Origin of the sequence: Sphingomonas sp. UV9 (genome assembly GCF_004101245.1) — a bacterium.
Taxonomy (GTDB): Bacteria; Pseudomonadota; Alphaproteobacteria; order Sphingomonadales; family Sphingomonadaceae; genus Sphingomonas.
Window position 1 is genome coordinate 737,965 of sequence record NZ_SCIN01000002.1, and the last position, 222,800, is coordinate 960,764.

Genomic DNA, 222,800 nt, shown 5'->3' on the forward strand with positions numbered 1-222,800 from the left:
CCTCGATCGCCGGTAATCCAGACTTCGAGTTCGTGGCCAGCGTCAGCCCGCGCGATCCGGGCGTCGAGGGTGTCGCCAACTTCAAGTCGCTGGAGTCGTTGCTCGCCGACGGTCCGACGATCGACGCGATCGCGCTCTGCACCCCGCCGCAGGTGCGCTACGAACTCGCGTCGATGGCGCTCGCCAAGCGCGTCCATGTCTTCCTCGAAAAGCCGCCCGGCGCGACGCTCGCCGAGGTCGATGCGCTCGAAGCCCAGGCGGCGGAGACCGGTACGACGCTGTTCGCCGGCTGGCATTCGCGGTTCGCAGCGGGTGTCGCGCCGGCCAAGGCGTGGCTCGCCGACCGGCAAATCGAGCGCGTGTCGATCGTCTGGCGCGAGGACGTCCGCGTCTGGCATCCGGGGCAGGCATGGATCTGGGAGCCGGGCGGGCTCGGCGTGTTCGATCCCGGCATCAACGCGCTGTCGATCGCGACCGAGATCCTGCCGCAGCCGTTCTTCCTCACGTCCGCGACGCTGTCGACGCCCGCCAACCGCGCCGCGCCGATCGCCGCCGACCTGACCTTCCGCAGCGCTGCTGGCACGCCGATCACGATGGATCTCGATTGGCGCCAGACCGGCCCGCAGAGCTGGGACATCGTCGTCGAGACCGATGCCGGTACGCTCAGCCTCGCCAAGGGCGGCGCGGTGCTCACTTTGCCGAGCGGCACGGTGCATAACGACGACGAGGAATATCCCGGCCTCTACACCCGCTTCGCCGCGCTGATCCGCGGCGGCCGAAGCGAAGTCGACACGACCCCGTTCACACTCGTCGCCGACGCCTTCCTGCGCGGCACCCGCAATTCCGTGGAGGCTTTCGATGATTGAGGCAAAAATGACCCGCACGCTGAAGGGCCTCCCCGCCGCGCTGCTGCTCTCGACCGCCGGCATCGGCACCGCGCAAACCGACGCGCCCGCCTCCTCGCCCCCTTCGACTGCGGCAACCGTGACGGTCCATGCCGACACGCCCGGTCCCACCTATGATCGCCGCATCTTCACGCAGTTCGCCGAGCATCTCGGTACCGGCATCTACGGCGGACTCTGGGTCGGCGAAAAGTCGAAGATCCCCAACGTCCGCGGCTTCCGCACCGACGTCGTCACGGCGTTGCGGGGCATCGGCGTGCCGGTCGTGCGCTGGCCCGGCGGCTGCTTCGCCGACGAATATCACTGGCGCGAGGGGATCGGTCCCAAGGCCAAGCGCCCGGTCAAGATCAACACGCATTGGGGCGGCGTGACCGAGCCCAACACGGTCGGCACGCACGAGTTCATGGACCTCGCCGGACAGCTCGGTGCCGAGGCCTATATCGCCGGCAACGTCGGTAACGGCACGCCGCAGGAAATGGCGGAATGGGTCGAATACATGACCTCGCCCTCGGGGACGCTGGCCGAAGAGCGCGCCAAGAACGGTCACAAGGCGCCGTGGGCGGTGCCCTATTTCGGGGTCGGCAACGAGCTGTGGGGCTGTGGCGGCAACATGCGCCCCGAATATGCCGCGGACGTCACGCGGCGCTACGCCACCTTCATCAAGGCGCCCAAGGACACGCGCGTGATGAAGATCGCGAGCGGCGCCAATGTCGACGACTATAAATGGACCGAGACGATGGCGCGCGAGCTGGTCGGCAAGGTCGATGCGCTGTCGCTGCATTACTACACCGTGCCCGGCGGCTGGCCGCCCCGCGCGTCGGCGACCGTGTTCGACGAGCGCGGCTGGGCCGAGACGCTGTCCGAGACGCTCAAGATGGACGAGCTGATCACCAAGCATTCGGCGATCATGGACAAGGTCGATCCGAAGAAGACGATGTGGCTCGCGGTCGACGAATGGGGCACGTGGTATGCCGGCGATCCGGGCACCAACCCGGGCTTCCTGCGCCAGCAGAACACGCTGCGCGATGCGCTCGTCACCGCGATCAACCTCAACATCTTTGCGAAGCATGCCGACCGCGTGAAGATGACCGCGATCGCACAGATGGTGAACGTGCTGCAGGCGATGATCCTGACCGACGGCAGCAAGATGGTGCTGACGCCGACCTATCACGTCTTCGCGATGTATAAGCCGTACATGGACGGCACGGTCCTGCCGATCGACATCAAGACGCCCTGGTACAACAAGGACCAGTGGACGATGCCGTCGGTCAGCGCCTCCGCCGTGCGTGGCAAGGACGGCGTGGTGCGGATTGCGCTCTCGAACCTTGATCCGAACAAGCCGACGAGCGTCTCCGCGGCGTTGCCAGGCATGACTGCCCAGACCGTCACCGGGCAGGTGCTGACCGCGCCGACGATGACTGCGCTCAACACCTTCGACGCGCCCAATGCGGTCGCGCCGACGGCGTTCAACGGTGCCAGCCTCAGCGGCGGCACTTTGTCGGTGACGCTGCCGCCGATGTCGGTGGTGATGCTCGAACTGAAATGACCGTGACGCCCGCCGGAACACCCGGCGGGCGCACAGACCGGGAGAGAGACGATGGCCGCACCACGATGGGCGACCGGACTGTTCGCGCTTACCCTCGCCACTGGCGTGATGGCGAAGGCCGCGGAGGCGCCGCCCGCCCGCGGTGCGCTGAACGCCAGCCTGACCGGGGACATCGCGCCCGTCCATGACCCGGTGATGATCCGCGCGGGCAACATCTATTACGTCTACGGCACCGGGCTCGACGGCCAGATGCTCAGCGCCCGCACGTCGCCCGATCTGGTCCACTGGACCGCCGGCACGCCGCCACTGACGCGTCTCCCCGACTGGGCGACCAAGGCGGTACCGGGCACCAAGGGCATGTGGGCACCCGACATTTCGCGTGGCACCGATGGGCGCTACCGGCTCTATTATTCGGTCTCGACGTTCGGTTCGAACCGCTCGGCGATCGGGCTCGCGACCAGTTCGACGCTCGATCCCAAGGCGCCCGGCTATGGCTGGCGCGACGAGGGGCTGGTGGTGATGTCCACCGCGAAAGACGATTTCAACGCGATCGATCCCAACCACGTCGTCGATGCGCAGGGCCGCGAATGGCTGTCGCTCGGCAGCTTCTGGACCGGCCTCAAGCTGTTCGCGCTGAACCCGAAGACCGGCAAGCTGCTGGATCCAACCGAGAAGCCCCACGCGATCGCGCGCCGCCCCGCACCCGCGGGCGGACCCGCCCCGGTCGAAGCGCCGTTCATCGTCGGTCATGGCGGCTATTACTGGCTGCTCGCGAGCTACGACTATTGCTGCAAGGGCGTGAACAGCACCTATTACACCGTCGTCGGCCGATCGAAGGCGATCACCGGCCCGTATCTCGGCAAGGACGGCAGCGCGATGATGAACGGCGGTGGGACGATCTTCCTGCGCGCCGATCTCCAGGAACAGCAGCGCTTCCGCGGGCCCGGCCATCCCGGCGTGATGCACGACACCGACGGCAAGGATTACGTCGTCTACCACGCGTATGACCGGACCAGGAACGGCGCGCCGACACTGCGGATCGCCCCGATAAACTGGGGCGCCGATGGCTGGCCCGTAGCGGAGTATTGACGATGACGGATCTCACACGGATCGACCTGACGCGGGTCGACCTGACGCGGCGCCTGTTTCTCGCCGGCGCCACCGCGGCGTCGGCCAGCGGCGCGATCGCGCGACTGCCCGGTGGCTCCCCCGCCGCCACCTCCGCCCCGGTCCCGAGCAACCCGGTCGTCCGCCAGCGCGCGGATGCACAGGTGTTCCGCCATACCGACGGCTATTACTACCTGACCGGGTCGGTACCCGAATATGACCGGCTGGTGTTGCGACGGTCGAAAACGCTGGCCGGGCTGACCACCGCGCGCGAGCAGGTCCTGTGGCGCCATCTCGCCAGCGGCCCGCTGTCGGGCTTCATCTGGGCGCCCGAGCTGCACCTGATCGACGGCCGCTGGATCATGTATTTCGCGGCCGGCCCCAGCGGCGGCGGCGAGGACGTGTTCCGCATCCGCACCTATGCGCTGGTCGCCGACGGTCCCGATCCGATGACCGCGCGCTGGTCGCTGCTGGGCCAGCTCAAGACGCCGTGGGACAGCTTCAACCTCGATTCGACGTCGTTCGTCCACCGCGGCACGCGCTATCTGTGCTGGGCGCAGCGCGAGGCGGGGATCGACACCAACAGCAATTTGTATCTCGCACCGCTCGCCACGCCGATCACGCTCGCCACGCCGCCGGTCCGGATCGCGGTGCCCACGCTCGACTGGGAAATCCAGGGCTACAAGGTTGCCGAAGCGCCGGCGCTGCTCGTGCGCAACGGCAAGCTGTTCATCACCTATTCGGCCAGCGCGACCGACGCGCGCTATTGCCTCGGTCTTCTGACGGCGGACGCCGACGCGGACATCATGAAGGCGGACTCCTGGATGAAATCGCCCAAGCCGGTGTTCGTCTCGTCATCGGTGACGGGCGTGTATGGCCCCGGCCACAACAGCTTTACGGTCGACGAACAGGGGCGTGATGTCTTGGTCTATCACGGCCGCGACTATGCCGCGATCAAGGGCGATCCGCTGCTGGATCCGAACCGCCATACGCGCGTGCAGCGGCTCTATTACAGCGCCGACGGCACGCCCGATTTCGGCATCCCGGTCGGTAACGGACCGGTGCCCGATCGGTTCTCGCCAGCCAGCGATAAGACGGCCTTCCTCCGTCACGACGGCGACAGCGTCTCGGTCGGTCGCGGCGACATTCCCTCCAGCCAGTTCCGGCAAATGCCGGGGCTAGCGGGCAGGGGGAGCGTCTCGCTCGTGCCGATCGATGCGCCCGATCGCTATCTCGTCGCGCAAGCCGACGGACGCATCGGTCTCGCCACGAAGGACACGAGCCGCGCCTTCGCGGAACGTGCGAGCTTCCTGGTGCAGCCGGGCCTGAGCACCGCAAAGGGCGTGACCTTCGCCGCGCTCGGCAAGCCCGGCGTGCTCCTGCGGCATACCGCCGGCGGCGTGGCGTTGGGCACCGCAACGCGCCCCGCCGACCGCGCCTCCGCCACGTTCCTGGTCAGCTGAGCATGGCCGTGTCGCTCGATCGCCGCACGCTCCTCACCGGCACCTTGGCGGCCACCGCGATCGGTGCCGCCGGTCCGGCGCGCGCGAAGGACGCGCCGCGCCTGCTCGCGCCGACCCCGCCGATGGGCTGGAACAGCTGGAACAGTTTCGCGACCACGATCACCGAGGCGCAGGCGATCGAGACCGCGACGATCATGGCGGAAAAGCTGCTGCCGTCGGGCTATGATATCTTCACCGTCGATATCCAATGGTATGAGCCGGGGGCGACCAGCTACACCTATGCGACCAAGCCGAAGCCGGTGATGGACGGCTATGGCCGGTTGCTGCCCGCGCCGAACCGGTTCCCGTCGAGCGCCGACGGCAAGGGCTTCCGCCCGCTCGCCGACCGCGTCCACGCACTCGGCCTGCGGTTCGGCATCCACCTGATGCGCGGCATTCCGCGTCTGGCGGTAGAGCGCAACCTGCCGGTATTGGGCACGAAATACCGCGCCCGCGACATCGCCGACACCACCAGCATCTGCGCGTGGAACCCGGACATGTACGGCGTCGACATGCGCAAGCCCGGCGCGCAGGCCTATTACGACAGCGTGTTCGCGCTCTACGCGTCCTGGGGCGTCGACCTCGTCAAGATGGACGACATGAGCCGTCCCTATGACGCGCACGCCCCCGAGATCGAGGGCGCGCATGCCGCGATCGTCGCGACCGGACGCCCGATCATCCTCAGCCTGTCGCCCGGAGAAACGCCGGTCCCCCGCGCCGATCACGTCCGCCGCTTTGCGCAGATGTGGCGGATCAGCGACGATTTCTGGGACGAATGGCCGTTGCTCGAGGCGCAGTTCACCCGGCTGGAGAACTGGAACGCGCACCGCGTGCCGGGCGGCTGGCCCGATGCGGACATGCTGCCGCTCGGTCGCCTGGCGCTGGGCGCGCGCGATACCAAGTTCACGCCCGACGAACAGCGCACGCTGATGACCCTCTGGTCGATCGCCCGCTCGCCGCTGATCATGGGCGGCGACCTCCGCCATCTCGACCGCCCGACACTCGACCTGCTGACCAATCCCGAGGTCATCGCGGTCAATCAGGCGAGCTACGACAATCAGCCGCACTTCGTCGCCGATGGCCTGCGCGTCTGGTCGGCGCGCGTGCCGGGATCGAAGGACCGCTATCTCGCGGTTTTTAACACGGACAAAACGGAGCGTGCTGTTCAGCTTCGTCTCGACATGATCGGCCTGGACGGACCGGTCGGTGTGCGCGATCTCTGGGCGCGGCGCGATCTCGCAAAAGCCTCCGGTACGCTGACGAAAAACCTGCCATCGCACGGTGCGGCACTGTATCGGCTCTCGCCCGGCTGATCTGTTCTGCTGGTATGTCGGGCAAATTAACGCTTGCGTCGACGACCATCCGATCATAGCGAATGTCCGAGTAATACCGGCTGCCGATAAGGTCGGATGGACATGCCAGGGAGAGGCCAAATGGCGATGAAATCGTTGATTCTGTGTTCCGCATCGATCGCAGCCCTGATGCTGGGAGCGCCCGCAAACGCGCAGGCCGTGCCAACCACGCCGCAGGATCAGGCCGACCTGCCGGCGACCGGAACGCCCGCGCGCGTCGATGGCGACACGGTTCAGACGCCGCCCGCGGCCAGCCCGCCGACCACCGATCAGACCGCAACCGATCAGACCGACGAGGACATCGTCGTTACCGGCGTCCGCGCCTCGATCGTCGGCGCGCTGAACGTCCGCAAGAATTCGATCCAGATCGTCGACTCGATCGTCTCGGAAGACGTCGGCAAGCTGCCCGACAACAACGTCGTCGAGGCGCTCCAGCGCGTTACCGGCATTCAGGTCACCGACCGCGCCGGCGGCGAAGCGGCGACGATCACCATTCGAGGTCTGACCGATCCACTGACGACGCTGAACGGGCGCAACATCTTCACCGCGGCCGGCACGTCCTTCGCCCTGCAGGATATCTCGGCGAACCTCGTCAAGCAGGTGGATGTCTACAAGACCCGCTCGGCCGACCAGCTGGAAACGGGCCTGGCCGGGCAGATCGACGTACAGACCCGGCGCCCGCTCGATTTCGACGGCTTCACGATATCGGGCCTTGCACGCGGGCTCTATTCGGAACTCGCCGACAAGGTGAACCCGAACGCCGCGCTGCTGATCAGCAACCGCTGGAACACCGGCATCGGCGATATCGGCCTGCTCGTGAACGGCAGCTACACGCGCGCCGAATTCCGCAACCAGAATTTGCAGGCCGGCGCGATGGTGCCGTTCGCGACGGAAAACCCGGTGGCGGGTTCGGGTCTCGCCCCGCTGGAACGGATCTTCCCGGGCGACAGGAACCAGAACTGGACGCCGGGCCTGGATGCAGGCCTGCCTACCGCGCCGGGTTCCACGCTCAACATCAACGGCGTCGATACGCCCTATTACCTGTCGAGGGACGCGGTCATAGCGTCCGATCTCTACGGCAAGCGCGACCGTCGCGCGTTCAATGCCGCGCTGCAATGGGCGCCCAACGACCGTTCGGTCTACACGGCGGAAGTCTTCTACACCGGCTTCAAGGGCAAGACGTTCAACAGCCTGAATTTCAGCTTCGTCGACTGGTGGGGCAACCTGCCGGCCGATCCGGGGTCGAGCTTCGAGCTGTTCGACGGGACGAACATCATCAAGTCGCGTCAGGCGGGAGCGGTCGCGGGGTTCAACAGCGGCGACACGGCCACCAACAAGACCGACAGCTATGTCTACGCGTTGAACGCCAAATGGGATGTGGCCGACCGCGGCAAGATCTCGGCCGACCTTACCTATCAGGACAGCAAGAACGAGACGTCGTTCTTCGCCATCCGCACGGATCGCAAGTCGCTCGACATCGACGTGGACTTCAACGCGGGCGGCGGGCTGCCGTCGTACAGCTTCGGCAATCAGGCCGTACTGACCGACGCGACGGCCTGGACGGTCGGCAACCTGTTCGACAGCGGTACCAAGAATACCGGCAGCGCGCTGACGATGATGCTGGATGGCGAATATTCGTGGGACGACGGATTCCTGCGCCGCATCAAGTCGGGCTTCCGCTTCGACGACCGCAAGGCCGACACGTTTGTCCGCGACCAGGGCGCGGGGGGGCTGGGCACCACGCTGGCGGCCTTCGGTGAAGGCACCCCCTTCACCAACAGCGGCTTCTTCGGCGGTCGGGCAGACATTCCCACGAGCTGGGTGCAGGCCGATCCGCGCACCATGGACCGGGATGCCGTCCGCACGCTGTATCGCGCCGTGGCGCCCGGCCTGTTGCTCTCCGATCAGCTGAGCTTCGGCCAGGTGTTCGGCATCTCGGAAACGAATCTGGCCGCCTATGCGCTTGCCGATGGCGAGGTCAGCATCTTCGGGCGTCCCCTGCAGCTTCAGGCAGGCGTACGCTATGTGGCGATCGACACCGATTATGATTATTTCGATCGCGGTGCCAACTTTGCCCGGACGAGCGTGTCCAACGGTTCGGAGAAGTGGCTGCCCTCGTTCACCGCGCGCTATGCAGTCACGAATAACCTGCGCATCCGCTTCAACTATGGCGAAACGCTACGGCGTCCCGCTTTCGGTGATCTGAACCCCAATCCGGTGCTCACGGGCGACCTGTCGCGCATCGGCTTCGGTTCGGGCACGTCGGGAACCGCGAACCTCACCCCGACCCATTCGAAGAATATCGATCTGGCGGTCGAATGGTATTTCGAACGCAACAGCGCGATCTACGTGACGGCCTTCCGGCGTCAAATCGACGGGTTGGTCGTGCCGCTGACGGTGCGGGAATCGATCCCGAACAACTATCTGCCGCGCAACGAGACCTATACCGAATCGTTCAACATCACCCGTCCGGTGAACGCCTCGGACGGCGTGCTGAAGGGCGTCGAACTGGGCCTGACCTATTTCCCGACCTACCTGCCCGGTCCCCTGAACGGCCTCGGTGTCACCGGCAGCGCGACGATCCTGGATTCCGAACAGACCATTCCTCTCACCAATGCGGCCGGCGAGATTACGGGATCGACGAAGTCGGCGTTCTTCGGCGTATCGAAACTGTCGTACAATGCCACGCTGGCCTATGATACCGGGCCGATCGGCGCGCGTCTGTCGTACGTCTGGCGCAAGGGCTTCCTGCAGAGCAACGATGGCCGGTCGTTTGCCAATCCGATCGGTCTCTGGCGCGCGCCGGAAAAGAGCCTGGACTTCCAGCTGACCTTGAACATCAACAAGGATATCGGCCTGACTTTCGACGCGGTGAACCTGACCAAGGCGAAGCAGCAGAATTATTACAAGTTCGGCGATGTCGGTAACCCCGAGCAGTTCAACTCCAGTACGCTGCTGATCGACCGCACGTTCGCCATCGGTGCGCGCTATACGTTCAAATGATCCCGGCCCAATGATCCCGACACCAAGGAGAGACGGAATGATCCGACGCGGTATGAAGTCGATCCTCCGCTTGGCCTTGCTGTTCGGTGCGGCCATTCCGGTCGTCGCCGCGCCGGCGGCGACCGCACCGTCGCTTGATACGCACCGCATCGCCCGCGAGCGATTCGGCAACGACGCGCCCTGGTACGAAGAGCGCATCCCGTTCTTCGAATCCGCCGACCCCAGGCTCGATGCCGTCTATTATTACCGCTGGTCGCTGTTCCGCGCGCACCAGCGCGATCTCGGCGCCGACGGGTATATCTCGACCGAGTTCCTCGACGACGTCGGCTGGCAGCTCGAACCCTATGCCAGCCTGAACGACGCCACCGGCTTCCATCTCGGGGAGGGGCGCTGGTTGCGCGACCGGCGCTTTGCCGACGATTATATCGATTTCATGTACCGGCGCGGCAACGATCGCCACTTCACCGATTACATGGCGGATTCGGTCTATGGCCGTTTCCTCGTCGATGGCGACAGGGCTGGCGCGACCCGGCATCTCGCGGCGATGCGGCGGCTATACACCGCGTGGAACGACCATTTCGACACGAGCAAGGGGCTGTACTGGGTCGAGCCTTTGCTCGACGCTACCGAATACACGATCTCGTCGATCGACGCGTCGGGCGGCAAGGACGGCTTCCGCGGCGGAGACTCGTTCCGCCCGTCGATCAACGCCTACATGTATGCCAACGCCCGCGCGATCGCCCGGCTGTCGACCATGACCGGGGACAAGGCCGGCGCCGCCGACTACGACGCGCGCGCCGCCGCGCTAAAGAGCCGCGTCCAGGCCGGCTTGTGGAGCGAACCGCTCGGCCACTTCATCGATCGCTACAAGGTCGACAATGCGTTCGTGAAATACTGGGCGCCGATCCGCGGGCGCGAACTCGTCGGCTATCTCCCCTGGACGTTCGACCTCGCCGCCGACGATGCCAGGTTCGCCGGAGCCTGGACGCACCTGCTCGCCAGGGACGGGCTGGGCGGCGCCGCCGGTATGCGGACCGTCGAGCCGAGCTACGAACACTACATGCGGCAATATCGCTACGAGGGTACCGCACCCGAATGCCAGTGGAACGGCCCGATCTGGCCGTTCCAGACCACCCAGGTGCTGACCGGCATGGCCAATCTGCTCGATCACTATCACCAGTCGGTGGTGACGCGCGGCGATTACATGCGGCTGCTGCGGCAATATGCGGCGCTGCATTATCAGGGCGACCGGCTCGATCTGGAGGAGGATTACCACCCCGACACCGGCCGTCCGATCGTCGGACTGGCGCGCAGCCATCATTATTTCCATTCGGGGTTCGCCGATCTGATCCTGACCGGCCTGGTCGGGATCCGCCCCCGCGCGGACGACATGCTCGAGGTCAATCCGCTGTTGCCCGGCGCGTCCGATCCGCAAGGGCTGGCGTGGTTCCGGATGCAGGACGTGCCCTATCACGGCCACAGCGTCGCGGTGACGTGGGATGTCGACGGCCGGCATTATGGCGGCAAGCCGGGCCTGACGATCGAGATCGACGGCCGGCGGGTCGCGCACAGCCCCACGCTGTCGCGTCTCGTCGTGCCGGTTGTGCGGGCAGCCGTGCCCGAACTCCAGCGACCGATCGACCGCGCCGTGCAACTCGTCCGCGGCGCCTTCCCCAAGGGCAGCGCGTCGAGCGCCACCGACGTGGAAAACGTCCATGACGCGATCGACGGCCGCGTCTGGTTCTTCCCCGAACTGCCCAACGGATGGTCGTCCCCCAAAGCGCCCGCCGCATCGTCCCCCAGATCATCGGCGCCGCAGTGGTACGCGGTCGACTTCGGCAAACCGGTCACCGTGTCGCGCGCGGAACTGGCGTTCTTCGCCGACGGCAAGGACTTCGCCGCGCCGCGCTCGCTCCAGATCGAGGTCTGGGACGGCGGCCGTTGGAAGCCGCTCGGTGCGCCGGCCACCACACCCGTCGCCAACGGCATCACGACGGTCGGATGGACGCCGGTCTCGGCCAGCAAAATCCGGGTCAGCTTCCCCCAGATCCCCGCAACGCGCACCCGACTGGTCGAATTCAAGATTTTCTGAACGCCGCCGCGTGTCATCTCTTAATAGGCTGTTAATTACGTCCAACCCGATCGCTATCGATCCAATAGCGTTTGACCTTTGACTCGAGATTTGGCCTCAGATCCAACTTGGTCTGGGGAGGCCAGCATCGCGTTTCGCACCGCAGCGCGATGGGAGTGATCGGGGGTGATCGTGTTGCAGACTGCCAACCGCCCTCCGAAGATTGACGGGCGCCGACCGATTACTCGGTGAAACGCGCTATCCGGGGGGATGACGGACATGAGGCAAAGGATTTTTACGGCGGTCGCGCGCGCATGGGCTGCGCTTCGCGATGCGATGCGGGTACCGCCCCACGTACAACTCGCTCGATCGCAGTTTTCGTCCGGTGGCCGTTGCCATTCCTGTGGCGGCGAAGTGGCGATCGCCGAAACGGAATGCACCAGTTGCTGGTCCGAACGCCACGTTTGATCGCGCCCGACTGCGACGCCTTTCTAAAAAAGAGAATTTAGTCATGATTAAAGCTGGTTCGCGGGGGCGAGGTCGTTCGACCTGGCTTTATCTCCTTGCGCTGGTGGTGGCGGCATCCGCGGGTTTCTGGGTTGCTGCGATCTCGTTTCAGTACAAGCTGAAGCCGTATTTCTATGCGGTGAAGATCATCAACAGGGTGTCGGCGTTCGATCCGAACAAGGACTTCGTCTATCGGACCCTGTCGACGCTGTTCATCGAGCAGCCGTATCGAAAGGACGTCACGTTCCTCGGGGACTCGATCGTCGCGTTCGGGAAATGGGACGTGCTGCTGAAGGGGGTCGATGTCGACAACCACGGTATTCCGGGGGATACGACGCAGGGCCTGCTGCTGCGCCTTAGCCGGAACGAGGTCGTCGGGCGGACCGCGATCGTCATGCTGGGCGTCAACGATCTCAAGATGGAAATCCCGCGCGCGGCGACCGAGGCGAACCTCCGGGGCATCCTGCAGGCGCTCCGCGGCAAGCGCGTGATCCTGGTCGCGACGCTGAAAACCGGCATTCCCTCGACCAATGCAAAGCTCGCCCCGATCATCGAATTTGAGCGAAAACTCTGTACAGCCCCCACCTGCACCTTCCTAAACCCGAATCGCGATCTGGCGCCCATGGGGTATCTGAAGCCTGAATACACAGTGGATGGCGTGCACCTTAACTGGCGTGGATATCGTACGCTCGCCAACCAATTATCGGCCGCTACCAGCTAATCGGCGCAACGCGCGACGGTCGGGTGCCGGATGCGCGATGTGATTGCCAGAGGTTGGCGCGCCGAACTCGGTTAATCGGCCAGAAGCCTTGTAATACCGCAAACTCAGCAGTGCTTCTAGGCTGACTGCGTTTCGGTTCGCACTAGAATCCGGCATGTCCTGAAATGGAGGGATTGCAGTCGGGCGGCTTTGCTTACGCTTGCGGCTCGAAGTAGACTTTCGCTTGGGTGAATGATCCATGTCTGGCCAGTTTCGAACGTATCGTGCAAGCAACAGCCATTCCTATGACGCAAAGTAACCACGGCATGAGGATCTCGATATATCGCTTGTTTTCGTTGCGGCTATGTAGAGTCTATCCGTCACTTAACCATAGTAATTATTGAGAAATGGTTCGAGATGGCGGCTATAGCGGTGTCCTGATCCTATCGCACTGCGACTGATCGGTTGGCGTACCTGGGCGACGCTGGAGGTGAGCACAACACGTTCAGTCTTGTGGGGCGAAAGCGTACGGCGGTCTTGTGGCAGGCCCGCATGGGCGACAATATTGGAAATCCAGACGTCGGGATCGGTGACCAGCGCTTCATAGTCGACGCAGAGCAACCGACTCCCGAGGCGCGCCTGCCAGAAGGTGAACAGTCGGTCTTCCAGCGCGAAATGCGCGGCGATCGTCTCCTGCGACCAGCTCCACGGCACGCCGCGTGCGAAATAGGTATGAAAACACGACCATGCCGCGTCCAGCGGATCGCGTCGCAGCCAGATGATCGGTGCATCCGGCATCAGTGTCGCGACCAGTCCCAGCATTCGGCTTGCATCAAGCGTCTTGTCGACGACGCGGGCGCCGGGAGCAAAGCGCTCACCGACGAGGTGGTCGTAGAGCCCGACCAATTCGGCGTGGCCGCGGCCCGTGCGGGTGAACGCCGCCAGCGCATCGGGACCGAGCCCCCCGGCATCCTGCGCGATCGTCGACAACACGTTCAGTTCCCCGCCCCCCGCCACCGCGGGATGGCTCGCGAGACTATGTTCGACCAACGTCGTGCCGGACCGGGGCAGACCGGTCACGAACAGGCGCGTCGGCCCGGGCGCGTGATCGAAATGCGGTAGCGCGACGCCGTCCCACGCCGCGACGACCGCATCCGCCTGGGCGCGATCGGCCGCTGCGTCGTACCGGCGCTCCGCCCGCACCAGCGCGGCCCCCTGCGCAAAGGCAGCGAAGGCAGTGTCGATATCGCCGATGTCATCGAGCGCCTTGCCCAGAGCGTAAGACAGTGCCGCACGCGCCCCGTCCGGCACCGCAGTGGCCGCGGTCAGGCGCAACCGGGCCAGCAACGGATCGCCTTGCGTAAAACGGTGAATCGCGGACAGCTCGAGCCACGTCTGGCCAGACCGTGGATCGGCGTCGAGCACCATGCCGAAATAGCGGCGTGCGTCGTCAAACAATCCAGCCTCGGACGAAAGCGCTCCCATGAAATGCGCCAGCCGGATTTCACGCGGCGACGCTTCGAGCAGCGGCGCGGCACAGGCGCGGGCATCGGCGTTACGACCGGCGCGCGCGAGCATCACCGCTTCGGCGAATCGGTGCATGCGATCGTCGGGAGCCGCCGCGCGATGACGGCGGACCGCACGGAGTGCGAGCGTCCACTCGCCGTGCTGCGCGAGTATTTCCGCGAAAGCGGCCCAGCGATCGCCCACCACGAGGTCGCGATCGAGCCAATCCGCCAGCAGCGCGTTGATACCGCGGCGGTCGCGTGTCGCGATCATAGCTTGGAGGTCGGCGAGGGGGGCGGGGGTCATGGATGATCTCCACCATTCGTGGGTGGCGATGTCAAAGGAGGCAGCCCCCTGACACAAACAAAAAGAGGGGCGACACCGTGCGGTGCCGCCCCCCATGGTAGATCAGGCCGTAGCGTTACTCGCCGCGTGCCGCCTCGCCGAAGCGAAGGCCGAGCGTCAGGCGAACCGAGCGTGGTGGCTGATAACCCAATACTTGCGCATATTGCGTGTTGAGCGAACCGCCGGCATTGTTACCGAATTCATTGTAATCCAGCTTCGACTTGAAGTTGAATACGTTGAACACGTCCACGCTCATGAAGCTGCCCGGGAGCGCAGCGATATCATACTGCACGTTCATGTCGATCTGCTTGCGCCACTGGCTTTTGAACGCAGTGCTGCGATCGACGAGGTATGACGTACGCGATGGATCCGTAGGATCGACGAAGCTCGGACGACCCGAGAATTGCGGCTGCGTGCAGTAATAGCTCGCATTGTCATACGCCGCAGCGAAGTTGTTAGAGTCGAAATACTGGCCGATGCACGAGAATTTACGTGGCGATTCGAACAGCATGTTGGCGCCAATGCTGATCGACTTAGTCAGTCGATAGCTCCCGAACAGCTTGAACGAATGTGCACGCGCGTTGGCAAGTGTTCCATAAGCACCATCAAGCAGGCCAGGCTGGTCGAAATCCTGCGTCAGGCCCGCGTCGTCCTGTCCATTGTCGGATTTCACCGCGCCTTCGTAGTTTCCACGCAGTTTGGTGTAGGTGTACGAGCCACGCAGATACCAGCCGTTGGACGGCGCCTTTTCAAACTCGAACTGGACGCTGTCATATTTGCGGACCGCGTTCGGATAGCCAAGATCGGCAGCCGACAGGTTCGCGACTTCACATTGACGCGCATCCGCAGTGCAGTCGCCATCGAGCCGCACCTGAATGTCCTGACCGGGATTGGCAAGCACATATTGATGGAATCCGGTGAAGACGTCGCCGCAACCGTTGATGCCTTCGCGGTCGCAATACGACAGCACTGCCGCATCGATCGCGACGTCGTCCAGCGTCCGCCCCAGGCGACGATTGATGTACGTCAAGCCGAACGTCCAGTCGCCAAGCCGTTGCTGCGCACCGATCGTCCACTCATCGGTGTAGCTTGGTTTGAGCGAGGACGACACGAGCGTATCGGTCGCACCGAGCACGCCGTCCGAATACACCGCGCTGCAATTCACGCCGGCATCGGCTCCTGCAGCGGCTGGGCAAGGCCCGGCGACGCCGCCCGTGGTAACGCCCAACCCGACGATGTTGCCAAGCGCATCGTAGGTCAAACCAGCGGGAAGACCGTTCACGTCGAACACTGCCGGATTGACGCCCGTCGGATATGCGAAGCGCTGACGATAATAGAGCTCGGCACCGCCAAGGCGAATGTTGGTGTTGGTCGCCACCGGCAGGAAGTACCGGCTCCACGAACCACGGATCGTGGTCCGCTTGTCACCGAACACGTCGAAGGCGGCACCCAGCCGCGGGCCCCACTGATTGCCCGACTTGTTGAACGTCGTGCCCTCAAGCGTATCGTTGCTGAACCGATCGTTGCGCAACCCGAGTTGCAGCGTCAGGCGATCGTTGATCAGCGACCAATTGTCCTGAATGTAGTAAGATTCGTTCTTCGACTTCCACGTGCCTTGGTTCACGTAGTTATAGCGATAGACGTAGGTCGGAGCGAGAAGATAGCGATAGGTTCCGGCGTAGCGCGTATCCGTCGTAGAAGTTAGGTTTTCCTGCTCATATCCGAAACGGAAATGGTGCGAACCCAACAGGTTGACATAGATGTCGCCATCCGCGCGGAAAAATTTGCGAACGTCCTCGTCGGTGCTGAGACCGCTGGAGAAACCTCGGCCCGTGGTCGTCGTACCCGTGAGCGAGCTTTGGATCAGCGCCTGCACAGGCAATGGCGTAAAGGACTGTTCATCATGGTTCTCACCATAGGCCGCCGATAGGGTAAGCCACTTGCTGAACTGCCCGGTGTAGCTGCCGACGAAGTTATCACCACCCCGTGTTTCGACGATATCGCCAACCGGAGCGCCGATCACGCCAGTTGTCCCGTTGAACGCATCGTAGCGCGTCTTGATCGTTTGCGCGTTGCGGAAATACGTGCCTTCGAGACGGTGACCATCGGTAATGATCGCGTCGATTTTGCCGCCGAAGAACGGCGAGCTGTTGGTTGTCGTCAGGCGCTGCCCGGCAGTGATGCTGCTGTCCTGCGTCTTGCTGTAGTTGGGGTTATATAGACCGTAGAAGAACAGGCGATCCTTGATGATCGGTCCGCTCAGATAGAAGTTGGCCTCAACGTTATCGTTATAGTCGGTCTGGTTGTAAGCGGCATAGGTGTTGGGCGAATCATCACGCAGCGCGTCTGGTGCAAAGGCAATGATAGCGCCAGCCTTGAGCGTGTTCGAACCGGACTTGGTGACGGTGGTCGTAAATCCGCCCAGTGCACGGCCATATTCGGCGGAAAGGCCGAACGTCTTCGTGTCGAAGCTCTGGTAGAATTCAATCGGTGGGTTCTGGCTACCGACGAAATTCCGGAAATTGGTGACGTTCAGGCCGTTCACGTAATACTGATTCTCGGCGACGGTCGCGCCGCTCAACGAGGCGAGGTTGCCGAAGGTTGAATCGCCGGCGGTGGCACCTGGCGCGAGCAGCGTCAGTGCGGTCTGGTTGCGGGCGATTGGCGTACTGTTCAGCAGGTCGCTGACGTTGCTGATCGCGAGACCACCAGTGTTGGTGCTGAAATCGTTGCCGCGAACCGCGCGACCGGTAACGACGATCTCGTCGCCACCCGCGGGTGCACCCGCCGCAACCGCAGCCACGGTGAAGGTGTAGGTCGCGCTCGAACCGGCGACCACTGAGACGTTACGGTCGATCACCGACTGGAAGCCCGGGGATGCGACGGTTACGGAATAGGTACCCACCGGCAGTGCCGGGACGCGGAAACCGCCGTCGGCGGAAATCTCGGCGGTACGCGTGAAACCCTGCGCGTTCGACACCACCGTCACCGTGCCGCCCGAAACGCGCGTGCCTTCCGGCGTTACCACCACGCCGACCATGGCGCCGTTCGTGAAATCCTGCGCCGCCGCGGGGGCCGACACGATCGCCGCCCCAACAAGACCGGCGCCCATGAGCGCCAACGCGTGCAACGCGGCACCGCCACGTAGACAGTTCGATAACTTAGTCACTGGTACATCCCCCGTTTGACCCGGGCCCGCCGGCTTCGCCGCCTGAGTCCAGGTTTTGACCGTCCCCTCTCGACCACATTGCTTGCGATCCCAGAGCGACATGACGCGCAGATGAACAAACGGTTATGTTTATGTAAACCCGGATTATTAGCGTTAAGACGTTTGGCGGATGTCCTGTTACAGAAATGACACGGTAGCTGTCTTTCATTACGCGTTATTTGCTGCTTTTATAGGCAGCTTCTGCCCAGTGGGTACTAATTGAGCACCTGTAGCCACACAGGGGAATGATCGCTTGGCATCGACATGTGATCCTTGCGAGGTTCGGTGTTTGCCACCAGGGCAACGTCACGTCCCCTGCCTTGATCGACCAGATGTGCCAACCATCGGCTTCCCTGATGTCATGATCATACACTTCGTCCCTAGAACACCTACAATCAGTCCCTCAGCTTCAGCCCGTGCCGCGTAGGGCATTGCGACGATCCGATTTTCTAGAAAGCATTCGTACGGTACCGCCTCTGCTTTCACGTGATCCGAACGGCTGATCAGCATGCGCACGGCCCGCCTCCGAGCGCTTGAATAGAGAACGGTCGCTCATGTCGTTTTGGACTATGGTGGCAGCCGTCGCGGCCTGCGCCGGCTCTCGGCTAAATTGGTTCAGGTTGGCCACGACGTCGCCAACGGCAAACGCACGCGCCGCAGCTGAACTACTGTCCACAACGAGGCTAGGTGCCCGCTGGGATCGAACCTCGATAGGCCGTGTCCGAAGCCAATGTTTTGCCAGTAGCGGATGTCCGTCACCAATGTGGGCGCGAAAGCGGCTAGCTGAGAATAACTTCTAAAAGTGTTCAGACCCTGACCATAAAGATGAACGAAGACGCGTTATCGCCATCCTTCACTCCAAAGCGGACGGGCCTCTTTCCTCCCCATTCCGGACATAACTGCGTCTTGTAGAGAGCCTCTCTGCAAGACCCCGCGATAGCCTTCCGCACCGAAGCGCGCCGACATGGCCTGACCATGGCCACCACCACCTCCACCACCGTCGATCTGTCGCGCCTGCCCGCGCCGATCGTCGTCGAGCAACTGACGTTCGACCAGATCATCGCGCAGATGGTTGCGACGCTACGCAAGGAACTGCCGGCGTTCGACGCGACGGTCGACAGCGATCCCGCGGTGAAGGTGCTGCACGTCGCCGCCTATCGCGAGTTGATCGTGCGGCAGGCGTTTCAGAACGGCGCTTTGCAGCTCTTCGTCGCCTATGCGACCGGTCCACGCCTCGATCATCTCGCCGCGCTAATCGGCGTCACCCGCCAGATCGTCACGCCAGCCAACCCGGCGACGGGCGCAGTCGGGATCTACGAAGACGACGGTCGTTTGCGCCAGCGCATCGTTCTTGCGCCCGAAGGATTCTCCGTCGCTGGCCCCGAGCTGGCCTACGTCAAGCACGCGAAGGATGCGTCTGCCGACGTCCTCGATGCCAGCGCAACAAGCCCGGCACCTGGTGAGGTCCTCGTGTCCGTGCTCTACGGCGGTGGTGACGGCACAGCGCCTGCTGCGCTGATCGCGAAGGTCGCCGCCATCGTGACGGCACCGGGCATTCGCCCGCTCGGTGATAATGTGACCGTCGCCTCGGCCAAAATCGTGCCGTTAGTGGTCAACGCCCCGCTCGTCACGTTCAACGGCCCGGATCCCGCGCTGATCGTCGCCACCTCACTCGTGGCGTTGCACGCCTTTCTCGCCGAAAACCGCAAGCTCGGTCGCACCGTCACGCGGTCGGGCCTCATCGCGGCGCTGAGCCAGGCAGGCGTTCACCGTGTCGATCTCGACCTCGCGGCAGACGTCGTGTGTGACGGAACGCAGGCGGCGAACTGCGTCGCCATAGCCGTCACGCACTGCGGCTATGCGTCATGAGTCTGCTGCCCCCCAATGCGACCCTGCTCGAACGCGCGCTTGAGGAAGCCACCGCGCGGATCGGCGCGATCACCGCGCCGATCGACACGCTGCTCGATCCGTACCTGATCCCGGCCGAATGGTTGCCGTGGTTCGGCTGGGGGCTTTCGTTCGATAGCTGGGACGCGGACTGGACCGAAGCGGTCAAGCGCCAGGCGGTCGCCGAATCGATCGCGCTGCACCGGATTAAGGGTACGCGCGCCTCGGTGGAGATCGTGCTGCGCCGCTTCGACCAGCTCGCGCACGTCGTCGAATGGTTCGAGGCTGCGCCGCGCCACACCGCATACGTTCGAAGTCATCCTGCCCCTCAGCGTCGGGGGCGTTGCGCCCGGCGGTACGCGCGCCACCGCCGCCTTTTCCGAAGCCATCATCCGTGAGGTTTCCCGCGCCAAGCCACTGCGCGAGCATTTCCGCCTGGTGCAGCTGCTCGCGGTAGCCGGCGCGATCGGCGTCATGGGCAGGGCCCGCGCCGTCCAGTCACTCCGTCAGGACCTGACGCTCACCACCGCACCGGCCGCCCCATGGGACGTCTACCTTCAAACCGAAGACGGCGAGCCGCTGGAAGACGATTTCGGCACATTCTTCGAGGACGCCTGATGCCCCTGACGCTGACCTTCACGAACGCCGGGCTGGCGCGGTTCACCGCCGCGCAGCTCGGCAATGGCGCGGATCTCCGCGTCTCGGCAATCGGCCTGACCGACAGCGCCATCGTCGTCGCGCCGACCCTGACCGCGCTGCCCGGTGAGTTCCGCCGGGTCGCGACCGTCTCGGGCGCACAGGTCGGTGGCAACATCGTGCACCTCATCGTGCGCGACGACGAGGCCGTCACCTACGCCTTTCGCGCGTTCGCGCTCTACCTGTCGGACGGCACGCTGTTCGCGGTCTACGGCCAGGCCGATCGTATCATGCAGAAAGCTGCGGGCGCGTCGAATATGCTGGCGGTCGATATCGCCTTTCCCGCCGCCAACATCGCCACCGTCAGTTTCGGCGACACCAACTTCCTCAACCCGCCCGCGACGTCGACGACGAAGGGCGCCCGCTACCTCGGTGAGGTGGCGAGCTGCACGTTGCCCAAGCTCACCCGCAAGCTCGAGGACTGGCGCGGGGGCGGCATGGACTCGGCCGTGAAGATCGACATGGGCGGCAACGCCATGGAGATGGAATGGGCGCTCGGCGGGCCGATGGAAGACGTTCTTCGCAAATATGCCGACACCGATATCGCGGGCGTGCAGCTCCGCTTCACCGGTGCCTGGCAGAAGGATGATAGCGGCGACGTCGACCGGATCGAGGTCGTGATCCGCGGCCGTCACGAAGAGATCGACATGGGCGAGGCGAAGCCCGGCGAGGGCGGCGAGTTCAAGGTGAAGACCGCGCTCTCCTACTACAAGCTCACCTGGAACGGCGTGACGCTGATCGAAGCCGATCCGGTGAACGGCGTGCTGATCGTCGGCGGCGTCGATCGCCGCGCTGCGATCCGCAACGCCCTCGACTTCTAACGCGCTGGGGCGCCCCGCCGACGCCCCGCCGACGCCCCGGCCGCTGAGACCTCCCCGGCCGAACCGCGGCCCCGATCCACGAAAGACCCATGTCATGACCGACAAGACCACGCTCACCAGCTCGATCAGCCTGCGCACCATCACGTTCGATTTTCCTCTGAAGGTCGGCAATGCGACTATCGAATCCGTTCAGGTCCGCAAGCCCGCCTCGGGCGAACTCCGTGGCACCACCATCATGGCGCTGTCGCAGATCGACTACACCGCGCTCGAAACGGTGCTGCCGCGCATCACCACGCCGCAGCTCACCAAGCACGACATCGGCCAGCTCGACCCGGCCGACTTCATGCAGCTCGGTGGCGAGGTTATGGATTTTTTGCTGCCGAAGTCCGCGAAGGATGCGGGCTCCCCAACGACGTAAGCGATGCGATGGCGGATATCGCCCTCGTGTTTCACTGGTCCCCCGACGTCATGGGCACGATGCCGCTCGCAGAACTCATGGAATGGCGGACTAAAGCGGCCAAGCGCCACAATCCTGAAAGCTGACGCATGGCCGATCGCAACCTCCGTATCCGTATGCTGCTGGAAGCGGGTGACAAGATCACCCGCCCCCTTCGCGATATCGCCAACGGATCCACACGCGCCGCGCAGGCCCTGAAGCTGACGCGCGACAAGCTGAAAGAGATCGAGCGCGCGCAGGCCGACGTCGGCGGCTTCCGCGAACTGAAGGCGGGGCTGCGCACGACCGAGCAGGCGATGCAGGCCGCGCAGACGAAGGTCGGCCGTCTCGCCCAGGAGATCGAGCAGACCGCCACCCCGATCCGCGCTATGACGCGCGAATTCGAACGGGCGAAACGCGAAGAGCAGCAGCTCACCCGCCAGCACGATCTGGACGGTCGCGCCCTGCAAGAACTGTCCCTGCGCCTGCATGCGGCCGGCGTCGACGTCAACGATCTGGCGGGGCATGAACGACGGCTGACCGCGGCTATCGCAGTCAGCACGGCTGTGCCGGCTGTGGCGACCGGCATGCCAGCCGGCGGGCCGTCGAACGCGACACGAGCATCGGCACCGCTCGCCGCCCCGGCGCCGATCACGATCAAGGTCTACGGCGCACCGGGGCAGAGCGCCGAAGACATCGCGAAGGCCGTTCGGGATGCCTTGGTGGATTATCAACGCGAGCAGGCAGCGACGGTAAAGATCTGACAGGTACGTTGCAGCAGGACGTCGCCGCGGTCGACGGCAGGATCCGCAAGCGGCTTATCTCCCTGTCGCTTTCCGAAAAGCGCGGTGAAGCGGCCGACCAGCTCGACATCGTACTGTCCGACGCAGACGGGCGCCTGGCGCTGCCCAAGACCGGCGCGGTGTTGGCCGTGCAACTCGGCTGGAAACAGGGCAGCGACGTCAAGATCGGCGTGGTCGACAAGGGCAGCTTCAAGGTGGACGAGGTCGCGCATTCTGGCCCGCCCGACGTGATCACGATTCGCGCGCGGTCGGTCGACTTCACGAGCGATCTGACGACCAGCCGCGAAAAGAGCTGGCACGGCACGACCCTCGGCGCGATAGTCGACAGGTGGCGAAGCATCATGGACTGAAGCCGAGCTGCGCGCCTGCGCTGGCGTCGATCGCGGTCAAGGGCAAGGCACAGAGCCGGGAGAGCGATCTCGCCTTCCTGCGCCGCCTCGGGCGAGAACACGACGCCATCGCCACGATCAAGCGCGGCCGGTTGATCCTGTCGCCGATCGGGAAGGCCACGTCACCGGCCGGCCGCGCGCTGCCGGCGTTGACGATCAACCGGTACGACGGAGACACCCACAACTTCAGCCGCCAGAAGCGCGACGACGTTCCCGGCGTGTCCGCCACATGGCACGACCGCAAGGGCGGCAAGCGCGAGACCTTCACCGCAGGCAAGGTCGACGGCGCGAAGAAGCTGTCTCGCGTCTACGGGACCGAGGCTGATGCCAGCGCGGCGGCGAATGCGGCCCATAGTCGCGCCCAGCGCGAACCGGTCTCACTGGATCTCAGCCTCGCGCTCGGCCGGCCGGATATCTCGCCCGAACAGAAAACGACCGTCGTCGGCTATAAGAATGAGATCGATGCCGCGGCTTGGATCGTCGGCGAAGTGTCGCATAGCGTTGGCGATCGGGGGTACGTGACTAAATTGAAGCTTGAAACGGTAAAGGCAAAAGACGGTTGAGTTAGGCAAGTGCGACTTTAGTGCCGATCGAAACCCAGTACGGCACACCGTCGCGGAAGCTAACATTCTCCAAACCAGCAGCCTCCATCATTCTGGTGATCTGAGCCTTGGTGAAACGCTGCTCAAGTCGCGTCCCAAAGCGGTCTAGAGCGTCTGTCCGCATCGTATAGAAGCTATACTTGCGATACGAACTAAGCGGCATCCCATCGACGTTGCCTCCAAAGCTCTCGACAATCCGGGAAGCTTGAGCAGCCGGCCAGTAGACAGTTGCTGCTATCACTGAAGTGATCGCCTTGCGCGGCCCTATCGGGAGCTTGGATATCCCGCGGCGGAGCACGTCGGAGCTTTTCCATGCTGCCCTGAACCATGGAGGCCGCTGGTCGAAGGCATAATAGAGGTAGACCAGAAACGGAGCGCCAGGCTTAAGCTTCGCGACCGCGTCTTTCAGTGCTTTAGCGGTGTCTGGAATATGATGCAGCACGCCAAGAGAGTAGCCGAAATCTTGACTGTCGTCAGCCAGCGGTATTGCCCCGGCATCAGCCAAGTGAAACTGGACGTTCTTTTCTCGAGTCAAACGCCGCTTAGCAACGGCTAGTGCAGCCTCGGCCGGATCTATGCAATGAAGAGTACCGACCTTGGGAGCAACGCCGGCCGCCCAACGGCCAGACCCACACCCGAGGTCAAAGCCTACCGCATCGGCTCGCAAAGTTTCGAAATCCAATAGGGAAAAATAGCCGTCAAAGTGATGCTGCCACTCGGCATTCGTCATCGCAGTTTGATCGAATGCCGCCCACTCTTCGCCGAAACCCTCGACAGTCGCAGTATCAATATTACGCATCTACTACTCTCACCACCTTACATCAATAGAACTGGTAGATGTGAATGAACGCAATCACATCTACGCATGCTTGATAGCAATGGCGGTAATAAATACTAGATTTTTATGCCAATACGACTGAAATGGTTCAGAAAGTATGTCACTGCAACCAGAACGACTTCTTTTGATTACTATGCAGCCTCTACGGATGCCAGATTGCAATGAAACGGCTCTGTGCCCCGGATAATCCATCCTGCGCCTTTAAAGTCGCCATCTGTGATAGCCCCCGCGAAACAGCGCTAAGCCGGTTTTACGACGCGAGTGATACGGCCGATTATGTTGATTTCGTCGGGGTGGGCCGTGTCAGCTGGCACCTCACCGTTATCTGAAAGGATCGTGACCTTGTCGCCGCGGATGCGCAGGCGCTTGATCATCGCCATGTCGCCGATCGTGAAGGCCCAGATTAGATCCTGATCCTCGACGCGGCGTTCCGATCGGTCGATCAGTACCATGTCGCCATCGCTGATCGTCGGCGACATCGAGTCGCCCTTGCCGCGCGCCCAGGCAAGATGTGCGGGCGCGCTATGTGTGAGCTGGTCGACCCAGATTTTGGGGAAGTGGACGAGATCAACGCCGATCCGGTCATCGGCGAATGTCGCGCCCATGCCATAGGCCATGTCGACCATGGCGATCTCGACCAGGTCGAGATGCTCAGCGATGTCTTTGCCGGTGGGGGTTGGTACCGCTCCGGCGGAGGGATCGTCGGATTCACCGGTAAGGTATTCCGGTGTTGTTCCGAGCGCTCGCGCGATCTTGTGCAGATGTGATGACCCGCCAGGATTGTTGCCGACAATTTTTGCGATTGCGCCTTGGGTGATTCCGACCAAACGCGCCAGCTCACTCTGCGAAAGGCTATTCGCTTCCATCAGGGTTCGGACACGCGTGCTATCAATCACCCGAACACGCTATCACTTCTGGAATACGCAGCTATCGCACTTTTTTGCTGACTAATGTATTCCTGCGGTAATAGATGGGGAGCATGAACAACGCGGCATCCCCTGTCGAAGCGCTCAACAGCGCCGTTGAGATCGCAGGATCGCAGTCTGCTATGTCGCGCATTTGCGGCGTTGGTCAGCCTGCAGTCTGGAAGTGGCTTCAGATCGGCAAGCGATTGCCCGCGGAGTATTGTCTCTCCGTCGAGGCGGCCACTGGTGTGTCGAAGCACCTGCTGCGTCCGGATATCTATCCTGCGGATCTCTCGTCGATTTCTCTCCCTGCTGACGATGCATCCGGATCCATAGGCCTTGGTGGCCCGACCGTCGATTTCGATCGGGCCACCTTTTGAAGAGGCCAGGGGCATGACCGAGGTACGCATACCAAATGGCTTCGCAGCGGCTATGAAGCAGATCGCAGATCTGATCGACTGGCCTGCATGTGCCGAGATCGCTGGTAAGACTGTGCGCAACGTCCAATATTGGGGGCAGGATAGTTGCTCGGCCACCCCGCCGATCGCCACCGCTCTCGCGCTCGACGTTGCGTTTCAAAAAGCTGGCGGTCAGGGCGCACCGTTTCGCGACGCGTATGTGTTCCAATTTAGGGAAGTCATGACGGCGCAGGATGCCTGCCGTCGCGCGCTGGCGGAGGCCATCGCTGAGGTTGCTCGCGAAAGCGGCGATGCGCTCGCCGCGTCGATCGAAATTACCCAATCCGACGCCTCGCCGCTGTCGACGCTTCGTGCGTCCGCCGAGGTCGGCCAGTTGCTCGCTGCCGCCAACCGGCTGGCGCGACGCCTGGTGCCTTTCGATACGGCCGGCGTGTTGCCGGTCGCACGGGAAACCGGGGGCCTACAATGACGACCAAGAGAACACTTATCAGACTGCCTGCCATCGCCTGCCCGCATTGCGAAGCGAAGGCTATCGTACGCGACAGCACCGAGATCACGCCGATGGTGCGCGAGCTGCGGCTTAGCTGCACCAATGACGACTGCAAGCATACGTTCGTGGCGCAGCTCAGCGTCATCCGCACGATCCGCCCCAGCGACATGGCCCGGGAGGACGTCCGCCTCCCTTTGGGGGCTTGGTTGAGGCGCCCGGCCAAGGACGATCATCCCAACCCGGCAAACGACGATCACGGCTTAGCCGCCGCGATCGCTGCGACCATGCCCACCTGATCCTCGCGGCCTGGGCCGCATCCGTCACGACCAAGACCGACCCGAACCGAAAGCCCCAGCTTCCGGAAACGCCACCCCCTTGTCTGAAAGGATTGCCCAATGATCCATTTCGCGATGCCAGCCGAACGGAGCCGCCCGGCTCCGTTGCTCCTCCCGCCGCTGAGCCTCGCCGGCTATCTGAAGCTCCGCCGCAAGGCTGCTGGTCTTTCGGTCGACGCCGTCGCGCAGCGGATCTCGGCGAACAATCAGTCCGAGGCGCGGGCGCTGGTGTGCCTCCTCGAAACCGAAGGTACCAAGGCATGCTACCGCGAAACGATCGACGCGTTCGCCGATGCCTTCCCGATCGACGCCGACGTCTACCTGCAGCTGCGCGATACGCCCGCCGATCAGCACCCCCGGATCTGCCGCGGTTGTGGCTGCAGCGAATGGGATCCGTGCGTCGCCGGCGACGGCTCGCATAGCTGCGCCTGGCACGGCGTCGCCACTTGCACGCGCTGCGTCGGTGAACCAGCCGTTCCGGTGCACCAGTGATGGGCGCCGCCGCCATCGGCCACTCCCGCGCCGAGCGCCGCATGCGCCACCGCCGTGCCGCCAAGATCGTTCTCCTGGTGGCCTCTGCGGTGATCTGGGTTCCGATCGCAATCATCATGCTCGCCGCCCGCGTGTCGGATCGGCGCGGCTGATGATGCACGATATCCTTTTGGGCGCCGCCCTCGCCGTATTCGGTAGCGCAGGCGCAACGGCGATCGGCGTGGTCGTCGCGACGATCGCCCCACAATGGCAGCGGATTTGCCGCTTGGCGTTGGTCAACATCGAGCCATCGATCTCGACCAGCGCCGTCTGCATGCCTGGCTACCGAAGCACGTCAGCACGTTCCGCGACCGGCATGGGAAGGCCCATTACCGGTATCGCCGGACGGGCTTCGTCACCTATTACTTTAAACACGAACCGGGGACCGACGCGTTTCTGGCTGAGCTGCGCGCGTGCAACGACGGCGTCAGCGCCCCTGAGATCGAAACGGGCGCCAACCGCGCCGCCGTCGGTACCTTCGACGACCTGCTGTCCCGCTACTACCGCTCCCCCGACTTCCTCGATCCGGGCGAACGGACCCGCGTCGTTTATCGCGGGACGCTGGAGCGCTGGAGCGCTGGCGCGCGCGGTCGCGCAAGGGGCGGCGTTACGGCGAGATCATGGTCCGCGAGCTGCAGCCCCGCCACGTTGAGGCAATGCTCGCCGAACTGTTGCCGCATCGGACCTCGGCGAACATGCTGCGCAAGCGGCTCTCGGCGTTGATGAAGTTCGCTATGCGCATCGGTATGGCCGGTACGAACCCGGTCGTTGTCACGCGCCCGTTCAATGTCATTGGCGGGGGCTTCCATAGCTGGACCGAGGAAGAGATCGCGGCGTACGAACGCCGCCACGCGGTCGGCACGGTAGCGCGCCTCGCGTTCGACCTGATGATCTGGACCGGCCAGCGCGGCGGCGATGCCTGCAAGATGGGCCCCGTCAGCATCCGTGACACCAGGCTCGAACTCACCCAGGAAAAGACGCAGGTTTTCGTCTCACTCCCGATCATGCCCGGCCTGACCGAATCCATCTTGGCCACGCCGACGGTCGGCGCGATCTTCGTCGTGACCGAGTTCGGCAAGCAGTTCTCGGTGAAGGGCTTCGGCAACAAATTCCGCCAGTGGTGCGACGAGGCCGGCCTGCCCAACTGCTCGGCGCACGGCCTTCGCAAAGCCGCCGCGCGCCGCTTCGCCGAGGCGGGCTGCTCGAATCAAGAGATCAAGGCCTGGACCGGTCACACGACCGACAGCGAGGTCGCGCGCTACACCGCAGCGGCCGATCAACGCACGCTTTCAGACACCGCCGCAGACAAGCTTCTGGCTAACCTTGCGGAAAGGTTAGCCAAAGATGCCGCTAAGGCATTGAAAACAGGGGAAAATAAATGAAGTTTGGTGCACCCGACTGGATTCGAACCAGTGGCCTCTGCCTTCGGAGGGCAGCGCTCTATCCAGCTGAGCTACGGGTGCCGGATGGCTCGCCTAGCAAAGCGAAACGGGGTGCGCCAGACGTTTTCGTGTTCAGGGCGTCGCGGTCGTCGGATCGGTGAGCGCTTCCTGCGCCGCAGGCGGTGCCGATTTGCTCTTCGGCGGCGCGGTCTTGGGTTTGTACGCGCAGAGATCGCTGACGATGCAGCGCCAGCATTCGGGCGTCCGCGCCTTGCAGACGTAGCGGCCGTGCAGGATCAGCCAGTGATGCGCGTGCAGGCGGAACGGCTGCGGCGTGGCCTTGTCGAGCTTGAGTTCGACGGCGAGCGGGGTCTTGCCGCGCGCCAGGCCGGTGCGGTTGCCGACGCGAAAGATGTGCGTGTCGACCGCGAAGGTCTCCGCACCGAACGCGACGTTGAGCACGACGTTGGCGGTCTTTCGACCGACACCGGGCAGGCGCTCCAGTGCGGCACGGTCGTTGGGGACTTCGCCGCCATAGTCGTCGATCAGCATCTGTGAGAGCGCGATGACGTTCTTCGCCTTGGTGTTGAACAGCCCGATCGTCTTGATGTGGCGCTTCAGTTCGTCGAGCCCGAGCGCGACCATCTTCTCGGGCGTGTCGACCTCGCGGAACAGGGCGCGCGTCGCCTTGTTGACGCCTACGTCGGTGGTCTGCGCGGACAGCGCGACCGCCACGACGAGCGTGTACGGGTTGACGAATTCGAGCTCGGTTTCGGGGTGCGGATCGGCCTCGGCCAGACGCGCGTAGAACTCGATGACGTCGGCCTTCTTCACCGTATTAAAGTCCGAGCACGTCGCCCATCCGGTAGCGCCCGGCTGGCTGTCCCGCGAGCCAGATCGCCGCACGGACCGCCCCGCGGGCGAAGATCGAGCGATCGTCGCCGCGGTGGTTGAGTTCGATCCGCTCGCCTTCGCCCGCGAAGATCACGCTGTGGTCGCCGATGACCGATCCGCCACGGAGCGATGCGAAGCCGATCGTGCCTTCGCTGCGCGCGCCGACCAGGCCGGCGCGGCTGTCGACGCGGAGCTCGGCGAGCGACGATCCGCGGCCTTTGGCGGCAGCGTCGCCGAGCAGGAGCGCGGTGCCCGATGGCGCGTCGACCTTGTGCTTATGGTGCATCTCGACGATCTCGACGTCCCAGTCGGGGCCCAGTCGCGCGGCGGCTTCGCGGACGAGGATGCCGAGCAGCGTCACGCCGAGCGAGGTGTTGCCGGTCTGGAGGATCGCGATGTCGGCGGCGGCGGCGTCGATCATCGACTGGTGCTGCGGCGAGAGGCCGGTCGTGCCGATCACGATAGCGGTACCGGCGGCACGCGCGGCAGCGAGGTGCGCCTCGACGGCGGAGGAGGTGGAGAAATCGACCAGCACGTTGGCGGTCCGTGCGAGCGGGGCAGGGTCTTCGCCGGCATCGACACCGCCGGCGAGCGACGCGCCCGCCGCCTCGATCGCATCGACGATCGCGCGGCCCATGCGTCCGGCGCTGCCGTAGATGCCGATCGCGGGCGAATGCTTTGCGGTCGGGGCGGGGTGGGGCGCGAGCGTCTGCATGGCTCGCGCTTTGCACCAAGCGGCGGTTCGGGGACAGGGGGGAGCGGTAGCCTGAGGCAATTTCTCCGCGAAAGATGACACTGTCGGCGGCGCGGTACCCGCCTCAGGGGCGCGTGGTCAGCTCCCGGACGAGATCGAGGTCGGCTGGTTTGTCGACATCGACCGCCGCGAGGCCGAACGGGGTCGCCACCGCGGCGGCGTCGAGGCCGGCGAGACGTCCGAGATGCGCGAGCGCGGCGACCAGCGTCAGGCGGCCGGACATGTACCGGACCAGCGTGCCGATGCCGAGCCGACGGACGATCCGCCAGGGCCGCTTGCGATCCGCCTCGACCTGCGCCCACAGATCGAGTGCGGCGACCGAGCGGGGCGTGGCGAAGTGGAACAGGTTGCAGCCCGACCAGGCGCCATCGGCGAAGCGCAGATAGGTACGGCGCGTGCCCGGCGCGGCGGCCTCGATCACGTCCTGGCGTGCGAGCAACGCGGCGACGTCGGCGTGAGCGGGCACGTCGGCGAGGAAGCGTGTGATCCATTCGGGCCGGAGCAGCGCGTGATCCGCGGTGGTGACGAGCAGTGGCGTGCCGAGCGCCTCGATGCCGTCGCGGACGCTGCGACTGGGGCCGGATGCGGCGGTCAGGACGGTGAGGCCTAGCGCGGTGGCGGCGGCGCGGACGGCATCGTCGGACACCGAAACTGCGATCTGCGTCGCACCGGCCTCGCGCAACGCCTGCGCGACGCGGGCGAGCAGGGTCTGGCCGTCGAGCAGGATCAGCGCCTTGTGCGAGACGCCGGCATAGGCCGCCACGGGGTCGACGCCGCCGCGCGATCCGGCGAGGATCAGCGCGCTGAATCCTCCCTTAGCCGTGGCGATCATACCGTCTTGGTCCCTGTCTGCGCCCGCGATCGCCAGACCCGCCAGAACACGCCGGGCGCCGCGAGGATCGGGTGCTTCTCGCGCCAGGGAGTCAGCGGCACGGCGACGCCGGTGTGGCGTTCGACCTTCCAGATGCCGTAGCGGGCGGCGCCCTCGAAGGTGAAGGCGGCGCGCACCAGACGGGCGATGTTGAGTGGTTTGCCGGCGCGTCGGCGGTGCGCCCAGGCCTGGAGCAGGGCGCGACGTCGTGCCGGCGCCAATTCGGGTTTCAGCATGCCGGCCTCGTCGCGGAACGCGATGCCGTCCGCGGTCCAGGCGAGCGGGAGGAGCTCGTCATAGCGCGCTGGATCGAAGCCGAGGATCTGCCCCTCGCGGCCCTTGCGTTCGACGCGGAGCTCGGCGGCGTAGGTCTGGCGGAACAGCGCGCGCCAATAGTCGTCGGCGGTGCCCGTTTCGGGGCCGAGCGCGGCAGCAAAGCGCGCGGCGGACTTGGCCGCGTCAGCGATGGCCTCGGCAACCTGCCTCGCGGTGTCCGGATCGCGCACCCAGACCAGTGCCGAGGGTTGCACGAACCGGGTCCAGATCGTCGTGTCGAGCGTCCGCGCCGCCGCTGCTTTCGCGAAGGTGGCCAGCCGCATGGTGGCGATCTTGGCGCGCAACGTCTCGCCGTGCAGGTCGAATTCGCGGTAACTGACGGTCGGCCACATGCCCCGCTCGGGCGGGCCCGCGGTCAGGACGTAGAAATCGAGCACGCCCTCGGTCGCGCCGGTACGCAGGTTCGAGCCGTAGAACAGCACCGCCACGGTTTCGGACGCTCCTGGAGCAATCCCTCCAGCAAGTAAGGCCGCAACGTCGCGGACTGCCGGGATGGTTGGGACGTGCAACTGGCGGCGGACGACGTCGCCGAGCGTGATCACGGGACGACGAAACTGAGCGCGCGCGCTTCGCGGACGGTCAGGTCGCCGCCGGGATAGACTTCGCCGTCGAGGATGAAGCCGGAGTCGATCGACAGGTCGAAGCTCGGTGTATCGATCCGGTGATAGCCCGCGCGGTCGAGCCAGGCGGCGGGCGAACCGGCGACGATCAGCGGGGTCGCAGCGGCGAGCCAGCGCGGCGGCGCGTCGACGACCAGCGTCTTGAGCCCGGCGCGGGGTACGCCGAACGGACGGATGCCGATCGGCATGCGCTTCAGCGTCGACGCGAGCAGGATATAGCGCGCGCGATCGGTTTCGGCATGTTTGCCGGCGGCGTGTACGCCCTCGTCACCGCGAGACTGGAAGCGGATCCGCATCCGGTTGCCGGCGCGCCACGCGCTGTTTGCGCCGCCGAACAGCGTCTGCAGGATCGCCCAGCACAGCGCGAGCCCGACCGCGACGCCGTTGAAGGCGCCCGCGCGGTGTGTCCGTTGCGCGAGCGCGGTGGCGTCGACGAACGCGCCTGCGCCGAACAGGAAGCCGCACAGTTTCGCGCCGCTGTCCTTGCGGATCACTTCGACCGGGCTGCGCAGCTTGACGCGACCATGGCGCGCCGCGGTCAGCGCCTGATCGAGCGTCCAGGTGTCGGGAATGCCGAGATCGAGCGCGAGCGCGTTGGTCTTGCCCGAGGGGACGATCGCGACACGCGGCGCGGCGCCGGTCCAGACGCGCGCGGCAGCGGTCATCACGTCGCGGATCGTGCCGTCGCCGCCGTCGATCACGAGCAATTCGATGCCGTGGCGTGCGAAATCGGTCAGCACCTCGGCCAGTTCGTCCTGGGTCCGCGGCGTGACGGCCAGCACGGTGCCCGACAGGAACGGCTTGGTCGCCTCGACGCTGCTGCGGTTGCGGTGGCTCTTCGGGTTGCAAATGATGCCGGTGCGGATCTTCGCGGCGGCTTCGCGCGGGTTCACGCTGGTCCGTTCGGACGCGGGCGAATCGAACATCCCCTCTGGCAGCCAGGCAGGGGCCACCGGAGGAGAGAGCGATTGCCTGCCAAAGGCGTCGAAGGTCGAAACAGCATCAGCCACGATATATAGATACCCGTCACGGTACAGAACCGCTACAAATTTGTGTCAGCAAGATTTCCGTTCCGCGTCAGTCGCAGTCCGGACGCACATTATCGGCGGTAGCGCATCTTCATCCGGACGATGGTTCCGGATGCCGGCAGGGCCGTGCGGGCCGATTCGAACGACGGCAGCCCGATCGAGGTCGGCGCGTCGTTGGAGAAGCCGAAGCCCTCCTTCGGCATGAACAGCGTTCGGTTGAAATCATGATCGCTGTTCTCGTCGTGATATTGCGCGATCGCGTAATAGCCGGGCTTCAGCCAAAAACAGGCGCGCGGGTTCTCCGCCGACACGCGCGCGCGCGCCAGCTTCGCGCCTTTCGCCAGGAACCGCTTCTTGTCGTCGGGATACACCGTGAACGCGACTTCGCCGACATGGTTGTGCATTGTCGTCGCCTCCAGGATCAGCTTGGCGTTGCCATTGCCCGGCGTGCCTTCGCACGTCTCGGCGGCACGTGCCTGGACCGGCGCGAGCACGGCGACCGCACCCAGCGCCATAAGGAATACATGGTTCATCGGCAGACTAAGACCCGAAAAAAGTGGCGATAGAGCGGCGCGCAGATGACATTTGCGACGTGAACGAGGCGTTTATCGCGAACGCCAGGCGCTCTATACGGGCTGCGCTTCGTCCGGCGTGCGGGTCATCCGAGCCGCTGCGAACCCCAGCAGGATCGCGACCGCGACCGATCCGGTGGCGACCGCTGCGGCGATACCCGCCGAACCATAGGCGGGCATCAGAACGAATGCCGCCACGAACAGCAGGAGGACGCCGACCGCGCGGATCGCGAACACCGTGCCGGCGCGGTGCAGCGCGGTCATCACCGTGTCGAGGCTGACGGTGGCGAGGTCGAAACACCCGGCGGCGGCGAGCCACAGCAGCACCGGATAGGCGCCGCCGAACGATTTGCCGCCGACCAGCTTCAGGATCGGTTCGCCGACGAACGCGACGATCGCCAGGATGACGAGCGCGGCGGCGGTGCTCGCCAGCATCGTCCGCACCAGGATCCGGCGCAGGCGCGACGGCTCGGCGGTACGGACCGCGCGGACGATCTCGGGGAAGGCGGCGCGCGACAGCATCTGCGACAGTTTGGCCAGCGCCTGCGCCAGCTGAGTCGCCAGCCGGAACGCGCCTGCCGCCGCCGGGCCGATCGACGCGCCGACCAGCAGCAACGGGATCTGCTTGCTCGACAGGCCCAGCGTCGCGCTGGCGTTGGTGCTGAGCGAGAAGCGGACGATGCCGGGGTTCTCCTCGCGAACCTGCCGCCAGCTTCCGCGTCCGCGCGATAGCAGGCGCAGGTCGCCGCTGCGCGCGACCATGATCCAATAGGTCGCCGCGGTGACGATCTCCGCCACGGCCCAGGCGAGCATGAAGCCCCGGATCGTCGGTTCGAAGAGCATCGCCGCGCCGGCGCCGACGAAGCGCATGATCGGCGTCATGCTGTCCGCCACCGCCGACAGCGAGAATTTGTCGCGCAGCCGCAGGATGCCGAGCGGGGTCGAGCGGATCGTGATCAGCTGCACCACCGCGAACATCAGCGTGTCGCGCATCAGATCGGGTGGGATGCCGAACCCGTCGCTCCACGCGTAGAGGATCCCGACGCTCAGCACCGCGCCGACCAGCGCGCTGCACAGGTCGAGGATGGCCGACAGCCGCAGCAACCGCGCGAGGCGCGGCGTGTCGCCGTGCTGGATCGGCTCGACGCCGTATTGGACGATGATCTGCCACGTCTGGAAGCCGACGAACGTCGCCAGCGCCTGCGCTGCGCCGCTGATCAGCGCGAACCGGCCGAAATCGACCACGCCCAGCGTGCGCGTGGCGAACCCGAGATAGAAGAGCGACAGGATTGCCAAGACGCTGCGACTGGCGAGCAGCCAGCCGAGATTGCGCGCCGCCGCCCGGAGAATCCCGGTCGTGCCCGCGCGTACCGGTGCATCCGCCGGAGCCGGAGAAGGAGCGGGGTCCTGAACCATCTGCGACCGGCCCCTAAAGCGCGATCGCAGGTCGGGCAAGGCGCGCGGAGGTGACAAAGCGGCGGGCGGCTCCTAGACCTCGGGCGATCGGGTGGCGGTGCCGCCGTCATGCGAGGGATCGTTCGTCATCTGCGGAATTGCCGGACTTTATGCACGGGGAGGCGGTGTCGTTTCGCCCCGCCTCGTCACCGCGCCCCTGATCACCGCGCAGTGCGACACGATCCTCCACCGCGGCCCCGACGACCAGGGTGTGATGACCGATGGCGATTTCGGCTTCGGGATGCGCCGGCTGAGCATCATCGATATCGAGGGCGGGCACCAGCCGTTCCATTCGCCCGACGGCCGTTACGCGCTGGTCTTCAACGGCGAGATCTACAATTTCCGCGCACTGCGACAGGAGTTGCAGGCGCTCGGGCGCATCTTCGAGAGCGCAGGCGATACCGAAGTCATCCTTGCCGGCTATGAACGCTGGGGCGACGACGTCTGGGCAAAGCTCGACGGCATGTTCGCGGTCGCGATCTGGGATATTCAGGCGCGGCGACTGACGCTGGCGCGCGACCCGATCGGGATCAAGCCGCTTTATTACACCGACCAGGCCGCCGGCTTCGCGTTCGGCTCCGAACTGAAGACGCTGATATTGCTGCCCGGCATGGCGTTCGACGTCGACCGGCGCGCGCTCCACGATTATTTCAGCTTCGGGCATGTCCGCACGCCGCGCTCGATCTATGCGCAGGTCCGCACGTTGCCGCCGGGCCATGTGATGACCATCGAGGCGAGCGGCACGCCGATGATGCGCGCCTATTGGACGCCCGCCTATCACCCCGCCGAACCCGTGTCGGACGCAGAGTGGATCGAGCGGTTCCGCGACGAGTGGCTCGCAACGATCGGCCAGCAGATGGTCGCCGACGTCGATGTCGGTGCGTTCCTGTCGGGCGGGGTGGATTCCTCCGCGGTGGTCGCGGCGATGGCGCAGGTGTCGGATCGCCCGGTCCGCACCTTCACGATTGGTTTTCCCGACCCCCGCTTCGACGAATCGCCGCATGCCGAGGCGATCGCGCGGCATCTCGGCTGCAACCACGTGACGCGCACCTTGGACCTGGTCGATGCGCAGGCGATGCTCCCCGAGGTCCAGCATTGTTACGACGAGCCGTTCGCCGATCCCTCCGCGGTGCCGACCTGGTACGTCAGCCAGATCGCCGCGCAGGAGGTCAAGGTCGCGCTGTCGGGCGATGGCGGCGACGAGCTGTTCTTCGGCTACAAGCGTCACGCGACCGAACGGCGGATCGGGGCGCTGCCCGCACCGTTACGGCGGCTGGCCCGCGCACTCGACGCCGTGCCGACATTGCCCTCGCGTCAGGCCAATGCGGTGCTGCAACGCTGGCGCAAGACCACCGGCAGCGCCGCGCTCCCGAACGGCGTCGCGCGGTTCTTCGCCAAGACCCAGATCACCAACGAAGCATTCCGCCGCGAAATCTTCTCGGCCGACTTCATCGCCGAGGAAGAGGGTGGGATCGCCGCGCTGGTCGCAGAATATTTTCCCGATCCCGCCGCGATCTCGGCCGACACGCTCGAACAGTTCGGGCTCGCCGACCTCGCGCTAAACCTCCCCGGCGCGATGCTGACCAAGGTCGACCGCGCGAGCATGGCGCATTCGCTCGAAGTGCGCGTGCCGATGCTGGGGCAGGGGATGGTCGATCTCGCGCTGTCGATGCCCGCGGACATGAAGCTGCACGGCAAGGTCGGCAAATACGTGATCCGGCAGGCGATCGCACCGTGGCTGCCCGAAGGCATCCTCGATCGCCGCAAACAGGGCTTCCAGATGCCGCTTGCCGCCTGGTTCGCGGGCGATTTCGGGGCGTATGCGGAACAGCTCTGGCGCGACAGCGGCGTGCGCGAACAGGGCATCTGGCGCCCGGGTGCAGTCGACAAGGTCTTCGCCGATCACCGCGCGGGCAAGCGCGATTACAGCCGCTTCCTGTACGCGCTGGCGATCTACTGCCTGTGGTGGATCGGCCGGCCGAAGGCGGTGTTTGAAGGATAGCGCTCGCCGCATCCCCCCCTGCCGTTCGTGCTGAGTAGAGACCGAGTAGCTCCGTCAGGAGCGTATCGAGGGCTCGTATCGAAGCAGATGTCCCGCGCGCCAACCTGTCCTTCGATACGCCGTCTCGATACGCCGCCTACGGCGGCTACTCGACGGCTATTCAGGACGAACGGAAGGAGGGCTAGCTCAGGCCAGCCAACTCACCAACGTCTCACCCTTGGCCTTGCGCACCATCGCCTGCACCAGCCGCACCAGATGCACCACCAGCGAGATCGCGGTCCACGCCGCTACCCCGATGATCCCCCAATCGGGCCGCATGACCACTAGCCCCGCGAACAGGATCACCATGTTCGGGTTCCGCCGCGCGGTGGTCAGGCGGAACCAGCTGTCGAACCGCTCCCAGACATGGATGTGCATTCCGAACCGAACGATGAACGCCCCCTCGATCAGCCGCTGCGCGACATAGCCGAACAGCATCGTCCCGATCACCGCCCAGAACATCTGGTCGTCGAGCGCCCGCCCGTACGGCGCGCACCCCGCCGCCCAGGCCCACCACCAGAAGGGCGGATGGACCAGGTCGACGCCGTGATCCCACGCATTCCCGAGCTTCGACGAGGTGATCGTACACCGCGCGAGCTTCCCGTCGACGGTGTCGAGCACCATGAAGAACAGCCCCGTCGCGAGCCCGGTCCAGAACCAGCCATACCAGAACGCGACGGTCGCAACGATGCACAGCACCGATCCGAGCGCGGTCACCTGGTTCGGCGTGATCCCCGCGCGCGCGCAGACCCGCGTGATCGCCAGCGCCCATTCGGGCCACAGATACTTGGTCAGCAGGTCGGTGACGCCCTTGTATGCGCCGACATAGCTCGCGCGCTCGATCGCCGGCACCGCGGGCGGAGTCAGCAGTTCGGCGAACGGGCGTTCGCGCTTGCGCAGTGCCTCGTTGAGGATGCCCTCCTCGGCCTCGGCGGCGATCACCGTCAGCCCGGTAACCAGCGGCGCCTCGCCGAGCATCGCCGCGGTCATCCGCGCGCGCTCATCGGCATCGCGGACATGCGCGAGCACGGGAACGCCGGTGCGCGTGACGACGGTGCCGGGCCGGGACTTGAGATGCGCGATCCACACCGGATCGAACGCGTAGGCGAGGTTGGCGAGGATCACCGGGCCGCTCCCGCCGTCGGTGTCGCTATCGGTTTCGGCGGCCAACCCCTGCGCGACGCCGATCCGCCGGATCCGCTCGGCATTGGTCATGCCCCAGAGCAGCGTGTCGTTCGCGCGGACGGTCCGGAGCGCGGGCGTTGGAGCTGTCGAATCTACCATGCCGCACCCGTTAGCCGATCTGGTCGCGAAAGCGAGAGGGGGTGAAGAAGGGGGACGGGGTGACGTGTGCGCATCCCGCTCCAAATGCCCCACCCCGGCGAAGGCCGGGGCCCAATTGGCATTGCCATCGTGGCAACGCGCAGTCCTCGGTTAGCTACGTCCCCCAATTGGGCCCCGGCCTTCGCCTGGGTGGTGCTGGGGTGTGAAACGAATTTACGCGTCGAGCAGCTTGAGGATTTCCCCCGCCGCCCGCGCCGCGCCCCCTTCGACAGCCCCCAACGACCGCGCGGCAAAGTCCGCCTGCACCGCCGCATACGCCGCGTGCATCAACGCCGCCCGCTCCACCGCCGCGACCACGTCCGCAACGTCGTCGACCACCTCGCCACACGCCCACATCGCGTAGTTGGGATCACCCTGCCAGGCAGCCCCCCCCGCATTGAGAAACACGCAAGGCCGCGGCCGCATCAGGAACTCGATCACCTGGCTCGACGTATCGCCCAGATATACGTCGGCGACGCCGGTATAGCTCCCGTCGACCATCGCGAACCCGTCGATGTCGCAGTGAACATGCGGCACCCCCGCGATCTCGCGCATCACCGTCGCCACCTCGGGTGCGCGCTCGATCAATCGCTGGTGCGGCGCGAAGATCAGGTTGTAGCGCCTGTCCGCGACGATCCGCCGGACGATTTCCGCGCCCCAGCGCCACCAGGACGAGCGATGCTGCTGCCAGTGCGGCGCATACAGCACGACCGGGCGCGTATCCGCAAACGGCGGCGATGCGTGCGTCCGGTGCGTGAAATCCGCCTTCACATAGCCGGTCGCGACGAACTTATCGGGCGCGAACCCACGATCGAGATAGGTTTGCCGCTCCAGTTCACTCGGCACTAGCGTCAACGCCGCCGCCCGCCTGCGCGGATCGTCGCGCGCGCTCATCGATCCGACGCCGTGCGAGGTCTTCACGAACTTCGCGCGCATCGGAAACAGCCGCGGCAGCCACAGACTCGTCTGCTCCGCGCACACCACGACGCTGGCGCTGCGCAGATACGGGAGCAGTCGCACCAGCATCGGCATCTTCGCCGGCAGCACCGGATTGCGCCCGCTGCCGTCGTCGGCCACCTGCCGAAATCCTGGCGCACGGCGGATGCGGACATTGGGGAAGGCGGCGGTCCAGCGTCCCAGCAACGTTTCATGCACCGACGTGCTGACCCACAAGTCGGTCCGCACGTCCGGCGCGGCGGCAAGCGCCTCGACGATCGGATAAAGATGCGGGATCAGCAGCGTCTCGCCGAGAAACAGGAACGCGACTGTCCGCGTCATGCGAGCGACCCGTCTCCGGCCAGCGCATCATGATCGTGCTGCCACTGCGCGATGTCCTCGGGGCGGTCGATCTCCTGCCAGCGCGCGTCGGCCGCAATCAGCAGCGCGTGGACGCCGACCGTCTCGGCGGCGCGGCGGACGACGGCATGATGATAGGCGTGGATGCCGTCCTCCTCGCCGATCACTGCGCGCAACGCGTCGGCATAGGTCGTCCCGCCGGTCGACACGATGAGCCCGAGCGAGCGCGCGGTCGCCTCGTGCCCGACCAGATGCTTGCCGACCGCGACGATCCGGTCGCCGTCGGCCTCGACCAGCATGTCGTCGAGCCCCGCCTCGGCGAGTGGCTCGATCACCAGCTTCACGCCCTGAACCGGATCGGCGACCGCCGCGCGCAGGATCGGCGCGTCGAACACCGTGTCGCCGTTCATCAACGCGAACGGCGCGTCCAGATACGCGCGCGCCGCCCAGACGCTGCCGATGCTGTTGGCGGTCGACCAGAACGGGTTGAACACGAGCTCGGTCGGGAATTCGCTCTCGCGCCCGGAGACCCGGGCCGCCAGATGCGCGGCGATCTGGTCGATCCGGTAGCCCCCGACGATCACCGCGCCGGCAAACCCCGCCGCGGCGACCGCGTCGAGCTGGTGGTCAAGGATCGCGCGGCCACCGACCTGCACCAGGCATTTCGGCGTGGTCAGCGTCAACGGCAGCAACCGCGATCCGTGGCCGGCAGCAAGGATGATGGCCTTCATGGGCGCCGACTTACGCACGAAGTGTGGCAGGAAAAAAGCGTTCCGTATGACAGCCCCGATAGCAGACGTATTATGCTGCACTGCAGCGGAACATTGGCGGCCCTGTACCGTTGCGCTTCGATGCGCATGTTCAGATCGCTCCACATACCCACAGAATGGGTCTGGCTGGAAAGTGTCGCCGTCGTCTCGGCTGCCGTCCTCTTTGCGCTGATCGCGCACTGGCTGACGATGCGGATCGCCGGGCACGCCCAGCGCCGCACCACCGCCAAGACGGATGGCCTCGTCCTCGCACGCGTCCGTCGCCCGTTGCGCGCGGTGTTCGTCGCGGTGTCGGTCGCGTTCGTCGCGCGCGTGCTACCGATGGACAACGACGTCGAGGATCTGTGGAAGCAGTTGCTCGGCTTCCTCGTCCCCGCCTTGCTCGGCTGGCTCGCGGTGGCGGCGCTCCGCGCGTTCCAGGACGTGATCGAGATCCGCGCCGACATTTCGGTCGAGGACAATCTGCGCGCCCGGCGGAAGCGCACGCGCGCCGCGATCCTCGGGCGGATCGGCACGTTCTTCATCATCTTCATCACCGTCTGCCTGATGCTGCTGAGCGTCCCCGGCATCCGCTCGATCGGCGTCACGCTGATGGCGTCCGCGGGTATTGCCGGCCTCGTCGTCGGTGCCGCCGCGCAGCCCGCGCTCAAGAACCTGATCGCCGGCGTGCAGATGGCGTTCACCGAGCCGATCCGGATCGACGACGTGCTGATCGTCGATGGCGAGTGGGGCCGGGTCGAGCAGATCAACCTGACGTTCGTCGTCATCAAGATCTGGGACGAACGCCGCCTCGTCGTGCCGGTGTCGAAGTTCCTCGAGCAGAGCTTCCAGAACTGGACGCGCGAGACGAGCCAGCTGATGGGCTCGGTGTTCTGGTATCTCGACCCGTCGACCGACGTCCCGCGCCTGCGCGAGAAGCTGGGCGAGATCATCACGGCGAACCCGCGTTGGGACAAGAGGTTCTACAATCTCCAAGTCACCGACGTGAAAGCAGATTGCATCGAACTGCGCGGGTTGATGACCGCGAAGGACGCAGCGATCGCGTTCGACCTGCGCTGTGACGTCCGCGAGGCGGTGCTGAAGTATATCCGCGACGAAATGCCGGAGGCGATGCCGCGCGGGCGCCTGCTGATGGCTGCGGATCCGGTGGGCTGTTCTTCGATCTAATTACCCCGTCATGCCGGGCTTGTTCCGGCATCCACTCTTCCGCGCAATCAACGGTTGATAAGCTCAGACAACGGTGGATCCCGGAACAAGTCCGGGATGACGGTGTGATTGGGGAGGCGGCTCAGGCCTCGACGTTCTCCGGCACCGCCTCAAGCGCGGTGATGAACAGCTCGCACCACCACATCACGTCTTCCTTGCGGACATTGTCGATCAGCTTTTCCCAACGCTCCTTGCGCTCGGCGAGCGGCATCGTCAGCGCCCGCCCGATCGCGTCGGACAGTTCTTCGGGGCTGTACGGATTGACCAGCACGGCATCCTTCAGCTGCGCCGCCGCCCCAGCAAATTGCGACAGGATCAGCACGCCCGGATCCTCGGGATCCTGCGCCGCGACATATTCCTTCGCGACCAGGTTCATTCCGTCACGCAGCGGCGTCACCAGCCCGACGCGCGCCGCGCGGTAGATCCCCGCCAAGACATCCCGCGGAAAGCCCTGGTTGACGTAGCGGATCGGCGTCCAGTCGATATCCGAATATTCACCGTTGATCCGCCCCGACAATGAATCGAGGTTCGCGCGGATCTCCTGGTACGTATCGACCTTCTCGCGCGACGGCGGCGCGATCTGGAGCATGTAGACCAGCCCGAGCCGGTCCGGATGCGACCCGAGAAAGCGCTCATACCCGGCGAACCGCTCGGCGAGGCCCTTCGAATAATCGAGCCGGTCGACGCCGACGATCAGGCTGCGCCCGGTCGCCGACATGTACATCCGCTCCTTCGAGTGCCGCGCCGCGTCGCTGTTCGCCGACTTCTCGAAGTCCGCGGTCTCGATCCCGATCGGCGTCGTGATCGCCTTGATCGTGCGCGCGCCGACCGTGACCCAGCCATCCTTGCCGACCACGCCGTCGAGCTGGCTGGTGACGTAATGCAGGAAACTGTCGAGCCAGTCCTGCGTCTGGAACCCGATCACGTCGTACGCGAACATCGATTCGACGAGCTGGCGGTGGCTCGGCAGCGACAACAGCATCGCCATCGGCGGCCACGGGATATGGAGGAAGAACCCGATCTTGTTCTCGACGCCGAGCTTGCGCAGCTCCTGGCCGAGCGGGACGTGATGGTAATCGTGGACCCACACCAGATCCTCGGGCTCGATCAGTGGCAAGACCGTCTCGGCAAAGCGCTTGTTGACCCGCGCATAGCCGCTGGAGAAATCGCGCTCGAACTCGGTCAGGTCGATCCGGTAATGGAACAGCGGCCACAAGGTCCGGTTCGCATAGCCGTTATAATATTCGTCGAAATCCTGCTCTTCCAGGTCGATCGTCGCGGTCGTGACGCCCTTGCCCTGCTGGAAATTGATGTGCCCGGTAAAGGTCTCGGTGGTCGCGCCCGACCAGCCGAACCACACGCCGCCCTTTTCGCGCAAGGCGGCGAGCAGCGCGACCGCGAGGCCGCCCTGGTTGCCCGAGGGCGCGTCGACCGACTGGACGCGGTTCGAGATGACGACGAGGCGGCTCATCGTACGGCACTCCACGGCTTGCTAAGCAGGACCGCGCAGTTGATCAGCCCCACCAGCGAATAGGTTTGCGGATAATTCCCCCACAGCTCGCCGGTCGCCGGATCGATATCCTCCGACAACAGGCCCGCAGGGGTGCGGCGCGCGACCATCTCTTCGAACAGCGCCCGCGCGTCGGCGGTCCGGCCGGTCGCATGCAGCGCCTCGATCAGCCAGAATGTGCAGACGTTGAACGCGGTATGCGGCAGGCCGAAATCGTCCTCGGTCGCATAGCGCAGCATGTGGCTGCCGCGCCGCAGCCCTTCCTCGACCGCCTTCAGCGTCGACTGGAAGCGCGGATCGTCGGGCGCGAAGAAGCGCAGGTCGAGCAGCTGGATCAGGCTCGCGTCGAGATCGTCGCCGCCGAACGTCGCCGAGACACGCTGCGTATCCTCGCGCCACGCCGATTGCTCGATCGTGGTACGGATCGTGTCGGCGCGGTCCTGCCAGAATGTCCGGCGATCCGTCAGCCCGAGCACTTCGGCAGCGTTGGCGAGCCGGTCGCACGCCGCCCAGCACATCGCTGCGGAATAGGTGTGGACGTGCGCCTTGGTGCGCAGCTCCCACAGCCCCGCGTCGGGCTTGTCATAGGTTTCCCACGCACGGTCGCCGACCAGTTCGAGGCTCTTGAAGTCCTCCGCGCTCGACATCCGGAACAGGCGCTTGTCGAAGAACGCCTGCACGTCGGACAGGATAATCTGGCCGTACGCGTCGTGCTGAATCTGCTCATACGCCTGGTTGCCGGCGCGGACCGGGCCCATGCCACGATAGCCGGGCAGGTCGGCTTCGATCCGCTCGACCAAAACCGCCTCGCCGCCGACGCCGTACAGCGGCTGGACATGGCCGCCCTTCGACGCGTCGACGATGTTGCGCAGATATTCGAGATACCCTTCGAGCACGTCGAGCGCGCCCAGCCGGTTCAGCGCCTGCACGGTATAATAGGCGTCGCGGATCCAGCAGTAGCGGTAGTCCCAGTTGCGCTCCGACCCCTCATGCTCGGGGATCGAGGTGGTCAGCGCCGCGACGATCGCGCCGGTTTCCTCGTGCTGGCACAGCTTCAGCGTGATCGCCGCGCGGATGACGACGTCCTGCCATTCGACCGGCGTCGCCAGCCCGCGCACCCAGTGCCGCCACTCGTCCTTGGTCCGCGACAGCATCGCCTCGGCCGCCTCGCTCAGCACGCCCGCAAAACTCTCGTCGGGGCCGAGGAACTGGTACATCGGCCGCTCGAGCCGGAACCAGTTCTCATCGACGATATGCCCGACCGGGGCGTCGGTCGTCAGACGCAGCGTCTGGTCGGCCATCAGGAAGCGGATATGGTTGGAGCCGTGCGTCTGCGCGGTCGGCTTGCCCCAGTTGGTCGCGACCCGCATGCGGATGCGGATCCGCGGCGAGCCCGCGACGGGCTTGACGATCCGGACGAAGCTGGTCGGACGATAGGTGCGGCCTTCGCGGACGAACCGCGGGCAGAAATCGATCACCTCGACCGCGTTGCCCGCTCCGTCCTCGTGCCGCGTCACCAGGATCGGCGTGTTGCGGATATACGCCTGCGTGGTCTTGGCGGTGTTCTCGATCTCGATCGCCCAGAAGCCGGTCTCGGGCGCATCGCCGCCGAGCAGCGCGCAGAACGCCGGGTCGCCATCGACGCGCGGCACGCAGCCCCAGACGAAGCTGCCGGTCTTGTCGACCAACGCGGAGACCTGGCAATTGCCGATCGGCCAGAGGTTCATGTCGGCGGTTTGGGTCAGTGGGGTCATCATCATTCCAATATGCCGTCGATCCAGCGCCGGAGCGCGGCGACGTCGTCTAAACGGTAGGTGGCAGCGGTAGGGCGCGGGTCGCCGATCAAGACACCGACGCCGCCCAGATCATGCGCGACCTCGAAGCCGTCCTCGTCGGTGACGTCGTCGCCGAAGAAATAGGGCGTGCTGCCCGCCATCTCAGGGGAGGCGATCAGCTGGCGAAGCGCGGCACCCTTGTCGCCGGGGGTGCGCAATTCGACCATCATCTTGCCGCGCTGCAGCGTAAGGCCGTGCGTGGCGGAGAGGTGTTCGGCGAGCGCGACGGCGTCGGGTTCGAACGCTGGTGCCATGCGGTAATGCAGGCCCGCGCCAAGGCTCTTCGCTTCGTAGACGAGACCATTGGCGTCGGCGAACGTCCTGAAGCTCTCCGCCGCCGCTTCGAGCGAGGCCGGGCGTTCGGCGGCGACATGGCCGTCCTGCAGCGTGCGTCGCTCGGCGCCGTGGCTGCCCGCCACCGCGAACAGCTGCGCATGACGCCCGAGCATCGCGTCGAGCTGCGTGATCGACCGCCCGCTGATGATCGCGACGCGACCGGGGAATCGGTCGGCAAGGATGTCGAGTGCGTCGAGCAGCCGTTGATCGACGACGACCGCATCGGGCGTCGCGGCGAGATCGACGAGCGTCCCGTCGAAATCGAAAAACAGGCTGACATCGCTGGGCACGACAGGCGGCGGCGCGAGGACTTCAGTCGCGGGCTGGCGTTCGGCTAGCATGATCGTCCAACCCCTGGGCATGGCGCTACGTTCCGCTGCACTGCAAAATTGGAACGGGTGCGATCCGATTTCTGCTGCGCGAGTCCTCTTACCAAGTGCTGCTCTCCCGCGAAAGCGGGCGCCTAGGGATCAAGCAGCCCCGCGTGTGTAACCCTGGACCCCCGCATCCGCGAGGGAGCAGCACATGAAACCACAATCGACGCCCCCCCCCAACACCACCCCGGCGAAGGCCGGAGCCCAATTGGAAAGGTGGCAGTAATCAAAGACCGCGCTCTGCGAAGTCCGTTCGCCCAACTGGGCCCCGGCCTCCGTCGTGGTAGTGGCAGTTTCCGCACCAAACCCACACCCAAACCCAACACCCACCCCGCTTGCGACACCTCGCGACACAAAACCGCTGGACTAGCAAACCCCCGGTGGCCATGCCTGCCGTCCATGTTCCGCGTCCGCGCCCTCCTCATCGCACCAGTGCTGCTGGCGGGCTGCACCGTTGGCCCCGATTACCACCCGAAGGTCGCCGCCGAGCTCGGCGTGCCCGACGCCTATTCGGTCACGCCCGAGACCACGCCCGAAGACCTCACCCGCTGGTGGCAGAAGTTCGACGACCCCGTGCTCGGCCAGCTCGTCGAACAGGCCGCGGCCGCCAATCTCGATATCGCCCAGTCGGTCGCCCGCCTCCGCCAGGCGCGCGAAAGCCTGATCCAGAACCGCGCCTCGCTGCTGCCGACGGTCAGCGGCTCGGGTGGCTATCAGCGCAACGAGAATGTCCGCGGCGGCGGACGCTCGTTCACCTTGCCGGATGGCACCGTCGTCGACACCGGCGGCGGCGGCGCCAACAGCTTCACGCTCGGCGCCAGCGCCAGCTACCAGGTCGGCGTGTTCGGCGAGATCCGCCGCACCGTCGAGGCGAGCCGTGCGGACTATGCGGCCTCTGGCTACGACTATGCCACCGTCCTCATCTCGGTCGAGAGCGAGGTCGCGCGCAACTACGTCCTTGCGCGGCTCTATCAGCAGCAACTCGCCAATGCCCGCGCGTCGCTCGCGATCCAGGACGACAATCTCGAAATCGCCGGCTTCCGCGTCCAGGCCGGGCTCGTCTCCAGCGTCGACGCCGAACAGGCCCGCGCCCAGCGTGCGCAGACCGCCGCGACGATCCCGAGCCTTGACCAGCAATATGCCGCCGCGGTCGCGCGGATCGGCGTGCTGACCGCGCAGGCGCCCGGCGCGCTCCGCCCGCTGATGGCGCCGGTCAAGGCGATCCCGACCGGCCCGGCTGCGGTCGGCGTCGGCATCCCCGGCGACACTCTGCGCCAGCGCCCCGATATCCGCTCGGCCGAACGCGCGCTTGCCGCGGCCACCGCGCGGATCGGCGTGGCCAAGGCGCAGCTCTACCCGGCGCTCGCGATCACCGGCAACCTCAACACCAACGCGACGTCGATCGGCAGCATCGGCGACGCGATCACCGGCAGCCTGTTCGCGGGACTGACCCAGGCGATCTTCAACGGCGGGCGTCTCCGCTCGCAGGTCCGCACCAGCGAAGCCGCCGCCGACGGCGCGCTCGCGCTCTACAAGTCGACCGTCCTGACCGCGCTGGAGGATGTCGAGAACGCCGTCGTCGCGCTGCAGACCGCGCAGGAACGCGAGCGCCAGTTCGCGATCGCACTCGACGCCTCGAACAATTCCGCGATCCTGAGCCGCAGCCAGTATCGCACCGGCCTCACCGATTTCACCACGCTCAACCAGCAGGAAACCGCGCTCCTGTCGGCACGCAACGGCGCAACGCAGGCGCGCGCCGACGCCGCGACCGCGCTGATCGCGCTGTACGCGGCGCTCGGCGGCGGCTGGGATTCGACCGTTATTCCAGAAGCGCCGGTTCGCGCGCCAACCAATCCAGAGGCACGCTGATGGCCGACGCATCGATCGACGACTTCCTCGGCGTAAAGCCGCAGGCCCCCTGGAAACGCTATGTAAAGTGGGTCGCGATCGCGGTGGGCGTCGTGCTGCTCTGCCTGCTGCTCGCCCGCTGCTTCGGCGCGAAGGAACAGACGCAATATTCGACGCAGGCCGCGGCGCGCGGCAACCTGACGGTCACCGTCTCGGCCACCGGCAAGCTCGCCCCGACGACTCAGGTCACGGTCGGCTCGCAGCTGTCGGGGCTCGTCACCAAGGTGGTGGTGGACGTCAACGACCGCGTCACGGCAGGCCAGCCGCTCGCGCTGATCGATCCCGAACAGCTCGACGACCAGATCCGCCAGACCAGCGCACAGCTTGCCGCCAACCAGGCGCAGGTCGCGCAGGCGCAGGCCACCGTTTCCGAATCTCGCGCGCAGCTGAACCGCCTCGAGGAAGTCTCGCGCCTGTCGGGGGGCCGCGTGCCGTCGAAGACCGAGCTCCAGACCGGTCGCGCCGATTACGCGCGTGCGGTCGCCGCGCAAAAGGTCGCCGAGGCCAACGTCGTCGCCAGCCGCGCCGCGCTCGCACAGAACCAGACGCAGCGCGCGCGCGCGATCATCCGCTCGCCCGTGACCGGCGTGGTGCTCGCGCGCCAGATCGATCCCGGCCAGACCGTCGCCGCGTCGTTCAACACGCCGACCTTGTTCGTGATCGCCGAAGACCTCACCAAGATGAAGCTCGAGGTCGCGATCGACGAGGCGGACGTCGGCGAGGTCAAGGTCGGCCAGAAGGCGAGCTTCACCGTCGACGCGTTCCCCGGCCAGACCTTCCCGGCGACGATTACGCGGGTGGATCTCGGCTCGAACCTGACCGTCAGCTCGGCGACGACGTCGACGACGACCACGACGACGTCCACCGGGCAGGTGGTGTCCTACGCCGCCGACCTGACCGTCGCCAATCCGTCGCTGACGCTGCGGCCCGGCATGACCGCGACCGCGGACATCGTCACCTCGGACAAGCGCAACGTGATGCTCGTCCCCAACGCCGCGCTGCGCTTCAAGCCGAGTGCGGACGGCGCGAAGGACTCGGGCGGCGGTATCGCCGGCTCGCTGACCTTCCGGCCGAAGCGCGGCGGCGCGACCCGCACCGCGACGCTCGATCGCGGATCGCAGCAGACGATCTACATCAAGGGCGCCGACGGTACGCCGCAGCCGGTGCAGATCACCACCGGCGACACGAACGGCACGATGACCGAAGTCCTGTCGGGCAATCTCCAGCCCGGCGCGCAGATCATCATCGGCCAGCTCGCCAGCGGCACCGACACGACCAAGACCAGCGCCCGCCGGTCGGGCGGCGCCAGCAAGGGTGGGGGCAGTGGCCAGTAATCCGCCCCCGCTGATAAGTCTGCGCGGCGTCACCAAGACGTACGGCACCGGCGCGACGATGTTCCAGGCGCTCAAAGGCGTCGACCTCGATATCGAGGCGGGCGATTTCGTCGCGGTGATGGGGCCGTCGGGGTCGGGCAAGTCGACGACGATGAACATCCTCGGCTGCCTCGACGTGCCGAGCGCGGGGACGTTCACCTTCCGCGGCTATCATGTCGAGACGCTCGACCGCGATCAGCGCGCGCTGCTGCGCCGCAATTATCTCGGCTTCGTGTTTCAGGGCTTCAACCTGCTCTCGCGCACCTCCGCGCTGGAAAATGTCGAACTCCCCTTGCTCTACCGCGGCGACGAGAAGCGCGCGCGGCGCGATGCGGCGATGGCCAGCCTCGACACGGTCGGGCTGGCCGACTGGTGGGATCACACCCCCGCCGAACTGTCCGGCGGCCAACAACAGCGAGTCGCAATCGCGCGCGCGCTGGTGACCAGCCCCGACGTGCTGCTGGCGGACGAACCGACCGGCAATCTCGACAGCGAACGCTCGATCGAGATCATGCAGCTGCTGACGCGGCTGAACGCGGAGAAGAACATCACGGTGCTGATGGTCACGCACGAACCCGACATGGCCGCGTTCGCGCGCACCGTCGTGCACTTCAAGGACGGCCTGGTGGAACGCATCGAAAGCCAGCACCACCAGGGCGAGAGGGTGGAGTCGTGAGCGCCTCCATTACGACAACCTATCGTCTCCCCTCCCGCCTGCGGGAGGGGTCGGGGGAGGGGGGTGCCCCAATGACCGGACGCCAGTACGTACGTCAGTCCCTCCCCCGACCCCTCCCGCAAGCGGAAGGGGAGCAGCAAGTCAGCGTCCTCGATAGCGGAGCGACGCACTAATGTTCGGCACCACGCTCGTCCTCGCGCTCCGCTCGATCCGCCGGCACCTGCTGCGCTCGTTCCTGACTATCCTCGGCATCGTCATCGGCGTCGGTGCGGTGGTGACGATGGTCACGCTTGGCAAGGCGACGACCGCCGCAGTGCAACAGTCGATCTCGTCGCTCGGCACCAACATCCTCCAGATCCGTCCCGGCCAGGGGTTCGGGCGCGGTGGTGGCGGACCGCCGCCGCCGCCGCTCAAGATGGACGACATCGATCCGATTGCCCGCCAGATCGCCGGCGTGACCGCGGTCGCACCCACCGAACAGCGTAGCGCCACCGCGATCTACAACGGCGCCAACTGGACGACCTCGATCAACGGCACCACCGGCGCCTATTTCGAGGTCCAGCCCTGGCCGCTCGCCGGCGGTCGCGTGTTCACCGGGCAGGAGGAAGCCGCGGGCAAGGCGGTCTGCATCATCGGCAACACCGTCATCCAGAACCTGTTCCGCGGCGTCGATCCGATCGGCAAACGGATCCGGCTCAACGACATTTCGTGCGACGTGATCGGCACGCTCAGCACGCGCGGGCAGGCGGGGTTCGGTGGCGATCAGGACGATGTCGTGGTGATGCCGATCAAGACCGTCCAGCGCCGCTTCACCGGCAACCAAAACGTCGCGGCGATCCTCGTCGGTGTCGATCAGGGCTATGACACGCAACAGGTGCAGGCCTCGCTGACCGACTTGCTGCGCGAACGCCGCCATCTCGCGGCGGGGCAGGACAACAACTTCAACATCTTCGATACCAAGCAGATTTCGGACACGCTGACCGGCACCACGACGCTGCTGACCGGCATCGTCGCCGCGGTTGCCGGGATCAGCCTGGTCGTCGGCGGGATCGGCATCATGAACATCATGCTGGTATCGGTGACCGAGCGCACGCGCGAGATCGGCATCCGTCTCGCGATCGGCGCGGTCGCGCGCGAGGTGCTGATGCAGTTCCTGGTCGAGGCGATCGCGCTGTCGTGCCTGGGCGGCGTCATCGGCCTCGTCATCGCGCAGCTCGCGATCGCCATCATCGCGCCGCTGATCAAGGTTCAGTGGATATTCGTGCCGGAAATCAACATCTTCGCCTTCGTTATCTCGGCGGTCATCGGCGTGGTGTTCGGCTATTTCCCCGCGCGCCGCGCCGCCGCGATGAACCCTATCGACGCGTTAAGGCACGAGTGATCGCGGCCTTGGGATCGTGGACCAGCGCCTGCAGCCGGTCCAGATCCTCGGGCGTGTCGATATCGATCAGCTCGGCGGGCGCGGTAACGACGTGCCGCCCGGCCTTCACCAGATCGCGCGCACCCGCATCGCCGTCGAGGGTCAGCAGGAAATCGAACCGGTCGCGTCCGAACAGGGCAGGGGGCGAGGGCTTCTCGCCATCGCTGGACGCGACCACCGCGTCCGCGCTGTCGGCAGCATCCAGCATCCGGTAGATATGCGCCGCGGTAACGCGCGGCATGTCGGCGAGTGCGATCAGCACCGCCTCCGCGCCCTCGTCCTTCGCGCGCTGCACGCCCAGTCTCACCGACTGCGACATGCCCGACGCGACATCGTCGTTATGCACCACTTCGAAGCCGTGACTGGCGAAATCGAGCGTGCAGCCGTCGGTGACGACCAGCCGGTGCTTGAACGGTATCGCCTCGAACGCAGTGACGACGTGCATCCCGATCGGCTTGTTGAGAAACGGCACCTCCAGCTTGTTGGGGATGCCGAACCGCTCGGAGCGACCCGCGGCGAGCAGGAGGAGAAAGACGTCTTCAGCGGCGATCATGGAACGCTCCTATCATGGCGGCGGCGACCGACAGCGCGATCTCGGACGGCCCGATCGCGCCGATATCGATCCCCACCGGCGCATCGATCCGGTCGATATTCTCTGCCGTAACACCTCCGGCGGCCAGACGCTCCCGGCGCGCCGCGTGGCTCTTGCGGCTGCCGAGCGCGCCGACATAGGCGGCATCGCTGGCGAGCGCGGCGATCAGCGCGGGATCGTCTATCTTGATGTCGTGGCTCAACGTCACGACCGCGGTCGACGGCCCCGGTCGATAGGCGGCGATCGCCTCGTCAGGCCAGCGATCGTCGAGCGTGACGCCCGGAAACCGCTCCTCGGTCAGGAAGCGCGCGCGGGGATCGATCACCACCGTCTCGATCCCGAGTTCGCGCGCCAGCCCCGCCAGTGCCTGCGCGATCTGCACCGCGCCGACGATCAGCAGCCGGCGCGGCGGGTCGTAGCGGTTGACGAACACCTCTCCCGTCTCGACCGGCCGCGCGTCGCTATGCCCGGTGGCGAGGTCGGTGGTGACGGTCAGCGCATCGCCCTGGTCGCGCGCTTCGGCGATCCGGTCGAACAATTCGGGATCGAACCCCTCGGCCGACACCGGCTGCACCATCACCGCGATCTCGCCGCCGCACGGCAGCCCGACTTCCCACGCCGCCGCGTCCGCCACGCCGTAATTGCGCACCTGGAACGGCGCGCCCGCGATCACCTCCGCGGCGGTCGCGAGGATATCGCTCTCGACGCACCCGCCCGACACCGAACCCTCGAACCGGCCATCGGCATGGACGAGCATATGGCTCCCCTTGGGCCGCGGTGCGGATCCCCAGGTCGAGACGACCGTGGCGATCGCCATCCTCTCGCCCTTCCACGCCTTGGCGGCGGCAATCACGCTATCGTTCTCGGCCATCTTCTACCTCGTTCGTTTTCCCGCGAACGCGGGAACCCAGGAGCCACAAACGCTCCGCCTGAAACGCTGGACCCCCGCCTTTGCGGGGGAACAGATTTTATACCGCCGGCAACCCCGCCAACAGCTTGTCGAGCGTCACCGGGAAGTCGCGCACCCGGATCCCGGTCGCGTTGTAGATCGCGTTCGCCACCGCCGCGCCTGCGCCCGAGATGCCAAGCTCGCCGACCCCCTTGGCGCCGGCCGGATTGGCGGAATCGTCGATCTCCTCGATGAAATGCACCTCGAGCTGCGGAATGTCGGCGTTCACCGCGACGTGATATTCGCCGAAATCGGGGTTCACGAACGCGCCGGTCCGCGTGTCGACGATGCCCTCTTCGCTCAGCGCATAGGCGATCCCCCACGCCATCCCGCCGGTGATCTGGCTCGTCGCGGTCTTGCGGTTGAGCACGCGGCCGACATCGAACACGCCAAGCATCCGCCGCACGCGCGTCTCGCCCGTTACTGCGTTCACCGCGACCTCGACGAAATGCGCGCCGTGGCTCGCCTGGCTGGTCCGCTTGCTCTCCTTGCCCGGACCGGTCTTGCCCATCGCCACGATGGGCTCGCCGCGGACGAGATCGGCCAGCTTTACCTGCCGCCCGCCCGCGCTGACGCAGCCGTCGTGCAGGCTCAGCTCTTCGGGCGCCGCATTCATCCGGAGCGCGAGTTCGCCGAGGATATCCTCGCAGGCGAGCATCACCGCGGACGCGGCACTCCCCGCACCGAACGATCCACCCGAGCCTGCGCTCGGCGGGAAATCGGTATCGCCCAGCCGCACGGTCACGTCCGCCACCGGCAACCCGAGCATCTCGCCCGCGGTCTGCGCGAGGATCGTGTACGTCCCCGTACCGATATCGGTCATGTCGCATTCGACCGTTGCGCGGCCATCCGCCTCCAGCCGCACGCGCGCCTGCGCCTCGACGGTGAAGTTACCGCGCAGGCTGGCCGCCATGCCGATCCCGATCAGCCATTCGCCCTCGCGCACCGATGCCGGCGCAGGTAGCGTGGCGGGCCAGCCGAACCGCTTGGCACCCTGGTCATAGCAATCGAGCATCCGCCGCGTGGAGAAGGGCTTGCCGCTGACCGGATCGGTCTCGGGCTCGTTGCGGCGGCGCAGCTCGACCGGATCGAGCCCGAGCTGCTCGGCCAGCTCGTCCATCGCGCACTCGACGCCGAACGTGCCGACCGCCTCGCCGGGCGCGCGGACCGCCCCGCTCGCGGGCAGGTCGACGCGAACGAGGTCGGTCTTGAACCGTCGCGCCTCGCCCCGGTACAGCGGGAGCGTCCCGAACGGCACCGGCTCGAGAAATTCGCCATCGTCGTTCTGCGCGACGACGCTTTCATGCCCCATGCCGAGGATGACGCCATCCTTGTCCGCCGCGATCCGGATACGCTGCGTGGTGTGCGAGCGGTGATGGACCATGTACGCGGTCTGGCGACGGGGGAGCGCGATCTTCACCGGCCGCCCGACGACCTCGGCCGCGATCGCCGCGAGGATCGCCTCGGCGCCGACGCCGGTCTTCCCGCCGAACCCGCCGCCGACATAGGGCGCGAGCACGCGCACCGAGTCCGCGTCGATCTTGAGCGCCTTGGCGATCGTCTTGCGCGCGCCGCCGATCACCTGGTTGCTGGTGCGCACGGTCAGCTTGCCGTCCTCCCACCAAGCGGTAGTCGCATGCGGTTCGAGCGCGGCGGGGAAATGCACGGGCGTCGTGTAGGTCTGGTCGAACGTCACTGCCGCATCGGCCATCACAGCGTCGAGGTCACCTTTGTCGATCGGTGGGAGGAAGCCGATCTCGGGCTTGGTATCGACCGGCTGCGCCTCGACGTCGAACCGGTCCTTGCCCGCTTCGGTACGGACCACGACCAGCGCGGCGGCATCGCGCGCGATCGCCTGATCCTCGGCAACGACGATTGCGACCGGCTGGCCGAGGTGGAGGATGACGTCGGTATCGAACAGCGGCATCGCGCGCGAATTGGCCTCGCCCGCGGGCATGCGCGGGTCGCCATGCAGGACCGCGATAACGCCGGGCAAAGCCTCGGCCGCGCTCACGTCGATCGCGAGGATACGGCCGCTGCCGATCGGCGTGCCGACGATCGCGGCATAGGCGATGCCTTCGGGCGTGCCCTCATACGCGTAATCGGCAACGCCGGTTACCTTTGCGGGGCCCTCGATCCGGTCCAGTCCCAGCCCGAGAACGCCCTGCTTCGCGCGGCCAAGCCCCGCCGGCCGAAACGCCGCATCCATCACGTGTTCGTTCATTCTGGCATCCTCGGGTGGAGTGCTTGAGATAGGATCGGGCGGTGCGTTTGACGAGGGGCGGTGCACATTACCCAATACCACCCCGGCGAAGGCCGGGGCCCAATTGGGGGACGGCAATAACGACGGGCTGCACGCCGTTATCAAAGCCTTGCCAATTGGGCCCCGGCCTCCGCCGGGGAAGTACTTCTCGGAGTAGTCGCTACCTGACGACAGCCAGCCCTCAGGCTGCCGGCAACTGGTCCAGCAGCTTGTCGAGCGTGATCGGGAACTCGCGCACCCGGATCCCGGTGGCGTTATACACCGCGTTCGCCACCGCAGCGCCCGCACCCGAAATCCCCAGCTCGCCGATCCCCTTGGCGTGGATCGGGTTCGCATGGATGTCGCGCTCGTCGACGAAATGCACGTCCATCTGCGGCACGTCCGCATTGGCCGGCACATGATATTCGCCGAGGTCGTGGTTCACCAGCTTGCCGGTCCGCGAGTCGTGGATCAGGTCCTCGGTCAGCGCAGCGCCGATCCCGAAGGTCATCCCGCCCAGGCACTGCGACCGCGCGGTCTTCGCGTTGAGCACACGCCCCGCCGCGAACGACCCCAGCATCCGCCGCATGCGCGTCTCGCCGGTGATCACGTTGACCGCGACCTCCGCAAAGTGCGCACCGAACCCTGCCTGCGACGTCTCCTTCTCCTGCTTACCCGGCTTGATATGCCCGGTCGCCTCGAGACCCTTGCCAACCAGTTCGCCGATCGGGGTCGAGCGGTTGTCGCCAATCGCGTTGCCGTCCTTGAGCGTCAGGCCGTCTTCCGCGACGTCCATCGCCTTGGCGAGCTTCCCGCGCAGCATCTCGCAGGCGAGATACACCGCGGTGCCCGACGAGGCCGCACCCCACGACCCGCCCGAACCCGCGGCGGGAGGATCGTTGGTATCGCCCAGCGCCATCGTGATGTTGGCGACCGGAATGCCCAGAATCTCCGACGCGATCTGCGCGAGGATCGTGTAGCTGCCGGTACCGATATCGGTCATCGCCGACGACACGGTGGCCGAGCCGTCGGGATGGATCTCGACCTTGGCGGACGATTCCATCATCATGTTGCCGCGCACGGCAGACGATACGCCCATGCCGATCAGCCACTCGCCTTCGCGCCGCGTGCCGGCCTTCTGGCGCTTGCTCCAACCGAACTTCGCGGCACCCTCGTCGAGCGCGCGTGTCAGGTTGCGCGACGAATAGGGCACGTCCTTCTCGGGGTCGATCTTCGGATCGTTGCGCTTGCGCAGCTCGATCGGATCCATGCCGAGCTTTTCCGCCAGCTCGTCCATCGCACCCTCGAGCGCGAGCATCCCGACCGCTTCGCCCGGCGCGCGCATCGAGCCTGAGAGCACGAGGTTCACGTCGACCAGATCATGCGTGATCAGCCGGTTCTCGCCGCCGTACAACAGGTGCGTGCCGATGCCCGCGGGCTCGAAATAATCCTCGGTCGACTGGTTCGACGCGAGCGTCTCGTGACCGATCGCCGACAGCTTGCCATCGGCATCAGACGCAAGCCGGACGCGCTGCTCGGTATTCGAACGACGCACGGTAGCCTCGAAGACCTGCGGACGCGACATCACCGCCTTGACCGGACGGCCAAGCTGCTTGGCCGCGATCGCCGCGGCAACGCTCTCGGGCGCGATGCCCAGCTTCGACCCGAACCCACCGCCGATATAGCGCGCGACGATGCGGCATTTCTTCTCCGAAATGCCGAGCGACTTGGCCAGCTGCTGCGCATCCGACGTCGGCATCTGGTACGCGCCGTACAGCGTCAGCGCGCCATCCTCGTCCCACACCGCGGTCGAGGCATGCGGCTCCATCGCCGCCGAATTCTGGCTCGGCGTGACATAGGTCGAATCGATCGTCACCGCCGCATCGGCCATCGCCTTGTCGACATCGCCCTGCTTGAAATGCGCAGGCGCGGCATCGTCGGGTGGAGTCCGCGTCTCGTCGCGGTGCGCGGCGAAGTCATACTGGCCCTCCGCCTCGTCATACACGATGGGCAGTCGCGCCGCTGCATCGCGCGCGACCTCGAAGCTCTCGGCGAGCACGATCGCGACGATCTGGCCGAAGAACGCGACGTCCTTGACGCCCTGCGTCGGCGCATCGGTCGCGCCGCCCTGCGCGGATACGCGGATGAACTGGTCGAAGTCGGTGACGACTTCGAGCACGCCGGGCATGCTCTTCACCGCATCGACGTCGATCGACACGATCTTGCCCGCCGAGATCTTCGTGCCGACGAGCACGCCATAGGCCATGTCGTCGAACTGATATTCGGCCGCATAGGTCGCGGTGCCCGTGACCTTCAGCGGACCGTCGATCCGGTCGAGCGGCTTGCCGATGACGCCCTGGACGCCCGTATCCAGAAGACTGTCCGGATGCGGCTTGTCCATCGTCAGGCTGTTGGTGGTTCCTAAACCGAACATGCTTATGCTCCCGTTACGGTACGCAGCGTCGCGATCAGCGTGCGACGGGCGAGGGGGATCTTGAAGTCGTTCGAGCCATAGCCCTTGGCATCGGCGAGGAGCGCGGTGGCTGCAGCCTCGAACGCCTCGTCCGACGGCGCCTTGCCGATCAGCGCGGCCTCGACCGCCGGATTGCGCCACGGCATCGGCCCGAGCCCGCCGAACGCGAGCGAGGCGGACGCGATCACGCCGTCCTGCACGTCGACGACGGCCGCCACCGACACGAGCGCGAACGCATAGGACGCACGATCGCGCACCTTGCGATAGTCCTGCTTGCCCTTCGGCGGGGCGGGCAGCTCGATATGCGTAATCAGCTCACCCGCTTCGAGCGCGTTCTCGATCTGCGGCGTATCGCCCGGCAGGCGGTAGAATTCGTGGATCGAGATCCGTCGCCGATCCCCATCCGCCTTCAGCGTCACGATCGTCGCGTCGAGCGCGCGCATCGCCACCGCCATGTCGCTCGGATGCGTCGCGATGCAATGCTCGCTCGCCCCCAGGATCGCGAGGATGCGGTTATAGCCGCCAATCGCCGAACAGCCGCTGCCCGGCTCGCGCTTGTTGCACGCGGCGGCGGTGTCGTAGAAATAATAGCAGCGCGTCCGCTGGAGCAGATTGCCCCCGGTCGACGCCTTGTTGCGCAACTGGCCCGACGCGCCAGCGAGCAAAGCGCGGCTCAACACCTCGTACTTCGCGACGACGCGGCGGTCGGCGGCGAGATCGCTGTTCGGCACCATCGCACCGATCGTCAGCCCGCCATCCTCGCGCTCCTCGATCTTCGCGAGATCGAGGCGGCTGATGTCGACGAGCTTGTCGGGCGTCTCGACCTGCAGCTTCATCAGGTCGAGCAGGTTGGTGCCGCCGGCGATGAATTTGGCGCCCGCGCCGATGTCCTTGACCGCGGCCTCGGGGGTCGCGGGCTTTTCGTAGGTGAAGGTCTTCATGCTACCAGCTCCCCGCGCGCATTGGCGTCCATCGCGGCGTCCTTCTCGTCAGCGGACCGGCCCTTGGGCGCGGTGTCGCCGACTTCGCGGATCGCATCGACGATGTTCGGATAGGCGGCGCAACGGCACAGATTGCCGCTCATCCGCTCCGAAATCTCGGCGTCGTCGAACTTGGGATCGGTCAGGTCGCCCGATGCGTGGCTGGCCCAGCCCTTCTTGACCTCGTCGAGCATGCCGACCGCCGAGCAAATCTGCCCCGGCGTGCAATAGCCGCACTGATAACCGTCATGCCGCACGAACGCGTCCTGCAGCGGATGGAGGTTGCCCGGCTGGCCGAGCCCCTCGATCGTCGTGATCTCGTCGTCCTGATGCATGACCGCGAGTGTTAGGCAGGAATTGACTCGCCGCCCGTTGATCAGGACGGTGCACGCCCCGCACTGGCCGTGGTCGCAACCCTTTTTCGAGCCGGTCAGCCCGAGATGTTCGCGACACAGATCGAGCACCGAGGTGCGAATATCCGGCTCGGCGTCATATGATTGACCATTGATCGTGAAATGCATGGGGGTGCCCCTCGTTGAATGCGCTGGGAATTCTTGAATACGAGGACTGAACGCCGATGCGCCCGATGGTTTCCTATTGCGACAAGCTCTCACACATTGGTGCGCTGGCGCTCGTCCTCGCGAGCGGGCAAGCTGTCGCGATGACGCCTGCTTCCCCCCGTTTGTCGCCCGTAATCGTTATCGCGCACCGCGGTGCGAGCGGGCTCCGGCCCGAGCATACGCTGGCGGCCTATTCGCTCGCGATCGACCAGGGCGCCGATTTCATCGAGCCCGACCTGGTGCCGACCAAGGACGACGTCCTCGTCGCGCGGCACGAGAACGCCATCGCCGACACGACCAACGTCGCCGACCATCCCGAGTTCGCCGCGCGGAAAACTACCAAGACGATCGACGGCCAGACGATGACCGGCTGGTTCGTCGAGGATTTCACGCTCGCCGAACTGAAGACGCTGCGCGCCAAGGAACGCCTGCCCAAGCTCCGTGCCGCCAACACCGCCTATGACGGCCAGTTCGAAATCCCCACGTTCGCCGAGATCATCGCGCTCGCCAAGTGCCGCTCGAAGGAGACCGGCCGCACGATCGGCATCTACCCAGAAACCAAGCACCCGACCTATTTCGCGAGCATCGGCCACCCGACCGACCTGAAGCTGGTCGCCGAACTGCGCGAGGCCGGCTGGGATTCGGCGCAGGCACCGGTGTTCATCCAGTCGTTCGAGGTGAAGAACCTCCAGCGCCTCCACACCATGACGAAGGTCCGCCTGATCCAGCTGCTGGCTGGCGAGAGTGCCCCCGCCGACGGGTCGCAGCCCAGCTACGCGGCGATGATCACGCCCGCCGGTCTGAAGGCTGTCGCGACCTATGCGTACGGAATCGGCCCCGACAAGGCGATGCTGTGGACCGGCACGACGCCGTCGCCGCTGGTCGCCGACGCACACGCGGCCGGCCTCCGCGTCCACCCCTGGACGTACCGTGCCGAGAATTATTTCGAACCGACACGCTTCCGCCGCGGCACCGACCCTGCCGCGCACGGCGACATCGCCGCGGAGATCGACGCCGGACTTGCACAAGGTATCGACGGTTTCTTCACCGATTTTCCGCTATACGGGAGCGAGGCGCGCGACCGGCTGCGTGCAGGAGTGAAGTAGATGCGTAAGGTTCTTCCCGTGCTCGCGGTGCTGCCGTTCCTCGTAAGTGGCTGTATCAGCACTGCGACGTCGATCGTGAAGGCGCCGTTCCAGGTCGCCGGCAAGGCGGTCGACTGGACGACGACCAGCCAGGAAGAGTCAGACCGCAACTACGGCAGGAAGATGCGCAAGCAGGAAGCCGAAGAGGGCAAGCAGCGCAAGGAACTGGCGAAGCGCTGCCGGAAGGACCCGCAACGGTCGGAATGCGGCCAATACCAAGGCTATCGCGCGGGGAACTGAACTCCACGCCAACGCCCAAACACCGCCCCCCAAAAAGAAGTACCACCTCGGTCTCTGCCGGGGTGGTGCCCTGAACTACCGATCACCCCTCGTCCATTTTCTCCCGCGAAGGCGGGAGCCCAGTCTGGGTCCCCGCCTTCGCGGGGACACAATATTGGGACGGGCGTCAAAACCATGCCGTCACCGTAACCGGAAACGGCGTCCACCATCCGACCCGAACCCCAGCGAACCGGAGCGCATCGCCCGTCCAGCTGTTGCAGGTGTGGATCGCGCTATACCGCCCGTAGGCATCGTAAAACGCATCATACCCCGCATAGCCCCGATACCGCGAACCCCCGTCGCGAAAGCTCGCCCGGATATACGCCGCCAGCCGCCGATACTGCGCCGGCGTCACGACGATCTCGCGCGCGCCGTCGCCCGCACGCGGCATCGGCAGGTGGTCGACATGCATCAGCGTCCGCGTGCTGCCGAACGCCGCGCCGAGCACGGTCCGCAGCTTCACCTCGGCCCAGGTCGGCGTTTCGAGGTAGAAGGTCTTCTCGCCCCAGCCGAACGACACATGATCATACCCCGCGAACCGCGGATCGCTAAGGTCCTCCGGCCGTGCGACGCCGCGCCAGTCGACCCCCGCCGCCACCTTCGGCACGATAATTCCGGTATGCACGCCGTTGCTCTCGACAAAGATGTGCACGCCGGTCGATGGCGCGCGCCATCCCGCGTTGCTCGGGATCGCCCCGCCGATCAGCCCGGCGATCGCATAGCTCGCGACGAGACCGGCGATCGCCCCGACCGTCCATAAAATCCGCGTGATCCAGCGCGTTTGCGTCTTCATTTTGTCATGCTAGACGAAGCGGATGGTCAATGACACGCATGTACTGAGCACCCCGCCCGAAGGCGCGCCCGACTGGACGATCCCGCAGAACTGGGCGGCCTATACCGCGGAGGACCATGCGACCTGGGACACGCTGTTCGCGCGCCAGTCGAAACTGCTCCCCGGCCGCGCGTCGAACGCGTGGCTGCGCGGCCTCGACGTGTTGAAGCTGTCCAAGCCCGGCATCCCCGATTTCGAGGAACTGTCCGAGCGCCTGATGAAGCTCACCGGCTGGTCGGTCGTCGCGGTCCCCGGGCTCGTCCCCGACGACGTGTTCTTCGATCACATGGCCAATCGCCGCTTCGTCGCGGGCAATTTCATCCGCCGTCCCGACCAGCTCGACTACCTCCAGGAGCCCGACGTCTTCCACGACGTGTTCGGCCACGTGCCGATGCTGGCGGACCCGGTGTTCGCGGATTACCTCGCCGCCTACGGCCGCGGCGGCCAGCGCGCGCTCGGCCTCGACGCACTGAAATATCTCGGGCGGTTGTACTGGTACACGGTCGAGTTCGGCCTGATCGCGGAACCCGAGGGCCTCCGCATCTACGGCTCCGGCATCGTCTCCAGTTTCGCCGAAACGCGTTTCGCGCTGGATGATCCGAGCCCGAACCGCATCGCGCTCGACCTCGCGCGCGTGATGCGGACCGAATACCGGATCGACGATTTCCAGCAGAATTACTTCGTCATCCCCAGCTTCGACGAACTGCTGCGGCTGACGGTGGAAACGGACTTCGCCCCGCTGTACGAGGAATTGAAGGCGCTCCCCGATATCCCTGTCGCGCAGATCGAACTGGGGGACGTTGTCCTGACCAAGGGCACGCAAGACTACGCCAACGCCAAGGTCGCCGCCTAACCTACGCGAAGAGAACACCACCCCGGCGAAGGCCGGGGCCCAATTGGGATAGCGGTGCGGCTCTATTTCGGAAGTTCGCCCGATTGGGCCCCGGCCTCCGCCGGTGTGGTGTCGGGCTGCGAGGTGAGGGCCGCGCTTCCCAAAAACCCTGTTCCCCCGCGAAGGCGGGGGCCCAGTCTGGACTCCCGCCTTCGCGGGAGAACATGCTTCTCGCGTCAGTAGGGCAGGGCTACCTCAGATATCCAAAGCCCACCCATCGCGCCCCTTCGGATCGAACGGCCCCGCCGCCACGAACCGCACGTCACCAGCCCGCAACCGAAGCACAGACCAGTCCCCCCGCCGATCGACCGCCTCCAGCGCACACCCGCAAGCCTCATACGCAGCAACCACACCGGCCCGCTGAGTCTCCAGCAACCCCGCCAGCACCACCGTCGCCCCCGCATCCGCAATCGAAGCGATCTCCGGCGCCATCGACACCAGCGGCCCGGCGAGAATATTCGCGATCACCAGATCATAGGGCGCCCGCGCGACGATCGCATCGTCGAGCGTCCCGTCCGCCACGACCAGTTCGATCCCCGAAACCGCGTTCAGCTCGGCATTCTCGCGTGTCACATCGATCGAGACCGGATCGATATCCGTCCCCATAACCGCCGCCTCGGGCCACAAATGCGCCGCCGCAAACGCGAGCAACCCGGTCCCCGTGCCGATATCGATCACGTTCGCAAAACTCTCATCGGCCATACCGTCGAGCATCGCCAGGCACCCGCTGGTCGTCTCGTGATGCCCGGTCCCGAACGCCCGGCTCGCCTCGATCAGGAACGCGCGCTTGTCCGCCGGCACTGCCCCTGCATGCGCGCCGGTATGCACGAAGAACCGCCCGACCGACAAAGGCTCGAGCCCCGCCTGGCTCATCGTCACCCAGTCCGCATCGCCCAACCGCTCGACCGCGATCGCCGCGCCCGCCGCACTGGGCACCAGCGCCCGCACCGCGTCGACCGTCCCGGCGTCGGGTTCGACCTCGAAATACGCATCCAGCCGCCAGGATTCGACGTCGTCCTCGATCTCCTCGGTCGTCATCAGGACCGCATCGCCCGGAATCGCGTCACCAAGATCGCCACTCGCATCGATCGCCTCCGCCTCGGCGCGCGTGCAGGGCAGGGTCAGTTTCCAACTATCGGACATAGCTCGCCCCGTTCACATCGATCACCGACCCCGTCATCGAAGCCGGCGCCTCCAGCGCGCAATAGCGTGCGACCGAAGCCACTTCCGCGGGTTCGGCAACCTTGCCCAGCGGGATATCCGCCAACAACGCATCGCCCCCGCGGCTCGCCAGATAGTCCTCCGCCATCCCGGTCATCGTGAATCCCGGACACACCGCGAACGCCAGAATACCCTCGCGCGCATAGCCCCGAGCGATCGTCTTGGTCATCGCCACCATTCCCGCCTTCGACGCGGCATAATGCCAATGCGCCGGCGAATCCCCGCGATATGCCGCGCGGCTCGCGATATTGACGATCCGCCCGCCGACACCGCGGGCCTGCCAATGCAAAACCGCCAACCGGCACAATTCAGCCGACGCGGTCAGGTTAATCCGCATCGTCCGCTCCCACTGCGCGGTCCAGTCGTCGTCGGCGAGGGGCGATGCTTCGAACACCCCCGCATTGTTGATCAGCACGTCGATCGCACCGCCAGCCTGCTCCAGCGCCGCGTTCCACAACGCTGTCGGTGCGGCAGGATCGGCGAAGTCGGCCGGGATACCGCTTGCGGTCCCATGCCCGATGACGGAAACGCCCGCGTCGGTCAGCGCCGCATGAATCGCCGCGCCGATACCACGGCTTGAGCCGGTAAGAAGAATGGTCATCCCCACGCTCTAGCGCCGCAGGCCGTGTCCGTCATCACGCCGAAAAGAAGGAATGGGTTCACGCGGAGACGCGGAGGCGCGGAGATGGTGCGCATGTGGCGCGCGGGGCGGGTAATGCCGAGGGCTTGTTGGAGAACCTCCGGTTCCACTGGAACCTCCGCGTCTCTGCGGCTGCGCGTGAACCCATTCTTCTTACTCTGCGTGCCCCCTCAAGCCACGCTAGCCGAGAACCCATCCGCCGCACCGCGCAGCACGCCAAGCTGGTCGTCGACGTCGCCGAACGCATGCCCCAGCTGGTCGATCTCCGCCGCCACCGCCTCGGTATCCGCACGGATCGTCGCGATCGTCGTCGACATCGAATCCGCGGCCAGTGCCGTCTCGTCCACCGCAGCGGTGATCGCGGTGACGGTGCGCGCCTGTGCCTCCATCGCATGACGGATCCGGTCCGCGCTGTGCTGCACCTCGGTCACGGTCGCCTTGATCCCCGCATTCGTCGCGACCGTCGCGGCCGTCGCAGACTGGATCGCGGCGATCTTGGCGGCGATGTCGTCGGTCGCCCGCGCGGTCTGGCTGGCGAGCGATTTCACCTCCTGCGCCACCACCGCAAAGCCGCGCCCGGCATCCCCCGCCCGCGCAGCCTCGATCGTCGCGTTCAGCGCCAGCAGGTTGGTCTGCCCGGCGATGCTGCGGATCAGGCCGAGGATCGATTCGATCGATTTAGCATGCTCGCTCAGAGCCTCCGATACGCCGACCGCCTCGCCGGTCTGCGTACAGGCGCGGTCGGCGATGGCGGCGGCTGCCTCGACTTCGGTGCGCGCATCCTCGATCGCCCGGATCAGCCCGGCGGTGGTCTGCGCCGCCTCGCGCATCGCCACCGCGGACTGTTCCGCCGCCGCCGCCACCTCGCTCGCCTTGCACAGCATGCCGCGGGTCGAGGCCGATGCCCCCGCCGCCTGCACCCGGATCCGTGCGCCCAGTGCGGCCGTGTGCTCGATCGACGCCGCGATGCTGCCTCGGAACTCGGTCGCGCGCGTCTGTCGTTCGACCCGTGCGGCCTCCGCATCGCTCGCGCCAAGATGCGACGCCATGATGTCCGCCTCGATCAGCGCCAGCCGCTGCACCACGTCGCTCAGCGTCCGCATCGCCGACATGTCCGCACCCAGCCGGTCGGCAATCAGGTTCAGCGTGACGCTGTGCGCAAACGCTAGCGACGAGAGCAGCGCGGGCAGGGGGATGCCCGAGCGATGTGAATCCTCCGCATGGCTGATTGCCATAGCCTTCCAGGCATCGTCGGTTGGCGCGCTGTATTGCAGCCGGACATAGTTGCCGCTCGCCGTGATCCGCTGTTCGAGCAGGCCGGGTGTAAAATGACGCCGGATATGCTGCGCCGATTCCAGCGAAAGGTAATGCCGCCAGAAGGTTTCGGCGATCTTGCGGTGATCTTCAGGTTCGAGCAGCGCGCTGAGCGTCGCGCAGGCCGGCTCGATCAGCCCGTCCCAGTCATAGTCACGAACGCGTTCGCGCAGCGGCCGCTGGTCGCCGCCCCAGTTCCGGGCCGGCGCGCGCGCGCCGTCACGTGCCCGTTCGGAACCTGCAGGCTGCTCCCCGCCTTGGACGGGTGAGCTGGAAATCCTCTCTTGATGCTCGATCATTGCCCCCTCCTGAGGGTCCGTTATGCAGCGACCTTCGCGACGAAATCGCCCGCGCTATTCTTGAGGTTGCCGAGGCGCGTATCCAGCACGTCGAAGCCGCGGCCGACGCCGTCGATCTCGGTCGCGACCGTCTCGGTATCCTCGCGGATCGCGGCGATCGTCGTGGACATCGAGTCGGCGGCTAGCGCGGTCTCGTCCACGGCCGCGGTGATCGCGGTCACCGTCTGCGCCTGCGCTTCCATCGCATAACGAATCCGGTCGGCGCTCTCCTGTACCTCCGCCACGGTCGACTTGATCGACGCGTTGGTCTCGACGGTCGAGCGCGTCGCCGACTGGATCGCGGCGATCTTGGCGGCGATGTCGTCGGTCGCCCGCGCGGTCTGGTTGGCGAGGCTCTTCACCTCCTGCGCCACCACCGCGAACCCGCGCCCGGCATCACCCGCGCGCGCCGCCTCGATCGTGGCGTTCAGCGCGAGCAGGTTGGTCTGCCCGGCAATGTCGCGGATCAGGCCCAGGATCGACTCGATCGACTTCGCATGATCGCTCAGCGTCTCGGACATGCCGACCGCCTGGCCCGCCTGAGCCGACGCCCGATTGGCGATCTCGGCTGCCGCCTCCACTTCGGTGCGCGCATCCTCGATCGCGCGGATCAGCCCAGCGGCGGTCTGCGCAGCCTCGCGCATCGCCACCGCGGATTGCTCGGCGGCGGCGGCGACTTCGCTTGCCTTGCCCAGCACCGCGCGCGTCGATGCCGAACTCCGCATCGCCTGTTCGCGGAGCATATGGCCCTCGTCGGTCGCCGTCTCGACCATCGCCGCGATTCCGTCGCGGAACTCCGCCGCCAGCGTATCGCGCGCGACCCGCGCCGAATGCGTGCTATACGAATTATAGATCGCGACCGTGATCTCGCCTTCCAGCGCGGACAGCCGCATCAGCGTGTCGATATAGACCGGCAGCTTGGCATCCGACCGGTCGACCCGCCGCATCAGCACTTCGAGTGCCGCACGGTCGCTCGCGCTGATCATCGACAGCAGCGCCATCGGCGACACGTCGGCAACATAGGCCGCCGCGACCGAGCGCTCGACCGACTCGATCCAGGGACGCCCGCTGGTATCGAGGAAGCGATTGCGCAGGAACGTGCAGCCGACTTCGATCATCCGCTCGGTCTCGTGCGATGCCCAGATCCGTTCGTCGGAGAAGCATCGCAGCCACTGTTCCCAATACGCCTTCGAGACATGCGTGATCTCGGGAGCCAGCGCCGCCCAGACCTCGCGGCTCGCGCTGCTCAGCGACCCGTCGAAGTCGAAAACCCGCAGCCGTGCCGCGAGGTCGACAGAGGCCGCAATCGCGCCGGGAACCGGCAGGTCGGTGGTGGTCAAGACGATGGACTCCGGATCGGGTATACGCATCCGGCGCTACAGCGTATGTCTTAAGGCCGGGTTAGGGATCGGTCGCGATGCGGCGTTCGCTTGAAATCATTTCGCATCCGACCCGTCCGGTAATTCGGTCCGGCATCGTGGCTCCCCCACCAGCATGGTTCGCGGTGTCATGGGTTATCGGACCGCTCCCAATGGGTTGCATCGCAGCACGCGGTGGCTAATAGGTCGCCCGATCTATATATTGTGAACCAAGATCTTTTTGGTTCGTCATCTTCTTGTTCTGAGGACTCCGCCCTTGGCATCGCGCAACCCGGCACGCCCGCTTTCTCCCCATCTGCAGGTCTATAAATGGGGCCCGCACATGCTGGTCTCGATCCTGCACCGCGCGACCGGCAGCGGGATGGCGACCGTCGGCAGCCTGCTGCTCGTCTGGTGGCTCGCCGCCATCGCGTCGGGCGATCAGGCCTATGCGACCTTCGTCGACGTGTTCACGCGCGACACCGGTGGCCTCAACATCCTCGGCTATATCGTCGCGGTCGGCCTGACGCTCTCGCTGTTCCAGCACATGATGACGGGTATCCGCCACTTCGTGCTCGATACCGGCGCGGGCTACGAACTGAAGCGGAACAAGGCGGGCGCGATCGCGACGATGGTCGCAAGTGTCGCGCTCACGGTCGTGTTCTGGCTCTACATGGGGATCAAGTAATGGGTTCGGGTACGGCAATCGGTCGCGTCCGCGGCCTCGGCAGCGCCAAGCACGGCGCGCATCACTGGTGGCAGCAGCGTCTGACGGCAGGCGCCAACCTGTTCCTCATGCTCTGGCTGATGATCTCGGTCGCGCGCATGCCCGGCTATGATTACGCCGCGGTCCATCTCTGGCTGCAATCGGCCTGGGTCGCGATCCCGATGGCGTTGCTGATCCTGTCGGTCTTCTATCATTTTCGTCTCGGTCTGCAGGTCGTGATCGAGGATTACATGCACGACGAAAGCCGCGTCGTGACGATGATCCTGCTCAACCTGTTCACCTTCACGCTGGGCGGCATCGCCCTGTTCGCGATCCTCAAGGTCGCCTTCTCTGGAGCCCCGGCATAATGTCTGCTTCGTACAAGATCATCGATCATACCTATGATGCGGTCGTCGTCGGGGCCGGCGGCTCCGGCCTGCGCGCCACGATGGGCATCGCCGAGAGCGGCCTGAAGACCGCGTGCATCACCAAGGTCTTCCCGACCCGGTCGCACACCGTCGCCGCCCAGGGCGGCATCGCCGCCAGCCTTGGCAACAATTCGCCGGATCACTGGACCTGGCACATGTTCGATACCGTCAAGGGCTCCGACTGGCTCGGCGACCAGGACGCGATCGAGTATCTGTGCCGCGAGGCCCCGCAGGCGGTGTACGAGCTGGAACATGCCGGCATGCCGTTCAGCCGTAACGAAAACGGCACGATCTATCAGCGTCCGTTCGGCGGTCACATGCAGAACATGGGCGAGGGCCCCCCGGTCCAGCGCACCGCCGCTGCCGCCGATCGCACCGGCCACGCGATGCTCCACGCGCTGTATCAGCAGAGCCTGAAGTACAACACGGACTTCTTCGTCGAGTATTTCGCGCTCGACCTGATCATGGAAAACGGCGTCTGCCGCGGCGTGATCGCGCTGTGCATGGAAGACGGCTCGATCCACCGCTTCCGCAGCCACCAGACGGTTCTCGCGACCGGTGGCTATGGCCGCGTCTATTTCTCGGCGACTTCGGCGCACACCTGCACCGGCGACGGCAACGCGATGGTGCTCCGCGCCGGGCTTCCGTTGCAGGACATGGAGTTCGTCCAGTTCCACCCGACCGGCATCTACGGCGCGGGCGTTCTCATCACCGAGGGCGCACGCGGTGAGGGCGGCTATCTGACCAACTCCGAGGGCGAGCGCTTCATGGAGCGCTATGCCCCGTCGGCGAAGGATCTCGCCTCGCGCGACGTCGTCAGCCGCTCGATGGCGCTCGAAATGCGCGAAGGCCGCGGCGTCGGCAAGAACGGCGACCACATCTTCCTGCACCTCGATCACATCGATCCCAAGGTGCTCGCCGAGCGCCTGCCGGGCATCACCGAGACCGGCAAGGTCTTCGCAGGCGTCGATCTCACGCGCCAGCCTTTGCCCGTCACGCCGACGGTGCACTACAACATGGGCGGCATCCCGACGAACTTCCACGGCGAGGTCGTCAACCTCGTCGACGGCAACCCCGACGCGGTCGTCCCTGGCCTCTTCGCGGTCGGCGAAGCGGCGTGCGTTTCGGTCCACGGCGCCAACCGCCTCGGCTCGAACAGCCTGATCGATCTCGTGGTGTTCGGCCGCGCGACCGGCCTGCGTATCAAGGACACACTGAAGCCCGGCACTGCGCACGCGCCGCTGCCCAAGGGTTCGGAAGATCTCGCGCTCACGCGTCTCGACCACTTCCGCAACGCGAGCGGCGGGTCGCCGACCGCGCAGATCCGTCTCGACATGCAGCAGACCATGCAGAAGCATTGCGCCGTGTTCCGCGACACCGAGCTGCTGAACCAGGGCGTCGAGAAGATGGCCGGGATCTACAATCGGATGACCGACGTCGCCGTGAAGGATCGCAGCATGATCTGGAACACCGATCTGGTCGAGACGATGGAGCTCGACAATCTGATCGGCCAGGCGGTCGTCACGATGAACTCGGCGGCCAACCGCACCGAGTCGCGCGGCGCGCACATGCACGAGGATTTCCCCGAGCGTGACGATGCCAACTGGATGAAGCACACCATCACCACCTTCGACGGCTGGGGCGGCAAGGGCGGCGAGACCAAGATCGATTTCCGCCCGGTGCACGACTACACGCTCACCGACGACGTCGACTACATCAAGCCCAAGAAGCGGGTATATTGATGATCTGGGCGCTCATCGCGGTCGGGTTCCTCGTGCCCGTCGCGGTGGGGCTCCTCACGCGCTTCCCGCCGATGATCGCCGGCTTTATCTGGCCGGCGGTCGTCGCGATCCTGACCGCGATCTACGTCTTCGGCATCGAGCCCCGCGACGTCGGCGAAGCCCCGCAAAAGATCGCGATCACCTTTTACGGGCTGTTCTCGCTCGTCGGCGGCGTACCCGGCGGGCTGGTAGGCTGGATCCTCCAACACAAGCGCACGAACCGAAAAGTCTGACGTCCCTCCTTGTTCTCCCGCGAAGGCGGGAGCCCAGACTGGATCCCCGCCTTTGCGGGAAACACGTTTCGTGCGAAACTTCGGCGATTACTCCAATCGCCCAGCAGCGATTTTGTACACGAGGTTCCGATCCCGCCGCCCGACGGCAACCACGACGACCGTCACCAGCCCGTCGTCGACCCGGTACACCAGCCGGTATCCGGCCGCCCGCAGCTTGATCTTGTAGCACCCGGTCATCCCGCTGAGCCGCGCGCTCGCGATATGCGGTTCGTTCAACCGCTCCACTAATTTCGCCTTGAACTGCGCGCGGACGTTGGCGCCAAGCTTCTCCCATTCCTTGAGCGCGCTCGGCAGGAATGCGAGGCTATAGGTCGCCAAGCGACACCGCGACCGGCACCTCGTCAGCGCGCGCCCGCACCAGTTCCGCCAATTCGACGTCCTCGAGACGGTCCATCAACTCTTCCCACGCCGCAGCGGGAACGAGATATGCGGCAGGCGTATTGCGATTGAGCACCGCAACGGGAAATCCGCCAGCAGCCTCGATCACTCCCGAGGGATTTTTCTTGAGGTCGCTGATGCTCACCGTCGCGCCCGCATGGATGGTTTCGATCATGACCCTTTTATAGCACGTTAAATCGGTCACTTGAAGGTCAATGGGGGAGTATCCTGCCCGACCCGGAACTCTCGCCGGGTTCATGGGGTTTGCCGCGCATGACCGACACATCCCCCGCCTCGAACGCGCGCAACTACCCGTTGCTCGCCGCCCCGCACGTCCACCTCCACGGCCCGGTCGACGACGCGATGTACGATACGTTCAAATCGCAGCTCGCCGCCGCGCCCGCCGAAGGCCCGCTCGTGGTCTCGATCACCACGCTCGGCGGCGACCCCGAGGTCGCGCGCGCGATGGGCGACAATATCCGCCTGCTCCGCGAATATACCGGCCGCGAGACGCTCTTCCTCGGTAAGGTCGCGGTCTATTCCGCAGGGGCGACCTTCATGTCCGCCTTCCCGGTCGACAGCCGCTTTCTCACGCGCGGCAGCCGGATCATGATCCACGAGCGCCAGATGCAGAGCACGATCCAGCTCAACGGCCCGCTCAACACGCTGCGTTACGCGCTCGAGGCCAAGCTCCACGAGATCGAGGATTCGATCAACATCCAGGAGGAAGGCTTCCGCGCGCTGGTCAAAGGATCGAAGGTGGATCTCGAGGATCTGAAGGCCAAGGCGCCGTCGAACTGGTATATCGAGGCGGAAGAGGCGCGCGATCTCGGGCTGATCCTCGACATCATCTGACGGTTGCGGCGGTCCGTATCGCGCCCCACATATGACTCATGTTGCACCCGCGAAGCTAAGCATTTGCGGGCAGGGCCACTGTCATGTATCGGCTCTGACAACCTATTCATCACACCACGGACGGACCGCTCGCAATGGCCGAATTCTCGCTCCCGAAGAACAGTGTCGTCAAGAAGGGCGTCAAGCACGTCTCGACCACCGGGGGCAACCGCCTGAAATCCTTCAAGGTGTATCGCTACGATCCCGACAGCGGCGAGAATCCGCGCTACGACACCTTCTCGCTCGATCTCGACGAGACCGGCCCGATGGTGCTCGACGCGCTGATCAAGATGAAGAGCGAGCAGGACTCCTCGCTGACCTTCCGTCGCTCGTGCCGCGAGGGCATCTGCGGCTCCTGCTCGATGAACATCAACGGCAAGAACGGCCTGGCCTGCACGACCGCGATCGAGGATTGCAAGGGCGAGGTCCAGATCACGCCGTTGCCGCACATGGACGTGATCAAGGACCTCGTCCCCGACTTCACGCATTTCTACGCGCAATATTCGTCGATCAAGCCCTGGCTCCAGACCGTCACCCCGCCGCCCTCGGGCAAGGAGCGGCTCCAGTCGCCCGCCGACCGCTCGAAGCTCGACGGCCTGTACGAGTGCATCCTGTGCGCGTGCTGCTCGACCTCGTGCCCGAGCTACTGGTGGAACAGCGACAAGTTCTTAGGGCCGGCGATCCTGTTGCAGGCCTATCGCTGGCTCGCCGACAGTCGCGACGAGATGACCGGCGAGCGGCTCGACGAGCTTGAGGACCCGTTCCGCCTGTATCGCTGCCACACGATCATGAACTGCGCGAACGCGTGCCCCAAGGGCCTCAACCCCGCCAAGGCGATCGCCGAGATCAAGAAGATGGAAGCCGAACGGATCGTCTGATCTGATGGGTCGCGGGAGGGACTAACCTTCCTCCGACCCAGTTCCCCCCCCCCCCGTTCGTGCTGAGCGAAGTCGAAGCACAGGCCTGGGGCTGGGGGTGACGCTTTCTCAAGTCCTTCGACTTCGCTCAGGACGAACGGAAGAGGGGCGGGGAGGGGGCTCCAAGGTTTCGAAGGACGTGCCGTTGACCACCCCCCACTTCATCGAAGCCGAAGACCCAGCCAACCCCGGCTGGCGCAGTTGGTCGCTCTCCGACCCGACCCGCTTCAACACCCTCCTCGGCCCCATGCTCTACCGCGTCGACGGCCATATTGTCCGCGTCCGCATCACCCCCGAGCATCGCCACTCGAACCTCCAGAACAACGTCCACGGCGGCGCGCTCTTGGCCTTCATCGACGTCGCCTTGTTCGCGGCCGCAAGAGGCTTCGGCCTGATCACCGCCGGCACAGCAGTGACGCTCGATCTCAACACGCAGTTCATCGGCGGCGGCAAGGTCGGCGTGGCCGTAGAGGCGCAGGTCGAAGTGCTCAAGGAAACCGGCCGCCTCTTGTTCCTGCGGGGCCTCGTGGTGCAAGGCGACGACGAAGCGAAGATCGCGGCGTTTTCCGCGACGATCCGCAAGCCGTCCAAGGGCTGATACCGCCCCAACCCACCACCCCGGCGAAGGCCGGGGCCCAATTGGGACACGATCATTGTTGAAGCGCACCGCCCCGTTACCGACGCCTTCCCACCTGGGCCCCGGCCTCCGCCGGGGTGGTGAAGGGGTGGGGAAGTGACCGTCCTCGCCGCCTACGACGCCCTCGTAGCCTCGGGCGAACTCCGCCCCGACCCCGAGCAAGCCGCCGCCGCCGCGCGCCTCAACACGCTCGCCACCGAACTCGCCACCCCCAAGTCCACCGGCTTATTCGCCCGCCTCACCGGCAAGAAGGCCGACCCCCGCGGCGTCTATCTCTGGGGCGGCGTCGGCCGCGGCAAGTCGATGCTGATGGACCTGTTCTACGAGAACGCCGCGGTCGATAAGAAGCGCCGCGTCCATTTCGGCGAGTTCATGCTCGAGGTCCACGCGCGCATCTCCGCCGAGCGTCGCAAGGAGGTCGGCGACCCGATCGTTCCCGTCGCCACCGCGATCGCCGACGAAACGCGGCTGCTCGCGTTCGACGAGATGATGGTCACCAACAGCCCCGACGCGATGATCCTGTCGCGGCTCGTCACCTCGCTGCTCGACTCGGGCGTGACAATCGTCACCACGTCCAACCGCCCGCCCGCCGATCTCTACAAGAACGGCCTCAATCGCGAGCATTTCCTGCCCTTCATCGCGACGATCGAGCAGCGCCTCGACGTCCTCCCGCTCAACGGACCCGTAGACTATCGTCGCGACCGTCTTGGCCAGCAGGACACGTGGCTCGTCCCGAACGGCCCCGAAGCGACCGCGCAGCTCTCGGCGGCGTTCTTCCGCCTCACCGATTTCTCGACCGACGACAGCGAGCACGTCCCCGCCGAGGACCTCGTGGTGCAGGGCCGCACCCTGCGCGTCCCCAAGTCTCTCAAGGGCGTCGCGGTGTTCAGCTTCAAGAAGCTGTGCGGCGAAGCCCGCGGCGTGGCCGATTACCTCGCCATCGCGCGCAAATTCCACACGATCATCCTCGTCGGCATCCCCAAGCTCGGGCCCGATAGCCGCAACGAAGCCGCGCGCTTCGTCGCGCTGATCGACGCGCTCTACGAACACAAGGTGAAGCTCCTCGCCGCCGCCGATGCCGAGCCCGGCGACCTCTACGAAACCGGCGACGGCCGCTTCGAATTCGACCGCACGATCAGCCGCCTCGAGGAAATGCGCTCCGAGGACTATCTTGCGGAAGGCCATATCTAATCAAAAAACTACCCCGGCGAAGGCCGGGGTCCAGTTGGAAAGGTCGTCGTAACGAAGAACTGCGCGTAGTTAGCACCGTCCCCCAACTGGGCCCCGGCCTCCGCCGGGGTAGTTTGATCTGAGCGCACGCATCTTATTGCACATGCGAACGAATTGCAATAATCCCGTCACTTTTCCGCTTTAGCGGTTGCCGTAACGCCCGAATGCGCGTAACCGGCGTCACCAATCACCCCGCACATACAGACGGAGACGGATTGGAATGGCTCGCAAGAAGATCGCGCTGATCGGCGCCGGTAATATCGGCGGCACGCTCGCGCACCTCGCAGCACTCAAGAATTTGGGCGATATCGTCCTCTTCGACGTCGCCGAGGGCATCCCCCAGGGCAAGGCGCTCGATCTGTCGCAGTGCGGCCCGGTCGAAGGCTTCGACTCGACGATCACCGGCTCGAACGACTATGCCGATATCGCCGGCGCGGACGTGATCATCGTCACCGCCGGTGTCGCACGCAAGCCCGGCATGAGCCGCGACGACCTGCTCGGCATCAACCTGAAGGTCATGAAGGCCGTCGGCGAGGGCATCAAGGCCAACGCACCCGGCGCATTCGTGATCTGCATCACCAACCCGCTCGACGCGATGGTGTGGGCGCTGCGCGAATTTTCGGGCCTGCCGCATCAGATGGTCGTCGGCATGGCCGGCGTGCTTGATTCGTCGCGGTTCAGCCATTTCCTCGCCGACGAGTTCAAGGTCTCGGTGAAGGACGTCACCAGCTTCGTGCTCGGCGGCCATGGCGACACGATGGTCCCGGTCATCTCCTACTCGACCGTCTCGGGCATCCCGGTTCCCGATCTCATCGCGATGGGCATGTCGACGCAGGAAAAGATCGACGCGATCGTCAAGCGCACGCGCGGCGGCGGCGGCGAGATCGTCGCGCTGCTCAAGACCGGCTCGGCCTATTATGCGCCCGCCACCAGCGGCATCGCGATGGCCGAAGCGTATCTGTACGACCAGAAGCGCGTGCTGCCGGCTGCGGCCTATGTCTCGGGCGAATACGGCCTCAACGATCTGTACGTCGGCGTGCCGGTGATGATCGGTGCGGGCGGCGTCGAGAAGATCGTCGAGATCAAGCTCGACGACGAAGCCAAGCAGAACCTCACCGTCTCGGTCGACGCGGTCAAGGAACTGATCGTCGCCTGCAAGGGTATCGACGGTAGCCTGAACTGAGGTGACCTCCCGCCCAGCCTCCTTGTTCACCCGCGAAGGCGGGTGCCCAGACTGGGTCCCCGCCTTCGCGGGGAAACAAGGAGGTGGACGGTGAACAAAGCCGGCTACGTCTACATCATGGCGAGCCGGCGAAACGGAACGATTTATCTCGGCGTAACCAGCGACCTAGCCGCACGATCCTATCAGCATCGTAACGGCCTGATCATCGGCTTCACGAAAACGCACCACTGCAAACTTCTGGTTTGGTATGAGGTGCATGACGATCTGGACAACGCGCGGCTGCGCGAACTTCAGATGAAGAAGTGGAGCCGGCAGTGGAAACTGTCCGAGATCGAGAAGATGAACCCCGACTGGAACGACCTGTTCGAGTCATTATTTTAGCAAGCTTGTTCCCCCGCGAAGGCGGGGGCCCAGGCTGGATCCCCGCCTTCGCGGGGATACAACGGAGCGCAACGTAGATGAGCATCCTCGTCGACAAGAACACCAAGGTCATCACGCAGGGCATGACCGGCGAAACCGGCAGCTTCCACACCAAGATGGCGCTGGAATACGGCACGCAGATGGTCGGTGGCGTCACCCCCGGCAAGGGCGGTACGACGCATCTCGACCTCCCCGTCTACAACACCGTCGCCGAAGCCAAGGCGATGACCGGCGCGACCGCGTCGGTGATCTACGTGCCGCCCCCCTTTGCCGCCGACTCGATCCTCGAGGCGATCGACGCGAACATCGAGCTGATCGTCGCGATCACCGAGGGCATTCCGGTGCTCGACATGGTCAAGGTCAAGCGCGCGCTGTCGGGTTCCAAGTCGCGCCTCATCGGCCCGAACTGCCCCGGCGTGCTGACGCCTGGCGAGTGCAAGATCGGCATCATGCCCGGTTCGATCTTCAAGAAGGGCTCGGTCGGCGTTGTCAGCCGTTCAGGCACGCTCACCTATGAGGCGGTCTTCCAGACGTCGAACGCAGGCCTTGGTCAGACGACCGCGGTCGGCATCGGTGGCGATCCGGTCAACGGCACGAACTTCATCGACGTGCTCGAGCTGTTCCTGGCGGACGACGAGACTCAGTCGATCATCATGATCGGCGAAATCGGCGGCGACGCCGAGGAGCAGGCTGCACAGTTCCTGATCGACGAGGCCAAGCGTGGCCGCAAGAAGCCGATGGCCGGCTTCATCGCGGGCCGCACGGCGCCTCCGGGTCGTCGCATGGGCCATGCCGGTGCGATCGTCTCGGGCGGCAAGGGCGATGCAGAGAGCAAGATCGCGGCGATGGAAGCCGCCGGGATCCGCGTTTCGGAAAGCCCCAGCCTGCTCGGCGAGACTCTGCTGAGCGTGTTGAAGGGTTGAGTTACTACCCCTCTCCCCCCGGGGAGAGGGAAGGAGCCGCTCTTGAGCGGCGGAAGGGTGAGGGCACGCAACCGCCCGTGCCCTCACCCTCCCACCCGCAAGTGCGGGCGGGCCCCTCCCTCTCCCCCGTGGGGAGAGGGAATTTGAGGATCGAGACGATGGGCTACGAAGGCCAGGATTTCAGCGATATCGCAGCCGGCGTCAGCCCGGCGTTCGTGGAGACGCTCTACGCGAAGTTCGCGAGCGACCCGTCCTCGGTCGAGGCAGGGTGGCGTGAGTTCTTCGAGGGTCTCGAAGGCTCCGCACAGGGCCCGAGCTGGGAAAGCGCGCGCTGGCCGCTGACCACCACGGACGACCTGACCTCGGCGCTCGATCCGACCCAGATGGAGCCCGCGCCCAAGCCTGCAAAGGGTGGCAAGCCCGCCCCCGCAGCCGCCGCGCCCGCCCCCGTCTCGAAGGACGAGATCGCCAAGGCCGCGGCCGACGCGATCCGCGCGCAGATGCTGATCCGCACCTACCGCGTCCGCGGCCACCTCGCCGCCAATCTCGATCCGCTCGGCCTCTCGAAGCGCGAGATGCCCGAGGATCTGAAGACCGAATATCACGGCTTCTCCGACGCCGACATCGACCGGAAGGTCTATCTCGGCGGCACGATGGGCTTCGAATGGGCGACCATCCGCGAGCTCGTCGACACGCTGCGCAAGAATTACTGCGGCAATGTCGGCCTCGAATACATGCACATCGCCGATGTCGAGGAGCGCCGCTTCCTCCAGGAGCGCATGGAAGGCCAGGACAAGGCGATCGAATTCTCCGTCGACGGCAAGAAGGCGATCCTCACCAAGGTGATCCAAGCCGAGCAGTGGGAGAAGTTCCTCGGCAAGAAATATGTCGGCACGAAGCGCTTCGGCCTCGACGGCGGTGAATCGATGATCCCCGCGCTCGAAAGCGTGATCAAGTACGGCGGCCAGATGGGCGTGCGCGAGATCGTCATCGGCATGGCGCATCGCGGTCGTCTGAACGTGCTCGCCAACGTTATGGCCAAGCCGCTCCGCGTCATCTTCCACGAATTCGCCGGCGGTTCGGCCAACCCCGATGACATCGGTGGTTCGGGCGACGTGAAGTATCACCTCGGCACCAGCACCGACCGCGAGTTCGACGGCCACAAGGTTCACATGAGCCTCGTCGCCAACCCGTCGCATCTCGAAGCCGCCGACCCGGTCGTGCTCGGCAAGACGCGCGCGATCCAGACGCTCAACAACGACCTCAAGGACCATGTTGCTAGCTTGCCCGTGCTGATCCACGGCGACGCCGCGTTTGCGGGGCAGGGGATCGTCTGGGAATGCCTCGGCTTCTCCGGCATCCGCGGCTACAACACCGGCGGGTGCGTCCACTTCATCATCAACAACCAGGTCGGCTTCACGACGTCGCCGCAGTTCGCGCGCTCGTCGCCTTACCCGTCGGACGTCGCCAAGGGCGTCCAGGCGCCGGTCTTCCACGTCAATGGCGACGATCCCGAGGCGGTCACCTTCGCCACCAAGATGGCGATGGAATTCCGCCAGAAGTTCCACCGCGACATCGTCATCGACATGTGGTGCTATCGCCGCTTCGGCCATAACGAGGGCGACGAGCCGTCCTTCACGCAGCCGCTGATGTACGACATCATCCGCAAGCACCCCGGCGTCTCGTCGGTGTACGGCAACCGCCTCGTCAAGGAAGGCGTGATCGACCAGCCCTGGATCGACGAGAATGTGAAGCAGTTCACGCTTCGTCTCGAGGGCGAGTTCGAAGCGGGTTCGTCGTACAAGCCGAACAAGGCCGACTGGTTCGGCGGTCGCTGGACCGGCCTCAGCGCGCCGACCGACGGTGCGTCCGCGCGCCGCAACGTCGAGACGGGCCTCGCCCCCAAGTTGTTCGACTCGCTCGGCCGCACGCTGACGACGATCCCGGACAGCGTGAAGATCCACAAGACGCTCAACCGCGTGATCGATGCCAAGCGCGAGATGTTCAAGTCGGGCAAGGGCTTCGACTGGGCGACCGGCGAGGCGCTTGCCTTCGGCGGGCTTCTGTCCGAGGGATACGGCGTCCGTCTGTCCGGCCAGGATTCGGGCCGCGGCACCTTCTCGCAGCGCCATGCCGTCTGGGTCGACCAGACCGACGAGCACAAATATGTGCCGCTGCAGGAGATCGAGCACGGCAATTTCGAGGTGCTCGACAGCCCCTTGAGCGAATATGGCGTACTCGGTTTCGAGTACGGCTACGCGCTCGCCGACCCGAAGACTTTGGTCCTCTGGGAGGCGCAGTTCGGCGATTTCGTCAACGGCGCGCAGATCATGATCGATCAGTTCATCACGTCCGGCGAGTCGAAGTGGCTCCGCGCCAACGGCCTCGTGATGCTGCTCCCGCACGGGTACGAAGGGCAGGGGCCGGAGCATAGCTCGGCACGTCCCGAGCGTTTCCTCCAGTCCTGCGCGGACGACAATATCCAGGTCGCGAACTGCACCAGCCCGGCGAACTATTTCCACCTGCTCCGCCGGCAGATGCATCGCAACTTCCGCAAGCCCCTGATCGTGATGACCCCCAAGTCGTTGCTGCGCCATAAGCTCGCGGTGTCGTCGGCCGAGGATTTCCAGGGCGACAGCCATTTCCGCCGCCTGCTCTCGGATACCAATCCGGCCGCCGACGTCGATACGAAGCGTCTCGTCCTGTGCACCGGCAAGGTCGCCTACGACCTGATCGAGGCGCGCGATGCGCATGGCGATACGGACACGCAGATCGTCCGCGTCGAGCAGCTCTATCCCTTCCCCGGCAACCCGATCGCCGAGCGCGTCGCCAAGATGCCGAACCTGGAAGAGATCGTCTGGGCGCAGGAAGAGCCGAAGAACAACGGCTACTGGTTCTTCGTCGAGCCGCTGATCGAGGAGGCGCTGGCAACGGTCGATTCACCGGTGAAGCGCGCGCGCTACGCCGGGCGCAACGCCTCGGCCTCGCCCGCGACCGGCCTGATGAAGCGTCACCAGGCCGAGCAGGGCGCACTCGTCGCCGACGCGCTCGGCCACAGCGTCCGCGACGAAATCCGCCGCACCCGCGCATCGTAACACCGCCACCCTCACTGTTCCCCGGCGAAGGCCGGGGCCCAGTTGGGGGAGGCCAGTAGTTAAGAAACGACCTTTCCCACCTGGGCCCCGGCCTTCGCCGGGGAACGATAGGAAGATAGAAAATGGCAACCGAAGTCACCGTCCCCGTCCTGGGTGAATCGATCACCGAAGCCACCCTCGGCGAGTGGCTGAAGCAGCCCGGCGATCCCGTCGCCGTCGACGAGCCCATCGCCAGCCTCGAGACCGACAAGGTCTCGGTCGAGGTGCCCTCGCCGGTCGCCGGCGTCATGGGCCAGCACGCCGTCGCGGTCGGCGACACGGTGCAGGTCGGCGCGATGCTCGCGACGATCGACGCCGGTGACGGCGCGGCGGCTGCCCCCGCCAAGGCCCCCGAGCCCGCTGCGACTGCAACGCCCGCCAAGGACGAGTCCGGCGCAGGGTACGGCGACCAGCCCGGCGCCGGCACCAGCGACTCGCCCGCAGCACTCTCGCCGTCGGTCCGCCGCGCAGTGCTCGAGCACGGCGTCGACCCCGGCACCGTCAAGGGCACCGGCCGCGACGGTCGCATCACCAAGGAAGACGTGACCGCCGCCGCCTCCAGCAAGCCCGCCGCAGCCCCTGCCGCCGCGCCTGCACCGGCAGCCGCCCCCGCCGCCTCGGGCCGCGGCGAAGAGCGCGTTCGCATGACGCGCCTGCGCCAGACGATAGCCAAGCGCCTCAAGGAAGCGCAGAACACCGCCGCGATGCTGACGACGTTCAACGACGTCGACATGACCGCGGTGATCGAGGCGCGCGCCAAGTACAAGGACCTGTTCGAGAAGAAGCACGGCGTTCGCCTCGGCTTCATGGGCTTCTTCGTGAAGGCCGCGACCATGGCGCTGCGCGACATCCCGTCGGTCAACGCGTCGATCGACGGCGACGACATCGTCTATCACGACTATGCCGACATCTCGGTCGCGGTCTCCTCGCCGGGCGGCCTCGTCGTCCCCGTGATCCGCGATGCCGACCAGATGTCGGTCGCGACGATCGAGAAGACGATCGGCGACTTCGGCAAGCGCGCCAAGACCGGCGCGCTCAAGATGGACGAGATGAAGGGCGGCACGTTCACCATCTCGAACGGCGGCGTGTTCGGCTCGCTGATGTCGACCCCGATCATCAACCCGCCCCAGTCGGCGGTGCTCGGCCTCCACCGCATCGAGGAGCGCCCGGTCGTCGTCGACGGCCAGATCGTCATCCGCCCGATGATGTACTTGGCACTCAGTTACGACCACCGCCTGATCGACGGCCGCGAAGCCGTGACGTTCCTCGTCGCGCTGAAAAATGCTATCGAGGATCCGACCCGTATCCTGATCGACCTGTGAGGTAGCGATGAACTGGCGCGACCATATCCATTCGGACCCCAAGGTGCTCGGCGGCAAGCCGGTGATCAAGGGGACGCGGATATCGGTCGAGCTGGTTCTCGAATATTTCGCGGAAGGCGGGACAGTCGAGGACGTGATCGAAGCCTATCCCCACATCAGCGAGGATCAGGTCAAGGCGGCGATCACGTTCGCCCATGATCTGCTGGCGGACGACGCAACGAATGCGCGTCGCTTCGCGGCCTGACGGTGCGAATACTGGCTGATGAGAATGTCCACGCCCGCGTGGTCGCCGGCCTTCAGGATCACGGATACGACGTCGAATGGATAGCGCGGTCGTCGCCGTCTGATCAGGATGAGACCATTCTTCGCCGAGCCGATATCGCCGATTGGATATTGCTGACCTATGATAGCGATTTCGGCGACCTTATATTCAACCAAAGCATGCCCGTTCCCGCGGCCTTGATCTTCAGCCGGCTCGACCGTCTGAATCCCGAGGCCGTCGTGATGCGGGTCATCGCGGCACTGAAGCGACAACCCTTGCTCGGTCATCTCGTCGTCTTGGCGCGCGATGGCGACCGGTACAAATCTTGGATGGACAGAGACAATGGCTGACTATGACTATGACGTCCTCGTAATCGGTGCGGGCCCCGGCGGTTACGTCGCGGCGATCCGCGCCGCGCAGCTCGGCCTGCGCGTCGCCTGCGCCGAAAGCCGCGAGACGCTCGGCGGCACCTGCCTCAACGTCGGCTGCATCCCGTCCAAGGCGCTGCTCCACGCGTCCGAGCTGTACGAGGAGGCCAAGGGCGGTCACATGACCAAGTTCGGCGTCGAGTTCACCGGCGTCACGCTCAACCTCGACCAGATGCACGCCGAGAAGGCCAAGGCCGTCAAGGAACTGACCGGCGGCGTCGAATTCCTGTTCAAGAAGAACAAGGTGACCTGGCTCAAGGGCAAGGCCGCGTTCCAGGACGCGCACACGGTCGACGTCGAGGGCCAGAAGGTCACCGCGAAGAACATCGTCATCGCCACCGGCTCGTCGGTGATGCCGCTTCCCGGCGTTGCGGTCGATCAGAAGACCGTCGTCGACAGCACCGGCGCGCTCGAAATCCCCAAGGTCCCCGAGCACATGGTCGTCATCGGCGGCGGCGTGATCGGTCTCGAACTGGGCAGCGTCTGGCGTCGCCTCGGCGCGAAGGTAACGGTCGTCGAATTCGTCGACCAGATCCTCCCCGGCTTCGACGGCGAAGTCCGCCGCGAGAGCGCCAAGCTCTTCAAGAAGCAGGGCATGGAACTGAAGCTCTCGACGAAGGTCACCGGCGTCACCGTCGATAACGGCGTCGCGACCGTTACCGTCGAGCCCGCCGCTGGCGGCGCGTCCGAGACGATGACCGCCGACGCGGTGCTCGTCTCGATCGGCCGCAAGGCCAATGTCGACGGCCTCAACCTCGAAGCCATCGGCCTCGAGCTCAACAAGCGCGGCCAGATCGAGACCGATCACAGCTTCCGCACCAAGGTCGACGGCGTGTGGGCGATCGGCGACTGCGTTCCCGGCCTGATGCTCGCGCACAAGGCCGAGGACGAGGGCGTCGCGGTCGCGGAGAACATCGCTGGCCAGACGGGGATCATCAACGAGGACGTCATCCCGTCCGTCGTCTACACGATGCCCGAGATCGCCGGCGTTGGCCTCACCGAGGAAGCCGCCAAGGACAAGGGCGAGATCAAGGTCGGCAAGTTCCCGTTCGCCGCGAACAGCCGCGCCAAGACCAACCGCGACACCGACGGCTTCGTGAAGATCATCGCCGACGCCAAGACCGATCGCGTAATCGGCGTCTGGATCGTCTCGAGCCTCGCCGGCACGCTGATCGCCGAAGCCGCCATCGCGATGGAATTCGGCGCGACCAGCGAAGACATCGCCTACACCTGCCACGCGCATCCCACGCATGCCGAGGCGATGAAGGAAGCCGCGATGGCGGTACAGGGCAAGCCCATCCACATCTGAGTACGACCGCGCGAAGGCCGTAGCGCAAGCTACGGCCGAGCAACCGGCGGCCGGACCGGCCGGCGGCGCTCCAGCGCCGTCCGACGACAGGGGCTTTGCCCCTGTCCGGCCAAGCCACGGTTGCGCTGAGTATCGGAGGGCGTCGGTGGTATCCCACCGGCGCCCTTTCTGCGTTCGCGGGGGACGGGGGGCGGGGGACGGGGGACGGGTACGCGGCGTTGAGCCCGTAGCCTGGAGCCCACACCCGTAGCCTGGAACTCGTAGCCCGAAGCCCAAGGTCTAGGGCTGAGGGCGGAGGGCCCAGGGCCCAGGGCCCAGGGCCCAGGGCGGGGGGGGGAGAACGAAGGCGGATATTGGAGCGCGGATGTAACCGCGCTCGCATCCACCGCAATCATCCTCCCACACCCTGTGAGGGACCCTCAACCCCCTCCGTCATCCCGGCGAACGCCGGGACCCATGGATACGGCGGACCCGGCGATACCGTGCTGCCATCACCCGGTCCGCTACCATGGGTCCCGGCGTCCGCCGGGATGACGTGGGGGAGGGGCAGGGGCAGGGGGGGCGCTCTGAAATGGCGCGCGCGATGCGTGACTAGGCGCGCCAACCCCATCCAACCCCAAAGCATACCGCACCCCCTCGTTCTCCCGCGAAGGCGGGAGCCCAGTCTGGGTCCCCGCCTTCGCGGGGAAACATCGAGAGCGATGCGTGCAGCACGCCACACCCGCCTTGCCCCCCCAAATCCACAGCCGCCGAACCAACCCAGCCCCCAAACGGAACCAATCCTTAGCAAAGCCGCACTAAGACGCCGCATAACGAACCAACAAGCAGGTCGCCGTGGCGCTGGATCTCACTACTCTCTACGTCGTCGCGGGCCTCGGCATGCTGGTCGCCGGTTTCGTCCACCTCATCCCCCTTGCCGCCGGCCGGTTCGGCGCATGGGCCGGGCTATGGGGTGCCGGCCAACTGATCGCCGGTTGTGGCGCGCTGATGGCGGTGCTGAACGATCGGATCGGCATCGGCTGGGCGCCCAGCGTCGGCAATCCCGCGGTCATATTCGGCTATGCGCTGATCAGCGGCGCGGTGATGCGGTTCAGCCGCCCCGACGCGCGCCTGATGCCGTTGCTGGCGATCGCGCTGGTCTGCGGGTTGCCCTTGTGGGTCAGCCACGACCCTGCGCATTTCCACCTCCGCGTCGCCTATCTCAGCGTCATCCGCGCGGCGTTCGACCTCGTCGTCGTCGGCGTCGCGATCCGCATGGCGCGACGCGAGACTCTCCAGACCGGCTGGATCGTCGCCGCCTTGTTCGCCGTCACCGTCCCGATGTTCCTCGGCCGCGCATGGCTCGCCTATGCCGACCGGATCGGCACGCGGCTGACGGGGACGCATGACGATCTCGGCACGTGGCTTGCCGCCGGCCAGATCGCCTTCATCATCTTCCGCGCCTTCTCGCTGCTGATCCTCCAGGCGGAGCGCGGCCAGAACGCGCTGCTCGACCAGATGGAGCGCGACTGGCTCACCGGCGCGCTCAACCGGGCCGGCCTCGACCGCGTCGCGCGGACGCTCGCCGGCAGCGGCCGCGTGTCGGTGATGATGATCGACGTCGATCGCTTCAAGGCGCTCAACGACACGCAGGGTCATGCCGCCGGCGACGCCGCGTTGCGCAACCTCGCCGACATCGTCCGCGACGTCCTCGGCACGCAGGGCCATCTCGCCCGCTGGGGCGGCGACGAGTTCGTCTGCCTGCTCCCTGGCATTTCCGTCGAGCAGGCGAGGGCGCTCGGCACCCGCATGGCCAGCGGATTCGCCCAGACGATGAAGCAAGATGTCCCGGCCGGCATCGCCCCCAGCATCAGCGTCGGCATCATCGAGGACGCCGCCACCACGCCGCTCCCCGCGCTCATCGCCCGCGCCGATCAGGCGATGTACGCGGTGAAGGGCGACCGCCGCGCACCGAGGGCGCTGGCGAAGGTCGCCTGACCATCGACCCGGTCGGCGGCCCCCTCGACCGGCGGGGACCGCTCAGTGCGGGGCCGCCTTACACCTTGGGCGGATCGCTCTTCGGCTTGCCGAACCCCGCGAACAGCGTCTCGAGTCCCGACGTGACCGCGCCGAGCACCTTGGCCATCTCCGGCGGCAGGGTCGGCGCGTCGCCGCGCGGCGGCTCGGGCGTCTCGCCGGCATAGGGGTTGGGTTTCTCCACAGCCGGTTCCTCGCCAGCCTTGGGCGGCACCGGCGGTTCGGGCGGCTGCGGTGGTGGCGGGGGCGAAGCCGGGGGAGGGGCCGCGGCCGCAGTCTTCGCCTTCATATCCTGCCGAGAGATCGCGGCCGCCGCCGCCATCAACCCGGCTGCGACCACCTGCCGACCCGCGGGCGTCGCCAATTGCCGCGCGACCGCCGCAGCGATCCCGGCGAACGGCGCAGCGCCGCCATGCTTGTGGTCCGCGTGCTTGTGGTCCCCATGCTTGTGATCCGAATGCTTGTGATCCGAATGCTTGTGATCGTCATGCTTGCGGGCGTCATGCGTGTGGTCGCCGCCTGCGGCCTGCGCCGTCTGTTCGGCCTCGCGTTCGCGCCGCTTTCGCTCGTCCTTCTTCTTGCCCATGCCGGCCTCCAAAGCTGTATTGTATATCCAATACACCATGTAAGTATCGCGCTAACCCACGACAATGCCCCCTTTCGCCGGCCGCCGACGTTACCCATCTCAGCACCCGATCGAATGGCGCCGCGCAGGCGTCGCTGCGCGCGAACACAGCTTGCCGCACACGAACAAATATGGAACACACCGCCTCATGCTGACCAAGATCTCCGTACGCGGCGCGCGTGAACACAACCTCAAGGACGTCGACATCGACATCCCCCGCGACACGCTGACGGTGATCACCGGGCTGTCCGGCTCGGGCAAGTCGAGCCTTGCGTTCGACACCATCTACGCCGAGGGCCAGCGCCGCTACGTCGAGAGCCTCAGCGCCTATGCCCGCCAGTTCCTCGAACTGATGCAAAAGCCCGATGTCGACCACATCGAGGGCCTGTCGCCCGCCATCTCGATCGAGCAGAAGACGACGAGCCGCAACCCGCGCTCGACCGTCGCGACCGTCACCGAGATCTACGATTACATGCGCCTGCTCTGGGCGCGCGTCGGCATCCCGTACTCGCCCGCGACCGGCGAGCCGATCGCCGCGCAGACCGTCAGCCAGATGGTCGACCGAGTCATGGCGCTCCCCGAGGGCACGCGGCTCTATTTGCTCGCCCCCGTAGTCCGCGGCCGCAAGGGCGAGTATCGCAAGGAACTCGCCGAGTGGCAGAAGGCGGGCTTCACGCGCGTCCGCATCGACGGCACGATCCACGACATCGACGAGGCCCCCGCGCTCGACAAGAAGTACAAGCACGACATCGAAGTCGTCGTCGACCGCCTCGTCGTCGGTGGCGAGATCGCCACGCGCCTGGCCGAGAGCTTCGAAACCGCGCTGAAGCTCGCCGAGGGCCTCGCCTATGTCGACCCCGCCGACCCGGTCGAGCCGCACACCCCGAAATCGGAAATCCTCGGCAGCAACGCCCCCGACGGCCGCATCGTGTTCAGCGAGAAGTTCGCCTGCCCGGTCAGCGGCTTCACCATCTCCGAGATCGAGCCCCGCCTCTTCTCGTTCAACGCCCCCCAGGGTGCGTGCCCGGCCTGCGACGGCCTCGGCGAGAAATTGCTGTTCGACGAAGACCTCGTCGTCCCCAACCACATGCTCAGCATCAAGAAGGGCGCAGTCGTCCCCTGGGCGAAATCCAACCCGCCCTCGCCCTATTACATGCAGGTCCTCGGCAGCCTCGCGCGCGAGTACAAGTTCGACATCGAGACGCCCTGGTCCGACCTCCCCGAAGAGGTCCAGCGCGTCATCCTGCACGGCTCGAAGGGCAAGCCCGTCACGCTCACCTTCATCGACGGCAAGAAGAAATACGACGTCTCCAAGCCGTTCGAGGGCGTCATCGGCAACCTCAACCGCCGCCTGCTCCAGACCGAGAGCGCGTGGATGCGCGAGGAGCTTAACAAATACCAGTCCGCCGCCCCGTGCGAGGTCTGCGGCGGCGCGCGCCTGAAACCCGAAGCGCTCGCGGTCAAGATCGCGATGAAGGACATCAGCTACGCCACGCACCTCTCGGTCGTCGACGCGCTCCAGTTCTTCACCGACATGCCGCAGCACTTGGGCGACCAGCAAAACGCGATCGCCGAGCGCATCCTGAAGGAAATCGTCGAGCGCCTCGGCTTCCTCAACAATGTCGGGCTCGACTATCTCAACCTCGACCGCACCTCGGGAACCCTGAGCGGCGGCGAAAGCCAGCGCATCCGCCTCGCGTCGCAGATAGGCAGCGGCCTCTCCGGAGTGCTCTACGTCCTAGACGAGCCCTCGATCGGCCTGCACCAGCGCGACAACGACATGCTCCTCAAGACGCTGCGGCGCTTACGCGATCTCGGCAACACCGTGCTCGTCGTCGAGCATGACGAGGACGCGATCCGCACCGCCGACTATATCATCGACATGGGGCCGGGTGCGGGCGTCCGCGGCGGCCAGGTCGTCGCGCAGGGCACGCTCAAGCAGATCCTGAAGTCGAAGGGCAGCATCACCGCCGACTACCTCAACGGCACGCGCGAAGTGCCGGTCCCGACGACGCGGCGGAAAGGCAACGGCAAGAAGCTCACCGTCCACAACGCCACCGCCAACAACCTGACCGGCGTCACCGCGAGCATCCCGCTAGGCACCTTCACCTGCGTCACCGGCGTCTCGGGGTCGGGCAAGTCGAGCTTCACGATCGACACGCTCTACGCCGCCGCCGCGCGCGAGCTGAACGGCGCGCGCATCGTTCAGGGCAAGCACGACAAGATCACCGGCCTGCAATATCTCGACAAGGTCATCGACATCGACCAGTCGCCGATCGGCCGCACCCCGCGCAGCAACCCCGCCACCTATACCGGCAGCTTCACGCAGATCCGCGACTGGTTCGCCGGGCTGCCGGAGAGCCAGGCGCGCGGCTACAAGCCCGGCCGGTTCAGCTTCAACGTCAAGGGCGGCCGCTGCGAGGCGTGCCAGGGCGACGGCGTGCTCAAGATCGAGATGCACTTCCTCCCCGACGTCTATGTGCAGTGCGACGTCTGCCACGGCGCGCGCTACAATCGCGAGACGCTCGAGGTGAAGTTCAAGGGCCACAGCATCGCCGACGTGCTCGACATGACCGTCGAGGATGCCGCCGAGTTCTTCAAGGCGGTCCCCCCGATCCGCGACAAGATGGCGATGCTGGTCGAGGTGGGTCTGGGCTACGTCAAGGTCGGCCAGCAGGCGACGACGCTCTCGGGCGGCGAGGCGCAACGCGTCAAGCTCGCCAAGGAACTCTCGCGCCGTGCGACCGGCAACACGCTCTACATCCTCGACGAACCCACGACGGGCCTGCATTTCGAGGACGTCCGCAAGTTGTTGGAGGTCCTCCACGCGCTGGTCGAGCAGGGCAACACGGTCGTCGTGATCGAACACAATCTCGACGTGATCAAGACCGCGGACTGGGTGCTGGACCTCGGGCCGGAGGGCGGCGTCAAGGGCGGCGAGATCGTCGCCGAAGGCACGCCGGAGAAGGTGGCGAAGGCCAAGGGTAGCTTTACCGGAAAGTATCTGGCGCCGTTGCTGGAGCCGAAGAAGGTCGCTGCCGCGAAATGAGCATCTGGCGGCCCGAATTCGAGGCCGCCCTGGAGCTGTTCGCGTCGGTTAGCGCGTCGGTCGTGCGTCGGGGCTTTGCCGCACCGGTGCTCGTCGGCGGCGCGGCGGTGGAGCTCTATTCGGGGAGCGCCATCGCGACGGGCGACTTCGACCTCGTGACCGCGCGCCAGGATGTTGTGGAACAGGCGTTGCAGGACCACGGGTTCGTCAAGCCACGCGGACCGGGCAGCTTGACGCGCGGCTGGATCCACCCCGACTTGAAGCTCGGTTTCGAAGTGGTCGGATCGGCGCTGCTCGACGGAAGGGCGGAACAGGCGCGGGTTCGGCTGATCGACGCATCCGCCGGGGACCGGTTCGCGGTGATATCCGTCGAGGATCTGATTGCCGACCGCATGGGGCAATATGCGTCCGGCGCCGCCCCCGACATGCTGGCACAGGCGCAAACTTTGTTCAGGCTTTATCAGGGCCAGGATGATAGTTATCTGGATCGAAGAATTCGCGAAGAAACCTCGAACGACTATGGCATTGACGACATCCTCTAGCCAACGCGCCACCCCGCTCGCCGATTTCGCGCAGGATGTCGCACGTCGGCGTGCGGCCGTCGGCGATATCGTGATGCCACGCAACGCCGGCACGCAGCGGACGGAGAGCAAGTTTGCCTTGCTGACTGCGATCAAGGATGCGGGCGGATTTTGGTAGATATCGTCTGATCCAGCGATGCGATCAGAGGTGCCCAGCCCAATGCTGTTCGGAAACGATGGCAATCGGTATGCCTTGGGAACGCATTTCAGCGGCCTTGAGGATCTTATTACCGAACGAAGAGTGTTTCCACGACTCGGTCGCGTACAACCCGATAACCAACACGTTCGTCTTTTGCGTCAGACTGCCGCATCGCCCACCGCGCTCGCCCACCGCGGCTTCACACGCCTTACGCTGCCCGAAGTTGAACGTCCCCGTGAAGCAGTAGCTGCGGCCATCAAACATCAGCGTCGGGGCAGGGTCGCAGAGCGGCAGTGTCGTTGCCTTCAGGAGTTCGCCCAGTTCGAAATCCCGGCTCGAAAAGGCGTTTAGCGTTGTCAGAAGGTCGCGGCATTCGTCCTCGTCGGCAATGCCGTCGCTCAGTACGGCGTTGATACGATCGTAAAGGACGCGGATGATGGGTTGGTCGCTAAGGTCTGCGCTCGCGGCCAACCATTTCTGCAGGAACTCGACTTCTGATTGGTTGAGACCGCCATCCGCCGCAACGCCCCGTGCAATGCCGATTAACTCATCGATCTGGCGTGAGGAAAGACGGTCATTGCCGGCCGCTGAATAGAATTCGTCGGTCGCCGCCATCATAATCTCCTGAATGGATTGAATACTGGCGTAGCCGCATGTTCAATTGCAAGCGATCCTTCCACAAGCCGCGTAGAAATACTTGCCGTCCTCCACGCCCGCCAGTGCTACACCTAAGGCCCCGCCGCCATCCGCAACGCCGCATTGGTCCGCCCAAGCCAGCCCGGCCCGCGCTGCGTCACCCCGAGACCGGTCCGTTTTGGATACGGTCGCGGGGCGCCAGTCAATAGAAGTGCGCGTATGCCGGCGCGGACTGGTACCAACCCTTGCAACTGCGCCTGCCGTCGGTTCGCCGGTTCTCGAACCGCCACTGTCCAGGCCCGACGCCCGCCACGAGCAGAGTCTTCCCGCGTCGCGCGAGAGTCTGCTGCCCGATCCAGCGCTCGTACGCCGCCTTCCGTGCTTCGGTCGCGCGACGGGCCCGGCTGCAACTGCGTACGCCCGTCCACTGCCCGATCGCGCCACGCAGATCGCCGGTGAAGCGCTCTATCCGGTCGTCCGGCAGGTCGGCTGGGGCCGCGTTGTGCACGAATTCCCTCGCCGGCGCGCTTTCCTGCGCAACAGCTTGCGTCGTCCCCAGGCTCGACAGGCCGATTCCGACCCCCACAATGCCCGCTAGCGCCGCCCTGACGGTCCTTCCCTTGCTCCGCATGATCATCCTCCCGTTTCTGAGGCGTCATGTGTGGCACACGCGTCGGGCAGGCGTTGGCGAGACTGCTCCGTTACGGCGGGATCGCTAACGAAGGAACCGCCCACCGCACCCGCCCGTTGGCGTCGCGCATTCAGAAACGGAAAACCCATGCCCAAATTCGACCACCGCCACCCGCACCAGCCTGACCACAAGCCCAAGCCCAAGACGTTCGGCCGCAACGCGCTCTCGATCGGCGCCGCCGCGATCGGGCTGGGCGGGGCGTTGCTCGCGGTCTTCCTGCGATCGAAGAAGAACCCCGCCGAGCATGCCGCGCCCGATCTCGCGCTCGACAAGCCGCGCCCCGGTGCGGACGATCGCGCGCCCGAGGCCTTCCGTCCCGATCCCACCGCCGTCCCGACCAAGGCCGAGCGCGAGTCGCTGCGCCCCGCCACCGGCCCGGCGCCGTCCTTCGCCGCGGATCGCGGTTCGACGATCGGCTGACGGCGCCCAACGATCCTCCCCCGCCAGGGGGAGGAAGCTGGCTCTTGCCAGACGGAGGGGGAGGGGGCGACTGCCTGCGTTGCGTGTCCTCCCCCTCCGTCACCTTCGGCGCCACCGCCCCCTGGCGGGGGAGGATCAGAAAGTTGCGGGCCGGCTGGGTGTTTCGCGAAGCTGCGGCGCCCTCCACGCAACATTCCCGACCGCTGTCCTGCAGACCCTGATCCGGCATTGCCGATCGGCCCTCTTCGCAAAGCGCGAGAGCACGGATCATGGCAAACGCATCCTATCCAACCGACCCAAACCTTCCCGCCCGGACCCCGCGCGCTGCCCCTCCGCCCGAATGCGCCCCCCCCCGATCCCGCCCAGTCGCAGCGCGCGGACGATCCGCCGCAGCCGGCCGCCGGTCCTGCACCCAAATCCCGAACCGGGCGTTCTCCTGCCGTCACTCTACCAATCGACGGAGACCCCCATGAGTATCTTCAGCAAGATCAAGTCCGCTATCTTCGGTGAGAAGGGTCCGCTCGGCAGCGGTCATTTCGGCACGCCCAAGGCCGATGCCGCGCCGGCCCCCGCGCCCGCCCCCGCGCCCGCACCGCAGACCACCGCCGCGCAGTCTGCGCCAAAGCCTGCCGCACCGACGCCGCAGGCCGCTCCCGCCGCGCCCGCGCAGGCGGTTGACGTCGAGGCGGTCCTCTCGGGGATCGCCGCGAAGAAGGGCTCCGACCTCAACTGGCGCACGTCGATCGTCGACCTGATGAAGCTGCTCGATCTCGATTCGAGCCTCGACAACCGCAAGGAACTCGCCACCGAGCTCGGCTATCCCGGCGCCAAGGACGGCAGCGCGGAGATGAACATCTGGCTGATCAAGGCCGTGATGCGCGAGCTGGAAAAGAACGGCGGCACCGTGCCCGCCAACCTCAAGGATTGACGCCAAGTCGGCGTCGGCAACCAAATGCCGGCGCCGATCATTACGCTTTCAGGACAACTTTCTGAAAGGACACGAAATGCGCGTTGCGATGCTGGGCCTGCTGGCCGCCTCCACTCTGGTCGCCGGTTGCGTCGGCGGCGGAGGCAGCCAATACGGCGTCGACCCGCGCTATCGCTCCTACGATTACAACCGCCCGGACCCTGCCTATGGCAGCTACGATGCGGGTCGCTACTACCGCGACGACCGCCGCTATCGCGAGCGCCGCCTGTCGCGCAACGAGCGTGTCTACCGCGGTAACGACGGTCGCTATTACTGCCGCCGCAACGACGGCACCACCGGCTTGATCGTCGGCGGAGTCGCGGGCGGCGTGCTCGGCAACGTCATCGCACCGGGCGGCTCGGGCTTGCTTGGCACCGTACTCGGTGCAGCCGGCGGTGCGCTTGCCGGCCGTGCGGTCGACCGCTCGAGCAACGAGACCCGTTGCCGCTAAGCCCTTAGACCGGCGTCGAACTATCGGCGCCGGTCGTTTTGGATGATGGCCGGTTCAAGCGGTGCGCGCGAAAATACTATGCGCGTAAATCGACGCAGTTCTTCACCCATTTTACCGGCAAGATTTGCAATTCCGGCGGTCTTGGCCCATATAGGGCTCAGCTACAGTCGCATATCGACGGTTCTTGGCGCTTTGCGGCACCTTTCTCCTTCTTTCCCTGCTCCGCGGCACGGGTCGCCCGAACGTCGGGTTACTCTCTACTAAGAAGGAGCCAATTCATGGCTATCACCGGAACCGTAAAGTTTTTCAACGCCGACAAGGGCTATGGCTTCATCGCGCCGGATGGCGGCGGCAATGATGCCTTCGTGCACATCACCGCAGTCGAGCGCGCCGGCATGCCGACGCTGAACCAGAACCAGCGCGTCACCTACGAGCTCGAGCCCGACAAGCGCGGCAAGCAGTCGGCCGTGAACCTCCAGCCAGCCGATTGATCTCGTCGGCGGAGTAATTCGCCGACCTGAACTCGGTTGTGGTGCGGCGGTCTTCGGATCGCCGCACCAAATCTTTCCTAATTCTCTCGCAGGAGCGCACCAGCATGGCCGATAATCCAGAATTTTACCGGGCCCGCGCTGATGAAGAGCGTCGCAACGGCGATGCTGCGCAACTCGATAACGTCCGCGATCGCTGCCGCCGCGCCGAAAAGGCTTGGGACGACATGGCATCGCGCGCCGAACGCACCCAGATTCTCCGTGCCGCCCGCGAAGCCGCCCCCCCCGGTGGCGAACGCATGATGATCGGCACGCCGTCGATGGTGCCCGCCGAATAGGCGCGCGATCGATTGCAGACCGAAGTGTTGGAAGCCCGGGCGCAGCGATGCGCTCGGGTTTTTTGTTGTCTGCAATGGAGCGGGTCTCGGTCGGAGGTGAAGGGGTTCGCAGAGGCGCAGAGAGCGCGGGGCCTTCAGCCGAGACGGCGGTGACCGAACACCGGCGCTTCGACATTCTACAGCTTGCGCGAGTCCGGAGCTTCAGGGCCGTGATGCCACAATGAGCTTGAGCAACTTTACAATTCTCGGTCATCCCCGCGGAGGTGACGGCCCATATCTTCAGATGCGCTGGACCGTGCGCCGACGCTTGCCGACAGCGATCCTCGCCTGTGCGGGAATGACACTGAGATGCGCAGCGCTCTGCCGGTTCTGAACTGGACGTACTCTGTGCGTGGCTGACGGTCCTGCATAATGCCGAGCCACACGGCGTCGAACGATCGAATCCAAAGTCGATCTGCCCATGCAGGCCGGGCAGGGGCACCCGAGCGCACCACCTCTGCGTCCTCTGCGCCTCCGCGCGCACAAACTCTTCGCCCGGCCTGATCCGACCGGTCGTCGCGCCAGAGCAAGGTGCATTGTTGCCCATCGGAAGTGGCAGGGTGAGAAGGGTACTCGCCCGATACCAGCGCCTATTTCAACGGCTTCCCCGAATCCTTCCACCGGTCGAGTATCTGCGACTCCGGCGGCAGCATATCCGTCACCACCGGCGCGGCGGGCCTGGCATGCACTGGCTTGGCTTCTGCGAGAGCGACGGGCGCCAGCTCCACCGACGCGGCCGGCACCGGGACGGAAACCGCCGCAGCCCCCGCCGCCGCGATCATCTGCGGAGTCGGCGGCGCGGCTGGTGACAGCGTCATATGCGGCCCCGGCACCGGCTCGCCGCCCGCATAACGCTGGTTGAAGGCTGCGGACGTGCCCCAATAGCCCTTCCACCGATGGAAGAAATGCGCCCCGACGACATCGGTCATCACCAGTGCCCGGTTCCACGCCGGCGTCACCGCATAGGTGTGGTAATGCGTCGCCAGCCCGACCGGCGCATAGACATAGCCCGCCAGCGCCATCCCCGCCGCGCGCGCCGCGCGGACCCATGCCGCCCGCGCCGGCATACGGGCGAGCGCGCCGTCGCAGGCGAAGCTGAACTGGCAGCCGGCATGCTCGGAGCCTTGATACACCACGCCGCACACCGTCCCCGGAAACGCCGGATGGCGCGCGCGATTGAGGATGACCTGCGCCACCGCCTGCTGCCCGGAGTCGGATTCGGATGCGGCTTCGTAATAGATCGCGGCCGTCAGGCATTGCAGCGCGCGGTCACGGTCGAGTGCCGAGGCGCCCGCCATCGAAAACGGCCGCGCGGGCACGACGCCAGCATCCAGCACCGCGCCCGCGGGGATCGGCAGATCGGGCAGGTCGATCGTTCCCGTCACGCCGGCGGCGGGCGCAGCGGTTTCCTGATCGGTGGCGGGCATCGGGCTCGACACGCCGCGCGCATCGGCCGCGACCATCGCCTGGTCCCGCGCGGCATTGCGGGCGGAGATGACGCGGAGCGCGGCGTGCGCGGAGATGCCGGCGCCGATCACCAGCACCGTGGCCATCATCGCCAACCAGATGCGGCGCATAAGCCGAACCGTCTGCACCCGAACGCGCACGCCGTTACCTCATATCGTGGGGATGAGCGGAATGCTCACGCGCCGAACACCGCGTCGGGATAGCCGATTTCCGCGGTCCGATCGCGCCCGGATTTCGATCGTCCCACCACGGGACGATGCCGATTGCCGATTGCTCCCGTTCCTCCATCTGCCGCCGTTTGCGCACCTCGTTTTGTCGGGTCGCAGAACGGCTTAGCAGCAATGGCTTACCGTAAGGTTGCGGTATCCAGCTTGAGCGCAGACTCGGGGATCACCTCGACATTGGGATAGGCCTTGCGCAGCGGTTCGATGAACTGCTTGGCGTCGCCGACCACGACGATACTCGCCGCCTTCGGATCCAGCAGCGCGGCCGCCGCCGCCTGTACCGCGGTCGGATCGACCGCCCCGACCGCGCCGGTGTAGCGCTGCAACTCGGCCAGCGGCACGCCGTTCTGGACATATGCGCCGAGGATCCCGGCAACCCCGGACGTCGTCTCGATGTTGCGACCGAAATTACCGACCAGCACCGCCTTGCGCGTGTCGAGTTCGGCGGCGGGCACGGGCGCCGACCCCAGCCGCGCCATCTCGGCGGCGATCAGCGTCACGACCTCCGCCGCGGTGGGGTTCTTGGTCTGCGTCCGCGCGGCGACCGTCCCTTGCGTCTTGCCCGCATCCAGCCCGCTGCTCGCGCCGTAGGCAAGCCCGCGCTTGATCCGGATTTCCTGGTTCAGCCGCGACGAGAAGCCCCCGCCGAGCACGGTGTTGCCGACCGCCAGCGGATAATAGCGCGCATCGTTCCGCGCGATCGCCGGCCGCGCGACGACCACCCCCGCCTGACCCGCCTCGGGCATGTCGACGACGATCACGCGAGGCTTGGGATACACCACCCGAGGCGCGTTCGCCGCCACCGTACCGGCCGATTTCCAGCCCCCGAACTGTGCCTCCGCCAGCGCCTTCGCCCGCGCGGCGGTAACGTCGCCGACCATGATCAGCGTTGCCTGGCCCGGCTGGAAACTCCGGGCATAGGCCGCGGCGATGTCCGGCCGCGTGATCGCCTTCAACGAGAGTGGCGTTCCCCCGAACGGTGCCCCGTAAGGCGATGCGCCGAGCACCGCACGATCCGCGACCAGCCCGGCGACCTGCGCGGGGTTCTTCAGCGCCAGCGTGACGGCATCGACCTGCTGCGTCCGCGCGCGCTCGATCTCTTCGGGCGCAAAGGCGGGATTGACCGCCACGTCCGCCAGGATCGCCATTGCGGGGGCAAGCTGGTCCGACTTCACCGTCACGTCCACCGACGCCCCGTCGCTGCCCGCCGCGCTGCCGATCGAGCCGCCAAGACCCTCGATCGCCCGCGCGATCTGCGTTGCCGAGCGTGTCTTCGTGCCCTTGGTGAGCAACTCCGCCGATAGACTGCTGACACCAGCCCGGTTTGCCGGATCGGTCGCCGCACCGCCGGCGGTCACCAGATAGGCGGTGACGATCGGCAGGTCGTGCCGCTCCACCGTGACCAGCCGCATGCCGTTGGCCAGGCGAACCTCCACCGGCTGCGGGATCGTCGGCGATACCGGCGCGCTCGGCGCCGGGGGCTGGACGCGCTGGCCGTCCGGCGCAGGCGTCACGATCTCGACATCCGCAGGCGTCTTCAGATCGGCAACCTGGACGGTCGGCGCCACCGCGATCGTATCGGCAACGCCGGTCGCGGGCTTGTCGGCGATAGGCATATACCGGATCGTCGCCGACTGGTTCTCGCCGAGATATTTCCGCGCGACCCGCTGGATATCCGCCGCCGTCACGCGAGAGATCGCCGCGAGCTGCTTGTCCGCCGCCTGCGGATCGCCGTCGATCAGCACCGCGGCGGCCAGCGTGCTTGCCTTGCCCTCGGCGGTCTCGCGCGACCGGATCGACTGGGTGAGGATCTCGTTCTTCGCCTCGGCCAGTTCGGCCGCGCTCACGGTTGCATCGCTGAACCGCGCGATCTCGCGCTTCAGCGCCGCCTCGCCCGCCTCGACGGTCTTGCCGCCCGCCATGATCGCATAGACCACCAGATTGCCGGTCGACTGCTTGGTGTCGAGGAACGCCTCCGCCGACTGCGCGAGCTGATCACGGTACACCACGGTCTCGTACAGCCGCGAGCTCTCGCCCGTCGCCAGCACCGCGTTCAACACGGTCAACGCCGCGCTATCCGCATCGCGGTCCGCGGGGACATGATAGCTGACCAGCACGGCCGGCAATGGCGTGTTCGGCTCGTACACGGTGCGCGTCACCGCCTTGGTCCGCGCCGGCTCGGCCACCGTCACGCGCGGGATCGCCGCCGACGGCTTTTTGATTCCAGCGAAATACTGGTCGACCCAGCCGTTCAACTGCGCCGGATCGAAATTGCCCGACACCACCAGGATGGCATTGTCCGGCCGATAATAGGTCGCGTGGAATGCGCGGACGTCATCGATTCCGGCCGCCTCGAGATTCTCCAGGCTGCCGATCGTCCCGCGCGCATACGGGTGCGCGGTATAAGCGAGCGCCGGATAATAGAGCGAGAACAGCTTGCCGTAGGGCCGCGCGAGCGTGCTCTGGCGCAGTTCCTCCTTCACCACGTCGCGCTCCGACCCGAAGCTCTTGGGCTCGACGACGAGGCTCGCCATCCGGTCGGCCTCCGCGAACAGCAGCCGCTGGAGGTGGTTGGCGGGGATCACCTCGTAATAATTGGTGTAGTCGTCGTTGGTCGACGCGTTGTTATACCCGCCGACGTCCTCGGTCAGCCGGTCCATCTGCTCCGACACCAGGTTGCGCGTCGACTTGAACATGAGATGTTCGAACATGTGCGCGAACCCGGACTTGCCCTTGGGGTCGTCCTTCGAGCCGACATCGTACCAGACCTGCACCGACACGTTCGGCGTGCCGGTATCGCGGATCGCATAGACGCGCAGGCCGTTCGGCAACGTGCGCTCGGTATAGGCGATCGGCTTGACCGATACCTGCGTGGAAGCAGGCGCCGTCTGCGCCACCACCGCTACGGGAAGACATGCCGCGGTCAGCAGCAGGGCGGAGCGGAGGAGGCGCATACGGGTCCTTACTTGTTGCGGTTCGCGAACAGCACCGCGCCCGCGATTGCCGCCGAGCCGATACCGACGCCCAGGCCGATCTTCGCGAGCGGCCAGCTCTTGGCCTTCTCGGCGGCGTTGTGCGCGGCGACTTCGGCCTGCAGCTTGGCCTCCTTGGCGGCGGCGAGGATCTCGTTCGGCGTGTCGCTATCGATCTTGATGGTCACTTGGGCTCTCCTTCACTCTTCCGGGCATACACCGCGCGGAAATCATTCGCGAACTGCGTCAGCGTGCCCGCGGCGATCGCCGCCCTCAGGTCCGCCATCAGCGTTTCGTAGAACCAGATGTTATGCTCCGTCATCAGCATCGCGCCAAGCATTTCGCCCGACCGTACCAGATGATGCAGATACGCGCGGCTCCAGGTCGCGCAGACCGGGCAGGGGCAGGCCGGATCGAGCGGCCCGGTGTCCTCGGCGAACTTGGCGTTACGGATGTTGATCGGCCCGGTCCGCGTGAACGCCTGGCCGGTGCGACCCGAGCGGGTCGGCATGACGCAATCGAACATGTCGATCCCGCGCTCGACCGCGCCGACGATGTCGTCGGGCTTGCCGACCCCCATCAGATAGCGCGGCTTGTCGACCGGCAACTGCCCCGGCGCGAAGTCGAGGCAGCCGAACATCGCCGCCTGACCCTCGCCGACCGCCAGCCCGCCGACCGCATAGCCGTCGAAGCCGATATCGATCAGCGCATCCGCCGAAGACCTGCGAAACTCCTCGTTCAGCGCGCCCTGCTGAATCCCGAAGATCGCGTTGTTCTCGGCATGAGTCTCACCGGAATCGAACGCCGCGCGCGACCGCTTCGCCCAGCGCATCGACCGCTCCATTGCCGCCGCCTGCACCTCGCGCGTCGAGGTCGTCGGCACCAGTTCGTCGAACGCCATGACGATGTTCGAGCCGAGCAGTCGCTGGATCTCGATCGACCGCTCCGGGCTCAGCAGATGCCGCGTCCCGTCGAGATGCGACTTGAACGACACGCCCTCCTCGGAGCGCTTGGTCAGGTCGGCGAGGCTCATCACCTGATAGCCGCCCGAATCGGTCAGGATCGGCTTCGACCACCCCGAAAACGCATGCAGCCCACCGAGCCGCGCAACCCGCTCCGCACCCGGCCGCAGCATCAGGTGATAGGTGTTGCCAAGGATGATATCCGCGCCCGCACCGACGACGTCGGCGGGCTTCATCCCCTTGACGGTGGCCGCGGTGCCGACCGGCATGAACGCGGGCGTGCGGATATCGCCGCGCTGCATCGCGATGACGCCCGTGCGCGCCTTGCCGTCGGTGGCGGAAATGGTGAAGTCGAAGCGGGGCCGGTTGGCCGGTATGCCGGTCATGGTATCAACGTTTCTTGCGGATGCCGTAGCGATCGCCGACTGGCGCGCCGCGGATGGTGATGAGTTCGGCGCGGGTCAGCACGCCGTCCTTGTCGCGGTCGAACCGCGCGAAGAACTGTGCGAACCGCGTCTGGAGTTCGGGCAGCGTGATCCGGTTGTCGCCGTCGCGATCGACCTCGAACGGGCTCGGCAACGCGTTGCGGTCGCCCAGCCACGCCTGCGCCCAGTCGGCAAACGCGATATACCCGATCGACCCGCTCGCGGCGCCCTCGGCGGTCGCATAGCTCCGCGCAACGCACGCGGTCAGCTCGGCCTGCGTCACCCGGCCATCGCCGTTCGCGTCGCACGCGGCGATGAACAGCGCGGCGGGCTCGGCGAAGATCGTCGCAGGCGGCTGCGGCGTGCCGGCGGGCGGCGGCGCGGCGACGATGGCCTGGAGCAATGCGAGAGCGAGCAGCATGCCGCCCGTCATGGCAGCAGAAGCGAGGCGTCGCCATAGCTGTAGAAGCGATACTTTTCAGCGATCGCATGGGCGTACGCCGCCTGCATCCGCTCGCGCCCCATCAGCGCCGACACCAGCATGAACAGCGTCGAGCGCGGCAGATGGAAATTGGTCATCAGCCCGTCGATCCCCCGAAACCGGTATCCCGGCGTGATGAAGATCGCGGTGTCGCCGTCGAACGGTCGGATCACGTCGTCCTCGCCGGTCGCGCTCTCGATCAGCCGCAGCGACGTCGTGCCCACCGCGATCACCCGGCCACCGGCGGCGCGCACCGCGTTCAGCCGGTCGGCGGTCGCGGCATCGATCCGGCCCCATTCGGCGTGCATCTTGTGCTCGGTCGTATCGGTCGCCTTGACCGGCAGGAACGTCCCCGCGCCGACATGCAGCGTCAGCGTCGCATGGCCGATCCCCGCCGCCTCGAGCGCCGCCATCAACCCCGGCGTGAAATGCAGCGCCGCCGTGGGTGCCGCGACCGCACCCGGCTCGGACGCGAACATCGTCTGGTAATCGTCCGCATCGCGCTCGTCGGTCGGGCGCTTGCCGGCGATATACGGGGGCAGGGGCATGTGGCCCGCGCGTTCGAGCAACAGTTCGACAGGCTCCTCGCCCGCGAAGACCAGCGCGTAACTGCCGTCATCCTCGCGGTCGACCGCCGCCGCGCTGACGCCATTACCGAACTCGATCACGTCGCCGTCGCGCAGCCGCCGCGCGTTGCGGATGAACGCACGCCACCGCCGTGGTCCCTCGCGCTTGTGCAGCGTCGCGCCGATCTTCGCATCCCCGCGTCGGCCATCAAGCTGCGCCGGAATCACCCGCGTATCGTTGAAGACAAGCATGTCGCCGCGCCGCAGCAGTGACGGCAGGTCCGACACGCCCGCATCCACGGTGCGATCGCCTTCGAGCACCAGCATACGCGCAGCATCGCGCGGCGCCGCAGGGCGGAGCGCGATGTTGTCGGTCGGCAGGTCGAAGTCGAAAAGGTCGACGTTCAACGCGCGATCACTTCTTTACAGGAGCCTTCTTGACCGGCGCCTTGCGGGCCGGCGCGAGCTTGGGCGTGGCCGCGTCCGGACCAGAAGCCGTGCCCGGCAACGTCACCGGCGCACCCAGCGCCGGGGCTGGGGGACCCGCGACATAGGCCGGAGGATTGTCGGCGGCGATATAGGCATGGACGATCCGCGACGGGTTCGCCGGCGGCTCGCCGCGCTCGATCGCGTCGACATACTGCATCCCGTCGATCACGCGCCCGAACACGGTGTATTTCTTGTCGAGGCTCAGGCGCGGCTGGAAGACGATGAAGAACTGGCTGTTGGCGCTGTCCTCCTTGTCCGAGCGTGCCGCCGATACCGCGCCGCGGACGTGCGGCAGATAATTGAACTCGGCCTTCAGGTCGGGGAGCGTCGAGCCGCCGGTGCCGTCGCCCTTGGGATCGCCGCCCTGCGCCATGAAGCCGTCGATCACGCGGTGGAACGCGAGGCCGTCATAGAAATGCTGGCGGGTGAGCGTCTTGATCCGCTCGACCATCAGCGGCGCGACGTCGGGCCGCAGCCAGATCGTCACGCGCCCACCGGTCGACAGGTCGAGCAACAGCAGATTCTGCGTATCGGTCGTGAGCGGCGGCGTGAGGCGCGCGGGCGCTGCCACGACATCCTTCTTCTGCGCCGCGGCCGGCACCGTGACCAGGCACCCGAGCAACGCGAACATTCCGACGAAAAAGCGCATCAAATTCCTACTCGCAAGACGCCCGGCGCAACCAGGCTGCCGCCACTTAGAGCAAATCCCTGCTTGCGCCAATCTGAACGTGATGCGCGGCGTTGAAGCGAACGGGGGCGATCTCCAGCTTAGTCCGTCACCCCGGACTTGTTCCGGGGGCCACCGTTCCGCGTGCTCAATTCTCGATCCTGCGGAGCCGTGGATGCCGGACCACGCCCGGCATGACGGGAGCCGCTGGAGTCAGCCCTCAGCTCCCCTTGCGGCCGATCTTCTCGACCCGCGCAACCACCTCGTCACGCACCGATTCCGGCACGAACTTGGCGATGTTCCCGCCGTACAGCGCGATCTCCTTCACCAGCCGGCTCGCGATCGGCTGCAACGCGACGTCGGCCATCAGGAACACCGTTTCGACGCGCGGATTGATCTGCTGGTTCATCCCCGCCATCTGATATTCATACTCGAAATCGGCGACGGCGCGCAGACCGCGGACGATCACCTTCGCGCCCTGCCGCTCGGCAAAGTCCATCAGCAGCGAATCGAACTCGACGACCTCGATGTCGCCGCCGATCCCGGCGACCTCGCGGCGGACCGTCGCCATCCGCTCCTCGATCGTGAACATCGGCGACTTCGACGGGTTGGTCGTCACCCCGATCACCAGCCGGTCGACCAGCTTCGCGCCGCGCCGGATGATGTCCATATGGCCCAACGTGACCGGATCGAACGTGCCAGGATAGACGCCTATGCGTGGGGTCATGTCGATCTCTCCGGTTGTCGGTTCAGCGGTCGCGTTCGAGCACGTAGCGCGCGATATCCCGCAGCAGGTCGGCTTCCTTGCCATAGCTGTGGAGATGCGCGACCGCCTGGTCGACCAGCATCCGTGCCTGTTCGCGCGCGCGCTCGGGGCCCAGCAGCGACAGGAACGTCTCCTTGCCCGCGCCTTCGTCCTTGCGCAGTTTCTTGCCCGCGACCGCCTCGTCGCCCTCGGCGTCGAGCAGGTCGTCGGCGATCTGGAACGCGAGCCCCAGGTCATGCGCATAGCCGCGCAGCCCGACGCGGCCCTCCGGCGGCAACCGCCCGAGGATCGCACCAGCCTCGACCGAGGCCGAGATCAGCGCGCCGGTCTTCATCTGCTGGAGCCGGGTGACGGTGTTGAGGTCGAAGCGCGTGCTTTCGGCCTCGATATCCATCTTCTGGCCACCCGCCATGCCGTTCGGTCCGGCGGCGCGCGCGAGATCGAGCACGAGTTCGATGCGCACGAACGGATCGGGATGCGTCGCCGGATCGGCCAGGATCTCGAACGCCATGGCGTGCAGGCAATCGCCCGCAAGGATGGCCGTCGCCTCGTCGAACACCTTGTGCACGGTCGGCTTGCCGCGCCGCATGTCGTCATTGTCCATCGACGGCAGGTCGTCATGGATCAGCGAATAGACGTGGATCGCCTCCAGCGCGGTCGCCGCTCGCGCGGAGCATTCGCGCGCGACGTCGAACAGGTTGGCGGTCGCGAACACCAGCAACGGGCGCAGCCGCTTGCCGCCGCCGATCGCCGCATGCCGCATCGCGCGGTACAGGTCGCCGCGCGGATCGTCGGGGATCGTCAGCAACTGGTCGAACTGGCGGTCGATCTCGGCCGAGACCTCGGCGAGCGCATCGGCCAGCGCGGTGGAGGGCGGCGTGGCGGACATCCCGGTCACCGCGTCAGCCTGCCGCGAACGGGCGGACGCCCGCGGGTTTGCCCTCGCCGTCGAGCCGGATCGCCTCGATCCGCGCCTGCGCCGCATCGAGCCGGTCGGCGCAACGCTGGCGCAGCTTGTTGCCGCGCTCGTACAGCTCGATCGCCTGCTGGAGCGGCGTGTCGCCACTTTCCAGCTTCCCGACGATGAGCTCGAGTTCCTTCAGTGCATCCTCGAACGCGAGGTCTTCGATCGGCGTGTCCATGCCCGTCGCTATGGCGCAGGCACGCGACGGGGGTCAAGGACGGGGATCAGGGACGGGTGCCAGTGTTCAGCGCAACCGGGTGTTCAGCGCAACCGGGTGTTCAGCGCAACCGGGTGGTCAGCGCTACCGGGTGTTCAGCGCAGCCGGTTCACGGTCCAGGTGTAGAGCACTGAAACGCCGACCAGGCCGAAGTCGACCGCAGCCTGCATCCGGTGCGGCGACGGATCGCGCGAATCATGCGTGACCAGTTGCAAATCGACGGTCGGATGCCGCACGGCCACGACCGCCAGCGCAATCAACCCCGCGACCACCAGCGTTCCCTTACGATTCCGCATCCTGAGTCCTCCGGCCGTGCGCTATCTTCCGGCCAAGCGCGCGATCATGTCGCAAATCGCCGGCGCCGACAAGTCGAGCAGCGGTCAGGCGGCGATGCACAGCGGCGGCGCCGCGCGCGCGCGGTCGCGCCCCGCCGCCTTCGCCGCGAACAACGCGCGGTCGGCGCAATTGTAGAGGAGCTTCCAGTCCTTCTCGTACAGCATCGGCCCGGTGCATGCGCCGATGCTCGCGGTCACCACGATGTCGAACGGCATCCGCTGGCTGCGCAGGCGATCGAGCACCGCGTCCGGCGCGACCGCCCTCGTCGCATCGAGCAGGATCGCGAATTCCTCGCCGCCGATTCGGGCCACCAGCGCATCGGGCGGCACTGCGTTGCGCAGCGCCCGGGCGATCACGCGCAGCACCTCGTCGCCGCCGTCGTGGCCGATCGTCTCGTTGACCCGCTTGAAATGATCGACGTCCACGATCAGCAGCATCTGGTCGCCCGGACGGCCGATCGCGCGCGTCAGGAACGCACGACGGTTGAGCAGCCCGGTCAGCGGCTCGGTATCCGCCAGCAACCGCGCGGCGATCTCCTGTTCGCGGGCGGTATCGCGCTCGACGCTGAGCAGCCGGATCCGGTACGCGATCGCAAGGCTCGACAGCATCGATTCGAGCGCCATCGACAGGATCGTCGAATTGTCGAGCCAGAGGCTCCATTCGAGCAGCGCGAAGGCATTGGCGACGCGCAGGGCGGCCACCACGATCGGCACGCTCCACGCCAGCGCGAACAGCCACAGGAAATTGCTCCGCTCGCGCCATGCCCGGAAGAGGACGACGGGGACCAGCACCAGCAGCGCGAGATACGCGCTCGCCAGCAGCGTATCGAGCAGCTGGAAATGCCATGGTGCAAGCGCGGCCCAGAGCAGCCCGGTGAACAGCAACGCCGCCATCACGATCGTGCTCGCCGGGCGCAGCCACCCGGTGAACACCCCGCGCTCGAAGAACGTGCGCGCGAACAGCAGTGCGGCGGCGGCGGATCCGGCGAGGAACAATGCGTTCAGCCGCTGGCGGTCGTTGTTGTCCAAGGTCGGAAGCATCTGCCCCAGCGCCCCCGACGAGGTCAGCGCATAGGCGAGCAGGCACAGGACGAGCAGGCAATAGGCGGGCTGGAACGCCTGGCGCAGCGCCCCCCACAAAGCGAGATTGTAGACGATCAGCGCCACCGCCATCCCCGCGAACCCGCCGTATAGCGCCGCGAGCAATATCTCGTTGGCGTCGCGCTGGTCGTGACTGGCGATCGTCGGGCCGAGGATCAGCCCGCGCAGGTTCGCCGCACCCTCGACATGCCAGAGCAGCCGGACCGCCGCCGCATCATGCCGCGGCAGCGGCTGGACGATCACCGCGCCCAGCCCCAGCAACCGCCCCGCGGTGCGCGACGTGTACCCGGTCTGGCGGATCGAACCATCGGCATATTGCACGAACAACGTGACCCGGTTCACCCAGGTGCTGCCGATCCTCACGGTATCATCGGCCCCGTCGATCGCCGGCAGGCGCTGCGACAGGATCCAGAAGTCGCCGCCGCCGAAGCGCGTCTGCGAGGTGGTGCAGTCGAAACCGGTCGGCTCGGCGAACAGCGCGACCGCCGTCTGCCCGGGCAGGGCAGGGCGGACGCAGACGGCTAAAGGCGTACCGGTAACCGCGATGGCGGGCGTGGCGAGGGTAAGACCGAGCGCCAGCGCGACCGCACCGATCATCCATCGCAACCATACCAAGCGTTCCATGCCCCGATGCTAGCAACGCTTCCACAATTATAGGTAAACGCAACCACATTCAGCCGCCCCACTGATCCTCCCCCAAACCAATCGCCCAAAAAAAAGCCCGCCGCCGGATCGCTCCGACAGCAGGCCCTTCACGATACACCGTACCCCGAAATTACTTCGCGTCGACGGTCTCCACCTTACCCTTCTTCTTCGGCTTCTTCGGCGCGGCGGCTTCTATCGCGAACGACAGCGCGCCGTCCTTCATCTTCACCGTCACCTCGCCGCCGTGCACCAGCTTGCCGAACAGCAGTTCCTCGGCGAGCGGCTGCTTGATCTTCTCCTGGATCAGGCGACCCATCGGCCGCGCACCGTACAGCTTGTCGTAGCCCTTGGTGGTGAGCCACGCCTTCGACTCCTCGTCGAGCATGATGTGCACGCCGCGGTCCGCCAGCTGGAGCTCGAGCTGGAGGATGAACTTGTCCACCACCCGCGCCACGACCTCGGTCGGCAGATAGCCGAACGGCACCACCGCATCGAGACGGTTGCGGAATTCCGGCGTGAACATCTTCGTCACGGCCACCTCATCCTCGCCCTCACGCGTCAGGTTGCCGAAGCCAACCGTCTCGCGCGCCATGTCTCTGGCGCCCGCATTGGTCGTCATGATCAGGATGACGTTGCGGAAATCGACCGACTTGCCGTGCTGGTCGGTCAGCCGCCCGTTATCCATCACCTGCAACAGGATGTTGAACAGGTCCGGATGCGCCTTCTCGATCTCGTCGAGCAGAAGCACGCAGTGCGGGTTCTGGTCGATCGCGTCGGTCAGCAGACCGCCCTGGTCGAACCCGACATAGCCCGGCGGCGCACCGATCAGCCGGCTGACCGAATGCCGCTCCATATATTCGGACATGTCGAACCGCTGGAGCGGAATCCCGAGAATCGTCGACAGCTGCTTGGCGACTTCGGTCTTGCCGACACCCGTAGGCCCGGTGAACAGATAGTTGCCGATCGGCTTCTCCGGCTCGCGCAGGCCGGCGCGGGCGAGCTTGATCGCCGACGCCAGCTTCTCGATCGCCGCATTCTGGCCGAACACCACGCGCTTGAGATCGGTCTCGAGCGTGGCGAGCGCCAGCTTGTCGTCGGTCGACACCGACTTTGGCGGGATCCGCGCCATCGTCGCGATGACCATCTCGATCTCCTTGGGGGTGATCGTCTTCTTGCGCTTGTTCGGCGCCACCAGCATCTGCATCGCGCCGACCTCGTCGATCACGTCGATCGCCTTGTCGGGCAGCTTGCGGTCGTTGATGTACCGCGCCGACAGCTCGACCGCCGATTTGATCGCATCGGGCGTGTACTTGACGTTGTGATGCTCTTCGAACGCCGAGCGGAGGCCGGCGAGGATCTTGATCGTATCCTCGATCGTCGGCTCGTTGACGTCGATCTTCTGGAAGCGCCGCAGCAACGCGCGGTCCTTCTCGAAGTGGTTGCGGAACTCCTTGTAGGTCGTCGAGCCGATGCAGCGGATCGATCCCCCGCTCAGCGCCGGCTTGAGCAGGTTCGACGCGTCCATTGCCCCGCCGCTGGTCGCGCCCGCGCCGATCACCGTGTGGATCTCGTCGATGAACAGCACCGCGTCGGGCAGCTTCTCGAGTTCGTTGACGACCGCCTTCAAGCGCTCTTCGAAGTCGCCGCGATACCGCGTACCCGCCAGCAACGCGCCCATGTCGAGCGAGTAGATGATCGCCGGCAACAGCACGTCGGGCACGTCGCCCTCGACGATCTTGCGCGCCAGGCCTTCCGCGATCGCGGTCTTGCCGACGCCGGGATCACCGACATAGAGCGGGTTGTTCTTCGACCGGCGGCACAGGATCTGGATCGTGCGATCCACCTCCGGGCCGCGTCCGATCAGCGGATCGACCTTGCCGGCCTTCGCCTTCTCGTTGAGGTCGACGGTGAATTGCTTGAGTGCGCTTTCCGTCTTCTTCTCCTGTCCCTTGGTCGGCTTCTCGTCGTCGGCACCCTTGGGAGTCGAGGCTTCGGTCGCCTGCTGGCCACCCTTGCCGACGCCGTGGCTGATGAAGCTGACCGCATCGAGGCGGCTCATGTCCTGCTGCTGCAGGAAATAGACGGCATAGCTCTCGCGCTCGCTGAACAAGGCGACGAGCACGTTGGCGCCCGTCACTTCGTCACGGCCCGAGGACTGGACGTGGAGGATCGCGCGCTGGACGACGCGCTGGAACCCGCTGGTGGGGGAGGGGTCGGTCGCCGCATCGACCTTCAGCGCATCGAGTTCGCTGTCGAGGTAATGCGAGACGGTGTTCTTCAGTTCGCCGATATCGACGTTGCACGCGGTCATGACCTTCGACGCATGTTCGTCGTCGATCAGCGCGAGCAGCAGATGCTCCAGCGTCGCATATTCGTGGCGCCGGGACGACGCCGCCTCGAGCGCCTTGTGCAGCGTGGTCTCGAGGGCGGGTGCAAATGATGGCATTTACAATACTCCTGTCGGGCCGCGAGAACGCAAGCCCTTTGACGCTATGTCGGAACTGATATCGGCCGCATCAAGCACTTGAACCCCGCCCCGTCCGTTCCTGCACCGTCTAAATGCATCACGTGTGGAAATGGGGAGGGCGTTCACCGCCTGAACAGGTCGTCGGCGCTGGCGCGATGACTGACGGCGCGGTCCTTCTTGACCTGGCAGCGCGCGATCTCACCCTGCAGCACGGTGATGCGTGCATCGAGTTCGCCGACCGACAACGGATCGAGGTCCTGCCGCACCAGTGCGTCAAGCAGATCGTCGGGACGGGAGGGGGCGTCTTCCAGGTCCATTGCGGCTCTAACGTTGACCCGCACCCGAGTGATGTCAATAAGGCGCAGAATTCAACAGGGACGTGACGAGCAGATGACCGCGATACCCGAAAGCCCATCCAGTAACTTAAGTGTACCTGACGTCATGAAGGCGATCGATCCGGAACAGCCCGGCGGTCCCGACGTGCTGGTGCTCGTCGATCGCCCCGTGCCGCAGCCGGGGCCGGGCGAGGTGCTTGTCAGGGTGGCTGCGGCCGGGGTCAATCGTCCTGAGGTCATGCAGCGCCAGGGCAAGTATCCGCCCCCGCCGGGTGCACCCTCGATCCTTGGCATGGAGATCTCCGGCACGATCGTCGCGGTCGGAGACGACGTCGGCGACGAACAGATCGGCCAGTCGGTCTGCGCGCTGATCTCGGGCGGGGCCTATGCGCAATACGCCGTCGCCCCGTTCGGGCAGTGCCTGCCCGTGCCCGAGGCGCTGACGATGGTCGAGGCCGCGGCGATGCCCGAGACGCTCTTCACCGTCTGGACCAACCTGTTCGAGCGCGCCTACGCCACCGAGGGCGACACCGTCCTCGTCCACGGCGGCACCAGCGGCATCGGCACGATGGCGATCGGGCTTTGCAACCTGTTCGGCATCGACATCATCGTCACCGCCGGCTCCAAGGCCAAGTGCGAAGCCGCGCTCAGCCTCGGCGCGACCCACGCGATCGACTACAAGACCGAGGACTTCGTCGAGCGCGTGAAGCAGATCACCGACGGCAAGGGCGTTGCTGCGGTGCTCGACATGGTCGGCGGCGACTATGTGCCCCGCAACCTGCAATGCCTGGCGGAAGACGGCCGCCACGTGTCGATCGCTGTCCAGGGCGGCATGATGGCGACGGTCCCCCTGTTCGAGATCATGCGCCGCCGCCTGACGCTGACCGGCTCGACGCTTCGCCCCCGCGACACCGCGTTCAAGTCGCTGGTCGCCGACGAACTCGCCCGCACCGTCTGGCCGCACGTCGAGGCCGGCAAGCTGAAACCGGTCATCGACCGCGTCTTCGCCTTTGCAGATGCCCCGGCCGCACATACCCGCATGGAAGCCGGCGACCACGTCGGCAAGATCGTCCTCACGATGGAGTGAAGGGGCGCGATGGCGGCGAAATGCCGAAGCTCTATCCTCGTTTTCGCGGCTAACGTTGACCCAAGCGGACTAGCACCCCGGCGCAGGCCGGGGCCCAATTGGGAACGGTGAGTAACGATCCGTCGTCCTCCGTTACTGCAACCTCTCCAATCGGGCCCCGGCCTTCGCCGGGGTGGGATGGTGGGAAGGAAAGCTCAAAGCTAACCAAACCCTGTTCTCCCGCGAAGGCGGGAGCCCAGGCTGGATCCCCGCCTTCGCGGGGCAACACGCCATACTCGCCCCTGACTTCGAACAGTCACCGGACTGCGACTACCGTGTCACAATACTCGGCTAATACTCGCGACAAGGGATACCTTGCCGGGGGACAGGCTCATGAACGCCATTACGACGTTTCCGCCATCGAGCGTCTTGGGCGCCGACATCACCGACATCAGCGACTTCATTAACTCCCGACCCGCCGCACCCGAACCGATCGTCGAGCGGCGCCAATATCGCACGATCTGGATTTCCGACGTCCATCTCGGCACGCGCGGCTGCAACGCGGGCATGCTCAACGACTTTCTCGATCACGTCGACAGCGAGACGATGTACCTCGTCGGCGACATGATCGACGGCTGGCGGCTGAAGAAGAAGTTCTACTGGCCCGCCGCGCACAACGACGTGCTCTGGCGCCTTCTCAAGCGCGCCAAGCGCGGCACCCGCGTCGTCTACATCCCCGGCAATCACGACGAAGTGTTCCGCCAATATTCGGGCCTAGACTTCGGCGGCATCTCGATCCGCCGCAAAGCGATCCACGAGACCGCGGACGGTCGCCGCCTGCTCGTCCTCCACGGCGACGAGTTCGACGCGATCACGCTCGCGCACCGCTGGGTCGCGCATATCGGCGACGCCGCCTACACGATGCTGATGGGGCTCAATCGCTGGGTCAACGGCGCGCGTCGCCGCCTGGGCATGCCCTATTGGTCGCTGTCGAAGCACGCCAAGGCCAAGGTCAAGAACGCGGTCGCCTTCATCTCGCACTTCGAGGAAGTCGTCGCGCATGCCGCCGGCGTTCGCGGCGTGGAGGGCGTCGTCTGCGGCCACATCCACACCGCCGAAATGCGCGAGATCGCCGGCATCGCTTACTACAATGACGGTGACTGGGTCGAAGGCTGCACCGCGCTGGTCGAGCATTTCGACGGCCGCATGGAGCTGCTCCACTGGGCCGACGAAATCGCCGCCCGCGAACGCGACAAGGTCGTGACGCTAGCCGCCTGATCCAAACCCTCTCCCCGCCGGGGAGGGGGCAAAACGGAGAGAGACCGATGCGTATCGCGATCGTCACCGACGCCTGGAGCCCGCAAGTCAACGGCGTCGTCCGCACGCTGCAAGCCGTCCAGCGCGAACTCGAATCGATCGGCCACCAGGTCATGGTCGTCTCGCCCGAGCGCTTCGCCTCGATGCCGTGCCCGACCTACCCCGAGATCCGCCTCGCCTTCGCCCGCTCCGGCGCGGTCGGCCGCATGCTCGCCGCGTTCGGGCCGGACGCGATCCACCTCGCCACCGAGGGCCCGGTCTGCCTCGCCGCCCGATCCTGGTGCCTCGCCCGCGCGCTGCCGTTCACCAGCGCCTACCACACGCAATTCCCCGATTACGTCGCCGCCCGCACCGGCGCGAACCCAGACTGGATCTGGCGCTACATCCGCTGGTTCCACCGTCCCGCGCAGTCGATCCTCGTCTCCACCCCCTCGGTCGCCGCCACGCTCGCCGCCCAGGGTCTGCACCAGGTCCGCGAATGGGGCAGGGGTGTCGACTTCGCGCAATTCGGCCTCGACGGCGCGCGCGATCCGGACATGGCGGCGCTCCCCGGCCCGATCCAGCTCTATGTCGGCCGTGTTGCGGTCGAGAAGAATATCGAGGCGTTCCTCGCCTCCGCGCACCCCGGCACCAAGGTCGTGGTCGGCGACGGCCCCGCGCGCGCCTCGCTCGCGCGCCGGTTTCCGGACGCGGTGTTCCTCGGCCAGCGCTCCGGCCTAGACCTCGCCGCTGCCTACCGCACCGCCGACGTCCTCGTCTTCCCCAGTCGCACGGACACGTTCGGCCTGGTCATGATCGAAGCCCTCGCCTGTGGCACGCCCGTCGCGGCCTACCCCGTGACCGGCCCGATCGACGTGCTCGACACCCGCGTCGGCGCGATGCACGACGACCTCGACACCGCGATCGCCGCCGCGCTCACCCGCGACCGCGTCACCTGCGCCGCCTATGCCGCGCGCTACAGCTGGCCGGCCAGCGCCCGCCAGTTCCTCCACGCGCTCGTCCCCCTCGAAGGAAAGCTCATGGCTGCTTGAGCTTGCGTGCTTGCCTGTTAGCCCGGCGCGCACTAAGTCTCTCTCATGTCAGGCCGCTCCGAAAGGGGCGGCCCTTTCTATTTTTACGGAGTTCTCGCCGTGGCCCAGCCGCTCATGCCCCACGCGACCGCCGCCTGGATGGTCGATAATACCGCGCTCAGTTTCGAGCAGATCGCGGACTTCTGCGGCCTGCACATCCTCGAGATTCAGGCGATCGCCGACGATACCACCTCGACCAAGCTCACCGGCCGCGATCCGGTGCGCGCGCATGAGGTGACGCAGGAAGAGATCGACAAGGGCGCCGCCGATCCCGATTACCAGCTCAAGATGATCAAGGGCCCCGAGCAGGTCCGTCGCACCAAGGGGCCCCGGTATACGCCGGTCTCGAAGCGCCAGGACAAGCCCGACGGCATTTCGTGGATCATCCGCAACCATCCGGAGATCACCGACGGCGCGATCTCGCTGCTGATCGGCACGACCCGCACGACGATCGCCGCGATCCGCGACCGCAGCCACTGGAATATCGCCAACATCACGCCGAAGGATCCGGTCACGCTCGGCCTGACCTCGCAGCGTGAACTCGATGCGGCGGTGGCGAAGGCAGCCAAGGCAGCCGGGATGGAAGCCCCGACCGACACCCGCCTCGAAGGCGACCGCGAAGTGCTGCTCCAGCAGCTCCGCGCCGAGCGTACCCAGGCGGCGGCGGACGCGCAGTTCGTCGCCGAGGGCGGCGTGCTCCCGGTCAAGCCGCTGTTCGACGATCCGTTCAAGCGCTGACGTCACTGATCCCCGCCAAGTGGGGAAGGCGAAAACTGGAGGGGCGGCACCGAAAGGCGTCGCCCCTCTGTGTTTGGGAACTCAGCGCCTTTCAATCCGACCACACCGGCGAAGGCCGGGGCCCAATTGGGGAAGGCCGCAAACGACGGGCGACGCTTCGTCACGACAACCTTTCCAATTGGGCCCCGGCCTCCGCCGGGGTGGGGACCGCTTTCACGCTGCCCGCTGGCCTGCGACACATTCAGTTGCTAACCAAAACGCATGGCAACGCTCCTCGAGACGATCGCACCGACCGGCCACAAGGGCCTGACCTACCCCTTCGGCGGCACCGAGCCCGCCCAGGGCGACGTCCTCCAGGTCGCCCCCGGCATAGACTGGGTCCGCCTCAAAATCCCCGGCCCCCTGAAACACGTGAACTGCTGGCTGCTCGCCGACACCGACGGCGACGCGCTGATCGACACCGGCATGAACACGACGGAAGCACGCGACGCCTGGAAGGCGGTCTTCAACGGCCCGAAGTCCGACACCCGCATTACGAAGATGATCGGCACCCACTTCCACCCCGATCACATCGGCCTCGCCGGCTGGATGTGCGACCACCACGCCGCGCCCCTATTGATGACGCGCGGCGAATGGCTGACCGCGCGCATGCTCGCCGCCGACGCCCGCGACTCGGTCCCGACCGAAGTGCTGGCCTTCTGGCGCGGCGCAGGCTGGGACGACGACCAGATAGCCCACGCGACCGCCAAGGGCTGGGCCGGGTTCCGCCGCATCATCACCCCGCTCCCGCTCAGCTACACCCGTCTCCAGGACGGCGACACGCTCACGATCGGCGCGCGCGACTGGCGCATCGTCACCGGCTCCGGCCACAGCCCCGAACACGCCTGCCTGCTCGACGAAGCCGGTGGTATCCTCATCGCCGGCGATCAGGTTCTGCCGCGGATCAGCCCCAACGTCTCGCTCGGCGTCACCGAACCGGGCGCCGATCCCTTGGGCGAATGGTTCGCCTCGATCGCCAAGCTGAAGACGCTCCCCGCCGATCTGCTCGTCCTCCCCGGCCACGGCGACCCGTTCACCGGCCTCCACGCGCGGCTGGACGCGATGGACCGCGAACACCGCGAACGGCTCGACGAACTCGAAGTCTTCCTCGCGGAACCTCGCCGCTCAATCGACTGTTTCGGCCGGCTGTTCCGACGCGCGATCGGTCCCGACATGCTCGGCATGGCGACCGGCGAAGCGCTCGCGCATCTTCGCCGCCTCGAGGTCGAAGGCCGCGCTCTACGCGAAACCGTCGATGGCGTGTGGTGGTGGCGCGCGACCTGAGCTAGCATGCGGCCAAATACAAGAGGATAGGCCCATGTGCGACGAGCATACCGCAGACGATAACGAAGCGTATCTGACGGGCGTTTCGCGCCGCCAGTTCGGCGCGATGACCGGTGCGATGGGGCTGACGATGCTGCTGCCCGCACCCGCCAACGCCGCCGTCATCAAGGGCCGCGATGTGTCGATCACCACACCCGACGGCAAGGCCGACGCGTATTTCGTTGCGCCCGCGACCGGCAAGCACCCCGGCGTGCTGATCTGGCCCGACATCATGGGCCTGCGTCCCGCCTTTCGCCAGATGGCCGACCGGCTCGCGCAGTCGGGCTATGCCGTGCTGGTCGTCAACCAGTTCTACCGTTCGACCAAGGCGCCGTTCCTCAAGCCCGGCGAGTCCTATGACCAGCCCGAAGTGAAAAGCCGCATTGCGCCGTTCCGCGCGGCGCTGACCGCCGAGGGCACGGTCCGTGACGCCAAGGCCTTCGCCACGTTCATCGACGCGCAGCCGCAGACCGATCGCAAGCGCGGCATGGCCAGCACCGGCTATTGCATGGGCGGCCCGATGGTCCTGCGCACCGCCGCGGCCGTGCCGAGCCGCATCCGCGCCGGCGCGACCTTCCACGGCGGCGGCTTCGTCACCGACAAGCCCGACAGCCCGCACCTGCTGATCCCGCAGACCAAGGCGCAGTACCTCATCGCGATCGCCGCCAACGACGACGCGCGCGCGCCGACCGAGAAGGACACGCTGCGCACGGCCTTCGCCGCGGCCAAGCTGCCCGCCGAGGTCGAGGTCTACGCCGGCACCATGCACGGCTGGTGCCCGCCCGACAGCAAGGTCTACAATCCCGTTCAGGCGGACAAGGCCTGGGCCCGCATGCTCGCGCTATTCGACAAGGCGCTGGTGTAACGGGGGGAGGGTGAGGAGCCCGTAACCGAACCCAGCACCCCACCGCCTTGTTCTCCCGCGAAGGCGGGAGCCCAGCCTGGGCTCCCGCCTTCGCGGGAGAACAAGCCTGCTTCGCCAGCCGTCCACTTGACCGCGACCCTGCTCCATGAGACCTTCGTTCACGATCCGTTCTCAGGAGGCCCGCATGACGCTAACGCTCTACACCAACCCGATGTCCCGCGGCCGGATCGCCCGATGGATCCTCGAAGAGGTCGGCGCCGAGTACGACACCGTCGTCCTCGACTACGCCTCGACGATGAAGGCCGAGCCGTTCCTGTCGATCAACCCGATGGGCAAGGTCCCGACGATCGTCCACAACGGCCAAACCGTCACCGAATGCGCCGCGATCTGCGCGTATCTGGCCGAAGCGTTCCCCGACGCCGATCTCGCACCGCACCCCGACGAACGCGCCGCCTATTACCGCTGGCTGTTCTACGCTGCCGGCCCGCTCGAAGCCGCGATCACCAATCGCTCGCTCGGCATCGTGCCCACTGACAGCCAGCAGCGAATGGTCGGTTATGGCAGCTACGACACCGCCGTTGACGTGCTGCAGCGCGCGGTAGCTGCGCATGACCACATCGCCGGAAACCGCTTCACCGCCGCCGACGTCTATGTTGGATCGCAGGTCATCTGGGGGCTGCAATTCGGCTCGCTCCCCGACTGCCCGGCCTTTGCAGACTATGCCGATCGATTGAAAACACGCTCGGCCTATGTGCGAGCCGGCGCGCTGGACGATGCGCTGATCCCGGTAGATGTCGGTACCGAAGCGCCCTAACCGTTTTCCCGCGTCCGCGGGAGAACGGATAAGCTAAGCCTGTAGCCCTGCGTTCCCCGGCGAAGGCCTGGGCCCAGTTGGGTAGACCTGGCGGGATTCAGCTACAGTTCGCCCAACTGGACCCCGGCCTCCGCCGGGAACGGCAGTCACAGGGATAGCGATCACCGGTATCCTCAATCAGAAACGATCAGGCCGCCCACTTCGCCAGCCAGTTCGCCAGCGCCTGAGGCCCCATCGACCGCGCATCCGCCAGCTCGGTCTCATGCCCGGCATTCAACAGCTTGTTGGTCCGCGGGTCGACCACCAGCACCGCGGGCACGCCCTTCAGCCGCCCCTTGATCCCGTAGCCCGCCGCGATCTGCCCGTTCTTGTCGAACCGACCGATATCGACCGTGACGACGACGAACTTGCTCTCCACGAACCGCTTCATCTCGGGCAGGTCGATCGTGCCGGCGAGCAGGCGACAGTCGAGGCACCAGTTGCCGCCAAGATCGATCAGCAACCGCTTGCGCGTCTTCAACGCCCGCGCGCGCGCCGCGGCGACCTGCGCATTGGCGTTCGCCGCCTCGTCATACGGCAGCGGCAAAGGCTGCGGCAGCTTGTCGAAGCTGGCGGTGGCGATCCGGGGTGCGACGACTTTCGCGCGCGGTGCAGCCGGCGCCGCGACGGCGGTTGCGAGGAGGGCGAGGGCCGCCATGCGGACTATCGTCATCGGTCATGCCCTCCGATTACAGCGTTGAGGAAGCTCGGGAATGGGCCGTTCCACCCATCCGCCGGCGCCTCGTCGACCGGCTGGCGTCGAACCGGCGCTTCCGCACGAGCGGGCGCGCGATCCGGCTGAGGCTTGGCCTGTACGGGCGGCGGGGTCTGCGCGACGCGCGCCGGCTCCGAACGAACGGTCTCCGCGCGGACCGGCTCGACACGGACCGGCTCCTGGTATGCAGGCTCGACCGCAATCGGCGCGTCGACGCGTAGCTTTGCCGCAGGCACCACCGCAGGCACCGGCTCGTCGATCGGCGTACGCTCCCAGCGCGGACGCTTCGCCGCCGCAACCGGTTCGGCCGCAGCGAGCACTTCGGCGACGATCGCCGGCGCGACCGTATCCGCCCGCGGCACCCGCCGCGTGCGTGGCCGATCCGATTCCTCGGCAACCGCTTCCGCAGCCGGCACCGGCGTAAACGTCTCGGACCGAGCCCCACGACGCGGTCGCCGACCGCGCGGCGCCGCGCCCTCGTCTTCAGCCACGGCTGCCACCGGCGCCGTCTTCGGCTCGGCCGCCTTCAACCGCTCGATCGTCTGACCCGTCAGCTTCTCGATATTGACGATATTCTCGGAATCGTCCGGAGCCACGAAGGTATACGCCGTCCCCGTAGCCCCCGCGCGACCCGTCCGGCCGATCCGGTGGACGTAATCGTCGGGATGCCAGGGCGCGTCGTAGTTGAACACCGTCGACACGCCCTTGATGTCGAGCCCGCGCGCTGCGACGTCCGACGCGACCAGGATCGTCACCGCGCCCGACTTGAACAGTTCCAGCTCGGCGAGACGTTGCGGCTGTTCCATGTCGCCGTGGATCTCGCCCGACTTGTAGCCCGCCTGCTTCAGCACCTTGTTGAGGTCGCGCACCGTCGTCTTGCGGTTGCAGAAGATGATCGCGTTGGTCACCTCCTCCTGCGCGAGGATGCGGCGCAGCGTGTCGCGCTTGGCGGTCTGGCTCGGCACAGGCACAAGATACTGCTTGATGTTAAGGTTGGTCGACGCCGGGCGCGACACCTCGATCATCTTGGGATTGGTGAGGAACTTGTCCGCCAGCTTCTTGATCGGCGGCGGCATCGTCGCCGAGAACAGCAAGGTCTGGCGCTGTTTCGGCAGCTTGGTGCAGATTTCCTCGATGTCGGGGATGAAGCCCATGTCGAGCATCCGGTCTGCCTCGTCGATCACCAGCAGCGAGCAGCCGTTGAGCATGATCTTGCCGCGCCCGAACAGGTCCATCAGTCGGCCCGGCGTCGCGATCAGCACGTCGACGCCCTTTTCCAGCGCGGCGAGCTGGTCGCCCATCGACACGCCGCCGATCAGCAACGCCATCGAGAGGTGCGAATTGACGCCGTATTTCTCGAAATTCTCCGCCACCTGCGCGGCGAGTTCGCGCGTCGGCTCGAGGATCAGGCTGCGCGGCATCCGCGCACGACTGCGGCCATGCGCGAGGATGTCGATCATCGGCAGCACGAACGACGCGGTCTTGCCGGTGCCCGTCTGGGCGATACCGATGATGTCGCGCATCATCAGCACCGACGGGATCGCGCCGGCCTGGATCGGGGTCGGCTCGGTATAGCCGGAGTCGGTGACTGCCTTGAGCAGTTCGTCGGAGAGGCCGAGGTCGGCAAAACTCATGCAAATGTCCGGTAAATGGAGGGTGAAATGCACTGCCCTCAAGCGTTCCGGCGCTCGCCGATTTAGCGTCAAATGTCAAGGAAACGCGGTGAATCGAGTGCGGGAAGGGCGAACGGAACCGCGGGAGGGCAGGGCGACCACCAAAATACCCCGACCCGACCAAAAAATCCCACCCCGCTACTTCTTCGCCTTCTTCGGCCGCAAGCTCCTGAACCCGTCGATCTCGCAGCGCGCACCCGAGCGCATGCGGATGGCGTCGCGATCCTTGCAGATCAGGCCATCGGGCCCCGGCCTCAGATAGAATCCCGAATAATAATCGAGCGGCCTGCAGTCGCCGTCGAGCCGCGCGCGCAATCGCGTCGTATCGTCCATCACCAGGTCGACGGCGCCCTCCTTGTTCAGCATCGCGCCGGCGATCGCGGCGACCGCGATGCATTTGGGGCCCTTATGCTCCTTCCACTCCCGCGGCGGCGAGAAGGCTCGCGCCGGCGCCCGGCTCATCCGGGGGACGCGGATGATGACGCGCTGGTGGATCGAGAGCTGAGCAACCTGCAGGCCGTCCAGCGCGAACCGGGGCTGCGGAACATCGCGCCCGCTCGCAGAAAAGGGGGCCGCGACGAAGGGGCCCGCGAGCGCGAGGAGGGTGGCGGGAATCGCGGGATGGATCATGTTGACGTAACCGTTAGGGCCAATCGTTGAACGCGCGATGAATTTTGTCTAGCGCTGCCCGCGTGCCCGAAATTCAGTCCGACATCGAAACAGCAACCCTGACGCGGTCGCAAGCCGCGATGCTGGCCGCGCTCGCACCGCATCTGGATGCCAAGGCGATCGTCACGGACCCCGCCGACATCGATCCCTGGCTGCACGACTGGCGCGGCCGCTTCCACGGCGTCGCGCCCGCGATGCTGTCGCCCACCTCGACCGCCGAGGTGGCGCTGATCGTCAAGGCCGCCGCCGACTACCGCGTGCCGCTGGTCGCGCAGGGCGGCAACACCTCGATGGTCGGCGGCGCGACCGCGCCGTCGGACGGCAGCGCGCTGATCCTGTCGTTGCGCCGCATGAACACTATCCGCAGCCTCGATACCGACGCCGGGCTCGCGATCGCCGAGGCTGGCACCATCCTCGCCGACCTCGACTCCGCCGCGCAAGGCGAGGGGTGGCGCTTTCCGCTGACGCTCGGCGCGCGCGGCACCGCGACGATCGGCGGGCTCGTCTCGACCAACGCGGGCGGCACGCAGGTCCTGAAGTTCGGCACGATGCGCGGCCTCGTCGCGGGCGTGGAGGCGGTGCTCGCCGACGGCAGCATCCACGACGGCCTGTCCGCGCTGAAGAAGGACAATCGCGGCTACGACCTCGACCAGCTCTTCATCGGCGCGGAGGGTACGCTGGCGATCGTTACCGCCGCCACGCTGCGCCTGGTCCCCGCGATCGCGGCGCGCGGCACCGCGTGGGTCGGCATCGGCTCGCCTCAAGCCGCGCTCAAACTGCTGCGGACGATGCAGGCGAAGACCGACGCGATCGAAAGCTTCGAGATCCTCCCCGCCGAATCGCTAGACGCCGCCGTCGCGCACCTGCCGAACGCCCGCGCGCCGCTCGCCGGCCGCCACCCCTGGCACCTCCTGATCGAGGCGACGTCGGCCACCACCGACGGCGAATCCCCCAGCGCGCTGCTCGAACGCCTGCTCGCCAGGGCGTTCGAGGATGGCGCGATCGAGGACGCCACGATCGCCACCAGCGAAGCGCAGTCGGATGCGTTCTGGCTGCTCCGCGACTCGCTCTCCGCCGCCGAACGCGCGCTCGGCCCCGCGACGCAGCACGACGTCTCGATCCCGGTCGAGACGATGCCGCGCTTCATGATCGAGGCAGCGGCGGCGTGCGACGCGCGCTTCCCCGGCACGCACGCCAGCGGTTTCGGCCATCTCGGCGACGGCAACGTCCATTTCCACGTCCGCGCCGCCCACGGCACCGACCCCGCACGCTGGTATGCGGAGGATGCGCCGGTGGTCACCCGCTTCGTCGGCGATCTCGTGACGGCGGCGGGCGGCTCGATCTCCGCCGAGCACGGCATCGGCCAGATGAAGCGCGACGAACTCGAACGCCTTTCGTCGCCCGCCCGCATGACCGCACTCCGCGCGATCAAGGCCGCGCTCGATCCGCTGGGCATCCTCAACCCCGGCAAGCTGGTCTAAAGAGAACGAACAATCCTCCCCCTGGCGGGGGAGGATCGAAGCTGGACTGGTCGCGTCTCCCCCGAGCAAGCGCGTCACACTTGCACCAATCCGCCCCGCACCATACAGCCTCGCCCCAATCGGTGGCATAAGCCACCGGCTCAATTTGACCGATCCGGAGAGTAACATGGCCAGCGCCGCCCAGCTTCCGCTTTTCTATAACGGCCTCGAGCCGCTTTCGAGCGACACGCACGCCAACTACAAGGTCCGCCCGCAGGACAGCGCGCCGTTCCTGGTCGGCCAGCACGCCATCCCGATCACCGTCGACGAGTTTCCGCTGGTCCAGCGCCACATGCCGATCGTCTTCTCGGTCGGTGACGACGCCATCCCGCTCGCGCTGATGGGCCTGAACGAGGGCGTCAACGTGTTCGTCGGCGACGACGGCAAGCTGACCGAGAGCACCTTCTACGTCCCCGCCTATGTCCGTCGCTACCCGTACATGCTCGCCCGCCTGCATCCGGACGCGCAGGAGCTGTCGCTCTGCTTCGATCCGACCTCGCCGACGCTGGGCGAGTTCGAGGACGGCGACGCGCTGTTCGAGAACGGCCAGCCGACCGAGCTGACCAAGAACATCCTCGGCTTCAACGAATCGTTCGAACAGGCCGGCGCGCGCACGCAGAACTTCATGAAGGAACTGCGCGAGCTCGAGCTGCTGATGGACGGCGAAGTCACGATCCAGCCCGACGGCGCCGACCAGCCGTTCGTCTATCGCGGTTTCCAGATGATCAACGAAGAGAAGCTGATCGACCTGCGCGGCGATGCGCTGCGCAAGATGAGCAAGTCGGGCATGCTCCCGCTGCTGTACGCGCACCTCTTCTCGTTGTCGTTGATGCGTGACATCTTCGCGCGCCAGGCGCAGCTAGGCCAGACGCCGCAGCCGCAGATGGCCGCGCCGACCCCGTTCAACGTCTGATCGCGACGGCATAGCCCTCTATCGAAGGAAGACACATGGCAGCGCAGGATCGTCCCATAGGACATGTGCCGGACCGTTACTCGAGCGTAGCGATCTGGTTTCACTGGACGATCGCGCTGCTGGTGATCTTCAACCTCGCGGTCGGCTTGCTGCATGATTCAGTGCCGGCGCTGCGCAGCCTGATGGGGGCGCACAAGGCACTCGGCATCACCGTGCTGGTGTTGACCGCCGGACGGATCGCATGGCGGCTGGCGCATCGCCCGCCGCCACTGCCGGCCCATACCCCGATGTGGGAAAAGGGGCTCGCGCATGCCGCCCACGCGCTGCTCTACGTGTTCATGATCGCCCTGCCGCTGACCGGCTGGCTGATGGTGTCGGGCTCTGCAAAGCGTTCGCCGCTGAACTGGTTCGGCCTGTTCGACATCCCCTATCTGCCGGTTTCGACCGCGACCGGTCGGTTCGGGCACGACGCCCACGGCGTTATGGGCTGGATGATGCTGGCGCTCGTCGTCCTGCATATCGGTGCCGCGCTGCGCCATCACCTGCTGCTGCGCGATCCGGTTCTGGCGCGGATGGCGCCCGTTTTCCAGCGTCGCTGACAGCCAACCCAAACGCGGCTCGAAAATTATTTGCGGTGCGGTGCAACAAGGGTTGAACCAAAACGGTGCTCACCCATTTAGATCCTGTACGGCATCGTGTCCCCCCCTTTCGCGGCGCCGTACGGTACGCTTCTAGCGTACCTCCTCCCTGAACCTAGGCCACTCCGTGCTACGCACGGGGTGGTTTTTTTTGTCCGCGCAGTATCGTCCGATGTAGGGCGCAGGGCCCATCCACCGTCGCCGCCCGTTGCGCCGGCGTGCAATTGTTCCACAGCGCCGCATCGTCGAGGGCGTCTATCGCCGCCTGCAGGAGGAACTCGACTGGTCCGAGGTCGACGCACGATCGTTCGGCGACAATATCCTCACCGCGACCTGATCGCGCCGTACCGATCGCGCCATAACCGCGTGGGGGGAACATCGGCGCACGCTACATGGTTTGAGAGAACCACCCACCCCTACACAGAACTCCCGCAGAAAGGGTCGATGCATGTCCGAGGCGAATTCATGAGCAAGTCCGTGAAGCCCGCGCCGCCCACGACGCTCGTGATTTTCGGGGCGTTCGGCGATCTCACCCGTCGGCTGCTGATGCCCGCGCTGATCAACATGACCCGGCTGGGTCTGGTCGGCGACGATTTCTCCGTGCTCGGCGTCGGCATCGACGAGGGTAACGACCAGTCGCTCCGCGACGCGCTCGGCAGCTTCGACGCGAAGGGTGGCGAGGGCGCGGGCAAGAAGGGCGACGCCTGGGCACGGCTCAAGGGGCGCGTCGGCTACGTCCAGGGCGATTTCACCAAGGACGACGTCTACGAACAGCTCAAGGCCAAGGTGAGCGGCAACGTCGCGTTCTACTTCGCGGTGCCGGCCAAGTTCTTCGGGGAGATCGTCGACAAGCTCGCGGATCACGGACTTATGGCGGAGGCCCCGCAGGCGTTCCGTCGCATCGCGATCGAGAAGCCGTTCGGGCATGATCTCGCCTCCGCCCGCGATCTCAACGCACGTATCCTCGACAAGGTGTCCGAGGCACAGGTCTACCGCCTCGATCATTTCCTCGGCAAGGAAACGGTCCAGAACATCATGACGGCGCGGTTCGCGAACATGATGATCGAGCGGGTCTGGAATTCCGACTGCATCGCGCACGTCCAGATTACTGCGGCCGAAACGGTCGACGTCGGCACGCGCGGCAAATTCTACGATTCGACCGGCGCGTTGCGCGACATGGTGCCGAACCACCTCTTCCAACTGCTCGCGATGGTGGCGATGGAGCCGCCGGCGAGCTTCGATGCGGAAGCCATCCGCAACGAGAAGGGCAAGGTACTGAAGGCGGTCCGCGCCTATTCGCCGGCGCAGGCAAAGCGCAACTGCGTCCGCGGCGCGTACACGGCCGGCAAGGTGCTGGACCATGACGTCCCCGCCTACACCGCTACCGCCGACGTCGCGCCGGACAGCCATACCGAGACCTATGTCGCGCTGAAGCTGATGGTCGACACGTGGCGCTGGGGGGGCGTGCCATTCTACCTGCGCACCGGCAAGGCGATGACATGCCGCGACACCGAGATCGCGATCACCTTCAAGCCGGTGCCGTTCGCGTCGTTCCCGCATGCCGCGGCCGACATGCTCCCGCCCAACCGCCTGATCATCCAGATTCAGCCCGACGAGGGGCTGAGCATGGACATCAACATCAAGCGGCCCGGCCTGGAAGTGGCGACCGCGCCGATAGCGCTCGATTTCCGCTATGCCGACGCATTCGATATCGGCCACCTGACCGGCTACGAGTCGCTGATCTACGACCTGTTCGCTGGTGACCAGACCCTGTTCCAGCGCGCCGACGCGATCGAGGCCGGCTGGGCCGCGGTGCAGCCGTTCCTCGATCTATGGGCGACCGACAAGAGCATGCCGGAACTGTACGAGGCCGGCACGCTCGGCCCGGCGGAGGCGGACGCGCTGTTGGCGCACGACGGCCACGAATGGCACGAACTGGCGCCCGCGGGTCAGACAGTGCCGTAATGTCCTTCACTGTTCTCCCGCGAAGGCGGGAGCCCAGGATTTTACAGGACAACGCTCGCAACCCTGGACCCCCGCCGCCGCGGGGGAACAGTGGAGGCTGAGCTTAAACCCGCTCGGTCAGCTCGATCTCGCCCTCGACCTCCATCTCGTCCTCGTCGCCCATCTCGTCCATGTCGGGCATCGTGAAGTCGGCCTTCCAGTCATACACCTTCTCGACACCGCCCTGCACCCAGACGCGAACCGCGCCCGAGGTGATCTCGCCGCCCATCGCGCCGACGAAATCCGCCACCAGCGAATCCGCCGCATCTTCGTGGTCGGTCGCCCCGGGAATCGTCGCCGGCGTCATCTCCTCGTCGAGCTCGATGATCTGCGCCCAATATTGCTTCGCCATGGTCTACTCCTGAGAAATGAAAGCCGTCAGCCGGCGTATGTGAGATGCCGTCAGCCGGCGTATGTAAGATGCCGTCAGCCGGCGGTGATGATGGGGTGATCCTCGCGGAGCCGGTCCGCCAGCCGCTCGACCGCGTCGACTTCGCTCGCGCTGCCCGACGGCGTCACCGCCCAGTTGCAATGCGCATGCGTCGCGAGGCTATACACCCGGACGTCGCCGACGATCAGCCGCCACCGCCGCCGATCTCCGCTGTTATGCCGGACGAGGTTGGTGACGAACAGGCTCTGGAGATCCGATGCGGTCATCCGCGCCCCATAGCGACAAGTGCCCGCCTGCCGCCACCGCAAACGGGCCGTCATGGGCCCCATCCGAAATTCCGCGCGTTCGGGCTGTGACGGGTTCATCACGAGTTACGGGAATTGCACATGGCCGGAACGGCATTGGTAGTGGGTACGAGCGGGATCGTCGGCAGCGCGACCGCGGCGGCATTGGTGAAGGCGGGCTGGGCGGTCTACGGCCTCGCGCGGCGGCCGACCGAACAGGACGGCGTACAACCGGTCGCGGCCGACTTGCAGGATCCGGCCAGCCTGGAGGCGGCATTGTCCGGCGTCAGGGCCGATGCGGTGTTCATCGCCACCTGGTCGCGCCAGGACAGCGAGGCGGAGAACATCCGCGTCAACGGCGCGATGGTCCGCAATCTGCTCGGCGCGCTCAGCCCCGGCGGCAGCGTCCGCCACGTCGCGCTCGTCACCGGCCTCAAGCATTATCTCGGCCCGTTCGAGGCGTACGGGAAGGGCACGCTCCCGCAGACTCCGTTCCGCGAGGAGCAGGGACGCCTCGACGTCGAGAATTTCTACTATGCGCAGGAGGACGCGGTGTTCGAGGCGGCGGAGCGCGATGGCTTCGGCTGGAGCGTCCACCGCCCGCACACGATCATCGGCAAGGCGGTCGGCAACGCGATGAACATGGGCACCACGCTCGCGGTCTACGCGACGCTGTGCCGCGAGACGGGTCGCCCGTTCCGCTTTCCCGGCTCGGCCGCGCAGTGGAACGGCCTCACCGACATGACCAGCGCCAGCCTGCTCGCCGACCATCTGTTATGGGCCGCGACCACGCCGGCTGCCCGCAACGAGGCGTTCAACGTCGTCAATGGCGACGTCTTCCGCTGGAGCTGGATGTGGGGCCGGATCGCAGACTGGTTCGGGATCGAGCCCGCGCCGTTCGACGGCACCGTGCTGACGCTCGAGGAACAGATGAAGGATGACGCCGGCATCTGGCGCGAGATCGCCGCCCGCGAAGGCCTCGCCGAGGCCGACCTGTCCCGCCTCGCATCCCCCTGGCACACCGACGCCGATCTCGGCCGCCCGATCGAGGTGGTGACCGACATGAGCAAGAGCCGCCGCCTGGGCTTCAAGGAATACCAGCCGACGGACGATGCGTTCTTCGACCTGTTCGAGCAACTCCGGGCGGACCGGCTTATCCCGTAACCGACGACGGGGCGGGGCAGGGCCCAACCATCCGCAATCCTCCCCTTGGCGGGGGAGGATCGCAGGACGGCCGCTAGCTCTTCACCGCAACCGTCGCCACAATCCCCGGATCATCCCGCAACCGCAGATACAGCATACCCCCAACCGGTTTCGGCACCGCAAACGAAGCCCCGGTAAACCCCTCCGGCACCTGCGCCGCCTCCGCAAACCCAGCACTCGCCGCCACCGACTCGATCAGGAACAGGTCCGTTCCCGCCAGCGTGCAAGCCTCTGTGCAGGTCACCCCGGTAACACCCGGCACCCGCACCAGAGTCGTCAGCGGTACCCAGTCCCCCGCGACTCCGCCCTGCACCAGCCGCCACTTGATCGGTCCATGCGCCGAAACCCCAAGCGCCTTGCCGGGCTCGACCGTCACCACCGCGATCCGATCGTCCTGCACGGTCAACCCGCGCCCCGACGCAACGCTCGTGGTCATCTTCCCATCCGCCGTCGCGATCTCGACGCTGTCCCCGGCGGAAAAGCGCGTACCCTCGGCACGCAACGAAAATGTCAGCCGGGCATCCTGCGACACCGCCGTATCCCCCGCCAGCACGACGGGAAGCCCGGGCGAGGGCGGGGCGACCACGCTCTTGGCGATCAGCGTCGCCTTCGGCCGCGCCGCCGCGACAACGAACTTCACCGACCGCTTCCGCCCATCCGTCAACGTGACCAGCGCCGTCTTCGCCTGGCCCGCCACGAACGCCGGCGGCTGGTCCGCAACCAGTTCCAGCCGATCCACCTTGTCGGCCCGCACGACTTCGCCCGGCTTGAACGCCACGCCGTCGATGCTCAGCGCCGAAACCAGGTCCAGCCGCGTTCCCGCCAGCGTCCCCGCCGCATCGCCCGCATACAGCGTCAGGCCGTCGATCCGCCCCGCCTCGGCGAGCGCGGTCAGCGCGATCTTGTCCGGCGCCTCGACCCCATATTGCTTCACCAGCAGCGACAACTTCCCCGGCGCGGTCTTCGCGAGCGGCAGGGTCAGCGCGATCCGATCCGCCGTGGTGGTCCACGCCAACGGTATCGGCCCCGCCTCGCCGACCAGCGTCACCGCCTCGACGCAGCTCGGCGTCGGCCCCGCCAGCGCCACCGCATTGTCGCGCCCGACGACCAAGCTCTCGGGATCGGTATCGACCATCGTCCACCCACCGGCCCGCGGCACCTGGAGACGAAACCGCGGCCCGTCGAACGGCGTGAAGCCCCAGCGGCCATGCAGTGTCGCGTCGGTCACGGTGCCAAGCCCGGCCGTCCGCATCCCGACCTGATCGAGCACATAGCCGCCCCGCTCGGCGTCCGCCTGCACCGGCAGCTCGACCACGCCACCCTGCGGCGTCGTCACGCGTAGCATCATGTCGTGCGCGAATTTCGTCGCATAGATCAGCGGCGCGCCCTCGACCGGCAGCACCAGATCCGGCCGGGCCGCACAGACCAGCCGGTCCGCCTCCGCCCGCCGCATCGTCGGGGTCTGCGGCGCGCCCGTCTCGATCACCGGCATCGCCACCACCATCACCGATTTCGGACTCGCAAACGACGGCGCCGCGTTCAGCAGCAGTGCCAGCCGATCGTCATGCGCCCGCGCCAACGCCGGAATATACCGGAACTGCGTCGACTGGAACGCGCCGAAGATCTTCGCCAGATCGCGCACCACGCCAATATACGGGCTGTAATAGCCAAGCCCGCCCTCCGGCGTCGCGCTCAGTTGCAGTGCCAGATCGGTCGGCGCTCCCACCAGCGTATCCGCCAGCGTCGAACTCTGCCCATCCGCCAGCACCAGCGAATCACGGCTTTGCGTCAGGCAGGACGCTTGCAGATCCGCCGCGAGATCGAGGCACTCGGCCTTCAGCTTGATCGCGAGGCTCCGCGACAACAGCGGCGACACCGCCTCGATCCGCTCCGGCCGGGTCCGCTCCAGCGCATGGATCCCGTCGAGAAACGCATCGAGCCGCGCCCGATCGAGCGACGCCTGATCCAGATCCTGTACGGCGCGAACAAAGGCGCCCGGTTGCTTGCGCACCGCGGACACGACCGCATCGAACCCGCCGCTTTCGGGCACCAGGAACACGACCAATTGGCGCGCGCCCTCCGGCACCTTCAACGCGAGCGCGTTCTTCTTCTCTTTCCACGTCTCGGCTTTGAAGAACCATGATTTCGGCGGCGGCTCGGTCGCGCCGCGTAAAAACGCCGCCACCAGCAGATAGCGCGCGCCATCGTCCTTCCTGCCGGTCGGCAGATCCGCCGCGATCGACACGCGGTCGCCGGTCGCGAGCTTTGGCACCTGCGCGATCGGCAGCGTCGTCGTCCCATGCGTCACGCCGACGCGGAGGGTCGGCCCGGTCAGGTCGAACGGCGCCGGATCGGCTCCAGCTAGCGTCGGCGCGGCCAACGGCACGAGCGCCGCAGCCAGCGCGCAGAACGGAAGAAATCGAAGCATCATCACGGGCGATCTCATCGTCGGAAGCGTCCCAGATGGCCTGTACCGGTGTCGAGAATAGGGCAAGGTCGCGGCACCTTTCGATCCTCCCCCAAATCCTCCCCCAAATCCTCCCCCGTCGGGGGAAGGTGGCTAGCCCTTGCCAGACGGAGGGGGAGGCAAGCGAAAACCCCCGTTTCAGGTCCGCCACCCGTCGCCCTAGACACCCCTCGCTCCATAAAAAGACAATCATATCCGCGACCCTGGCACGGCGCCCGACCCGCCACCTCCGTCAGTAGCCACGCCACGTCTCACCGCTACCCAGGCGCGGCTCGTCGCATCGCGGGTTGCCGTCGGCCCGCGTTCAGCCTCCCCCGCCCACAACACAGCGACGACCGCGCGCAGGGGATTTTCGACGATGACGACCGACCGCGGGGCGCTGGCCGCCCTGCTCGCCACCATGACGATGCTCGCGTCAGCGGGCCCCGCAATGGCGCAGACCGAGCAGACTGCTCCCGTTCGCGGACTCGAAGGGCTCGCCAACCCCACGCCGCAGACCAATGCGACCGTCCCGATCCCCGACGCGCCGAAGATCGTCCTCCCCACCGAGACGCCGACGCCCCGGCCGACGCCGAGCCAGCGCCCCGCGAGTCGGCCTGCCGCGCAAAAGGCCAACGCGGAAAAGACGCCCGCCGAACGCCCGGCCACTCGCAACGAACCGGAAAAGTCCACCCGTAGCGCGACGGACTCGGCGCGGTCGTCGACCCCCGCCGAACCCGCGTCCGCAACAGGATCTGCACCAGAGGCGACGGTGGCCCCGCCCTCGGCACAAGTGCCGCGCATCAACGATGCCCCGGAACCCGCGCCGCAATCCGCCCCGACTGCTGCGGCCACACCGACTCCTGCGCCCGCGACGAGCCCGCAACCGACGATAACCGCGCCGGAGACGGGCAGGGCGATGCCGCTCTGGCTCTCGCTTGCCGTCATCGTCGTGGTCCTGGCCGCACTCTGGGCGCTCCGCCGGAAACCTCGAGGCCGTCGGCAGGATCAGGACGTCGAAACCTTTGTCGAGCCTCTGCCAGATCCTGTAGCCTCCGAACCCGTTTCGCGTCCCGTCGCCGACGCCTCCTCGGTCGAGTCCAAGACGACCCCGGCTGCTGCAACCGCCGCCCCCGCCGTCGCAGCGATCCCCACGACCGCTATCGCCGCGCCGAAATTCCTCGAACCGCGCGCAAAAACGCCCCCATCGCCGCCATCGCCATCGCCATCGCCATCGCCGCCGCCAGCCGCTCCCCGAGCCCGCCTAACCTGCGATCTCCGTCCCTTGCGTGCCGGCCTCAACCTGCTCAGCGCCACCGTCGAGTGCGAACTCGTCGTCACCAACACCGGCACCGCGCCCGCCGAGGCGATCCGCACCGGCGTCGCGCTCCTGACCGCGCATACCGGTCAGGACGTCGACCTTGCCGTCTTCAACGCCGCCCCCGTCGTCCGTCCGGTCGCCGCGCCGTTCGCGCTGGCCCCCGGCGAGACGCGCACGCTGCGGACCGTCGTCGCGGTCTCGCGCGAGGCGATCCGCACGATGACCGCCGCCAACCGCCCGATGTTCGTCCCCGTCGTCGCCGCCAATGTGCGCTACGTCACCGCCGGCGCCGACGCACAGACCGCGCGCGCCTGGTCGATCGGCATCGAACGCGTCGACTCGCCCAAGCTCGCCCCGTTCTGGCTCGACGCCCCCGCGCGCATGTACAGCAGCGTCGCCGCGCGCCCTCACGCGGCCGAGTTCGACAGCTAGGACACCCCTGCGCATCGCCGTTGACGTTTATCGATAAACGATACATATCGTTTATCGATAAACGGAGGGTGGCATGCAGGATCGGTTTCTCGGCATCGCAAGGGGACTGCTGCGGTTCGCCAACGGGGCGAACTGGACGTCGGCGATCGGTTTCGCCGTCGCGATCGTCCTGTCCTTCGTCTTCGGCGACGCGCTCACCGCGCAGATCGCGCTGAAATACCACGGCCGCCACGTACCGGAGACGGTTGCGATCATCCGGTTGCTCGGCGTTCTCTCGATCGTTGCCGCAATCGCCGTGCACCAGCTCCTCACCCGCCTGATCGCGATCGTCGAAAGCGTGCGTGTCGGCGACCCGTTCGTCGCGGCGAATGCGGACCGGCTCCAGCGGATCGGCTGGGCGTTGCTCGCGCTCCAGCTGCTCGACTTGGTCCTTGGCGGGATCACGGTCTTTCTCAACCGGATCAATGTCGATTTCGTGACGTGGACGCCGTCGTTCACCGGCTGGATCGGCGTAGTGATGATCTTCGTGCTCGCCCGCGTATTCCGGCTCGGTGCGGCGATGCGCGACGATCTCGCGATGACCGTCTGATGCCCGTCATCGTCACGCTCGACGCCGTGCTCGCTCGCCGCGGCATGACGCTGACCGAGCTGTCCCAGACCGTCGACATCACGATGGCCAACCTGTCGATCCTGAAGACCGGCAAGGCCAAGGCGATCCGTTTCTCGACGCTCGAGGCGCTCTGCACCGTCCTCGACTGCCAGCCGGGCGAGATACTCAGTTTCACGCAAGAGGGGGAAGAGGCATGACCGACAGTGACATCACACGCCGGACGGGCACGGGGATCGTTGGCAGGCTCCGAAGCGTCGGGCGCGCCATGGTCGAAACCTATCGGCACGGCGGACGCACGGTGGTGGCGGCGCCGCTGATCCTGGCGATCGCCGTGGTGCCGGAATTCCTGCAACATATCGCCGAGATCCATTTGGGGATGTTCGATTCGGTCGACCGGTTTCGTGCGCTTGCCGACGATCCGCTGCGCTGGAATTTCGGCTACGTGAAGGTTGCAGGGTTCCTCATCGCCATTCTCGCGACCGCCCGGTTCTGGTCCGTCGGCTCCGTCCGTCGCACGCTGCTGGTGCCGCCGCTGGTTCTGGCGAAGGTCGTGGGTGGTTTGGTACTCGGCTACGTACTGGCGTGGCCATTCCAGTGGCTGGGTCAGCAGGGCCTGTCGCCCGTGATCGGCATCCCGCTCAAGCTCGTCTCGGCGGTCATCCAGGCGGGTATTCTGATCTACCTGGTCGGCGCATTGCTCGAAGACCGGTCGGTGACGGCAAAGCGCGCGATGACCGCGCTCCTCCCCGCCGCCGTCCTGCTCTGCGTCCTTGCGGCGATCGCCTTCGTGCCGTCGCAGGGGCTGCACATGGCGAACCACAAACTGGCTCTGGGTCAGCCGCTGCCGATCGTGTGGGCGCTGATGATCTTCGATTCGCTGTGGGTCGGACTGTTTGCCGGCCTGGTCGGGTCGGCGTTGTTCGTCGGGTCGAGGACCGGGCTGACGTGGAACGGCTGGACCGTTCGGCCTCGCGAGCTGGATACGCGGGCGGGGGTGGAGCGTGAGCTCGCCGTGCTCGATCCAAGGACGGTCTGACCCATCCTTCCAACATGCCGGGAAGGGGCGTGTCGATCCAGCACACGAAAAAGGGCGACCCCATCGCTGGGGCCGCCCTTTGTCTTAGCTGCGGCCAGCAGGGGCAAAGCCCCTGCTTCGTCGGTCGGTGCGATGCACCGCCGGCCGGCCTTGCTGGAGAGACGATTTAGCCGAAGCTAAATCGTCTCTCCAGCTGCGGCTTACTTGACCTCGACGGTCGCGCCAGCGGCTTCGAGCTGCGCCTTGATCTTGGCGGCCTCGTCCTTCGACACGCCTTCCTTGACGGCCTTGGGAGCCGACTCGACCAGCGTCTTGGCTTCGGTCAGGCCGAGCGCGGTGATCGCACGGACTTCCTTGATGACGTTGATCTTCTTGCCACCGTCGCCGGTCAGGATGACGTCGAATTCGGTCTGCTCTTCAGCGGCCGGGGCTGCTGCGCCGCCGCCTGCTGCCGGTGCTGCGACCGCTGCTGCGGCCGAAACGCCCCACTTCTCTTCGAGCAGCTTCGAAAGCTCAGCTGCTTCGAGAACGGTCAGTTCGCTCAGGCTCTCAACGAGTGCGTTCAGGTCTGCCATGATAAATCTCCATCTCGGGGCACATGCCCCATCAGTTCAAAAAGGTAACGAAAGCCCTGCAAGATCAGGCGGCTTCCTTCTCCGCGTAGGCGGAAAGCACGCGCGCGAGCTGCGCTGCCGGAGCCTGCGTGATCGTTGCCAGCTTCGTGGCAGGTGCCACGATGAGGCCAACGATCTTGGCACGCAGTTCGTCCAGCGAGGGCAGCGTTGCGAGCGCCTTCACACCGTCGACGTCGAAGGTCGTCGCGCCCATCGCCCCACCCACGATTTCGAACTTGTCGTTCGTCTTCGCGAAATCCACGACCACCTTGGCGGCCGCGACGGGATCGATGGAGCTGGCCAGACCGACCGGACCCGTGAGCATGTCGCCCAGCGAGCTGTAGTCGGTGCCGTCCATGGCGATCTTGGCAAGCTTGTTCTTCGAGACCTTGTAGGTCGCGCCGGCGTCGCGCATCTTGTTCCGCAGCACAGTGGACTGTGCGACGGTCAGTCCGAGGTTGCGCGTGACAACCACGACGCCGACCTCGGAAAAGGTGCGGTTCAGCTCGGCTACGGCCGCGGTCTTTTGATCACGATCCATGCCATTCTCCACGTTTTTTCGGGCTCACCATTTGCACGGTGAACCCGGTTACTAACCGGAGGCGCAGACAAGCCCGCGTCTCCGGGTGTCTCGTCGATGGGGCATGGGAGAGGGGCGGCGCACGGTGGCAGCCGACAAAATCTCATTCCCCGTCTAGGTGGGAGATTAAGCACCGGCAAACCCCGTGCACCCACTGTCTCGGACGGAGTTCGACGCGCAAGCCCGCCGAACGAAGCTGCGCCCTAGCGGATTTGGCGGGGGAGTCAATCGGCACGTTCCGGCGCACGTCCTCCAACCGTCATCCTGACGAAAGTCAGGACCCAGGGTTACGAACGCCGGCCTTCTTGGCTTTGGATCCTGACTTTCGTCAGGATGACGGGGTGGCGATGACGCCGCTCAACGTCACACGCAAAAAGAGCCGGGATCGCTCCCGGCCCTTTTCAATTCCAGCGCGGGGACGGGCGTAAATCCCGTCCCCGTCGGTCGCGGCCAGGCCGCGCCGGCCGGGCGTTCGCCGTCTCGTGATTAGCGTCCGCTAATCACGAGCGGCTTACGCCCCAGCAACCTCGGTCGTATCGACCTTGATGCCAACGCCCATCGTCGACGAGATCGCGACCTTGCGGACATACTTGCCCTTTGCGCCGGTCGGCTTGGCCTTGACGATCGCGTCGACCAGTGCGTCGAAGTTCGCGCGCAGGTCTTCCGCCGGGAACGACGCCTTGCCGATGCCCGAATGGATGATGCCGGCCTTTTCGACGCGGTATTCGATCTGGCCGCCCTTGGCGTCCTTGACCGCCTGCGCGACGTTCATCGTGACCGTGCCCAGCTTCGGGTTCGGCATCAGGCCCTTGGGACCCAGCACCTTACCGAGGCGACCGACGATGCCCATCATGTCCGGGGTCGCGATGCAGCGATCGAAATCGATCGTGCCACCCTGGATGGCTTCCATCAGGTCTTCGGCGCCGACCACGTCTGCGCCAGCCGCGGTGGCTTCTTCAGCCTTCGCGCCGCGGGCGAACACGCCGACGCGGACGGTCTTGCCGGTGCCCTTGGGCAGAGTCACCACGCCGCGGACCATCTGGTCGGCGTGACGCGGATCGACACCCAGGTTCAGCGCGACTTCGATCGTCTCGTCGAACTTCGACGTGGCGCCCGACCGTGCGAGACCGATGGCCTCGTCGATGCCGTGCAGCTTGACGATATCGACCGTGTTGGCCTTCTGCTTCTTGCTCAGCTTAGCCATGATCTCAGCCCTCCACCACTTCGAGGCCCATTGCGCGGGCGCTGCCTTCGATGATCTTGGTCGCAGCGTCGATATCGTTGGCGTTGAGGTCCTTCATCTTCGTCGTGGCGATCTCGCTCAGCTGCGAGCGCTTGATCTTGCCAGCGACGACCTTGCCCGGCTCCTTGGAACCCGACTTGAGACCGGCGGCCTCCTTGATCAGGTACGATGCCGGCGGCGTCTTGGTCTCGAACGAGAACGAGCGATCCGCATAGACCGTGATGACGGTCGGGATCGGCATGCCCTTCTTCAGTTCGCTCGTGCCGGCGTTGAACGCCTTGCAGAACTCCATGATGTTGACGCCGCGCTGACCCAGCGCAGGCCCGATCGGCGGCGCAGGCTTCGCCTCGCCTGCAGGAACCTGCAGCTTGATGTATCCGGTAATCTTTTTAGCCATGTCACTCTCTTTATGTGAGCCTAGCGGTGATGGCGGCTACCCTTCGGCAACCTCCCGCAATTCCAACAGCAAAGGTGGAAGCCGGCGCGCATACCCCAAAACCCGCGCAGCGGCAACAGGACTCCTGCTTCTTCTCCTCCGCGTCTCCGCGCCTCCGCGCGAACCCCGAATCTTCTCTAACTTCTCTTCGCGCCCTCGCGCCTTCGCGTGAACAATTCCTTCCTAACGACTCCCATCGTCAGCCGCGTGTTCTCCCGCGAAGGCGGGAGCCCAGCCTGGATCCCCGCCTTCGCGGGGAAACAAACTTAGGTAGCGCGCACCAAGCACAGGCCCCCTTGCAATGTAGGATATCGAGGCAGACCCACTAGCAATGGCGCGCCCGTTCACCCCCGACCGGTTCACCCGCCGCCAGGCCGCGCAGAACGCCGCGTTCCTCGCCGCCCTCCGCCGTACCGGCAACGCCCGCGAAGCCGCCAGCACGCTAGGTTACAACCGCTCCACGTTCACCAAGCGCCGCGCCGCCCACCCCGCCTTCGCCGCAAAATGGAACGCCGCCTGGCCATGGCCAATGCGGCCCTAAAACTCCCCTCCCGCTCGGCGGAGGGGTCGGGGGAGGGAAGTGCCAAGAGCACCGCCGCCTCGACCGGATCCCCCACCACGACAAGAACCGCGTCCGGCCGCCCCCAGCTCCGCCGCCCGATCAAGACCCGCCTCGACCACGCCGCCGAGCAGGCCTTCCTCACAGCACTCTCCGCCACCGCCAACATCCGCCTCTCCGCCGCCGCGGCGGGCTTCAGCCACTCCGCCTTCTACGCCCGCCGCAAAGCCAGCCCCGCCTTCGCCCGCGAGATGCGGCTCGCGCTGGAGGCCGGCTACGAACAGGTCGAGTCCGCGCTGCTCGCCGGATCGCTGCCCGGCGCGCACGACCATGACGCATGGCGCCACAACGATCCCCCGCCGATCCCGCCGATGACCGCGAACCAGGCGCTGCAACTCCTCCATCTCCACAACCGCACGGTGCACCTCCAGTGCGAGCCCGACCACATCAGGCGCCGCCGCGGCGAATCGAGCGAAGCGCACAGCTACCGCCTGTCGGCGATGTACGAAGCCCGCCAAGCCCGCGCCCGCGAAGACTTCGACCTAGCCGAAGCCGCCCGCAACGAACGCGGCGAACCGACCCTGACGAACCCGTATCCGGAACCGAGCCCGATACGCCTGCCAGCGCTCGACCAGGTCACCGGCTGGAGCAAGGCCGACCCGACGAAGGTGCCGCATGATCCGAGCGTGGCGCTGTTCGGCGGGTGGCGGTTGAAGGGGTGGAAATGATAATGTCCGTTTTGGGGAGGGAAGCGGACTGGCAGCTTTCGGCAGGATTAGCGTATAGTCGGACTCGGACGCCTAAACGACAACAACGGTGTTCTGCTCAATGAAGGCGGCGCGTAGGCCGAACATCCATGGCACCCAGAATGCTGTGTAGGCTGGCCATAGATATTCATACCACTGGAGCTGATGCATCAACTCGGCAATCGAGCCGAGCATCAGGACGACGCCCGCACTACCAAATAGGATCGTCGCCAGAGCGCTTCGCAAAGGTCGGTCGTGCCTGTAGGCGGTCAGGCGAACTGGCGGATTGTATCGTCGTAGGCAAAGACCAGTGATACCGATTACGAACGGTGACGCGATGATTGCAATCAGAACGCTCCCATAAATTGGTATGCCAATACTATCGCCATCGGGCGGCAACTGGCCCGAGCGCAGTACCTGAGGCCAATACACGAAATTCAGGACGGGAAATGCAGCGATTAAGAATGCTGTCAAAATCCATAAAGGTCGAGCGGTTGCGGGCAACGAACTTCTCCCTTTGGATGTGCTACAATGCGGAGCGATTGTACGAAAGTGGGCGACAGCGGAATGGCCGAACGGCAGCTATGGACGCTGACGGCGTAGGCTCAGAACGGTTCCGAAAGTCACTAGTCCGCAAGCTAGAGCGAAATAGAGACTCCCTGCGAGTACGCCCAATCCGGACAGTCCGTCGTGAGGAGCGGCATGCAAATACCATTCAGTCAGAGCCGCCTTCATTGGGTAGAAGCCCGTGGGGAGAGCAATACCGCCCAGCAAAGTGGCGAGACCAAGTCGTTTCCACGTCATCTATTAAGAATGCCAGCATAAGCGAATGTCTGCAATTGGTGGATGCTTGAAGACCATCGAACGACCGCATGTGGGCGTTTCTGCCGCAGGCGCTTGCATCGCTTGCAGCTTCGTCAAGCCAACGGCCGGATGCACGCGGTGTGGTGATCGGTAGGATAAGGCGCGGTCTTAATGTCCGTGGATCTGCAAGGTGCTCGTCCCCAAATCCCAGGCCGCTTCGTTAGAAGGCTCGCCAGCCTCTTTACGCCATCCTAGCGAGGGTCCGGCCCCAGAGTCGGGCACACCGGCGTTCCGTAACTCTGGATCTTGACTTTCGTCAGGATGACGGAGCGGGGAGGGGATGTTTTTAGCGCTCGCAAAAGCGCAACGGGGGAGTAAATCCCGCGTCGTCGGTCGGGCCGGTGGCCCGCCAGCCGGGCTGGCACCGTCTCGCGATCAGCCTGTGGCTGATCGCGTGCGGCTTGGCCTTACTTGCTTCTTTCGACCTGCTCGAACTCAAGCTCGACCGGCGTCGCACGCCCGAAGATCGACACCGAGACCTTGACGCGGCTGCGGTCGAAGTCGAGTTCCTCGACCAGGCCGTTGAAGGTCGCGAACGGGCCGTCGAGGACCTTGACCTGGTCGCCGATCTCGTAGTCGACCTTGATCTTCTGCTTGGGCGCCGCGGCGGCCTCTTCCTTGCTGTTCAGCATCCGCGTGGCTTCCGCCTCGCTGATCGCCTGGGGCTTGCCCATGCTGCCGAGGAAGCCGGTGACCTTCGGGGTGTTCTTGACGAGGTGATACACGTCGTCGTTCATGTTCAGCTTGGCGAGCACATAGCCCGGCATGAACTTGCGCTCGACCGAAATCTTCTTGCCGCGACGGGCTTCCGTCGTGGTTTCGGTGGGGACTTCGATCTGCTCGACGAGCTGCTCGAGACCCATGCGGGTCGCCTCGGCCATGATCGAGTCGCGGACCTTGCCCTCGAAGCCCGAATAGGCGTGAATGATGTACCAGCGCGCCATGACGGAACCTTGCTTACTGAGCGAATTTAAGGAGGGCGGAGACGATCGCTTGCAGGATCGAGTCGACGCCCAGGAAGAACAGCGCGAGGATCGTCGTCATGATCACCACCATCACGCCGGTCATAACCGTTTCGCGACGCGTCGGCCACGTGACCTTCGCGGTCTCGGTGCGGACCTGCTGGATGAATTCGAGAGGGGACGTTTTCGCCACGATGTTCTTCGAACCCGCTGATTGAGAAACTTGGGATGCGAGGCATAGACCCTCTGGCCGCTCTCTGTGAAGAGCAGCGCGGTCAGGTCCGTCCTCGCTGTCGGAAGCGCGGCAGATAGCTGCCGTCACAGGTGAAAGCAAGTGCGCCGGGGTGGCGGGCCGGATGGGGGGGGGCGGGGTGAGGTCGCCGAGAGAAGTGGCGGGGGAGAGCGCTTGGGTCGCTCGATCCCCCGCACGATCGTCTTGCCGGTGCCGGTTTGACCGGCGGCTCCGCTCCCACGGTTTCTGTTTATCGTTCGACTCGACGACGGCATGCATGGCGTACGCCGAATCGCGGACGAAAAAAAGGCCGGTACGAGACCGGCCATGAAAGTTTTTAGGAGAGGATGCCTGAAAGGCCTGATCTTTGTGCATCGCAGCAGATGATTTCTCAAGTGCGCAATATGCATCAAGGAATGCATTTTCTGCAATCGCACCGGACGCGCCGATGCCGCCGGCGCGATCGCCGCGGAATTTGCCGATTTAATGGGGGTGGCAGGAGTGCTCGGATTCGAACCGAGGGCCTTCGGTTTTGGAGACCGACGCTCTAACCAACTGAGCTACACTCCTACACGGACGCGCCCCTTACCCAGCCGTTTCGAGAAGGGCAAGCGTCTCGCGTGCATTTCGTCATGATGACGATGATGCGTTGCAAGGTGCCGCGTTTGCTCGTTAACCCTAAGCCTCATTGGTGGCTGTAGGAAAGTGTATTCGTATGAAGGCGCGATGGATGCTGTCGGCGCTGCCGGCCGCCCTTATGCTTGCAGGCGCGGGGCCGGTACCACAGGCGCCGGATTTCGGGCCGCAGCTCGAACGGTTTACCTATCCCTGGCCGGTTCAGACGATGGAAGTCGATATCGTTGGCGCGCCCGCGCAGATGGCGTTCATGGATATCGCACCGCAGCGCCCCAATGGTCGCACGGTGGTCCTGCTCCACGGCAAGAACTTCTGCGGCGCGACCTGGGGCAGCGCCGCCAGGGTATTGGCCGACGCCGGCTACCGCGTGATCGTCCCCGACCAGATCGGCTTCTGCAAATCGTCCAAGCCGCGCAACGCGCAATATAGCTTCGAGATGCTGGCGACGTTCACGAAACGGCTGCTCGAATCGCGCGGTGTCACGCGGGCGACGATCGTCGGGCATTCGATGGGCGGCATGCTCGCGATGCGGTACGCGATCCTGTATCCCAACTCGGTCGAGAAGCTGGTGCTGGTCAATCCGCTCGGGCTGAAGGACCGGTCCGAAGAGGGGCTTCCCTATACCGACGTCGATACGTTGTGGGCGGGGGAGAGGAAAACGAGCTACGCGTCGCTCAAGGCGTACCAGCTCGAGAACTATTATCACGGTGTCTGGAAGCCGTCCTATGATCGCTGGGTCTGGATGCAGGCGGGCATGTATCAGGGGGCAGGGCGCGACACGGTCGGGCTGGCGCAGGCCAAGGCCAGCGAGATGATCAAGACCCAGCCCGTCGCGCACGAGCTGTACCGGATCAAGCCCTCGACGACATTGATCGTCGGCACGCTCGACAAGACCGCGTTCGGCCGGGCGCAGGTGCCGGTGAATTTGCGCAAGTCGATGGAGGCGATCCCGGTGGTTGCGCCGCGCGCGGTGAAGCAGATGCCGAATGCCACCCTCGTCATGCTCGAAGGGCTCGGCCACTCGCCGCAGGTCGAGGATCCCGCGCGGTTCGAGAAGGCGCTGCTCGCGGTGCTCGGAGCGCGGTCGCGATAAGGAAGGCCTCAATCCCCCCCCTCCCAATCCTCCCCCTGGCGGGGGGGGGGATGAGAAGGGGGGGGCGCCGCCCACCTGCCGCCGATCACCCATCCTTGCGCCAAGCCGATTCCGCCCCGTTGACCCCAGCCGACTCCTGACCTATAGCCGCGCCCTGTTCTTCGGGAGTCTTTCCCGCCGGGCATGCTTGAACATTGCTGGATGCATTCCAGGGCCTGAGGAGCGCTCCGCGCTCCTATGGTCCTTTTTGTATTCTCAGGCGCCTCATGGCTCCAGCAAAGTAACCACTTGAAAGGTGAAGGCTTCAATGCCGACGATTAACCAGCTGGTCCGCAAGGGCCGCGATCCGCAGAAGGCCAAGTCCAAGGTCCCTGCGATGGAAGCCAACCCGCAGAAGCGTGGCGTTTGCACGCGCGTCTACACGACGACCCCGAAGAAGCCGAACTCGGCTCTGCGCAAGGTGGCCAAGGTTCGCCTGACCAACCAGCGCGAAGTCATCAGCTACATCCCGGGCGAGGGCCACAATCTTCAGGAGCATTCGGTTGTCCTGATCCGTGGCGGTCGTGTCCGCGATCTTCCCGGTGTTCGCTATCACGTCCTGCGCGGCGTGCTCGATACACAGGGTGTGAAGGACCGGCGTCAGTCGCGTTCCAAGTACGGCGCCAAGCGTCCGAAGTAAGCCGGTCGCTTTTTGCGATCATCAAGGCTGAAGTTTAGAAGGAATATAAAATGGCACGTCGTCGTCGTCCCGAAAAGCGGGTCATCCTGCCTGATCCCAAGTTCGGGGATGAGGTTCTGTCGAAGTTCATGAACAGCGTCATGCTGGACGGCAAGAAGTCCGTCGCAGAGCTGATCGTGTACGGGGCATTCGAAACCGTCGAGCAGCGCGCCAAGCGCGACCCGATCGGCGTTTTCCATGATGCGCTGAACAACGTGAAGCCGGGCATCGAAGTCCGTTCGCGTCGCGTCGGTGGTGCAACCTACCAGGTTCCCGTCGAAGTGCGTCCCGAGCGTGCACAGGCGCTGGCGATCCGCTGGCTGATCGGTGCGGCACGTTCGCGCAGCGAGAACACGATGGCCGCACGGCTGTCGGGCGAGCTGATGGATGCTGCCAACAACCGCGGCAACGCGGTCAAGAAGCGCGAAGACACGCACCGGATGGCAGAAGCCAACCGTGCATTCTCGCACTACCGCTGGTAACAGCGGGCTTCGAAGCCTAGCATTGGTAACCGTGTTGCGGGCGGTCTTTCGCCTGTAACGCAAACACCTATATATTGGGGAGCCGGCACGTTCGGCTCCCCATATCCTTAAGGAAGCACGATCATGGCCCGCAGCCATCCGCTCGACCGTTACCGCAACATCGGCATCATGGCGCACATCGACGCCGGCAAGACGACGACGACCGAGCGCATCCTCTATTACACCGGCAAGTCCTACAAGATCGGCGAAGTGCACGAAGGCACCGCGACGATGGATTGGATGGAGCAGGAGCAGGAGCGCGGGATCACGATCACGTCGGCTGCAACCACCTGCAAGTGGCGCGCCGAAGAAGGTAAGGGCGAAGAGCACCTTATCAACATCATCGACACCCCGGGCCACGTCGATTTCACGATCGAAGTTGAGCGTTCGCTGCGCGTCCTCGACGGCGCGGTTGCGTGCTTCGACGGCGTTGCCGGCGTTGAGCCGCAGTCCGAGACCGTGTGGCGTCAGGCCGACAAGTACGGCGTGCCGCGCATGTGCTTCGTCAACAAGCTCGATCGCACCGGTGCCGATTTCTATTTCTGCGTGAACTCGATCATCGATCGTCTCGGCGCGCGTCCGGCGGTCCTGTACCTGCCGATCGGCATGGAGGGCGGATTCAAGGGTCTCGTCGACCTCGTCGAGAACCGCGCGATCATCTGGCTCGAAGAGAGCCTCGGCGCGAAGTTCGAATATGCCGAAATCCCCGAGGACATGGTCGAGAAGGCTGCGAAGTATCGCAGCGAGCTGATCGAGATGGCCGTCGAGCAGGACGATGCTCTGATGGAAGCCTATCTCGAGGGTAACGAGCCGAGCGTCGCCGACCTCAAGAAGCTGATCCGCAAGGGTACGCTCAGCATGGCCTTCGTGCCGGTGGTCTGCGGTTCGGCGTTCAAGAACAAGGGCGTCCAGCCCCTGCTCGACGCCGTGGTCGACTATCTGCCTTCGCCGCTCGACGTTCCCGCGATTCAGGGTCTGAAGCTCGACGGCGTGACGCCGGACGAGCGTCCTTCGTCGGACGAGGTTCCGTTCTCGGCGCTGGCGTTCAAGATCATGAACGATCCGTTCGTCGGCACGCTGACCTTCGCCCGCATCTATTCGGGCAAGCTGGAGACCGCTTCGCAGGTCACCAATTCGGTCAAGGACAAGAAGGAAAAGGTCGGCCGCATGCTGCTTATGCATGCGAACAGCCGCGAGGACATCCAGGAAGCCTTTGCTGGCGACATCGTCGCGCTCGCAGGCCTCAAGGATACCACGACGGGCGACACGCTCTGCGCGATGAACGCGCCGATCATCCTCGAGCGGATGGAATTCCCCGAGCCCGTGATCGAGCTGTCGGTGGAGCCGAAGACCAAGGCCGATCAGGAGAAGATGGGCGTCGCGCTCAATCGTCTCGCACGCGAGGATCCTTCGTTCCGCGTGTCGTCGGACCCCGAGTCGGGCCAGACCATCATCAAGGGCATGGGCGAGCTCCATCTCGAGATCCTGGTCGATCGCATGAAGCGTGAGTTCAAGGTCGAGGCCAATGTCGGCGCTCCACAGGTCGCGTATCGCGAATATCTGAAGAAGCCGGTCGACGTCGACTACACGCACAAGAAGCAGTCGGGCGGCACCGGCCAGTTCGGTCGCGTGAAGGTCAAGGTCACGCCCGGCGAGCGCGGTTCGGGCATCACGTTCAAGGACGAGATCAAGGGCGGCAACATTCCGAAGGAATATCTGCCGGCGATCGAGAAGGGCTTCCGCGAGACGGCAGCGACCGGTTCGCTGGTCGGCTTCCCGATCATCGATTTCGAGATCGTGCTGTATGACGGCGCGTATCACGACGTCGACTCGTCGGCACTGGCGTTCGAAATCTGTGCCCGTGGCGCAATGCGCGAAGTGGCACAGAAGTCGGGCATCACGCTGCTCGAGCCGGTCATGAAGGTTGAGGTCGTCACCCCGGAGGATTATCTGGGTGACGTCATCGGCGACATGAACAGCCGTCGTGGCCAGATCCAGGGCACTGACAGCCGCGGCAACGCCCAGACGGTCGAGGCGATGGTCCCGTTGGCCAACATGTTCGGCTATGTGAATTCGCTTCGCTCGTTCACGCAGGGCCGTGCACAATACTCGATGCAGTTCTCGCATTACGACGAAGTGCCGCAGAACGTCGCCGACGAGGTGAAGGCGAAGTTGGCCTAACCCTTTAAGGGGGTAGGGCTAGCGTCAGGCTTTAACAGCCGCTATGGGGCCGCGTTCGCGCGGTTCCCGGTGTGGCACCGGAATACGAATCAGAAGGTAGGAAACAATGGCCAAGGCAAAATTTGAGCGGAACAAGCCGCATCTCAACATCGGCACCATCGGTCACGTCGATCATGGTAAGACGTCGCTCACCGCTGCGATCACGAAGGTTCTGGCAGAGACGACCGGCGGTACCGCTGTCGACTTCGCCAACATCGACAAGGCTCCCGAGGAGCGCGAGCGCGGCATCACGATCTCGACCGCACACGTCGAGTACGAGACGGCCAACCGTCACTACGCGCACGTCGATTGCCCGGGCCACGCCGATTATGTGAAGAACATGATCACCGGCGCAGCCCAGATGGACGGCGCGATCCTCGTCGTTTCGGCGACCGATGGCCCGATGCCACAGACCCGTGAGCACATCCTGCTCGCACGCCAGGTCGGCGTGCCCGCAATGGTCGTGTTCATGAACAAGGTCGATCTGGTCGACGACGAGGAAATCCTCGAGCTGGTCGAGATGGAAATCCGCGAGCTGCTCAGCTCGTACGACTTCCCGGGCGACGACATCCCCGTCATCAAGGGTTCGGCAACCTGCGCGCTGTCGGGCTCGAACCAGAAGCTCGGCGCCGACGCCGTCACCGAGCTGATGCAGGCTGTCGACGACTACATCCCGCAGCCCGAGCGTCCGCTCGACAAGCCGTTCATGATGCCCATCGAGGACGTGTTCTCGATCTCGGGTCGTGGTACGGTCGTCACCGGCCGCGTCGAGACCGGCATCGTCAAGGTTGGCGAGGAAGTCGAGATCGTCGGTATCCACCCGACCGTTCGCAAGACCACGGTCACGGGCGTCGAGATGTTCCGCAAGCTGCTCGACCAGGGCCAGGCTGGCGATAACGTCGGCGCGCTGATCCGCGGCGTTGCACGCGACGAAGTCGAGCGTGGCCAGGTGCTCTGCAAGCCAGGCACGATCAAGCCGCACACCGACTTCAACTCGGAAGTGTACGTGCTGTCGAAGGAAGAGGGTGGCCGTCACACGCCGTTCTTCGCCAACTACCGCCCGCAGTTCTACTTCCGTACGACGGACGTGACCGGCACCGTGGAGCTGCCCGAGGGCACCGAGATGGTCATGCCAGGCGACAACGTGTCGCTCGGCATCAAGCTGATCGCACCGATCGCCATGGACGTGGGCCAGCGCTTCACGATCCGCGAAGGCGGCCGTACCGTCGGTGCAGGCGTCGTCAGCCAGATCGACAAGTAAGCATCTTCTCCTTCGGGAGATGATCGAAAAGAGCCCGGCTTCTCGCGAGAGAGGCCGGGCTTTTTCGTGTTTGGGGTGGGCGCGATTGCATAGGCTCGCCCGTTGAACTTCGGTACAAAGCGACTTGCCGAGAGATGCGGGTCTTGTGCATGAAGCAGCATGACCAATCCGCGGCCGAAGCGTTACACGCTGCTGATATGGATTACGGGCTATCTGTGGACGGTTCCCGCAGCCATAGCTTTGAGCCGTGTGTTGGACTGGCAGTATGACGGCGATATCGGCTGGTGGATCGTGATGGCTTATACCGCTCCGATCATGATGCTTACCGAGCCGTTCGGATCGGCTATTCCATTTGTTGCATATACTATGGCCTACATCATCGTCCTGTTGGCGATGACCCTCTGGGTCGTACAAAACTGGGATGCTGGCGGCCTCCCGTCGGGGGATGGATCATGAAGCGTCTGGTGCTACGCAGCCCGGCACGTTTGATTGATTATAGCCACGTTCTGAATGCGTCATGCGGATTCATAAGCCTCGCGCTGCGGGTGGGTGAATCAGGAATGTGGCGTTCCCGCCCCCTCCGTCAGGCTCCGCCTGCCACCTCCCCCTAGCGGGGGAGGACTTTATGCTAACGCTTGGGTAAGTCGCTCGGTCGTTGACCGCGCCCAACCAAATCCTCCCCCGCAAGGGGGAGGTGGCGCCGTAGGCGTCGGAGGGGGAGGCGGCGATTAGCCTTCGAATATGGATCGGCGCCGGACCGCTATGGCCGTGATCTGGCGGACGACGTCGTCGAGGTTTTCCAGCATTTCGCGAGCCGGGTAGTGGAGGACGCGGATGTCTTGGGCGATTAGCCACGCGTCGCGGGTTGCGTCTCGTTCGGGACGGTTGCCGTAGTTGTGCGCTTCGCCGTCGACTTCGATCGCGAGTCGGGCTGGCGCGCAGTAGAAGTCGAGGACGTAGGGGCCTGCGGCGTGTTGTCGGCGGAAGCGCAAGCCTGCCTCGTTATCTCGTAATGCCAGCCACAATGCTATCTCCGGCGGTGTCATCTGTTTCCGCAGCCGCTTGGCGTTACTGCGGCCGGGTAGGGATCCTTCGAGCCGCATCGCTTGCCTCCCCCTCAGTCACGCTTCGCGTGCCACCTCCCCCTGGCGGGGGAGGATCAAGTAGCGGCGCGATCTTAGCGGCAGAGCGTCGACATCTTCAATCCTCCCCCGCAAGGGGGAGGTGGCACCGAAGGTGACGGAGGGGGAGGACAGGGTGCCCTTCGTTATTGCGGTCGCCCGGAAAACCCTCTCCCCCCGGTTGCATTTCCCCCGACTCTCCCGTAATGGCCCGCCTTCGGTTTAAACATCAACCAGCAAGAGCCCGGAAACGGGCCCGCTCTTTCGCATCGGTAGGGACTATGGACAGCAATATCCGCATTCGTCTGAAGGCGTTCGATCACCGTGTGCTCGATCAGGCCACTGGCGACATCGCCGACACCGCACGCCGCACCGGCGCGCTCATCCGCGGTCCGATTCCCCTTCCGACGCGCATCGAAAAATTCACCGTGAACCGCGGCCCGCACATCGACAAGAAGTCGCGCGAGCAGTTCGAGGTGCGCACGTACAAGCGTATGCTGGATATCGTCCAGCCGACGCCGCAGACGGTCGATGCGCTGATGAAGCTGGACCTCGCCGCTGGCGTTGACGTCGAGATCAAGCTCGCCTAAGGGCTGGCGCGGCGCGGTCGACCGGTAACGGTCCCGCGCCGTTCGACATTGGGATACCGCCGTCGGTGCAAACCGACGGGGCAGCGTCCCCCGTCACGTTTCTGCGTTTGTAGAGACACCAGCCCGGGACGGGGGCACGTTTCGTATTTACCGGGTTGATCCGACTCCATTCAGGGCATTTGCCGGGAATGGGGTCAGGTGGATGCATCATGGAGCTTGCTCCGGACATGGTCCGCAAGCCCCCGAGGAATAGTCCGACGGGGCCTCTGTCTAGGAAGGGACAAGATCATGCGTACTGGCGTGATCGCGAAGAAGATGGGGATGACCCGCCTGTTCCAGGAAGATGGTCGGCACGTGCCGGTCACCGTTCTGGCTCTCGAAGGCAATCAGGTCGTTTCCGTTCGCGAAATGGATCGTGACGGCTATACGGCCGTCCAGCTTGGTGCAGGCGTTGCCAAGTCGAAGAATGTCGCAAAGCCGCAGCGCGGCCATTTCGGCAAGGCCGAAGTGGAGCCCAAGGCTGTCGTCCATGAGTTCCGTGTGAACGCAGACGGCCTGCTCGACGTTGGCGCCGAGATCTCGGCCGACCATTACGTCGCAGGCCAGATCGTCGATATCCAGGGCAAGACCCAGGGTAAGGGCTTCCAGGGCGGCATGAAGCGTTGGGGCTTCGGCGGTCTGCGGGCAACCCACGGCGTGTCGGTCTCGCACCGTTCGCTCGGTTCGACCGGTCAGCGCCAGGATCCGGGCAAGGTCTTCAAGAACAAGAAGATGGCCGGCCACATGGGCGACAAGTATCGCACCCAGCAGAACCTCGAGATCGTATCGACGGACGTCGAGCGCGGTCTCCTGTTCGTCAAGGGTTCGGTTCCTGGCTCCAAGGGCGGCTGGCTCTTCATCAAGGACTCGGTGAAGGTCGCGCGCCACGCCGACGCACCGTTCCCCGCCGGTCTCAAGACCACCAACAGCAACACTGCAGCAGACACGCCGGCCGAAACGACCGACGCACCTGCAGCCGACGGCCAGGAGGGCTGAGCGTGAAGATCAAGGTTTCATCTTTCGCCGGTACCGACGCTGCGGACATCGAACTCAACGACGAGGTCTTCGGCCTCGATCCGCGCGCCGACATCCTGCACCGTGTCGTCACCTGGCAGCTCGAGAAGCGTCGCGAGACGGCTCGCGGCACCCGTGAGCGCGCAGACGTCGCCCGCACCGGCAAGAAGTTCGGTCGCCAGAAGGGCGGCGGTACGGCTCGTCACGGCGATCGTCGCGCACCTGTGTTCATCGGTGGTGGTAAGGCTCACGGCGCTCGCGTCCGTGACTTCAACCCGTCGCTGAACAAGAAGGTTCGCGCGCTCGGTCTGCGCATGGCGCTCAGCAGCCACGCCAAGGCGGGTTCGCTGGTCATCATGGACAGCCTGGCTGTCGAGGGTGGCAAGACCAAGACGCTGCTCGGTGATCTCGCCAAGCTCGGCTTCGGCAAGCGTGCGCTCGTCATCGACGGCGACATGGTCGACACCAGCTTCGCATTCGCTGCGGGCAACCTGTACGAAGTGAACGTGATGCCGGCAGCCGGCGCCAACGTTTACGACATCCTGAAGCATGACACGCTGGTGCTGACGCGCGCCGCTGTCGAAAAGCTGGAGGCGCGCTTCCATGGCTAAGAAGCAGAAGGCGGGCATCGATAATCGTCATTACGACGTTATCCTGTCCCCGCACATCACCGAGAAGACGACGACTCTGTCGGAGCACAACGCGGTGGTGTTCAAGGTGTCCAACGACGCCACGAAGCCCGAGATCAAGGCGGCCGTTGAGGCGCTGTTCGACGTGAACGTCGTCGGCGTGAACACGCTCGTCCAGAAGGGCAAGACCAAGAAGTGGAAGGGCACGAACTACTCGCGCTCCGACATGAAAAAGGCAATCGTGACGTTGAAGGACGGTCAGTCCATCGACGTGACGACGGGGATCTGAGGCCATGGCACTCAAGCATTATAATCCGACATCGCCGGCACGCCGCGGTCTCATCCTGGTCGACAAGTCGTCGCTCTGGAAGGGCAAGCCCGTCAAGGCGCTGACCGAAGGCAAGCACAAGACCGGCGGTCGTAACAACAAGGGCCATGTGACCTCGCGCGGCATCGCCGGCGGTCACAAGCAGAAGTACCGCTACATCGACTTCAAGCGTCGCAAGTGGGACGTCGAAGGCACCGTCGAGCGGATCGAGTATGATCCCAACCGCACCGCGTTCATCGCCCTGGTCAAGTACCCGGACGAAGAACTCGCCTATATCCTGGCGCCGCAGCGTCTGGCGATCGGCGACAAGGTGATCGCGGCCAAGAAGACCGACGTGAAGCCAGGCAATGCCATGGAACTCGGTCAGATGCCGGTCGGCACCATCGTCCACAATGTGGAGATGAAGCCGATGAAGGGTGGCCAGATCGCCCGTTCGGCCGGCACGTATGTGCAGGTCGTCGGTCGCGACAAGGGCATGGTGATGGTCCGCCTGAACTCGGGCGAGCAGCGCTACATCCGCAGCGATTGCATGGCGACGGTTGGCGCGGTTTCGAACCCCGACAACCAGAACCAGAACCTGGGCAAGGCAGGGCGCTCGCGCTGGCTTGGTATTCGTCCGCTGACGCGCGGCGTCGCCAAGAACCCGGTCGACCATCCGCACGGCGGTGGTGAAGGCCGTACCTCGGGTGGCCGTCATCCGGTTACGCCTTGGGGCAAGCCGACGAAGGGTGCGCGCACGCGTCATAACAAGTCGACCGACAAGATGATCATCCGGTCGCGTCATTCGACGAAGAGGAAGGGCTAACATGGCTCGTTCAGTCTGGAAGGGCCCCTTCGTGGACCTTCATCTGCTCAAGAAGGCAGAAACCGCCCAGGACACCAACGCGCGTTCGCCGATCAAGACCTGGTCGCGTCGCTCGACGATCCTGCCGACGTTCGTGGGTCTCACCTTCAACGTCTATAACGGCCGCAAGTTCGTGCCCGTCTCGGTCAACGAAGACATGGTCGGCATGAAGCTCGGTGAGTTTGCGCCCACGCGCTACTTCCCCGGCCACTCCGCCGACAAGAAGGGCAAGCGCTGATGTCTAAGCAAGTCAGCCCGCGCAAGGTCGCGGACAACGAGGCGCTTTCGGTCGGTACGCAGATCCGCGGTTCCGCGCAGAAGCTCGGCCTCGTGGCTGCGCTGATCCGTGGCAAGAAGGTCGGCGATGCGATGAACATCCTCGCCTTCTCGACCAAGGGCATGGCGATCGAAGCGCGCAAGGTGCTGGCCTCGGCCATCGCCAACGCCGAGAACAACCATAACCTCGACGTCGACGCCCTCGTCGTCGCCGAGGCTTCGGTTGGCAAGTCGATCACGATGAAGCGTTTCGCTACTCGCGGCCGCGGCAAGTCGACCCGCATCCTCAAGCCATTCAGCCGTCTGCGCATCGTCGTGCGCGAGCAGGAAGAAGCATAATGGGTCAGAAGAGCAACCCCATCGGTCTGCGTCTGCAGATCAACCGTACCTGGGATAGCCGCTGGTACGCCGAAGGCGCCGACTATGGTCGGCTCCTGCTCGAGGATCTCAAGATCCGCGCATTCATCATGAAGACGCTGCCGCAGGCCGCGATCTCCAAGGTGGTCATCGAGCGTCCGGCCAAGCTGGCCCGTATCTCCATCTTCGCTGCACGCCCCGGCGTGATCATCGGCAAGAAGGGTGCGGACATCGAGAAGCTGCGTTCGACGATCGGCAAGATGACGTCGTCGACCGTGTCGCTGAACATCGTCGAGATCCGCAAGCCGGAAGTCGATGCGCGTCTCGTCGCGCAGGGCATCGCCGATCAGCTCGAGCGTCGTATCGCCTTCCGTCGCGCCATGAAGCGTGCGGTTCAGTCGGCGATGCGTCTCGGTGCCGAAGGCATCCGCGTGAACTGCGGTGGCCGTCTTGGCGGCGCCGAGATCGCACGGTCGGAGAGCTATCGTGAAGGTCGGGTTCCGTTGCACACGCTGCGCGCGAACATCGATTATGCCGAGGCTACGGCGCACACGTCTTATGGCGTTTGCGGCGTGAAGGTCTGGGTCTTCAAGGGCGAGATTCTCGGCAACGATCCGACGTCGTACGACCGCATCATGATGGAGGCTCAGACCTCCGGCGTGCGGCCGCAGCGCGACGATCGTCGCTAAGGGGCAGGAACAGACATGCTGCAACCAAAAAAGACCAAGTTCCGGAAGGCCTTCAAGGGCAAGATTTCGGGCGACGCCAAGAGTGGCTTCTCGCTCAATTTCGGCTCCTATGGCCTGAAGGCGATGGAACCCGACCGGATCACCGCACGCCAGATCGAGGCGGCCCGCCGCGCGATCACGCGTCACATGAAGCGCCAGGGGCGTTTGTGGATCCGCATTTTCCCAGACCTCCCGGTCTCGGGAAAGCCAGCCGAAGTCCGCATGGGTAAGGGCAAGGGCGCGCCGGAATATTGGGCCGCTCGCGTCAAGCCGGGTCGGATCCTGTTCGAGCTCGACGGCGTCGACGGCAAGATTGCCGCCGAGGCATTCGAGCGGGCGGCCATGAAGCTGCCGATCAAGGTCAAGGTCGTTGCCCGCCTGGGCGACACCTCACATCTGGGAGGCGAGTAAGATCATGGCTCGTATCGATGACATGAAGTCCAAGAGCGCCGACCAGCTGTCGGAGTCGCTCGGCGAACTGAAGCGCGAGCAGTTCAACCTGCGCTTCCAGGCCGCCACGAACCAGCTCGAAAAGCCGAGCCGCGTTCGTGAGGTCCGCCGCGACATCGCTCGCATCAAGACCCTGCAGGCTCAGCGCACCAGCGCTGAAGCCGCGAAGTAAGGAACACATCATGCCGAAGCGCGTGCTGACCGGTCTGGTCGTGTCCGACAAGGGCGACAAGACGGTGGTCGTGAACGTCGAGCGTAAGGTGAAGCACCCGCTCTACGGGAAGATCATCCGTCGCTCGAAGAAGTATCATGCTCATGACGAGAGCAACGAGTTCAAGCAGGGCGAGACCGTGCGGATCGAAGAGACCGCACCGATCTCGAAGCTGAAGACCTGGAAGGTGATCGAGCGGGTCAATACCCACGCGACGCCGGAACGGGCTTCGGCCGAGGGCTGAATCAAACATGAGGGCAGGGGGGAAACCTCCTGCGCTCTTGTTTTCGTAAACGGGAACGGCTAAGCGGCCGCTCCTCCCCGCTGCGGATTCGTCCGCGGCGGGGTGATTTTTTAGGCGGGGTTCGGTCGGTATCGACCCCAGAGACAGAGAAGGGATACGGATCCATGATCCAGATGCAGTCCAATCTCGACGTCGCTGACAACAGCGGCGCGAAGCGGGTGCAGTGCATCAAGGTGCTTGGGGGTTCCAAGCGTCGTGTTGCAGGCGTTGGCGACATCATCGTCGTCAGCATCAAGGAAGCGCAGCCACGTGGCCGTGTGAAGAAGGGCGACGTTCACCGCGCGGTGATCGTGCGTACCGCCAAGGATATCCGCCGTGCAGACGGTACGGTCATCCGCTTCGACGGCAACGCCGCGGTGCTGGTCAACAAGAACGAGGAGCCGATCGGCACCCGTATCTTCGGCCCAGTCGTTCGCGAGCTGCGCGGCAAGAAGCACATGAAGATCATCAGCCTCGCGCCGGAGGTGCTGTAATGGCGTCGCAGCGTATCAAGAAGGGTGACAAGGTCATCGTCCTGTCCGGCAAGGACAAGGGCAAGACCGGTGAAGTCACCGTCTCCATGCCGAAGGCCGACAAGGTCGTCGTATCGGGCGTCAACATCGCCGTGCGCCACACCAAGCCGACTCAGGGTGACCCGCAGGGTGGCCTGATCCGCAAGGAAGCACCGATGCACGTTTCGAAGGTCGCGCACGTGACCGCCGACGGCAAGCCGACCCGCGTCCGCTTCGAGGAGCAGGACGGCAAGAAGGTCCGCGTGGCGGTCAAGACCGGGGAGAAGATCAATGGTTGATCAGAACACTGGCCCAGAGACTCAGGGCGAGCAGGCCGGCACCGAGGTCGCCTACACGCCGCGCATGCGGAAGATGTACGACGAGACGATCATCAAGGCGATGGTCGACAAGTTCGGCTACAAGAACGTCATGGAGATCCCCCGGATCGACAAGATCGTGCTGAACATGGGTGTCGGCGAAGCGACGCAGGACAAGAAGAAGGTCGACCAGGCGGCTTCGGAAATGGAGCTGATCGCCGGCCAGAAGCCCGTCGTGACGAAGGCCAAGAAGTCGATCGCGCAGTTCAAGCTGCGTGAAGGCATGCCGATCGGCGTGAAGGTCACCCTTCGCCGCGAGCGCATGTACGAGTTTCTCGACCGTTTCATCACGATCGCTCTTCCCCGCGTCCGCGATTTTCGTGGCCTCAACCCGAAGAGCTTCGATGGCCGTGGCAACTATGCCTGCGGTATCAAGGAGCAGATCGTGTTCCCAGAAATCAGCTATGACCGGGTCGATAAGGTCCGCGGCATGGATGTGATCGTGACGACGACGGCCAAGACCGACGACGAGGCTCGCGAGCTTCTCCGTCTGTTCGGCTTCCCGTTCCCGATCGAAGACGACGCTGCCGACGAGAAGAAGGCAGCTTAACTACCAACCGCCGCCCCTGACCTCGTGTCACGGGCGGCGCTTCAGGAAAGAAAGAACTTAAGTCGATGGCGAAACTGAGTTCAGTCAACAAGAACGAGCGCCGCAAGGCGATGGTCAAGCAGTATGCCCCGAAGTACGCGGCACTGAAGGCAATCGCAGCGGACAAGACGCTCGACGACGGTGAGCGTCTGATCGCTCGCCTCAAGATGGCGCAATTGCCGCGCAACGCGAACCCGACCCGCATCCGTAACCGGTGCGAGCTGACAGGTCGCCCGCGCGCCTATTACCGCAAGTTCCGGCTCTGCCGTATTCAGCTGCGCGATCTGGCCAACAAGGGCCTGATCCCCGGCGTCACGAAGTCGAGCTGGTAAGGACTAATCATGGCAGTGACCGATCCCCTGGGTGATTTGCTCACCCGTATCCGTAATGGCCAGCGCGCGAAGAAGGACTCTGTCCTGACGCCGGCGTCCAAGCTGCGCGTCCGCGTGCTCGACGTTCTGCAGCGCGAAGGTTATATCCGTGGCTATAGCGAAGAGCAGATGGGCCCCGCGGCCGGCCTGCGCATCGAGCTGAAGTATTTCGAGGGCCAGCCTGCGATCAAGCATGTCGCACGCGTCTCGAAGCCCGGCCGTCGCGTCTATTCCGGCTCGCAGGAACTCCCGCGCGTCCGTAACGGCCTCGGCATCACCATCGTCTCGACGCCCCGCGGCGTGCTTTCGGATTCCGAAGCGCGTGAGCAGAACGTCGGCGGCGAAGTCCTCGCGGAGGTGTTCTGATGAGCCGCATTGGTAAGAAGCCAGTCACGGTACCCGCCGGCATCACGCCGACGATCGCCAACAAGCAGCTGACCGTGAAGGGCCCCAAGGGCACCCTCATGATGCCGCTGCGCGACGAGATCAGCTACACGCTCGAAGACGGCGGCATTTCGGTGCAGCCCGCCAACGACACCAAGCGCGCGCGCGCGTTCTGGGGCATGCAGCGGACCATGGTGCAGAACCTGGTCACCGGCGTGTCGGAAGGCTTCACCAAGAAGCTGCTGATCAACGGCGTCGGCTATCGTGCCACGGCGCAGGGTCGCAACCTCAAGTTGCAGCTCGGCTACAGCCACGACGTCAACGTCGCCGTACCGGAGGGGATCGAAGTCAAGACCCCCGACAACACGACGATCGAGATCTCGGGTTCGGACAAGCAGATGGTTGGCCAGCTGGCCGCGGAAATTCGTCAGTGGCGCAAGCCCGAGCCTTACAAGGGCAAGGGTATCAAGTACGACGGCGAGTTCATCTTCCGCAAGGAAGGGAAGAAGAAGTAATGACCAAGGGACTTTCTCTTTTCGCCAAGCGGCGTCGCCGCAACCGTACCGCGCTCCGCGCACGTGCAGGCACCCGTCCGCGGTTGTCGGTGCATCGCTCGGGCAAGCACATCTATGCCCAGGTGATCGACGATGCCGCAGGCACGACGGTCGCTTCGGCCTCGACGCTGGAGAAGGACGTGCGCGGCACGTCCGGCGCCAACATCGACGCGGCGACTTCGGTCGGCAAGCGCGTCGCCGAGGCTGCCAAGGCAGCGGGCGTGACCCAGGTCGTGTTCGATCGCGGCGGCTTCCTCTACCACGGTCGCGTGAAGGCTCTTGCCGATGCCGCGCGCGAAGCCGGATTGGAGTTCTAAGACATGGCTGACGAAAACAACACGCCAGCAAACGCTGGGGCGGTAATCGCACCCGAGACGACCGCACAGGACGTCACGGCTCAGAATGTCCCGCAGAGCACTGGGTACCAGGGCAACGCCGGCGGCGGTCGTGGTCGTCCCGGTGGCGGCGGCGGTGGCGGTCGTGGTGGCCCCGGTGGCGGTCGCAGCGGTGGCCCCGGTGGCAACCGCGGTGGTCGTGACGGCGGTCGCGGTGGTCGTGACAATCGTGGCGGTCGTCCGGGTTCGGACGATGGCGGCGAAGAGCTGATCGAGAAGCTGGTGCACATCAACCGCGTCTCGAAGACGGTCAAGGGCGGTAAGCGCTTCGGCTTTGCAGCACTGGTGGTCGTCGGCGACGGCAAGGGCCGTGCAGGCTTCGGTCATGGCAAGGCACGCGAAGTGCCGGAAGCCATCTCGAAGGCGACGGCTGCTGCCAAGAAGAAGATGGTCCGCGTGCCGTTGAAGGACGGTCGCACGCTGCATCATGACGGCAACGGTCACTTCGGTGCCGGCAAGGTCACGCTGCGGTCGGCCCCCCAGGGTACGGGCATCATCGCCGGTGGCCCGATGCGCGCCGTCTTCGAATCGCTGGGCGTTGCAGACGTCGTGACCAAGTCGGTCGGCACGTCGAACCCCTACAACATGATCCGCGCAACGTTCGAAGCCCTTGGCGAGCAGACCTCGCCCAAGGCCGTCGCACAGCGTCGCGGCAAGAAGATCGCCGACCTGCTCGGCCATGGTGGTTCGAAGACCGCCGAGGCCGATGCAGCTGCGATCACGGAGTAAGCGATCATGGCTACCATCAAGATCACGCAGACCGGTTCGCCGATCCGCCGCGAGAAGGATCAGCGCGCAACGCTGATCGGTCTCGGCCTGAACAAGATGCACAAGACCCGCGAGCTGGAAGACAGCCCAGAGGTCCGCGGCATGATCCGCAAGGTGCAGCACATGGTATCCGTCGAGGGCTGAGCCTTCACGCTACCTAGTGACAAATACCGGGAAGGGGGCTAACGGCCCCCTTCCTTATTTCCGGATTCGAACCCGGCGATTTCAAACCAGCGCGTAACAAGCGAAAGCGAGTGCATTACCATGAAGCTTAACGAACTCCGCGATAACGAAGGTGCCCGTAAGTCCAAGATGCGCGTCGGACGCGGCATCGGCTCGGGCAAGGGCAAGACCGCAGGCCGCGGCCAGAAGGGCCAGAAGAGCCGCGAGGGCGTGTCCATCGCCGGCTTCGAAGGCGGCCAGATGCCGCTCCACATGCGTCTGCCTAAGCGCGGCTTCAACAACATCTTCCGCAAGGACTTCGCAGAGGTCAACCTCGGCGCGATCCAGCTCGCGGTCGATGCCGGCAAGATCGAGGCGAACGCCACGCTCGACCACAACGCGCTGAAGGCCGCTGGCCTGGCACGCGGCGGCAAGGACGGCGTCCGCCTCCTCGCCAAGGGCGAGCTGACCACGGTCCTCTCGTTCACCGTCGACGGCGCGTCGAAGGGCGCGATCGAAGCGGTCGAGAAGATCGGCGGCAAGGTCGAGGTGATCCACTTCGTCCCCGCAGCCGAGAAGGCTGCCGCCAAGAAGGGCGTGAAGTACAAGGAGCGTGCGGCGCACAAGGCGTCGTTCAAGGCCTGACTTTAGAAGGGGAGGGGGCGCCGAGTGCGCTTCCTCCCTTTTTTTCTGTCGCGCGCTAAATCCTCCCCCGCCAGGGGGAGGTGGCAGCGGAGCTGACGGAGGGGGCGGGAGGCGATGAACTCACGTTCCGTAACCTCCCCCTCCGAGCCGCTGAAGCGGCCCACCTCCCCCTGGCGGGCGAGGATTTCGCAGAAGCGATCCGCCTTAGCCATTAGACAAGCGCGCTCCTGCGCCTATATGAGCGGCGGGGGCGGTCACAACGCATCCCGCCTTCTTTGTTTCCAGGACGATCACACGCATGGCATCCGCAGCCGACCAGATGGCGCAAAGCATCAGCCTTTCGAAATTCGCGAAGGCGACCGACCTCAAGAAGCGGTTGTGGTTCACGATCGGCGCGCTGATCATTTTCCGCCTGCTCAGCTATGTCCCGCTGCCGGGTGTCGACCCGACCGCGCTCGGCCTGCTCTCGCAGCAGACGCAGGGCGGCGTGCTCGACTTCTTCAACACCTTCTCGGGTGGCTCGCTCAGCCGCATGTCGCTGATCGCGCTCGGCGTGATGCCCTACATCACCGCCTCGATCGTGGTGCAGCTCGCGACCTCGCTGTCGCCGACGCTCGCCGCCATCAAGAAGGACGGCGAATCGGGCCGCAAGCGCCTCAACCAGTACACCCGCTACGGCACCGTCGGCCTGACCGCGGTGCAGGGCTATTTCATCGCCGTCGGCCTTGAGACGCTCGGCGCCGCGCAGGGCATCCAGGCGGTGATCGAGCCCGGCATGATGTTCCGCGTCGCGGCTGTCATCTCGCTGATCGGCGGTACGATGTTCCTGATGTGGCTCGGCGAGCAGATCACCAGCCGCGGTATCGGCAACGGCGTCTCGCTGATCATTATGGCCGGCATCGTCGCACATCTGCCCGTCACGCTCGTCAACCTGCTGGAGGGCGGCCGTTCGGGTTCGCTCGATCCGATCAAGCTGATCGGCATCGTCGTCGCGGTGGTCGTGCTGATCCTCTTCATCTGCTTCATGGAGCGCGCACAGCGCCGCATCCTGATCCAGTATCCCAAGCGCCAGACTCAGCGCGGCATGCAGGCCGATCGCAGCCATCTGCCCCTGAAGATCAACACCGCGGGCGTCATCCCGCCGATCTTCGCGTCGTCGCTGCTGCTGATGCCGCTGACGATCTCGCAGTTCGCGGGCCAGCGCGTCGCGGGTGAGTCGAAGTGGGGCGATTTCATCATCACCCTCAACCAGTATCTGCAGCACGGCAGCCCTGTGTACATGCTGCTGTACGGTGCCGGCATCATCTTCTTCTCGTTCTTCTACACCGCGGTCGTCTTCAACCCCGAGGAAACCGCCGACAATCTGAAGCGCAACGGCGGGTTCATCCCCGGCATCCGCCCGGGCAAGAACACCGAGAATTACTTCGATTACGTGCTGACCCGCATCACCGTCATCGGTGCGGCGTATCTGACGATCATCTGCCTGTTGCCCGAATATCTGGTGACCGCGCTGCAGATCCCGTTCTACCTCGGGGGCACCAGCCTGCTGATCGTCGTCAACGTGACGATGGACACGGTGACGCAGATCCAGTCGCACTTGCTGGCGCACCAGTATGGCGACCTGATCAAGAAGGCGAAGCTCAAGGGCAATCGACTTCGTTAAGCTGCGGGGCTAACCCGATTCAAATCCTGCACGAACGAGGGGAGTGCGTTTCGTGAATATCATCCTTCTTGGACCGCCTGGCGCGGGCAAGGGCACCCAGGCCGCCACGCTCGTCAGCGAGCGCGGCATGGTGCAGCTTTCGACCGGCGACATGCTGCGTGCAGCCGTCGCCGCCGGAACGCCGGTCGGCCTTCAGGCGAAGTCCGTGATGGCATCGGGCGGTCTCGTCTCGGACGAGATCGTGTCGGGGATCATCGGCGAGCGTCTCGACCAGCCGGATACGGAAAAGGGCGTCATCTTTGACGGCTACCCGCGCACCGCTGCACAGGCCGAGGCGCTTGACGGCCTGCTCGCCGATCGTGGTCGCACGCTCGATTATGTGATCGAGCTTGGCGTCGACGAAGCCGCGCTGATCGACCGCGTCGTCGGCCGCTATACCTGCGCCAAGTGCGGCACGGGCTATCACGATCGCTACAAGAAGCCGGCGGTAGCGGGTGTCTGCGACGTCTGCGGCTCGACCGAGTTCAAGCGCCGTCCCGACGACAATGCCGAGACGGTCCACAACCGCATGGCCGAATACCGCGCAAAGACCGCCCCGATCCTACCGATTTACGACGCCCGGGGGTTGGTTCACCGGGTCGACGGCATGGCGGACATCGCCCATGTCGGCGCGGCGATCGCGGCGATCCTCGACAAGAAGTAACGCGCGCGAGGCGTTGGCCGCGACCCAAACCTGGTTCCCCCGCGAAGGCGGGGGCCCAGCTTGGGCTTCCGCCTTCGCGGGAGAACAAGCGTCGCAGGGGTTCCGGCAGTGTTCTAGTGCCGTCGCATTCTAGCGCTGCAGCCCCGGCACGACCCCATATTATCCGTCCCCTCTCCTTCGTCCCGGCGAACGCCGGGATCCACGGACACGGCGGACCAAGCGATGGCGTACAATCACCACCCACCACGAAACCGTGGGTCCCGGCGTTCGCCGGGATGACGGAGGGTGAGTGTGACCGCGTTTTGAAAAAGAATGATGCCGGGCCGATTGCTGGCATGCCAGTCGTCACGCCTTGTGCCCCCGGCCGAAATACCACACCCCAAACATGACGAAATTGTCATCCGTCGGTCATCGCCCTGACCCCCCGCCCGATCCTAAAAGAAACCCGCAGCCGACGACGGTCGCACGAGTTTCCAGAGATCGGTGCCCGTCACTCCCGGGGGTACCGTGGGGGCCGGCGGAAAGGGTTCTTTCTGCCGGCCTTTCCGTTTATGAGGACCGGAGATGGTGACCGATTTCGGTGGCAGGGAAGGTGAGACCGCGTTGAGCCGCAAGATTCTGATCGTCGAGGACGACGCCTCGACATCCGCCTATCTTGCCAAAGGCTTGGCCGAAGCGGGTCATGCGATCGAAGCCTGTGCCGACGGCCGCGACGGCCTGTTCCTCGCCAGCGAAGGCATCTTCGACCTCATCATCGCCGATCGCATGCTGCCCGGGCTCGACGGGCTGTCGATGGTCAGCGCGATTCGCGCGGCCGGCATTGCCACGCCTGTCCTGATCCTTTCCGCACTCGCCGCCGTCGACGACCGCGTCGATGGCCTCAAGGCCGGAGCCGACGACTATCTCTGCAAGCCTTTCTCGTTCGCCGAATTGTCCGCGCGAATTGAAGCGCTCGTCCGTCGCTCCGACCGCGCCGCGACCGAGCCGCAGAAGACCAAGCTCTCGGTCGGTGATCTCGAGATCGACCTGCTCGCGCGCGCGGTGTCGCGTGCCGGGCGTTCGATCCCGCTCGGCGCCCGCGAATTCAACCTGCTCGAATTCCTTGCGCGGCATGCCGGGCAGGTCGTCACGCGGACGATGATGCTCGAGAAGATCTGGAATTACCATTTCGACCCGGGCTCGAACGTGGTCGACGTTCACATCGGTCGCCTGCGTCGCAAGCTCGAGGACGGCTTCCCCACGCCGATCCTGCACACGGTGCGCGGGGCAGGATACCGGCTCGCCGTCGAAGGCTGATCCGCAGTGGCGATTCGCCTTTCGGTAACCGCCCGGATCGCACTCCTATCGATCGCACTGGCGCTCGTTTCCAACCTCGCGCTGGTCGGCTTCGTCTGGAAGACGACCAGCGCCGACGCGATCGACGCGATCCGCCGCGAGACTACCGAACAATCCGAGGCGTTGCGCGCGGTATGGCGCAGCGGCGGACTGATCGCGGTGCGGCAGGCGATCGACAGCGCCGTCGTTCCGGGTGACGTGTCGCTGGTGCTCGCCGTAATCGATCCCAAGGGCCGCGCAGTCGTCGGTATCTCGCCTTCGCGCCTCGCCGTGCCGCTCCGCGTCACGCAATTCCGAATCGCACGGCTGGGCGCGGACGAACTCTGGTCTGCGCGAGAGACCGGATACGCGCTCCACCCGCTCGGCGATTACTGGCTTCTCACCGGGCGTAATCTCGACCTGATCGCCGCCGAGGAACGCGCGATCGAGCGGGCGCTCGCGGTCGCCGTTTTCCTGTCGCTCGCATTGGGCGTGCTCGGCGGACTCGTCCTTACACGCTACGTCGGGCGCCGCCTCGACGGTATCGCCAAGGCGATCGAGGCGGCGGGCGAGGGCGATCTCTCGCGTCGCGTCGACGTCATCGCGGGGGGAGGCGACGCGTTCGATCGCCTGGCGGCGCGGCTCAACGTCATGCTCGGCAAGCTCGAGGGGGTGATGGCCGAACTGCGGATCGTCACCGACAGCCTCGCGCACGACCTCCGCTCGCCGCTTGCCCGCCTGCGCACCAAGACCGAGCAGGCGGTGCTGATCGCCGATCCCGATGCGCGAGAAGCTGCGCTTGGCGGTCTGCTGGTCGAAACCGACCTCGTCATGCGGATGCTGACGATGGTGATCGAGATCAGCCGCTCGGGCTCGGTTTCGCGCGATCGTTTCATCGAGGTGTCTCCGGCCGACCTGCTCGAAGAGATCGGCGAACTCTACGCCCCCGTCGCGGAGGATGCCGGGCTGGTCTTCACGATCGCGATCGACGATCGCCCGCCGCCGATGAAGCTGCACCGTGAACTCATCAGCCAGGCGATCACCAACCTGATCGACAACGCGCTCCGTCACGGCGCGGGGGGCGGCGAAGTTACCTTGCGGATCGTCCACCGCACCGACGGCGTCGCGATCCAGGTCGAAGACCGTGGCCCGGGCATCGCCGCCGCCGACCGCGCGCAGGCGTTGAAACGCTTCGGCCGCCTCGACAGCGCACGCTCCACCCCCGGTGCCGGTCTCGGCATGGCCCTGATCGAAGCGGTCGCGCGTCTCCACGACGGCCATTTCGAACTCGCCGACAACGCCCCCGGCCTCGTCGCGCGCATAGTCCTCCCTCTCTGATCCTCCCCCCTCTCATCCTCCCCCGCCAGGGGGAGGTGGCTGGCGCTTGCCAGACGGAGGGGGAGGAAAGGGTAACTTCGGTTTCGTGTCCTCCCCCTCCGTCGCTTCGCGCCACGCCCCCTGGCGGGGGAGGATCGTGGACGGCAATCGGTTGACCAGATCGGCGGGCGGGGCGATGCCCATGTTATGACGACGCTCGCCTCAAACCGCCGCATCCTCGCCGCCAGCCTGGTCGGCACCGCGGTCGAGTTCTACGATTTCTACATCTACGCGACCGCCGCGGCGCTCGTGTTCGGCCCACTGTTCTTCTCCGGGCAATCCGATTCGGCGCAGTTGCTGCTCAGCTATGCGACGTTCGGGCTGGCGTTCGTCGCCCGCCCCGTCGGCGCGGTCGTGTTCGGGCATTTCGGTGATCGCGTAGGGCGCAAGTCCACCCTCGTCGCGTCGCTGCTGCTGATGGGGGGATCGACCGTCGGTATCGCATTCCTGCCCACCTACGCGCAGGTCGGCTGGATCGCCCCGGCGTTGCTGTGCCTGATGCGGCTCGGGCAGGGGCTTGGGCTTGGCGGCGAATGGGGCGGGGCGGCGTTGCTCGCGGTCGAGAACGCGCCGCCGCACCGCAAGAACACCTGGGGCATGTTCCCGCCACTCGGGGCGCCAGTAGGCTTCCTCGCGGCCAATGGGCTCTTCCTGATCATCGGTCTGGTGCTCGACGATGCGCAGTTCCTGGCCTGGGGCTGGCGCATCCCGTTCCTGCTGAGCGCGATCCTCGTCGGGCTCGGGTTATGGGTGCGCCTCAAGCTGACCGAGACGCCCGTCTTCCTCGAAGCCGAGGCGACCGAGGCTTTGCCCAAGGTGCCGATCGCGACGCTGCTCACCAAGCACCTCCGCGCGACGCTGGCCGGCACGTTCGGCGTGATCGCGTGCTTCGCCTTGTTCTACCTCGCGACGGCGTTTGCGCTTGGATACGGCACGAAGACGCTCGGCTATTCGCGCGAGGCGTTCCTGTCGGTCGAACTGATCGCGATCTGGTTCCTCGCGGGCGGCGTGATCGTCGCGAGCGTGCTCGCGGACCGGCATTCCGCGGCACGGATGCTGGCGATCGGGTTCGCCGGGTGCATCGGCGTCGGTGCGTTGATGGGGCCGATGCTGGGCTCGGGATCGCTGTTCACGGTGTGGCTGTGGCTGTCGGGCGCGCTGTTCGTGATGGGGTTCGCGTACGGGCCGCTCGGCGGGTGGTTGCCGAGCCTGTTTCCAGCGGGGGTGCGCTACACCGGCGTGTCGATGACGTTCAACCTGGGCGGCGTGCTCGGCGGGGCGCTGGCGCCGATCGTGGCGGAGGCGCTGGCACCGCGCGGGTTGTGGCTGGTCGGGGGGTATCTGATGGCCGCGGGCGTGCTGAGCCTCGGTGGGCTGCTGATCCTGGGGCGCAGCACCGACCAGTAGAGTGTTCTCCCGCCTTCGCGGGAGAACAGGCTAGATGGGGCGGAGCAACGTGAGACGGGCCTTGCCGTGCACGCGTGTCGCGTCGACCTCGAAGCCTGCGAGTTCGACGATCTCGGCTTTTGCCGTTTCCAGGCTGATCCACGTGGCGGGACCGGTCCAGCCCAGCCGCGCCAGCTTGTCGAGCGCAACCAGCCCCGCGCCGGTATTGTACGGCGGGTCCATCAGGATCACGTCGAGCGGCGCGGGTGCCGGCCCCAGCGCCATCACCGACGTAGCGCGGACATCGCCGCGAATCTCCAGCTTGGCCAGGTTGGCCTTGAGCGCATCCACGGCCAGCTTGTCCGATTCGACGAACATGCACGTCGCCGCCCCGCGCGAGAGCGCCTCGATGCCAAGCGCGCCTGAGCCTGCGAACAGATCGGCGACCGCAAGGCCCTCGAAACTACCCACCCGGCTCGTCAGCATCGAGAACAAGGTCTCGCGCATCCGATCGGCGGTGGGGCGGGTCGAATCACCCTTGGGCGCGACGATCTGGCGCCCGCGAAACTTCCCCGAGATGATCCGCATCAGCGCTTCCCTCCACGCGGCGCCTTGGGCGGATGACCGCGCCCGCCCGATGGGCCCTTGCCGGGTGCAGCCGGCCGATTGCCACGCTCTGGCCGGGCAGGACTCTCCGAGCGCATTGGCCGCGGCTCGGCACCGGGCCGACCCTGCGCGCTACGGGCGGCCCGCTTGTCGAGCGAACCGCGCGCCCGCGAATCGTCGGCCTGCGGACGGAAACCACGCTGCGGCTCCTGCCGCGGCGGTGTAGCTGCACGCGGCGACGGAGTACCGCCAGCACCGACGCGCGACGGCGCGGCACGATCGCGCGGCGGCTTGGCGGCGCGGAAATGCTTGATCTTCGGGCTGGTGCTCAGCTCCTCGCCGCGATCCGCCCGCTCCTGCCGCACATACGGCTTCGACGTATCGCCCGCGGTCGGCCGCGCATGATGCGCGCCCGTCGGCCGGGTAGCGTTGCGTGCGTCGGGCCGTGCCCAGGGATCGTTGACGTCGCCGCGCTGCATCGCCGCGGTCGGCCGGATCCGCTCGGGACGGGCAGGGCGCACCGGACGCGCAGCCGGTGCCGCACCGCTGGAGAAACCGGAGCTTGCCGGCGCCGTGTACGGGGTCCGCGCAGGCGCCGATCGCGGCGTGCGCTCGGGCCGCGCACTCGGCGCCGACCGTGGTGCGTTGCTGCCACGTTGCGTCGAGCGGGCACCGATGCCGGCCCCCGCGCCGGCACTCGCGCTGATCCCGATGTTCGCGCGCGCACCCGGACCCTCGGGCTTGCCGCGCGCCAACTCCTTCTGGAATGCGACGACGTCGTGCTGGAGCACTTCGCCGATCTGGCCGGGCGGCAGCTCGCCGAGGATGAACGGGCCGTAGCGCGTCCGGATCAGCCGCGAGACCTGAAGCCCGAGATGCTCGAGCACACGGCGGACTTCGCGGTTCTTGCCCTCGGTCAGGATCATCTCGATCCAGACGTTCGCGCCGGTGCGCCGCTCGATATTGGCATTGATCGAGCCGTAGCGGACGCCCTCGATCTCGATCCCCTCGATCAAATCGTCGAGCTGCTGCTGCGTGATGTTGCCATAGGCGCGCGCACGATAGGCGCGCTCGACGCCGGTCGCGGGCAATTCGAGCTGGCGCTTCAATCCACCATCGGTGGTCATCAGCAACAGCCCCTCGGTGTTGAGATCGAGGCGGCCGACCGGCACCAGCCGCGGCAGGTCCTGCGGCAGGCGGTCGTAGATCGTCGTGCGCCCGGCCGGATCGCGCTCGGTGACGAGCAGCCCGGTCGGCTTGTGGTACAGGAAGAGTCGTGCCGAACTCGGCGCCTCGACCGGGTCGCCGTCGACCGTCACGCCGTTGAGATTGCGCAGGATCGTCGCCGGGGTATCGAGCGTCGAGCCGTTGAGCGCGACGCGGCCCTCGGCGATCATCCGTTCGATATCGCGGCGCGAGGCGATCCCGGCGCGGGCGAGCAGCTTGGCGATCCGGTCGCCCTTGATCGGTGCGGCGGTAGTGCCCGGGGCAGCTTCGGGGGAGGTTGCAGGCGCGTCGTTCGACGGGCTGGCAGTCGGGTTATCGTCTTTTGAAGTCGTCATGGCGCGGCTGATACTATGGATCGGCCTCCAGCGCGAAATATTTGCGACCGTTCGTGCTGCGGCGCGTTAAGACACGCGAACGTAACGACCTTTCGTTAGCGTCCGGGGGCCTTGCGGCAATGTTGTTCGGGAAGAAGAAGCGGCAGATTATCCGGCTCCTCGTGGTCGAGGACGAGCCGTTGGTGGCGTTCGATACCGAATATTTCCTGACCGAGGCGGATTTCACGATCGTCGCGACGATCGACCGGGTCGCCGAGGCACTGCTGATCCTGGAAAGCGACACCGTGGTCGATCTGGTCCTGGTCGACGTGAACCTCGCCGACGGGTCGGGCGTCGACGTCGCCCGCGCGGCGCAGGCTTGCGGCGTGCCGGTCATGTTCGTGACCGGAAGCTGCCCGGTCGAAGCGACCACGCTCGCGGCCGGCTGCATGGCCAAGCCCTACGTACCGCGCGATCTGATTGCTGCGATCGAGGCGATCGAGGCGATGATCGGCGGCAAAAAGCCGAAGCGCGTGCCTTCGGGGTTCACGCTGTTCGAAGCAAAAGCCTGACGTTTGCCGCCTTCCATCGCCTGACGGGTAGCGCATCGGCGATTTCCCGTTAGGGTCCGCGCAAGCGAGTGGGAGCGTAAGTGCGATGGACGGAACCGAAGGCAAAAGCTGGAGCGACGGGTTTCGGCCGTATGTCGAAAGGGCACCGCTCGCCGCGCTCGCGCTCGGCATATCGTCGGGGTTTCCCTATGCGATGATCGGAGCGACGCTGACCACGCGTCTGGCGGCAAGCGGTATCGACAAGAAGACGGTGACCGCGTTCAGTCTCGCGTTCCTCGTCTATAATCTGAAATTCCTGTGGGCGTGGGTGGTCGACGGCGTCCGGCTTCCGATCCTTGGAAGACTGGGCCAGCGCGTTTCCTGGCTGATCGTCACGGCCGCGCTGGTGGTCGCTGCGGTCGTCAACCTCGCCCTGATCGACCCGGCGGCAAGCATCGCCTCCACCGCGACCGCGGCGATCCTCGTCGGTGCGGCGGGGGCGACCTTCGATGTCGTGATCGACGCATTCCGGATCGAGACGCTCGAACCCCGCCAATTGGGCGTCGGATCGGGGATGAGCCAATATGGCTGGCGGATCGGTTCGGCGGGGTCGGGTGCGCTGGCACTGGTCGTTGCCGAACGTGCCGGCTGGAACGCAGCTTATCTCGCGTGCGTGGTGTTCGCGTTGCCCGCGGTGCTGGCCGGCTTCGCGCTGGGTGAGCCCGAGCGCCGCCGCCCGCCGATCGAACGACGCGGTCTCGCAGAAGGACTCCGCGCGATCTGGGGCCCGTTCGTCCAGTTCTTCTCGCGCGAAGGGGCGTTCGTCGTCCTGGCGTTCATCCTGATCTTCAAGGTCGGCGATACGCTCGCCAACCTGACGCTGCGGTTGCTGTTCGACGACCTTGGCTTCACCGGCGATGAGATCGCCTTCTACGACGTGGGGATCGGCTTCATCGCGTATCTGGTCGGCATCTTCATCGGCGGCAGCCTGTATGCGCGGATGGGGATGAAGCGGTCGGTGCTGTTGTCGCTCGTCCTGATGGGGGTTTCGAACCTGTCGTTCGCGGCGCTGGCGGCGGCGGGGCATTCGAACTTCGGCATGGCGGCGGCGATCGGTTTCGAGAATACCGCGAGCGGGTTCGGCGGCGTCGTCGTGATCGCGTATTTTTCCGCGTTGTGCGATCTCCGCTTCACCGCCGCACAGTTCGCGCTGATCTCGGCAGCGGCGAGCATCGTCGGGCGGATCGTTACGGGCACCACCGCCGGCGCCTTGATCGAGGCGCTCGGCTATGTCGACTTCTACCTGCTCACGACCGTTCTCGCCTTGCCCGGTGTCTTGCTCTTCTGGTGGATGAGCCGGTCGGGCATGATCGATCGCTCGATCGGCAGCGCGGGTGTCGAGGGCGAGGGTGACGTGCGGGCGGGCGATCCCGTCTAAGCGGAAGCCTACATGGTGACCGGCCGCCCTTCGTCGGCAAAAGCGGCAGCGACCGCGGCGGCGCTGGCGAGGACTCCGTCGACACGGCGGACCCCGAGCAGGTCGGCCATCAGGTAGCGCGCGCTTTCCGGCGCAATCTCGACGCGCGCGAGGATCGACAGCATCGCCGACTCCGCGGGCGTCATCCGCGCGCAACAGCACGGCGCGATCGCGATCGTCCCGGCCGACGTGCCGGCAAGGTCGGCCATCAGAGCCCGCAACAGCACCAGCGGGCGGCGGAAACTCTGCCCGAACGCGGTGAACATCGTATGCGCCGCACGCGCATCGGCCAGGCCATGCGCGCCCATCCGCCGCATCGCGAACAACGCGATTCGCGCGTTTTCACAAGGGGGTAGCGGATGCGGTAGCAGCGTCGTCGCGCTGGCGAGCAGGTTAGCCGAGGCGGGGGGCGAGGCTGGTGTCGAACTGGGGCGGGTATCGGTCATTCACGCGACTCCGTAGTGATGTCCACAAAGTCGCGTGTTGGTTATTGATAGTCAATAGCAATAAGAACTCAGTCCGGCGGCTGGTCGTTCGCTGCGAGCACTTCACCGGCGAGGTAGAGCGAACCGGCGATCAGGACGAGGTTGGGTTCATCGTTTCGCGCGGCGATCAGGTCGAGGGCATCAGTGGGCGTGGACGACGTTTCCGCGGTCTTCCCGAAGCTTTGTGCGAGCGATGCGAGTGCGTCGGGGGCGTGGTGCGCATGTCCCGGGACCGGGATCGTGACGACATGGCCGACCGAGGGCGACAGGATGCGCATCACCGCCTCCGCATCCTTGTTGGCGAGCATCCCCAGTATCAGCGTGACCGGACGCCCCTTCGCCAGCGTCCGCAACGCGCGCGCGACCGGTTGCGCGGCATTGGGATTGTGCGCGCCGTCCAGCCAGAGTTCGCTCCCGCTCGCCAGGCGCGCCAGCAGGGGGCCGTCGGACAGGCGCTGCATGCGGGCCGGCCAGTGCGCCCAGTCGGCGGCGGCCCGCATCGCTGCTTCCGGAATGTGAAGCGCGCCCTGGTGACGCAGCATCGCGATCGCGAGCGCGAGGTTACGCGATTGGTGCGCGCCGACGAGGCGGGGGCGGTTGGTGACGACCGAAAACCCCGCATCTTCGTAGCGCATCGTGGTTCGCGCGGTTTCGCTGGTCCACGCCGCACCGCGCGCGACGACCGGCGCTCCGGCCGCATCGGCGATCGCGGCGATCTTCGCGCGCAACGCCTTTGGGTAATCCATCGTCACCAGCGGCACGCCTGGCTTGGCGATGCCCGCCTTCTCGCCGGCGATCTCCAGCAGGGTATCGCCGAGAAACGACTGGTGATCGATGCCGAGTGCGGCGATGCCGGTGACGACCGGGTTCGGAATGACGTTGGTCGCATCGAGCCGGCCGCCGAGGCCGACCTCGACGATCGTCGCCGCGGCGGGGGTGCGCGCGAAGGCGAGGAACGCGACGGCGGTGGTGACTTCGAAAAAGCTCGCTTGGAGGTCTGCGGCTTGGTCGAGCACTTCTTCCAGCAGCGCGGCGAGCAGATCGTCTTCGATCAGCTTGCCGGCGAGGCGGATGCGTTCGTTGAAGCGGACGAGGTGCGGGCTGGAATAGACATGGACGCTGTGGCCGGCGGCCTCGATCGCCGCGCGCAGGAAGGCGCAGGTCGAGCCTTTGCCGTTGGTGCCGGCGACGTGGAACACCGGGGGGAGGCTCAGATGCGGGTCGCCGAGGCGGCTCAAGAGCGCGGTGATGCGCTCCAGCCCGAGAATGTCGGCGCCGGGGGACAGTGCGGTAAGTCGGTCGAGCTGCGCCTGAACGGCGGGCGAGGAGGAGGTGGCGTGGTCGGGCATTCTTGGCTCCTCACGATCCTCCCCCACCAGGGGGAGGTGGCAGGCACAGCCTGACGGAGGGGGCGGATAGCGACGACGTCGGTGTCGCGTCCTCCCCCTCCGGCACCTTCGGCGCCACCTCCCCCTGGCGGGGGAGGATCAAATTTACGCCGCTTCGCGCGCGCTCAGATAGCCGATGACCGTGCCGAGCTGCTCGCGCAGGTCCTTGCGGTGGACGACCATGTCGATCATCCCGTGCTCGAGATAATATTCCGACGTCTGGAAATCCTCGGGCAGCTTCTCGCGGATCGTGCTCTCGATCACGCGGCGGCCGGTGAAGGCGAGCGTCGCCTTGGGCTCGGCGATCTGCACGTCGCCGAGCATCGCATAGGCCGCCATCACGCCGCCCGAAGTCGGATCGGTCAGCACGACGATGTACGGCAGGCCGGCATCGTGCAGCATCTGGATCGCGACCGTGCTGCGCGGCATCTGCATCAGGCTGAGGATGCCCTCCTGCATGCGCGCGCCGCCGCTCGCGGTGAAGATCACATAGGGCACGCGGTCCTCGATCGCCGCCTCGACGCCGCGCACGAACGCCTCGCCGACGGCCAGACCCATCGATCCACCCATGAAGCCGAAATCCTGCACGCCGACGACGACGCGGTGGCCGTCGATGCTGCCGCGCGCGTTTACCAGCGCGTCGGTCTCGCTGTTCTCGGTCCGCGCCGCCTTCAGGCGATCGGTGTAACGCTTCTGATCGCGGAACTTGAGCGGATCCTCGGGCACCTTGGGCGCCGGCAGTTCGCTGCAGCTGCCCTCGTCGAAGATTTGCGCGAATCGGATGTTGGGCCCGATGCGGTCGTGCTGATCGCATTTCGGACAGACGTAGAGGTTCTCCTCCAACTCCTTGGTGAAGATCATCTGCCCGCAGCCCTTGCACTTGTGCCAGAGATTCTCGGGCGTCTCGCGCTTCGCGACGAAGGGCAGGACGTTGCGGACGCTGTTGAGCCAGCTCATGCGGGAACCTTTCGGGCCGATGCGACGGCGTCGGCGAGAGACGTGATATAGGCACGGACCGGCTCGGCGGCCGCGACGCCGTGTTGCGCGACCAGATCGACGATCGCCGATCCGACCACCACGCCGTCGGCGACGCGTGCGACGTTGGCGGCCTGTTCGGGGGTGCGGATGCCGAAGCCGACAGCGACCGGGATATCGGTTTGTGCCTTCAGGCGGGCGACGGCGTCCTCGATCGAGCCTTGCTGCGCCTGCTGGAGCCCGGTGATGCCGGCGACGGAGACGTAATAGAGGAAGCCGCTGGCTCCATCGAGAACGGTCGGCAACCGCGCGGCATCCGTCGTCGGCGTGGCGAGCCGGATCAGGTCGATCCCCGCGGCGCGCAACTGGGGGCCGAGTGCGTCGTCTTCCTCGGGCGGCACGTCGACGCAGATCACGCCGTCGACGCCGGCCTTTGCGGCGGCCTCGGCGAACCAGTCGGCGCCGCGGCGGAGCATCGGGTTGCCATAGCCCATCAGGACGAGCGGCACGTCCGGGTGGCGCGCACGGAACGCGGTGGCGGTCGCGAGGATGTCCGCGGTGCGTGTTCCTTGCGCGAGGCTGCGGATGTTGGCGGCCTGGATCGCGGGGCCGTCGGCCATCGGATCGGTGAACGGCATGCCGAGTTCGATCGCGTCCGCCCCGCCCGCGACGAGCGCGTCGAGGATCGGACCGGTCGCCTCGGTGGTCGGGTCACCCGCGGTAACGAACGCGACGAGCGCGGCGCGGCCTTGCGCGGCGGTGCGCGCGAAGGTGGCGGCGAGGCGGCTCAAATCGCCACCCCAAGCGCTTCGGCGACGGTGAAGATGTCCTTGTCGCCACGCCCGCACAGGTTTGCGAGGATGATCTGGTCCTGCCGCATCTCGCGCGCCTTCTTCGTCACGGTGGCGATGGCATGCGATGGTTCGAGCGCGGGGATGATGCCCTCGGTCCGGCACAGCAGCTGGAACGCGTCGAGCGCCTCCTGGTCGGTCGCGCTGTCATACTGCACGCGGCCGATATCGCGCAGCCAGGCATGCTCGGGGCCGATGCCCGGATAGTCGAGCCCGGCCGAGATCGAATGCGCCTCGGTGATCTGGCCGTCCTCGTCCTGCAACAGATAGGTCTTGTTGCCGTGGAGCACGCCGGGCGAGCCGCCCGCGAGGCTGGCGGCATGTTCCTTATCGAGGCCGTGGCCGGCTGCCTCGACGCCGAGCATCTGCACGTCGGCATCGTCGAGGAACGGATGGAACAGCCCGATCGCGTTCGAGCCGCCACCGATCGCGGCGACCAGCAGGTCGGGCAGGCGGCCGACGCGCGACAGCATCTGCGCGCGCGCCTCGGTGCCGATCACGCTCTGGAAATCGCGGACCATTTCCGGATACGGGTGCGGGCCGGCGGCGGTGCCGATGATGTAGAAGGTGTCGTGGACGTTGGCGACCCAGTCGCGCATGCCCTCGTTCATCGCATCCTTCAGCGTGTGCGCGCCGCTGGTGACCGGGCGGACTTCGGCGCCGAGCAGCTTCATGCGGAACACGTTGGGTGCCTGCCGCTCGATATCGCGCGCGCCCATGTAGATCACGCAGGGCAGGCCGAAGCGCGCGCAGACGGTGGCGGTCGCCACGCCGTGCTGGCCCGCGCCGGTTTCGGCGATGATCCGCGTCTTGCCCATCCGCATCGCCAGCAGGATCTGGCCGATGCAATTGTTGATCTTGTGCGCGCCGGTGTGGTTCAGCTCGTCGCGCTTGAACCAGACCTGTGCCCCCATGCCCGGCTCTGCGGACTCGCGCAGCGCCTCGGTCAAGCGTTCGGCGTAGTAGAGCGGGCTCGGGCGGCCGACATAATGTTCGAGCAGGTCGTCGAACTGCGCCTTGAACGCAGGGTCGACCTTGGCGGCGCGATAGGCCTCGTCGAGTTCGAGGACGAGCGGCATCAGCGTCTCGGCGACATAGCGTCCGCCGAAGTCGCCGAAATGGCCGCGCTCGTCGGGCTGGGCGCGGTAGGAGTTGGGGGCGAGGGGAGCGTTCATGCGGAGCGCTTTAGCACCTCGTGCCACGTCGCCAAGCCCTTGTGTCCCCGCGGAGGCGGGGACACAGTCTGGGCACCCGCCTTCGCGGGTGAACAGCTCAGGTGCCGACGGCCTTGAGGAACGCCGCGATCTTCGTTTCGTCCTTCGATCCCGGCTCCCTTTCTACTCCGGAGGATACGTCGACCAGTTCCGCACCCGTGCGCCGGATCGCTTCCGCCACGTTCGCCGGATCGAGTCCGCCCGACAGCGCCCACGGCAGCGGATGCCTGAACCCGTCGAGCAGGTCCCAGTCGAAGCGCAACCCCATCCCGCCCGGCAGCGCCGCCGAATCAGGCGTCTTCGCGTCGTACAAAATCCGGTCGGCGACCCCGGCAAAACCGTGCGCCGCGTCCAGGTCGCCGCGCGTGCGAACCGCGACCGCGACCCACGTCTCGATCCCGAACTTCGCGCGGATCGCCGCCGCCCGCGCCGGCGTCACCTTGTGGAGCTGCAGCACGTCGAGCGCGGCCGACCCGACCGCCTGTTCGAGCATCTCGTCCTCCGGGTCGACGAACACGCCGACCTTCGCGATGTGATCGGGCACGCGGGCGGCAAGCTCGGCGGCCTTGGCGAAGGTCACGTGGCGCGGCGAGGCGGGGAAGAACACGAACCCGACATGGCTCGCGCCGTGCTTGATCGCGGCGTCGAGCGTGGCGGGGGTGGACAGGCCGCAGATCTTGGCGGTGGTCATTCTGGTTCCTAAAACGGATCGCGGAAGCTTGATGATCCTCCCCCGCCAGGGGGAGGTGGCAGGCATAGCCTGACGGAGGGGGCGGTCGGCGGATACGTCCGTTCCGTGTCCTCCCCCTCCGTCGCCGTTGGCGCCACCTCCCGCTCGCGGGGGAAGATTACGAAATCACGCCTGCCGCTACAGCGTCGCGCCGATCGCGCGGGCGGCGGTGTCGGGATCTTCGGCCTTCGTGATCGGCCGGCCGACCACCAGGATCGAGGCCCCCGCGTCCATCGCCTGGCGCGGCGTCACCACGCGCTTCTGGTCGCCCACCTGCCCGTCGGGCAGGCGCACACCCGGCACCACGAAGAACCCCTTCGGCCAGATCGCCTTCGCCGCCGCAACCTCCGCGCCCGAGCAGACGATGCCATCGACCCCGGCCTCGCGCGCCAGCTCGGTCAGCCGCGCAACCTGGTCGTGCGCGCTGCCGGTGACGCCGGTCGCCGCCAGATCGGCCGCGTCGAGGCTGGTCAGCATCGTGACTGCGATCACCTTGGTCCCGATCGGCGCCGCAGCCTTCGCGTCCTCCAGCATCGCCCGTCCGCCACTCGCATGCACCGTCAGGATCGCAGGTTCGAGCGCGCCGAGTGCCTGTACCGCCTTGGCGACGGTGTTCGGAATATCGTGGAGCTTCAGGTCGAGGAAGATCGGCAGGCCGAACTCCGCCATCGCATGCACGCCGGGCTGGCCATGCGCCGAGAAGAATTCGAGCCCCAGCTTGATCCCGCCGACATGATGGCGGACGCGCGCGGCGATCGCCTTCGCGCGCGCCAGATCGGGCGTATCGAGCGCGACGTAGATCCGGTTGCTCATCGCGCGACACCCGGCGGCGTAACGGCGGGGGTGACGGCGGGCGTAACGGGCGGCGACACCGGCGCCGTCATCGGTGCTGCAACCGGTGTTTCGGCAGGCGCGAACGCCACCGGCTCGGGTCGCGGTGTCCGCAACTCCAGCAATTCGCGCTCGCAGGTCGACAGCCGTTGCCGAAGCCGCCAGCGGATCGCGTGATTGTACAGCATCGTCGGCACGAACCCGATCAGGAACGTCACCAGCAGCAACAGCGGCAGGTTCACGTCCGCGATCAACCCGCCCCACAGCTGGATCTGGACGGCGTTCCAGTTGCTTATGGTGAACACTGCGGCGACGAACGCCAGCAGGCACCAGAAGAGGATTTTCAGGAACTGCATGCGGCGACCCTTTTTATGCCCCAATCGTGTCAAAACACTGTCGGAAACGCAGAGCTACCGCCGCGTGCGCCGTTTGACCAGCTTTAGCCGATCTCGGTCCGCAACTGCGCGATCATCGGCAGGATCGCGGTCAGCCGTGGTTCCTCCTCGTCGAGGATCGCGAGGAACGCCGCACGCTTGATCGCCGCGACCCGTCCCGGCTTCATCCGCACGGTCTGCGGCAGCGTCGAGACGGTGATGTCGATCATCCGCTCCGACCCGTGCAGCCGTCCCCAGAGATAGTCGTTCTCGCGGTAGGCACGGCTGAAGAACGCGCCGAACGTGCCGAACTGGATCCCCTTCAACGTCGACTCCGCGCCGCCCGACCGGATCGCGGTCGCGTCGTCGGGCGCGATCCGGTCGACCTTGATCGGGTCGAACTCGTCGAGCCCTTCGCCCTGCAACAGCGGCAATGTCGCGGTGTCGAAATATGGGAAGCCGAGATAGGCGAGCAGCAACGTCCGCCGGGCGGGCTTGGCAAGCGCCGCGAACGCCTCCGCCAGCCGCTGGTCGGTTTCCGCATCGAGCCGGTCGAGCGCGAACGTTTCGCCTAGCGTCTCCAGCACCGCGCTCGCATCGCCCTTCATCGCGCGCACCGCATCGTGCATTCCTGTGTGCATCTCGCCGCGGAGCCGATCGAGATAGGGCGACAGCGATTCGTAGATCGCGTCGCGCATCGGTGCGAGCTCGGGCTCGTCGGCGGCGGTCTCCACCTCCGACAGGCGCCGCGCCATCAATCGCAGCCGGCGGATGCGAAAGCCGATGTCCAACGTCCGCAGGAAGGCGATCGACGCGGGACTGGCGCCGTTCGCAACCCCCGAACCGAGCTGGTCCGCACCCGTCTCTGCCACCCTCGCGACGATCGCGGCGCGGATCTGCGCCAGTCGCCGCGGGCTGTGATACCGGCCTGCATCGTACAGCAGGCTCGCGATCGTCTCGATCACCGCGCTGCGCTTCAGATGCCCGTAGGCGACGAACCCATAGCCCGCACTCGCCGCTGCCGCCTTCTGCGCCCGCCGCCGCCACGCGATCAGCCGCGGCGCGGTCGGCCGGTCGAGGAACAGCGTGTGGCCGAACAGCGATTCGACGTCGGCCTCCACCTCCGGCCGGATCGCGGTGACGATCCCGCGCATCCGGTCGATCCGCGCCGAGCGCGCGGCGATCGCCTCCAGATTGTCGCGAATCGGTTGCTGGCGCGGAATGTCGCTGATCGCGCCGATGATGGTCTGGAAGAAGCCGGGTGTCCCTTCGCCGCGATTCAGCCGCAGCTTGATGCCGGGCGAGGGGTCTATGTAGATGAACCGCCGGTCGATCTGGCGCCGCGCCGGGCGTTCCTTCAACGCGTCGAGCGCCGGCCGGAACGGGGCATTGGCCAGCACCGAACCGTCGATCAGCACCGCGCTCTCCGCTGCGTTGGCCGCGGTATGACGGGGCAGCACGCGCGCGAGAAAGCCGCTGCGGCTCGGCCACGCGATCTTGCGTCGCTCCAGTACGCCGTCCAGTTCGGCGACCGTGAATGGCGGAAACGCGCCGGGAAAGCTCGATGTCGCGCGGGCCGCGAACGCCAGTTCCGCGCGCGGCGCCAGCGTCTCGGTCGCGCCGCCATGGTCGGTGAAGTCGACGACCAGCCGGTGCTCGGTTTCGACCACCTCGGCCGGTGAGTTGAGCTGCAACCGCTCGGGATGGCCTGAGAAATCGGTCACCGTCACGAACAGGTCGAGCGGCTGGCCGGGGGGCAGCAGCCGCGGCCCGCGCTCGCTCGCGCCCATCGCATCGAACGCATCGAGCAACAAATTGGTGAAGGTCTTCCCCCCGAACGGCGGCTCGAACCAGCGCGACCGGATGAAGTGCGACAGCTTGGTGCGCACCTCCTCGCGTGTCGGTTCGTCGAGCGCCTCGACCTTGTCCGTGCTCCGTCCCGCCGCCATCCACGCGAGCGGCATCGCCCACGCCTTCGAAAAGCGTGATTTCGGCGCCGCCTCGGTATCGATCAGCGCCTCGACATCGGCCGACGTCATCCACAGGTCGGTCAGCGGATCGAGGCTCTGGCCGGTGGCGATCGCCTGCGCGAGGAAGATGCCGTTGATCCCGCCCGCGCTCGCGCCCGCGATGATGTCGGCGAGCACCCGCACGCGGATCGCGGCATGGTCTTCGATCTCCTGGAGCAGCGCGTGATACACGCCCTGGCTGCCGCCCTTTGCCGCATCGCCGTCGTGGAACGCCCGGCTCGCGCAGACCAGTCGCCAGATCTCCTTGGTGATCCCGTGCATGTAGACCGCCAGGCTGATCCCGCCATAGCAGACGAGCGCCAGCCGCAGTTCCTTCTCGCGCATTCTACATCCTCGTCCGGGTATCGATTACAGAGCCAGGGCCTTGGGTTCGAGCGCCTATAGCGCCTTGGGTTCGAGCATAGCCCAGATCGGCAGATGATCCGACGCTTTCCGCGCCGCCGGGCTGGCATGCACGCCGCATTCCACCACATTCAACTCCTGCGAAACCATGATCCGGTCGAGCCGGGCAACCGCGCGCCGCGAATGGAAACTCGCGCCTGTTTCGGCAAACGCATAGTCGCGGCCGAAGTCGCGCAGGCATCCGGCGCCCGCACTCCATTCGTTGAGATCGCCCATCATCACCGTTGGATGGCGGTGGGTGCAGGTATCGACATGGTTCATGATCGCCGCCGCCTGCTTGCGCCGCCACAGTCCCGACAGATCGAGATGCATGCCGAGCACGCGGATCGTGCCGCCGGCGACCTGCACGTCGGCCATCACCGCCCCGCGCGGCTCCAGCGCCGGCAGGTGCAACAGTTCGCTGGCGATCACCCGCGCCGATTTGCGGACGAGGATGACGTTGCCATGCCACCCCATGCTCAGCGCGCGGAGGCCGAAATCGACCGGCTTCCAGTCGCTATGCTCTTCCAGCAGGTGATGCGGCAGCACGCAGGCCTTTGCTCCGAAACGACGATCCGCCTCCTGCAAGGCGATGACGTCCGCATCGATCTCGCGCAGAACCTCGACCACGCGTTCGGGATTGCGCCGACGGTCGAGCCCGATGCCCTTGTGGATATTGTAGCTGGCGACCTTGATCATGCGTGGGCCCTATAACGCCGCCCGCGCGACCACGGTTGCACGGGGTGGTGTCGATCCAGCCGTTTCCTCTCTCGCCTCATAGTCCGATCGCCAGCCTCAGCGTGATCGCGCGCGGGCGGATCGGTACGGTCTGCGTGGTGGTGGCCAGCGTGAAGGGATTGCCGAACCCGAAGCTGTTGCCGCGGCCATCGAGCAGATTGTCGACATCGATCGACCAGTGCCGCGGACCGTCGTCCAGCGTCGCGCCCGCGCCGACGGTCGCATAGTCTCCCGCGGGCCGATCGAGCAGGGGATCGAAGCTCAGCCGCGTCTGGCCGATATAGCGGGCCGTGAGATAGCCGCTCGCCGGCATCCCGATCAGCGAGAACCGCCGCGTGACACCCAACCGCGCCGAGTAATCGGGAACGACCGGCAAGCGGCGATCGTCCTGCTCGGCGCGGTCGGTTGCCGGCGACGTCAGCCGCGCGCGCTGGATCGTGGTGCCGAAGTCGATGGTATAGGGCCGCGCCTCGAACCGCCCGCCAAACTCGACGCCGTAGTTGGTGGCGTTCCCCGCATCGACCGTCCCGAACAATCCGTCCGATCCGACCACGTCGCTGCGCAGATGCTCCCAGATCGATCCGAAGATCGCACCGCTCAGGCTCAGCCGATCGTCCAGCCCGCGGATGCGCCAGCCCAATTCGAGGCTTCGCAACTCGTCGCCAGGGATGCGCTGCTCGCGGCTGATCGACGCCCGGGTTACGCCCGCGGGACGAATCGCGCTGGCGTAGCGCAGCCAGATCATCCCGACATCGTCCCGGTGCCAGCTGAGCGTGCCGCTCGGGGTCACGCCCAGCTTGGTGGTGCTCTGCTCGTCGGGGCCCTGCTGCTCGATGTCGTTCACGGTGACGAACCCGCGCAGGCCGATCTTCAGATCGAGCGCGGACGATAGACGCTGCGTGCCCTCTGCGAACATCGCGGCCTCGAACACCGCTTCCTTGTCGTCGCGTGCGATCGCGCTGCTGGAGTCCGAATCGAAGCGTCCCTTGAGGCGTGTGGTCGCGTGCAGGATCGACGCGCCGACGATCCAAGGATGCCGGGCGGTCGGATCGCTCAGCCGGACCTCCTGCGTCAACAGCCGGATCGCCCGATCCTCGACATAGGCGACCGGTACGGTCGTTCCGAGCGCGCCGGCTAGGCTGCTCGCATCGTAGGTGCTCCCGAATTCATGCGAGACGATCGAGGTGGTCGACTGCGCGTCGAGGTTGCCGATCGGGCCGTGCACGTCGAGCGATCCTGACACGAAGTCGTTGTCCTGGGGCTCGGCGATCGCGGTCGAACGCGACAACCCCCCGGTCGCGTACTGACTGTCACGGGCTTCAATCGACTGGGCGATGCCGCTCGCGGTCGCGGTCCAGCCACCGCCGATCGCCCAGCGCAGCGCGGCACGACCGCCGCTGCGCCCGGTGCGGTTGACGTCACGCTTGCCGCGGCCGGTATCGTTGATCCAGCCGGGCATCGTCTCGGTCCAGCCCGATGCGCGCAACGCCAGTGCGCCGGTCACCATCGGCAAATTGAGCGTCCCGTCGAGCGCGCCGCCGAACGCGCCGTTGTTGATGCCGGTGATCTCGCCTGCAACGCTGCCCGAGGCTTGGTCGAGGTCGGGTGCGGTGGTGACGATCCGGATCACGCCGCCTAGCGCGCCGGTGCCATACAGCGTGCCTTGTGGGCCGCGCAGTATCTCGACGCGGTCGATGTCGACCATCCGGAGATCGGGATCGGGCGAGGAGTAACCTATGCGGGCGTCGTCCAGATACAGGCTGACGAGCGATTGGCTGGTGCCGTTGAACGCGCTGTCTGCGACGCCGCGCAGGAAGACGCGGTCGCGACCGGGGCCGAGATTGGTCGAGAACGCGCCATCGGTGGTCGCTAGCAGATCGACCAGGCCGCGCTTGCCGGCGAGGCGGCCGAGCGCGGGGCCACCGAGGATGCTGATCGACGCGGGCAGATCGGAGAGGCGCTCGTCGCGCTTGCTGGCGGTGACGATGATGTCGCCGCCTTCGACGACTGGCGTTACGAGCGGGTGAGCACGGGCCGTGTGCGGGGGCAGGGGCTCGATCCGCCACGTCTTCGCGTCGACGCGGACCGCGCGCAGATGCGTCCCCGCCAGCAGCCGCTTCAGCACCTCGGCGACGTCGCGAGAGCGTATGATCCTGCGCGTCGGCATATCGGGCAGTACGCCGACCATGCCGATCGAGATACCGGTCTGCCGGGCCAGCGAATCCAGCGCGGTGTGCAGCGATCCGGCCGGAATGACGATCACCCGTATGGGGCTGGCGCGCGCCGCCTCAGCGCGGGCTGGTGCGCTCGATATGGACGACGCCATCAGCGCGGCGCAGGCGTAGCGGCAACACCGCGCGAAGCTGATCGAGAAGCCGCGATCCGTCGCCAATCGTCAAAACCCCGGAGAAACGTAGTCCGGCGGCGGACGGATCGACCACCAGCGGGGTGCGTGCATACCGTGATATGTCGGCGACAACCAGCGTCAACGGCGCGCCGTCATAGTCGAGCCGACCATCGGTCCAATCCGCCACCGACGTCGGGGCGACCGCGCGGCGTTCGGCGATCCCGGTGGCGGGGTCGATGTCGAGCCGTTGCCCCGCGACGAGAGTCGTCGGCGTGCTGCCGTCCGCGGTGTTCGGCGCGACGCTGACACTGCCTTGCGCGACCGCGATCGATATCCGCCCCTGCGCACTGACCACGGCAAAGCGCGTCCCGATATCACGGACCTCATAGCCACCCGCCCGCACGATCAGCGTTCGCGACGGATCGTGGCGCACCGAGAAGCTCGCCGCACCGTCCGCGACGTCGATCAGCGGAGTCGTGCCCCCCGATACCGAGACCCGCGACCCGCGATCGAGGCGCATCGCGCTGCCATCGGCGAGCGTCACCGCGCGAGTCTCGCCAGCGCCGGTCGCATAGGTCTGCACGCCGTCGTCCGGCCCGGTGAGCGTCGGCGCGACGAGCACCAGCGCCAGCCCGGCGGCGAGCGCGCCGCCGGTGCCTGCCGCCATCCAGCGCCAGCGCGTGGGACGCGCCACCGGCGTGCCATCGGCGACGCCGTCGTCATTCGCAGGCAGCAGTGCGGCGATCGCTGGGGCGGCGGCGCCGATCTCCGCATCGAGCAGCGCGATCGAATCATAGGCGGCACGATGCGATGGATCGGCCTCCAGCCAGTCGCCGAAGCCCGCCCAATCCATATCGGGCGCGTCGATCCGCACGTGCCAGGCGGCGGCGACGTCGATCGGATCCTGGGTCGTTGCGTCCATCACGGCACCCTCGTTCCGAGCGGATGCCCCCCGCTCATGTCATAGACGCCACGCCGCGCCCGCCACCGCAGTCCGGCGCCAAAATCAATCATTTAGCGCCTTTCTGAGATGACGAAGCGCGACGGCGATGTGCTTTTCGACCGCGCTGCGGGTGATCCCGAACTCGGCGGCGACGTCGGCGTGCGACAGTCCGTCGACCTTGTGGCGGCGAAACACGCGCATCGCACCTTCGGGAGGGCCGGCGAGCGCCGCGGCGAGGTGCGCGATCCGCTGTCGCCCGGCGGCCGCATCGAATGCGGACGGCGCATCGTCGATCGCTTCGCCCCCCGCGACCGTTCCCGCCGTCACGGTCGTGGTCGCCTCGACATAGCCGCTGTCGCGACGGGCCCGGCGCCCGTTCGCGCGGAGTCGGTCGAGCACGATGTTCATGCCGATGCGGTGCAGATAGGCGACCGGGTTGGCGATCGGACCCGCCACCGGCTCGGCGATGTGCAGCCAGATCTCCTGCACGACGTCCTCGGCCTCCGCGACGCTGCCCGTCCGCCCGGTGAAGAACCGGACGAGCTGTGGGCGATGTGCCGCGAGCACCGCCGACAGGCCGTCAGGCGGAAGGGCGTCGACGTCGGCTACGGCTTGGCTCCGAAAGTCATGGGCCGTGTCTTGCCCTCTGCCTGCTCGGAAGTCGCGTCCGAAATGTCCCAAGACGTGAGCTGGAAGGCCGGGGGGCTGGTCGCCGGCTCAGGCGGCGATCAGCTCCGGCGCGGCCGCATCATGATGCGCCACATCAGGATGACCCCGACCGCGACGAACAACAGTGCCGCCGCGACGAACGCCAGATAGAACAGCGGCGAACGCCACGGGGATGCCACCGCACCGGGTATCACGCCGTTCGGCCTGTCCAGTTCGGCGCTAGCCAATCGCGCCGGCGATGCGGCGAACCGTGGTTGCTCCTCGGCGATACCAAAGGGGTGTGGCGCGATCGCGGTCATCGTCCCGTTCCTCGTCCATGGTGGAGCGCGTGGTCGTGCAGGTTCGCCCTGTCCGCCTCGTAAAGGGCGAGCAGCGCGTCGAAATGATCGTCCATCGTTCGGACCGGGCGCTCCCGCCGCGCCGCCGTATCCGATGCGATCGTATCGGCGACCGCGAGGATCGCTTCGGCGGCATCCTGCGCATCGCCCGAGCGATACACTGCGCCGTCGTTTGCGCAGGCGAGATCGGCCGCGCCGCCGCGGTCCGGCGCGATCAACGTCAATCCCGATGCGATCGCCTCCGCCGCGACGAAGCAGAACGTCTCCGCTTCGCAGCCATGGATCAGCGCGTCGGCACTCGCCATCAGACGCGCCAGCGCACCGCGGTCGCGGATCGGTTCGAGCAGGCGGACGTGCGGGTTGTCGCCGATCGCGTCGATCACCCTGCGCTGCCGTCCGCCGCCACCGATCATCAGCAGGCCAACCGGTGCGTGCGCGCCGGCGATGGCGGCGGCCTGCGCGACCATGTCCCAGCGCTTCTCGGGCGCATGTCGGCCGACCCCGATGAGCAGCAGCGCATCCTCGCCCAGCCCACACAGCGCCAGCATCTCGCGGCGCAGGTTCTCGTCGCGCAGCCGCGGCGAGAACTGGCCCGGTTCGACACCCATCGGATCGGTCATCACCTTGCGCAGGCCACCCTCGCGCAGTCGCCGTGTCAGGCTTTCGCTCGCGCTGACCACATGGTCGAACTGCGCATCGAGCCGGCGCAGATGCCGCCAATACCAGTCGAACGCGCGATCGATCGTCGGCGTCGACGCGACGTTGCCGAACCAGCGATAGGCATAGGCGGATAGGGGGTCCGCATGCGCGATCAGCGATAGCCGCGCGCGCGATCCCGAGCGATTGCGCCAGTCCGCGACCATCGACGCGCTGCGCCACGGCGACGAGACCTCGACGACATCGGCATCCTCTTCGTCGAGTATCGCGTGCAGCGCCGCGCGGTCGGCGAAATAGCGATAGGACCGGTCAAGCGGAAACCGCGGCGAGCGCAGCCAGCGGACCCGTGCATGCGGACCACGCTGCTCCTCACGATCCTCCTCGCCGGGCGCGATGACGACAAGCTCGTGCCCTCTTGCAGCGAGCGCGACCAGCTTGCGATCGATATAGGTCCGCACCCCGCCGCCGGTCGGCGTGTAGAACGCGCAGACGTCGACGATCTTCATGATGGCACCTGTTCGGTGACCAGATCGGCATAGCGCGACACGGTGCGCCGCTCGGCGAGCGTGCGGAGCGTCCGATCGATGCTGGTCAGCAGTGAGTCCTTGGTGACGTCGCCGGGATGGACCGCGACGCGCATCGTCGGCATCCAGTCGGGCAGCGCGCGTGCCGCAGCCGCGACCGCGAGCGAACTGGCGGTGCGCGCGGCCGAGCGGCTGGCCCAGGTCACCACCGGGCCGCGCGCGACGATCGCGCCGGTGGCCGGCTGCCAGACGCGGAAATGATCCTCGGCGAGCGCGAACTCGCAGGCTCTCAGCGCCGCGTGTGCGCCTGGACCGTAGAGCCAGGCGGGGGCGATGAACCCCGCGACCGACCGACCGATCGCCTGTTCGACCATATCGCGGCCGATGCGCATCCGGTGTTCGGCTTCGACCGCGTCGAGCCCGAGAAACTCGCCTTCGCCGGCGGTCATGTAGCGGGCCTTCAAGGCACTGGCGGCGTTCCGATGGTCGCTTGCGTCGCGGTGGAACCAGCCGTGGAGAAACATCTCGACCCCGGCATCCGCCCACGCTCGCAGCCGGCGCGCAAAGGCGGGCGACCGGTCGAGCCGCGCGACACCCCAGTGATCGGGCACCACCAGCATCGCGAACCGCGGCCCGCCAAGGATAGCCTCGATCCGCTCGGCAAGCATGGCGATCGGCACGGCGAAAGTCGGCGACACGTCGTGGATCGACACCACCAGCCTCTTGTCCGTCGGCCTTTTGCCGGCCGGGGAAGGCTCGAACCCGCGCTCTGGCGGTTGGGCAGGATCGGCAAAGTCGGTTTGCGCCATCGTCTCGCTCTCGTTGATCATCGAATCGCTGTTGACGGGACGGCACCGCCAGCCTGCCTCCGCAGTCCTGTCGCGATCGTGCCCGAAAATTATTTCAGGGCCGCGTCATCCCAAGCTGCGGCTCGCGTCCGGCGGCGGCGTCGTTCGGCCATGATCGTATCCTGCGCGCCCTGTCCGGACCCTGCCGGACCGCTTCGAGCGGCCGACCTTTGGTGTCGAGGCCGGCACCCGCGCCTTCATGACAGGAGAGCCGCATGACCGAGATGCCGCTGACGCTGGCCCGCGTGCAGTTCCCGCCGCTGACGCCGACGATTCCCCGCAAGAACTTCCTCGGTCGCTGGCTCGCACCGCTGCTGTCGGCCGCGATCCTGATCGCCGCGCTATGGCAGCTTCGGGGTCTCGACGTCGCCGGTATGCTGCATTTGGTACCGCGTTCGCCGTTGTTCTGGACGATCTTCGCGCTCGGCTATCTGGTCACGCCGTTCAGCGAATGGGTGATCTACCGGCGGCTGTGGCAATTGCCGCCAAGCGGAATCCTGGCGCTGCTGCGCAAGCGGATCAGCAACGAGATCGTGCTCGGGTATTCGGGTGAGCTGTATTTCTACGCCTGGGCGCGCAAGCATGCGAGCATGGTCGGTACGCCGTTCGGCGCGATCAAGGACGTCTCGATCCTGTCCGCGGTCGTCGCCAACGTCTGCACGCTGGTGCTGGCGGTGATCAGCTGGCAGGCGCTCGGCGCGTTGCATCTCGGCACCGATGCGAAGGTGATGACGGTGTCCGCCGCGAGTATGGCGATCCCCTCGCTCGTGACGCTCGTCCTGCGCAAGAAGCTGCTGACGCTGCCTCGTCCCGAACTGAACCGGATCGCGGTCATCCACCTCCTCCGGATCGTCGCGACCACGCTGTTCGCGGCGTTGCTGTGGGCCGCGGTGATGCCCGCCGCGCCGATCGCCTGGTGGCTGGCGCTGGCCACCTTGCGCCTGCTCGTGTCGCGCCTGCCGTTGCTGCCCAACAAGGATATCGTGTTCGCCGGACTGGTCGCGTTCACCGTCGGGCGGACGTCCGAGGTGACCGCAGTGCTGACGATGATCGCGGGTCTCTGGCTGGTCACCCACCTGTTGCTCGGCGCTGCGCTGACGGCGGTCGAACTCGTCACCATGGAGCGTGCGAAGTGATCCTGCCCGTCGTTCTGGCATCGGTCGTCCTGGCACTTGCTGCCGCGTCTCCCGCCGCGTCGCCCACGGTCATGCCGCCCTCGACCCCGGCGCTCGGCACGGCGGCGGCACGCTGCCGGCTGCACGAGCCCGGCCCCGCGCTGATCGTCGACGTCGACGGCCTGAAGGACCGCGTCGGCATTCTGCGCGCCGAACTCTACCCTGCGCGTGACGGCGATTTTCTTGCCGACGACAATGTCCTGGTCGGGCAGGGCAAGACCTTCCGCCGGGCTGTCCTTGCCGTACCCGCCACCGGACCGGTGTCGCTGTGCCTGCGTGTGCCTGAACCCGGTACCTATGCGCTGAGCGTGGTCCACGCGCGCGACGGTGGCCACGGTTTCAGCCTGCTTCACGACGGTATCGGCTTTGCGGGTAATCCGAAGCTCGGCCATTCCAAGCCGCATGCGGACCAGGCGAGCATCGTGGTGCACGCGGGGCTTACCACCACGCACGTCGTGATGAACTACCGCAACGGGCTGTTTTCGTTCGGGCCGCTCAAACGCTGACGCTGGCGCTGCACATTCGCACTGAGGACGATGGCCGGCTGCGGCGTCATCGCACCGAACGACGACGGGGATAGAGACATGGCGATGATGCGATATGCGGTGCTGGCGGCGGCGATTGCGATGCTGGCCGGCGCTACGGCGACGACGGCGCAGGCCCGCGAGGTCACGTTGATGACCTACAATGTGCACGGCCTGCCATGGCCGATCACCGACGATCGCTCGGTCGATCTCCGCGCGATCGGCACGCGGTTGCGGGCGATGCGCGATGCCGGCGATCAACCCGGTATCGTCGTCCTGCAGGAGGCCTTCGTCGATAACGCCAAGGCGATCGGCCGTACCGCAGGCTATCGGTACGCCGCATTCGGCCCGGCCGAGACTGCGGCGGCGATCGTTCCCCGCAACGACGACGATTTCGTCTCGGATGGCAGCCGGCTGGTCGGCGAACGGCTCGGCAAGCATGTCGACAGTGGTCTGGCGATCTTCTCCGACTACCCGATCCTGGCCGTGCGGCGCATGGCGTATCCGGTCTGCGCGGGGTATGATTGCCTCGCCAACAAGGGCGCCGTGGCGGCATTGATCGCGGTACCGGGCATTGCGACGCCGATCGCCGTGGTCGACACGCACCTCAATTCGAACACGGCCTCGGGCGCGCCCTCGCCCCGCGCGATCTATGCGTATCGGCGGCAGCTCGATCTGCTGGCGGATTTCATCGGTTCGCTCGGCGCGGGCGATCGGCCGATCCTGGTGGCAGGCGACTTCAATGTCGGTCGCGACCTTGCGCGGCGCACGCATTTCGACCTGCGCATGCTGGGCGGCGAGGCCTCGCTCCAGACGGCAGTGGCGTCCTGCCGCATCGCTCCGCGCTGTTCGGTCGCGGAGCCGTCGGGAATGGCGCTGTCGATCGGGCGTGGCAAGGACTGGATGATGTACCGTCCGTCGCCGACGGTACGGATCCGTCCGGTCGCGCTCGCAGCGCCGTTCGGTCAGGCGGCGAACGGAACGATGCTGTCGGATCATGTCGGTGTGTCGGTCCGATATCGCATCGATACGCGCGCCGCACCCGCCGCATTGATCACCACGATCGCGAGCCGGTAACGCGGGCAGGGGCGGCTTCGGTCTCGGCACAACGATTGCGGTCGCCGGGCGGAACGTCGGGGCCGCTGCTGCGCTGTGCCTCATGCGGGCCACTTCCCGCTGCGAGGACGATCCACATGGCCGACACGAGGACTGCGATACTCTACCGGATGATCCTGTTCGATCATGTCTGCCCGTTCGGAGTGCGCGCGAAGGCGATGCTGGAGGATCGCGGCTTCGCGATTGAGGACCGGATCCTGCGGTCGCGCGAAGAGGTGGACGCCTTCAAGGCGGAGCACGGCGTGGCGACGACCCCGCAGGTTTTCATCGACGACGAACGGATCGGCGGCAGCGACGATCTCGAACGGTATTTCGCATCATGAGCGACGCAAAGACGACAAACTCCGGTGCGGGACTGTCGCGTCCGGCGGCGTTCGCGATCGTCGCCACGGTGCTTGGCGCGAGCGCGGTGCTCGGCCGTCGCAATGCGCCCGATCCGTCGCATCCCGGCATCCGCCGTTGGTACAAGCGGCTCGACAAGCCCTCCTATACGCCACCGGACGCGGCGTTCGGCGCAGTTTGGCCCGTGCTCGAGACAGGGCTCGCGGTCGGCGGCTACAGGCTGCTCCGCCAGCCAGCCGGCGCACCGCGCAACACGGCCGTCGGCCTGTGGTTGCTCAACAGCGCGATGATCGGCGGCTGGACGGAAATCTTCTTTCGCAAGAAGGCGCTCGGGTCGAGCACGGTGGCGTCGGGCGCGATGATCGTGACCGGCGCCGCGTACGTCTTGGCTGCCGACCGGGTGGACCGGCCCGCCGCTGCGACGGCGGTACCGTTCGTCGCGTGGTTGGGTTTCGCCACGCTCCTCGCAGAGCGGATATGGCAGCGGAACCGGGACGTGAAAGACGTCGTCACATGACGCGTCTCACCGTCTGGCATGATGGTGGCTGCCCGTTATGCCGACGGGAGATCGCGGTCATGCGCAGGCTGGACCGTCGTGGTGCGATCGAGTTCGTCGACGTCAGCGATGGCGCAAGCGCTTGCCCGATCGACCGCGATGCGTTGCTTGTGCGTTTCCATGCGCGCGAAGACGGCCGGATGTTGTCAGGAGCAGCGGCATTCGCGGCAATGTGGCGCGCTATTCCGCTGCTTCGACCGCTGGGCCTCGCTGCCCGCAACCCTTTGATACTAGCGGGGCTCGAACGCACCTACCGTCTGTTCCTGCGCGTTCGTCCCCGCCTTCAATTCCTTGCACGCAAGCTGGAACGCGCGCCCTAGGGATGCCTGGGGCAAGATATGAGCGCACTCATTGCGCCGGTACGTGGCCTTTGCGTGTGGCCAGATACGATTCCACCGCAGCCTGCAGCGGAGCGCCGCCGTGCAAACCGAGTTTGGTCCGCCGCCAAAGGATGTCCTCGGCGGTCTGCGCCCATTCCTGGTCGATGAGATAATCGATCTCGCGGGTCGAAAGCCCATGGCCGATGTCGTCGAGACTGATGGCGTCGCTAAGGACCCGCTCGATCCTCGTACCATAAGCGTGCGCCATGCGCGCGGCGGTGACGGCGTCGAGGAACGGCCACCGCGAGCGGACGCTCTGCAAAAACGCAGCGAAGTCGCCATTCGGGAGGTCGCCGCCCGGCAGGGATACGCCAGCAGTCCAGGGTTTAGCCATGTCGGGCAGGAACGGCGCAAGGTCTTCGAGCGCATGTTCCGACAGACGGCGATAGGTCGTGATCTTGCCGCCGAACGCCGACAGGATCTGCGGCGCTTCGCCGGTGCCGAGCCGGAGGACGTAGTCGCGGGTGACTTCGGACGCGTTCTCGTTGCCGTCGTCGAACAGCGGGCGCACGCCCGAATAGCTGCCGACGACGTCGCCCGCACCGATCTGGCGCGAGAAGTAGCGGTTGACGCTGTCGCACAGATATTCGGTTTCGTCGGGATCGATTGTCGGGTGCGACGGATCGCCTTCATAGGGTTTGTCGGTGGTGCCGATCAGCGTGAAGTCGTCCTCATAGGGGATGGCGAAGATGATCCGCTTGTCGGGGTTCTGCAGGATATAGGCGTGCTCGCCCTCGAACAGCTTTTTCACGATGATGTGGCTGCCCTTGACAAGGCGCGGCGGCCGCTCGGCATGTGCCTGGGGCATCTCGGCGAGCACCTTGCTCACCCATGGCCCCGACGTGTTGGCGATAGCGCGGGCGGTTACCGTGCTGCCGTCGCCGAGGCTCGCGACCCAGTGGACGCTCTCCCGGCGTGCGCCCTCGAAGCTCGTATGGGTGCGGATCTGCGCACCGCGTTCGGCGGCATCGAGCGCGTTCAGGACCACCAGCCGCGCGTCGTCGACCCATCCGTCCGAATAGACGAAGCCGTGGCGGATGGGTTTCAGACCGGCACCCCAGTTGGTTTTGTCGAGGCGCACGCCCTTCGACTTCGGCAGGCGGGTGCGGCCGCCGATATGATCGTAGAGGAACAGCCCGAGACGGATCAACCAGGCCGGGCGCATGCCAGCGGCGAGCGGCATGACGAAGCGCATCGGGCTGATCAGATGCGGCGCGACGTCGATCAGCTTCTCGCGTTCGGCCAGTGCCTCCCGGACCAGTCGGAACTCGTAATATTCGAGATAGCGCAAGCCGCCATGGATCAGCTTGGTACTCGACGACGAGGTATGCGAGGCAAGGTCGTCGCGCTCGACCAGCATCACGCGCAGGCCACGCCCGGCAGCATCGCGGGCGATGCCGGTGCCGTTCACGCCGCCGCCGATCACCAGCAGGTCGACGTCGATGTCGGGTTTCGTGGTGCTCATGCTTTCGTCCTCGAGCTGGTTCGATCGACGGCTTCCTGCCAGCCGGCCATCAGCGTCGTTCGCTCGGCGCTCCTCATCCTCGGGTCGAAGATCCGATCCTCCTTCCAGGTGGCGATGATGTCGTCGGGGCCGTTCCAGATCCCTACCGCCATGCCCGCGAGGAAGGCCGCACCGGCCGCGGTCGTCTCGATGTTCGCGGGTCGGACGACGTCGGTATCGAGCATGTCCGCGAGGAACTGGCAGAACCAGTCGTTCGCTGCCATGCCGCCGTCGACACGGATCTGGCGGGCATCGCGCGCACCATCCGCGACCATCGCGTTCATCAAATCGGCCGTCTGATAGGCGACCGATTCGAGCGCGGCGCGGGCGATGTGTGACCCGGTGGCGGCAAAGGTGAGGCCGGTGATGCTCGCGCGCGCGTCGGGGTCCCAGTGCGGCGCGCCGAGACCGACGAACGCCGGCACCATGTAGACGCCGTCATTGCCGTCGAGCTTGGTCGCCATGTCGTTCGTGTCGGAAGCCTGATTGATCAGGCCGAGCCCGTCGCGCAGCCACTTCACCGCCGCGCCTGCGACGAAGATCGAACCTTCGAGCGCATAGGTGATCTCGCCGTCGAGCTGATAGGCGATCGTGGTCAGCATGCCGTTCTTGCTGGTCACGGCCTCCTTGCCGGTGTTCAGCAGCACGAAGCAGCCGGTACCGTAGGTCGACTTTGCATCACCGCGCTGAAAACAGGCCTGACCGACCACCGCCGCCTGCTGGTCGCCCGCCATCCCGCCGATGGGGATCGCCCTGCCGAGCAGGTCTTGCGTCGTCTCGCCGAAGATCGTGCTGTTGTTCTTGACGTCGGGCAACAGGCTTTCCGGGATGTCCAGCATCCGCAGCATGTCGGGGTCCCACGCGCCCTTGTGGATGTCGAACAGCAACGTGCGCGAGGCGTTGGACGCGTCGGTCGCGTGAACCTTGCCGCCGGTCAGCCGCCAGAGCAGGAAGCTGTCGATTGTGCCGAAGGCGAGTTCGCCCCTGTCGGCGCGGGCGCGGACGCCGTCGACATTGTCGAGGATCCACTTGAGCTTGGTGCCGGAGAAATAGGGGTCCAGGATCAGCCCGGTCCGCTCGCGTACCAGCGGTTCATTGCCGTCCGCCTTGAGGTGCGCGCAGAGCTTGGCGGTACGGCGATCCTGCCACACGATCGCGTTGTGGACGGGCTTGCCGGTCTTGCGGTCCCATACCACCACCGTCTCGCGCTGGTTGGTTATGCCGATCGCGGCAACCTTGCCGCCGTCCGCCTCAGCCGCCTCTTTCAAGGTTGCGACCGTGTCGCGCCAGATGTCCTCGGGGTCATGCTCGACCCAGCCTGATTGCGGATAATGCTGGGCAAATTCCCGGCGGACCGTCTGGCGGGGGACGCCGTCGGTACCGAACGTCATGCTGCGGGTCGAAGTCGTGCCCTGGTCGATCGCCAGGATGATGGTGTCGGTCACGCCTTACACTCCTCGGTCATTGCGGGCCGGCGACAGGCTTGTCGCGCGGCAGGAAGGGACGGACCAGCAGATGCTGCGCACCGCCGCCGATCACTGCGCCGATCAGCGGGCCAGCGATCGGCGCCCACCAGTAATTGCCGACACCGGGAAAGGCGGATGCGTCCCAGCCCATCAGCCAGGCGAAGGTACGGGGGCCAAGATCGCGTGCGGGATTGATCGCCCACCCTTCCAGATAACCCATCGACGCACCGATCACGGCGACGAGCAGGCCGATCACGATCGCCCCGAAATTCGCTTGCGGGGCCATGGTATTGAACTCGTCGGTGATCGCGAAGATCCCGAAGATCAGGATCGCGGTCAGAATGATCTCGTCGACGAACCCCTTCATCGTCGTCACCGCGAGGCCGGGCGCGGTGAAGAACACGCCTGCGCCACCGCCGCCCGCGCGCGTGAGGTTCTGGGTCGCGTTGAAGTGGTCGATGACGTTGTAATACAGAGCATAGACGATCGCGGCGCCGACGAACGCGCCGACCAGCTGTGCGCACCAATATGGCAGCACCTTCTTCCACGGAAACCCGCGATAGAGCGCCAGCGCCAGCGTGACGCCAGGATTTGCGTGCGTGCCCGATACCGCGCCGGTGACGTAGATCGAGATCGACACCGCCATGCCCCAGGTCATGCAGACCCCCCAATAGGCCGTCTTGTACGGGCTCGGATCGTACAGCGTGTACATCGCGGCGACCGACAGGCCGAAGGTCATCACGATACAGATCGCGATCGCCTCGGAGATCAGTTCGCCGAGAAAGGCTTTTGCGTGCGGGCTCATCTGCCCGTTCTACCACTCGGTACGGTTTGGTCGAGTACCGCAAACGCCCCCGCCGCCGTCCAACCGGGACCGCCTCGCGTTACGGTTTGATGCCGCTGGAGCGTGCCTTCGGAATCGGTCTGAGCGAATTGCGGACTCTCGGACCACCAAGACCCGCGCGCGAAGGCCAACTCGCTTACCCGAGCGGTTGCGCTTGGAAGGGCGGGGGCGGGAGCAATTTTCTTGATCGCCACTCGGCGGCGGTAGTTTCCCAGATACCGGCGGGCATGCGTCCGCTTACGAAGTTCCGAGGTCCGACCTGTACCAGCCGCATCCCTTCCCGCTCCGACAGGCGGCGGGAGGGCATGTTCGCCATCGCCTTGGGTACACGCATGACGGGGAAGCCGAGCACGTCGAACCAATAGTCCGTGGCCAGCGTGCATGCCTCTGTCATCAGGCCCTGCCCATGCCAGTCCAACCCAAGCCAGAAGCCCCGATTGTCGTCAGGCCTGTCAGCGACGCTGATCGCGCCGATCAAAGGGCGCCGCTTCCCATTGAGCCGGATAGACCACGCCCATTCTATTCCCTGGGCCACCGAGGGAAAGGTCACCTCCTGCAACAGCCTGCGAGCGCCATCGGCAGGGTAAGGCCATTCCAGGCCATGCGAGAGGTATCGGACTATCTCCCAGTGCGGGAACAGCCGCTGTATCGCGTGGCTATCGGCTAGCACCATGGGTTCGAGGACGATCCTTTCCCCCTGCAATCTCGGCACATCGTTTCGCATCAGTAACGGTAGCAGGGCTGCTCACGCGGTAATTGTACGGAAGCGCCAAGGTCCCGCCCCGCGACCTATGATTGATAGATTTATGCGAAGGACGGCCTCCGACGACGACGGACGCGGCTTACCCCAACGGCGATCGGGGAGGGCAGCTTGGGAAGAGATGGTGCCGGTTGCAGGGATCGATTTAGCATGGTCAAGTTCCCGGAATACTTATGAATTGTGAGTTTTGATTTTCGGGGATGCCCCCAGGAATGCCCCCTCGTTTGGGGGCTCAATCAGAGGTACGGGGTGACCGGTGCTCGCTTGCCCACGCCGCGAAATCGCTTTCCCACCATCCCACGCAGCGCTTCGTGAGCGCGATGGGTTTGGGCATTTCGCCTTCGCGTACCCGGCGGCGGATCGTCGATTCGCTGAGGCCGGTTGACGCGATCATATCGTCGAGCCGGAGGAAGCGGCCGCGCGCGCTGGGGACGCCGAGCTGCTTGCTCTGCGCGAGCGTGCGACGCTCCCGCTGCGCGGTAGATCCTGGCATCACAAGGCCCCCTGTTTGGCTTGTTCGTAGGCTTGGCTAAGGCGGTCCCACGTTTCGCGGTCACCGACGGCGTTCGGATGCGCGGTCTTCGCCAGCGCGCGGTACGCCCGGTCGATCTCTGCCCGGTCAGCGTCGCGCGACACGCCCAGTACGGCCGACCATGATGCCGGCGCCGGCAACATGGTGTGGCCGGCGAATGCCTGACGCAGATCGGCGACGCCCCAGCGCTCTTGGCCGCGGAGCGCCTCGATGTGCGCGGCGATCGCAGCGATGTTGTCCGGCACCGAGTCCCAGCGATCGCAGGCCAGGACGTGCGATAGCTTGTCGAGGTCGAAGTAGAACGCGACGCCGGCGTCGAGCGGATCGCGGCGGCTGACGTTCTGGTCGCGGGCGCCCGACGCCGTGAACCGGATGTTGGTCGACAACACCATGTTCTGCACACGCCAGGGCTGACCGGTCTTCGTGAGCGCACCGATCTGGCCGCGCAGTCGGCTGCGACTGCTCGTCAACGTCATGCGCGAGCCACCGTCGCGGAACAGGGCGGGTCGCGGCTGCGCCGTGCGCGGTCGGCCTGTTGGCCACGCCAGGGGATGGCCCGCCGCGATCGTCGGCATATCTCCCGCGGCCATCAGTACGCTTCCTCTGATACGGTGACCCGGTCGAGCAGGTAACAGCCGCTGATATTCTTCAGCCAGATTACGGCCGAGTGCCCTGACAGCACCTCGGCCGAGGACCGCGTCACGGTCGAGACCTGATCGCCGCAGTCCATTCGAACGATAACGGGGCTGCCGACCGAACAGACTGCGTTGAAGGTGTCGCACTGGGCTTGGAGAGCTGCCGCTGTGGGAGGGCGCATGATCATTCGTCCCAATACTGGCGATCTTCGGCGATCGCTTCGGTGGGGAGCATGGGGCCCATGTCGAGCATCTCGGCTAGGCTGGTGGCGTACTGCCAGCCCTGCATGAGCGTCATGCGTGCCTCGTGGCCTTTGGGCGCGTTCCAGTCGCGGAACATGAGCCAAGCCGTCCGCGCGCACCACAGGGAGCGGAACGGCTGGTATTTCGCCAGACCCATCACGCGCTCGCTGAAAGAGGCCCGATATGGGTTCTGGCGCTTCGCTTCCGCGATCAGCGCATCGATACGGTTCACTGGTCGATCTCCTCGGCAGGGTAGGTCGCGATCTTGGCGTCGTACTCGGCGCGGGTGGGGAAGATGGCGTCGACGCACTCGGAGTAGAGAGCGATCAGGGCAGCAAGCGTCTCGACCGTGTCGACGCCGTCATCGTCAGCGCCGATCAGCGTGAAGGTACCGCTCTCGCCGCGAGCCCAGGGCTCGCCGTCGAGGATCATGACCTCGGGTTCGGGATCCATTGCGAGCGCCTGCGCGACCAGAGCGTCGTCGCGTGCGCCTTCAACTGACCGTGAGACCTCGAATTCATCGCGCGTCGCGAAAACCTGCTCAATCAGGTTGGCATCGAAGTTTGCCAACAACGCGATCCAATTGGGGACGTAGCCGTCTGCGCCTTCGTCGGTCACCGAATAGCTCCCGTCCTCGGCGCGCTCCCATATGTCGCCGTCGATCAGTGCGATCCCCGGCGGGGCCATGTCGACCAGCTCGGCGGTACGGGTCGCGATCGCGTCGGCCGCTGTCGCCTTCTGCGCTTCCCGTGCGGCGATTTCTGCGGCACGTTCGGCTAGGATCTGATCGTAGATGGCGGTCGCGTGCGCGGTCGCTGCCTCGGCCTGCTCCTTCGACACCCAAACCTGAACGGCAATGAGCAACCCTTCATTGCGCCGCATGTGATCCGGCTCGGCTGGGCTGATCCAGCCGTGCGTCGCGATCCGCGCACGGCCTTCGAATGGCGTACCTTCGAACGTGCCGACGGCCTCGCGATAGGCGATGCGCTCGATCTCGTTGGCTCGCACCGCCGCGGCCTGCTGTTCGGGGGTCAACTTCTCCGCCGACGCCACGTTATCTTGCGGCGGCATGACGGCGTTGAGCTGACCTTTTTCGACGTAGAAACCGCGATCATACGCCTCGAGCTCGCCCTCGCCGTTGATGCCGACGAGCAAGCGAACCTTGATTCGGTTATTCCGGACCGTCTTCCACATGCGATCGGTGGCGCTCTGATTGTAGACGTTGCCGACCCAGGCGAACCCGGCCGGAGCCTTTGGCGGTGTCATGCCCCATGAGGGGAAGACGATGTCGTCGAGCTTCACGAAGCCGTCGACAGTTTCGCATTGCAGCGCCTCGGCCATCTCCTGTTGACGTTGGACCATCTGAAACGCGATGTGCTGCTCGGCGAGCACGCGCAGGCGCGGCGCATTGGTGAGGGTGCGGATATCGCCCTCGGCCTGTGTCTCGGTGAAGAGGTCGTCTTCGTAGCCGCTGCCGTCGCGCTCATAGGCAGTTTCACCGACATATTTGAACAGCGGCGACGCGGTGGTGACGGTCTTGTCGCGATACGCCCAGCCGATGTTAGACGCGCTGTGCTGGCCGTGCGACGTGCTCTTGCACTGAGCCTTGAACACCTTGCCTTGGATCTCCTGATCCTGAGACTTGGCATATGCCATCGCGCTATCGATCGTGATGCTGCGCGACCCGAGGGCGTCGAGGATGTCGGGATGCAGGCTGGCGAGGCGAAGCCTCTGTTTCACGACGCGCTCCGAGAAACCGAAACGCTTGGCCAGGCCCTCGGGCGAATTGGTGCCCCGGTCCATGAGCGCCTTGAAACCGAAGACTTCGTCGACGGCCGACATGGTCCGCTGCTGCAGGTTCTCGGCAAGCGACAGTTCGATCGCGTCGGACTGATCGCGGATCAGCACCGGGACGGTGAACGTGTCGTCGAGCAGCTCGCGCTCCTGGAGCCGGTTCAAGCCCTGCAGGCGGCGACCGCCGCCGACAATGTAGACCAGGTGCGCGTCGTCGGGCCACTGGCCGGCGTAACCGATCAGCGACTGCAGCAGGCCGTGCCCGGCGATGTCGTCCGCCATGACGTCGACGTCTTCGGCCATGCGGATCCGCCGGATGTTTTCGGGCGCGCGACGGAGCCGACCGAGCGGGATCAACTCGGGCACCGACGGCGCGATCGTCGACGTGATGGTCGCCAGCGCCTCACGCGTTTCCGCGACAGCCTCTTTGCCCGTCAAACGCTTGCGCGAGCGGGGGGCAGGGCTCTTTAAAATCGTGGTCATCTCGTTCATGGTCGGGTGTCTCCGGTTGCCAGTGTCTTGGTGCCGCGAGCGTGTTTCCGATGGGGGCGGCAGGGTTCGCTCACATCCGCGGGGGCAACCGCGGGTGCTTCGGAATGCGAATGACGGGCCGGCATCGATGCCGGCCCGTCAGGATTCTCGTTCGTGATCAAGCGCAGCTGCACGCCTTCGGCCGGGTGCCGGCGATCCAGTACGCGGCACGTCGCGCAGGTGCAGATCTCCGGCACCGCGTTCACTCCGCAGCCGCCTCGGCGTAGGACTCACCCAGCAGCTGCTTGGCGGCGAACGTCACGCTGATCGATCGCGCGGTTGCGAGATCCCGGAACCGGGACATCCACGTTTCCTGATCAGCATCGCGCAGGATCTCGTGCAGGAGGAAGGCGGACAGCGCCGCCCCCTGCTGCGCGACGAGCGGCACGATCGCGCCGAACATGGTGTTGCAGTTCCGCAGGACAGCCAGGGGAAAGCCCTTGGCGAGCGCCTCGAGCGATACCCGGGTGACGGCCTCGCCATGCTGGCGGTAGCATTGCTGGATCGCCGCGACGTTGTTGATCCAGCCCGGCTTCCACGTCCGCACATCGGCCGCGCCGGTAATGCGCAGGCCGACCAGTTCGACCAGGGCCTCGATCGCGATCGCGTCCGCATCGCCAGCGGCGATCGCCGCCCGGAACAGGTTCATCTTCGACAACGGCTTGCGCTGCTGGTTGAGCGACACGAATGCCGCCGCCTCGTCCTGAGCGCCGTCGTAACTGGTGACGACGCACGGCAACTGAGGAATGTCGGACCGCTGCCGCGCAGCCTCGAGACGATGCTGACCGTCGACCACGTAGAGACCGCCATCGGCTCGGCGTGCAACGACGAGCGGCTGATAGAGCCGCCAGTCCCAGTGCCGGGTGATCCGGTTGATCAGCGTGCGACTTGCCTGGGCGTCGGTCGGGCGCTGATAGGTCGGATCGACCCGAAGCTGGGCCGGGGTGCAGAACTGCAGGATCGGCATTTCGCCGCGCTGTGGCTCGATCGTGACGCTCGCCATCAGATCATCCCCAGCGCTTGGAGATAGACTTCCAGGATCGCTTCCTCTTCCTGGTATTCCTCTTTCTTCTTTTTGCGGATCGTCAGGATCTTGCGGATAGCCTTCGGGTCGTATCCACGCCCCTTAGCCTCAGCCATCACGTCCTTGATGTCGTCGGTGATGCCGCGCTTTTCTTCCTCGAGACGCTCTGCGCGCTCAATCAGAAGGCGGAGCTCGTCGGCCGCCACGGCGCCGCCGCCCATGCCGTGCTGGCGTTCTTCGGTGGCTTCTGGCTTGCTCATGTTCATGATTTCCTGCGTGCTTGGGTGACGATGCGGCGTGCGTCAGAACATCGGCGGGGGGCGGCGTTTGACGGGGTGCAGGTCATTTGCGAGGCAAAGGACGGCCAGTCCGTCATCGAAACGAACTGCGGCAAAAACCTTGCGCACGACGAGGACGTCGCACTGCTTGCCGGTGCGGCCGAGCCCCTCAAAAAGGGCACGATCGCCACAACAGACTGCGACGTCCGCCATGTCACTGGTTCCACCAGGTTACGATCAGCGCCCATGGGACAGCCACCACGATGACGATGGACAGCAGTCGGGCCCGCGCCCGAAAACGCCGAGATTGGCGAACATCGGTCAACGATCGGTCGACTGATCGAACGGCGTGAAAGCTGGCTCGACATTGCCCAGCGCGAGGCTGACGATGCGAGCCCATTGCGGGCAGATCGAGGCGGCGATTGTGCCAATCGAGGTGGCGCCTGCGGAAATGAACAGGCCAATCGCGACGCCGTGGAGAATGTGCGGCATCACTGCTGCACCGGAACGGTCGGCTCGCCGACGCAGCGGGTGCAGGTGTTGACGCCCTGCCAGGCGCAGCTCTGCGCCCCGTCAGCCGAGACGCACGGATCGTATTCGCTGCAGCCGCAGCCGCGGCAAATGCGGGGATGCTGATCCGCGGGCGTGTCGCGCAGCTGCATGTAGACGTCGGCATCGATCGGGAAGGCGTCGGCAAACCCGTCGATCGTCTCGCGATATTTTGCCGAGCTTCCCTGCGTTTCTAGCAGGCAGACCAGCGCCCTGACCTCGGACTGGTTGGTCGTCGAGATCCGCCGGGCAACCTCGTCGACCGACAGGCCCGCGGCCTTGCGGCGAAGCTGCAGGTAGCTGGCGGGGCTGAGCGGCGATGCGACCGGTGTCGCGAAGCGACTTTGGTCGATCGGTAACGCGAAATTGATCATGGCGAACCTTTCCAGACAAGGCGGCGGAGTTTCCGAAAGCACGTGCGATCGGATCAAGTGGGCTGGTGTTTGCGAGGGGCGGGGCTACCCGCTGCGTTCAGTTCAGGGCGGTGCTTCCGTGGGAGCGCCGATGCGTTCGAGCTGGTACCGAAGCTTTGCGGTCGCTCGCTCCAGGTCGGCGATGTGCTCAAGCGTGGCCTCGGCCTCGCGGCGCGTGACTTTGCTGCCTTCTTCACCGGTGCCGGCGAGCGCATCCGAAATTGCGCGCGAGACGTCGCCGACCTCGATGCTGAGCGCCATCACGCCGGTCCGCAGGCAAAGCTCGCCGCCCTCATGCTCCGGCAGCATGATGACTACCGCGCCGAGAATACTCGCCATCGTGCTCAGAATGTGCGGATGGCCATCTTCCCTGGCGCCGATGGCATCGATCCGGACGGCGTCACGAATGGTGATGCTGGCGCGATCGAACTTCGACGAATAGCAGGAGAAGCGGGTGTCTGAGAGGCCGGTCTCGGCCTCGCAAACCTTGCCGCCACCGGCTGCCTGGATCGCGCGCTTGGTAGCCTCTGCGAGGCGGCGCTCGTCGACTGGGATAAGGTCAGCCACAGCGGGAAACCTCAATTTCTATTCCCGATGCGCTGATCGCGTGCCCAGTGCAGAAGCAAAACGATGAGGACGCCGACGGGGATCGATCAAAGACAGTGGCAGGCGACCGGCGCAGGGCCGGCGCGAAGCGTGCTCCCGGCCAGGAGGCACGGATCCGGATGGCCTGCCGACACCCGAACAGAATTGATGACGCCGACGACAGCCAGGGAGACGATAGCTGCCGTCGACGCTCGACGCCGGGACGACGATCGAGGGGGGGAAGAAAGATCTTTGCAATCACCGCAGCGTCCCCTTGCTCTCAATGACAACGGGGTCCTCGGTAACGAGACGATACAGGTCAGGCCGAAGTTGCTCCTTAGGGATGCCAGTCTCGGCTTCAACGGTCAGGACGTACTCGGCGGGCAGGGGTTTGCCCTTCGACAACCATTTCCAAACCGATGGCTGCGCGATTCCCAGAAGCCGAGCGAGAGCCGCCTGCGAACCCACACACTCGACCGCGCGACGCAAAGCGTCGTGCGAGGAGCTGGGGATCGGCTGTGGCATCGTCGTCTAACCTCTGATTCGTACCTATAGCTTTAGGTATGACTCTAGCTAGACCTAGACGTGTATGGCCGTCAATACCTGAAGCTATACTTTCATCGTTATGATTGTCAGCGAAAGAGTGCGCGAGCGCATGGTCGAAGTGGGCCTGTCTCAGTCCGAGCTGGCACGCCGGGTCGGGGTAGCGCAGCCGACAATCTACAAGCTGCTGCACACGGCCAAAAAGGGATCTACCAAACTACACCTGATAGCTCGAGAGTTGCGAACTACGCCCGCATACCTTTCGGGCGAGACCGACGATCCGGATTTGAACGCACCGCCGCCGCAACCCGCGGCGCCGCCGATGATCCTGATGTCGGTCAATCTTCCCCCGGAGCGCGCCCTGGCGAGGATGTTCATAGGCCTCCTCGCGGGGATTGATCCGAAGGCCTCCCGGGACGAGCAAGCTCTGCTGCTCGCACAGCGACTTCCCATCGGGCTGTCGCAGCTGCGAGATCTGCTGCCCGATCCGGTGACGCCGGACCACCCGGAACGAGCAGATGTCGACGAAGCTCGCGCCATGCCGCATCCCGAACCGATACGGTGACCGAGCAAGCGATCTCGCATCGGGGGCAACTGTCGATGCAGCCGGCGTTCGCTTTGTACATGGGGGCAATCACTGCAGTGAGCCTAACCTATCGCAAGCAAAACGTGCCGTTAACTATGTTCAAAGCTGATCTTTCCGTCGTCGCCTCGACCGCCGCGCTGCGGGCATAGGCGCGGCGATGGAAAAGCTCACGCCGCGGCAACGCGCCTGCCTGAAACTCGTCTGGGAAAAACAGGCGACATCGAAGGAAATCGCGGCCGAGCTCGGCATCAGCAAGACGACGGTCGACGGCTACATCTCCGAGGCCGTCGAGCAGCTCGGCGCCCGCGATCGCCGCGATGCCGCTCGAATGGCGTTCGGCGGATCACCCCGTGCAGAATCAGGGGGCGACTTGACGGGGGTAGAAAGCACAACGCCGCCCGAGCGACCATCCGACCCAGCTGGCCGGGCTGCCCACTTCCTGGGACCGCTTGCGCCAGCCAACAGGGATGCGGACAATGACGCAAGTATCACAGCTCGTCTCGCGTGGATCCTTATCCTCGCAATCGGCCTCGCAGTCGGCTTCGGATCGATCGTTACAGCCGTTCACACCATCAGCGACATCGTCCGCAGCGACCAGCGGCCAGCCCGCTAGCGCGACGATCGCCGAGCGCCTTCACCGGTACGAGGACCTGCTGCGCGCGGCGCATGTCGCAGGCCTCGAGCTCGCCCTCGATCTTCGCCGGATCCAGACTGAGACAGGACTGACGGCGATCACCGGCCACGCGATGTTCGCCCGTTTCGATGAGGCGCAGATGCAAGTCGGGACGGCGATCGGATCGGCCGCGGCCGGTCACCGGTTGGCGCGGACGCTCGCTCCGGTTGCGGGGATCGATCCGCTTTCATACGGCGAGACGACGGATCCCGCCCAGGCCGTGGACGTGCAGCTGAAGCAAGTCGCGTAGAGCAATTTAATACAGGGCGAACCAGGTAGGCCAATGCTGCGGATCATCCTCTTCGAATTGCTGCAGCTCGCAGTGTCCTGGTTCGCCATACGGCGAGGCGGCGCTCCGGAGCGGATGGTCGGCTGGATGTTGATCGTGGCGGCGATCACTAGTCTGGCGATCGGCATACCGGCAAACGCATTTCGCGGTCTCAGTTTGCCGCATTTCACCATCGACATTCTGCTGTTCGGCGGGTTGTTGGTGGTCGCGGCGCGCGCAAACCGGTTCTGGCCGTACTGGATGGCAGCGCTCGAGCTGCTCGCGATCGGTGTGCACGGCGCGCGGATGGTCGATCCGTCACTGGTCCCAATCGTCTATTCGAGGATGATTGGGCAGGTCGCCTATCCAATGTGCGCTGTGCTCGCCTTGGGGACCTATCACTACATCCGACGCACCCGTCTCGAAGGCATAGCGCCGCGGCCCTGGTCGCCGCTCAGATGGTAGAACCGATGAAAACGACGAAGGTACTGACGCCGGCCCACACCGCTGCGTCTTCGCAGCTCTATGACGCTCGCCGCCTTCGCGACGAGGTCTTCGGTTTCGATCGAGAAGGGTTCGGCGAACCAGGTTGGGATATGATGCTTGCGCTGACAGCGCGCGGCGAGATGTCGGCCGAGGATCTCGCGGCATCTGCATCGGCCCCGGCGCCGATCGCGGCCACGTACCTCGACTGGCTGATGTCGCGCGAGCTCGTGACGCGGTGCGATCCGAAGAAGATCGCTTTGGCCGAGCGCGGGCGTTCCCTGATGTTGACGTATCTCGATCGGCAAGCGGGCAGGGTTTGAACGCAACCAGGCGGCGAGGGCGGTGCTCTCGCCAGAACGAAATTAACTCAGGGGGATTTGATGGCTAACGTATCGGAAGAACTCGCGCGCCTCGCGCAATTGCGCGACCAGGGCGTGCTGAGCGAAGATGAGTTTCAGGTTCAGAAGGCAGCCGTGCTGAAGGGCACACCGGCCGATGCACCAACGATCGCGCCGGAGAAGAAGAAATCGGGCGCCGCAAAGGGCTGCGGGATCCTCGTGCTGGCCTTGATCGTGCTGGCGCTGATCGGGATGATCGCCGGCGGCAAGGGCGCGGACAGCTCGACGTCGGCTGAAACCGCGGCGACCGTGCAGCCGGTCGCGGTGACGGCGCAGCAGTTGTTCGCGGCATATGATGCGAACGAAGCGGCCGCGCAGCAGACGTATGGCGACAAGCCGTTGCTCGTAACCGGTACCGTTGCCGGCGTGGATCTCGGCGTTACCAACGAGCCGCATGTGCTGCTGCGTACGTCCAACGAGTTCATGAATGCGCAGGCAACGCTAACAGAGGCATCGGAGCCGCAGGCTACCGGACTGAGCAAGGGGCAATCGATAACCCTGCTTTGTGCGAAGGTGAGCGAAGTGATCGGCACGCCGATGCTGAGCGAATGCGACATCAAGTAAGCCAGTCCGGGCGCGAACCGACAAGGGAAACGAACATGACGATCGAGACTGACACCAACGAACCAATCAGCGCTGAAGATGCCCCCGATTACAGCGGCGATCCGCTACTCAACGTAATGGTTCATTTGGCCCACCAAGGGGTCTCGCCAGCAATAACGTTTTACACGCAAGGTCTCGTGTTCAGCGGCAGGATCTTGTCTCTGCGCGCTTACCTGGAGCAGAATATCAAGTTTAACGGCGGGGCAGGAAACGCCCTGGCGCCGATCTTTGAAACCGTACTCGCCGGGATAGTCGAACCAGACGACGCAGCGCCGGCGCCGAACTATGGCTATGTCCACATGTTTGGTCGGACGTACATTCCCGGCCAGCCGGGCATGCCCGACAATAGCTCGCTGATGCGGATCCAGCGATCTGGAATAATCGGCTGGTCGCTAGGCGCCTACGAGGAAGGCCGCGCATAAAGCGGTACCCCTTGCCGCGGCGTGCGAACTCGACCGCTGCGGCAAGCTTGATGCCTGCTTTACGATAGGGGCGAGCCCGATACGGCGTCGCTTGTTGGTAATGCGCCGTCGTCATTGGCAGGCGGATGATCTACCGAACCCGGTGCATCGCCACATGGCGGCATGTCGTCATTCGCCGGCCGACGCCGCGGCGGTGTCGTTCGCAATAAAACCGCCGGGTTGGGCTGCGCGCCTGCCGATATGACATGCGTCAACGTCAGGTCCGCGCCGAAAGTCGCGCAGCAGTTGTCGTTCTGGCAAGCAAGCGTGACCTGGCGAACGATCGGATCGGTCTGCCTGCTGCTCCGCACCTTCAGAACGGACTGACAATGTGGGCAACCGATGGTGATACGCTTGCCGGAATACGCGGCGTTCGAAGTCTGATTCAATGTATGGCCCCCCGAAGGATGCCTCCCCGTCACCGAATATAACAGATCGTTTAATTTTTGCGATAGACCGACGGAACAAAAGAGGCTTTTGCGAAACTGACTTTGGCGAGGGTCTCGAGTTTCATTGATGTGCCCAATCCGCCCTGACCGTCGAGGTTGTGCGACAGTTCGGCGATAACCCATTTCTGACCGACGATCGTCGGCTTGAAGCCGGTCAACGTCACCGGCCGTTCCGGGTAGAGATCCGGACGACCATAGCCGAGCGTGAAGTCAAACTCGGCCGCGGCGCGTTTCGCCTTCGCGTGGGCAGCGTTCGCCGCAGTTCGCGCGTCCGCCTCCGAATGGTAGATTTTGCGGAGGCGGTGTGGCGTACCCTTGCCGGTACCGACGCCTACGGTCTTGCGCGTCGCGCTGTCCGAATCGTGCCAGCGCGCCTCGACTCCGGCGTCGGCCGTGCGATCGACTTCGCGGTAGCGCCCGCCGCTGCCATCAGTAGCCGCGATCGTCAGCGCCGGCAGCGCGCGGCCGCTCGGCGATACCCCGCGGCCGACCGGCGAAAGAATTAGGCGGCGATCCTTGATCTGCGCGACCGCGTCGTGCTCGCGGCCGAGGCGATGCAACAACGCCATATCGCTCTGGCCGTGCTGGACCAGCGCCGGCACCGCGACGTTCTCGAGCTCGGGCGCGACGCGCGCCTGGTACCCGTGCGCAGTGGCGACCTTGCGCGCGATCGCGCCGAGCGTCGTATCGCGGTGGCTCTTCTCGCGGCGGACGCGGAAGCCTGCCGTGAGGTCCGCCGAACGCGCTGTCAGGCGGATTTGGGCGGGCGCCTGGCTCCATTCGACCTCGTCAACGGTGAACGCGCCCTTGTCGACCAGGCCGACCTTCACGTCGCCGCCCTGCAGCCATCCGAGCTGCAGCTTCACGACCTGACCCTTGCGGGGCAGATCGAGCTTCCCGTCGCTGTCGTCGAGCGTGACGTCGAGCTGGTCGGCTTCACCGCCGCGCTTCTCCGTCAATGCCAGACCGATTAGCCGGGGCCGAATCCTGGCCGTGATGTCGACGAGGTCGCGCAGCTCGGCGAAGACGCCGCCCGCGAGATCCACGTCGCCAATCGACAGGCGGAAGTCGGGTATGTTGGCACGACGATCGCCGGCATAATTCGCGTCGACCATCAGTCGACCCGATCGAGATCGAGAGTGAAGTCCACCAGGCGCGGCGTCCCGTCGACCAACATGTGACGACGTCGCGCGTCCATGCCGACGACCCGAAAGTTACCCCAAACCGTGCCCGAGCCGTCGACCAGCGGCCATGCTTCGCCCTGGTCGGCCATCTTCTTCAGCGTAGCGATCGCGCCGTAACTGCCGGCGACCTCGGGAACGATCGCGCCGGCGAGGCTGACGCTCTCGTCGCCGGGGCCGAGATACTGGCTGGCGGCGCGCGCGCCGATCCGTTCCGTCTTGGCCTGGCGCCAATCGGTGCGGTGCGACATTTCGGCGAACGGAAAGCTCGCGAGGTCGAAGACGAATAGCCCGAGGGACGCCAGCATCAATCATTATCCCGTAAGCTCGAGCGATCCTTGCGTTCCTGTTCACGCTTGACCGCTGCCATGAATTCGGACGCCTGCTGCTCGGGCTTGCCACCGCCCTCGACCTTGACGTGATAGGTGTTGTGCGTGGTCCCGCGGCCACCTCCGCCAGCGCGGGCGGGGACGACTGGCCGTACAGGCGGCAATCCGCCACCGCCACGACCACCCGCCGGTACCACAGGTGCCGCGCCTCCGCCGAGGCGAAACATTCCCATGACTGACGAGGCGAAGGCGTAGAGGTTCGGGAACATCGTCTTCAAACCGAGTAGCAGGCCGTTCATCATCAGGCGGCCGATCGAGGCGAACCACGTCGGCATCTTTTTGAAGAACCCTTTGATCTTCTCCCAGTGATTGTAGAGCGCGAGCCCTGCAAGGCCGAGGCCCACGGCGATCGCTGCGACCGCAATCGCGGGCAGGCCGATCGTCGCGCCGATCACGCCAGCAAGGGCCCAGAAGATCCGGACAGCCCAGCCGATCGCACCGCCCAGGCGCATGAAGACGCCGGCGCCGCGCACCAACCAGGGTAGAACGCCACCGACGGCGATCCCGATAATCCCGAGCGCGGTCGCGCCGATCGTTAACACGATCGCGAGCTTTCCGAGACCGGCCGACAGTTCCGGATTGCGTTGCGACCAGGCAGACATGCGGTCGGCGAGATCACCGATCGCGCCGGCGCCGCGCTCGATCGTTGGCAGCAGGCGATCGCCGAAGCGGATCTTCAGCGCATCGATCCGATTGTTCATGACGAGAATGCGGTTGGCGGTCGTTGCCGCAACGCCGTTATATTCCGACTGCATCGACCCCGCATAAGTCGAACGGTTGCCAACCCGGTCGAAGTTCTTCGACAGGGTCGGCAGCTGCGTCAGCATAGGGGCGATCGCGGCAATTGATTCGGATCCGAACAGTTCGGTCATCAGCCCGGCCTGCTTGTCTTTCGACAGGCCGCCAATCCGTTTCATCACATCCATGATGGTACCGGCCGCGTCTTTCTGCATACGCTTTGCGACGGCGGTGCTCTCCAAGCCGAGTGTCTTGAACGCTTGGCGCTGCCCCTTCGTCGCCGCGGTGCCCTTGGTCAGGGCGAGCATCGTGTTCTTGATGCCGGTCGCGGCAATCTCGCTCTCGATCCCCATGCCGGCGAGCGTCGCGCCCATCGCGGCGATCTGACCGGCCGCAAGCCCGCCGACCGCGCCGAGCGGACCGATGCGCGTGACAATATCGGTGATGACCGACGACTTCGCGCCGGCAGTGTTGCCAAGGTAATTGACCTGGTCGGCGAGATTCCTGATCTGGCCGCGGTTCATGCCAAACGCATTGCGCCAAGCGGCCATCGTCGTTCCGGCTTCGTCGGCCGACAGGTCGAACGCGATGCCCATCTTGGTCGCGTCGCTGGCGAAACCGATCAGATCCTTGCGCGCGACGCCGGCCTGGGCGCCGGCCGCGACGATCGCCGCGATTCCATCGGCCGCAAGCGGCATGTTCCGGCTGAGATCGAGGATGTTGTTCTCGAGCTTCTTCACTTCCGCTGGCGTACCGGAGACGACCTTACGGACGTCGGCCATGCTCGACTGAAACGCGATCGCCGGCCGGGCGACGGATGCGACACCGACGCCGGTTGCGGCGCCCGCCGCCAGCAGTGCGGCGCCGCGGCCCTGCATCTTGCCACCGAACTCGCCCGCGCGTGCTATGCTCTGCCGGCGCTTGGCGATCGCCTCGCTGCGTTTCTCCTGCTCCTCCATCTTTCGATTGGCGGCAGCGAGAGACGTCGTCAGCCGGGTTTCCTCGCGCGCGAGGTGCGCGATGTCGACCCCGGCTTCCTTCGCCTCGTGGCGCATCTTGGAGAGGCGTTCGGTTTGCTTCACGCTCGCGGCCGACAGGCGAGTGACTTTGCTCTCAGCTTGAGTGAGCTGGCGCTTCAGCGTTCCGATCGGACCGTCACCCTGCTGGATCGCAAGGTTGAGGTTGCGAACCTTGCGGCGTGCCTCGTCGAGTTCGTTGTACGTCTTGCCGGCCTGGACGCCGAGCGCCTTCAGACCATCGACCTTAGCGGCCTGGCGCTCGAGCCCGACGATCTCTTTCTTCGTGGCGAGCATCTCATGCGCGGCGCGCTTTGCGCCTCCCGTCATAGCGCGCAGTGGACCGCTGAGCCGATCCATGCCGGTGAATTTTACGAGCAGGGATAGGGTGCGATCCACGGGCTATTCCTGTTTGGGGGCGCGAGCGAGCGCGCGCTCGTGCCATTCGCCGAGCTCGATCAGGGTCATTCGGTCCATGTCGGTAAGGCCGACGCCAGCGAGGATGGCGTTTATGTTCGCCATCCAGTCTTCTACTCGATCCGGAACTCCGCTCTCCGGCGAGCACTCAGCAAAAAATCCGACACCTTTGCTGCCAGCCCCATCAGTTTCGCCAGGGGCAGTTCGTCGATCGCCTCCTCCGACAGGCGGGGTGTCGAGATCCGCGGCACGACGGCGCGCAGTTCCTCGTAATAGAGGTGCTGCAGTCGGGCGACGGACACGTTGCGCAGATCACCGCCGAGCGGCTTGCGCAGCATGATGCCCTCGACGCCGTCGTCGTCGATCTGCGCGAGCTCACCCATGTCGGTGATGATGTCGACCAGGTCGTCGCTTGCGAGCAGGTCGATCTCATGCTCGAGCAGATCGCAGACGCGCGGGAGCAGCGCGCGGAACTCGTCGTAATTACTGACGGACATCTTCGCTAGCGAGAGGCCCGCGCAGTCGCGGCCGAAGATGTCACGGATCTCGAGCTGGGCGATCGTCATGTCGCCGCGGGTCAGTGGCGTCTCGAGGATCACGATCAGAGGTTGCGACGTGTCGGTCATGGGAGGCTCCGGTGTTCGTATCAGGATTTAGGCGGGGTCCGCGCGGGCCCGGGACGTCAGGCCTGAATCGCGGCGCGGATGGCGGCCATCCGGTCGATGCCGTTCTGGATCCACACGCAGCGGAGCATGTCGATCTCGACATCGGTGCGACCGTTGATCGACCATTTCAGGTAGTTCAGGGTCGCCTTGATCGGCATCTCGGTATTGTCGCCGACCTTCGCGCTGCCCGGATCGATCTCGGTGAACATGCCACCCATCACCATTTCCGAGGCCATCACGCCGCCCGTATCGTCTGCCTGGTAGGCGCCGACGAAGCGCAGCATCACGCCCTCGATGCCAATCGCGCCGAACATGCTGAGCGACTGGCGGACGAGACCGCCGAGCTTGATCTCGGCTTCGAGCTTCTCGAGACCCATCTCGACGTCGAGTTCGCCGAGCATGCCACCGCCGCGGTACTGCTCAACCTTCTTGGCGAGCTTGGGCAACTGGATTTCGGGCACGAGACCGACCCAGCTTTTGCCGTTGGCGAACACGTTGTGATTCTTGAGCTTGAAGGGGAGGCCCATCGGTGAGGATCCTTTGACGGGGAAGACTGGTAGCAAACGACGATCGAGCGGCCGGCCGGGCAGGTGGCCGGTTAGCTGTTCAGGGCTTCGCCGAAGTTCTCGTAATAGGCGCTGGTGACGCGAAGGTTGGTCGTCAGGCCCTCGAGCGGCGCCGGCGCCGTGTAATCGGCATCGAGCACCAGCTTGCCGGCAGCGAGCATCTCTGCCGGGTTGGCGGTGCCATCGAACGAAACCTTGGCGCCGACGAGGCGCCCCTCGCCGACCAGGCGGCGAGTGAGCGCGTTGCCGGCCTCGACCAAGTCGCGCACCAGCGCGACGGTGATCGGCTGATCGATGAAAGGCGCTTCGACATCGGCGAGCAGATCCTGCAGCGCCTGAGCAGCACGCTTTACCGGCTCGAAAGCGAACGCCGGCTCGTCGGAGCACGTGCGATTACCCCAGAAGCGATAGCCGTTCATCCGAACGATCGTCGTCACCGGCGCCTGGTTGAGCAGGCCGGCATCGGTCGATGGATCTCGGATATCGAAATGAACATCCTTCGAGAGGCCGGTGACGCCGGCGATCGCGACGTTCGACAGCGACTTGTGCCAGCCGGTCTCTTCATCGATCATAGCGCGGAGGCCGAGCGCGATCGCGACGGCTTGGCCGTCCCAAGCGGTCGCGTCCGGCCAGATCAGCATGAGCTCGCGTGCAGAGAATTCCTCACGGTAGGCGATCGCGGCGCCGACCGTCGTGATACCGCGGCACGACGCATAGATGAAACCACGCAGCGACTTGGCGACCGGGATCAGCGCCGCGACTACAGCCTGCGAGTCGAGCCCGGGCGCACCGATGATACGCGGACGGACACCGACCTGAGCCTCCGCTGCGAGCAGCGCCTGCATGCCGGTGTACTTGCCGTCGACCAAACCGCCGATAATGTTTGCCGTCGTCGTTGCAGCGTCGGCGCCGGCCGCAACGCGAACGACGATCACGACAGGCGTACCCTGGTCGGCGATCGCGTTCAGCGCTGGCGCCAGCGTGCCACCGGTGCCGGCCGCGGCGATCGCCGCGCGAATATCCGTGATCAACACCGGACGGTTGACCGGGAAGGCGGCGTCGAGTGCTGCGGTAGGCGCACCTACCGCAGCGATTGCGGTGGCGACGAGGCCGATGATGGCAGTGGACTTCTCGAGCAGCGGGCGAACGCCGGTGACTGATTCAGTGAACTGAAGGCCGTGGAAAAAGGTCATGAGGATCCTCAGGCGGTTGCGAGGCGAAGGGGAACGGTGAGTTTGACGAGACTGGTCGGGTTGGCACTGTCGGTTCGCTCACCCTCGATCGAGAGCGTCGCAGTCCCAGTGGCGCCGCCGGCGGGGGCAACGAGGCCTACGCGGGTCAGGCGAATACGCGGTTCCCACCGTGCGAGCGCGACGGCCGTGGCTGCGAACGCGCGCAGGCGGACCAGAGCGGTTAGCGGTGCGTCGATCAATTCGAACAGTGCGGATCCGTAATCCCGTCGGCCACACCTAGTGCCGATCGGAGTCGACAGAAGGTCTCCGATCGACTGTTCTAGGTGCGCGTCGCCTTCGAGCGGCTTGCCGGTGTTGGCGTCCATGCCGATCATTGACCTCTCATCCAGGCCAGCTTTTCGTCAGTGGTGCGGGCATCCTTGTCGTCGAAGCACGCATAAAAGCGGGCGCCGGGAACCATGTTGGCGATGTTGCGACGGTCCGCGTCGGATAGCTCGATCATGATCGCTCGAGTGGTGTCGACGCCATGCCAGCTATCTGCGACCTTCACCCTCACTGCGGCGCTCCCGAGATCCCGCCGCCCGGCTGCACGCCAAGATGCTTGTGCTGCTGCAGGCTGACGTTGCCGGCCTTGACGTCGCCAGTGGACTCGATCTTGCCATCAACCAGCAGATCGCCGCTGATGCGGACGTCGGCATCGAGCCGCACGCCGCCCGGGGCGATAATCGAAACGGTCGCGCCACCAGGTAGGACGGCCTCGAGCTTGTGCGAAGCGGGATCGTAAGCGATGACCGCACCATCTTCGAACTGGACGAGTTCGCGCGTGGTGTCGCCGATCGGCGGGAAGGCGTCGCAGTCAAGGCCGCGCATTGCGATGGCGCCGGCAATATCGCCAGAGGGCGCGACGAGCATCACCTGTTCGCCAACTTTCGGGCGAGACCAGAGGCGGGTACCGCTTGATCCGCCGGTGAACCACCGGATCGGCTGCGTTTCCACATCGCCGATCGTCACGGTGACGCGACCAGTCGACAGATCCACAGACGCAATTTGTCCGTAGGTTAGCTCGCCGAGGCCGGCAGGGAGGTCATCATCGCGCATGTCACGAGTACGCTGGCGCGGGTATTCAATCGCTGCCACGTACGGCTGTTGTCGCGATCATCGCGACAACAGCACTACAAACAGGCGCCGATGAGCTGCACGTTGCTCTTGTGGTTGATCGAACGACCTCGCCTATCTCATCCGAGGAGTGCACCGAGGAGAAACAGCGTCATCTGTCCCTCGCGCAGGCCGAAGCGGTCGCCGGCAGCGAGGACGAGGCGCTCTCCGGTCTTCACATACTCCATCGCCTGATCAGCCTGGGGCGGCCCGAAACGCTCGGTCATCACGTCTTCGTATTCGTCGTCCCACTGGTCATGGCAAAGGAAGGCGTATGGCGTGGTGCCAGGGCGTCCGTCCCGATCGAGCGGGTCGACGAGGCCGTGTTCCGCCATGATCGACCACACGCGCTGCGCCCGCGCGCCGAAGTGGAACCGCGCGTCATGCTCACCCTTCTCGATGATTGATTCATTCCATTGGTAGAAGCCAAGTTCGGCGACGATTGCCTTAGCTGCCAGACGCTCGGCATCGGTCATCGCGCCGCGCCACGTCTTCTCGCGCTCGTCAGACGTGTTGATCAAACTGGTGCCGGCATAGATGACAGATGCGCGCAACGCTGCGGTCCCGACGCTGTAGACGTTATCGACGAACGGATTGAGATGCCCAGCCGACGTAACAGTCCACCGATTGACCGCGCCGGTGCACAAGTGGAGGCTGCCGGCGAAGGCGTTGCCGACCTGCATGTTGCCTTCGTAGGCTCGGAAGTACGCGGTTCCGCTGCCCTGTCCGCCCATCTCGAGGTAATTGTTGCCGTTGCTGTTGGCGACCAGGAAGGAGCGTCCTGACCCCAGGACGTTGACCGGGCAAAGCGCCGTTGCGAACGTGATGCCGCTTGCGATCGATAAACCAAGGATGAAGCGGTTGTTGCCATCCCTCGTGGCGATCTCGGTCAGCGGCACATACCGTTCAACGGTCGGCTCAGAGTTCTTGCGCGCGGGGACGTAGGACGTAGCGTAATCCGCCTTTTCCACCGGAGTTGCGGACGAGCCGGACGGCTGGGGCGTCAGCACGGCGGGGCTGACGACAGTGATCGTGCCACCAAGGGTGATTGCAAGGTTCGCAGGGCCGGTCGCAGTTACCCTGCCGCCATGCAGTCGCACGACCGCGTTGCCCTGAGCGTTTACGCCATAGGCTGCACCGCCACCGGCAGGATCCGCATTGCCGATAACCTCGGCCGCATAGATATCGACGACCGAGTTCGTGGACGTATCGATACCGGCACCGTTGCCTTGCCCGTTCGACGCACTGGCTCCGCCGATGAACGTCCCGCCGCGGATCGTCGCGGTCGTGCCATTGAGGCTTGTTCCCCCACCGTTGGCGGAAACGAACCGGCAATTGATGATCTGAAGGTTCTGAACACGATACTCGACACCGTTGATCACTTGCCCGTTCACCACCAGCGCGGGGACCCCGCTGGTGACTTCGATATCGCACTCGTCATAGGTGACACGACGAAGGCTGAACGGATCGACGACCGCGGGAAGCGCGCCGGCCCCCGCCTGGCCGTATCCGCGGCATCGGATCCGGTGGACATGCGCGATCGGACCATATTCGTGGTACATGGCCTCGGTCGGCACCAGCGAACCACCGTCCCACGTAACGGTAGACGCCTCGACATCGCAGTCGATCGTCTTGATCGACGTATCGCCGGTGCTTTCGAAACCGACTTGGCTGTTGAAGGCGCGGCACTGGCGGCGCACGATTCCGCGGAGCTTGCGTGGCGTCGCGAGACTGCCGCCATAGTCGGCGCTGTCATAATGCGCGTATCCGGTGGCGTTGTAGACATCGACCCGCTCGACGATCGTCCCGAACCCGTCGGCATTCTGCGCGCGGATCGTCAGACCCGAGGACCGCTGCGCGTTCGTGCCACCGAGGCCGGACCGCTGCACGTCGAGCGAGAAGTCTGCGAACCGGCCGTTGACGTCGTCGATCGTGTAGACGCACTGCCGCGCGACGAAGGCGGGAATAGCCTTCAGCCAAGAGGCGGACCGCGACACGCCGATCAGCGCCTTACCGCTCGGCTTGATAATTTGGCCCGAAAAGAAATGGGTGAGCGGCCCGAGATTAATCGTCTGTACCATGGGCGCATTGAGTGCCGCATTCAGGATCGGGCCGGCATCGATCGCGTCGCCGCCGGTCGCGCCGAACTGCGAAGCGAAGAAAAGCTGGTCGGGGGAAAGCACCCAGGCGGAATTGTCGCCGGTTGCCGTGAACCACCATACGTCACGACCAGCGCTGGGCAGCGCCCCTCCCGCCCATCGGTCGTACATCGCGCCACCGCCGTCGCCGTCGACCAGTCGACCGGTCGTGCGCATCCGATTGATACCGGCCTTGTACGACATGGTCTTGGCGAGGGTGAAGGGTGCGACCTGTCCGGCATCACCGCCGGGATCGCCGCGGTCGCCCTTGTACCAGTTGGCGAGGAATGGGACCATCAGCCGTGCCAGCGCCGAGAACGCGACCTTCGCGGCCCGGCCACCTTTGACGACCGGAACCGTCTCGGTACCATCGGATACCGTCATTACGGGTAGGGCGGAAATCTTCGCCATCGTTCAAACCTCGATCTTGGAATTGGGATGCGGCAGCACGTCAGCGACCGCGCGCGAACCAGCGGAAACCGCCGGCCGCGTCGGCGGTCGGGCTCTTGTGGTTCTGCGCGTAGAGCTGCGCGCTGGCGGCAGAGAGCGAGACTTCCTGCACGGTCGACTGGCCATCGTTCGATTGACCGCTGTTGATAATCGTTGACCACACGCCGTCGCAGGCGGTCGGAAACGCCCACGGAAAATTGAGGGTGAAGGTGCCCTCGCTACCGGGCAACGCCGAAACGCCTGTCATCTCGACGCTGCCGTCCGAGAACCGACGATACCGGCTCGCACCATCGGACTTCGACTCTACCAAGTAGACGACGCCCGCCGCAGCGAGCGCGGCCGGGGTGGCAGCAGCGTTGCCGGCGGTGCCGGCGAGCAGCTGAGGCGCAGTCGCAGCGGGCACCGAGATCGTAATGTCGGTGGAGAGCGCATTGCCGCCGATCGCCAGCCCGGAGGTGTCCACGCGACGGGCGAGCGGCACGCGCGTGAGGATCGATGCGAGGACGTTTGCAAGGCTGGCCGGCGTCACCGCCTTGGTGCCGATCGCGCCGGCATCGACCTCCGCGACGGTCGCGGCCGGCACGTTGATCGTGACGTCGTCGTCAAGCACCCGCCCGCCGGTCGCAAGGCCGGTTGTGGAGATGCGACGCGTCGATACGACCAGTCCGCCGATCGTCGTCAGGATCGTCGCCAGCCGAGCGGCGAGGCCCTTGGGACTTACCGCGCGCAATGGGTCGGTGCCCTCGACGGTTTCCGCATCGGTCGCCATCTCGACGACGCCCTTGGTTTCGGTCGTCGCGGGCGGGTTCAGGAAATTCGTATCGCCGAAGGTGACATTGGCGACGTTGGCGACGGGAAAGGCGATGTCGATCGCTAGCAGGTTGGTAGACGCCGTCGCCTTCTGCAAAATGCGGTCGGCCTGGCCGAACACGGCGAACAGCGTGCCGTCGGACAGGTACAGACCGAATGCGCGAAACGCGTACGCGATCTCGGCATCGTCGCGCACAACGAGATGCACGACGTTGTTGCCGACCTGCGCGCCCGAGATCGTTGGGAAGCGGCGAAACTCGCCGGGGAGTGCGGTCAGGGTGGGTGCGACGACGATTACGTTGTCGGTGAGTCCGATCGAGGAGATCCGGAGATCCGCGCCGTTGCCGAGCTGCGCGGCAGTGAACCGCGCCAAGCCTGCGTTGGTGAAGGTGAGCGTCAGAGCCATCAGGCGGCGTCCTCGTAGAAATTACCGAAATCGTCTTCCAGCGGCTCGCCGTCCTCGGTCTGAAGGTACGCGTCCCAGGGCGCGGCCGGGGCGGTGGTGAGTGTCACGTCCTGGCGGAGCGACTGAACCGCGCGCACCGCACCGGTGACGCCGATCGAGCCGGCGCTGGACAATTGCTGGACCAGGCGGAAATGTTCGCGCAGCGGCTTCACGCGCGAGATCTCGCGGATGATCGCCTCGGCGAACGCCGCGGTCGTGCGCGTGCCACCGGGCAATGCACCACCGACATCGATCGGCAGGATGATCTCGAACGTGTGGGGTGTGCCGCGCGGCGCGGTCTCATGCCATTCGACGATGCGCGCGAGCTGGTCGAAGCGGCGCAGCACCGTCTCAACTGAGAGGCGTGTACCTTTGATCCGATGCAACGCGATCGATTCCGCGACAGCCTGCCGCTTGACCAACTCGGACCAGTCCGCATCCCAGCTATCGAGCGAAAGCCCCCAACCAAGCCAAGGGAGCCAGTCGATATCGATCGTCATCGGATCGAGCAGGGTGCCGATCGGTGCGGTGACGTCACCGATGCGCGCGGTTGCGGCTTCTAGCGCGCGTTCGAGACGCGTGGCGTTAGGGGGCAGCAGCGTCACGCCGCGTAACCGCCATGCGCTACGTTGATGAGGGTGCAATTCGCCACCTGAGTCATCGAGCAGACAATGTCAGCGGAGAGGTCGAGATCCACGCGATGCACTCCGGCGGGGCTGAGTGCTGTCGTGAGGCCGGTGCGCGTTATCGCTCGACCGAGCTTGCGGTTCTCTGCGAGGAATGTCGTAAGAGCGGTGCGTGCTGCCGCGACGATTAGATCTGGATCGGGACCGGCAAAGGTAATGAGCCGGGCATTGACGACGTAAGGAACGACGGTAGCCGATGCGACGGTGACGTGATCGCCGAGCGGGCGGATACCGGGCGCGGTGACAATCGCCGCGACCTTTGCCACTAACTCGGGGGAAGCCGTGCCGTCGCCACCACGATACAGGACCGATACCAGGACTTCGCCCGGCGCCGGCGAGATCGCGCTGGCATCGAGAACGTCGGCCGACGCGTCCTTCGCGTGCTTCACATAGGCCAGCTCGGGGCCGGCAACCGAGAAGCCCTCGGGCGCGAGAACGATACGCTGACGCAGGCGATCGTCGTCTTCATAGACGGCAGGGGCGCCTGTTGTCGCATTGGGGGGCGTGACGATCTGTCGAGAGACGCCGACCAAGACTGCGAGATGATCGAGGCGATCGCCGCTGGCGTAGGCCACAAACAGTTGCAATGCGCTGTCCTGGAACGCCTGGCGCAGAAGCAACTCGCGGTAAGCAGCCACCTGCAGAACTTTGACCGCAGGATCGCTGTCGATCGTTGCATCGAAGGCCGGCATTAGCTCGACCATTTTTGCGACCATTTCACCGAGGATCTGCTCGAACGTCTTCTGTTCGACTACGATCGGCGCGGGCAATCGCGAAAGATCGACGGTGGTTGAGGTGTTGGCGGCCATAACGCCCGCATGTCGGCGGGCAGTCGCGCACGTGGCTATCGCCGGCTGTTGTCAGCAATACCCTGACAACAGCCGGCGAGCATCATGGTGCGATACGTGCGCTGATCTGTTCGAGGATCCGGCCGCGATCATCTGGCGTGATACCAAGCACCACGCGCGCGGGGTATGTAACGCGCGGCGATGACGGGTCGCGCGTTACCGTATCCGTTTCGCCGTATTGGTGGACCTTCATGATGCGCGCCATCGCCCCGACGAAGCCAACCTGTGCTTCGCCCTGCGAGCTTTCCTTGCGCAGGTACCGCGGATTAGCTGCGCCTCGGAACATCTTTTCCTGGCGGATCGAGCGCTTCGCTGTTCGAGAGACGCTCGCCTCATCACGGATTCGTTTAGCGCGGAGCCGGCCGCTCTTGCGGCGTTTGCGAGGCTCCATGCTCTCGCCATCAGGCTCTACGTTCGGCCGGATGCGCCCGGCGTTAGCGGCACGCAGACCGGTGGCGATATCGCTGCCCAACTTGCGGCGTTCGGATGGCGCTAGCCGCTGGACGAGAGAGTCGAAGGCATCGAGCAGCGGGGAGAAATCGTCGCTGTCCGAGGATCCACGTGCGGACGCCTGCGATCGCCGCTTGAGGGTGCGGCGCGCTTCTCGTGCCTGTTGGCCGGTACCGCCCGCGAGATCCTCGAGCTCACTCATACGGTGGTGAGTGCAGCGCTCGACAAGATGTCATCGAGCAGGATCTCGCCGCCAGCCAGGGCGGGCTCGGCGAGGGGGACGATATCCCAACCGCCGCCTGGCTTCGTCGTAACCTGGACCGCTTCGGTAAGTTCAAACGAGAAAACGATATCCCACGTAGTTTCGTCGATGATGTCGGCAGCGAAACCGAGCGCGTTATCTTCGCGCGCAAAGTCTAGCAGACGTTCCAACTGGTGTTCGCGAAGCCACAGCAGTAACGGCACGGCGATATCATCTGGCGACCGCGTGAAATTGTGGAACTCGATGCGGACAATGTATCGCCACTCGTACCCGAGCGCCGGCGTAAGTCGCGAAACCAAGCGACCCTTGTCGACGAAGATGACGAGCCGGTCGGGATTCGCCTCGAACTCAGGTAACGCAGCGACCAGCGCGGCGCGAAGATGGCCAATCTTGTTCACGCGTCGATTGCCAAAGGTATGCCGATCGCATGCAGAGCCTGCTCGAGCAGCCGCCAGATGCCGAAACCGTCGACTACGGGGTTTACCCAGCTGGTCAGAGGGCAATAGCGTCGGTTGGACGGTGGCCGGTGATGGCCTGCATGATGCGCAGCGGACTGCACAAGGCCGATCTCCTGCAAAATCCGAATGGCGCGGTTCGAGAGGCGTGGCTGGTGCGTCAGGAAATGAACGCTCGAGCTGACCGCCCCGCCGATCGTTGCGGAGAACCAGACGAGCGACGGGCCGAATAGCGCGAGCCACATCAGCGATACGACGCCGGCCGCCAGCCACGTCGTGCCGTTACGTGCGACGACGCTGCGAGCCGCGAACGCCATCGGCTCGCGGTGGTGGAGACGGTTCGACGCGACGACGGTGGCGCCGAGGAACGGCGTTCGCTCGGTCAGCACGCGATCCTCGAGCCAATGAAGAACACCGCCCAGGAGATCAGCGATCAGCCATCCGGCGAGGAGCTTGGCGATGACCAGGAGTATCATGTCGATCATCTTGCGTTCCCGACCGGGCAGGTCCCCGGTGCGCTCCAATTTACCAAACGGTCGGCGCGATCGGCGTTGCCTGCGAAGGCGCGCGCGAGGCGGATGATGCCGGCGCGGATCTTGGTCGGGATCTGCGCGATTAGCGACGGATCCTCGGGCAAGCCGTCCGGGCGGTCTGCGCACTTCAGCAGCTCGGCCGGGGGCGTGTCCTTCACCTTGACGACGATCGGCGTCGAGACGACCGCTGGCGGTGCCTCAGCGTGCCGGGCGCAGGCCGGCAACGCCGTTAACAGCGCGAAACCAATCGCTATCGACAAGGTTCGTCCGTTCAGCTTGCGCATCTGCCATCTCCATTCGTTGGGCGGCCGAGCTCGCTGCTTCAGCAGCAGCGCGCGCGGCCAGATTGTCGTTGTTCTGTCGCGCGTCGTGATCGGCGAGCGCTTGCGCGAGCGTCGACGCGGCGAGCTGATCGCTCTCGCTCTTGAACTTCACGAGGCCGGCCACGGTCTGCGCGCACCGCACGCCACGCGGCGTCTTGCCGATCGCCGCGAAGTCCGTGCCGGATCCGGCGCAGATCAATTCTGCGCGGTGCTGCAGATCGTCGCGATCGGCACTGACCTGGCGGTAGTGGACGTACAGCCAGGAGCCGACCGCCGCGACGGTGAGCAGGACGAGGAAGAACGCTTCGGCCTTCACCTTAGCGAAGAGGTTGCGGATCATCGGGGCAGCTCCTTCAGGCAGATCTCGCGCTCGCGTGCGCGACGGGCGACCAGGCCGGGCAGGACCCGACCGCCGGCGAACCGGTAACGCGGGAAGAAATCGCAGCCTGCGCGCCATTGGCCGGCGTTCCAGAACCGTGCGATGCTCGACTTGCAGACCATCGAGACGCCGACGTTGTAGGCGAGCGACACGATCGCGATCGCCTGGTTCGTTCGTCCGTAGACGCCGGGAATGCACTTGATGACGCCCTCGGCATGCGCGATCAGCTCGCGCTCGAGCATGGTGGTGCATTGCGCCTCGGTGTAGGTCTGCCCGAGCTTGATGTCCTTCGTGGCGATCCCGTCGCACGCGGTGGCAACACCGACCGCGTCGAGATAGGCCTTCAGATACTGTTTGCCGGAGACGTGCTTGACGACGATCGCGCCGCTCGGGGCAACCGTTGCCGCTACCTTTCGGCCGCTCTCTTCGGCCGGGACCATCGTGAACAGCGCCAGCGCTGCGGCGACGCTGCCGAGGACGCCAGCGAGCGTCTTGACGGCGACCTTCGGTTTCGGGGCGGGTACTGGCATGCCATGTCCGGGCATCACTTGGGATCCTTCTTCGGAATGAGCGCGAGCAGCCGCTCGCTGAGCTTGCCGGGCAGTTCGGCGAGGACGGCGCTGCAGCCGGCGATGAAACCGGGGGCGCCCTTGAAGGCTACCATCGCGACGAGAAAGCCGATCGCCTGCGCGACGAACGGGTGCAGACCGAACATTGCGTTGGTCGCGTTCGTGACGAAATAGCTGACGACGATCCCGACCCAGACCTGCGTGATACGCTGGCCCCATGTCAGGCCGGTCTCGACCAACAGGCTGACGACGGAGCCGAGGCCGGCGGGGACCAGGCTGACGACGAACGCCAATAGCCAGGTCCCGAATTCGTGGAGGAGGTCCTTCATGAGATCAGTCCCAAAGCTGGATGAGGTCGATCTCGACCGAAGAGGCGGGGAGATCGGGAATGGTGACGGCGCGACCTTCGCCCAGCGCCACGCCACTTGCGGCGAGGCCGGGATTCGCAGCGAGGACAACGGGGAGGGCGGACATGCCTTGTCCGGTCGCGCGCCAGACGAGCTCATCCAGCGCTTCGCCCTGCAGCGCACGCACGATCACAGCAGGCGCGATCGACTGCGCGCGCGGCCGAGCATGTCTCGAATGGCGAGCGTCGCCGTGCGGAGCAGATCCGGCGCGCGGTCCGCGTTGTCCTCGTTGCGCGGACGCCCGTCGGCCGTCGCGCTGATGTCGTGGTGCGTGGCGGCGAGGTCGGCCGAGGCGTATGCATGGACCGCACGACGCCACAGCACGATCGCGCGCGGTTCACCGCCGATCGCCGGCAGCGGGCGCCCCGCGCGGTTGCGCACGATCGCCGTCGCGAGGCTCGTGACGCCGGCGTCTTCCTGCGCGCTGCGCCATTCGCTCAGTTCTACATCGGCCGACAGGATCCCGCCGAGCAGAGCCTCACGCGCGCGGCCGTCGGTTACGACCGCCGGCATGCGTTGCGAGATCTTGAACGCTGCGATCGAGAGCTCCGGGTACCAGGCATCGCCCGGGATGATGTCGGGGACGGCCGGGGGAGTCGCGACGGGTGGAACGGCGACCATGCTCATGGCCGGTGCGCCCCGCGGCTAGCGGGGGGTGGGGAGCGTCAACCGACGGGTGAAGCCGAAGCTCCTCGTCGACGACGTTCCGCCCCCCGAGCGCCGTGGGGCGAGCTCGTGGTCCTCGTGACGAAGCACGAGGGCGAATATGAGAAGCCAGATGCCAAAGGCGATCTTCAGCGCGGCCGATATAGCGAGGGCCTCAACCATCGGTAGCCGTTCGAATTGCGCGCTCGAGTTGCTCGAGGCGTTTCTTCACGCCGACGGTATCATCGAGTTCGATCGCACGGCGCAGATGACGCGCTGCGCGTTCCTGCGCGCCGCGTCGTGCGCCGGCGGGGCCGTCGGCATCCGGCGACGTGAGCTCGACTTGGCGGATCAGAGCGAGGCCCTGCGCCTTTTCCAGTTTCGCGCGCACCTGGTCGAAGATGTCGACCGGTGGTGCGACCAGATCGTCGACCTCGGATAGAGTGCGGAGCATCGCGGCGATCGCCGCGCGCTCCTCGTTTTCGTCGTTGCCCTCGGTACCCTGCCCGAGCCGCTTGATCGCGGCCTCAGCGATTTCTTCACAGATGAGGGTTGGCGCCGTCCGGTCGAAGCGGTCGGGCAGGGTGAGGTTGTGGCGGAGAACGTAACGCGCGAGCGGCATGGCCGCGTCGAACGCACCGATATCGATCCGCCAGATCATGTTCCATGTGAGGATGTCGTCTTCTGCACCGCCTTCGGATGCCAGGACGCCATCGATCCAGTCGTTGTATTCGGGCGCGAGCTCGCGCTTCAGCTCGATCTTGGCCTCGGTCGACTGGATCTCGTGCAGTCGACGCAGATCGACGCCGAGCTTTGCGCGCCAGAGTTCATACTCGGACGCCGCAGCGCCACCGCGCACGGGCGCCGGGTTGGCCGCGGTAACCGCGACCTGGCCTAGCGCTCGCGCGCGATGACGTTGCGCCGGGGTCATTACGCGCCCGGTGCCTCGACGAGGTTGATGTTCTCGATGAGCGCGGCGAGGCCGTGGTCCTCGACGACGTAGTCGTCATTCGACGACTGGTAGTCTTCGATCCGCTTGCGCTTCGCGTTCTCTTCGATCTGACGCCGGCGCGACTGCTCCTGCACGTAGATCGACAGGTTATCGTACGTGGTGATGAGCAGGGCATCTTCCGGGAAGAACGGCACGCGCACGGCTGGCAAGCCGCCCAGGCGCTTGGTCGACATGATCACGTCGGCCGCGACCTGCTCGGTGGGCTTGAGATCCTGGTTGATAACCGAGAAATACTTGTCGTGAACGAGCTTGCGGCCGCAGATCACGATCAGGTCGGTCCGCTCGCGATGCCAGGGGTCGAGCAGCTCGATGCCGTCGTACACCAGCGCGTCCAGGTTGGCATAATCACCGCCGGAGCCGACATCGATGGGCTGCTCGGTCGTAACGCCAGCGACCCGGTCCGACGCGCCCTTGACGGTGGTCGAGCCCATAACCTGGCTCGGCGACTTGAGACGCAGTTCCTGCAACCAGCCGATGTTCATGTCTTCGAGGTTCGGCGCCGTCGCGAGGTCGCTTTCCAGCGCAACATGCGTGCCACGGAAGCCGATCCGGATGCGATCGAGTGCCTGCTGGTTGACGATCACGGACTGGATCCGGACCTCGAAGTCGTCGAACTTCGCCCACTGGTCGAGCTTCGCCCAGGTGACGTGCGTGTTGTAGTCGGTCTCCTCGCAGCGATAGCGCTGCGACACCAGGCCGGTCGGGTCGCGGGTCACGCGATCCTTCGAATTCGTGTCGGTGCGGCTCGCGATCGGGCCGCTCGAAACGACGCCGACGGTTTCACCCTCCATCTCATCGACCAGGAACACGTTGATCGCCGTGAGGAACGCGCTCGAATCCTGCTGCTTGGTCTCGATCTTCTGCGCGACGCTGGGATCGACCTGGAACCGGACGGTCGCGTCCTCGATGCCGTTAATGTCGGCGATGTTGGTGAGGTAGGAGGTGTAGAGAAGGCGAGTGGTGTTCTTCATGGGAAGGTGACCTCATGGGGCGGACAGGCGGAGCGGGTGATGACGGGGAGGGCGATCAGCACTCGGCGCGCTGCTGACCCCCCGTCGTGCCGCCCGTGGACGGCTGGCGATTGAACTGGCCGGGCTTAGGCGTGCCCTCGACCTGCGTGCGCAGCGTTTCCTGGTCGGTGCGAAGCTTGCCCATGTCGCCGCGCAATTCCTTGCCGAGCTGGATCATGGCCGCAGCCATGTCGGTGAAGCCCTTGGTGACCTGAGCACTGAGCTCGTTGTCGTTTGCGGGCGGCTCGGATGCAGGCGGGGGCGGCGTCACGACCGCAGGCGCAGCCGTCTTGCCGCTGAAGAAACTGGTGATCGCGGCGAACATGCCCGCGGCGCTGTCGGCCGGCGGTGCGGCGACCTCGCCCTCCGCCAGTTCGAAGCTCGTCTCATAGCCGAGCGAGAACACGTTGCCGGCCGCGGTCAGCTTCGGGCCCGTGCTGAGCGCGCCAGGGTGCTTGATCGCGAAGCTGAGTACGTCGGTGCCGAGCGACGCCGGCGTATCCGTCACCGCCAGGCCAACGATGTTCGCCTTGCCGGTGTTCGCGAAGTTCGGTGCGACCTCGATCGACGTGTAGATCTTCTGGCCGTTGGCGGTCATCGCCACCAGTTCGTCGCTCGCCTCGATCTCGGCGCGGAGCGCCAGCTTCTTCACCGGCTTGCCGCCGAGCTGCAGGGTGACTTCTTCGGTCGATACCGAAAGGACGTCGCCGTAGATCTTGAACGGGTCGCCGCCCGACAGACCGACGATGTGTTCCTTGTTGACGCGGGCGCCATAGGTGGCGCGGTTGTAGGTCGCGGCGATATCGGTCAGCCAGCTCGCTTCGATCGTGCGGCCGTCGACGGTGTCACCTGCGACGGCGACGATGAAGGACTTGGTCTTTGGCATGAGTGCGCTCGCTCTCGCTTGGATCGGTTTGGCGCGACCGGGACGGGGGAGGGACAACCCGATCGCGCCTGAAGCCGACAAAGGCGCGATGATGTGGCATTTCGGCAACGCGGGGCTGTTGTCAGGACGCACGCGACAACAGCAGGGCCGCTCTGTCTGGTAACTTCCGCCGCTAGCGTCGCCGGCGATGGGCTCAGATCGTCACCCCGAACCGAACGCGCCGCTGCACGGCGAACGCTTCCTCGACCCGCGCCGCCTGGCGCGGAGCCTCTACTGGCGTGGGTGGGGCGTCACCGAGCTGGTCGACGAGCTCAACAAGTTGCACGGCCTCGGGCTGAAGACGAACACCGTCCAGTCCTGGAAGACGCGGGACGCGTGGGACGATGCGCCGATGATCGAGCGCGCCGAGGATTGCACGGTCGCCCGTTACTGCATGCTGGTGTGCAAGGAGACCAAGACGGGCTCCGACTATAAGGAGATTGATCTCCTCGGCCGACAGGTCGAGCGGATGGCGCGGGTCCGCCGATCGCTGCAGCCCGGCGGGCATAGCGGCGACATCAACCCGAAGATCGCCAACCGGAACGCCGGCGAGAAGAAACAGGCACGCAAGA

General features: G+C 65.8%; 246 protein-coding genes and 2 tRNA genes (2 of these 248 only partly in view). 126 read left to right on the plus strand and 122 right to left on the minus strand.

Going from position 1 to position 222,800, the window contains the following annotated elements:
* The 8 genes from EQZ23_RS09790 to EQZ23_RS09825 all read left to right on the plus strand — a co-directional run.
* Nucleotides 1–866, plus strand: the 3' portion of a protein-coding gene (locus tag EQZ23_RS09790; RefSeq protein WP_128454242.1) for a Gfo/Idh/MocA family oxidoreductase. The gene continues 61 nt to the left of window position 1, outside the view; only the last 866 of its 927 coding nucleotides appear in the window; the start codon falls outside the window, past its left edge; it ends in the stop codon at nt 864–866.
* A 7-nt stretch (nt 867–873) separates the two neighbouring features.
* The gene (locus tag EQZ23_RS09795) at nt 874–2,448 is read left to right on the plus strand and encodes an alpha-L-arabinofuranosidase C-terminal domain-containing protein (protein ID WP_128454719.1); all 1,575 of its coding nucleotides are present in this window, start codon (nt 874–876) and stop codon (nt 2,446–2,448) included.
* A 108-nt stretch (nt 2,449–2,556) separates the two neighbouring features.
* Nucleotides 2,557–3,537, plus strand: coding sequence for an arabinan endo-1,5-alpha-L-arabinosidase (locus tag EQZ23_RS09800; protein ID WP_128454720.1), 981 nt, complete (start codon nt 2,557–2,559; stop codon nt 3,535–3,537).
* Nucleotides 3,538–3,539: 2 nt separating this feature from the next.
* Complete coding sequence (locus tag EQZ23_RS09805) at nt 3,540–5,018, plus strand: family 43 glycosylhydrolase (RefSeq protein ID WP_128454243.1); 1,479 nt, start codon at nt 3,540–3,542, stop codon at nt 5,016–5,018.
* Nucleotides 5,019–5,020: 2 nt separating this feature from the next.
* Nucleotides 5,021–6,370: a glycoside hydrolase family 27 protein gene (locus EQZ23_RS09810; RefSeq protein ID WP_128454244.1), complete on the plus strand. Its 1,350-nt coding sequence runs from the start codon at nt 5,021–5,023 to the stop codon at nt 6,368–6,370.
* Nucleotides 6,371–6,490: 120 nt separating this feature from the next.
* Nucleotides 6,491–9,412, plus strand: a complete 2,922-nt coding sequence (locus EQZ23_RS09815; protein ID WP_240663455.1) for a TonB-dependent receptor — start codon at nt 6,491–6,493, stop codon at nt 9,410–9,412.
* 37 nt (nt 9,413–9,449) lie between these two features.
* Nucleotides 9,450–11,504 carry a discoidin domain-containing protein gene (locus tag EQZ23_RS09820; RefSeq protein ID WP_240663456.1) on the plus strand — a complete coding sequence of 685 codons (2,055 nt, stop codon included), beginning with the start codon at nt 9,450–9,452 and terminating at the stop codon, nt 11,502–11,504.
* 364 nt (nt 11,505–11,868) lie between these two features.
* Nucleotides 11,869–12,711, plus strand: a complete 843-nt coding sequence (locus EQZ23_RS09825) for a GDSL-type esterase/lipase family protein (protein WP_164913416.1) — start codon at nt 11,869–11,871, stop codon at nt 12,709–12,711.
* Nucleotides 12,712–13,074: 363 nt separating this feature from the next.
* Here EQZ23_RS09825 and EQZ23_RS09830 read toward each other — a convergent pair whose 3' ends face one another.
* Nucleotides 13,075–14,502, minus strand: coding sequence for a sulfotransferase (locus EQZ23_RS09830; RefSeq protein ID WP_164913417.1), 1,428 nt, complete (start codon nt 14,500–14,502; stop codon nt 13,075–13,077).
* Between the two features lie 115 nt (nt 14,503–14,617).
* Nucleotides 14,618–17,710 (minus strand): TonB-dependent receptor, encoded by a 3,093-nt coding sequence (locus EQZ23_RS09835; RefSeq protein WP_240663457.1) that lies wholly within the window; start codon nt 17,708–17,710, stop codon nt 14,618–14,620.
* A 1,014-nt stretch (nt 17,711–18,724) separates the two neighbouring features.
* Between EQZ23_RS09835 and EQZ23_RS09840 the strand changes: the two genes are divergently transcribed.
* From EQZ23_RS09840 to EQZ23_RS20245, 9 genes are all read left to right on the plus strand, one after another.
* Nucleotides 18,725–19,618, plus strand: coding sequence for a baseplate J/gp47 family protein (locus tag EQZ23_RS09840; RefSeq protein WP_128454248.1), 894 nt, complete (start codon nt 18,725–18,727; stop codon nt 19,616–19,618).
* Nucleotides 19,615–20,034, plus strand: coding sequence for a phage tail protein I (locus EQZ23_RS09845; RefSeq protein WP_240663459.1), 420 nt, complete (start codon nt 19,615–19,617; stop codon nt 20,032–20,034). Before EQZ23_RS09840 ends, EQZ23_RS09845 begins: the two co-directional genes overlap by 4 nt.
* Before the next feature lie 40 nt (nt 20,035–20,074).
* Nucleotides 20,075–20,254 (plus strand): hypothetical protein, encoded by a 180-nt coding sequence (locus EQZ23_RS20235; RefSeq protein WP_240663461.1) that lies wholly within the window; start codon nt 20,075–20,077, stop codon nt 20,252–20,254.
* Complete coding sequence (locus tag EQZ23_RS20570; protein ID WP_346427819.1) at nt 20,254–21,153, plus strand: phage major tail tube protein; 900 nt, start codon at nt 20,254–20,256, stop codon at nt 21,151–21,153. The genes EQZ23_RS20235 and EQZ23_RS20570 overlap by 1 nt, the downstream gene beginning before the upstream one ends.
* A 94-nt stretch (nt 21,154–21,247) precedes the next feature.
* Nucleotides 21,248–21,571 carry a phage tail assembly protein gene (locus EQZ23_RS09855; RefSeq protein ID WP_128454249.1) on the plus strand — a complete coding sequence of 108 codons (324 nt, stop codon included), beginning with the start codon at nt 21,248–21,250 and terminating at the stop codon, nt 21,569–21,571.
* Between the two features lie 8 nt (nt 21,572–21,579).
* Nucleotides 21,580–21,696, plus strand: coding sequence for a GpE family phage tail protein (locus EQZ23_RS09860; RefSeq protein WP_128454250.1), 117 nt, complete (start codon nt 21,580–21,582; stop codon nt 21,694–21,696).
* 3 nt (nt 21,697–21,699) lie between these two features.
* Nucleotides 21,700–22,353 carry a hypothetical protein gene (locus EQZ23_RS09865; protein ID WP_128454251.1) on the plus strand — a complete coding sequence of 218 codons (654 nt, stop codon included), beginning with the start codon at nt 21,700–21,702 and terminating at the stop codon, nt 22,351–22,353.
* An 8-nt stretch (nt 22,354–22,361) separates the two neighbouring features.
* A complete protein-coding gene (locus tag EQZ23_RS20240; RefSeq protein WP_240663463.1) occupies nt 22,362–22,742 on the plus strand; it encodes a hypothetical protein in 381 nt (126 codons plus the stop codon).
* The gene (locus tag EQZ23_RS20245; RefSeq protein WP_240663465.1) at nt 22,721–23,344 is read left to right on the plus strand and encodes a contractile injection system protein, VgrG/Pvc8 family; all 624 of its coding nucleotides are present in this window, start codon (nt 22,721–22,723) and stop codon (nt 23,342–23,344) included. Before EQZ23_RS20240 ends, EQZ23_RS20245 begins: the two co-directional genes overlap by 22 nt.
* 1 nt (nt 23,345) lies before the next feature.
* On the opposite strand, the gene EQZ23_RS09875 is transcribed toward EQZ23_RS20245, so the two are convergent.
* Together EQZ23_RS09875 and EQZ23_RS09880 are read right to left on the minus strand one after the other, a co-directional pair.
* Nucleotides 23,346–24,182 carry a class I SAM-dependent methyltransferase gene (locus EQZ23_RS09875; protein ID WP_128454252.1) on the minus strand — a complete coding sequence of 279 codons (837 nt, stop codon included), beginning with the start codon at nt 24,180–24,182 and terminating at the stop codon, nt 23,346–23,348.
* Between the two features lie 278 nt (nt 24,183–24,460).
* Complete coding sequence (locus EQZ23_RS09880) at nt 24,461–25,117, minus strand: XRE family transcriptional regulator (RefSeq protein WP_128454253.1); 657 nt, start codon at nt 25,115–25,117, stop codon at nt 24,461–24,463.
* A gap of 83 nt (nt 25,118–25,200) precedes the next feature.
* Between EQZ23_RS09880 and EQZ23_RS09885 the strand changes: the two genes are divergently transcribed.
* The 7 genes from EQZ23_RS09885 (at nt 25,201) to EQZ23_RS20255 (ending at nt 28,283) form a co-directional block, all read left to right on the plus strand.
* Nucleotides 25,201–25,506, plus strand: a complete 306-nt coding sequence (locus tag EQZ23_RS09885; RefSeq protein WP_128454254.1) for a YdaS family helix-turn-helix protein — start codon at nt 25,201–25,203, stop codon at nt 25,504–25,506.
* A 13-nt stretch (nt 25,507–25,519) separates the two neighbouring features.
* Nucleotides 25,520–26,014, plus strand: coding sequence for a hypothetical protein (locus tag EQZ23_RS09890; protein WP_128454255.1), 495 nt, complete (start codon nt 25,520–25,522; stop codon nt 26,012–26,014).
* On the plus strand, nt 26,011–26,331 hold the full coding sequence (locus tag EQZ23_RS09895) for an ogr/Delta-like zinc finger family protein (protein WP_240663467.1): 321 nt from the start codon (nt 26,011–26,013) through the stop codon (nt 26,329–26,331). The genes EQZ23_RS09890 and EQZ23_RS09895 overlap by 4 nt, the downstream gene beginning before the upstream one ends.
* Nucleotides 26,332–26,430: 99 nt before the next feature.
* A complete protein-coding gene (locus EQZ23_RS09900; protein WP_128454256.1) occupies nt 26,431–26,862 on the plus strand; it encodes a hypothetical protein in 432 nt (143 codons plus the stop codon).
* Nucleotides 26,862–27,014, plus strand: a complete 153-nt coding sequence (locus EQZ23_RS19800) for a hypothetical protein (RefSeq protein WP_164913418.1) — start codon at nt 26,862–26,864, stop codon at nt 27,012–27,014. The genes EQZ23_RS09900 and EQZ23_RS19800 overlap by 1 nt, the downstream gene beginning before the upstream one ends.
* A gap of 94 nt (nt 27,015–27,108) precedes the next feature.
* Entirely contained in the window at nt 27,109–27,624 is a 516-nt protein-coding gene (locus EQZ23_RS20250; RefSeq protein ID WP_240663469.1) for a hypothetical protein, read from the plus strand.
* Nucleotides 27,558–28,283, plus strand: coding sequence for a tyrosine-type recombinase/integrase (locus EQZ23_RS20255; protein ID WP_240663471.1), 726 nt, complete (start codon nt 27,558–27,560; stop codon nt 28,281–28,283). The genes EQZ23_RS20250 and EQZ23_RS20255 overlap by 67 nt, the downstream gene beginning before the upstream one ends.
* A gap of 4 nt (nt 28,284–28,287) precedes the next feature.
* Here EQZ23_RS20255 and EQZ23_RS09910 read toward each other — a convergent pair.
* From EQZ23_RS09910 to EQZ23_RS09945, 8 genes are all read right to left on the minus strand, one after another.
* Nucleotides 28,288–28,364: transfer RNA gene (locus EQZ23_RS09910), tRNA-Arg, on the minus strand.
* A 51-nt stretch (nt 28,365–28,415) separates the two neighbouring features.
* Nucleotides 28,416–29,117 carry an endonuclease III gene (gene nth, locus EQZ23_RS09915; protein WP_128454257.1) on the minus strand — a complete coding sequence of 234 codons (702 nt, stop codon included), beginning with the start codon at nt 29,115–29,117 and terminating at the stop codon, nt 28,416–28,418.
* Nucleotides 29,118–29,121: 4 nt separating this feature from the next.
* Entirely contained in the window at nt 29,122–29,892 is a 771-nt protein-coding gene (dapB, locus tag EQZ23_RS09920) for a 4-hydroxy-tetrahydrodipicolinate reductase (protein ID WP_128454258.1), read from the minus strand.
* 103 nt (nt 29,893–29,995) lie between these two features.
* A complete protein-coding gene (locus EQZ23_RS09925) occupies nt 29,996–30,763 on the minus strand; it encodes a nucleotidyltransferase family protein (RefSeq protein ID WP_128454259.1) in 768 nt (255 codons plus the stop codon).
* Nucleotides 30,760–31,680 carry a hypothetical protein gene (locus EQZ23_RS09930; protein ID WP_128454260.1) on the minus strand — a complete coding sequence of 307 codons (921 nt, stop codon included), beginning with the start codon at nt 31,678–31,680 and terminating at the stop codon, nt 30,760–30,762. The genes EQZ23_RS09925 and EQZ23_RS09930 overlap by 4 nt, the downstream gene beginning before the upstream one ends.
* A complete protein-coding gene (locus tag EQZ23_RS09935; protein ID WP_128454261.1) occupies nt 31,677–32,768 on the minus strand; it encodes a diacylglycerol kinase family protein in 1,092 nt (363 codons plus the stop codon). Before EQZ23_RS09935 ends, EQZ23_RS09930 begins: the two co-directional genes overlap by 4 nt.
* An 89-nt stretch (nt 32,769–32,857) precedes the next feature.
* Nucleotides 32,858–33,319 carry a DUF2141 domain-containing protein gene (locus EQZ23_RS09940; RefSeq protein ID WP_240663473.1) on the minus strand — a complete coding sequence of 154 codons (462 nt, stop codon included), beginning with the start codon at nt 33,317–33,319 and terminating at the stop codon, nt 32,858–32,860.
* 93 nt (nt 33,320–33,412) lie between these two features.
* On the minus strand, nt 33,413–34,774 hold the full coding sequence (locus EQZ23_RS09945) for an oligosaccharide flippase family protein (RefSeq protein ID WP_128454262.1): 1,362 nt from the start codon (nt 34,772–34,774) through the stop codon (nt 33,413–33,415).
* Nucleotides 34,775–34,871: 97 nt separating this feature from the next.
* On the opposite strand from EQZ23_RS09945, the gene asnB reads away from it, so the two are divergent.
* Entirely contained in the window at nt 34,872–36,815 is a 1,944-nt protein-coding gene (gene asnB / locus EQZ23_RS09950) for an asparagine synthase (glutamine-hydrolyzing) (protein WP_240663476.1), read from the plus strand.
* Between the two features lie 186 nt (nt 36,816–37,001).
* Here asnB and EQZ23_RS09955 read toward each other — a convergent pair whose 3' ends face one another.
* The 3 genes from EQZ23_RS09955 to EQZ23_RS09965 all read right to left on the minus strand — a co-directional run bounded on the left by EQZ23_RS09955 (nt 37,002) and on the right by EQZ23_RS09965 (nt 40,204).
* Nucleotides 37,002–38,138: a CDP-alcohol phosphatidyltransferase family protein gene (locus tag EQZ23_RS09955; protein ID WP_128454263.1), complete on the minus strand. Its 1,137-nt coding sequence runs from the start codon at nt 38,136–38,138 to the stop codon at nt 37,002–37,004.
* 213 nt (nt 38,139–38,351) lie between these two features.
* Nucleotides 38,352–39,455 (minus strand): hypothetical protein, encoded by a 1,104-nt coding sequence (locus tag EQZ23_RS09960; RefSeq protein ID WP_128454264.1) that lies wholly within the window; start codon nt 39,453–39,455, stop codon nt 38,352–38,354.
* Nucleotides 39,452–40,204, minus strand: a complete 753-nt coding sequence (locus EQZ23_RS09965) for an NTP transferase domain-containing protein (RefSeq protein ID WP_128454265.1) — start codon at nt 40,202–40,204, stop codon at nt 39,452–39,454. The genes EQZ23_RS09960 and EQZ23_RS09965 overlap by 4 nt, the downstream gene beginning before the upstream one ends.
* Nucleotides 40,205–40,324: 120 nt before the next feature.
* Between EQZ23_RS09965 and EQZ23_RS09970 the strand changes: the two genes are divergently transcribed.
* Nucleotides 40,325–41,410 carry a mechanosensitive ion channel domain-containing protein gene (locus EQZ23_RS09970; protein WP_128454266.1) on the plus strand — a complete coding sequence of 362 codons (1,086 nt, stop codon included), beginning with the start codon at nt 40,325–40,327 and terminating at the stop codon, nt 41,408–41,410.
* Between the two features lie 121 nt (nt 41,411–41,531).
* Here the strand turns inward: EQZ23_RS09970 and EQZ23_RS09975 are convergent, their stop codons facing one another.
* The 3 genes from EQZ23_RS09975 to otsB are packed head-to-tail and all read right to left on the minus strand — an operon-like array spanning nt 41,532 to nt 45,471.
* A complete protein-coding gene (locus EQZ23_RS09975; RefSeq protein WP_128454267.1) occupies nt 41,532–42,920 on the minus strand; it encodes a trehalose-6-phosphate synthase in 1,389 nt (462 codons plus the stop codon).
* Nucleotides 42,917–44,713 carry a glycoside hydrolase family 15 protein gene (locus tag EQZ23_RS09980; RefSeq protein WP_128454268.1) on the minus strand — a complete coding sequence of 599 codons (1,797 nt, stop codon included), beginning with the start codon at nt 44,711–44,713 and terminating at the stop codon, nt 42,917–42,919. The genes EQZ23_RS09975 and EQZ23_RS09980 overlap by 4 nt, the downstream gene beginning before the upstream one ends.
* Nucleotides 44,714–44,715: 2 nt before the next feature.
* A complete protein-coding gene (gene otsB, locus EQZ23_RS09985) occupies nt 44,716–45,471 on the minus strand; it encodes a trehalose-phosphatase (protein WP_128454269.1) in 756 nt (251 codons plus the stop codon).
* A 432-nt stretch (nt 45,472–45,903) separates the two neighbouring features.
* Between otsB and EQZ23_RS09990 the strand changes: the two genes are divergently transcribed.
* From EQZ23_RS09990 to EQZ23_RS10005, 4 genes are all read left to right on the plus strand, one after another.
* Nucleotides 45,904–47,373 carry an efflux transporter outer membrane subunit gene (locus tag EQZ23_RS09990; protein WP_128454270.1) on the plus strand — a complete coding sequence of 490 codons (1,470 nt, stop codon included), beginning with the start codon at nt 45,904–45,906 and terminating at the stop codon, nt 47,371–47,373.
* The gene (locus tag EQZ23_RS09995) at nt 47,373–48,746 is read left to right on the plus strand and encodes an efflux RND transporter periplasmic adaptor subunit (protein ID WP_128454271.1); all 1,374 of its coding nucleotides are present in this window, start codon (nt 47,373–47,375) and stop codon (nt 48,744–48,746) included. The genes EQZ23_RS09990 and EQZ23_RS09995 overlap by 1 nt, the downstream gene beginning before the upstream one ends.
* 58 nt (nt 48,747–48,804) lie before the next feature.
* Complete coding sequence (locus EQZ23_RS10000; protein WP_128454727.1) at nt 48,805–49,461, plus strand: ABC transporter ATP-binding protein; 657 nt, start codon at nt 48,805–48,807, stop codon at nt 49,459–49,461.
* Between the two features lie 172 nt (nt 49,462–49,633).
* The gene (locus EQZ23_RS10005) at nt 49,634–50,842 is read left to right on the plus strand and encodes an ABC transporter permease (RefSeq protein WP_128454272.1); all 1,209 of its coding nucleotides are present in this window, start codon (nt 49,634–49,636) and stop codon (nt 50,840–50,842) included.
* On the opposite strand, the gene EQZ23_RS10010 is transcribed toward EQZ23_RS10005, so the two are convergent.
* The 6 genes from EQZ23_RS10010 to EQZ23_RS10035 form a co-directional block, all read right to left on the minus strand.
* A complete protein-coding gene (locus EQZ23_RS10010; protein ID WP_128454273.1) occupies nt 50,817–51,434 on the minus strand; it encodes a nucleotidyltransferase family protein in 618 nt (205 codons plus the stop codon). The two genes, EQZ23_RS10005 and EQZ23_RS10010, sit on opposite strands and share 26 nt — an antisense overlap.
* Nucleotides 51,421–52,344, minus strand: a complete 924-nt coding sequence (locus EQZ23_RS10015) for an XdhC family protein (protein ID WP_128454274.1) — start codon at nt 52,342–52,344, stop codon at nt 51,421–51,423. The genes EQZ23_RS10010 and EQZ23_RS10015 overlap by 14 nt, the downstream gene beginning before the upstream one ends.
* Nucleotides 52,345–52,441: 97 nt before the next feature.
* On the minus strand, nt 52,442–54,646 hold the full coding sequence (locus EQZ23_RS10020) for a xanthine dehydrogenase family protein molybdopterin-binding subunit (RefSeq protein WP_128454275.1): 2,205 nt from the start codon (nt 54,644–54,646) through the stop codon (nt 52,442–52,444).
* Between the two features lie 220 nt (nt 54,647–54,866).
* A complete protein-coding gene (locus EQZ23_RS10025) occupies nt 54,867–57,098 on the minus strand; it encodes a xanthine dehydrogenase family protein molybdopterin-binding subunit (protein WP_128454276.1) in 2,232 nt (743 codons plus the stop codon).
* Between the two features lie 2 nt (nt 57,099–57,100).
* Nucleotides 57,101–58,078, minus strand: a complete 978-nt coding sequence (locus tag EQZ23_RS10030; RefSeq protein WP_128454277.1) for a xanthine dehydrogenase family protein subunit M — start codon at nt 58,076–58,078, stop codon at nt 57,101–57,103.
* Entirely contained in the window at nt 58,075–58,638 is a 564-nt protein-coding gene (locus EQZ23_RS10035; RefSeq protein WP_128454278.1) for a 2Fe-2S iron-sulfur cluster-binding protein, read from the minus strand. Before EQZ23_RS10035 ends, EQZ23_RS10030 begins: the two co-directional genes overlap by 4 nt.
* Before the next feature lie 140 nt (nt 58,639–58,778).
* Between EQZ23_RS10035 and EQZ23_RS10040 the strand changes: the two genes are divergently transcribed.
* Nucleotides 58,779–59,783 (plus strand): glycerophosphodiester phosphodiesterase, encoded by a 1,005-nt coding sequence (locus tag EQZ23_RS10040; RefSeq protein ID WP_128454728.1) that lies wholly within the window; start codon nt 58,779–58,781, stop codon nt 59,781–59,783.
* Entirely contained in the window at nt 59,784–60,062 is a 279-nt protein-coding gene (locus EQZ23_RS10045) for a hypothetical protein (RefSeq protein ID WP_056417775.1), read from the plus strand. It begins immediately after the preceding gene.
* Between the two features lie 166 nt (nt 60,063–60,228).
* Here the strand turns inward: EQZ23_RS10045 and EQZ23_RS10050 are convergent, their stop codons facing one another.
* The gene (locus EQZ23_RS10050; RefSeq protein ID WP_128454279.1) at nt 60,229–60,894 is read right to left on the minus strand and encodes a TIGR02117 family protein; all 666 of its coding nucleotides are present in this window, start codon (nt 60,892–60,894) and stop codon (nt 60,229–60,231) included.
* A 22-nt stretch (nt 60,895–60,916) separates the two neighbouring features.
* Between EQZ23_RS10050 and phhA the strand changes: the two genes are divergently transcribed.
* On the plus strand, nt 60,917–61,786 hold the full coding sequence (gene phhA, locus EQZ23_RS10055; protein ID WP_128454280.1) for a phenylalanine 4-monooxygenase: 870 nt from the start codon (nt 60,917–60,919) through the stop codon (nt 61,784–61,786).
* 234 nt (nt 61,787–62,020) lie between these two features.
* Here the strand turns inward: phhA and EQZ23_RS10060 are convergent, their stop codons facing one another.
* The 4 genes from EQZ23_RS10060 to EQZ23_RS10075 form a co-directional block, all read right to left on the minus strand.
* Nucleotides 62,021–62,968, minus strand: coding sequence for a 50S ribosomal protein L11 methyltransferase (locus tag EQZ23_RS10060; RefSeq protein ID WP_128454281.1), 948 nt, complete (start codon nt 62,966–62,968; stop codon nt 62,021–62,023).
* Entirely contained in the window at nt 62,958–63,647 is a 690-nt protein-coding gene (locus EQZ23_RS10065) for an SDR family oxidoreductase (RefSeq protein ID WP_128454282.1), read from the minus strand. Before EQZ23_RS10065 ends, EQZ23_RS10060 begins: the two co-directional genes overlap by 11 nt.
* Nucleotides 63,648–63,856: 209 nt before the next feature.
* Nucleotides 63,857–65,299: a methyl-accepting chemotaxis protein gene (locus tag EQZ23_RS10070; protein WP_128454283.1), complete on the minus strand. Its 1,443-nt coding sequence runs from the start codon at nt 65,297–65,299 to the stop codon at nt 63,857–63,859.
* A 20-nt stretch (nt 65,300–65,319) separates the two neighbouring features.
* On the minus strand, nt 65,320–66,663 hold the full coding sequence (locus EQZ23_RS10075; protein WP_128454729.1) for a methyl-accepting chemotaxis protein: 1,344 nt from the start codon (nt 66,661–66,663) through the stop codon (nt 65,320–65,322).
* A gap of 310 nt (nt 66,664–66,973) precedes the next feature.
* Here EQZ23_RS10075 and sdhC point away from each other — a divergent pair, with 310 nt between their 5' ends.
* Genes sdhC through EQZ23_RS10095 form a run of 4 tightly spaced genes read left to right on the plus strand, consistent with a single transcriptional unit; the run spans nt 66,974 to nt 69,844 of the window.
* Nucleotides 66,974–67,384 carry a succinate dehydrogenase, cytochrome b556 subunit gene (sdhC, locus tag EQZ23_RS10080; RefSeq protein WP_128454284.1) on the plus strand — a complete coding sequence of 137 codons (411 nt, stop codon included), beginning with the start codon at nt 66,974–66,976 and terminating at the stop codon, nt 67,382–67,384.
* Nucleotides 67,384–67,770, plus strand: coding sequence for a succinate dehydrogenase, hydrophobic membrane anchor protein (gene sdhD, locus EQZ23_RS10085; protein ID WP_128454285.1), 387 nt, complete (start codon nt 67,384–67,386; stop codon nt 67,768–67,770). The genes sdhC and sdhD overlap by 1 nt, the downstream gene beginning before the upstream one ends.
* On the plus strand, nt 67,770–69,572 hold the full coding sequence (gene sdhA, locus EQZ23_RS10090; protein WP_128454286.1) for a succinate dehydrogenase flavoprotein subunit: 1,803 nt from the start codon (nt 67,770–67,772) through the stop codon (nt 69,570–69,572). Before sdhD ends, sdhA begins: the two co-directional genes overlap by 1 nt.
* On the plus strand, nt 69,572–69,844 hold the full coding sequence (locus EQZ23_RS10095) for a hypothetical protein (RefSeq protein ID WP_128454287.1): 273 nt from the start codon (nt 69,572–69,574) through the stop codon (nt 69,842–69,844). Before sdhA ends, EQZ23_RS10095 begins: the two co-directional genes overlap by 1 nt.
* 87 nt (nt 69,845–69,931) lie before the next feature.
* Here the strand turns inward: EQZ23_RS10095 and EQZ23_RS10100 are convergent, their stop codons facing one another.
* Both EQZ23_RS10100 and EQZ23_RS10105 read right to left on the minus strand, forming a co-directional pair.
* Nucleotides 69,932–70,222, minus strand: coding sequence for a type II toxin-antitoxin system RelE/ParE family toxin (locus tag EQZ23_RS10100; RefSeq protein WP_128454288.1), 291 nt, complete (start codon nt 70,220–70,222; stop codon nt 69,932–69,934).
* Nucleotides 70,209–70,457 carry a type II toxin-antitoxin system prevent-host-death family antitoxin gene (locus tag EQZ23_RS10105; protein ID WP_128454289.1) on the minus strand — a complete coding sequence of 83 codons (249 nt, stop codon included), beginning with the start codon at nt 70,455–70,457 and terminating at the stop codon, nt 70,209–70,211. Before EQZ23_RS10105 ends, EQZ23_RS10100 begins: the two co-directional genes overlap by 14 nt.
* A gap of 98 nt (nt 70,458–70,555) precedes the next feature.
* On the opposite strand from EQZ23_RS10105, the gene EQZ23_RS10110 reads away from it, so the two are divergent.
* From EQZ23_RS10110 to EQZ23_RS10170, 13 genes are all read left to right on the plus strand, one after another.
* Nucleotides 70,556–71,137 carry an ATP-dependent Clp protease proteolytic subunit gene (locus tag EQZ23_RS10110; RefSeq protein ID WP_128454290.1) on the plus strand — a complete coding sequence of 194 codons (582 nt, stop codon included), beginning with the start codon at nt 70,556–70,558 and terminating at the stop codon, nt 71,135–71,137.
* Between the two features lie 134 nt (nt 71,138–71,271).
* Nucleotides 71,272–72,054, plus strand: a complete 783-nt coding sequence (locus EQZ23_RS10115) for a succinate dehydrogenase iron-sulfur subunit (protein ID WP_128454291.1) — start codon at nt 71,272–71,274, stop codon at nt 72,052–72,054.
* A gap of 184 nt (nt 72,055–72,238) precedes the next feature.
* Nucleotides 72,239–72,691, plus strand: a complete 453-nt coding sequence (locus EQZ23_RS10120) for a PaaI family thioesterase (RefSeq protein WP_128454292.1) — start codon at nt 72,239–72,241, stop codon at nt 72,689–72,691.
* A 135-nt stretch (nt 72,692–72,826) separates the two neighbouring features.
* Entirely contained in the window at nt 72,827–73,921 is a 1,095-nt protein-coding gene (zapE, locus tag EQZ23_RS10125; RefSeq protein WP_128454293.1) for a cell division protein ZapE, read from the plus strand.
* Between the two features lie 259 nt (nt 73,922–74,180).
* The gene (mdh, locus tag EQZ23_RS10130) at nt 74,181–75,143 is read left to right on the plus strand and encodes a malate dehydrogenase (RefSeq protein ID WP_128454294.1); all 963 of its coding nucleotides are present in this window, start codon (nt 74,181–74,183) and stop codon (nt 75,141–75,143) included.
* Nucleotides 75,144–75,233: 90 nt separating this feature from the next.
* On the plus strand, nt 75,234–75,524 hold the full coding sequence (locus EQZ23_RS10135) for a GIY-YIG nuclease family protein (RefSeq protein WP_128454295.1): 291 nt from the start codon (nt 75,234–75,236) through the stop codon (nt 75,522–75,524).
* Nucleotides 75,525–75,601: 77 nt separating this feature from the next.
* Nucleotides 75,602–76,486 carry a succinate--CoA ligase subunit alpha gene (gene sucD, locus EQZ23_RS10140; RefSeq protein WP_055873333.1) on the plus strand — a complete coding sequence of 295 codons (885 nt, stop codon included), beginning with the start codon at nt 75,602–75,604 and terminating at the stop codon, nt 76,484–76,486.
* Nucleotides 76,487–76,644: 158 nt separating this feature from the next.
* On the plus strand, nt 76,645–79,581 hold the full coding sequence (locus EQZ23_RS10145) for a 2-oxoglutarate dehydrogenase E1 component (protein WP_128454730.1): 2,937 nt from the start codon (nt 76,645–76,647) through the stop codon (nt 79,579–79,581).
* Nucleotides 79,582–79,703: 122 nt separating this feature from the next.
* Nucleotides 79,704–80,942, plus strand: a complete 1,239-nt coding sequence (odhB, locus tag EQZ23_RS10150; RefSeq protein ID WP_128454296.1) for a 2-oxoglutarate dehydrogenase complex dihydrolipoyllysine-residue succinyltransferase — start codon at nt 79,704–79,706, stop codon at nt 80,940–80,942.
* A 7-nt stretch (nt 80,943–80,949) separates the two neighbouring features.
* A complete protein-coding gene (locus EQZ23_RS10155; RefSeq protein ID WP_128454297.1) occupies nt 80,950–81,186 on the plus strand; it encodes a DUF433 domain-containing protein in 237 nt (78 codons plus the stop codon).
* A gap of 2 nt (nt 81,187–81,188) precedes the next feature.
* Nucleotides 81,189–81,554: a DUF5615 family PIN-like protein gene (locus EQZ23_RS10160; RefSeq protein WP_128454298.1), complete on the plus strand. Its 366-nt coding sequence runs from the start codon at nt 81,189–81,191 to the stop codon at nt 81,552–81,554.
* Nucleotides 81,547–82,941, plus strand: coding sequence for a dihydrolipoyl dehydrogenase (gene lpdA / locus EQZ23_RS10165; protein WP_128454299.1), 1,395 nt, complete (start codon nt 81,547–81,549; stop codon nt 82,939–82,941). Before EQZ23_RS10160 ends, lpdA begins: the two co-directional genes overlap by 8 nt.
* A gap of 834 nt (nt 82,942–83,775) precedes the next feature.
* The gene (locus tag EQZ23_RS10170; RefSeq protein WP_128454300.1) at nt 83,776–84,918 is read left to right on the plus strand and encodes a GGDEF domain-containing protein; all 1,143 of its coding nucleotides are present in this window, start codon (nt 83,776–83,778) and stop codon (nt 84,916–84,918) included.
* A gap of 58 nt (nt 84,919–84,976) precedes the next feature.
* On the opposite strand, the gene EQZ23_RS10175 is transcribed toward EQZ23_RS10170, so the two are convergent.
* Complete coding sequence (locus tag EQZ23_RS10175; protein WP_128454301.1) at nt 84,977–85,543, minus strand: hypothetical protein; 567 nt, start codon at nt 85,541–85,543, stop codon at nt 84,977–84,979.
* 187 nt (nt 85,544–85,730) lie between these two features.
* On the opposite strand from EQZ23_RS10175, the gene uvrA reads away from it, so the two are divergent.
* From uvrA to EQZ23_RS10190, 3 genes are read left to right on the plus strand one after another with little or no spacing between them, the layout of a single operon-like run.
* Nucleotides 85,731–88,631: an excinuclease ABC subunit UvrA gene (gene uvrA, locus EQZ23_RS10180; protein WP_128454302.1), complete on the plus strand. Its 2,901-nt coding sequence runs from the start codon at nt 85,731–85,733 to the stop codon at nt 88,629–88,631.
* Nucleotides 88,628–89,173 (plus strand): hypothetical protein, encoded by a 546-nt coding sequence (locus EQZ23_RS10185; protein ID WP_128454303.1) that lies wholly within the window; start codon nt 88,628–88,630, stop codon nt 89,171–89,173. Before uvrA ends, EQZ23_RS10185 begins: the two co-directional genes overlap by 4 nt.
* The gene (locus tag EQZ23_RS10190) at nt 89,151–89,330 is read left to right on the plus strand and encodes a hypothetical protein (RefSeq protein ID WP_128454304.1); all 180 of its coding nucleotides are present in this window, start codon (nt 89,151–89,153) and stop codon (nt 89,328–89,330) included. The genes EQZ23_RS10185 and EQZ23_RS10190 overlap by 23 nt, the downstream gene beginning before the upstream one ends.
* Before the next feature lie 24 nt (nt 89,331–89,354).
* On the opposite strand, the gene EQZ23_RS10195 is transcribed toward EQZ23_RS10190, so the two are convergent.
* Nucleotides 89,355–89,966 carry a BRCT domain-containing protein gene (locus EQZ23_RS10195; RefSeq protein ID WP_206364215.1) on the minus strand — a complete coding sequence of 204 codons (612 nt, stop codon included), beginning with the start codon at nt 89,964–89,966 and terminating at the stop codon, nt 89,355–89,357.
* A 223-nt stretch (nt 89,967–90,189) separates the two neighbouring features.
* A complete protein-coding gene (locus tag EQZ23_RS10200; protein ID WP_128454306.1) occupies nt 90,190–90,618 on the minus strand; it encodes a hypothetical protein in 429 nt (142 codons plus the stop codon).
* Nucleotides 90,619–90,765: 147 nt separating this feature from the next.
* On the opposite strand from EQZ23_RS10200, the gene EQZ23_RS10205 reads away from it, so the two are divergent.
* From EQZ23_RS10205 to EQZ23_RS10225, 5 genes are all read left to right on the plus strand, one after another.
* The gene (locus tag EQZ23_RS10205) at nt 90,766–91,098 is read left to right on the plus strand and encodes a hypothetical protein (protein ID WP_128454307.1); all 333 of its coding nucleotides are present in this window, start codon (nt 90,766–90,768) and stop codon (nt 91,096–91,098) included.
* Between the two features lie 469 nt (nt 91,099–91,567).
* Complete coding sequence (locus EQZ23_RS10210; protein WP_128454308.1) at nt 91,568–92,026, plus strand: DUF3597 domain-containing protein; 459 nt, start codon at nt 91,568–91,570, stop codon at nt 92,024–92,026.
* 76 nt (nt 92,027–92,102) lie between these two features.
* Nucleotides 92,103–92,516 (plus strand): glycine zipper 2TM domain-containing protein, encoded by a 414-nt coding sequence (locus tag EQZ23_RS10215; protein ID WP_206364216.1) that lies wholly within the window; start codon nt 92,103–92,105, stop codon nt 92,514–92,516.
* A 278-nt stretch (nt 92,517–92,794) separates the two neighbouring features.
* Complete coding sequence (locus EQZ23_RS10220) at nt 92,795–93,007, plus strand: cold-shock protein (RefSeq protein ID WP_031394996.1); 213 nt, start codon at nt 92,795–92,797, stop codon at nt 93,005–93,007.
* Between the two features lie 104 nt (nt 93,008–93,111).
* Entirely contained in the window at nt 93,112–93,342 is a 231-nt protein-coding gene (locus EQZ23_RS10225) for a hypothetical protein (protein WP_128454309.1), read from the plus strand.
* Between the two features lie 629 nt (nt 93,343–93,971).
* Here the strand turns inward: EQZ23_RS10225 and EQZ23_RS10230 are convergent.
* The 14 genes from EQZ23_RS10230 to EQZ23_RS10295 all read right to left on the minus strand — a co-directional run bounded on the left by EQZ23_RS10230 (nt 93,972) and on the right by EQZ23_RS10295 (nt 108,446).
* Nucleotides 93,972–94,958, minus strand: coding sequence for a cell wall hydrolase (locus tag EQZ23_RS10230; protein WP_128454310.1), 987 nt, complete (start codon nt 94,956–94,958; stop codon nt 93,972–93,974).
* 236 nt (nt 94,959–95,194) lie between these two features.
* The gene (locus tag EQZ23_RS10235; protein ID WP_128454311.1) at nt 95,195–98,026 is read right to left on the minus strand and encodes a pitrilysin family protein; all 2,832 of its coding nucleotides are present in this window, start codon (nt 98,024–98,026) and stop codon (nt 95,195–95,197) included.
* 8 nt (nt 98,027–98,034) lie between these two features.
* Entirely contained in the window at nt 98,035–98,232 is a 198-nt protein-coding gene (locus EQZ23_RS10240; RefSeq protein WP_128454312.1) for a hypothetical protein, read from the minus strand.
* Nucleotides 98,229–99,392, minus strand: a complete 1,164-nt coding sequence (tgt, locus tag EQZ23_RS10245; protein WP_128454313.1) for a tRNA guanosine(34) transglycosylase Tgt — start codon at nt 99,390–99,392, stop codon at nt 98,229–98,231. Before tgt ends, EQZ23_RS10240 begins: the two co-directional genes overlap by 4 nt.
* Before the next feature lie 4 nt (nt 99,393–99,396).
* Entirely contained in the window at nt 99,397–99,852 is a 456-nt protein-coding gene (locus tag EQZ23_RS10250) for an EF-hand domain-containing protein (protein WP_240663478.1), read from the minus strand.
* 8 nt (nt 99,853–99,860) lie between these two features.
* Nucleotides 99,861–100,886, minus strand: coding sequence for a tRNA preQ1(34) S-adenosylmethionine ribosyltransferase-isomerase QueA (gene queA / locus EQZ23_RS10255; RefSeq protein WP_128454315.1), 1,026 nt, complete (start codon nt 100,884–100,886; stop codon nt 99,861–99,863).
* A 7-nt stretch (nt 100,887–100,893) separates the two neighbouring features.
* Nucleotides 100,894–101,616 (minus strand): peptidylprolyl isomerase, encoded by a 723-nt coding sequence (locus tag EQZ23_RS10260; protein WP_128454316.1) that lies wholly within the window; start codon nt 101,614–101,616, stop codon nt 100,894–100,896.
* Between the two features lie 238 nt (nt 101,617–101,854).
* Nucleotides 101,855–102,361 carry a pantetheine-phosphate adenylyltransferase gene (gene coaD / locus EQZ23_RS10265; RefSeq protein WP_128454317.1) on the minus strand — a complete coding sequence of 169 codons (507 nt, stop codon included), beginning with the start codon at nt 102,359–102,361 and terminating at the stop codon, nt 101,855–101,857.
* Between the two features lie 22 nt (nt 102,362–102,383).
* A complete protein-coding gene (locus tag EQZ23_RS10270) occupies nt 102,384–103,289 on the minus strand; it encodes a polyprenyl synthetase family protein (RefSeq protein ID WP_128454732.1) in 906 nt (301 codons plus the stop codon).
* 13 nt (nt 103,290–103,302) lie between these two features.
* Nucleotides 103,303–103,542 carry an exodeoxyribonuclease VII small subunit gene (locus EQZ23_RS10275; RefSeq protein WP_128454318.1) on the minus strand — a complete coding sequence of 80 codons (240 nt, stop codon included), beginning with the start codon at nt 103,540–103,542 and terminating at the stop codon, nt 103,303–103,305.
* A gap of 134 nt (nt 103,543–103,676) precedes the next feature.
* Entirely contained in the window at nt 103,677–103,877 is a 201-nt protein-coding gene (locus tag EQZ23_RS10280; RefSeq protein WP_128454319.1) for a hypothetical protein, read from the minus strand.
* A gap of 84 nt (nt 103,878–103,961) precedes the next feature.
* Nucleotides 103,962–105,641: a diguanylate cyclase gene (locus EQZ23_RS10285; RefSeq protein WP_240663479.1), complete on the minus strand. Its 1,680-nt coding sequence runs from the start codon at nt 105,639–105,641 to the stop codon at nt 103,962–103,964.
* Between the two features lie 151 nt (nt 105,642–105,792).
* The gene (gene clpA / locus EQZ23_RS10290; protein WP_128454320.1) at nt 105,793–108,108 is read right to left on the minus strand and encodes an ATP-dependent Clp protease ATP-binding subunit ClpA; all 2,316 of its coding nucleotides are present in this window, start codon (nt 108,106–108,108) and stop codon (nt 105,793–105,795) included.
* 143 nt (nt 108,109–108,251) lie between these two features.
* The gene (locus tag EQZ23_RS10295; protein WP_128454321.1) at nt 108,252–108,446 is read right to left on the minus strand and encodes a DUF1192 domain-containing protein; all 195 of its coding nucleotides are present in this window, start codon (nt 108,444–108,446) and stop codon (nt 108,252–108,254) included.
* A gap of 124 nt (nt 108,447–108,570) precedes the next feature.
* On the opposite strand from EQZ23_RS10295, the gene EQZ23_RS10300 reads away from it, so the two are divergent.
* The 7 genes from EQZ23_RS10300 to EQZ23_RS10330 all read left to right on the plus strand — a co-directional run bounded on the left by EQZ23_RS10300 (nt 108,571) and on the right by EQZ23_RS10330 (nt 115,696).
* The gene (locus EQZ23_RS10300) at nt 108,571–109,551 is read left to right on the plus strand and encodes an NAD(P)H-quinone oxidoreductase (protein WP_128454322.1); all 981 of its coding nucleotides are present in this window, start codon (nt 108,571–108,573) and stop codon (nt 109,549–109,551) included.
* Between the two features lie 372 nt (nt 109,552–109,923).
* Nucleotides 109,924–110,808 (plus strand): UDP-2,3-diacylglucosamine diphosphatase, encoded by an 885-nt coding sequence (locus EQZ23_RS10305; RefSeq protein WP_128454323.1) that lies wholly within the window; start codon nt 109,924–109,926, stop codon nt 110,806–110,808.
* Nucleotides 110,809–110,855: 47 nt separating this feature from the next.
* Entirely contained in the window at nt 110,856–111,878 is a 1,023-nt protein-coding gene (locus EQZ23_RS10310; protein ID WP_128454324.1) for a glycosyltransferase family 1 protein, read from the plus strand.
* 99 nt (nt 111,879–111,977) lie between these two features.
* Nucleotides 111,978–112,655, plus strand: a complete 678-nt coding sequence (locus EQZ23_RS10315; protein WP_128454325.1) for a DUF1013 domain-containing protein — start codon at nt 111,978–111,980, stop codon at nt 112,653–112,655.
* A 261-nt stretch (nt 112,656–112,916) separates the two neighbouring features.
* Nucleotides 112,917–113,978: an MBL fold metallo-hydrolase gene (locus tag EQZ23_RS10320; protein WP_128454326.1), complete on the plus strand. Its 1,062-nt coding sequence runs from the start codon at nt 112,917–112,919 to the stop codon at nt 113,976–113,978.
* Nucleotides 113,979–114,012: 34 nt separating this feature from the next.
* On the plus strand, nt 114,013–114,882 hold the full coding sequence (locus EQZ23_RS10325; protein ID WP_128454327.1) for a dienelactone hydrolase family protein: 870 nt from the start codon (nt 114,013–114,015) through the stop codon (nt 114,880–114,882).
* Nucleotides 114,883–115,066: 184 nt separating this feature from the next.
* Nucleotides 115,067–115,696 (plus strand): glutathione S-transferase family protein, encoded by a 630-nt coding sequence (locus EQZ23_RS10330; RefSeq protein ID WP_128454328.1) that lies wholly within the window; start codon nt 115,067–115,069, stop codon nt 115,694–115,696.
* Between the two features lie 187 nt (nt 115,697–115,883).
* Here EQZ23_RS10330 and EQZ23_RS10335 read toward each other — a convergent pair whose 3' ends face one another.
* The 3 genes from EQZ23_RS10335 to EQZ23_RS10345 all read right to left on the minus strand — a co-directional run bounded on the left by EQZ23_RS10335 (nt 115,884) and on the right by EQZ23_RS10345 (nt 118,753).
* Nucleotides 115,884–116,408 (minus strand): thioredoxin family protein, encoded by a 525-nt coding sequence (locus EQZ23_RS10335; protein WP_128454329.1) that lies wholly within the window; start codon nt 116,406–116,408, stop codon nt 115,884–115,886.
* Complete coding sequence (locus tag EQZ23_RS10340) at nt 116,405–118,084, minus strand: DEAD/DEAH box helicase (RefSeq protein WP_128454330.1); 1,680 nt, start codon at nt 118,082–118,084, stop codon at nt 116,405–116,407. Before EQZ23_RS10340 ends, EQZ23_RS10335 begins: the two co-directional genes overlap by 4 nt.
* A 177-nt stretch (nt 118,085–118,261) precedes the next feature.
* Nucleotides 118,262–118,753 (minus strand): hypothetical protein, encoded by a 492-nt coding sequence (locus EQZ23_RS10345; protein ID WP_128454331.1) that lies wholly within the window; start codon nt 118,751–118,753, stop codon nt 118,262–118,264.
* 119 nt (nt 118,754–118,872) lie between these two features.
* On the opposite strand from EQZ23_RS10345, the gene EQZ23_RS10350 reads away from it, so the two are divergent.
* The 5 genes from EQZ23_RS10350 (at nt 118,873) to zwf (ending at nt 123,828) form a co-directional block, all read left to right on the plus strand.
* Entirely contained in the window at nt 118,873–120,273 is a 1,401-nt protein-coding gene (locus tag EQZ23_RS10350) for an FAD-binding oxidoreductase (protein WP_128454734.1), read from the plus strand.
* A 166-nt stretch (nt 120,274–120,439) separates the two neighbouring features.
* On the plus strand, nt 120,440–121,225 hold the full coding sequence (locus EQZ23_RS10355) for a SapC family protein (RefSeq protein WP_128454332.1): 786 nt from the start codon (nt 120,440–120,442) through the stop codon (nt 121,223–121,225).
* A 65-nt stretch (nt 121,226–121,290) separates the two neighbouring features.
* Nucleotides 121,291–121,824 carry a cytochrome b gene (locus EQZ23_RS10360; RefSeq protein WP_240663480.1) on the plus strand — a complete coding sequence of 178 codons (534 nt, stop codon included), beginning with the start codon at nt 121,291–121,293 and terminating at the stop codon, nt 121,822–121,824.
* Nucleotides 121,825–122,071: 247 nt separating this feature from the next.
* Nucleotides 122,072–122,200, plus strand: coding sequence for a hypothetical protein (locus tag EQZ23_RS20455; RefSeq protein ID WP_276318465.1), 129 nt, complete (start codon nt 122,072–122,074; stop codon nt 122,198–122,200).
* A gap of 128 nt (nt 122,201–122,328) precedes the next feature.
* The gene (zwf, locus tag EQZ23_RS10365) at nt 122,329–123,828 is read left to right on the plus strand and encodes a glucose-6-phosphate dehydrogenase (RefSeq protein ID WP_128454334.1); all 1,500 of its coding nucleotides are present in this window, start codon (nt 122,329–122,331) and stop codon (nt 123,826–123,828) included.
* A gap of 103 nt (nt 123,829–123,931) precedes the next feature.
* On the opposite strand, the gene EQZ23_RS10370 is transcribed toward zwf, so the two are convergent.
* Nucleotides 123,932–124,219 (minus strand): hypothetical protein, encoded by a 288-nt coding sequence (locus tag EQZ23_RS10370; RefSeq protein WP_128454335.1) that lies wholly within the window; start codon nt 124,217–124,219, stop codon nt 123,932–123,934.
* Nucleotides 124,220–124,293: 74 nt separating this feature from the next.
* Nucleotides 124,294–124,524 carry a hypothetical protein gene (locus EQZ23_RS10375; protein WP_128454336.1) on the minus strand — a complete coding sequence of 77 codons (231 nt, stop codon included), beginning with the start codon at nt 124,522–124,524 and terminating at the stop codon, nt 124,294–124,296.
* 120 nt (nt 124,525–124,644) lie between these two features.
* On the opposite strand from EQZ23_RS10375, the gene EQZ23_RS10380 reads away from it, so the two are divergent.
* Complete coding sequence (locus EQZ23_RS10380; protein WP_128454337.1) at nt 124,645–125,706, plus strand: SDR family oxidoreductase; 1,062 nt, start codon at nt 124,645–124,647, stop codon at nt 125,704–125,706.
* Between the two features lie 73 nt (nt 125,707–125,779).
* On the opposite strand, the gene EQZ23_RS10385 is transcribed toward EQZ23_RS10380, so the two are convergent.
* On the minus strand, nt 125,780–128,173 hold the full coding sequence (locus tag EQZ23_RS10385) for a hypothetical protein (RefSeq protein ID WP_240663481.1): 2,394 nt from the start codon (nt 128,171–128,173) through the stop codon (nt 125,780–125,782).
* A 397-nt stretch (nt 128,174–128,570) separates the two neighbouring features.
* Here EQZ23_RS10385 and EQZ23_RS20260 point away from each other — a divergent pair, with 397 nt between their 5' ends.
* The 4 genes from EQZ23_RS20260 (at nt 128,571) to EQZ23_RS10405 (ending at nt 131,590) form a co-directional block, all read left to right on the plus strand.
* The gene (locus EQZ23_RS20260) at nt 128,571–129,944 is read left to right on the plus strand and encodes a hypothetical protein (protein WP_240663483.1); all 1,374 of its coding nucleotides are present in this window, start codon (nt 128,571–128,573) and stop codon (nt 129,942–129,944) included.
* Between the two features lie 73 nt (nt 129,945–130,017).
* Complete coding sequence (locus EQZ23_RS10395) at nt 130,018–130,533, plus strand: DUF2975 domain-containing protein (RefSeq protein ID WP_128454338.1); 516 nt, start codon at nt 130,018–130,020, stop codon at nt 130,531–130,533.
* Entirely contained in the window at nt 130,533–130,751 is a 219-nt protein-coding gene (locus EQZ23_RS10400; protein ID WP_128454339.1) for a helix-turn-helix transcriptional regulator, read from the plus strand. The genes EQZ23_RS10395 and EQZ23_RS10400 overlap by 1 nt, the downstream gene beginning before the upstream one ends.
* Entirely contained in the window at nt 130,748–131,590 is an 843-nt protein-coding gene (locus EQZ23_RS10405) for a hypothetical protein (RefSeq protein WP_128454340.1), read from the plus strand. Before EQZ23_RS10400 ends, EQZ23_RS10405 begins: the two co-directional genes overlap by 4 nt.
* Before the next feature lie 200 nt (nt 131,591–131,790).
* Here the strand turns inward: EQZ23_RS10405 and rplL are convergent, their stop codons facing one another.
* The 4 genes from rplL to rplK all read right to left on the minus strand — a co-directional run bounded on the left by rplL (nt 131,791) and on the right by rplK (nt 134,424).
* The gene (rplL, locus tag EQZ23_RS10410; protein WP_056047577.1) at nt 131,791–132,165 is read right to left on the minus strand and encodes a 50S ribosomal protein L7/L12; all 375 of its coding nucleotides are present in this window, start codon (nt 132,163–132,165) and stop codon (nt 131,791–131,793) included.
* A 64-nt stretch (nt 132,166–132,229) separates the two neighbouring features.
* The gene (rplJ, locus tag EQZ23_RS10415; RefSeq protein WP_128454341.1) at nt 132,230–132,745 is read right to left on the minus strand and encodes a 50S ribosomal protein L10; all 516 of its coding nucleotides are present in this window, start codon (nt 132,743–132,745) and stop codon (nt 132,230–132,232) included.
* A gap of 550 nt (nt 132,746–133,295) precedes the next feature.
* Nucleotides 133,296–133,988 carry a 50S ribosomal protein L1 gene (rplA, locus tag EQZ23_RS10420; RefSeq protein ID WP_128454342.1) on the minus strand — a complete coding sequence of 231 codons (693 nt, stop codon included), beginning with the start codon at nt 133,986–133,988 and terminating at the stop codon, nt 133,296–133,298.
* 4 nt (nt 133,989–133,992) lie between these two features.
* Nucleotides 133,993–134,424 (minus strand): 50S ribosomal protein L11, encoded by a 432-nt coding sequence (gene rplK / locus EQZ23_RS10425; RefSeq protein ID WP_031392847.1) that lies wholly within the window; start codon nt 134,422–134,424, stop codon nt 133,993–133,995.
* 370 nt (nt 134,425–134,794) lie between these two features.
* On the opposite strand from rplK, the gene EQZ23_RS10430 reads away from it, so the two are divergent.
* Both EQZ23_RS10430 and EQZ23_RS10435 read left to right on the plus strand, forming a co-directional pair.
* Nucleotides 134,795–135,004, plus strand: coding sequence for a hypothetical protein (locus EQZ23_RS10430; RefSeq protein ID WP_128454343.1), 210 nt, complete (start codon nt 134,795–134,797; stop codon nt 135,002–135,004).
* Nucleotides 134,986–135,750, plus strand: coding sequence for a hypothetical protein (locus EQZ23_RS10435; RefSeq protein ID WP_128454344.1), 765 nt, complete (start codon nt 134,986–134,988; stop codon nt 135,748–135,750). The genes EQZ23_RS10430 and EQZ23_RS10435 overlap by 19 nt, the downstream gene beginning before the upstream one ends.
* A 72-nt stretch (nt 135,751–135,822) precedes the next feature.
* Here the strand turns inward: EQZ23_RS10435 and EQZ23_RS10440 are convergent, their stop codons facing one another.
* The 4 genes from EQZ23_RS10440 to EQZ23_RS10455 form a co-directional block, all read right to left on the minus strand.
* Complete coding sequence (locus EQZ23_RS10440; protein WP_128454345.1) at nt 135,823–136,272, minus strand: hypothetical protein; 450 nt, start codon at nt 136,270–136,272, stop codon at nt 135,823–135,825.
* A 767-nt stretch (nt 136,273–137,039) separates the two neighbouring features.
* Nucleotides 137,040–137,576 (minus strand): transcription termination/antitermination protein NusG, encoded by a 537-nt coding sequence (gene nusG / locus EQZ23_RS10445; RefSeq protein WP_128454346.1) that lies wholly within the window; start codon nt 137,574–137,576, stop codon nt 137,040–137,042.
* A 13-nt stretch (nt 137,577–137,589) separates the two neighbouring features.
* Nucleotides 137,590–137,787, minus strand: a complete 198-nt coding sequence (secE, locus tag EQZ23_RS10450) for a preprotein translocase subunit SecE (RefSeq protein WP_128454347.1) — start codon at nt 137,785–137,787, stop codon at nt 137,590–137,592.
* Nucleotides 137,788–138,319: 532 nt separating this feature from the next.
* Nucleotides 138,320–138,396 (minus strand) — tRNA-Trp (locus EQZ23_RS10455).
* Nucleotides 138,397–138,541: 145 nt separating this feature from the next.
* Between EQZ23_RS10455 and EQZ23_RS10460 the strand changes: the two genes are divergently transcribed.
* The 6 genes from EQZ23_RS10460 (at nt 138,542) to EQZ23_RS10485 (ending at nt 144,731) form a co-directional block, all read left to right on the plus strand.
* Complete coding sequence (locus tag EQZ23_RS10460) at nt 138,542–139,555, plus strand: alpha/beta hydrolase (protein ID WP_128454348.1); 1,014 nt, start codon at nt 138,542–138,544, stop codon at nt 139,553–139,555.
* A 307-nt stretch (nt 139,556–139,862) separates the two neighbouring features.
* Nucleotides 139,863–140,234, plus strand: coding sequence for a 30S ribosomal protein S12 (gene rpsL, locus EQZ23_RS10465; protein ID WP_010164594.1), 372 nt, complete (start codon nt 139,863–139,865; stop codon nt 140,232–140,234).
* A gap of 50 nt (nt 140,235–140,284) precedes the next feature.
* Nucleotides 140,285–140,755 (plus strand): 30S ribosomal protein S7, encoded by a 471-nt coding sequence (gene rpsG, locus EQZ23_RS10470; protein ID WP_055872660.1) that lies wholly within the window; start codon nt 140,285–140,287, stop codon nt 140,753–140,755.
* 123 nt (nt 140,756–140,878) lie between these two features.
* The gene (gene fusA / locus EQZ23_RS10475) at nt 140,879–142,975 is read left to right on the plus strand and encodes an elongation factor G (protein ID WP_128454349.1); all 2,097 of its coding nucleotides are present in this window, start codon (nt 140,879–140,881) and stop codon (nt 142,973–142,975) included.
* Nucleotides 142,976–143,081: 106 nt separating this feature from the next.
* Complete coding sequence (gene tuf, locus EQZ23_RS10480; RefSeq protein ID WP_031393767.1) at nt 143,082–144,275, plus strand: elongation factor Tu; 1,194 nt, start codon at nt 143,082–143,084, stop codon at nt 144,273–144,275.
* Between the two features lie 159 nt (nt 144,276–144,434).
* Nucleotides 144,435–144,731, plus strand: coding sequence for a hypothetical protein (locus EQZ23_RS10485; protein WP_128454350.1), 297 nt, complete (start codon nt 144,435–144,437; stop codon nt 144,729–144,731).
* Between the two features lie 272 nt (nt 144,732–145,003).
* Here EQZ23_RS10485 and EQZ23_RS10490 read toward each other — a convergent pair whose 3' ends face one another.
* Complete coding sequence (locus EQZ23_RS10490) at nt 145,004–145,378, minus strand: endonuclease domain-containing protein (protein ID WP_128454351.1); 375 nt, start codon at nt 145,376–145,378, stop codon at nt 145,004–145,006.
* 299 nt (nt 145,379–145,677) lie between these two features.
* On the opposite strand from EQZ23_RS10490, the gene rpsJ reads away from it, so the two are divergent.
* The 26 genes from rpsJ to EQZ23_RS10625 all read left to right on the plus strand — a co-directional run bounded on the left by rpsJ (nt 145,678) and on the right by EQZ23_RS10625 (nt 162,366).
* Nucleotides 145,678–145,986, plus strand: coding sequence for a 30S ribosomal protein S10 (rpsJ, locus tag EQZ23_RS10495; RefSeq protein ID WP_007406109.1), 309 nt, complete (start codon nt 145,678–145,680; stop codon nt 145,984–145,986).
* Between the two features lie 288 nt (nt 145,987–146,274).
* Entirely contained in the window at nt 146,275–147,021 is a 747-nt protein-coding gene (gene rplC / locus EQZ23_RS10500; RefSeq protein WP_128454352.1) for a 50S ribosomal protein L3, read from the plus strand.
* A gap of 2 nt (nt 147,022–147,023) precedes the next feature.
* Entirely contained in the window at nt 147,024–147,650 is a 627-nt protein-coding gene (gene rplD, locus EQZ23_RS10505) for a 50S ribosomal protein L4 (RefSeq protein ID WP_055872651.1), read from the plus strand.
* Complete coding sequence (locus tag EQZ23_RS10510) at nt 147,643–147,957, plus strand: 50S ribosomal protein L23 (RefSeq protein ID WP_128454353.1); 315 nt, start codon at nt 147,643–147,645, stop codon at nt 147,955–147,957. The genes rplD and EQZ23_RS10510 overlap by 8 nt, the downstream gene beginning before the upstream one ends.
* Before the next feature lie 4 nt (nt 147,958–147,961).
* Entirely contained in the window at nt 147,962–148,801 is an 840-nt protein-coding gene (gene rplB / locus EQZ23_RS10515) for a 50S ribosomal protein L2 (RefSeq protein WP_128454354.1), read from the plus strand.
* Between the two features lies 1 nt (nt 148,802).
* Entirely contained in the window at nt 148,803–149,078 is a 276-nt protein-coding gene (gene rpsS, locus EQZ23_RS10520) for a 30S ribosomal protein S19 (protein ID WP_128454355.1), read from the plus strand.
* On the plus strand, nt 149,078–149,455 hold the full coding sequence (rplV, locus tag EQZ23_RS10525; RefSeq protein WP_056047621.1) for a 50S ribosomal protein L22: 378 nt from the start codon (nt 149,078–149,080) through the stop codon (nt 149,453–149,455). Before rpsS ends, rplV begins: the two co-directional genes overlap by 1 nt.
* Entirely contained in the window at nt 149,455–150,162 is a 708-nt protein-coding gene (rpsC, locus tag EQZ23_RS10530) for a 30S ribosomal protein S3 (RefSeq protein ID WP_055872646.1), read from the plus strand. The genes rplV and rpsC overlap by 1 nt, the downstream gene beginning before the upstream one ends.
* Before the next feature lie 15 nt (nt 150,163–150,177).
* The gene (gene rplP / locus EQZ23_RS10535; protein WP_031393758.1) at nt 150,178–150,612 is read left to right on the plus strand and encodes a 50S ribosomal protein L16; all 435 of its coding nucleotides are present in this window, start codon (nt 150,178–150,180) and stop codon (nt 150,610–150,612) included.
* Between the two features lie 4 nt (nt 150,613–150,616).
* Nucleotides 150,617–150,823 carry a 50S ribosomal protein L29 gene (gene rpmC, locus EQZ23_RS10540; protein ID WP_128454356.1) on the plus strand — a complete coding sequence of 69 codons (207 nt, stop codon included), beginning with the start codon at nt 150,617–150,619 and terminating at the stop codon, nt 150,821–150,823.
* 10 nt (nt 150,824–150,833) lie between these two features.
* Nucleotides 150,834–151,106, plus strand: coding sequence for a 30S ribosomal protein S17 (gene rpsQ, locus EQZ23_RS10545; RefSeq protein ID WP_031393756.1), 273 nt, complete (start codon nt 150,834–150,836; stop codon nt 151,104–151,106).
* 164 nt (nt 151,107–151,270) lie between these two features.
* Nucleotides 151,271–151,639, plus strand: a complete 369-nt coding sequence (rplN, locus tag EQZ23_RS10550; protein WP_031393755.1) for a 50S ribosomal protein L14 — start codon at nt 151,271–151,273, stop codon at nt 151,637–151,639.
* The gene (rplX, locus tag EQZ23_RS10555) at nt 151,639–151,956 is read left to right on the plus strand and encodes a 50S ribosomal protein L24 (protein ID WP_128454357.1); all 318 of its coding nucleotides are present in this window, start codon (nt 151,639–151,641) and stop codon (nt 151,954–151,956) included. The genes rplN and rplX overlap by 1 nt, the downstream gene beginning before the upstream one ends.
* 64 nt (nt 151,957–152,020) lie before the next feature.
* A complete protein-coding gene (gene rplE, locus EQZ23_RS10560; protein WP_055875097.1) occupies nt 152,021–152,584 on the plus strand; it encodes a 50S ribosomal protein L5 in 564 nt (187 codons plus the stop codon).
* 65 nt (nt 152,585–152,649) lie between these two features.
* Complete coding sequence (rpsN, locus tag EQZ23_RS10565) at nt 152,650–152,955, plus strand: 30S ribosomal protein S14 (RefSeq protein WP_128454358.1); 306 nt, start codon at nt 152,650–152,652, stop codon at nt 152,953–152,955.
* A 9-nt stretch (nt 152,956–152,964) separates the two neighbouring features.
* Complete coding sequence (gene rpsH, locus EQZ23_RS10570; RefSeq protein ID WP_031393751.1) at nt 152,965–153,360, plus strand: 30S ribosomal protein S8; 396 nt, start codon at nt 152,965–152,967, stop codon at nt 153,358–153,360.
* Nucleotides 153,360–153,893, plus strand: a complete 534-nt coding sequence (gene rplF, locus EQZ23_RS10575; RefSeq protein WP_128454359.1) for a 50S ribosomal protein L6 — start codon at nt 153,360–153,362, stop codon at nt 153,891–153,893. Before rpsH ends, rplF begins: the two co-directional genes overlap by 1 nt.
* Nucleotides 153,893–154,249, plus strand: a complete 357-nt coding sequence (gene rplR, locus EQZ23_RS10580; protein WP_031393749.1) for a 50S ribosomal protein L18 — start codon at nt 153,893–153,895, stop codon at nt 154,247–154,249. Before rplF ends, rplR begins: the two co-directional genes overlap by 1 nt.
* A 3-nt stretch (nt 154,250–154,252) precedes the next feature.
* Entirely contained in the window at nt 154,253–155,056 is an 804-nt protein-coding gene (gene rpsE / locus EQZ23_RS20265) for a 30S ribosomal protein S5 (protein WP_240663485.1), read from the plus strand.
* A gap of 6 nt (nt 155,057–155,062) precedes the next feature.
* Nucleotides 155,063–155,239 (plus strand): 50S ribosomal protein L30, encoded by a 177-nt coding sequence (gene rpmD / locus EQZ23_RS10590; RefSeq protein ID WP_055872633.1) that lies wholly within the window; start codon nt 155,063–155,065, stop codon nt 155,237–155,239.
* 120 nt (nt 155,240–155,359) lie between these two features.
* A complete protein-coding gene (gene rplO, locus EQZ23_RS10595) occupies nt 155,360–155,902 on the plus strand; it encodes a 50S ribosomal protein L15 (protein WP_128454360.1) in 543 nt (180 codons plus the stop codon).
* 298 nt (nt 155,903–156,200) lie between these two features.
* On the plus strand, nt 156,201–157,565 hold the full coding sequence (gene secY, locus EQZ23_RS10605) for a preprotein translocase subunit SecY (protein WP_055872627.1): 1,365 nt from the start codon (nt 156,201–156,203) through the stop codon (nt 157,563–157,565).
* Between the two features lie 52 nt (nt 157,566–157,617).
* Entirely contained in the window at nt 157,618–158,268 is a 651-nt protein-coding gene (locus tag EQZ23_RS10610; protein ID WP_128454362.1) for an adenylate kinase, read from the plus strand.
* 603 nt (nt 158,269–158,871) lie between these two features.
* Nucleotides 158,872–159,564, plus strand: a complete 693-nt coding sequence (locus tag EQZ23_RS10615; protein ID WP_128454363.1) for a response regulator transcription factor — start codon at nt 158,872–158,874, stop codon at nt 159,562–159,564.
* A gap of 6 nt (nt 159,565–159,570) precedes the next feature.
* Nucleotides 159,571–160,920: a HAMP domain-containing sensor histidine kinase gene (locus EQZ23_RS10620; protein ID WP_240663487.1), complete on the plus strand. Its 1,350-nt coding sequence runs from the start codon at nt 159,571–159,573 to the stop codon at nt 160,918–160,920.
* Nucleotides 160,921–161,079: 159 nt separating this feature from the next.
* Nucleotides 161,080–162,366 (plus strand): MFS transporter, encoded by a 1,287-nt coding sequence (locus EQZ23_RS10625; protein ID WP_346427823.1) that lies wholly within the window; start codon nt 161,080–161,082, stop codon nt 162,364–162,366.
* A 30-nt stretch (nt 162,367–162,396) separates the two neighbouring features.
* Here EQZ23_RS10625 and rsmD read toward each other — a convergent pair whose 3' ends face one another.
* Nucleotides 162,397–162,933 (minus strand): 16S rRNA (guanine(966)-N(2))-methyltransferase RsmD, encoded by a 537-nt coding sequence (gene rsmD / locus EQZ23_RS10630; RefSeq protein ID WP_128454365.1) that lies wholly within the window; start codon nt 162,931–162,933, stop codon nt 162,397–162,399.
* Nucleotides 162,933–164,513 (minus strand): pseudouridine synthase, encoded by a 1,581-nt coding sequence (locus EQZ23_RS20270; protein ID WP_276318466.1) that lies wholly within the window; start codon nt 164,511–164,513, stop codon nt 162,933–162,935. The genes rsmD and EQZ23_RS20270 overlap by 1 nt, the downstream gene beginning before the upstream one ends.
* A gap of 119 nt (nt 164,514–164,632) precedes the next feature.
* Here EQZ23_RS20270 and EQZ23_RS10640 point away from each other — a divergent pair, with 119 nt between their 5' ends.
* Both EQZ23_RS10640 and EQZ23_RS10645 read left to right on the plus strand, forming a co-directional pair.
* Nucleotides 164,633–165,064 (plus strand): response regulator, encoded by a 432-nt coding sequence (locus EQZ23_RS10640; RefSeq protein WP_128454366.1) that lies wholly within the window; start codon nt 164,633–164,635, stop codon nt 165,062–165,064.
* Between the two features lie 85 nt (nt 165,065–165,149).
* Complete coding sequence (locus EQZ23_RS10645) at nt 165,150–166,481, plus strand: MFS transporter (RefSeq protein WP_128454367.1); 1,332 nt, start codon at nt 165,150–165,152, stop codon at nt 166,479–166,481.
* An 8-nt stretch (nt 166,482–166,489) separates the two neighbouring features.
* Here the strand turns inward: EQZ23_RS10645 and EQZ23_RS10650 are convergent, their stop codons facing one another.
* The 16 genes from EQZ23_RS10650 to EQZ23_RS10725 form a co-directional block, all read right to left on the minus strand.
* Entirely contained in the window at nt 166,490–166,966 is a 477-nt protein-coding gene (locus tag EQZ23_RS10650; protein WP_206364218.1) for a DUF6628 family protein, read from the minus strand.
* Between the two features lie 68 nt (nt 166,967–167,034).
* Nucleotides 167,035–168,354, minus strand: a complete 1,320-nt coding sequence (locus EQZ23_RS10655; protein ID WP_128454368.1) for a folylpolyglutamate synthase/dihydrofolate synthase family protein — start codon at nt 168,352–168,354, stop codon at nt 167,035–167,037.
* Nucleotides 168,355–168,498: 144 nt separating this feature from the next.
* Complete coding sequence (gene accD, locus EQZ23_RS10660; RefSeq protein ID WP_128454369.1) at nt 168,499–169,350, minus strand: acetyl-CoA carboxylase, carboxyltransferase subunit beta; 852 nt, start codon at nt 169,348–169,350, stop codon at nt 168,499–168,501.
* On the minus strand, nt 169,347–170,159 hold the full coding sequence (gene trpA / locus EQZ23_RS10665) for a tryptophan synthase subunit alpha (protein ID WP_128454370.1): 813 nt from the start codon (nt 170,157–170,159) through the stop codon (nt 169,347–169,349). The genes accD and trpA overlap by 4 nt, the downstream gene beginning before the upstream one ends.
* Nucleotides 170,156–171,394, minus strand: coding sequence for a tryptophan synthase subunit beta (gene trpB / locus EQZ23_RS10670; RefSeq protein WP_128454371.1), 1,239 nt, complete (start codon nt 171,392–171,394; stop codon nt 170,156–170,158). The genes trpA and trpB overlap by 4 nt, the downstream gene beginning before the upstream one ends.
* Nucleotides 171,395–171,491: 97 nt before the next feature.
* On the minus strand, nt 171,492–172,124 hold the full coding sequence (locus tag EQZ23_RS10675; protein ID WP_128454372.1) for a phosphoribosylanthranilate isomerase: 633 nt from the start codon (nt 172,122–172,124) through the stop codon (nt 171,492–171,494).
* A 177-nt stretch (nt 172,125–172,301) separates the two neighbouring features.
* A complete protein-coding gene (gene pyrF / locus EQZ23_RS10680) occupies nt 172,302–172,976 on the minus strand; it encodes an orotidine-5'-phosphate decarboxylase (RefSeq protein WP_128454373.1) in 675 nt (224 codons plus the stop codon).
* Nucleotides 172,973–173,350, minus strand: a complete 378-nt coding sequence (locus tag EQZ23_RS10685) for a lipopolysaccharide assembly protein LapA domain-containing protein (protein ID WP_128454374.1) — start codon at nt 173,348–173,350, stop codon at nt 172,973–172,975. The genes pyrF and EQZ23_RS10685 overlap by 4 nt, the downstream gene beginning before the upstream one ends.
* An 83-nt stretch (nt 173,351–173,433) precedes the next feature.
* On the minus strand, nt 173,434–175,722 hold the full coding sequence (locus tag EQZ23_RS10690; RefSeq protein ID WP_128454375.1) for a patatin-like protein: 2,289 nt from the start codon (nt 175,720–175,722) through the stop codon (nt 173,434–173,436).
* 54 nt (nt 175,723–175,776) lie between these two features.
* The gene (locus EQZ23_RS10695) at nt 175,777–176,478 is read right to left on the minus strand and encodes an endonuclease/exonuclease/phosphatase family protein (RefSeq protein WP_128454376.1); all 702 of its coding nucleotides are present in this window, start codon (nt 176,476–176,478) and stop codon (nt 175,777–175,779) included.
* Nucleotides 176,479–176,554: 76 nt separating this feature from the next.
* Nucleotides 176,555–178,909 carry a TonB-dependent receptor gene (locus EQZ23_RS10700; protein WP_164913420.1) on the minus strand — a complete coding sequence of 785 codons (2,355 nt, stop codon included), beginning with the start codon at nt 178,907–178,909 and terminating at the stop codon, nt 176,555–176,557.
* Nucleotides 178,806–179,786 carry a FecR domain-containing protein gene (locus EQZ23_RS10705; RefSeq protein WP_128454378.1) on the minus strand — a complete coding sequence of 327 codons (981 nt, stop codon included), beginning with the start codon at nt 179,784–179,786 and terminating at the stop codon, nt 178,806–178,808. The genes EQZ23_RS10700 and EQZ23_RS10705 overlap by 104 nt, the downstream gene beginning before the upstream one ends.
* Before the next feature lie 84 nt (nt 179,787–179,870).
* Nucleotides 179,871–180,374 carry a sigma-70 family RNA polymerase sigma factor gene (locus tag EQZ23_RS10710; protein WP_240663488.1) on the minus strand — a complete coding sequence of 168 codons (504 nt, stop codon included), beginning with the start codon at nt 180,372–180,374 and terminating at the stop codon, nt 179,871–179,873.
* A gap of 161 nt (nt 180,375–180,535) precedes the next feature.
* Nucleotides 180,536–180,775, minus strand: a complete 240-nt coding sequence (locus EQZ23_RS10715; protein WP_128454379.1) for a hypothetical protein — start codon at nt 180,773–180,775, stop codon at nt 180,536–180,538.
* On the minus strand, nt 180,772–181,977 hold the full coding sequence (locus EQZ23_RS10720; RefSeq protein ID WP_128454380.1) for a glycosyltransferase: 1,206 nt from the start codon (nt 181,975–181,977) through the stop codon (nt 180,772–180,774). Before EQZ23_RS10720 ends, EQZ23_RS10715 begins: the two co-directional genes overlap by 4 nt.
* The gene (locus EQZ23_RS10725; RefSeq protein WP_240663489.1) at nt 181,974–182,825 is read right to left on the minus strand and encodes a polysaccharide deacetylase family protein; all 852 of its coding nucleotides are present in this window, start codon (nt 182,823–182,825) and stop codon (nt 181,974–181,976) included. The genes EQZ23_RS10720 and EQZ23_RS10725 overlap by 4 nt, the downstream gene beginning before the upstream one ends.
* Before the next feature lie 233 nt (nt 182,826–183,058).
* Here EQZ23_RS10725 and EQZ23_RS10730 point away from each other — a divergent pair, with 233 nt between their 5' ends.
* The 6 genes from EQZ23_RS10730 to EQZ23_RS10755 all read left to right on the plus strand — a co-directional run bounded on the left by EQZ23_RS10730 (nt 183,059) and on the right by EQZ23_RS10755 (nt 186,876).
* A complete protein-coding gene (locus EQZ23_RS10730) occupies nt 183,059–183,979 on the plus strand; it encodes a hypothetical protein (protein WP_128454381.1) in 921 nt (306 codons plus the stop codon).
* 71 nt (nt 183,980–184,050) lie between these two features.
* The gene (locus EQZ23_RS10735) at nt 184,051–184,524 is read left to right on the plus strand and encodes a DUF2141 domain-containing protein (protein WP_128454741.1); all 474 of its coding nucleotides are present in this window, start codon (nt 184,051–184,053) and stop codon (nt 184,522–184,524) included.
* 78 nt (nt 184,525–184,602) lie between these two features.
* A complete protein-coding gene (locus EQZ23_RS10740; protein WP_128454382.1) occupies nt 184,603–185,619 on the plus strand; it encodes a sphingomyelin phosphodiesterase in 1,017 nt (338 codons plus the stop codon).
* Nucleotides 185,620–185,735: 116 nt separating this feature from the next.
* On the plus strand, nt 185,736–185,981 hold the full coding sequence (locus EQZ23_RS10745; RefSeq protein ID WP_128454383.1) for a glutaredoxin domain-containing protein: 246 nt from the start codon (nt 185,736–185,738) through the stop codon (nt 185,979–185,981).
* Nucleotides 185,978–186,517, plus strand: a complete 540-nt coding sequence (locus EQZ23_RS10750) for a TspO/MBR family protein (protein ID WP_128454384.1) — start codon at nt 185,978–185,980, stop codon at nt 186,515–186,517. The genes EQZ23_RS10745 and EQZ23_RS10750 overlap by 4 nt, the downstream gene beginning before the upstream one ends.
* The gene (locus EQZ23_RS10755; RefSeq protein ID WP_128454385.1) at nt 186,514–186,876 is read left to right on the plus strand and encodes a DUF393 domain-containing protein; all 363 of its coding nucleotides are present in this window, start codon (nt 186,514–186,516) and stop codon (nt 186,874–186,876) included. Before EQZ23_RS10750 ends, EQZ23_RS10755 begins: the two co-directional genes overlap by 4 nt.
* A gap of 28 nt (nt 186,877–186,904) precedes the next feature.
* Here EQZ23_RS10755 and glpD read toward each other — a convergent pair whose 3' ends face one another.
* The 14 genes from glpD to EQZ23_RS10825 form a co-directional block, all read right to left on the minus strand.
* The gene (gene glpD / locus EQZ23_RS10760) at nt 186,905–188,401 is read right to left on the minus strand and encodes a glycerol-3-phosphate dehydrogenase (protein ID WP_128454386.1); all 1,497 of its coding nucleotides are present in this window, start codon (nt 188,399–188,401) and stop codon (nt 186,905–186,907) included.
* On the minus strand, nt 188,398–189,885 hold the full coding sequence (gene glpK, locus EQZ23_RS10765) for a glycerol kinase GlpK (RefSeq protein WP_128454387.1): 1,488 nt from the start codon (nt 189,883–189,885) through the stop codon (nt 188,398–188,400). Before glpK ends, glpD begins: the two co-directional genes overlap by 4 nt.
* A gap of 16 nt (nt 189,886–189,901) precedes the next feature.
* Nucleotides 189,902–190,711 carry an MIP/aquaporin family protein gene (locus EQZ23_RS10770; RefSeq protein ID WP_128454388.1) on the minus strand — a complete coding sequence of 270 codons (810 nt, stop codon included), beginning with the start codon at nt 190,709–190,711 and terminating at the stop codon, nt 189,902–189,904.
* 175 nt (nt 190,712–190,886) lie between these two features.
* Complete coding sequence (locus tag EQZ23_RS10775; protein ID WP_128454389.1) at nt 190,887–191,474, minus strand: GNAT family N-acetyltransferase; 588 nt, start codon at nt 191,472–191,474, stop codon at nt 190,887–190,889.
* Nucleotides 191,475–191,742: 268 nt separating this feature from the next.
* Nucleotides 191,743–192,003: an AlpA family phage regulatory protein gene (locus tag EQZ23_RS10780; RefSeq protein ID WP_128454390.1), complete on the minus strand. Its 261-nt coding sequence runs from the start codon at nt 192,001–192,003 to the stop codon at nt 191,743–191,745.
* A complete protein-coding gene (locus tag EQZ23_RS10785; RefSeq protein ID WP_128454391.1) occupies nt 192,003–192,632 on the minus strand; it encodes a J domain-containing protein in 630 nt (209 codons plus the stop codon). The genes EQZ23_RS10780 and EQZ23_RS10785 overlap by 1 nt, the downstream gene beginning before the upstream one ends.
* A 229-nt stretch (nt 192,633–192,861) precedes the next feature.
* Nucleotides 192,862–193,152 (minus strand): hypothetical protein, encoded by a 291-nt coding sequence (locus EQZ23_RS10795; RefSeq protein WP_128454393.1) that lies wholly within the window; start codon nt 193,150–193,152, stop codon nt 192,862–192,864.
* Nucleotides 193,149–195,206: a ParB/RepB/Spo0J family partition protein gene (locus EQZ23_RS10800; protein ID WP_128454394.1), complete on the minus strand. Its 2,058-nt coding sequence runs from the start codon at nt 195,204–195,206 to the stop codon at nt 193,149–193,151. Before EQZ23_RS10800 ends, EQZ23_RS10795 begins: the two co-directional genes overlap by 4 nt.
* Nucleotides 195,207–195,447: 241 nt before the next feature.
* Nucleotides 195,448–196,248 carry a ParB/RepB/Spo0J family partition protein gene (locus tag EQZ23_RS10805; RefSeq protein WP_128454395.1) on the minus strand — a complete coding sequence of 267 codons (801 nt, stop codon included), beginning with the start codon at nt 196,246–196,248 and terminating at the stop codon, nt 195,448–195,450.
* A complete protein-coding gene (locus EQZ23_RS10810; protein WP_206364245.1) occupies nt 196,248–196,490 on the minus strand; it encodes a DUF2312 domain-containing protein in 243 nt (80 codons plus the stop codon). The genes EQZ23_RS10805 and EQZ23_RS10810 overlap by 1 nt, the downstream gene beginning before the upstream one ends.
* A gap of 81 nt (nt 196,491–196,571) precedes the next feature.
* Nucleotides 196,572–196,760 (minus strand): hypothetical protein, encoded by a 189-nt coding sequence (locus tag EQZ23_RS10815; protein ID WP_128454397.1) that lies wholly within the window; start codon nt 196,758–196,760, stop codon nt 196,572–196,574.
* A gap of 108 nt (nt 196,761–196,868) precedes the next feature.
* Nucleotides 196,869–197,039, minus strand: coding sequence for a hypothetical protein (locus EQZ23_RS19805; protein WP_164913421.1), 171 nt, complete (start codon nt 197,037–197,039; stop codon nt 196,869–196,871).
* Nucleotides 197,039–197,470, minus strand: coding sequence for a hypothetical protein (locus EQZ23_RS10820; protein ID WP_128454398.1), 432 nt, complete (start codon nt 197,468–197,470; stop codon nt 197,039–197,041). The genes EQZ23_RS19805 and EQZ23_RS10820 overlap by 1 nt, the downstream gene beginning before the upstream one ends.
* 102 nt (nt 197,471–197,572) lie before the next feature.
* Complete coding sequence (locus EQZ23_RS10825; protein WP_128454399.1) at nt 197,573–198,091, minus strand: phage regulatory CII family protein; 519 nt, start codon at nt 198,089–198,091, stop codon at nt 197,573–197,575.
* 628 nt (nt 198,092–198,719) lie between these two features.
* Here EQZ23_RS10825 and EQZ23_RS10835 point away from each other — a divergent pair.
* From EQZ23_RS10835 to EQZ23_RS10860, 8 genes are all read left to right on the plus strand, one after another.
* On the plus strand, nt 198,720–199,202 hold the full coding sequence (locus tag EQZ23_RS10835) for a helix-turn-helix transcriptional regulator (protein ID WP_128454401.1): 483 nt from the start codon (nt 198,720–198,722) through the stop codon (nt 199,200–199,202).
* Nucleotides 199,199–199,372: a hypothetical protein gene (locus tag EQZ23_RS19810; RefSeq protein ID WP_164913422.1), complete on the plus strand. Its 174-nt coding sequence runs from the start codon at nt 199,199–199,201 to the stop codon at nt 199,370–199,372. Before EQZ23_RS10835 ends, EQZ23_RS19810 begins: the two co-directional genes overlap by 4 nt.
* An 8-nt stretch (nt 199,373–199,380) precedes the next feature.
* Complete coding sequence (locus EQZ23_RS10840; RefSeq protein ID WP_128454402.1) at nt 199,381–199,836, plus strand: LuxR C-terminal-related transcriptional regulator; 456 nt, start codon at nt 199,381–199,383, stop codon at nt 199,834–199,836.
* Nucleotides 199,837–199,969: 133 nt separating this feature from the next.
* A complete protein-coding gene (locus EQZ23_RS19815) occupies nt 199,970–200,146 on the plus strand; it encodes a hypothetical protein (RefSeq protein ID WP_164913423.1) in 177 nt (58 codons plus the stop codon).
* 33 nt (nt 200,147–200,179) lie between these two features.
* Entirely contained in the window at nt 200,180–200,629 is a 450-nt protein-coding gene (locus tag EQZ23_RS10845; RefSeq protein ID WP_128454403.1) for a hypothetical protein, read from the plus strand.
* A 5-nt stretch (nt 200,630–200,634) separates the two neighbouring features.
* Nucleotides 200,635–200,970: a hypothetical protein gene (locus EQZ23_RS10850; RefSeq protein WP_128454404.1), complete on the plus strand. Its 336-nt coding sequence runs from the start codon at nt 200,635–200,637 to the stop codon at nt 200,968–200,970.
* A gap of 60 nt (nt 200,971–201,030) precedes the next feature.
* Nucleotides 201,031–201,612: an SHOCT domain-containing protein gene (locus EQZ23_RS20045; protein WP_206364219.1), complete on the plus strand. Its 582-nt coding sequence runs from the start codon at nt 201,031–201,033 to the stop codon at nt 201,610–201,612.
* Nucleotides 201,613–201,647: 35 nt separating this feature from the next.
* The gene (locus EQZ23_RS10860) at nt 201,648–202,073 is read left to right on the plus strand and encodes a hypothetical protein (protein ID WP_128454405.1); all 426 of its coding nucleotides are present in this window, start codon (nt 201,648–201,650) and stop codon (nt 202,071–202,073) included.
* 59 nt (nt 202,074–202,132) lie between these two features.
* Here the strand turns inward: EQZ23_RS10860 and EQZ23_RS20275 are convergent, their stop codons facing one another.
* From EQZ23_RS20275 to EQZ23_RS10990, 27 genes are all read right to left on the minus strand, one after another.
* The gene (locus EQZ23_RS20275; protein WP_240663490.1) at nt 202,133–202,534 is read right to left on the minus strand and encodes an ogr/Delta-like zinc finger family protein; all 402 of its coding nucleotides are present in this window, start codon (nt 202,532–202,534) and stop codon (nt 202,133–202,135) included.
* Between the two features lie 17 nt (nt 202,535–202,551).
* Entirely contained in the window at nt 202,552–203,676 is a 1,125-nt protein-coding gene (locus tag EQZ23_RS10870; protein WP_128454407.1) for a contractile injection system protein, VgrG/Pvc8 family, read from the minus strand.
* Complete coding sequence (locus tag EQZ23_RS10875) at nt 203,676–204,050, minus strand: phage tail protein (RefSeq protein WP_128454408.1); 375 nt, start codon at nt 204,048–204,050, stop codon at nt 203,676–203,678. Before EQZ23_RS10875 ends, EQZ23_RS10870 begins: the two co-directional genes overlap by 1 nt.
* Nucleotides 204,050–206,284 (minus strand): phage tail tape measure protein, encoded by a 2,235-nt coding sequence (locus tag EQZ23_RS10880; protein ID WP_128454409.1) that lies wholly within the window; start codon nt 206,282–206,284, stop codon nt 204,050–204,052. The genes EQZ23_RS10875 and EQZ23_RS10880 overlap by 1 nt, the downstream gene beginning before the upstream one ends.
* A gap of 3 nt (nt 206,285–206,287) precedes the next feature.
* Nucleotides 206,288–206,407, minus strand: coding sequence for a GpE family phage tail protein (locus EQZ23_RS10885; RefSeq protein ID WP_128454410.1), 120 nt, complete (start codon nt 206,405–206,407; stop codon nt 206,288–206,290).
* Nucleotides 206,408–206,415: 8 nt separating this feature from the next.
* A complete protein-coding gene (locus EQZ23_RS10890) occupies nt 206,416–206,928 on the minus strand; it encodes a phage tail assembly protein (RefSeq protein ID WP_128454411.1) in 513 nt (170 codons plus the stop codon).
* A 56-nt stretch (nt 206,929–206,984) separates the two neighbouring features.
* Complete coding sequence (locus EQZ23_RS10895; RefSeq protein WP_128454412.1) at nt 206,985–207,494, minus strand: phage major tail tube protein; 510 nt, start codon at nt 207,492–207,494, stop codon at nt 206,985–206,987.
* Nucleotides 207,495–207,565: 71 nt separating this feature from the next.
* Nucleotides 207,566–208,726, minus strand: a complete 1,161-nt coding sequence (locus EQZ23_RS10900; protein WP_206364220.1) for a phage tail sheath subtilisin-like domain-containing protein — start codon at nt 208,724–208,726, stop codon at nt 207,566–207,568.
* 8 nt (nt 208,727–208,734) lie between these two features.
* Nucleotides 208,735–209,100, minus strand: a complete 366-nt coding sequence (locus tag EQZ23_RS10905) for a GPW/gp25 family protein (RefSeq protein ID WP_128454414.1) — start codon at nt 209,098–209,100, stop codon at nt 208,735–208,737.
* The gene (locus tag EQZ23_RS19820) at nt 209,097–209,282 is read right to left on the minus strand and encodes a hypothetical protein (protein WP_164913424.1); all 186 of its coding nucleotides are present in this window, start codon (nt 209,280–209,282) and stop codon (nt 209,097–209,099) included. Before EQZ23_RS19820 ends, EQZ23_RS10905 begins: the two co-directional genes overlap by 4 nt.
* A complete protein-coding gene (locus EQZ23_RS10910) occupies nt 209,279–209,824 on the minus strand; it encodes a phage baseplate assembly protein V (protein ID WP_164913425.1) in 546 nt (181 codons plus the stop codon). Before EQZ23_RS10910 ends, EQZ23_RS19820 begins: the two co-directional genes overlap by 4 nt.
* Nucleotides 209,825–209,961: 137 nt before the next feature.
* Nucleotides 209,962–212,430, minus strand: a complete 2,469-nt coding sequence (locus EQZ23_RS10915; protein ID WP_128454416.1) for a tail fiber domain-containing protein — start codon at nt 212,428–212,430, stop codon at nt 209,962–209,964.
* 40 nt (nt 212,431–212,470) lie between these two features.
* A complete protein-coding gene (locus tag EQZ23_RS10920; RefSeq protein ID WP_128454417.1) occupies nt 212,471–213,685 on the minus strand; it encodes a hypothetical protein in 1,215 nt (404 codons plus the stop codon).
* Entirely contained in the window at nt 213,685–214,329 is a 645-nt protein-coding gene (locus EQZ23_RS10925) for a phage tail protein I (protein ID WP_128454418.1), read from the minus strand. Before EQZ23_RS10925 ends, EQZ23_RS10920 begins: the two co-directional genes overlap by 1 nt.
* Nucleotides 214,326–215,219, minus strand: a complete 894-nt coding sequence (locus tag EQZ23_RS10930; protein ID WP_128454419.1) for a baseplate J/gp47 family protein — start codon at nt 215,217–215,219, stop codon at nt 214,326–214,328. Before EQZ23_RS10930 ends, EQZ23_RS10925 begins: the two co-directional genes overlap by 4 nt.
* Before the next feature lie 82 nt (nt 215,220–215,301).
* Entirely contained in the window at nt 215,302–215,910 is a 609-nt protein-coding gene (locus tag EQZ23_RS10935; RefSeq protein ID WP_128454420.1) for a phage virion morphogenesis protein, read from the minus strand.
* A complete protein-coding gene (locus EQZ23_RS10940; protein ID WP_164913426.1) occupies nt 215,907–216,368 on the minus strand; it encodes a phage tail protein in 462 nt (153 codons plus the stop codon). The genes EQZ23_RS10935 and EQZ23_RS10940 overlap by 4 nt, the downstream gene beginning before the upstream one ends.
* On the minus strand, nt 216,365–216,910 hold the full coding sequence (locus tag EQZ23_RS10945; protein WP_164913427.1) for a fatty acid desaturase CarF family protein: 546 nt from the start codon (nt 216,908–216,910) through the stop codon (nt 216,365–216,367). Before EQZ23_RS10945 ends, EQZ23_RS10940 begins: the two co-directional genes overlap by 4 nt.
* Complete coding sequence (locus EQZ23_RS10950) at nt 216,907–217,116, minus strand: hypothetical protein (protein WP_240663492.1); 210 nt, start codon at nt 217,114–217,116, stop codon at nt 216,907–216,909. The genes EQZ23_RS10945 and EQZ23_RS10950 overlap by 4 nt, the downstream gene beginning before the upstream one ends.
* A 40-nt stretch (nt 217,117–217,156) precedes the next feature.
* Nucleotides 217,157–217,621: a hypothetical protein gene (locus EQZ23_RS10955; protein WP_128454423.1), complete on the minus strand. Its 465-nt coding sequence runs from the start codon at nt 217,619–217,621 to the stop codon at nt 217,157–217,159.
* Nucleotides 217,618–218,190 carry a lysozyme gene (locus tag EQZ23_RS10960; RefSeq protein ID WP_128454424.1) on the minus strand — a complete coding sequence of 191 codons (573 nt, stop codon included), beginning with the start codon at nt 218,188–218,190 and terminating at the stop codon, nt 217,618–217,620. Before EQZ23_RS10960 ends, EQZ23_RS10955 begins: the two co-directional genes overlap by 4 nt.
* Before the next feature lie 14 nt (nt 218,191–218,204).
* Nucleotides 218,205–218,558, minus strand: a complete 354-nt coding sequence (locus EQZ23_RS10965) for a hypothetical protein (RefSeq protein ID WP_128454425.1) — start codon at nt 218,556–218,558, stop codon at nt 218,205–218,207.
* Nucleotides 218,559–218,562: 4 nt separating this feature from the next.
* Nucleotides 218,563–218,769 (minus strand): tail protein X, encoded by a 207-nt coding sequence (locus EQZ23_RS10970; protein WP_128454426.1) that lies wholly within the window; start codon nt 218,767–218,769, stop codon nt 218,563–218,565.
* Nucleotides 218,766–219,263 carry a head completion/stabilization protein gene (locus EQZ23_RS10975; RefSeq protein ID WP_128454427.1) on the minus strand — a complete coding sequence of 166 codons (498 nt, stop codon included), beginning with the start codon at nt 219,261–219,263 and terminating at the stop codon, nt 218,766–218,768. The genes EQZ23_RS10970 and EQZ23_RS10975 overlap by 4 nt, the downstream gene beginning before the upstream one ends.
* A gap of 193 nt (nt 219,264–219,456) precedes the next feature.
* Nucleotides 219,457–220,212, minus strand: a complete 756-nt coding sequence (gene gpM / locus EQZ23_RS10980; RefSeq protein ID WP_128454428.1) for a phage terminase small subunit — start codon at nt 220,210–220,212, stop codon at nt 219,457–219,459.
* Nucleotides 220,212–221,264 (minus strand): phage major capsid protein, P2 family, encoded by a 1,053-nt coding sequence (locus EQZ23_RS10985; RefSeq protein WP_128454429.1) that lies wholly within the window; start codon nt 221,262–221,264, stop codon nt 220,212–220,214. Before EQZ23_RS10985 ends, gpM begins: the two co-directional genes overlap by 1 nt.
* Nucleotides 221,265–221,319: 55 nt before the next feature.
* A complete protein-coding gene (locus EQZ23_RS10990; protein ID WP_128454430.1) occupies nt 221,320–222,189 on the minus strand; it encodes a GPO family capsid scaffolding protein in 870 nt (289 codons plus the stop codon).
* 187 nt (nt 222,190–222,376) lie between these two features.
* Here EQZ23_RS10990 and EQZ23_RS10995 point away from each other — a divergent pair, with 187 nt between their 5' ends.
* On the plus strand, nt 222,377–222,800 hold the 5' portion of the coding sequence (locus tag EQZ23_RS10995) for a terminase family protein (protein WP_240663493.1). The gene runs 1,817 nt beyond the window's last position; the window shows 424 of its 2,241 coding nt (coding positions 1–424); its start codon is at nt 222,377–222,379; its stop codon lies off the right edge, out of view.

Coding starts and splice junctions, on each gene's coding strand:
- EQZ23_RS09795 (WP_128454719.1), top strand. CDS start 874: ATGACCCGCACGCTGAAGGGCCTCCCCGCCGCGCTGCTGCTCTCGACC.
- EQZ23_RS09800 (WP_128454720.1), top strand. CDS start 2,557: ATGGCGAAGGCCGCGGAGGCGCCGCCCGCCCGCGGTGCGCTGAACGCC.
- EQZ23_RS09805 (WP_128454243.1), top strand. CDS start 3,540: ATGACGGATCTCACACGGATCGACCTGACGCGGGTCGACCTGACGCGG.
- EQZ23_RS09810 (WP_128454244.1), top strand. CDS start 5,021: ATGGCCGTGTCGCTCGATCGCCGCACGCTCCTCACCGGCACCTTGGCG.
- EQZ23_RS09815 (WP_240663455.1), top strand. CDS start 6,491: ATGGCGATGAAATCGTTGATTCTGTGTTCCGCATCGATCGCAGCCCTG.
- EQZ23_RS09820 (WP_240663456.1), top strand. CDS start 9,450: ATGATCCGACGCGGTATGAAGTCGATCCTCCGCTTGGCCTTGCTGTTC.
- EQZ23_RS09830 (WP_164913417.1), bottom strand. CDS start 14,502: ATGACCCCCGCCCCCCTCGCCGACCTCCAAGCTATGATCGCGACACGC.
- EQZ23_RS09840 (WP_128454248.1), top strand. CDS start 18,725: ATGGCCACCACCACCTCCACCACCGTCGATCTGTCGCGCCTGCCCGCG.
- EQZ23_RS09845 (WP_240663459.1), top strand. CDS start 19,615: ATGAGTCTGCTGCCCCCCAATGCGACCCTGCTCGAACGCGCGCTTGAG.
- EQZ23_RS20570 (WP_346427819.1), top strand. CDS start 20,254: ATGCCCCTGACGCTGACCTTCACGAACGCCGGGCTGGCGCGGTTCACC.
- EQZ23_RS09855 (WP_128454249.1), top strand. CDS start 21,248: ATGACCGACAAGACCACGCTCACCAGCTCGATCAGCCTGCGCACCATC.
- EQZ23_RS09860 (WP_128454250.1), top strand. CDS start 21,580: ATGGCGGATATCGCCCTCGTGTTTCACTGGTCCCCCGACGTCATGGGC.
- EQZ23_RS09865 (WP_128454251.1), top strand. CDS start 21,700: ATGGCCGATCGCAACCTCCGTATCCGTATGCTGCTGGAAGCGGGTGAC.
- EQZ23_RS09875 (WP_128454252.1), bottom strand. CDS start 24,182: ATGCGTAATATTGATACTGCGACTGTCGAGGGTTTCGGCGAAGAGTGG.
- EQZ23_RS09885 (WP_128454254.1), top strand. CDS start 25,201: ATGAACAACGCGGCATCCCCTGTCGAAGCGCTCAACAGCGCCGTTGAG.
- EQZ23_RS09890 (WP_128454255.1), top strand. CDS start 25,520: ATGACCGAGGTACGCATACCAAATGGCTTCGCAGCGGCTATGAAGCAG.
- EQZ23_RS09895 (WP_240663467.1), top strand. CDS start 26,011: ATGACGACCAAGAGAACACTTATCAGACTGCCTGCCATCGCCTGCCCG.
- EQZ23_RS09900 (WP_128454256.1), top strand. CDS start 26,431: ATGATCCATTTCGCGATGCCAGCCGAACGGAGCCGCCCGGCTCCGTTG.
- EQZ23_RS19800 (WP_164913418.1), top strand. CDS start 26,862: ATGGGCGCCGCCGCCATCGGCCACTCCCGCGCCGAGCGCCGCATGCGC.
- EQZ23_RS20250 (WP_240663469.1), top strand. CDS start 27,109: ATGGCAGCGGATTTGCCGCTTGGCGTTGGTCAACATCGAGCCATCGAT.
- EQZ23_RS20255 (WP_240663471.1), top strand. CDS start 27,558: ATGCTCGCCGAACTGTTGCCGCATCGGACCTCGGCGAACATGCTGCGC.
- dapB (WP_128454258.1), bottom strand. CDS start 29,892: ATGCAGACGCTCGCGCCCCACCCCGCCCCGACCGCAAAGCATTCGCCC.
- EQZ23_RS09925 (WP_128454259.1), bottom strand. CDS start 30,763: ATGATCGCCACGGCTAAGGGAGGATTCAGCGCGCTGATCCTCGCCGGA.
- EQZ23_RS09940 (WP_240663473.1), bottom strand. CDS start 33,319: ATGAACCATGTATTCCTTATGGCGCTGGGTGCGGTCGCCGTGCTCGCG.
- EQZ23_RS09945 (WP_128454262.1), bottom strand. CDS start 34,774: ATGGTTCAGGACCCCGCTCCTTCTCCGGCTCCGGCGGATGCACCGGTA.
- EQZ23_RS09955 (WP_128454263.1), bottom strand. CDS start 38,138: ATGGTAGATTCGACAGCTCCAACGCCCGCGCTCCGGACCGTCCGCGCG.
- EQZ23_RS09960 (WP_128454264.1), bottom strand. CDS start 39,455: ATGACGCGGACAGTCGCGTTCCTGTTTCTCGGCGAGACGCTGCTGATC.
- EQZ23_RS09965 (WP_128454265.1), bottom strand. CDS start 40,204: ATGAAGGCCATCATCCTTGCTGCCGGCCACGGATCGCGGTTGCTGCCG.
- EQZ23_RS09970 (WP_128454266.1), top strand. CDS start 40,325: ATGCGCATGTTCAGATCGCTCCACATACCCACAGAATGGGTCTGGCTG.
- EQZ23_RS09975 (WP_128454267.1), bottom strand. CDS start 42,920: ATGAGCCGCCTCGTCGTCATCTCGAACCGCGTCCAGTCGGTCGACGCG.
- EQZ23_RS09980 (WP_128454268.1), bottom strand. CDS start 44,713: ATGACCCCACTGACCCAAACCGCCGACATGAACCTCTGGCCGATCGGC.
- otsB (WP_128454269.1), bottom strand. CDS start 45,471: ATGCTAGCCGAACGCCAGCCCGCGACTGAAGTCCTCGCGCCGCCGCCT.
- EQZ23_RS09990 (WP_128454270.1), top strand. CDS start 45,904: ATGTTCCGCGTCCGCGCCCTCCTCATCGCACCAGTGCTGCTGGCGGGC.
- EQZ23_RS09995 (WP_128454271.1), top strand. CDS start 47,373: ATGGCCGACGCATCGATCGACGACTTCCTCGGCGTAAAGCCGCAGGCC.
- EQZ23_RS10000 (WP_128454727.1), top strand. CDS start 48,805: ATGTTCCAGGCGCTCAAAGGCGTCGACCTCGATATCGAGGCGGGCGAT.
- EQZ23_RS10005 (WP_128454272.1), top strand. CDS start 49,634: ATGTTCGGCACCACGCTCGTCCTCGCGCTCCGCTCGATCCGCCGGCAC.
- EQZ23_RS10010 (WP_128454273.1), bottom strand. CDS start 51,434: ATGATCGCCGCTGAAGACGTCTTTCTCCTCCTGCTCGCCGCGGGTCGC.
- EQZ23_RS10015 (WP_128454274.1), bottom strand. CDS start 52,344: ATGGCCGAGAACGATAGCGTGATTGCCGCCGCCAAGGCGTGGAAGGGC.
- EQZ23_RS10020 (WP_128454275.1), bottom strand. CDS start 54,646: ATGAACGAACACGTGATGGATGCGGCGTTTCGGCCGGCGGGGCTTGGC.
- EQZ23_RS10025 (WP_128454276.1), bottom strand. CDS start 57,098: ATGTTCGGTTTAGGAACCACCAACAGCCTGACGATGGACAAGCCGCAT.
- EQZ23_RS10030 (WP_128454277.1), bottom strand. CDS start 58,078: ATGAAGACCTTCACCTACGAAAAGCCCGCGACCCCCGAGGCCGCGGTC.
- EQZ23_RS10035 (WP_128454278.1), bottom strand. CDS start 58,638: ATGCATTTCACGATCAATGGTCAATCATATGACGCCGAGCCGGATATT.
- EQZ23_RS10040 (WP_128454728.1), top strand. CDS start 58,779: ATGACGCCTGCTTCCCCCCGTTTGTCGCCCGTAATCGTTATCGCGCAC.
- EQZ23_RS10045 (WP_056417775.1), top strand. CDS start 59,784: ATGCGTAAGGTTCTTCCCGTGCTCGCGGTGCTGCCGTTCCTCGTAAGT.
- EQZ23_RS10050 (WP_128454279.1), bottom strand. CDS start 60,894: ATGAAGACGCAAACGCGCTGGATCACGCGGATTTTATGGACGGTCGGG.
- phhA (WP_128454280.1), top strand. CDS start 60,917: ATGGTCAATGACACGCATGTACTGAGCACCCCGCCCGAAGGCGCGCCC.
- EQZ23_RS10060 (WP_128454281.1), bottom strand. CDS start 62,968: ATGTCCGATAGTTGGAAACTGACCCTGCCCTGCACGCGCGCCGAGGCG.
- EQZ23_RS10065 (WP_128454282.1), bottom strand. CDS start 63,647: ATGACCATTCTTCTTACCGGCTCAAGCCGTGGTATCGGCGCGGCGATT.
- EQZ23_RS10070 (WP_128454283.1), bottom strand. CDS start 65,299: ATGATCGAGCATCAAGAGAGGATTTCCAGCTCACCCGTCCAAGGCGGG.
- sdhD (WP_128454285.1), top strand. CDS start 67,384: ATGGGTTCGGGTACGGCAATCGGTCGCGTCCGCGGCCTCGGCAGCGCC.
- sdhA (WP_128454286.1), top strand. CDS start 67,770: ATGTCTGCTTCGTACAAGATCATCGATCATACCTATGATGCGGTCGTC.
- EQZ23_RS10095 (WP_128454287.1), top strand. CDS start 69,572: ATGATCTGGGCGCTCATCGCGGTCGGGTTCCTCGTGCCCGTCGCGGTG.
- EQZ23_RS10105 (WP_128454289.1), bottom strand. CDS start 70,457: ATGATCGAAACCATCCATGCGGGCGCGACGGTGAGCATCAGCGACCTC.
- EQZ23_RS10110 (WP_128454290.1), top strand. CDS start 70,556: ATGACCGACACATCCCCCGCCTCGAACGCGCGCAACTACCCGTTGCTC.
- EQZ23_RS10115 (WP_128454291.1), top strand. CDS start 71,272: ATGGCCGAATTCTCGCTCCCGAAGAACAGTGTCGTCAAGAAGGGCGTC.
- mdh (WP_128454294.1), top strand. CDS start 74,181: ATGGCTCGCAAGAAGATCGCGCTGATCGGCGCCGGTAATATCGGCGGC.
- sucD (WP_055873333.1), top strand. CDS start 75,602: ATGAGCATCCTCGTCGACAAGAACACCAAGGTCATCACGCAGGGCATG.
- EQZ23_RS10145 (WP_128454730.1), top strand. CDS start 76,645: ATGGGCTACGAAGGCCAGGATTTCAGCGATATCGCAGCCGGCGTCAGC.
- odhB (WP_128454296.1), top strand. CDS start 79,704: ATGGCAACCGAAGTCACCGTCCCCGTCCTGGGTGAATCGATCACCGAA.
- EQZ23_RS10155 (WP_128454297.1), top strand. CDS start 80,950: ATGAACTGGCGCGACCATATCCATTCGGACCCCAAGGTGCTCGGCGGC.
- lpdA (WP_128454299.1), top strand. CDS start 81,547: ATGGCTGACTATGACTATGACGTCCTCGTAATCGGTGCGGGCCCCGGC.
- EQZ23_RS10175 (WP_128454301.1), bottom strand. CDS start 85,543: ATGGGCAAGAAGAAGGACGAGCGAAAGCGGCGCGAACGCGAGGCCGAA.
- uvrA (WP_128454302.1), top strand. CDS start 85,731: ATGCTGACCAAGATCTCCGTACGCGGCGCGCGTGAACACAACCTCAAG.
- EQZ23_RS10185 (WP_128454303.1), top strand. CDS start 88,628: ATGAGCATCTGGCGGCCCGAATTCGAGGCCGCCCTGGAGCTGTTCGCG.
- EQZ23_RS10190 (WP_128454304.1), top strand. CDS start 89,151: ATGGCATTGACGACATCCTCTAGCCAACGCGCCACCCCGCTCGCCGAT.
- EQZ23_RS10195 (WP_206364215.1), bottom strand. CDS start 89,966: ATGGCGGCGACCGACGAATTCTATTCAGCGGCCGGCAATGACCGTCTT.
- EQZ23_RS10200 (WP_128454306.1), bottom strand. CDS start 90,618: ATGCGGAGCAAGGGAAGGACCGTCAGGGCGGCGCTAGCGGGCATTGTG.
- EQZ23_RS10205 (WP_128454307.1), top strand. CDS start 90,766: ATGCCCAAATTCGACCACCGCCACCCGCACCAGCCTGACCACAAGCCC.
- EQZ23_RS10210 (WP_128454308.1), top strand. CDS start 91,568: ATGAGTATCTTCAGCAAGATCAAGTCCGCTATCTTCGGTGAGAAGGGT.
- EQZ23_RS10215 (WP_206364216.1), top strand. CDS start 92,103: ATGCGCGTTGCGATGCTGGGCCTGCTGGCCGCCTCCACTCTGGTCGCC.
- EQZ23_RS10220 (WP_031394996.1), top strand. CDS start 92,795: ATGGCTATCACCGGAACCGTAAAGTTTTTCAACGCCGACAAGGGCTAT.
- EQZ23_RS10225 (WP_128454309.1), top strand. CDS start 93,112: ATGGCCGATAATCCAGAATTTTACCGGGCCCGCGCTGATGAAGAGCGT.
- EQZ23_RS10230 (WP_128454310.1), bottom strand. CDS start 94,958: ATGCGCCGCATCTGGTTGGCGATGATGGCCACGGTGCTGGTGATCGGC.
- EQZ23_RS10235 (WP_128454311.1), bottom strand. CDS start 98,026: ATGCGCCTCCTCCGCTCCGCCCTGCTGCTGACCGCGGCATGTCTTCCC.
- tgt (WP_128454313.1), bottom strand. CDS start 99,392: ATGACCGGCATACCGGCCAACCGGCCCCGCTTCGACTTCACCATTTCC.
- EQZ23_RS10250 (WP_240663478.1), bottom strand. CDS start 99,852: ATGCTGCTCGCTCTCGCATTGCTCCAGGCCATCGTCGCCGCGCCGCCG.
- EQZ23_RS10260 (WP_128454316.1), bottom strand. CDS start 101,616: ATGCGCTTTTTCGTCGGAATGTTCGCGTTGCTCGGGTGCCTGGTCACG.
- coaD (WP_128454317.1), bottom strand. CDS start 102,361: ATGACCCCACGCATAGGCGTCTATCCTGGCACGTTCGATCCGGTCACG.
- EQZ23_RS10270 (WP_128454732.1), bottom strand. CDS start 103,289: ATGTCCGCCACGCCGCCCTCCACCGCGCTGGCCGATGCGCTCGCCGAG.
- EQZ23_RS10275 (WP_128454318.1), bottom strand. CDS start 103,542: ATGGACACGCCGATCGAAGACCTCGCGTTCGAGGATGCACTGAAGGAA.
- EQZ23_RS10280 (WP_128454319.1), bottom strand. CDS start 103,877: ATGCGGAATCGTAAGGGAACGCTGGTGGTCGCGGGGTTGATTGCGCTG.
- EQZ23_RS10285 (WP_240663479.1), bottom strand. CDS start 105,641: ATGGAACGCTTGGTATGGTTGCGATGGATGATCGGTGCGGTCGCGCTG.
- clpA (WP_128454320.1), bottom strand. CDS start 108,108: ATGCCATCATTTGCACCCGCCCTCGAGACCACGCTGCACAAGGCGCTC.
- EQZ23_RS10295 (WP_128454321.1), bottom strand. CDS start 108,446: ATGGACCTGGAAGACGCCCCCTCCCGTCCCGACGATCTGCTTGACGCA.
- EQZ23_RS10300 (WP_128454322.1), top strand. CDS start 108,571: ATGAAGGCGATCGATCCGGAACAGCCCGGCGGTCCCGACGTGCTGGTG.
- EQZ23_RS10305 (WP_128454323.1), top strand. CDS start 109,924: ATGAACGCCATTACGACGTTTCCGCCATCGAGCGTCTTGGGCGCCGAC.
- EQZ23_RS10310 (WP_128454324.1), top strand. CDS start 110,856: ATGCGTATCGCGATCGTCACCGACGCCTGGAGCCCGCAAGTCAACGGC.
- EQZ23_RS10320 (WP_128454326.1), top strand. CDS start 112,917: ATGGCAACGCTCCTCGAGACGATCGCACCGACCGGCCACAAGGGCCTG.
- EQZ23_RS10325 (WP_128454327.1), top strand. CDS start 114,013: ATGTGCGACGAGCATACCGCAGACGATAACGAAGCGTATCTGACGGGC.
- EQZ23_RS10330 (WP_128454328.1), top strand. CDS start 115,067: ATGACGCTAACGCTCTACACCAACCCGATGTCCCGCGGCCGGATCGCC.
- EQZ23_RS10335 (WP_128454329.1), bottom strand. CDS start 116,408: ATGACGATAGTCCGCATGGCGGCCCTCGCCCTCCTCGCAACCGCCGTC.
- EQZ23_RS10340 (WP_128454330.1), bottom strand. CDS start 118,084: ATGAGTTTTGCCGACCTCGGCCTCTCCGACGAACTGCTCAAGGCAGTC.
- EQZ23_RS10345 (WP_128454331.1), bottom strand. CDS start 118,753: ATGATCCATCCCGCGATTCCCGCCACCCTCCTCGCGCTCGCGGGCCCC.
- EQZ23_RS10350 (WP_128454734.1), top strand. CDS start 118,873: ATGCTGGCCGCGCTCGCACCGCATCTGGATGCCAAGGCGATCGTCACG.
- EQZ23_RS10355 (WP_128454332.1), top strand. CDS start 120,440: ATGGCCAGCGCCGCCCAGCTTCCGCTTTTCTATAACGGCCTCGAGCCG.
- zwf (WP_128454334.1), top strand. CDS start 122,329: ATGAGCAAGTCCGTGAAGCCCGCGCCGCCCACGACGCTCGTGATTTTC.
- EQZ23_RS10370 (WP_128454335.1), bottom strand. CDS start 124,219: ATGGCGAAGCAATATTGGGCGCAGATCATCGAGCTCGACGAGGAGATG.
- EQZ23_RS10375 (WP_128454336.1), bottom strand. CDS start 124,524: ATGACCGCATCGGATCTCCAGAGCCTGTTCGTCACCAACCTCGTCCGG.
- EQZ23_RS10380 (WP_128454337.1), top strand. CDS start 124,645: ATGGCCGGAACGGCATTGGTAGTGGGTACGAGCGGGATCGTCGGCAGC.
- EQZ23_RS10385 (WP_240663481.1), bottom strand. CDS start 128,173: ATGCTTCGATTTCTTCCGTTCTGCGCGCTGGCTGCGGCGCTCGTGCCG.
- EQZ23_RS20260 (WP_240663483.1), top strand. CDS start 128,571: ATGACGACCGACCGCGGGGCGCTGGCCGCCCTGCTCGCCACCATGACG.
- EQZ23_RS10395 (WP_128454338.1), top strand. CDS start 130,018: ATGCAGGATCGGTTTCTCGGCATCGCAAGGGGACTGCTGCGGTTCGCC.
- EQZ23_RS10400 (WP_128454339.1), top strand. CDS start 130,533: ATGCCCGTCATCGTCACGCTCGACGCCGTGCTCGCTCGCCGCGGCATG.
- EQZ23_RS10405 (WP_128454340.1), top strand. CDS start 130,748: ATGACCGACAGTGACATCACACGCCGGACGGGCACGGGGATCGTTGGC.
- rplL (WP_056047577.1), bottom strand. CDS start 132,165: ATGGCAGACCTGAACGCACTCGTTGAGAGCCTGAGCGAACTGACCGTT.
- rplJ (WP_128454341.1), bottom strand. CDS start 132,745: ATGGATCGTGATCAAAAGACCGCGGCCGTAGCCGAGCTGAACCGCACC.
- rplA (WP_128454342.1), bottom strand. CDS start 133,988: ATGGCTAAGCTGAGCAAGAAGCAGAAGGCCAACACGGTCGATATCGTC.
- rplK (WP_031392847.1), bottom strand. CDS start 134,424: ATGGCTAAAAAGATTACCGGATACATCAAGCTGCAGGTTCCTGCAGGC.
- EQZ23_RS10430 (WP_128454343.1), top strand. CDS start 134,795: ATGGCGCGCCCGTTCACCCCCGACCGGTTCACCCGCCGCCAGGCCGCG.
- EQZ23_RS10435 (WP_128454344.1), top strand. CDS start 134,986: ATGGCCAATGCGGCCCTAAAACTCCCCTCCCGCTCGGCGGAGGGGTCG.
- nusG (WP_128454346.1), bottom strand. CDS start 137,576: ATGGCGCGCTGGTACATCATTCACGCCTATTCGGGCTTCGAGGGCAAG.
- EQZ23_RS10460 (WP_128454348.1), top strand. CDS start 138,542: ATGAAGGCGCGATGGATGCTGTCGGCGCTGCCGGCCGCCCTTATGCTT.
- rpsL (WP_010164594.1), top strand. CDS start 139,863: ATGCCGACGATTAACCAGCTGGTCCGCAAGGGCCGCGATCCGCAGAAG.
- rpsG (WP_055872660.1), top strand. CDS start 140,285: ATGGCACGTCGTCGTCGTCCCGAAAAGCGGGTCATCCTGCCTGATCCC.
- fusA (WP_128454349.1), top strand. CDS start 140,879: ATGGCCCGCAGCCATCCGCTCGACCGTTACCGCAACATCGGCATCATG.
- tuf (WP_031393767.1), top strand. CDS start 143,082: ATGGCCAAGGCAAAATTTGAGCGGAACAAGCCGCATCTCAACATCGGC.
- EQZ23_RS10485 (WP_128454350.1), top strand. CDS start 144,435: ATGACCAATCCGCGGCCGAAGCGTTACACGCTGCTGATATGGATTACG.
- EQZ23_RS10490 (WP_128454351.1), bottom strand. CDS start 145,378: ATGCGGCTCGAAGGATCCCTACCCGGCCGCAGTAACGCCAAGCGGCTG.
- rpsJ (WP_007406109.1), top strand. CDS start 145,678: ATGGACAGCAATATCCGCATTCGTCTGAAGGCGTTCGATCACCGTGTG.
- rplC (WP_128454352.1), top strand. CDS start 146,275: ATGCGTACTGGCGTGATCGCGAAGAAGATGGGGATGACCCGCCTGTTC.
- EQZ23_RS10510 (WP_128454353.1), top strand. CDS start 147,643: ATGGCTAAGAAGCAGAAGGCGGGCATCGATAATCGTCATTACGACGTT.
- rplB (WP_128454354.1), top strand. CDS start 147,962: ATGGCACTCAAGCATTATAATCCGACATCGCCGGCACGCCGCGGTCTC.
- rpsS (WP_128454355.1), top strand. CDS start 148,803: ATGGCTCGTTCAGTCTGGAAGGGCCCCTTCGTGGACCTTCATCTGCTC.
- rplV (WP_056047621.1), top strand. CDS start 149,078: ATGTCTAAGCAAGTCAGCCCGCGCAAGGTCGCGGACAACGAGGCGCTT.
- rpsC (WP_055872646.1), top strand. CDS start 149,455: ATGGGTCAGAAGAGCAACCCCATCGGTCTGCGTCTGCAGATCAACCGT.
- rplP (WP_031393758.1), top strand. CDS start 150,178: ATGCTGCAACCAAAAAAGACCAAGTTCCGGAAGGCCTTCAAGGGCAAG.
- rpmC (WP_128454356.1), top strand. CDS start 150,617: ATGGCTCGTATCGATGACATGAAGTCCAAGAGCGCCGACCAGCTGTCG.
- rpsQ (WP_031393756.1), top strand. CDS start 150,834: ATGCCGAAGCGCGTGCTGACCGGTCTGGTCGTGTCCGACAAGGGCGAC.
- rplN (WP_031393755.1), top strand. CDS start 151,271: ATGATCCAGATGCAGTCCAATCTCGACGTCGCTGACAACAGCGGCGCG.
- rplX (WP_128454357.1), top strand. CDS start 151,639: ATGGCGTCGCAGCGTATCAAGAAGGGTGACAAGGTCATCGTCCTGTCC.
- rplE (WP_055875097.1), top strand. CDS start 152,021: ATGCGGAAGATGTACGACGAGACGATCATCAAGGCGATGGTCGACAAG.
- rpsN (WP_128454358.1), top strand. CDS start 152,650: ATGGCGAAACTGAGTTCAGTCAACAAGAACGAGCGCCGCAAGGCGATG.
- rpsH (WP_031393751.1), top strand. CDS start 152,965: ATGGCAGTGACCGATCCCCTGGGTGATTTGCTCACCCGTATCCGTAAT.
- rplF (WP_128454359.1), top strand. CDS start 153,360: ATGAGCCGCATTGGTAAGAAGCCAGTCACGGTACCCGCCGGCATCACG.
- rplR (WP_031393749.1), top strand. CDS start 153,893: ATGACCAAGGGACTTTCTCTTTTCGCCAAGCGGCGTCGCCGCAACCGT.
- rpsE (WP_240663485.1), top strand. CDS start 154,253: ATGGCTGACGAAAACAACACGCCAGCAAACGCTGGGGCGGTAATCGCA.
- rpmD (WP_055872633.1), top strand. CDS start 155,063: ATGGCTACCATCAAGATCACGCAGACCGGTTCGCCGATCCGCCGCGAG.
- rplO (WP_128454360.1), top strand. CDS start 155,360: ATGAAGCTTAACGAACTCCGCGATAACGAAGGTGCCCGTAAGTCCAAG.
- secY (WP_055872627.1), top strand. CDS start 156,201: ATGGCATCCGCAGCCGACCAGATGGCGCAAAGCATCAGCCTTTCGAAA.
- rsmD (WP_128454365.1), bottom strand. CDS start 162,933: ATGCGGATCATCTCGGGGAAGTTTCGCGGGCGCCAGATCGTCGCGCCC.
- EQZ23_RS20270 (WP_276318466.1), bottom strand. CDS start 164,513: ATGACGACTTCAAAAGACGATAACCCGACTGCCAGCCCGTCGAACGAC.
- EQZ23_RS10640 (WP_128454366.1), top strand. CDS start 164,633: ATGTTGTTCGGGAAGAAGAAGCGGCAGATTATCCGGCTCCTCGTGGTC.
- EQZ23_RS10645 (WP_128454367.1), top strand. CDS start 165,150: ATGGACGGAACCGAAGGCAAAAGCTGGAGCGACGGGTTTCGGCCGTAT.
- EQZ23_RS10650 (WP_206364218.1), bottom strand. CDS start 166,966: ATGACCGATACCCGCCCCAGTTCGACACCAGCCTCGCCCCCCGCCTCG.
- EQZ23_RS10655 (WP_128454368.1), bottom strand. CDS start 168,354: ATGCCCGACCACGCCACCTCCTCCTCGCCCGCCGTTCAGGCGCAGCTC.
- accD (WP_128454369.1), bottom strand. CDS start 169,350: ATGAGCTGGCTCAACAGCGTCCGCAACGTCCTGCCCTTCGTCGCGAAG.
- trpB (WP_128454371.1), bottom strand. CDS start 171,394: ATGAACGCTCCCCTCGCCCCCAACTCCTACCGCGCCCAGCCCGACGAG.
- EQZ23_RS10675 (WP_128454372.1), bottom strand. CDS start 172,124: ATGACCACCGCCAAGATCTGCGGCCTGTCCACCCCCGCCACGCTCGAC.
- pyrF (WP_128454373.1), bottom strand. CDS start 172,976: ATGAGCAACCGGATCTACGTCGCGCTCGATACGCCCGATCTGGCGCGC.
- EQZ23_RS10685 (WP_128454374.1), bottom strand. CDS start 173,350: ATGCAGTTCCTGAAAATCCTCTTCTGGTGCCTGCTGGCGTTCGTCGCC.
- EQZ23_RS10690 (WP_128454375.1), bottom strand. CDS start 175,722: ATGCGCGAGAAGGAACTGCGGCTGGCGCTCGTCTGCTATGGCGGGATC.
- EQZ23_RS10695 (WP_128454376.1), bottom strand. CDS start 176,478: ATGATCAAGGTCGCCAGCTACAATATCCACAAGGGCATCGGGCTCGAC.
- EQZ23_RS10705 (WP_128454378.1), bottom strand. CDS start 179,786: ATGGACGCAACGACCCAGGATCCGATCGACGTCGCCGCCGCCTGGCAC.
- EQZ23_RS10715 (WP_128454379.1), bottom strand. CDS start 180,775: ATGACCGCGATCGCGCCACACCCCTTTGGTATCGCCGAGGAGCAACCA.
- EQZ23_RS10720 (WP_128454380.1), bottom strand. CDS start 181,977: ATGAAGATCGTCGACGTCTGCGCGTTCTACACGCCGACCGGCGGCGGG.
- EQZ23_RS10725 (WP_240663489.1), bottom strand. CDS start 182,825: ATGATCAACGAGAGCGAGACGATGGCGCAAACCGACTTTGCCGATCCT.
- EQZ23_RS10730 (WP_128454381.1), top strand. CDS start 183,059: ATGACCGAGATGCCGCTGACGCTGGCCCGCGTGCAGTTCCCGCCGCTG.
- EQZ23_RS10735 (WP_128454741.1), top strand. CDS start 184,051: ATGCCGCCCTCGACCCCGGCGCTCGGCACGGCGGCGGCACGCTGCCGG.
- EQZ23_RS10740 (WP_128454382.1), top strand. CDS start 184,603: ATGGCGATGATGCGATATGCGGTGCTGGCGGCGGCGATTGCGATGCTG.
- EQZ23_RS10745 (WP_128454383.1), top strand. CDS start 185,736: ATGGCCGACACGAGGACTGCGATACTCTACCGGATGATCCTGTTCGAT.
- EQZ23_RS10750 (WP_128454384.1), top strand. CDS start 185,978: ATGAGCGACGCAAAGACGACAAACTCCGGTGCGGGACTGTCGCGTCCG.
- EQZ23_RS10755 (WP_128454385.1), top strand. CDS start 186,514: ATGACGCGTCTCACCGTCTGGCATGATGGTGGCTGCCCGTTATGCCGA.
- glpD (WP_128454386.1), bottom strand. CDS start 188,401: ATGAGCACCACGAAACCCGACATCGACGTCGACCTGCTGGTGATCGGC.
- EQZ23_RS10770 (WP_128454388.1), bottom strand. CDS start 190,711: ATGAGCCCGCACGCAAAAGCCTTTCTCGGCGAACTGATCTCCGAGGCG.
- EQZ23_RS10775 (WP_128454389.1), bottom strand. CDS start 191,474: ATGCGAAACGATGTGCCGAGATTGCAGGGGGAAAGGATCGTCCTCGAA.
- EQZ23_RS10780 (WP_128454390.1), bottom strand. CDS start 192,003: ATGCCAGGATCTACCGCGCAGCGGGAGCGTCGCACGCTCGCGCAGAGC.
- EQZ23_RS10785 (WP_128454391.1), bottom strand. CDS start 192,632: ATGGCCGCGGGAGATATGCCGACGATCGCGGCGGGCCATCCCCTGGCG.
- EQZ23_RS10800 (WP_128454394.1), bottom strand. CDS start 195,206: ATGAACGAGATGACCACGATTTTAAAGAGCCCTGCCCCCCGCTCGCGC.
- EQZ23_RS10805 (WP_128454395.1), bottom strand. CDS start 196,248: ATGGCGAGCGTCACGATCGAGCCACAGCGCGGCGAAATGCCGATCCTG.
- EQZ23_RS10810 (WP_206364245.1), bottom strand. CDS start 196,490: ATGGGCGGCGGCGCCGTGGCGGCCGACGAGCTCCGCCTTCTGATTGAG.
- EQZ23_RS10815 (WP_128454397.1), bottom strand. CDS start 196,760: ATGGCGGACGTCGCAGTCTGTTGTGGCGATCGTGCCCTTTTTGAGGGG.
- EQZ23_RS19805 (WP_164913421.1), bottom strand. CDS start 197,039: ATGCCGCACATTCTCCACGGCGTCGCGATTGGCCTGTTCATTTCCGCA.
- EQZ23_RS10820 (WP_128454398.1), bottom strand. CDS start 197,470: ATGATCAATTTCGCGTTACCGATCGACCAAAGTCGCTTCGCGACACCG.
- EQZ23_RS10835 (WP_128454401.1), top strand. CDS start 198,720: ATGATTGTCAGCGAAAGAGTGCGCGAGCGCATGGTCGAAGTGGGCCTG.
- EQZ23_RS10840 (WP_128454402.1), top strand. CDS start 199,381: ATGGAAAAGCTCACGCCGCGGCAACGCGCCTGCCTGAAACTCGTCTGG.
- EQZ23_RS19815 (WP_164913423.1), top strand. CDS start 199,970: ATGTTCGCCCGTTTCGATGAGGCGCAGATGCAAGTCGGGACGGCGATC.
- EQZ23_RS10845 (WP_128454403.1), top strand. CDS start 200,180: ATGCTGCGGATCATCCTCTTCGAATTGCTGCAGCTCGCAGTGTCCTGG.
- EQZ23_RS10850 (WP_128454404.1), top strand. CDS start 200,635: ATGAAAACGACGAAGGTACTGACGCCGGCCCACACCGCTGCGTCTTCG.
- EQZ23_RS20045 (WP_206364219.1), top strand. CDS start 201,031: ATGGCTAACGTATCGGAAGAACTCGCGCGCCTCGCGCAATTGCGCGAC.
- EQZ23_RS10860 (WP_128454405.1), top strand. CDS start 201,648: ATGACGATCGAGACTGACACCAACGAACCAATCAGCGCTGAAGATGCC.
- EQZ23_RS10870 (WP_128454407.1), bottom strand. CDS start 203,676: ATGGTCGACGCGAATTATGCCGGCGATCGTCGTGCCAACATACCCGAC.
- EQZ23_RS10875 (WP_128454408.1), bottom strand. CDS start 204,050: ATGCTGGCGTCCCTCGGGCTATTCGTCTTCGACCTCGCGAGCTTTCCG.
- EQZ23_RS10885 (WP_128454410.1), bottom strand. CDS start 206,407: ATGGCGAACATAAACGCCATCCTCGCTGGCGTCGGCCTTACCGACATG.
- EQZ23_RS10890 (WP_128454411.1), bottom strand. CDS start 206,928: ATGACCGACACGTCGCAACCTCTGATCGTGATCCTCGAGACGCCACTG.
- EQZ23_RS10895 (WP_128454412.1), bottom strand. CDS start 207,494: ATGGGCCTCCCCTTCAAGCTCAAGAATCACAACGTGTTCGCCAACGGC.
- EQZ23_RS10900 (WP_206364220.1), bottom strand. CDS start 208,726: ATGACCTTTTTCCACGGCCTTCAGTTCACTGAATCAGTCACCGGCGTT.
- EQZ23_RS10905 (WP_128454414.1), bottom strand. CDS start 209,100: ATGATCGGCATGGACGCCAACACCGGCAAGCCGCTCGAAGGCGACGCG.
- EQZ23_RS10910 (WP_164913425.1), bottom strand. CDS start 209,824: ATGCGCGATGATGACCTCCCTGCCGGCCTCGGCGAGCTAACCTACGGA.
- EQZ23_RS10915 (WP_128454416.1), bottom strand. CDS start 212,430: ATGGCGAAGATTTCCGCCCTACCCGTAATGACGGTATCCGATGGTACC.
- EQZ23_RS10920 (WP_128454417.1), bottom strand. CDS start 213,685: ATGGCTCTGACGCTCACCTTCACCAACGCAGGCTTGGCGCGGTTCACT.
- EQZ23_RS10930 (WP_128454419.1), bottom strand. CDS start 215,219: ATGGCCGCCAACACCTCAACCACCGTCGATCTTTCGCGATTGCCCGCG.
- EQZ23_RS10935 (WP_128454420.1), bottom strand. CDS start 215,910: ATGAGTGAGCTCGAGGATCTCGCGGGCGGTACCGGCCAACAGGCACGA.
- EQZ23_RS10945 (WP_164913427.1), bottom strand. CDS start 216,910: ATGATCGACATGATACTCCTGGTCATCGCCAAGCTCCTCGCCGGATGG.
- EQZ23_RS10955 (WP_128454423.1), bottom strand. CDS start 217,621: ATGATCCGCAACCTCTTCGCTAAGGTGAAGGCCGAAGCGTTCTTCCTC.
- EQZ23_RS10960 (WP_128454424.1), bottom strand. CDS start 218,190: ATGCCAGTACCCGCCCCGAAACCGAAGGTCGCCGTCAAGACGCTCGCT.
- EQZ23_RS10965 (WP_128454425.1), bottom strand. CDS start 218,558: ATGAAGGACCTCCTCCACGAATTCGGGACCTGGCTATTGGCGTTCGTC.
- EQZ23_RS10975 (WP_128454427.1), bottom strand. CDS start 219,263: ATGAGCATGGTCGCCGTTCCACCCGTCGCGACTCCCCCGGCCGTCCCC.
- gpM (WP_128454428.1), bottom strand. CDS start 220,212: ATGACCCCGGCGCAACGTCATCGCGCGCGAGCGCTAGGCCAGGTCGCG.
- EQZ23_RS10985 (WP_128454429.1), bottom strand. CDS start 221,264: ATGAAGAACACCACTCGCCTTCTCTACACCTCCTACCTCACCAACATC.
- EQZ23_RS10990 (WP_128454430.1), bottom strand. CDS start 222,189: ATGCCAAAGACCAAGTCCTTCATCGTCGCCGTCGCAGGTGACACCGTC.